The following is a 230,686-nucleotide window of genomic DNA, read 5'->3' as shown; positions in this document are numbered from 1 at the left end:
GCTCAAGGCCGATGACAGCAAGTCGCAGAGCTTGGGCTCGTCGTCGACTACCAATACGTTATGCGTCATGAACTTCCTCATCGTCGCCGTCGTCTTCGCCATGGGCCGGAATGTACAGGCTGAAGGTGGCGCCGGCATCTTTCTCACTGGCACATTCGATGCTGCCGTCGTGACTTTCCATGATCGAATAGACTTTAGCCAGCCCCAGGCCCGTGCCCGAGGCCTTGGTGGTGACGAATGGTGTGAAGATGCGCTCGATCATATCGGCCGGAATGCCTTGGCCGGTGTCGGCGATGCTGATCACCGTATTGCCGTCCACGCTGCGAATGCCCAAGGTCAGGCGCCCGCCGCCGGGCATCGCGTCGATGGCGTTGAGGATCAGGTTCAGGCACGCCTGCTTGAGTTGCTTGGCATCGGCATAGATCGTCGCGCCGGGCGACTGGTCATCGATGTGCGAATCGATGTTATGGGTGGCCAGTTCCGGGCTGCAAAAGCCGAGGATTTCTTCCACCACCGGGCGCGCCGCCTGCAACACACGCAGGGGCGGATTGGGCTTGGCGAAATCCAGAAACTCGGTGATCAGGTCGTTGATGCGGCTGACTTCGCTGATCACGTATTCCAGGTGGCGCTTGTCGGTGTCCGGCAGGTCAACTCGGCGGTGCAACAATTGGGTGGCGGTCTTGATGATGCCCAACGGGTTGCGAATCTCGTGGGCCAGGCCCATGGCGACCTCGCCCAACGCATGCAGCCGGTCACGACGGCGCAGTTGAGCTTCAAGGTGATGCAACTCGCCCAGGCGCTCGGTCATGTGGTTGAAGGTGCTGCTCAGTTGCGCCAGCTCATCGCCGCCGGTGACCAACACGCGATGCTCGTAATTGCCCGAGATCACCGCGTCAACGCCCTGGGATAAATCGCGCAGCGGTTTGGTCAGGCGGCGTGACACCAGGACCCCTGCGCCCAGGGACAACGCCGAACTCAGCAGGAATATCAGCACGAACAGGTTGCTCTGGTTCACCAGCCCCACCAGGCTGGTGTGACGCAACAGGCCGCTGAAGATCACGCCTTGCAGTTCGCCGGAGTCATTGAAGATCGGCCAGTACAAACCGCTGTAGTTATTGGTGAACTGCTCGCTCGGCTGCTTGGTGGCGCGCATGGCGGTTTCGACATTCTTCGGGATGCGCGAAGGGTGGTTTTCAAAACGCTGGGTCGAGAATATCTCGGAAAACCCTTGGGGGTTGGCCAGGTACAGGCGCAGGTCGAGGGAATGCACATCGGCCACGCTGGTGAGGAAACTGCTGTCCAGGTACGTGGCCACCAGCAGCAGGTAATCGACGCCCTCCTGGGTGGTTTCGAATGTGGAGACCACCAGGCCTGTGGTCACGCCGGCCACTTGCACGGTCTGCAATACCGCGTTGCTGGTCAGGTTGATCTGCTTGACCACATCGTCGGCGGCGGTGCTGAACACCACTTTATGGTCACTCACGCGAATCAGCGCGACCACATCGATATCGGTGGCGTCGGCGATGTCGGCGGTCAGGCGGTCATGCTTGGCCGCTTGCTTGCTCGACGGCGGCGCGGTGTAGCGCAGGAACAGTTTGGCCATACGCGCGTTGTCATGCAGGATGTCGCCGATTTCGTCCTTGACGATCTTGGTCGATTCTTGCAGCCAGATGCGCACGTTGCTGTCGAAAATCTGCGACAAGGTGGTCGCCGCCAGTTCGGCCGCGATCATGGTCGGGATAACGCTGACCAGCCAGAACGCCAGCACCAGCTTGCGCTGGACGCTCCAACGCGAAATGGCAAAGGGGCGGGCTTTTTGGCGGGTCTTGGTGATCATCAGGTTTCGCTTATCGCAGCAGCCATGGCAGGGTCGGATCGATCCGGTCTTATATACATTTTCACGAGCTTGAGCACGCTGTTGACCAGCCGGTTACGGTGACGGAAGAACATGCTGTTGCCCCGGAACTCACAGCCCAGGCGCAGCTTACTGGCATAACCCTCCTGTCCGCACTCGTACAGCGGGATCTTGTGTGCAATACAGTAGTCGACATTGGTCAACCAATAGCGAAAGTACAAACTGTATTCACGGGTGAATTCACGGTCATGCCCGAAAAACTTATCGACCAGGCGGTGCTCGTCCAACAGCACCAGGTTGAACGCTACCAGCCGCTCATCCACCCAGTAAAGAGCACAGACCGCACGCCCTTGCAGCCGTTCCAGGATGCCGGTGAAGTAACTCGCCGGCAGGCGTTCGAACTGCAAATCGGCGCGGCTGAGCGTGTCTTCGTACAGGCGCATCACCTCAGGCAACACATCATCAATCCTGTGCCGCCACTCGACCCGTGGGCCTGGCGCGCGCAACTTGCGGCGCAGGTCTTTGCGGGTCGCCTTGCACAGCGAGCCGAGGTAGGCGTCCACCGAGCCGTAAGGCACCGTCAGCCAGCCACTGGGCAAGCTTGGCATGCTCTGAAAGCCCGCCTGGCGGCAATTGTCTGCCCAGTCGAGGTCATTGGTCGGCACGTCTTTGACCGCCACCAGGCCAATCCCGAAGGTATCGGCGTCCTGGCGGGCCGCCTCCAGCAAGTGCTTGATCAGCAGCGGGCGCTGCTCCTGGTGCACGTGACTGGCGATACCCGCGTCGCAACGCTCGGCCACCGGCGAACCGATGGCGTACAACTGCAAGCGCAAAACACCCGGGCACAGTCGCTCCAGGCGCTCGGTAAAGCGCTTGCCGGCGCCCGACACCGTGGTGTCGAGGCGATAATAAGTGATGAACGCGGGGGCAACGGCCACCAGCGTTTCATCGTCGTAGACGGCCAGGTAACGCCACTTGAAATCATCGATCGCGGCGTTTTCCACGGCGACGTAAAAATCCCAATCCTCCAGGGCTGCGGGAAAGCAGTCATTCCAGGCGCAACGCGGGATGGCCCGGATAGTCGAGAAGGCTTGGGCGGTAATCACGTCTAGTCCTTAGGCTGATGCCCGCTGTCGATAATCCACGGGTGCCTGTACAGCCGGGGCGGCGTGTTGCTCGACAAATTCTGCACTCAACTCGATCACCCGGCGGTATTGCAGGTCGACGGTGATCATGTGGTAGCAGTTATCCAGCAGAATCTTGGTCACCGGGCCACCGAGGTGGCGTTCCACGTAATCGGCGTTCCAGCGGCTGGTGATGTCGTCCTCGATGGAGTGCAACACCAGCGCCGGTACCTTGATCTCGGGCATGCGCTTTTTGACCACGGCGTTCATGCGGTGCAACTCGCGCACCGTGATGCCTTCCATGGTCAGCAAACCGGCCTCGCTGCTTTCGCCTTCCTTCATCTGACGCTCAACGATCGCCCGCAGGCGCTCGTTCTTGATGCCGTAAGGCGGCTTCTCTTCGAAGCGGCAGATGTGCACGCCGAACGGGATCTTCATCAGCAACGGCGTCAAAAACGCCAGCTTGTTAATGCTCCAGCCGTCGTACTTCAAGGTGGTCGAATACATCAACAGCCCGGCCACTTGCCCTGGGTGCTCGGCGGCCACATACATGGACATCACCGCGCCCATGGACAAGCCACCGACAAACACCTGTTCGTGGCGCTGCTTGACCTGCGCAAAGGTCTTGCGCACGCCTTCGTACCAGTCCAGCCAGCCGGTGGCCTGCAGGTCGCTGTTATCGCCGCAGTGCCCAGCCAGTGTGGGCACGTACACCGTGCAGTTACCGGCTTTGGCCAGGCCTTTGGCGACCTGGCGCAATTCCGTCGGGGTGCCGGTCAGGCCGTGGATCAACAGGATCCCGACCGGACCTTCACCGAGAACGAAGCCGGCATCACCTTCACCGAGGTCGATCCCGATGCTTTTTAACTCAGGAGCATTCACCGCTTGGTCGCTCGCACCAGCAACTGCTCAAGGAGTTTCAGGCCCAGGTCGATTTCCGGGTAGCTGATTTCCAGGGACGGTGCCAGGGTGATCACGTTTTTGTAGTAGCCGCCCACGTCGAGGATCAGGCCGAGTTTCTGGCCATCCACGATCATGTCGCCCTTCATGCCTTCTTCGACCATGTAGTCCAGGGTCGCCTTGTCCGGCGTGAAGCCATCCGGGCCGCAGATTTCGCAGCGCAGGGCCAGGCCCAGGCCGTCGACGTCGCCGATGATCGGGAAACGTTTCTGCAGGTCTTGCAGGCCTTCCAGGAAGTATTTGCCCTTGGCCATAACCATCGCGCCGTAGTCGACTTCGCTGGTCATCTTGAACATTTCCAGGCCTACCGCCGTACCCAGTGGGTTGGAGGCGAAGGTGGAGTGGGTCGAACCTGGCGGGAACACCTTCGGGTTGATCAACTCTTCACGGGCCCAGATGCCGCCCAGCGGGTTGAGGCCGTTGGTCAGCGCCTTACCGAAGACGATCACGTCCGGCTGCACGTCGAAGTGCTCGATCGACCACAGTTTGCCGGTGCGGTAGAAGCCCATCTGGATTTCGTCGGACACCATCAGGATGCCGTGCTGATCCAGCACTTGCTTCAATTCGCGGTAGAAGTTCATCGGCGGGATCACGTAGCCGCCGGTGCCCTGGATCGGCTCGACGTAGAACGCTGCGTATTCGCACTGGTTGGTTTTAGGGTCCCAGACGCCGTTGTATTCGGTCTCGAACAGACGCGCGAATTGCTGCACGCAGTGGCTGCCGTACTCTTCTTTGGTCATGCCTTTAGGGCCGCGGAAGTGGTACGGGAACGGGATGAAGTTGGCGCGCTCGCCAAAGTGGCCGTAGCGGCGACGGTAGCGGAAGCTCGAGGTGATCGACGAAGCGCCGAGGGTACGGCCGTGGTAACCGCCTTCGAAGGCGAACATCAGGCTCTTGCCGTTGGAGGCGTTACGCACCACTTTCAACGAGTCTTCGATCGACTGCGAACCGCCGACGTTGAAGTGCACGCGACCGTCGAGGCCGAATTTGTTCTTGGCGTCGACTGCGATCATTTCCGACAGCTCGATTTTGCCTTTGTGCAGGTACTGGCTGGCGATTTGCGGCAGGGTATCGATCTGCTGTTTCAGCGCGTTGTTCAGGCGCGGGTTGGCGTAGCCGAAGTTAACGGCCGAGTACCACATTTGCAGGTCGAGGTAGGCCTGGTCTTCGGTGTCCCACACGTAGGAGCCTTCGCAACGGCTGAAAATACGCGGCGGCTCGATGTAGTGAACGGTGTCGCCGTAGGAGCAGTATTTGGCTTCTTTATCCAGAAGAATCTGGTCTTCGGCGGTAGCGATACGAATATCAGACATGGTGGAAGAGTTCCTGATTTTCAACAGAGAGGTCGGCGGCAAAGGCGCCGGAGTTAGCGGCGATGCCTTGTGGCAAAGCGGTCAGCAATGCGGGCAGTTCGGCAAAGGTGTCGAAGCGCGCATGGGGAATATTGTTGGCTTCGCAGTACTTGGCGAGACTGCCTTTGGCGAAGACGAAGTCGGCGGTTGAAGCCACGCACATGTCGGACTTGCCGTCGCCGATCACCAGCACGCGCTTGTTGCGCGGCGTGGATTTGCACTTGCAGTTGCCGGAGGCGGCGCGGCAGGCATCGCTGGAGTACGGGAAGTCGATGCGCCAGCTGTTCTGGTCGACCTGGCGCAGGCGGTTGGCAAGGATCGGCAGCAAGGTCACGTAGTTGCGCGACAGGATGCGCGCGATGCCTTGCTCGATGCCGTCGCTGACCACTTCGATGGTCGCGCCCAGGCCCATGACGTGATCGACGAAGTCCGGGAAGTCCGGGTCGATCTCAACGCTGTCGAAGTACGCCAGCAGTTCAGCCGGGGTGGCTTTGATCAGCGCCAGTTGACGGCTCAGGCATTCGCGGGAACCGATATGCCCATCCAGCCATTCCTGTTCGATGGTTTCCCACTCAGGGCCGGCGAAGCGCTGGAGGACGTTGTCGATGACGTCGGTGGGGGTGATGGTCCCGTCGAAGTCGCACACGATATGCCACTGGATCATTGCGTTTACCTGGAAGAGGAGCGCTCTGTGCGCTTGTGCCAGAGGTATTGCAGAGACTGTGCCAACTGGCCAAAGCCCAGCGGGGCTGGGGTTTTGGTCGCTATGCAGGGCGATTTGTGTCGCAGGAGCTACAATTTTTGTAGCTTGCTACAAACAAGATGAGTGCTTGCGTCAGGGAGGCGCTTCGCGCGTGAATGCGCGCAAGTTCAGATAAGGAAACGCTCCATGTTCAAGGTTACTTCTGCTGTATTCGCCGGCTTGCTGGGGCTGTGGGGCTTTTCCAGCTCGGTATTGGCCGAAGGCATCACCGGCGAAGTCGGCGCAGGCGTCAGCTACCAGCCCCACGACCCGACAGGCAGCCGCTACGAAACCCGGCCGATTCCCTACTTCGATCTGGACTGGGGCAATGTGAGCCTGGGCACCGACGATGGCCTGACCTGGAGCGCACTCAATACCCACGGTTTCACCGCCGGCCCGTATATCAATTACTTGCCGGGGCGCACGGCCGATCGCTCGCTGCGTGGCTTGCGGGATGTGCCGGACATGGCCGAAGTCGGGGGTTTCATCCAGTACGCACCGGCCGAGTTCTGGCGCGTGTACGCCCAGGTCGGCCAGGCCGTCGGCGGCCCGCGTGATCAGAGTGGTGTGTTGGGCAAGGTCGGTGGCGAACTGGGCTACCCGCTGGGCGGCGGCATTATCGGCAGCACCGGCCTGATGGCGCATTTTGCCGATGCGCGCCAGACCCAGGCGTTTTTTGGCGTTGACGATAAAGAGTCAGCGGCGTCCGGCATTCGCGCCTATAACGCCAGCGCGGGTTTTCAGAACCTGACGCTGACCCAGAGTTTCGAGTTCCCGCTGGCGACCCATTGGTCGCTGTTGACCAGCGCCAGTTGGACACACCTGGTGGGTTCAGCGGCCAACAGCAGCATCGTCAAGGAGACCGGCAACGTGAACCAGGGCCAGGTGCAGTCGGCGATCAGCTACAAGTTTGACTGAGCCATTGATCGTTCCCACGCTCTGCGTGGGAAGGCATTCTGTGACGCTCTGCGTCACGACTTCAAGAGCAGGACGCGGAGCGTCCGGGGCGGCATTCCCACGCAGAGCGTGGGAACGATCATCAGGCCCTGGCTTCCTGGATGATCTGGCGAATCGCACCCACAAAGGCCTCCGCCGGTTGCCCACCGCTGACCGCATACTGGTCGTTGAACACGATGGTGGGGACTGAAGTCACACCGCGTGAAATCCACAATTCTTCCTGCTCACGGACTTCAGCAGCGTATTCGTCGGACGCCAGAATCTGCGCCGCACGCTGGATATCCAGCCCGACACTCTCGGCGATGATCGCCAGCGTCGCGTGGTCGGACGGGTCTTTCCCATCACTGAAATACGCCTTGAACAGCGCTTCCTTGAGGTTGTATTGCAACCCTTCAAGCCCCGCCCAATGCAGCAGCCGGTGCGCATCAAAGGTGTTGTAGATGCGGCTCTGCCCGTCCGTGCGAAAGGCAAAGCCCAGCGCCGCGCCCATGTCGCGGATACGCGCACGGTTGGCCTGGGATTGCTCGGCGGTGGAGCCGTACTTTTCAGTGATGTGCTCGACGATGTTCTGCCCTTCGGCGGGCATCTTCGGGTTCAGCTCGAACGGCTGGAAATGAATCTCGGCCTGCACCTCGCTGCCCAGTTGGTCGAGGGCTTCGGTCAGGCCGCGCAGGCCGATGATGCACCAGGGGCAAGACACGTCGCTGACGAAATCGATTTTCAGGGGAGTACTCATGGCAGGCAACCTCGCTGGCAGTATTAATGCGCCGTAAAGGTTGCACGATACACCAACTTCACAGCAGCTTCGAAGGCTCGCCCAGGTCAATCTGCGCCCAATGCGCGGCATCCTCACGATGGGCTTTGAGGTACGGCAGCACTGCCGTCAGCAGCGGCGCCTTGAAGGCTTCCTGGAAACGGTGGGCCATGCCCGGTATGAGCTTCAGCTGGCTGCCCTGGATATGCGCAGCCAGGTGTACACCGTGCATCACCGGCAACAACGGGTCGGCGGTGCCGTGCACCACCAGGGTCGGCACGCGCAACTGGTTAAGCAAAGGCACGCGGCTCGGCTCGGCCAGAATCGCCATGATCTGGCGCTTCACGCCGTCCGGGTTGAAGGCGCGGTCGTAGGACAGCGCAGCCTGATGCAGCAGCGCCTGGCGATCATCTTTCACGTTGGGGCTGCCCAGGGCGGCAAGTAAATCGGCTTGCTGTTCCAACGCCACTTCACGGTTCGGCGCACTGCGCCGCGACAGCAACTGCACCAACGCGGCGTTGGGCGCCGGCAGGCCTTCGGCGCCGGAGCTGGTCATCACCAGGGTCAGGCTTTCGACCCGCTGCGGCGCCATGGCTGCCAGATGCTGGGCGATCATGCCGCCCATGCTTGCGCCCAGCACGTGGAATTGCTGGACCTGCAGCGCGTCCATCAAGCCCAATGCATCGTCGGCCATGTCGGTCAGCGTGTACGGCGCCGCCACCGGCAAACCGAGCTTGTAGCGCAGCACTTCGAACGTCAGGTTGGCGCTGGCGGATGCCTGGCGCCAGGTGGACAGGCCAACGTCACGGTTGTCGTAGCGGATCACCCGAAAACCCTGTTCACACAAGGCCACCACCACTTCATCCGGCCAGTGGATCAACTGCCCGCCCAGGCCCATGACCAGCAGCAACGCAGGGTCGGACGCTCGGCCGATACTCTGATAGGCGATGCTGACTTTTTCCAGGTCGACCGTTTGGGTCGGGACATTGACATCACATCGAGAAGCCGCAAAGGACGGCAGGCCGAACAATAGAGCGGCCAGTAAACACCACACGCGCATGAAAAACACCGAAACGCAGAACCCCAGTAGAGCGCGAGTCTGATGAAGTTTGTTCAAGCGCGCTGCCACAGTTGCGTGACAGTTTGATGAAGTACGCCCAACGGTCATGGTCGACATAAATGGGAACATGAGACAAACTCACGCTATCTCTCCTCATCACAAATTATCTTCATGGAGCGCCCGTGCTCGAAATCCGCCACCTCAAGACCCTGCACGCGTTGCGCGAAGCCGACAGCCTGGTTGAAGCCGCCGAACGCCTGCACCTGACGCAATCGGCGCTGTCCCACCAGTTCAAGGAGCTGGAAGAGCGCCTGGGCATGCCGCTGTTCGTGCGCAAGACCAAGCCGCTGCGCTTCACCAGCGCTGGCCTGCGCCTGCTGCAACTGGCCGACGCCACCCTGCCCTTGCTGCGCGGCGCCGAACGCGACATCGCGCGCCTGGCCGGTGGTACCGCCGGTCGTTTGCACATGGCCATCGAGTGCCACAGCTGCTTCCAGTGGCTGATGCCGACCATCGACCAGTTCCGCGATGCCTGGCCAGAGGTTGAACTGGACCTGGCCTCAGGTTTTGCCTTCGCGCCGCTGCCGGCCCTGGCCCGTGGCGACCTGGACCTGGTGGTGACCTCCGACCCGCTGGAACTGCCGGGCATCACCTATGTGCCCTTGTTTACCTACGAAGCCATGTTGGCCGTGGCCAACCAGCATGCGCTGGCGAACAAGTCGTATATCGTGCCGCAAGACTTGCTCAGCGAAACCCTGATCACCTACCCGGTTGAGCGCGACCGCCTGGACATTTTCACGCGGTTCCTGGAACCCGCTGACGTGGAACCGGCCCAGGTGCGCACCTCGGAGCTCACGGTGATGATGATGCAGTTGGTCGCCAGCGGCCGCGGCGTGTGCGGCATGCCGCATTGGGCGCTGCATGAATACAGCTCGCGTGGGTATGTGAAGGCCAAGCGTTTGGGCGAGAAGGGCTTGTTTGCGACGTTATATGCGGGGATTCGTGCGGACATGCTGGACGCGCCGTATATGCGCGACTTCTTGCTGACCGCCAAGGACACCTCGTTTTCGACCCTGGATGGTGTCAGCGCCGTGCGGTAATCCCGCATAAATGACGACTCTAATGTGGGAGCTGGCTTGCCTGCGATGCGGATGACTCGGCCTGCCTGGTACACCGAGGTGATGCCATCGCAGGCAAGCCAGCTCCCACACAGAATTGGGTTTCTCTATAGAGTTTCAGTCGGCTTTGAGTTCGCGCCACATGTGGATCTTGTCGAAGTACTCGATGCCCACCCGTACCGCCAATGGCTCCAGGCCGTACTGGATAAAGCCGCAGCGCTGGTACAACGCGAATGCGGCGTCGTTGCCCGCGGTGACGGTCAGTTGGATCAGTTTGACGCCGGGCTGGCGGCGCGCGCCATCGAGCGCCGCCTGCACCAACTGACGGCCCAGGCCCTTGCACTGATAAGCCTCGGTCACGTACATGCCGAACAGCGTGACTTTGTGCCGGGCCTTTTCCCGAGGTTCGAAGGCCAGGCCGACAATGCCGGCCAGCGTTTGCCCTTCGAAAGCGCCGTGCACCTGATCCAACGGGCTCTGTAGGCGCTTTTCCCACCAGTTCAACGGCATCCGTGCGCGCTCCGCCACGCTGGAGGTAAACGCCTGGGGATAGGCGCCATAGGCCTCCAGCATCAACGCCCGATAAGCTTCGGCGTCATTCGCCCCCAGTGTGCGGATCAGCATGCAGCGAGCGACGCGCGATAAAACGGCAGGATCCAATCGCGAGTCAACGGCGCCAGGTGCAAACCACCCTCACCGGCCGGGTCGATCCAGCGCACTTCTTCGATTTCAGCGGCGGGGCTCACCGGCGAATCGATATGCACCTGGAACAGCTCAGCCTCCACGGTGAAGCCCGGCTCGTTGGCTGCCGGGGCCGAAAAATGGCCCAGGTAGACAGCCTCAGCCGGGTCGATGCGCAGGTTCAGTTCCTCGTACAGCTCACGGGCCAGCGCCTCGGCGGGTTGCTCACCGGCATCGATCTTGCCGCCCGGTTGCATGAACGCCTGGGTGCCACGTTTGCGCACCAGCAGGGTTTGGCCGTCGCGGCCGATCAGCAGGGCGGCGGCGATTCGAATAGTGGAAATGCTCATGAAAGAATCGGTGTCTCTTCAGGTTGTTTGATAAACACGCTGTATTTCGCGCCTTCCATCGCCTCGAACGCGATCAGCTTGTCCACCAGCGGCAGGTTCAATACCTTGCCGGCGTTCAGCAACAGCATGCCGTTATCGGCATTGAGGTTGCGGGCCAGCACCATGCCGGCTTCCAGCTCTCGGGTGGAGAGGACCTTGACGTTGGGGTCGCCCAGGGTCACATCGCTGAGGAAGGCCGCGCAGGCCTGCACGAAGTCTTCCACCAGTTCCGGATCGTAAAGGCGCCCGGCGTACTTGCGGATATACAGCAACGCTTCGTCGCTGTTCAGATGCCGTTCAAGGATCAAGCCTTTTTGCAGTTCGATGAAGTCCACCGCCAGTTTAAGCAGGCGCGAGCCGGGCGGGATCGCATCGCCCTTGAGGTGATCGGGAAACCCCGTGCCGTCCCAACGCTCCTGGTGATGGCGAATGATCCGCGCCGCATCCTTCATGGGTTCGAGGGTCATCAGCAGCGATTCGCTCTGGGTCGGGTACTCGCGGTACAGGCCACGGTCGGTGCTGTGCAGCTTGTCCGACGGCGCAACCATCATGCTGTCGCTCCAACTCAGCTTACCGATGTTATACAGCGCAGCGGCCATGGTCAGGTCGCGGGTGCTGGCTTCGTCGATGGACTGGGCCGCGCAGTAGACCCGCACCAGTTCGATCAAGGCGCGGTTGGTCTGTTTGTCCTTGGGCAAGCGCAGGTTGGCCAACAGCGAAAACACTTCGGTACCGGTCACGTAGCTGCGCTTGAGCTCGTCGTAGGCCAGATCGAGCATGTCGGCGGTCTGTTGCAGCTCGCTGGTTCGGGCTGCCACGCGTTTTTCCAGGTTGGCGTTCAACACCTTGAGCTGATCGTTCTGCTCATGGGCCAGGCGCTCCAGGCGCTGATGCTCCAGGGCCTGGCGCAACACCAGCGGCAGTTCTTCGTCATTCCAGGGTTTACTGATGTAACGGTGAATCTGCCCTTCGTTGATCGCCTTGATGATCGTCGCGAGGTCAGCATAGCCGGTCAACAGGATGCGGCTGGTAGCCGGGTACAGCCGGTGCACTTCAGCCAGCAACTGCGCGCCGTCCATGCCGGGCATGCGGGCGTCGCTCATCACCAGGTCGATGGGCTGGGCCGCCATGATCTCCAGGGCCTGGGCGCCGCTGCCGGCGAGCACGACATTGAAAGGGTGGCCGCGCAACAGCCGGCGCAGGCTGTTGAGGATCGATTCTTCATCGTCAACCAGCAGAATCGTGGGTGGGGTCGCGAGTTGTTCATCCATGGTTACTGCGCCTTGAAAATAAACGAAATTGAGCGGAATTGAACCCTGATATCCCGCCGCGTTTCTGCGCTTGATGCACGCATCCACGCAGCTGATTTGACGCCAATTGGCCGTCGATATCAAGGGAACTCAACTATGCTGTCTCAACCGGTACGTCCATCCTCCCGGACATCAAACCAAGGAAGGAAGCGTTATGCCATCGAACCTGCTGCCAGTACAGAGTGCGCCATGAACCCGGACTCAGGGCGGGCCAACCGGCGCATTCTGATCGTGGATGACACCGCCTCTATCCACGAAGATTTTCGCAAGATTCTGTGCGCCAACCCCCACGATGCCCCCTCACTGGACAGCCTGGAAGAAGCCCTGTTCGGCACTGAGGTGCCGGTGCGCCAGACGTTTTTGCTCGATTCGGCCTATCAGGGCCAGGAGGCCCTTGCCCTGGTGAACAAGGCCCTGGCGGACGGTGCGCCCTACGCCATGGCGTTTATCGACATGCGTATGCCACCCGGCTGGGATGGTCTGCACACCATCGAACAGTTGTGGAGCGTCGACCCCAACCTGCAGATTGCCCTGTGCACCGCCTATTCCGATTACTCCTTTGAGGCCATCGAAGCGCGGTTGAAGTACAACGACCAGTTACTGATCCTGAAAAAACCCTTTGACCACCTGGAAATCCGCCAGATGGCCAGCGCCCTGACCTGGAAATGGCAGCTAGCCCAAGACGTCGCCCTCAAGGTGCGGAGCCTGGAGCGCACCATTGAAGAACGCGTGCAGGAACTGCTCAAGGTTTCGCACCTGCTGCAATACGACGCGCTCACGCAGTTGCCCAACAGCGCCTTGCTGGGTGACCGCCTGACCCAGGCCATCGCCCTGGGCCGACGGCATGACACACAACTGGCGGTGATATTTATCGGGCTGGACCGCTTCAAGCGCATCAACAATGCCTTGGGGTATCCGGTGGGCGACGAGGTACTCCAGCAGGTCAGCCAGAGCCTGGTGGCGACGGTACGAGGCTCGGATTCAGTGTTTCGCTACGTGGCCGATGAGTTTGTGATTCTGCTCAACGATATCCAGCACCCGCAACAAACCCAGCATATTGCGCAAAAGTTGCTCACGGCCGTGCGCGCAACCCGCCACCTCGCCGGGCACGACCTGAGCGTCACCGCCAGCCTCGGCATCAGTATTTACCCCAATGACAGCCGCACCGCGGTGGAACTGATCAAACAGGCCGAAACCGCCATGCACACCAGCAAGGAGCGCGGCCCGGGTGACTTCAGCTTTTACACCCAGACCATGAACCTGCGCGCGCAACACCAGCAGGGCCTGGAAAGTGCGATCCGCCAGGCCCTGGAGCATGACGAGTTTGTGCTGCACTACCAGCCGAAACTGGAATTGAAAACCGGCAAAATCGTCGGTGCTGAAGCTTTGATACGTTGGTTTGAGCCGCGCTCGGGATGGATCAGCCCGTCTGAGTTCATTCCGGTGGCCGAAGACAGTGGGCTGATAGTGCCCTTGACCCAGTGGGTGCTGCGCCAGGCCTGCGAGCAAGGGCAAGCGTGGCGCGCCATGGGCTTGAGCCCGGTGCGCATCTCGGTGAACGTCTCGGCCATCGACTTTCGCCAGCGGGACTTTACCGACAACCTGGCCGAGATACTGACACAGACCGGCCTGCCGCCTGCCCAGCTGGAGTTGGAAATCACCGAAAGCGTGTTAATGCAGAATGTCGACGACACCGTCGCCACCTTGAACACCATCAAGGCCATGGGCGTGCGTCTGGCCCTGGATGACTTCGGCACCGGTTACTCCAGCCTCAGCTACCTGCGGCGCTTTTCCATCGATGTGCTGAAAATCGACCAATCTTTCGTGCACGGCATGAGCGTAAATAGCCAGGACGCCCAACTGATCAGCGCTATCATCGCAATGGGTAAAAGTCTGAACCTGAGCATCGTTGCCGAAGGCGTGGAGACCCGCGAACAACTGAACTTCCTGCAAGCTCAGCGGTGCGAAGAAGGCCAGGGTTTTCTATTCAGCAAAGCCGTGCCCCCAAAGGATTTTGCGCAGTTGATGCAAGCCGGTCACCCTGCCCTGATGCCCGATCAATAGCCGATTGCAAGGAGTGCTCGCTTGAACGAAGTATCAACCCAAGGGCTCATCTTCACCTTATGGTTAAGCGCGAGTCTGCCACTGGCGGCCGCACCGCTGGACGAGGCACTCAAACCCTTGCCGGACGTGCCGATGCTGGACCCGGCCAAAGTCGAACTGGGCCGGCAACTGTTCAATGAGCCGCGCCTGTCAGCCAACAACACGCTGTCCTGCGCCAGTTGCCATCGCCTGGAGTCCGGCGGCGCCGACGACAAGGCGTTTTCGATCGGTTTTGACGGCAAACCGGTAGAGTTCAACACCCCATCGGTGTTCAACGCCAGCCTGAATTTCAAACAGTTCTGGAATGGCCGTGTCGACACGCTGGAGGCGCAAGTCGAACACGTGGTCATCAGCCCGACAGAAATGGGCAGCGACTGGAAAACCGTGGTGCAGAACCTCGCAGCCGTGCCCGCCTACCGGAACGCATTCCAGCGGACCTATCCCGATGGCGTCACTGCAGCCAATGTGCAAAACGCCCTGGCCACTTATGAGCGCACGCTGCTCACGCCCGACTCGCGATTTGACCAATACTTGAAGGGCAATACAGAGATCCTGACCCTCAAGGAAAAGTACGGCTACCAGCATTTCAAAGATTACGGCTGTATCGCCTGCCATCAGGGTGTGAACATCGGCGGCAACATGTTTCAAAAATTCGGCGTGATGGATGACTACTTCCAGGCCCGCGGCAACCCGGTCGAGTCGGACCTGGGGCGTTACCTGTTGACCAAGGATGAAGAGGACCGCTATGTGTTCAAGGTACCCAGCCTGCGCAATGTGGCGGTCACCGCGCCCTACTTTCACGACGCTTCGGCCAAAACCCTGGAAGAGGCCGTGGACGTAATGTTCAAATATCAACTGGGGCGCACTCCGACCCAGGAAGACAAGGACCTGATCATCCTGTTTCTCAAGACCCTGACTGGCCAATGGGCGGGCAAGCCGTTATGAGCCGACTGTCCCGCCGCCGTACCAGCCAGCTGTTGCTGGGGTTGATGACCCTGCTGCTGGCCTCGACCCTGATCTTTTTGTACCTCATGTCCTCCCGCGACCAAACGGCCAGCTACACCCAGTCACGGGACCTGATCCGCCAGCTCCAGCAACTCAATGCGCAATGGGACAGCGAAGTACTCAAGGCCCGGGTCTCGATTACCCACAACTACGATCCGCTGGTGACACCGCTTACCGAAATGACGCGCATATGGGCCGAACTGGGCAGCCGCGACACCTACCACCACACCGCCGACCTGACCGGTTGGCACGCCACCCAGCAAGCGTATCAAGCCGCCATCCAGGAAAAGGCACGGCTGGTAGACCAGTTCAAATCCCACAATGCGGTGCTGCGCAACTCGCTGGCGTTTCTGCCGACCGCTGAAGACGATATCCAGGCCCAGTTCAGTCGTATTGACGATGGAGGTCGGCTGCAACTGCAAAGCGTGGCCACCGACACCTACGACCTGCTGCTCAGCAGCCTGGAGTTCGCCCAGGTCACCAGTGACGATCGCGCCGCCGATATTCTGGTGGGCCTGGGCAAGCTGAAAGTCAACAAGGAGCGCCTGCCCAGTGAATTCCAGGCCCCGGTCGTGATCCTCAGCAACCATATTTCGCTGATCCTGCGCGAGCAGCCGGTGGTCAACAGCCTCCTCGAACGAATTGCCACAGTGCCCGTGGCCGAGCGCCTGGATGACTTGACCACCCACCTCAATCAGGACCAGCAGGCGGCCGACCTCATTGATCATCAATACCACCGCTACCTGTTGATTTTCTCAACCCTGCTGGTGGTGTTGCTGCTGTACCTGGCGGTACGCCTGTTGCGCAGTTTCGCCGAGATCAACCGGATCAATCGTGCCTTGCAGGCCGCCAACGAAACCCTGGAACACAGGGTGGAGCGGCGCACGCAACAGCTCAAGGACGCCCAGAGCGAGCTGATGGACAGCGCCCGCCAGGCGGGCATGGCGGAAATCGCCACGAACGTGCTGCACAACGTTGGCAACGTGCTCAACAGCGTGAACATTTCCGCCGACCTGGTGGCGCGCCAATTGCGCAACAGCAAGGTCCAGGGCCTGGGCAAAGCCATGCAACTGATCAACGCGCATCAGGCCGACCTGGGCACCTTCCTCAACGAGGATGAAAAGGGCAAATTGCTGCCGGGCTACCTGAACCAGTTGGTCGAAGCGATTGCACTCGAACAGCAAGGCATGAGCGAGGAACTGACGCAACTGAGCAAAAGCGTTGACCACATCAAGGACATCGTCTCGACCCAGCAATCCTATGCCGGCGCCTCCACACTGCTCGAACCCGTCAACATCAGCGCGTTGATGGAAGACGCCCTGCGCATGAACGCCGGCGCTTTAAGCCGTCATCACGTCACGGTGGTCAAGGAGTACGCCCAAGTACCGGAGATTCTGGGCGACAAACACCGACTGCTGCTGATTATGGTCAACCTGATCAGCAACGCCAAGTACGCCATGTCCAACCTCAGTGACCGTCCACGGCAAATGACCCTGACCGTGCAACCGGCGGCTGACGAGACCCTGAAAATCAGTGTAAAGGACGATGGCGAAGGCATACCCGCCGAGAACATGACCCGGATATTCACCCACGGTTTCACCACTCGCAAAGAAGGCCACGGTTTCGGCCTGCACAGCTGTGCCCTGGCCGCCGTGGAAATGCACGGCCAACTCAGCGCTCACAGTGATGGGACAGGCCTTGGCGCAGTGTTTACCCTGACGATTCCTCTCACCCTTGCCGGAACTGCCCCATGAACCAGCCTCCCAACCGGCGCATTCTGCTGATTGATGACACACCGTCAATTCATGAAGATTTTCGCAAGATTCTGATGCCGAGCGTGGCTTCCAACCCCGCACTGGATGACCTGGAGTCAGCGCTGTTCGGCGACACCGCCACGCCTCAGGCTCAGGCATTCGACCTGCATTCGGCGTACGGTGGCGAAGAAGGCCTGGGTTTGCTGACCACGGCCATGGCAGAACAACGGCCCTACGCGCTGGCTTTTGTGGACATGCGCATGCCCCAGGGCTGGGACGGCGCGAAGACCATCGAGGCATTGTGGAAGGTCGACCCCGACCTGCAAGTGGTGGTGTGCACCGCGTACTCGGATTACTCCTGGGAGGACCTGCTCTTTCGCCTGCACGCCCATGACCGTTTGCTGATCCTGAAAAAACCCTTCGACAACATTGAAGTCCAGCAAATGGCCAACACCCTGGCCAACAAGTGGGACATGGCCCGACGCGCCGCCTTGCAAACCTTGCACCTGGAACAGCTGGTGGAACAACGTACCCAGGCGCTGCAACTGGAAATCGACGAGCGCAAGCACTTGGAAAGCCAGCTGGTGCAGTCGGAAAAGCTCGCTTCGCTGGGTCAGCTTGCCGCCGGTGTCGCCCATGAGATCAACAACCCGGTAGGCTTCATTTCGTCCAACCTCAACACCCTTGATGGCTACTTTAACCAGCTGCAACAGATGCTTGAAGCTTATCGAAACAATGAGGAAATAATCGCATCGCAACCACAGCGCGACCAGCTAAAGGCCTTGCGCACTACGTTGGAGCTGGACTTTCTCAAGGAGGACATCCCGATCCTGATCCGCGAATCCAAGGATGGCATTGGCCGCGTGGTGCAAATCGTCAAAGACCTGAAAAATTTTTCGCGGGTGGACAACGACCAGACCTGGCAATTCTCCAACCTGCAACAAGGCATTGATTCGACGCTGAACATCGTCGCCAGCGAACTCAAGTACAAGGCTGATGTGGTCAAGCACTACATGCCGCTGCCGGACATCGAGTGCCTGGCGTCGCAGCTCAATCAAGTGGTGATGAATCTGGTGATCAACGCCGCGCAAGCCATGGGCCCGGAACGCGGCACCATTACCATCAGCAATGGTGTGGAAGGCGAGAACATCTGGCTGGAAGTGGCGGATGACGGCTGTGGGATTGCGCCGCAAACCGTGCAGAAAATTTTCGACCCCTTCTTCACCACCAAACCCGTCGGCGAAGGCACCGGCTTGGGGTTGTCACTGTCCTACGGCATCGTCAAGAAACACCGGGGCACAATCTCGGTCAGCAGTGAGTTGGGCAAGGGCACAACCTTTCGGGTGGTGCTGCCGATTCGGCAAACGGCGGCGTAGGGCACGCCGCCGAGTCAGGGTTATGCATCCGCCTTTTTCGGGCTGGACCCAAACGAAGCGAAACGCTTGTTGAACCCGGCAATCCGGCCTTCGACCTGGGTCTTGCGCTGCTGGCCGGTGTAGATCGGGTGCGAGGCGCTGGACACATCGAGCGGGATGTACGGGTAAGTGTTGCCGTCGCTGTGTGTATGGGTGCGGTCGCTGTCGGCGGTGGAGCCGATCAGGAAGAACACGTCGGCGGCGGTGTCGTGGAACAGCACGGTACGGTAGTCGGGATGGATACCAGCTTTCATAAGGCCTCCGGGGCGTCTGGGTGCAATTTAAGTGTTATACAGTAACACAAATCATGCACCCAAACGAGAACCGATTGCAATAAGAATAGGCCGGCCGCTTCTATGCCGCTTCCTGAAAGTCCATTTCCGGCGGTTGCTTTGAGAAACCGCGTGTGAGGAAGCCCAGGTAAACCACGCCAATCGCCAACCACACCGCGCCCAGGTAAATCGCCAGTTGATCGAGGCTGATCATCAGCCACAGGTCCGCCAACAGGCCGATGGTCGGGAAGATCAGAAACAGGATCACCTCACGCACACCGCGCGCTTTGGCGCCGATCCAGTAGTGAAAGATCACCGACAGGTTCACCAGGCTGAACGCCAGGAACGCACCGAAGTTAATGAACGAAGTGGAGGTGGTCACGTCAAGCTTCAACGCCAGCAAGGCCACCAGCGCACACAACAGGATGCTGTTGACCGGCGTGCCGAAGCGCGCATGCAAGGTGCCGAAGAATGACTTGGGCAACACGCCGTCACGGCCCATGGCAAATAACAGGCGCGAACCGCTGGCCTGGGCCGACAGCCCCGAGGCGAACTGGCCGACGATCAGCCCGATCAGGAAGATCGACACAAACAGGTCACCGCCCAGGTTGCGGGCAATCTCATAGGCCGCCGAGTCCACATCGGCAAACTCAAACGACGGGTGGGCGATCTGCACGAAGTACGACACCCCCACGAAGATCAGCCCGCCGATCAAGGTGATCAGCATGATCGCCCGTGGGATGGTGCGGCGTGGGTCGCGGGTTTCTTCGGTGAGGGTACTGACCGCGTCAAAACCCAGGAACGAATAACAGGCGATGGCCGCGCCGCTCATGATCAGCGGCATGTGCATCTGGCCGTTGAAAAAGGGTGCAAGCGTCCACAGTGGCTTGCTCGCGTCACCGCCGATGTAGTGGATGCACAGCGCCACGAATGCGATCAGCACCAGAAACTGCACCAGCATCAGCAGCGCGTTGATGCCGTTGGCGAGTTTCAAGCCGATGATATTGATTGCCGTGGTGATGCCGATAAACGCCAGCACCCACACCCACTGCGGCACCGTCGGGAACGCCGAATGCAGGTACGCAGCGCCGATCAGCCAGATGGCCATGGGCAGGAACAGGTAGTCGAGCAACACCGCCCAACCGGCGATAAAACCCAGCTTGGGGCTGATGGCCTTGCGCACATAGCTGTAGGCGGAACCGGCCACGGGGAAGGCCTGGGCCATGCGCCCGTAGCTCATGGCGGTAAAGAACATCGCCACCAGCGCCGCAAGATACGCGGCCGGCACCATGCCGCCGGTGGATTGCGCGAGGATGCCGAAGGTGCCAAGCACAATGATCGGCGTCATATAGGCGATGCCAAACAGCACCACCGACCCTAACGACAGGGTGCGTTGCAAACGAGCCATGAGCGATTCTCCGCTGAATTATTAGATTTATGGCAGAACTGAAGTCGGTGAAGCGCAAACTATTTTTATGATTGATCGTTCCCACGCTCCGCGTGGGAATACAGCCCAGGACGCTCTGCGTCGGCTCTTGAACGTCGTGACGCAGAGCGTCACCGCAGGCATTCCCACGCAGAGCGTGGGAACGATCATCAGTGCCGGGGGATCAGGAGTTCGCGCGTGCCATCGCCGTGCTCAATCACCTCGCCGGGCAATTTCAAGCGCTGGTCATCCAGGTAGCGGTAGTCCTTGCGAGCTGCCACCAACTGGTCGAGATCCAGCTCGACGGCGAATTGCCCTTCCTCACGCCCCGCTTCAAACAGCAAGGTGCCGATCGGGCTGACCAGCGCGCTGCCGCCGGCGAACAACAGGTCGCCGTCGCCTTCTTCGACCCGGTTGACCATCAGCGCAAACGCCTGGTTTTCCTGGGCGCGGGCCATGATTGCGGTGCGATGCGTGGGGCCATACGGGTCCATGTTGCCGTTGGTGACGATCAGCAGTTCGGCGCCCAACTGCGCCAGGGCGCGGGCGGTTTCCGGGAACTCGATGTCGTAGCAGATCAGCAGGCCGACGCGCACGCCGTTCCACAGGCAGGTGGCGTAACGATCTCCGGCGGTGAACACGCCACGATCCGAAGCCCACAGGTGGGTCTTGCGATAACGCAGGGCGATGCCTTCGGGGGTGATCAGCAAGGTGGTGTTATAGAACTGGCCATCGTCGTGCTCGGCCATGCCGATAACCACGGCAATATTGCGCGCACGGGCCGCCTGGATAACCGCGTGTACGGTGGGGCCGTCTACCGGTTCGGCGATCGCGGCGACGGTCTCGGCCGACGGGAAGCCCATTAAGTGGGTTTCCGGGAAGACGATCAGTTGCGTGTCGGCGGCGCACGCAGCAATGGCCGCCAAGGCGCGCTCAAGGTTGTAAGCTGTAGCGTTATCGCGGCCTGCCAATTGGGCAATTTCGACCTTCATGGGTATTCCTTGTTCTTTATCCGTGCCGCAGTATGCGCAGCCAACACCGGCCAGGGAATTACGCGGCCGGGGTAACCCGATAGGGGTAGATTGATGAGCATGACGCTGCAAGACATCGCCTGGCACCGTTCGGTGGGGCAAATGATAGACGCCCTGGACCAGCCCAACTTCTGGACCCAACTGGTGCGGCTGTTGGACCAGTACGTGCCGTCCGACAGTTGGGTCGCCTTGCTGTTCAGCAATGAGCACCGCCCGCTGGTGTTCGCCGAATGCCCAGGTGCCGACGGCGCGCCGGACCCTCTGTTCCAGGACTACCTCAACGGCCTGTACCTGCTTGACCCGTTCTACATCGCCAGCCGCGAACACCCGCGCACCGGCCTGTTGCGCCTGGCGGAAGTGGCACCGGAGCATTTCGAGCTGACCGAGTACTACCAGCGCTACTTTCGCCTGAACGTGGTGGCCGATGAAATCCAGTTCAATTGCCACCTGCCGGACGGGCGCACCCTGTGCCTGTCGCTGGGCTCAAAACAGCGTTTTGACCCAGAGCAAATTGCCCTGCTGTCACTGATCCAGCCTTGGGTGTTGAGCCTGCTGCGCCAGCGCCTGCCCCATGAACTGAACCAGGTGAGCGCGCCGCAGCCGCCGATTCAAAAGGATGATTGGGGCGCTCAACTCACCGCCCGCGAGCTGGATGTGGGCCGCTTGATGCTCAGCGGTTGCTCCAGCAAGGAGATCGCCCGTAAGCTGGAAATCTCTGTTGAAACCGTGAAAGTCCATAAGAAACACATGTACAGCAAGCTGGGGATCAAATCCCAGTCGGAGCTGTTCTCGATCTTTCTTCAGGCGCAAAACGCCTAGCCGATGAGTCCGAACCCAAGGAAACCCGTATGAGCCTGTCGTTATTAAGCCGTTACGCCTTCTTTGCCGTGTGCGTCATTTTTACCCTCGCCAGCCTCCCTTTTATCGAACATGAGTGGCTGTGGCCCATCACCGTGGTCACCGGCGTCCTCAGCCTGATCGGCCTTTTCGACCTGCTGCAAAGCCCCCACGCGGTACGCCGCAACTACCCGATCCTGGGCAATATCCGTTACCTGGTGGAAGCCATCCGCCCGGAGATCCGCCAGTACCTGCTCGAATCCGACAGCGACGCCCTGCCCTTTTCCCGCGCTCAGCGCTCGCTGGTCTACTCGCGCGCCAAGAACGAAACCGCCGACAAACCCTTCGGCACCCTGATCGACGTGTACCAGTCGGGCTTTGAGTTTATCGGCCATTCCATGCGCCCGGCGCCGCTCAGCGACCCCAGCGCCTTTCGCGTGATGGTCGGCGGCCCGCAGTGCACCCAACCCTACTCGGCCTCGGTGTTCAACATCTCGGCCATGAGCTTCGGCTCGTTGAGCGCCAATGCGATTCGTGCCCTCAACCAAGGCGCCAGGCTCGGCAACTTTGCCCATGACACCGGCGAAGGCAGCATCAGCCCCTACCACCGCGAAAACGGCGGCGACCTGACCTGGGAACTGGGCAGCGGTTACTTCGGCTGCCGCACCAGCGACGGCCGTTTCGACCCGGAACGTTTTGCCGTGCAGGCACAGAACCCGCAAGTGCGCATGATCGAAATCAAGATGAGCCAGGGCGCCAAACCCGGCCATGGCGGCATCCTGCCCAAGCACAAAGTCACCCAGGAAATCGCCGAGACGCGCGGCATCATGATGGGCGAGGACTGCATCTCGCCGTCGCGCCACAGCGCGTTTTCCACACCGGTCGAGATGATGCAGTTCATCGCGCAACTGCGTGAACTGTCCGGCGGCAAACCGGTGGGCTTCAAGTTTTGCCTGGGCCACCCATGGGAATTCATGGGCATCGCCAAGGCCATGCTCGAAACCGGCATTCTCCCGGACTTTATCGTGGTCGACGGCAAGGAAGGTGGCACCGGCGCCGCGCCGGTGGAGTTCACCGACCATATCGGCGTGCCGCTGCGTGAAGGCCTGCTGTTTGTGCACAACACCCTGGTGGGCTTGAACCTGCGCGACAAGATCAAGCTGGGCGCCAGCGGCAAAATCGTCAGCGCCTTCGATATCGCCAGCGTGCTGGCCATCGGCGCGGACTGGGCCAACTCGGCGCGCGGCTTTATGTTCGCCATCGGCTGCATCCAGTCGCAAAGCTGCCACACCAACAAATGCCCGACGGGCGTGGCTACACAAGACCCGCTGCGCCAGCGTGCGCTGGTGGTGCCCGACAAAGCCCAGCGCGTGTTCAATTTCCACCGCAACACGCTGCACGCCCTGGCGGAAATGCTCGCCGCCGCCGGCCTGGATCATCCGTCGCAGTTGTCGGCCAAGCATTTGGTGCGGCGCATGTCGGCGACCGAAATCAAACTGTTCTCGCAGCTGCATGTGTTCCTCAAACCCGGCGAGTTGCTCACCGGCGAGGTGAACGGCGAGTTCTATTCGCGCATGTGGCAGATGGCGCGGGCGGACAGTTTTGAGCCGCATGAAGTCGCCGCTGCGTAAATATTCGAACACTCTTGACCGCTGAACCGGACCACCGACGGCATCGTTGAAACAAGGAGCTTCACATGCCGTTATTCGACTTCAGCGCCATTGCCGCACAACTGCCCGACAGCTGGAAATCCACGCGCCTGGGCCAGGTCGGCCCTGCGCGGATCAAGGTGTTGCGTATGGATGAGCAAGCTTATGAAGAGGAAACCCATGACTACAATGAGGGGTTGCTGGTGATCGACGGTCAGTTGCACTTGAGCGTCGGTGATCAGCAGATTCGGGTGAGCGCCGGGCAGATGTACCTTGTGGAAGCAGGGGTTGCACATGCCGTGGTTGCAGGGAGCCATGGCACGTTGGTAATAATGGATATCTAGAGACGAGTCCAAACTTGGAGTCGACAACAGAGTTTATTTACGCTTGAAGTGATAGCGGCATAAACACTGACGATGCCCATTTGCGGCGCCTACGCCCAGGCTCATTTTTCGTTGATTTGCAGCGTGTAGTCCTCCGGATCCAGGATTTCCTTGAATAGGATAAAACCGCCTTGGTCCGTCAGGTCGATCGAATAGAATTTTCTGTCCACTACTCGGCGGTAATGCTTGCCTGATGCAACGGCAGCTTCATAAACAGCGCGATCACCCTCCACCACATTATTGATACCCAGCCTTGTCATAAACTGTGGATGCAGCAACGTATTCGAACCGCTCAAGATAAATCTTAGCGTCGGCATATAGGTCATTGCCGCATGCCCTCGTGGAAGCCAATTACCAGCCGTGCGCGGGCCAATATAATATAATATTTTAGCCGCACTAAGCTGCTCATCAGCAACTATATCGTAAGCAATGTACTGCGCAACGGCCGACTCCAACTCTTTCTTGGCAATCAACACCTGCCCATAGGCATAGCAAAATGAAAACATAAGCAAAACCGGTATCACCAGCAGTAACTTTAGCACCTCCCACACCCGTTCCAAGACATCGTAGACGAGCAAAAACAACAACATCAACAGTGCAGAAAAACCAATATAATTCCTCGCATCCTGATTGGTTTCGGTTACAAACAGCATTGCTCCAGGCACACACAACAGCAATACCCCGATCGAGCTTATGAACCCAACCAACAAAACGCCCTTGCCCAACTGACCGCCCACTAAAGTGGGTATGTTTTTCAGCCAAAAAACAAACCCAACCATTGCAGTGATCACCAAAATTACAAAAATACCAATATTCCAAGTGTTGACCAACGCGTAAACACTGTCCATGGCAAACACAAACCTCTCGCTCACTACACCCAACCATCGTGAGTCAAAGGGGAGGCTGTTGCCGCGACTGCTCGTAACAAGCTGATGAGCTGTGAAGTAATAGATCAACCCGCCCCCCAACAATTGCAAACCGCGCTCGCCCCACATTATTAGAATTTTCTTCACTTCGACCCTATTTCTTACACTCCATAGAAATTCGATACAGCAAAGTCCGACGAACAAGGTGATCGTCAGCTGATACAACGCTAGCGATACAGCAATTAACAGGGCCGCCAACAGCCCGCGCACAAGCGCTTGTCTCTGCATACAAGTGATTGCATAGATAACAGCCACCACTGCCAACATCATACCGGGGCCGTCATACTGATAGGTAATGTTACCCAAAAAAAACGGGTTACAGATAATTGGCAATATAACCAGACAAGCAAAGATATCCGGCCGTGAGAAATACCAGAAGGTTAGACGTGTCATAGCCAACGCCATGACGAAGGTGGCAATTAATAACGGCAAGGGAAATATATTGGTAGTGCCTCCTGTAAACGTTAAAAACTTATGCAGCACCTCCAGCAAAATTCGACCCTGATCTCTCCAACTCGCCCCTTCCAACAACAATGCACGCCAACTATCATCGACATAGGCATAGTCGGCACGAATAATAGGATAGACATAGACTAATGACACCACACAGAAAAAAACCAGTACCTGCTTCTTAGTTAATACCTGCTTAGCCCACATTATGCATGCCCTCCTTTATGGGTTCACGTATAACTTCCTTCACCACATACCTCGGCCGATGCTTGGCCTCCATATAAATCCGCCCCACATACTCCCCCAATATCCCAATCCCAATCAGTTGCACCCCGCCCAAAAACAAAATCGCGGTCATCAATGACGGATACCCCGGCACGTCATTGCCGAACAACACTTTGTCGACGATCAAAAAACCCGCATACACCAACGCCACCAGCGAAATACACCCACCGATATAACTCCACAGCCGCAGTGGCAAGGTGCTGAACGAAGTGATGCCGTCCAGCGCCAGGTTCCAGAGTTTCCAGGCGTTGAACTTGCTCTGGCCTATGGCGCGCGGGGCGCGGTCGTATTCGACGATGGCCACGGTAAAGCCGGCCCAGGACAACACGCCTTTCATGAACAGTTGCTGCTCGGGCAGGGCCTTGATCACGTCGACTACCTTGCGGTCCATCAGCCGAAAGTCGCCGACGTTTTCCTCGATGTGGGTGTAGGCGATGCGGTTGAGCAGGTGGTAGAACAGCGAAGCAGTGTGGCGCTTGAGGTAACCGTCACTGGCACGGTTACGGCGTTTGGCCAACACCACATCGGCGCCGTTTTGCCATTCGGCAAGCAATCGCGGAACGACCTCGACCGGGTCTTGCAAGTCCACGTCCATGGGCACCACCGCGTCACCCGTGGCGTACTCCAACCCGGCGAACAAGGCGGCTTCCTTGCCGAAGTTGCGCGAGAAGTTGATCAACATCACGTCGCGGTCAGCCATGGCGAGCGCGTGGACCCGTTCGGCGGTACGGTCAGTGCTGCCGTCGTTGATAAACACAATCTCGACCGTATGGTTGCGCAACAAAGGCTCCTGCCGCGCCGCGCGGTAAAACCCATCCACGGCCTGCTCCTCGTTGTACAGCGGCACCACCAACGAGACCCTCATTGGTCACGCTCGCGAAACACCACCCAGCGCGACAGTAGAAACCCGCACACCAGGCTGACCAGCGAAAACACCAGCACGGTGACCATGCCCGGCACGCCCCAGCGATCGGCCAGCCCGCCCACCACCAGGCTCAAGCCGCCCATGCACAGCATGAACAGCCCATAACGCGGCAATGAGGGCGGTATGGAAAAGGTGTAAAGCGCATTCATATAAAAGGACAGCGATGCCGCCGCCGCGAAGGCAAGAAAATTGCTCGCCGCCTGGCTCATCTCAAACGCGGTCCTGAACACAAAAAACAGTTGCCAATGGACCACCGTATTGGCGATACCAATGACCGTGTAGCTGGAGAATCCCTTCCATACTCGGCGCATAAAGTTGTCCTGTGGCGGGTGGCCCAGCAAGCCACGGCGCGCCCACAGCGTCTACTGTCAAAGTTGACAGGTAGCCCGCCCGCCACACTGAGACATTCCGTAATACCCAGCCTTTGCAATTGCTTACAAATACCGCCAACCTGCGCCCGCCCGACGTGCGGCGTGTGACAACACGCGCATTCGCCTGTCATGACTTAAACCCCAGCTCAAGAGCCCGCTGCCATGCTGAACGGACGCGACCCGCGCATCGATTTTTTTCGGGGCCTGGCGTTGATCTTCATTTTCTGGGATCACGTGCCCCACAACCCACTCGGCCAGATCACCCTGCGCAATTTCGGCTTCAGCGATGCCGCTGAAGTGTTTGTATTCCTTGCCGGTTATGCCTCAGTGCTGGCCTATGGCAAGGTCTTGCAACGCGAAGGCTACTGGATGGCCTGCCTGAAGATCCTGCGACGCACCTGGGTGCTTTACGTGGTGCATATCTTCTTGCTGGCGATGCTGATGGGCATCGTGTTCTTCGCCAACAGCCATGTGGAAACCCGCGACCTGGTGCAGGAGATGGGCCTGACGCACTTTGTCACCCAACCACAGCAAGCGTTGGTGGATGAATTGCTGCTGCGCTTCAAGCCCAACCTGATGGACCCGTTGCCCTTGTATATCGTGCTGCTGGCCGGCCTGCCGCTGGTGTTGCCGCTGCTCTTGCGCAAAACCTGGTGGGTGGTGGCGGGGTCGATGACGGTGTACCTGCTGGCGCCACACCTGGGTTGGAACCTGGCAGCGATTGCCGACGGGGTGTGGTACTTCAACCCGGTTACCTGGCAGTTCCTGTTCGTGCTGGGCGGCGCGGCGGCGATTCATGGGCAACAACCCCGAACGCAGGACCTTCGGCCACTGCTGCGGCAGCCGTTGTTCATCATGGCAGCGACCTACGCATTGATGGCCGGCGTGATCACGATCGGCTGGCGCTGGCCCGAGGTGCATGACGCGTTGATGCCGCACGCGCTCAGCGAACTGTTGTACCCGATCAGCAAGACCGACCTGTCGCCGGTGCGTCTGCTGCATTTTTTGGCCTTGGCCTATGTCACCGCCAAACTGTTGCCGGGGCGTGCCTGGACGCACAACTGGCTGGCACAGCAGACCTGCCGGATGGGCCGCTTTTCGCTGGAAGTGTTCTGCCTTGGCGTGTTGTTGGCGCCGTTGGCGGACATGGTCAACGCCATGGCCGGCGATGCCTTTGCCATGCAAATTTTTACCGCGCTCGTGGGCGCTGGCTTGATGGCGATATTGGGCGCCTGGCTGGAGTTCAACAAACGGCTGGACCAATCGACACGCATGGCCGCCGCCTGAAAACAAAAAGCCCCGATAAGGGGCTTTTTGTTGTGCGCCAGGCCGTCAGGCTACGGAGCGTGCCGCCGCATTGGTCGGCTGCAACTTGAACACGTAATACAGCACGGTCAGCAGCACCAGAAACGCAGGCCCCACATACAGCGCCACCCGCGTATCCGGGAAGTACGCCATCAGGCCCACCACCAGCACCAGGAACGCCAGCGCCAGGTAGGAACTGACCGGGTACAGCCACATGCGGTACTTGAGGCCCGCCGCTTCGGCCGGGCTCAGGCCTTTGCGGAACTTGAGCTGGGCCAGCAGGATCATCAGCCAGGTCCAGATCGCACCAAAGGTGGCGATGGAGGTCACCCAGACAAATACCTGGTCAGGCACCAGGTAGTTGAGCAGCACGCCCAGCAGCAGGGCAAAGATCGACAGCAGCAGCGCCTTGCGCGGTACGCCATTGCTGGAGGTGGTACCGAAAGCCGCCGGCGCCTGGCCGTTCTGCGCCAGGCTGTAAAGCATGCGCCCGGTGCTGAAGATACCGCCGTTGCAGGACGACAGCGCGGCGGTGATCACCACGAAATTGATGATGCCTGCAGCGGTCTTGATGCCCAAACGTTCAAAGGTCATCACGAACGGGCTGCCCTGGGTGCCGATTTCATTCCACGGGTAGATCGACAGGATCACGAACAGTGCACCGACGTAGAACAGCAGAATGCGCCAGAACACCGAGCCGATGGCGCTGGGGATAGTCTTCTGTGGGTTGCGTGCTTCACCGGCGGTGAGGCCGATCATCTCGACGCCCAGGTAGGCGAACATCACCATCTGCAAGGACATCAACACGCCCTGTACGCCATTGGGCATGAAGCCGCCGTGAGCCCACAGGTTGGAAATACCCAAGGCTACGCCGTCGTTACCGAAGCCGAAGGCAATGATGCCGACGCCGCCGATCACCATGGCAATGATCGTGACGATCTTGATCAGCGCGAACCAGAATTCAAATTCACCAAAGGCTTTGACGGCGATCAGGTTGATGGTGCCCATGCTGATCAGTGCCGCCAGGGCCCAGATCCAGCGCGGCGTGTCGGGGAACCAGACGCCCATGTACACCGCCACGGCGGTGATTTCCGCCACGCAGGTCACCAGCCACAGGAACCAGTAGTTCCACCCGGTGAGAAAGCCTGCCAACGGCCCAAGATAATCCTGGGCATAGCGGCTGAACGAACCGGCCACGGGGTTGTGTACCGCCATTTCACCGAGGGCGCGCATGATCACCAGAATGGCCAGGCCACCGATGATGTAAGAGAGCATGATCGCCGGGCCGGCCATCTCGATGGCCTTGGCCGAGCCGAGGAACAGGCCCACACCGATGCAGGCGCCAAGCGCCATCAGGCGAATATGCCGTTCACCGAGTTCGCGTTTGAGCGGTCCGCCTTGAGCGGTCTCGCCAGGGGGCAGTGGTTTGCCGACAGGCATAGGGATACAACCTCATCTTGTTATTGGATTAAGCCACCGAGCCTGTGATGCAGCGGCGTGTGCGCCGTTACACCGGCCTGACCGGGCCTGCCTCGTGGGCAAACCCGCCTGGCGGACGTAAGCGGCCAGGTCAGCGGGGCGTCAGTATAAAAAGCTAGCGATAGGATATTTCACTCTATAAACACAGAAATTTGGCGATATGACCCGTAAAAAAGTCCTTGGGCGGGGGAAGTACCAAGCCTCTAGACCGGCCTTCCCAGGGTAAAACGGCGCGGAGTATTGCATAACCTGTTACGGGCTGGGCGCGCTCATCCACCGCAGGCGTGAGCGAACGCACACCAGCAATCAATCAACACTAAAGAACAAGCGCCTGGCCAACGGCCTCGAAATGCTCGTCCTTTCAATCTCCAGGGTGAGCTGTACACGGCCGGTCTGGCCGGTGCGAATCCGCGCGAATGCCTGGGCTTCGGCCTGGGCCTGGGCCTGCCGGCCAAGGCGTTGCTGTTCAGGGCTCTTGAGGTGCGCGGCGGTGTAGTGATCTGCCGGGCCCTGGCGGTTTTCATAGTGAAAATGCGCGTAGCACAGTGGCTGTCCAGTGAGTGTGTCCGTCACCACGTACACCTGCATAAAGTCCCGGGGCTTGTCGCTGGCAGGCACACGCCCGTCCTCGCGAATGATGCGGACCTCATTGAGCCCATACAGGAAGTCCACATCTTCGGCTCGATTCAACTTCAGTTTGCTCGCTCGCACGCGGGCCTCCACCCCAGCGGCGTCCAGGCGTGCCGCGGCGGCCCGCAGGTCGCTGGCGCGGACCCTGGCATTGTTCAACTGAGTGGCCGCCAGCCGTGACAGGTTCAGGCTGCGTAATTTCTTATCAATATCCGCGGCAACCATCCGTCGACTGTTGGCTTGTGCCGTCAGCAGCGCTTGCAGAGATGAAGGCTCGCATTGGCTGGACAACGCCTGCACCTTGAGAATCGCGATATCCACATCCGCCAGCAAACGCTGGCCCTTGTTCAGCAACGCGCCCAATTGTGGGTTGGCCGTGCGCCGGGGCGGTGGCTCAACCGGCTCCCACAAACCGTCTTCGGCCTCGGTGAAGGTGGCGAGCACATTGCCTTTGTCATCCACCAGTTCCGCCGTACCGGCCGGCGTTTTGACGCGAGCCACATAAACATCGCGATTACGGGTGCGGATAATCTTTTTGACCCGCGCACCTGCTGCGCCGGGCGGCCTGGGTTGCCGGGCGCCAGGCATGGGTGCCAGCAGATCAGCCAGTTGCCCATCGACTTGCTGGTGCAGGTCGGCCAGCAGTGCCTGCAGCTTTTCCAGGTTGGGCAAGTCAAAGGTGTCCGGTGCCATGGCCCGCCAGAACCGAATATGGTCGTCGGTTACCGCGTAGACATGACTGAGGCTTTTAAGCAGTTCGATACGTTCCTCAGTGGAGACGCTCAGGTATTCCAACTCGGCCAGGGAGCGGCTGGCCCAACGCGCACGATTGATCACCTGGTTCAAGCTGTCAAAAAATTCCGCTTCCAGAGGCGGGCCTTCAATGTCGATGGTAATGCCCCACAGGGTGGTGACTTGCAACGATTGCAAATCCAGAATCGAGGGGCGCAGCGGCAGCTGTGCCTCCAGCGCGCGGGCTTTGTCACGGCCCAGGCGCGGTACGCTGCGCAACTGCTCCATATAGCTGTTCTCCCGCCTGCGACTGTGGATCGCAGACGCTTCGGCGGCCACCTGGTCGCGCATGTTTTTTTCCAGGTCGGCATGCGCCTGACGGTTAAGGTCAGAGCCGGCTTCTTCGTCAGTTTCGTCTTGCAGCACATCCAATAAAGGTTTGATCCGCTGGTTGATCCGGATCATGCGCTCACGGGTATCGGCGTCCATCAGTCGCAGGGTGAGAATCAGCGACTCGAGTATTTCACACAGATTTTCCTCGTAATGGGGACGGGGCTTGATCGCGCGCAGGCGCATCAGCAGTTGCAATTCCTTCTCGGAAAACTCGACTTTATTGCGCAGTTCCTGGCGGTAACGTGCCTGAAGTTTGGCAAGCTGTTCTGAGCTAATCTTGTCTTTAGATTCACTCACCAAGTTGCGCGCCACTTGCATGGCGACGCCAGCTTTGGCGCGCGACCGGCCAGCTTCACGGTACTGCTCCTCAAGCTGGGGCAGTGAAAGCTCCAGTGCCTGCAACTGGGCTTGCATCGCCGCATCGGCATTGCCGCCGGCCAAGCGCAAGCGCCCATCAAAATCCCAGTGCCCCTCCCCCAACGGCTTGAGCCACGGCCCTTTCTGAGTACCATCGGCGCTGATCACCCGCAGCGCGTCTGACTCATCCACCACCCGGTACCGATGGCCACGCACCAGGGCATGCCATTGCGGCGGCGAATACGCGGTATCACGCAGCAAGCCACGGCGCGGGCCGCTTTGTTCGGCGTTGTCCCAGCCACCTGAAAAAGCCCCCAGGCTCAAGGCGCGGGCGCGCGTATGTTGCGCGGCGGTCAGGGTGTCGCGGGCATTGCTCCAACGGGTTGGCGAGCTGAACGCTGCGGGCGGGGCACTGCGTGCAGGCACCGTGGCGACCGCCTTGGCGCTGGCCAGGGGGGCGAACACCGGATGCTCCAGCTGCAATGGCTGCAAAGGATCATGGGGCGTGGCTTGATGGGCGAGGACGACCATCAGATTGCTCAACACGTCCATGACTGCCTTGCTCCTGAGCTGGTCATCATTGCTGGCCAGGTCTTGAATATCCTGTTGCAGGCTGTCCATCACTTGCACCAGCCAACCGCCGAGTTGCAAGGGGCCGCCGGCATACGGCAACACCGTGCCAAACAGCAGCCACCCGATCTCTTTGAGCTTTACCCAGCGCTGTTCCGCATTCGACACCGATTGCCGGTCAGCCAGGGACACCAGCGCCTGGGCCGTGCCCTCGAAGATCAGGCTGCAGGCGTCTTCACTGCCCGGTTGTTTGCTGAGCTGGGCCGGAGCAGGCTTCTCGTACAGCGTAAATTCATCACCGGATAAAAAACGGCGGATATGCGGTGCAAGGAAACCGCCGTTGGCGTACACCGCCTGGCGCGCCGGGGCGATCCACGTCAGCACGTCGTCCTGCAGCGGGCCGTTAGCCTTGATGGCGTCAAACAAAGCCTTGATCGACTCGAACCCTTGCAACATCGGATTGAGCAAGGGCCGGTAGAGCAGATGAACGCCAGTGTCCCCGGTACTGGGCCCGATGATGAAGTGATTGGTAACCACATCCTGCGTAGCCTCAGGCGAGGCCTTGAATGCCAGCGGCCACAACGTCATCGCCTGGCCCTGCACCTTGCGCTCGGCAAGGCCGGCTTGCAACGCAGCCTGTACGCGGTCGACCCCTTCCTGAGTCAGGCCGTGCTCGCCTTTGAGTTTCAGTTCCAGCGCCAGCATCGGCAGTTGCACCCGTAACTGACGTGTGAACAACCCTGAGCGACGACTGCGTTCCAACGGGTCATCCAGCAGTTTTTTCTTCAACAGATCCGGGTAGGCCTGGCCCACATCGGCTTTTTCCACACAACCTTGAAGCAGGCTATAGGTCAACCACTCGGGGGCCTGGGCACCCTTGAGGGTGATCGCGGTGACGGTGTGCGGCAAGCCGGCCAGGTTTTCCAGGGCCAGCTCGGTCAGGCTCACTGTGACCGGGTCGACTTCACCGGCGACAAAGCCCCCGGAAACCGGAATTGCCGCGGCGATCACGCGGTTGAAGGTCAACTGGACGTCGGCGGGTCGCACTGTTTTAGTGGCGGGTTCGGCTTGCAGGCAAGTGCGCAAGGCCCGGTCGGCAAACACCTGGATCGAATCGATCCCCTCCAAAAATTGTTGCCCGCCATTGTGCTCGCGGGCCAGCACCAACGCTTGGAACAGACGCGCATAGGCGATGCTGTCTTCACGGCTGGCATGGGCCAGCCATAAAGGCAGCACCTCACGCAGCTTCTGCTGGCCCGTACTCAGGTGCGCGACAAACCAGCGATGGGGGTTGGTAATATGCCTGAGCAGCGTTTGGTGCTGCCCAGGCGCGAGCGGCAGGTTACGGTCGATGCTATCAATCTCTCGCAGTTGCAATGCCAGGTAACTGGCGGCCAGGGCATCGAACGGATCGCTTTCCACTTCCTGGGTAAACCACTGTTCAGTGCCTGCGTCTTCAGGCACATAGGCCGGTAACAGCGCCGCCACATCGTCGATGCTGCCCAACGGATGAATACCGCTGGCCGGGCTGAACAGCAACGTCCGTTGCCCGTGGCTGAGGATCAGCAACGGCAACATCAGCGGCGTCGCGCCGGCCAGGAACACCGCCTGTACACGCAACGCCTCACCGTGGGCGCTCCACTCGCGGTCGGGCCGCGTCGGGTGCAGCAGGGTTTTGGGGAACAGCTGGGCAAAGCCTTCGTCGTTGAAACCGGGTGGTTTGCCGGCGTCGTAAAGCAACGTCAGCAGATCATCCGACAGGTAGCCCCACCGCGTCATCTCCACCGGCAACGCCTCACGCCACCAGGCTTGCAAGCGCTGTGCATACGCCCCCAACAACCCGGCACCGCAACGATTGAGCAGCGGCTCCAGCTCGCTGAGGGTCGGGCCACCGGCCACAAACACCTCACGCGCGCGCTGGACGACAACGTGATAGTCCGCCACCAACAGCAAGGGTTTGCTGCCGGCCAAGCGTTGCAGCACCCACTCGGGCAAAGACCGGTAGGCCAGCGTGTCGTCCTCGTCCGTCGGGGTGCCGATGTAAATCAAGCCAACCTGCCATTTTCCCGCGCCCAAGTGCTCGTCCAAATAAGCCTGGGCACTGTCGTGCGCGACCGTGAGCAGGCTCGGCGGCTCGCTGAACAAGGTTTGGATTTGCTCAATGGTGGTTTGGCGCGGCGAGTCTGAAGCGGTGTCGGAAAGGGTCATGGCAGAGCTCAATGATGGCTTAAATCACGAAAGCTACCCGCTGCCATCCTGACGGCGCGGTAGTTATCTACCCTCCCGTCTGACGCGTCGAGCTTTAGCGCTCTACAAACTTCGTAGTGCTGTCAATCAGCGTCTACGCTTCAGACAAGTCCGATCAATCTGTAAGAATGGTCAATCGACTATGGGCGCACTGTGGCAAACCGATTCGCACCAGGCTCAAACTGACAGCCCGTCAGCCCCGCCGCAGGCAAAAAAACTCAAACCCGCCCAGTCGTGGCGCCGGCTGTACTGGTTGATTCTGTTGATGGCCCTGATTGCCCTGGGGTTTGCCGCCACCCGTGAAATGCACACTGCCCACTGGCAAGCCCGCACATTCAGCCAGTGGGCGGCCCAACTGACCTACACAATGGGGCCCGGCGCCAGCGATGCCATTGTGTACCCCGGCGACGGTCCGTTCGACCGGCGCCTGGGCTACAGCGTCCTGGGTGAGTTCCTGCCGCGCCTGTTCAAGCGCAACTACCTGATCGAATCCCAGGCGCGCTTTTCCGATGCGCTGATGGACTACAGCCGCCATGGTCTGTTCATTCCCTATGCCGAAAAGCTGCAAGCCGGCTTGACCATCACCGACTGCCGCGCCGCACCGCTGTATCAATTCAACTATCCGCCTCAGCTGTACAAACACTTCAACGAGGTGCCGGCGCTGATGGTCCACAGCCTGCTGTTCATTGAAAACCGCCAACTGCTCGACCCTGACCCGCCCCAGGCGAACCCCGCCGTGGACTGGCCGCGCTTTGCCAAGGCTGCCTGGTCGCAAGTCGCCCGACAGTTGCACCTGCCAGGGCAATCGGCGGGCGGCAGTACCCTGGCGACGCAACTGGAAAAATACCGTCACTCGCCGGACGGCCTGACCCTGTCAGGCAACGAAAAAATCCGCCAGATGCTCTCCGCCAGCTTACGCGCCTACCAACACGGGCCTGATACCCTCGCCGCACGGCAAAACGTGGTGCGCGACTACCTCAACAGCGTGCCCCTCTCGGCGGTCCCTGGGCACGGCGAAGTGCATGGCATCGCCGAGGGGTTGCGGGTGTGGTACGGCGCCGACTTTGCCCAGGTCAACCGGGCCCTGGACGACACCGCGCAAACCCCGGCCAGCCTCGCGGCGCGCGGCCTGGCGTTGCGCCAAGTGCTCTCGCTGATCATCGCCCAGCGCCGCCCCTCCTATTACTTGACCAAGGGCCGTGACGACCTGACGCAACTGACCGACAGTCACTTGCGGTTGCTGGCGCAGAACGCCGTGGTACCGCCCCAGCTGTTGACGGCGGCGTTGACAAGCAAGGTCAGCTACCGTGATTGGCAGCAGCAGCCAACCCTGCAGAAAGTCGAGACCAACAAAGGTATCAGCGCCGCACGCAGCCGCCTGGCCGCCCTGCTCGATCGTCCGTTGTACGACCTGGACCGGCTGGACCTGTCGGCCACCAGTACCTTGCACGGCGAGTTGCAAGAACAGGTCAGCGCCTACCTCAAACGCCTTGCCGCCCCTGACTATGCCGCCCAGGTCGGGTTGCTGGGCGAACGCTTGCTCACTGCGGCGAGCACGCCGCAGGTGCGCTACAGCTTCACCTTGTTCGAGCGCACCACCGACGGCGCACGCGTACGGGTGCAGACCGACAACACAGACCAACCCTTCGACATCAACAACGGCAGCAAACTGGAACTGGGCTCCACCGCCAAGCTGCGGGTGCTTACCACTTACCTGCAAATCGTCGCCGAACTTCATGAGCGCTACGGCACCTCAACAGCCGCGGCATTGAAAAAAATCGAGGTCCCGGAGCAGGACCGCATCAGCCGTTGGGCCGTCGATTACCTGCTGAAAAATCCCGGCAAACCCCTGGCCGACATGCTCGACGCTGCGCTTAACCGCACCTATTCGGCAAGCCCTGGCGAAAGCTTTTTCACCGGCGGTGGCCTGCACCGATTCCATAACTTTCGCAACGAAGACAACGGCCGCAACCCGACCCTGCGCGACGCCCTGCGCGAGTCGATCAACCTGCCATTTATCCGCCTGATGCGCGATCTGGTGCGCTACACCACCTACACCGGCGCCAGCAACAGTGCGCAATTGCTCAAGGACGACAACGAGCCACGTCGCCAGGAATACCTGGCGCAATTTGCCGACCGTGAAGGCACCACGTTCCTGCTCAAGTTCTGGAAGAAGTACCACAAGAAAGACACCCAGGCGCGCCTGGAAACCTTCCTCGACAGCCTGCACCCCACGGCGATTCGCCTGGCCGCGATCCACCGGTATTTGCTGCCCGAGGCCAGCCGCGACAGCTTCAACAGCTTCGTTCGCGCACGCCTGGCCGGCACCAAGGACCTGCAGAGGCTGACCGACAAGCGCCTCGATGCGCTCTATGACAGCTACGGCCCCGGCGCCTACGACCTGCCCGATCAGGGCTATATCGCCAAGGTTCACCCGCTGGACCTGTGGTTGCTGGGCTATCTGATCAACCACCCGGAGGCGACGTTCAGCGAAATCGTCAAGGCCAGCCAGTTCGAACGCCAGGAGGTCTATAGCTGGCTGTTCAAGAGCCGTCATCAGAGTGCGCGTGACAGCCGCATCCGCACCATGCTGGAGGTCGAGGCGTTCCTGGATATTCAGCAGCGCTGGCAGGCGGTGGGCTACCCGTTCGACCACCTGGTGCCGTCGCTGGCCACCGCGATTGGCAGCTCGGGCGATCGCCCCGCAGCCCTCGCCGAACTGATGGGCATCATCCTCAACGACGGCGTGCGCAGCAAAGTGGTGCGCATCGACAGCCTGCACTTTGGCGCCGATACACCTTACGAAACCCGCGTGGTCAACAGCCCCGATGCAGGTAAACGGGTGATGCCGTCCGAGGTCGCTACCGCGTTGCGCGGCGCGTTATCGCAAGTGGTGGACGCAGGCACGGCCAAGCGTGTTTCCGGCAGTTTCGTGCAGGCCGACGGCACGCCGATGGCCATGGGCGGCAAGACCGGCACCGGCGACAACCGCATCGAAGCGATGGGCGCCGGCGGCCGGGTGATCAGCTCCAAAGCGATCAACCGCACTGCCACGTTCGTGTTCTACATCGGCGAGCGCCACTTCGGCACCCTCACCGCCTTTGTGCCAGGCAGTTCGGCGCAAAACTTCAAGTTCACCTCGGCACTGCCGGTGCAGGTGCTCAAAGGCATGGCACCGATATTGACCCCTTACCTGCAAGACGGCAGTCAGAGCGCATGCCTGGCTCGATGACGTCACCAGGGTGGTATTGAGCTATTGCTTAGCCCTGATTTATTGACCTCGAATGCCCGTTTTCCCAGGCCTTTCGTTTGACTTTTCAACCTTATTTTCAAGCAGTCAGCTGAATAGAATCGATAGCCTTTAAAGGACTATTCAGGTTGAAAGAAATGCCCATTTTGCTCCCCCCTGCCACGACGGACAGTTATCAGGGCCGTCATATCGAACACCTCAAAAATGCCCTGCCCGACTGGCTCAAAGACACAACCCAGGTGCGCATTAACGCATTGAAAAGCGCAACCTTGCCCAGCGCCCCCCCTTATCCGCAGGCCCCCAGCAAAGACCACCAACAGCTCAAGCAGGTCATTGCCGAGCATCGACGGGCACAAAACACCCTGGATAAACGCCTGGGGAATATCAATGATCTCTATGCCTTTGCCGAGCCGTTGCTCAAAGCCGCTTTGCTGACTGGCTACGGCGACATTGACGTCAAGAACACCTACCTGCGCCTCTATAGCGACGCCGCTCTGGCTTGGTGGACGATCAACGTCAAACAGGGCGTGCAAAGTAAAACCCTGTCGTTGCTGGACGCCGCCCTGGGTAACTTTTGCGCAGACGACCGCTTCGTGGACTTTGCCTTTCTCAGCGCGCAAGACTCGCGCGGTCAACAGGACATCCTGCATTTCCCCCATCGCCGCACGGGTGTGCGCCTCAACGCAGACACCTTCAAGAACATCTGCAGAAACCTGGACATCGGCGCTCGTTACCAGGCCAGCCTCCGATGGCGCCTGGGGTTCGATAACCCACCCGTCGCGGCCGCCGTGCGCGATGAGGCTATCACCACCCACAAGGCCGCCCTCAAGGGCGCTGCCCACCTGGCGCAACTCAAAGGCGACCTGCGCGCCGATGCGCTGGAGACGCTGCGGGGCCTGATCGACGGAGACGCCGATGTGCGTCTCGATGGCCTGCCCATCAACAGCTACAACCTGAGCGTGCTGGATTGCCCACTGACCGGCATCCTGCTGTTCATGGCAAAACCCACCAATGGCCGGCTCATTGCGTATGTACCAGGCGACCCTGAACACCCCGTCAAGGAATACCCCGACCCCATCGCTTTTGTACGAGAACTGACCCGCCAGTTGAAGGGCAGCCCCGCGCAGCCCACAGGCACCTACCAGCCGTTCTTCAGCCACTTTGTTCCCCATCAATTGCGTGGCCAATTTTTCGCACAACTCAATGCGCGACTAAGCCAGAAGGCCGAACAGCCCACGCTGCAATTTCGCCTGCAGGACATCACCGAGGATTATCAAAACCGTTCGGACGACCCGGCCGACAACACCCTGTGGCGTTACCTGTACCGCGTGCAACTGAACAAGATCGTCAATGACGCCAGGGACATGGCAGTGTCCACCGCCTACGTCGATCACTTGGCCCGCTGGGCCTGGTGGGATAACTTGCAACAGGTGCTGTCGGACTTGCTGAATGTCGGCCTGCTGCTGATCACCCCCTTCGTGCCGTTGGTGGGAGAGCTGATGCTGGCCTACACAGCCTATCAAGTGCTCGATGACGTGTTTGAAGGCATTGTCGATTGGTCTGAGGGCCAGCGCACAGAGGCTGCGCAACATTTGCTGGACGTGGCGCAGAACCTGATCCAGGCCGGGCTCTTTGCCGGAGCGGGAACGTTGGGTGAAGTCATCCAACTCCAGCGCTCACCGTTCGTCGACGGCCTGCATCCGGTGCGGGTACTCAACGGCCAAGTCAAGTTATGGAACCCCGACCTGCGACCTTACGCGCGACAGGACCATGGCCTGCCTGTCGACTCGCAGCCCTCCCCGTCGGGTCTGCATCAGCATCATGGCAAGCATCTGCTGGCACTGGACGGCCAACACTATGAAGTGTTGCCTGACGCAGATACCGGCGAGCATCGGATCAACCACCCAACACGAGCGGATGCCTATCGCCCACAGGTATTTCTCAACGGCGACGGTGCGATATTGCACGAAGCGGAACAGCCGCAGACCTGGGACAGCACCACCCTGATGCGTCGCCTGGGCCATCGGGTCGAAGGTTTCACCGATCAGCAACTGGAGCACATGCGTCAGGCCAGCGGCACTGAAGAGGCCGTGCTGCGTGCCATGCACCTGTACCACGAACCCCTGCCGCCACTATTGGCGGGCACCCTCAGGCGCTTCGAAGCTCAGGCTTACCCGGCAATCGCCAGCGAAAAAATCCGAACCGGCCGGCCGCTGGCATTGGCCCCTTCATCAGACTGGTTTATACAAACCGTTACCGAGTTGGACGGCTGGCCCTCTGATAAAGCCATTGAGGTGTTCCTCAACCCTGACCTGTCTGGGCACAGCATCAAAGTCGGCAACCCTGATGCAGCGCCGGGTAATACCTTGCCCCTCAGTTTTGACCAAATGATGTCAGGTCAATTGCCCGAGCATGTCCTGGGCTTTCTCGACGAAGCGGCAACCCGCCAGCTTCTGGGCGGCGACATCGCTCAATCGCAACGGGTGCAGCACCTGCGAAATCAACTGGCAGATCACGTGTTGCGCTGGCGCCGGGATTTCACCGACAACGTGTACCAGCAGGTGTGGGAGATGACGGACGATCCGCAGCACTTGCTGGTGCGCCAATCTTTCCCACACCTGGATATGGCCCTGCAGACGCGCCTGCTCAGTACCGCCAGCAGCACAGAGCACGCAACCATGGCAGAGCAACGCCTGCCGCTGCGCCTGCATAATCAGGCCCGGGAACTGGACGTGGCCGCGCAGTCGGTACAGGCTTTCGAAGGGTTTTACGCGGCGGCGCCCTTGCCGGTTGCCACCGAACGGATGGTCCTGAACACCCTTAAGGTGCATAGCGACAGCTTTGCCGACCTGCACCTTCAAATCCGCGCGCAGACGCCCACCGGGACCTTGCGCTGCGAGGCCGGACCTGTCGATGCGACGGCCCGACGAATTCTGGTACCGACCCTGCGTGGCTACGACCTGTTTGATCAAGCGGGTACGTGGCTGTCCTCCCACACGGACCTGTTTGAGGCGATCCTCTGCACGTTACCTGCCGATAAAGCCCAGGCACTGGGCTACCAACCCGGCCAAGGCGCTCCGTTCAAACAGTGGTTGATGAACCAACTCGCGTCATTGGCCGAGCGCCGCGTGGTGCTGGCCGAGCCACCGACCTACCGCCGGGCCGACCGGGAAACCGTGCAACTGCTGGGCGGCGCGGGAGTGAGTCGCTGCGCCGAGCCCCCCGTCGAGACCTCGGATCAAGATGTACGGCAAACCTTGCAGCTGCTGTTTCCCACACTCAATGAACAGCGCATGGAGCTTTTTATCGACAGCGTCCCCTCTCAACAACTGCGCAGTCTGCTCCATGAACTGGTCGACGAAAAACAACGCCTGCATGTCGAGCTGCAAACCTGGAAAGACAGCCCGACGGGGCAGGCCAGAGGCAGTCAGGAGGACCGGGCGGAACGCTCCAGGAGAAGGCATCTAGCCACTGCCGTGGAGAGATGCTGGGGCGACCGATTTGCAGAACACACCGATGCCTACGGCCATATTCAGAGCGGTGCCCGACTGGACCTGCACGGCCGGCCTTTGCCATCGACACTGCCTCGACTGACGGCCAATTTTGAACATGTGACAGGCCTGAACCTGAGCAATACCGAATTCAGCCCAGCACACAGAGACTTTCTTAAACACTTCCCAACTTTGCGCAGCCTGGACCTGCACGCCAACAAACTCACGGATCTTCCCCCGGCACTGGTGCACATGCGCCGGCTCAAAGAGCTCGACTTGAGCGGCAATGACCTGACGTTCAGCGCCGACGATATACGCAGCCTGAAGAAAGCCCGCCGCCTGGAACGCCTTGAGCTGGGCAACAACCCGTTGGTACTCTCACCCGACATCAGCCTGATGCCTGCTCTGCGCCACCTGGGCTTGAGCCGCACGGCCATCACCGAGTGGCCACGTGGCCTGTTTGCCCACCACCGCGCTGACGACTTTGTGCTCAATCTGCGCGCAAACCCTATCGACACGCTACCGAACGCCACTGCAGGCACTCCCAACGCCCGTGTGATTGCGCGCACACGCCTGGATCGAAACGCACTTACGGTCGAGGCGCTTACCCGTTACGAACACTACCGAACCGCTGCCGGCCTGGACCCCAACCGCCTCTACGAACCCATGGGCTACAGCGACCCATGGCTGCTGGAGGCTGACGTTCAAACCCGCCCCATCGCAAAGCACGTGTGGAATGCGGTTGAACAGGAACATGGCTCCCAAGGCTTTTTCGAAGTGATTCGCCACCTCGAGCCCCCAGATTTTTTTGAACAGGGCGAGGACAGCCTGCGCTACGCCAACAACCGCAGGGCCATGACGCAAAGGGTATGGCGACTGATACGCGCCGCCCATGAAGACAACCCGTTGCGCGAACGACTGTTCAAGATCTCCAGTTTTCCAGGCCTGTGCGCCGACGCCGGCGCGCAGATTTTCAATGAGATGGGAATTGAGGTCATGGCCAGCGAAGCCTTGCGTTATTCCCAAAACGCCGCCGAATGTGAAGAAAAACTCGTCACCTTGGCCAAAGGCAGTGCCCGTCTCAAGCTGCTGGGCAAGGTGGTGGGCGAAGACATCGCTCAACGCGTGCGACCGGCGGCCGAAGGCGGGCTGGGACAACGGTTCAGGTCGGATGTACGCAATGGCGAGCCTGGAGAGGTCGATGAAGTGGATGTGCACCTTGCCTACCAGACCGATCTTGCGGCCAGGCTGGATTTACCCTGGATTTCCAGCCACATGGTGTACCGCGCAACGGCCAACGTCAGCGAGGAGCAAATCAACCACGCGTACACCCAGGTGCTGGCGCTGAGCGAAGGCGACGGGCTCGTCAATCAAATGTTGCTTGAGCCCTACTGGGAACAGTACCTGCGCGACAGTCACGATCAGGCCTACCGCGACAACGAACAGCTGTATTCCACACGTTTTCTGCAGCTCGATGACCTGCAAACCGCGCAGGCACAGTGGGCGCGAGCAGACGAACTGACAGCGGAAAAAAAAGCCCTGCTGCGTGACACATTGCGCACGCTGGGCGAAGCGCTCCAAGCCCCGGACAGTGTGGTATTTGCCGACGAGCCCATGTCCGATGAGGTGTACAACGGGCTGCTCAACGATCTGGGATACAAAGAAAAGGAATGGATGCGCCAACTGACCCGCCAGGCCCTCGCCCGTGATACGGGGCGCAGCAACCGCGCTTCGTAAGTGAGCACACGGCATGGCGGCGGTTGAACCCAGCCTTGCACGCCCAAACCCAGCGACCCGGCGCCTTGCCAGCCGAGCTGTCGGCGCCGCAAACACTGAACACCGACCCCACCGCAGGCTGGAACAATGACACCGCCTTCGAGCTGAAACAGGCGTTCGATCAAGGCGCCGGGAAATCAAACAGCAGGTGCACCGTGCCGTAATACTCGCCGCCCTTGTAGCCGTCCTCCGGTTCAATGGCGGTTATTTCCAGCTCGGCGCGCCGCCCGGCACGTGCCTCATCGGCACTGAGTACCAGGGTTGAATCCAGGGTCAAGGGCACCCGATTGAACTGCACCTGCAAATCGATGCGGTTGCGGCCACTCAACAGGTAGGGCGTGTCGCCCAGGCGCGCCGCCACGCCGCCATTGATGTTTTTCACATCGAAATTCTTGCGCAGGCGGCCCAGCCGGGCCGTCGCCAGGTCCCAGGCCAGCACTTGGTCGTGGCCCATCCAATCGGGTTCGGAGGGCAGCACATAGGCTTCATGGATCGGGATGGTGACCGACACATCAAAGCTTTGGCGTTCCTGGAACGCCTGCGCGCGATCGCCCACCAGCAAGGGCGCCATCAGTACTGCCAGTACCGTCAGTTGCTTGAACATAGTCATCACCCGTTACTGTTGACCGTCATCGGTTTTTTGCTACGGCCCTCGATCATCTGGAAGCTGAATTGGCGTTCGGGCTTTTTCTCGAACACCAGTTGGCGACCGGGCAGGATGTGGTGCTTGGTGGTGGCTTCACAGTCGGTTTTTTTCGCCACTGCACAGTCGCGGAACTCATCAAGCACCACCACGCTGTTGCCCGCATTGCGCAGGGTGTATTGGCTGGCGGTCTCGTTGATCTGCGTGTCGAAGCGGGTGTCTTGCGGGCGCACGAAAAACACCGTGCCGTAGCCGGCCATGACGTTGACCCCGGCCGCCAGTGCGTCCTTGTACTCGGCACGTTCTTGATCGGTAACGGCAAAGTCATCTTCCTTTTCCGGCACCACCGGAATGAAACGCACGCGGAAATAGCGCTCGCGGTCGCGCTGGCCCATATACAGCAAGCGCGTGCCCTGGCGCCCGCCGGCCGGCACGATCAGGCGTGCGGGGCTGGCCATCAGGCCGTCGCGGTTGGTGGTGCTGCCTTTGGCGTCGGTCATCGACGCAACGGGCACTTCCCTGGAGGTGCCGTCAGCGTTGTAGACGATCTCCAACACGTTGACCTTGATGAAGGCGGTGCTGGTGCCGCCGTTGTACACGCGCTTGAGGTAGGAACTGCGATCGCCTTCGAGGTAGTCGTAGACCACGCCGACATTGATTGCCGGCCCCGCATAAACCGCCAACGACACCAGCCACAGCCCCATCGATAACACTGCATGTTTCATGTTTGATTACGCCTTGATAATTGAACGTCGCCCACTGTTCATGAGCGGCGGATGCCACCTAGACTTCCGAATCCCAGATCACCGTGACCAGGCCCGAATAAGTGCTGCCCGGCTGCTCGAGCATGCTTTTCACATCCTCTCGCTCGACCTCAAAATGCAGGGTGCCGGGGCGGTTGTTCACGTAGTGCTGGGCCTGGAACAGCTCGGTACCCGAGCCGTCCAGCCGCAGAGGCAACTTGTTTACCGCCTGGCCGTATTGGTCGTTCAAACCAAAGGGCAGGCTGACGGCCACCTGCAACGGCACTTCATCCCCCGCGCCATTGCGCAAGCCGCAGGTGTTGCCAATCGCCAAACCACATTCGAGCTTCATCTTGAAACGCCCGCTGGCGAAGATGTTGAAGGTCTGGTCGCGGAACAAACGTGAAGGCTGGCGCCCACGATTGAGCCAGGCCTGCCAGCCGCCTTCGGGCAATAGCTCAACACGGTTGCCGCCGGGTGGAAGGGTCACCGTGAGGATGTGTTCGACTTGCAAGGTGAAGTTGAAGGTGGCGATGTTGTCATCGGGGATCATGATGTCGCCGAAATCGAAGTCAGCCCCCGGCCCCATGGTGTAACTCAGGGTGCCTCGGTACTCGCCGGCCGTCATGGTCAGCGGGTTGGGGGTTTTGAGCTCGTAGCCATATTCCAGGTGGTGGTATTTCATGAAGGGTATGTGCATACCCGCCGTCACACTGCACGCCCCGGCGTTTTCGGGCACGATCCAGAAAAACAGGGCAAACGTGTTCCCCGCCGCGAGGTAGTTGATCGGCTGACACGGTGGTGCTCCGTTCCTCCAGGGTGTTGCCCAGTCCTGCCCCGGCTTGCCCCAGGCCGAAACGCCCGGTGGGTAGGCCACCTGCCAATTGGCGCCGATACCCGCGATACGCATCTGGACTGTCGCCTGTTCCCCGGTTTCTGTGTGGGTCACGGGCACATCTCGCCAGCTCGAAGGCATCTTGAAATAAGCGCCCTGGCGCGGGTTATCGGGGTTCGCCGGGACCGGCCCGTTCGACGCGGCCTGGAAGTTGTTGTTACGAATACTGAAGATATTCAGCGCTTCGCACTTGGCCGGCACATGCCACGGGCACAAGCCACTTTGCGGCGTAGTGTTCTTGAACTTGTTGCTCATCGGGTTTGTAGGGTCGGGGCGAAACACTGCCGTGATCTCCTCGACGAAGGCGTGCGCCGACAGGCTCATGCCGCCCAGCGCCAGTGCCAATGCACACAGCCCCAAGCCTTTTACAGTTGCGTTAATCAAGGTCATACAATCCTGTCCATGCCATCAACCAGCGGTTTGGGGGGTGTGGGCCGCTTCTGCGAGCGTGTCCTTGGTGCAGCGCAAATCGCCGATCATCAGCACATCGCTTTCGCTTGGCGCATTGGCCGGGTCCAGACGGAACTGGCAGAGCAACTGGTTCTGGTAGCGCACTTGCAACGTCGGTGAGCTGGCGCTCATTTCCATCGAGAAGAACCCGTCCACTTCGCTGACCCCGCGGCTGGCGTGGTTGATCACGTGATGGCCCCTAAGCGGCGCGCCGTGTTCGTCCAGCAAGCGGCCGAGCACACTGACGGTTTTCATCACGGTGATTTTTTGGTAGTCGACGCCGCCCTTGTTCAGGTGATAACTGGCGCGGGCCGGTTGAATACTCGCCGCAGGCGGGTGATTGCCTTCGAAGTCGAAGCTCACGCTGCTGCTCTTGTAAGCCGAGACCGGCACGTAGTTGCGCCCCGGCCGCAGGAGCGCTCCGCCGCCGCCGAGGTCATCGGCGCGCAGGGCGATTTCGTCGAGGTCGGTTTCCACGTCGATGATCATGCCCGCACCGTTGCCCTGATATTGGCTGCTCAGCAGCATCTGGCCGGCGCCGGCAACGAAGGTGCTGTTGAGGTTCAAGCCGCCGCTCAGGTCGCCATTGAACGAGCTGCGTTGCACGAAGCCGTCACCGCTGACTGCGTCCGTGTTGAAGTTGGCCATGCCCGACAGGCCGACGCCATAGGTGTCGGTGATCGCCGTGGCCGAGACGCTTTGCAGCAAATGATCGGTGAGGTCCTGACGCAAAGTCACCGAAGCGTTGTTGTCGCGCCCGCCATCCCGGGCAGTACGGGTGCCGATGCTGCCGGAGATCTGTCGGCCTTCGGTGCCCAGGTTGACGCTGACGCTCACGTCTACGCCGCGGTTGCGGGCGTCGTTGGTACCGGCGCTGCCAGGCCGGTCGAACACCGAGAAGCGCCAGTTGGCGTCACTGCCGAACAGGTTGTCGTGACGGCTCCAACCCAGGTCGATGCCGGTACCCTCCACATTGCCTTCACTGTGGGACAGGCGCATGTTCAGGGTGTTTTTCGCATCCAGCCGGTGGTTGACCGACAACGCCGTGTTGCTGGCCTCGCCGACGAAGGTGTTACGCCGCAGGCGTGTGCCGTCAGGCAGGGTCTCGTAGGTGTCGCGGGTATCCAGCCAGCTGCGGTTATGGCTGAACACCAGGTTGGTCGCCCCCAAGGTATACAGCCCTTGCAGGTCCATGCCGGTCCCGTGTTCCTGGGTCTGGTAGAGGTTGGCGTACACGCTGGTGTTGTTGGCCACCGTCCAGTCCGCCGAGCCGCCATATTGGAGTTGTTCGCGGACCTGACGGGCCGACAGGCCGAGAATCACCCGAGGGTGCACCAGGTAGTTGAGCGACGCACCGGCGGTCATCGCGCCGGAGGCTTGTTCGTCCCAGTTACTGAACAACCGGGTTTCGCGCCCGGCGAACACGTTATAGCGCCAGCGGTCTTCGGCGTTGCGCCAGTTGCTGGGTTTGTAGACCAGCTCCTGGGTGGTGCTGGTGGTGAGGCCGTCTTCCACCAGGCGCACTTCTACTTCATAAATACCGCCGGGCAAGGGCCGGGTGTCGAGGGTTTGCAGGCCGGCGGAAACCGCCTGGGTATTGATCAACAGGCCGTTGCGGTAAATCTCCACCGCTGCCTGGCGGTTGGCGGTGACATAGATCGGGTACACGCTGGGCTTGGCGTTATTGATGGCCAGGCTGTCGGAGCTGCCATACATCAGGCCCAACGCGGTGTCGGGGCTGGCGCCGAAGCTGCGCAACTGGCGGGTCAGGCCATCGGAATTGGGGGTGAAGTGGCCCAGGCGGAAAAACTGCCCTTCGAGTTCACGCTGGGTGTACAGCTCGTGGATCGCATGGCGCATGGGCTCGTCATCGCCGCTCTGGCGCGCCAACTGCAGGTTGAACACCTGGCTCCAATTGCCCAGGCTGGAGCTGGCTTGCAAGCCATAACGTCCGCCGAGGCTGTCCGCCTGGCCGCCGTTGAGGTTGAGCTGGTTGTTGATGATCAACCCAAGGCTGCCACCTTCAGGCTGCTCATAAAAACGCGGGATGCCACTGCTCAGTTCAACGTCTTGCGTGAGGATCGACAGCTGGGAGCTTTCCAGGTTGTAGTGGGCCGAGAGCATTTTTTCGGGGCAGGACTGGGTGCAAGCGCCCAACGCCACGCCTTTTTCCAGCAGCGCTTGCCAGGTGTCTCGGGTGGCGGCCGGGACTTTACTGTCAGCGGTGTCGGTAAATTCAAGCAAGGTGACACGATCATCGCGAGACAAAACAATCAGCGCCTCGCCCAGCAATTGCTGGTCAAGGTCCACGCGCACCGCCAACGGCACGTCGAAAAAGTGATCGGTAAACCCAGCAGGCAGCCCTTGCGCCTGGGTAATCAGGCTGCCGGGGGTGGAAGCGCCGGAAAAGGCAGGCGCAGCCAGGGCACTCGTACACATCGACAGCGCAAGCGCAGCCGCGATAGGCGTCATCGGGAACATGAACGGAACACTCTGAATGCCAAAAAACGGGGAAGGAAAACCAGGCCGGCAGACCGAGGAGGGAAATCAGCCGACCTGAAAACAAACGCCCGGGGTTATCGGGTATTTTTTGGCATCAAAGCGTTGGCAATACTGCGTCGAATACCACCGGCATTACGGCGGTGTAGGAACCACGCTGGGTCGCCGAAGGCTTGGCCGCGCTGATGCGCATCACGGCGCCGATACCTGGGGTGGAGTCGGCCTCGTTGACCACTTCCTGCGGTGCGCCGGTGAGCGTCACGCCATTGAGGGTGGTGGTCAGCGGGATGTTCTGCGCAGCATCACCGTTGAACAGTACGGCCGGGCCGCCTTCGATGTAGGCGTGGACCGAGCCGTTGGTGTTCTTGATGTCGTAGATGGCACTCAGGGGCGCCAGCTCACCGCTGACCAGGTTGTAGCTCATGGTTTCGTCACGGCCCCAGTTCGGGTCACGCGGCTGGGCGTGGAACACGGTGGTCGGGATGTTTGCCTTGAGGTTGACGGTATGGCTGGCTTCCCCGGCAGCAAAAGCTGCAACCGAGGAAGACAGCGCCAGAACAGCCAGGGGAACGGCAACAGCAAACTTCTTGAACATGGCATTTACCTGTAGTTAGCAACATTGATTGATTCATTGCCGAGCAAATACTCGACAACGAATAGCGCGCAGTAAGCGGGTTGAGCCAACAACGCCAAACAATGATCAACTTAACTAAACAACCGGTATGCAGGCTGCTTCGCCTAGCTTCGTAGCCACAGGAAACAGGGGTCGCGGGAAAAAGATGGCATTTTGCCAAAACTTTAAAAGTTACCGTAGGAGAAGGACTACGTGATTAAAAATCCAACTATGGAATGGGCCGTAAGAATCAGGCTACACGAAGTTATACTGCCGGAAAATTAAGGCGTACACGGCAAAACCGAGTAGTTAACCTAATTAAAGTTATAACTCTAAACTTATGAATCGTCTATACAACCTATCCGATTTTGGGCAGCCACCTCTTCACACACGGACCAGGGGCGACCGTTGGTCGCCGCGTGCTTTCGCCGCCCCAAGATATATCTTAAGTTATATCTAAATGTGAAAGAGGATAGAAAAATGCGACACGAGCATCGCAGCGAATTTGAAAAACGCGGTGGCCGCGGCCCTCGGGTATTTGCCCCTGGCGACCTGAAGCTGCTGCTACCGGCCTTGATCGCCGAACAGCCCTGCCATGGCTATGACCTGATCCGCCAGATCGAAAGCCTGTTCGACGGCGCCTACAGCCCCAGCCCCGGTGTGATCTACCCCACGCTGACCTTTCTGGAAGAAAGCGAGTTGATCAGCGGCGACGCCGAGAGTGGAAAAAAACGTTACACAATCACCGACGCCGGTCGTCTCTTCTTAAGCGAGCAAGCCGTTGCCCTGGAAGGCGTGCGCATGCGCATTGATGTCAGCAAGCGCTCGCTGCGTGGCCATGACCGCCCACCGGAAATCCACGAAGCGGTGCATAACCTGCGCCACGCCTTGCATTCGCACCACGGGCGCTGGAGCCCGGAAGAAATCGTTCGTGTCGCGGCGCTGCTCAACGGCACCGCCCAAGCCATCGCCGACGGGAAAGACCAATGAATACTCAAGCTATCCATCGCGTTACCCACGAAATCAAACGCCGCCGCCTCGAAGTACTGCGGGTGGTCGACATCACCCCACGCATGCGTCGCGTCACCTTGGGCGGGCCGGAACTGGCAGGTTTTATCAGCCTGGGCAGTGACGACCACATCAAGCTGCTGTTCCCGCAAAACGCCGCCGAGCAGGCCGCGCTGGAAAGCCCGACGTTCAACATCAAGGGCGACGGCCCGCAACCGGCCATGCGCGACTACACGCCACGGCGCTACGACCTGAGCATTGGCGAACTGGATATCGACTTCGTGCTGCACGGTGATGGCCCTGCCTCGACCTGGGCCGATCAGGTGCAGGTCGGCCAGCACCTGTACATCGGTGGGCCGCGTGGCTCGATGATCGTGCCGGACATCTTCGACAGCTACTTGCTGATCGGTGATGAAACCGCGATCCCGGCCATCGCCCGTCGCCTGGAAGAATTACCGGCCGGGCGCAAGGTGTTGGCGGTGATTGAAATCGCCAATAGCGCCGAACAGCAGCCACTGAACAGCGCCGCCGATGTAGAGGTGATTTGGGTGGTGCGCGGCCAGGACGACCTGCTTGAGACTGTGCGCAGCCTGAGCCTGCCGGGCGGTTCACTGTTCAGCTTTGTCGCGACGGAAACCAAGCTGTCGCGCCAGGTGCGCCGCGTGTTGCTGGACACGCACCAGGTCAATGAGGAGTTCCTCAAGGCCGTGGGTTACTGGCGTGCCGAGGGCAGCGAAGAAGAGTAATGCCCTCAAGCCCACTGAAGATCCAATGTGGGAGCTGGCAAGCCAGCTCCCACATTTTTACGCTGCCCGTTTAAGAACTTTGTCCAACCCCACCACCGCCGACGCAATCCCAACAAACCCCGCCAAAATCCCCCCGGCATTCACAAACACCTGTGGATAACCGAGGCTGTCCACATCGATGAACGGGTACTGATACTGCCCCAGCAAATGCCCGCGCAGCAGCGCATACGCGAAGTACACCAGTGGGTAGATCACCCACCCGCCAATGTGCTTGAAACGCAACGTGCCCTTGGGCACACAGCGCCACCAATAGATCACAAACAGCACCGGCATCACGTCGTGCAGCAATTCGTCGGCGATAAATTGAAAGCCGGTGGGGCTCCACAAATGCCGCAGCAACAGGTTGTAGGCCAGGCTCACGACCACGATGCTCGCGGCAATACCGCCAGTGACAGCGGGTGCCAGGAAGAAGCGCTTTGCCGCCGACTCGCGATTGACCAGCGCATAGCTCAACACCACGACCACCAGGGTGTTGGTCAGCACCGTGAAGAAACTGAAAAAGTTGATCAGCCCGCCCAACAGGCTCGCGCCGGCCTCCCAGCGTGAATAGAAAATCAGGTATTGCTGAATCGCCAGCCCTGTCCAGCCGGCCAGCGCCGCCGTGGCCACGTACCGCTTCATGGCCTCAATCCAGCGGACGTTTGGTACGCATCAGCTTGACGTACAAGCCTTCGACCTTCTCCCGCGCCCACGGTGTTTTGCGCAGGAAGGTCAGGCTCGACTTGATGCTGGGGTCGCTCTTGAAACAGCGCACATCGATGCGTTCGGCCAGACCACTCCATTCGTAGTGCTCCACCAACGTGGTGAGCACGTGCTGCAGGGTCACGCCGTGAAGTGGGTCGTTGCTTGTCGCGGTCATGCCAGGCCTTTTGCAAAATGAGGAAACACAGCCGCGCACCTTAGCCGACAGGGCGTAGCGGTGGAAGCACTGCATTGAATATAGCCCCTGGGAAAAAGTTCCCCTTTTCAGGCAAAAAAGAGATGTTATATTGTAACGATACTTATCAAAGCCGATACCGTTTTAAGCCTTCTCTTTTCTGTGCCTTTACCAAGGAATGTTTGATGTCCCTCTCCTCTCTGTGGCGCTTGACCCCGCTTGCCGCCGCCCTGTTGATCGGCTCCGAAGCCCACGCCCTGGAACTGCAACCCCAAGTCATTACCGGCAACCCCCTGGGCGGCGCACAACTCGCCTCGCCCACCACGGTGCTCGAGGGCGACGACCTGACCCTGCAACAAAAAGGCAGCCTCGGCGAAACCCTGAACAAGCAGCCTGGCGTGTCGTCGTCGTACTTCGGCCCAGGCGCCAGCCGCCCGATCATTCGTGGCCAGGATGGCGACCGTATTCGCGTGCTGCGCAACGGCGTGGGCGCGCTGGATGCCTCGTCGCTGTCCTATGACCACGCCGTGCCACTGGACCCGATCAACGTCGACCGCATCGAAATCGTACGTGGCCCGGCGGCGCTGTTGTACGGCGGCAGCGCCATCGGCGGCGTGGTCAACACCTTCGACAACCGCATTCCCACCGAAGCCATCGAAGGCATCCACGGCGCCGGTGAACTGCGTTACGGCGGCGCCGACACCACCCGCAGCAGCGCGGGCAAACTGGAAGCCGGCAACGGCACCTTCGCCTTGCACCTGGACGCAAATGCGCGGGAATTCAACGACCTCAAAATCCCCGGCCAGGCCCGCAGCCGCCATGCCCCCGAGACCGAAGACGGCCCCGGCAAAAATGGCCGGCTGGGCAACAGCGACGGGCGCCAGGATGGCGGCGCGGTCGGCGGTTCCTACACCTGGGACGACGGTTATGCCGGGCTGTCTTACAGCAACTACGACAGCAACTACGGCTCACCCGCTGAACAAGACGTACGCATCCGCATGAAGCAGGATCACTACGCCTTTGCGTCCGAGATCCGCAACCTGCAAGGCCCGTTTACCTCGGTGAAACTCGACGCGGGCTACACCGATTACGAGCACCGTGAAATCGAAGGCGGCGAAACCGGCACGACCTTCAAGAACAAGGGCTATGAAGCCCGCGTCGAAGCGCGCCACCAGCCGCTCGGCCCGTTTGATGGCGTGGTCGGCGCCCAAGTGACGCGCAATGAGTTCTCGGCCCTGGGCGAAGAAGCCTTTGTGCCGCAGACCGACACCAACGCCGGCGCGCTGTTTATCCTCGAAGAAATGCAGGCCACCGAGCGCCTCAAGCTCAGCCTTGGCGGGCGTGTGGAGCATACCAATGTCGACCCGAACGCCAAGGGCAATGCGCGCTTTGCCGGCGCCGATAAATCCACTGACTTTACCGCCGGCAGCCTGTCGTCCGGCGCGGTGTACAGCCTTACGCCGGTGTGGTCACTGGCCGCGACACTGGGCTACACCGAGCGCGCGCCAACCTTCTACGAGCTGTATGCCAACGGTGCCCATGTCGCCACCGGCACTTACGAGTTGGGTGATGCCAACCTCAAGAAAGAAAAAGCCGTGTCCAGCGACCTGGCACTGCGCTTTGACAATGGCACGCACAAGGGCAGTTTCGGCGTGTTCTATAGCCGCTTCTCCAACTACATCGGCTTGCTGGGCACAGGCCGCACGCTGAACGATGAAGGTGAAGAAGACGCGGGCGGTATCCCGCAATACAAATACTCCGGCGTGCGTGCACGTTTCGCCGGCTTTGAAGCCCAGGATCACTGGAAACTCGGCGAAGGCGCCTACGGCAAGTTCGCCCTGGAGCTGTCGGGCGATTACACCCGCGCCACCAACCTGGACACTGGCGAAGCCTTGCCACGTATTGCGCCGCTGCGCTTGAACAGCGGCTTGCTGTGGGAGCTGGACCGCTGGCAGGCGCGGATCGACGTGGAACACGCGGCGGGCCAAGGGCGTGTGCCGGATAACGAAAGCGGCACCGACGGCTACACCACCTTGGGCGCCAGCGCCGGTTACCACTTCAATGTGGGCGGCAGCCAGTGGCTGGCATTCGTCAATGGCGAAAACCTCACCAACCAGACCGTGCGTTATGCCAGTTCGATCCTGCGCGATATCGCCCCGGCACCGGGCAGAAGCGTGCAATTCGGCGTGCGCACCACCTTCTAAACAGCAGCGCAAATCCCGTGTGGCAGCCGGCTCCTGTGGGAGCCGGGCTTGCCCGCGATAGCAGCACCGCGGTTTTCCAGTGGTACTGCGGTGATGCTATCGCAGGCAAGCCAGCTCCCACACAAGCTTGGCTTTACAGGCATTCCTGCAGCGACGTTCTGTCACTGTTACCAGATCTGAAATGATGCATCTCTCTAATTACGCTTTCTCAAAACGAGAAGGCGCTTTATCCTTGCCGCAACAAACTGAAACGTTTCACGCCTGCGGTCGATCCCATCTTGTCGAATTTCCCCTGCCTTAAAGACAGCGCTGTCTTAAACCGACCCGCGCGTGGGATTCAATCGCCCGCCTGTGGATAACCGACTTATCCCCAGAAAAACTCAAATTAACGCTGAACCAAGCCCGCGCCGAATCGTCATCTACAGTGAAGCACGGGGTTACATAATTCCAACGTAACGGAGAAACACACTATGAGCACTGATGGTGCCTCAAGCCCAAGCCGCCTGCTGCCCAGGCTGCTAGGCGTCTTGCTGCTGATCATGGGGCTGGCCTTGCTGGCTGGCGGCGTCAAGCTGAGCATGCTCGGCGGGTCGCTGTACTACCTGCTGGCCGGTATCGGAATCGCGCTGACCGGCCTTCTGCTGCTGGCTACCCGCCGCGCAGCACTGGGCCTGTACGCGCTGGTGCTGTTTGCCAGTACCGTGTGGGCACTGTGGGAAGTCGGCCTGGATTGGTGGCAATTGGTGCCGCGCCTGGCCCTGCTGTTCGCCTTGGGCATCGTCATGCTGCTGCCGTGGTTTCGCCGTCCGTTGCTGCGCGGCCAACCCGCGCCGCTGGGCACGGGCGCGCTGAGCGTAGCCGTGGTGCTGGCGGGCGCTGCCGCCCTGGCCAGCCAGTTCACCAACCCCGGTGAGATGGTCAAGACCGGCCAACTGGAGCGCGACGCCGCGCCAGGCATGGCCAGCGCTGCACCGACACAGGCCGATGGCGACTGGAATTCCTATGGCCGCTCGGCCTTCGGTGATCGTTACTCGCCACTGGCGCAGATCACCCCGGAAAACGCCCACAAGTTGGTGCCGGCGTGGACCTTCCGTACCGGTGACATCCCAGGCCCAGGCGATCCCGGTGAAACCACCGCAGAAAACACCCCGCTGAAAGTCAACGGCATGCTCTATGTGTGCACGCCGCACAGCCAGGTGATTGCCCTGGACCCGGACACCGGCAAGGAAATCTGGCGTTTCGACCCGAAGATCAGCAGCCAGGGTGCCGCGAACTTCAAAGGTTGGGCGCACATGACCTGCCGTGGCGTGTCGTATCACGATGACGCCGTCTACGCTTCCGAACAAAGCCCGACCGGCAGCGCCAGCGCTGCCCCTGTCAGCGCCGTCTGCCCGAAACGCATTTTCGTACCGACTGCCGACACCCGTCTGATCGCCCTGAACGCCGACACCGGCAAGATGTGCGAAGACTTCGGTGATAAAGGCCAGGTCGACCTGCGTGCCAACATCGGCAGCTTCGCCCCCGGCGGTTACTACTCCACTTCGCCACCGGCCGTGACCAAGAACCTGGTCGTGATCGGCGGTCACGTGACCGACAACGTCTCCACCGACGAGCCTAGCGGCGTGATCCGTGCGTTCGACGTGCACACCGGCAAACTGGTGTGGAACTGGGACAGCGGCAACCCGGACGACACCACCCCGTTGGCCGAGGGCAAGACTTACACCCGCAACTCGCCGAACATGTGGTCCATGTTCAGCGTCGATGAAAAACTCGGCATGCTCTACCTGCCGATGGGCAACCAGATGCCTGACCAATACGGCGGCGACCGTACCGAAGATTCGGAAAAATACAGCGCCGGCCTGACCGCTCTGGACATCGACAGCGGCCACGTGAAGTGGACCTTCCAGTTCACTCACCATGACCTGTGGGACATGGACGTGGGCGGCCAGCCTTCGCTGATCGACATCAAGACCGCTGACGGCGTCAAGCAAGCAGTCATGGCCTCGACCAAGCAAGGCAGCATCTACGTGCTGGACCGCAGCAACGGCAAGCCGGTGGTGCCGATCAACGAAATCCCTGTACCGCAAGGCGCAGTGGCCGGTGATCACACCTCGCCGACCCAGCCGAAGTCCGACCTCAACTTCATGCCGCCGCCGTTGAAAGAACGCGACATGTGGGGCGTAACGCCGTTTGACCAGATGCTGTGCCGTATCGATTTCAAATCCATGCGCTACGACGGCCCATTCACCCCGCCATCGCTGCAAGGCTCGATCGTTTACCCGGGCAACTTCGGCGTGTTCGACTGGGGCGGTATCTCGGTTGATCCGGTGCGTCAGATTGCTTTCGTGAACCCGAGCTACATGGCGTTCAAATCGAAACTGATCCCGGCCGCCGAGATTGCCAAGCAAGGCCCGCGCGTCAGCGAAACCGAAGGCGTGCAGCCGAACAAAGGTGCGCCGTACGGCGTGATCCTCGAAGCACTGCTGTCGCCTTTGGGCCTGCCGTGCCAGGCACCGGCATGGGGTTATGTGGCGGCGGTCGATCTGACCAATCATCAGACCCTCTGGATGCACAAGAACGGCACCGTGCGTGATAGCTCGCCGGTTCCGATCCCGCTGACCATGGGCGTGCCTAGCCTGGGCGGTACATTCACCACCGCCGGCGGCGTCGCGTTCCTCAGCGGCACCCTCGACCAGTACCTGCGTGCCTATGACGTTAAAAACGGCAAGCAACTGTGGGAAGGCCGCCTGCCAGCAGGCGCGCAGACCACACCGATGACCTACACCGGCAAGGACGGCAAGCAATACGTGCTGGTCATGGCCGGCGGTCACGGCTCGCTGGGCACCAAGCAGGGTGACTATGTGATGGCGTTCAAACTGCCGGATTAAGCTGAACCGGCGGTAAAACAAAGGCGGCTACCTTCACGGGTAGCCGCCTTTTTTGTGCCCTGTGAGGCGCCAATGTGGGAGCTGGCTTGCCTGCGAATGAGGTCTTTGAGTTAGTGCATCAGGTGACTGATACACCGCTATCGCAGGCAAGCCAGCTCCCACAGGAATGCCTCATAGCACCACCCGCTCGCGGCGCATCCACCTCTCAAACGCCATGGCATTCAACGGCCGACTGATCAGGTACCCCTGCGCCGTGTCGCACTTCCACTGCCTGAGCAACTTCAGACTGGGCTCGAATTCCACCCCTTCAGCCACCACCCTGAGCCCCAGGTTGTGGCTCATTTCGATGGTCGAACGCACGATCACGCCGTCGCCACTGGCGCTGTCGAGGTTGCGGATAAACGACTGGTCGATCTTCAATTCCTGCACCGGCAAACGCTGCAATTGCGCCAGCGATGAATAGCCAGTGCCGAAGTCATCCACCGACAGGCTGATGCCGCAGCCACGCAGTTGTTCCAGCACACTGAGGGCCTGTTGCGGGTTATGCATGATCGCGCTTTCGGTGATCTCGAAGATCAACTGCTCAGCCGCCACGTCGTATTGCATCAACAAGGCCGTGACGCGAACGGCCAAGTCATCATCGGCCAGGTCGTCCACCGAAATATTCACCGACAGCTGAATGGGCAAACCGCGCTGCGACCACTCGGCCATTTGCCGGATGGCTTCCTCGATCGCCCACAAGGTCAGGCTGCCCATGCTGCCGGTGCGCTCGGCCAGTGGGATAAATTCGGTGGGCGAGACCTGGCCCAGGGTCGGGTGCTGCCAGCGCAACAAGGCTTCAGCCTGGCGCACATGGCCGTGTTTGAGGTCGAGCTTGGGCTGGTAACACAGGAACAATTCGCCCTCGACCACCGCCCGGCGCAGGTCGCGGATCAGGGTGATCTGGCGCTGGTGTGCAAGGTCGCGGTCTTGCTGGTAGATCTGCAAATGCCCCGGCAGGCTCGCCGCATCATGCCGGGCAATGGCCGCACGGCTGATCAACTCTTCGACCTGCTGGCCGTCGGCGGGGTACGCGGCAATGCCGATGCTGACTTCATGGCGCACCTCGTCATTGCCGATGCGCTGTGGCTCAGTGAGCAGCCCGTAAAGGCGGTCGGCGCGGGCCACGGCGCGGTCGATTTCGGTGTTTTCCAGCAACAGCAAAAACTCACTGCCGGCGATGCGCGCCGCAGTGTCGCTGGCCAACAGGCTCATGGACAGGCAGCGGCTGGCCTCACGCAGCATCGCTTCGACGCCCTGAGGGCCGAACCCTTCGTTGATCACCCGGTAGTTTTCGATCCCCAGGTACAGCAACACCACCGGCCGCCGCGCACTGATCGCACTGCCCAGGCGCTCCATGGCCAGGGCGCGGTTGGGCAAGCCGGTGAGCGGATCATGCAGGGCGTTATGCGCCAATTGCCGTTCGCGCACAGCGATGCCGCTTTGCATGGCGTTGAAGGCGCGGGCCAGCAAGCCGAATTCATCGTGGCTGCGCACCCGCACCGGCGTGCGGTAGTCACCGGCACCAATGCGTTCAGCGGCTTCCACCAGGGCAGTGAGCGGGCGCGACACACGTCGCGCCAAAACCAATGCGGCCACCAGCGACACCAACAGCACCGCCAGGGCGATGCCGAGGAACTGCCGGTCCAGCGGCGCAAAGGATTCCAGCGCATGGTCCAGCGGGCTTTGCAGCAACACGCGCACTTGATCGCCATCGCCGGTGTTGGCCAGCGGCAGCACCTGGCTCAGTACACGCTGCCCGTGGAACCCATTGATCTGCGCCTCGGGGTTGGGGTGGGCGTCGCGCATCAGGCTGATGACGGTGTCTTGATAGGCCTCAGGCTGAGTGCTGAACAACTGGCCGACGCGGCCGTCCTGCTCACTGAGGAACGACACTTCAAGGTTGCTCATGGAGCGCAGTTCATTGGCGAACAGCTTGTCCATGGGCAAGCCCATGACCACACGGGCGATAGGCTGCGGGTCGAGCACTTGGTCCTGCACCAGTAAATAGGGCTGGCCGTCCATGGCGACGATGAGCATTTGCTGGCCACTGCGCCGCGCATGACGCAGGGCCTGTGCATAAGGAAACACCGCGCCCTGCACCAACACCGGCAAGGTGCTGACCATCACCTTGCCATCCAGGCCAAGCACAAACACCTCGGTGGAGTGGATCCCGGTGCCATGCCGGCGCAACGCCGCCAGAATCGAATCGGCCTTGGCGTCGATCACCGCTTGTTTGAAAGGACCGTCCACGGTCAGCCAGTCCAACCCGTATTGCAGGCGGCGCCCGCGCAGGTCCAACAGGCGTTCAAAGACTTGGATGCCCGTGCTGAGCTGAACCTGGGCCTGGTTTTCCACGGCGCGGGTGGTGGCAACCTTGACCGCAAAGTAAGTGGCCGCCACCACCACCAGCAACAACAGCGCCAGCACCCCGGCGATACGGGTCTGGAACGTGTGGCGCCACCGCATGGCCGACCCCTGCGGCTGCGTTCGCCTCTCTGTGCCGCTGGGTCCCTTGGTCATACGCATCCCTGGCGAAGCTGATCTGACGTCAAAAAAACATCCATTTAAATTGAATAGTTGTTTTAAGCAGATTAGCTGGGACTTGGGATAAGTACACCCAATTGGGACGGGGACTTTAACGCCATTTTATTGGCGGAACAGGCGCGTCAAGCGTGGGACGCGGAGCGTCCGAGGCTGCATTCCCACGCGGAGCGTGGGAACGATCCGGCTTAAACGCTGCGGGCGCGCATAAAGTCGCCCCAGCGGCGCACCAGGTAGTTGTGCTCATCCATCACCGAGTTCCACACCGCGATATGCCCCATGCGTTGCTCGTAGGAGCCGCCATCACGCACCTCACCGATGTCGATCAACGGCAACCCGTCACTGCCAAGCAACTCCTCGCGGGCCGGCAGGCCGGCGTACCAGTAATCCCACTCGGCACTGCTCAAATGGTCGCGGGTGCGCGCCGGGTTGCCGATGTAGTAACCCTGGCGGGCCATCATCGCGCCCGGCCAGCCGGACAACCACCAATTGAGATAGGCATACGCCGCATCCAGCACCGGGCCCTGGGCATGACGCGACAACGACAAGCCGCCAAACCAGGCGCGATAGCCTTCACGCGGCACCGCCAAGCGGTACTTCACACCCGCACGGTGCAGGCGCATCAAGGTCGGCGACCACAGGCTCTGGATATCGATGCTCGGGCTGAGCATCAACTGCGCGGCTTCTTCATCATCGGACCAGAACGCGGCGAAGTGCCCTTCCTTCTGCTTGCGCACCAGGATGTCGGCCAGCACATCGATCTCTTCGATGCTCATGTTGCCGATGTCCTTGAACCGCGCCAGCCCCGCGCCCTGCACGGCCAACGCTGCATCCAGCGCGCCAATCGCCGCGTCACTTTGCAACGCGGTACGCGCGCGCCAGGCCGGGTCGAGCAGCCAGCCCCAGCTTTCATTGCCGTGGCTGAAGCCGTCGGGCAAACGCTCGGGACGGTAGGCAAAACTGTCGGCATTGTGGGTCAGCGGCAGCATGCTGATGCGCTCGGTCACTGTGCTGCCGAGGCTGCCGTCGTGCTGCACGAACAGGCGCTCACTGGGCACGCTGCCGCTGCCCAGGCGGTCGCTGGCCGACAGCCGGCCGCGCTTGGGCAGGTCGTTGATCTCATGCCACAACGCAATACGCCGTGTGTCGATGGGCTGGATCGCCCGCGCCGGCCACACGAAGTCGACGTTGTGGAACCACTGGTCGTACAGGTCGTAACTTTCGGGTTGCATCACCGCAATGCGCTGGGCCTGCGCTACATCGTGTACCTGGTACACCAGGCGGATGCCCAGCTCCTGTTCGGCGCGCACGCGCAGGCATTCCAGCAAGGTCACGGACGTACCAAGGACACGCAATGTGATCATGCCGCAAACCGCCGTGAGAACACCTCAAACGAGCGTCGCAACAGCGCCGGGTCGAGGCCACGCAGGATAAACACCAGGCGTGACTGGCGATCGGTGCCAGGCCATGCAGGCAAATGCACCGGAGCATGCAGGCAATGCTGCACGCCATGAATGACGATAGGGGCGGAGCTGGCGTTCACGTTGAGCAGTCCTTTGACGCGAAGGATTCGTTCGCCGTGGCATCTTAACAGCATCGACAACCACACCCCGAAGCCCACCCAATCCAGCGGCTGCTCGAACGTCAGGCAGCATACCTGGGCAGCACCGTGGCTCGCTGTGGTGGTGCGATGCAGCTGCCAGCGGCTGACTTCAGCCGCGGGTTCGGCGCTGCGCAAACCTTCGCCGAGCAGCAACTGGTCGCCGCTGTGGATCTCATGAGTATTGAGGATTGGGGTGCCAGCGTTAAGCGCCTGTAAATGCGTGCGCAGTGAATCGCTGTCGCCAGCCAGATCAGTCTTGCTCAGCAATAGCCTGTCTGCCGCCGCCACCTGGGCCAACCACTCAGGGTGCAGGCGCTCCTGCAGTTCGGCGTGGCTGGCATCGACCAAGGTGATCACCAGGCCAATGTGAAAACGCCCACGCAGTTGCACGTCGTTGTTTAATGTCGCGAGGATCGGCGCCGGGTCGGCCAGCCCGGTGGTTTCCAGGATCACGCGTTTGAACGCCGGGATCTCGCCGCGCTCACGGCGTTGCAACAGGCCGAGCAGCGCGTCTTTCAACTCGCCGCGAATCGAGCAGCACACGCAGCCGCTGGGCAGCAGCACGGTGTCTGGCGCGACCTCTTCCACCAACAGATGGTCGATGCCGATATCGCCGAATTCATTGATCAACAGCGCGGTATCACCGAGGCTTTCGCCTTGCAGCAACCGCTTGAGCAGCGTGGTTTTGCCACTGCCGAGGAAGCCGGTGATGACATTAAGGGCAATGCTCATGACGACTCCAGATGATCGAGTACACGCGGGTCAAGCGGGTCCAACGGGCGCCCGAGCATCCTCTCCGCCGCCTGCCAGAGTTGATCCAGGCCACTCGCCAATGCCTGCTTGCCGGTAGCGCCCAACAACAGATAGGACGCGCCCTGGAAGTCTTCGACCTTGAGCCGGAACACCGCCAGCACCTGATTGATCGCCGCAATGCGGCGCAGGCGCTCGCGGCGTCTGGGCAGTTCATCGCCCAAGGGGTCGCTCCAGTGCAGGTCTTCACCGAGCAAGCCGCAGAGTCCGCACATGTTTACACCTCACTCATGGCATGACATCGCCGGAGTTCGGGCCAAGGGTCTGACCGACAAACAGGTTGCCGCCCGGCTCGCTGGCCAGCAGCACGGCGGTCGGCGCCACCTCATCGGCCAGGCCGAAGCGGCCCAGGGGCAACTCGGCGGCTTTGGCGCGCTTCCAGTCTTGGCTGATGCCGCCCACCAACGGCGTCTCGATCGGGCCGGGTGCGATGGCGTTGACCAGCACGTTGTCCTTGGCCACTTCCAGCGCCAGGGATTTGGTGAAACCGATCACTCCGGCCTTGGCCGCGGCATAGTGGGTCAACTCGGCGCCGCCCTTGATGCCCAGTTGCGAGGCCACATTAATGATGCGGCCCCAGCGCTGCGCGACCATGTGCGGCAGGGCGCGCTGACTGGCGACAAACACACTGGTGAGGTCGACGCGCAGCATGTCGTTCCACATTTCGATGGAGAGGTCGACGCAGCGTGCCTGGGTGAGCATGCCGGCATTGTTGACCAGAATGTCGATACCGCCGAAGTGCTCGACGCAGCGGTCGACACTGGCCTGGGCGCCTTCGACGCTGCCCACATCGGCCAGGCACTCGACCACCTCGGCGCCAAGGTTGCGGCAGGTGATCGCGGTTTCGGCGAGGCTGGCGGCGTTACGGTCGGCCAGCAGCAAGCGTGCGCCCTCGGCGGCGTACGCACGGGCGATGGCGGCACCGATGCCGCTGCCGGCGCCAGTGATTACGGCGCGACGGTTAATGAGTTGGGACATACAAGTCTCCTTGGACAAACACAGTTCCAATGTGGGAGCGGGCTTGCTCGCGAATACGGTGGGTCAGTAACAAATGCATCGACTGACACGGCGCATTCGCGAGCAAGCCCGCTCCCACATTTTTAAATCGTATCCAGTCAGTCGGGCCAGCGCACGGTTAAACCACCGTCGATAACGATGCTTTGGCCAGTCAAATAACTCGACGCCTCACTGGTCAAAAACTGCACCAGCGACGCCACCTCATCCGCCCGCCCTACCCGCCCCAACGGAATCGCCCGCGCGGCCTTGGCCAGGCCTTCCGGCCCCAAGGAGTTCTTCGCATCCAGCGACTGCGGCGTCTCGATCAACCCCGGAATCACCGCATTGCAACGAATCCCCAGCGCCGCCAACTCCACCGCCAGCGAACGGCACAACCCCGGCACACCCGCCTTCGCCGCCGCGTAATGGCTGTGTTCCTGCCAGCCATACACACCGCCGGCAATCGATGAAATCGCCACCAGCGCGCCGCCCTCTTTCATGTGCCGGCTTGCCGCGCGAAAGGTGCGCATCACCCCCGTGAGGTCGACATTGAGCATCTCGTCCCACAGTTCATCGGTCATCTCCAGCAATGGCGCACGGCGCAGCAAGCCGGCGTTGGCCACGGCGTAATCGAGACGGCCGAAGTGCTGCACGGCGGCCTCGGCCAGGGCGTCTACCGAGGCGCTATTGCCCACGTCCAGCGGCAACATCAGGCATTCACCGCGGGCTTCTTTTACCAGGGCCACGGTGGTATGCGGGTCATGGGGATCGGCGGGGAAANCCCGCCGACCACCGCCACGCCGCTGCGCGCATACGCCACGGCGAGGGCTTGGCCGATGCCGCTGGCGGCACCGGTAATCAAGGCAACTTTACGGCTCATCTGACACTCCTTACTGAACGGTTTCCGGGCGCACATGGCGTGCGGCAAACATCAGCGCACCGGACAAGAAGCACGGCAGCGCGCCGAACCACAGCGCGGCGGTCTGCCAATCACTGCCGGCGGACAACACCTGGGTGGCGCCAAACCCTGCGACCACTGCACCAATCGGGCCCATGGCATGGATGATCGCGCCGCCGGTGGCACGGATGCTGGTCGGGAAACTCTCACTGATAAAGAACAACGCCGCCGAGTACGGCCCGATCAGGAAGAACAGGCCCAGGCTGTACAGCCCCACCACCATCGGCATATTGCTTGGGCCAAACAGCATCCCGGCAAATGCCAGGCCGCCGAGCATCCAGCCCAGGCCGATAACATTGCGGCGGCCGATCTTGTCGCCCATCCAGCCGTGGGTCAGGTAGCCGCAGTAACCCACCAGGTTGGAGAGCACGAGGATGATCAGCGAGTTTTCGAACGAGATGTGGTGCACGCTGACGATCACCGAGGTGCCGAGCACGCTGAACACCTGGATGGCTGCCCAGTTGAGCAACAGCGCGGCGCCGATCACCAGCGTGGCGCGCCGGGCCGGGCCACGGAAGGCGGCTTTAAGGCCAGCCTTGCTGTGTTCGTCGTAGTCGACGCCGTAGGTCACGGCGACGTTTTGCGCTTCTTTTACCGCGCCGCTTTTACGCAGCTCGCTGATGCGCTGGTGGATCTGGAACTGCGGGCTCTCCTTGAGTTTGCGCGCCATGATCGCGATCACAACGGCCGGGATCGCTGCAAAGATGAAACACCCCTGCCAGCCGATAATCGGCAGCAACAGCGCAGTCAACCCGGCCGCGATCAACGCGCCCACCGGCCAGCCGCCCTGCACCAGGCTGTAGATAAACCCACGGCGCTTGGTCAGTCGCGGGTCTTCGGAAGCGCCGTACAACTCGCTCAGGTAGGTGGCGTTGACGGTTTCCTCGGCATAGCCCAGGCCACCCAGCGAACGAATCAGAATCAGCGGCGACTTGCCCCACGCACCGCCAATCGCGGTGAGCGCCGAGCACAGTGCGGAACCGGCCACGGTAAAAATAATGCCTTTGCGCCGGCCCAACTTGTCCACAACCGGGCCAATCGCAAAGGCGACCACCGCCGTGCCCACCGCCACCCACGTTGCAATTTCAGCTTGCTCCACTTCGCCCCAGCCAAAGTGCCGGCCGATCTCCGGCAGCAAGGTGCCGAACAGGATGAAGTCATACACCGCAAACACCCAGGCAAAAAACGCGATCCAGGTGGCAAAGCGCACCTCCTGGGACGTCAGTTGCCGGGGTTTCCAGCCAGTCAGGTCAAGCTTGTTGTAGATGGACATAATCGCGCCTCGGGGGGATGGGCAAAGGGGTCAGGTACGCGGTTGGCGGCGGATAAAGTCGTCGGCAATTTCGTCGAAGGTGACGAAGCGCACACCGGCATGGCTCTGGATGTGTTCGATCAGGCGCTCGAGCATCAACAGCACTTGCGGGCGACCGGACACGTCGGGGTGGATGGTCATGGTGAACACCGCGTGTTCGTGTTCGCGGTAGACCCAGTCGAACTGGTCGCGCCACATTTCTTCCAGGTGACGCGGGTTGACGAAGCCGTGGCTGTTGGGGGCTTTTTTGATGAACATCATTGGCGGCAGGTCGTCGAGGTACCAGTTGGCCGGGATTTCCACCAGGTCGGTTTCTTCGCCGCGCACCAAAGGTTTCATCCAGGTATCCGGGTGCTGGCTGTAATCGATCTTGGTCCAGCTGTCGCCCTTGCGCACGTAGTACGGGTGGAAGTCGTTGTGCATCAGGCTGTGGTCGTACTTGATGCCTTTTTTCAGCAGCAGCTCGTTGGTGACCTTGCTGAATTCCCACCAGGGCGCGACATAACCGGTCGGGCGTTTGCCGGTGACTTGAGTGATCAGCTCGATGGATTTATCCAGCACGATCTCTTCCTGCTCGGCGGTCATCGCAATCGGGTTTTCGTGGCTGTAGCCGTGCACGCCGATTTCGTGGCCGGCATCGGCCACCGCTTTCATCTGCTCGGGGAAGGTTTCCATCGAGTGGCCGGGGATAAACCAAGTGGTGCGCAGGCCGTAGCGCTCGAACAGTTTGAGCAGGCGCGGCGCGCCGATTTCACCCGCGAACAGGCCGCGGGAGATGTCGTCCGGCGAGTCTTCACCGCCGTAGGAACCGAGCCAGCCGGCGACGGCGTCTACGTCGACGCCAAATGCGCAGAGAATGTCTTTAGCCATGGTATGTCTCCTTAAAAGTTCAGGGTGGTTTCGACCGACAGCGCGGCCCTGAGCAGGCGCGCGTCTTCGCCACTCGGGGTGCTGAGCAGCAGACCGGTGGGCAAGCCCAGGGCGTCACGGCCGCTGGGCAGGCTGACGCCAGGCATGTCGAGCAAACTGCCGGGCATGGTCAGGCGCAGGGTGGCGAGGTTGGTTTTGACGAACAGCTCGTCGTCGGCTTGCAGCGGTGCCAGCGCCGGGGCGACATGGGCGACCGTCGGGGTGATGAGCACGGCGCCGTCGAGCTCATCGACCAGTTGGAGCTGCAAGCGGCGGCGCACGTCGATCAGGTGCAGCAATTGGCTGGCGGGCAATTCACGTGCGGCCTCCAGGCGCCGGCGCACACGCGGGTCGAGTTGCTCGGCATCACTGCTGTCCAACAGGTTTTCGTGCAGGGCGAAGGCTTCGAATGCGCCGAGCCAGCCGTCCTGCTTGATCAGGTTGAGGGTGGCCTGGAAGGTGGCTGATGCGCGCACCTCGATCAGCGCACCGGCGGCCTTAAGCTGGTCCACCGCGCGCAGCAGGTTATTGCGCACGGCAGGCTCGATGTCTTCCAGCGCGCCCTGCTCAAGCACAAAACGCTGGCCCTTGAGGCTACGGGCGACGTGCTGTTGCGTGCGGCCGTTGAGCAGGTCGTCGATGGCCAGCGCATCGCGTACGCTGCGGGTCAGCGGGCCGAGGCTGTCGAGGGTGTGCGCCAACGGGAATACGCCGTCGCGGCTGTAGCGTCGACAGCTGCTGCGATAGCCCACCACACCATTGAGCGCTGCGGGAATGCGGATCGAGCCGGCCGTGTCGGTGCCCATGGCGATGGGCACGATCCCCGCCGCCACCGCGACCGCCGAGCCCGACGAAGAGCCGCCGGGGATACGCGGTTGATCGCTGCCACTGGGGTTATGGGGCGTGCCGAAATGCGGGTTCAGGCCCAGCCCGGAATACGCCAGTTCGCTGAGGTTGGTCTTGCCGAGGCTGACCATTCCGGCGCGGCACAACAGCCCGACACTGGGCGCATCGATCAAGGCCGGCGCAGCGTTGCGGCGATAGGCGGCGCCTGCAGTGGTGATGCTGCCGGCCACGTCGAACAAATCCTTCCAGGCCAGTGGCACGCCGTCGAATAAGCTTAAGGGCTGGCCGGCACGCCAGCGCGCGGCTGCCGCCTCGGCCTCACGGCGTGCGCGCTCGGCGGTCAGGGAAATAAACACACTGGGCGCCATGCTCGCGTGGACGAGTGCCTGTTCCAGCGCCTGCACCGGGTCGTTGCGACCGCTGGCAAAGTCCTGGGCCATTGAGGTGGCGTCTGACATCGAGATGACCCTCACAAAACGTACATATTAATAAAATGTACATTTTACAAAGGCAGATTTCGTGCCAGTCTCTTTGGACCTGTTGTCGTTCCCGTAAGGTTTATCGCCAACAACTGCGGGATAGATGGTTTTGCGGTCTGTAAAAAAAAGTGACGTGAGTGATGAGGCTAGCCCCAATTGAAATAATGTATCTTTTATTAATAAATACATTTTGGTGCGAAAAGTAACGTTTTTCTCTTTCCGGCCCCAAAAAAGTGCCACCCCTGTGGCGCGGAGTGACAGGCTCATCTATGAGAGAATCCCCGGCCACTTTCCTACACGCCCAAGAGAACACGATGAAAGCAGTGTCCGCCTCGGCCTCCCGTTACGCGATGATTCACCAAGTGTTGCGTAATGCGATCGTCAACGGCACCGCGCGCCATGGGCTGGTGCTGCTGGAAGCGCCCCTGGCCGAACTCTTCGGCACCAGCCGCGTGCCGGTACGCAAGGCTCTGGACCTGCTGCATAACGAGGGCCTGATCTGCCGCTTCAATGGCCGGGGTTACCTGATCAACCCCAAAGGCCTGGCCATGGAGCCGCTGCGCTTGCCCCTGAGCCAGGCGCATCTGGGCCTTGATGGCGAGGCTGAGTGGGTGGATACGCGGCCGCTGGGTGAGCGGATCGTCGAGGAAATCGGCGCGGCGCTGTCCACCTGCATCGCTTTTGGCCATTACCGCCTGGACGAGCAAGCCGCCGCCGACCACTACGGCGTCAGCCGTGCCGTGGTGCGTGAAGCGCTGATGCGCCTGCGCGACCGTGGCCTGGTGGAAAAAGAACCCTACTCCCAGTGGTTGGCCGGACCATTGACCGCGCGGGAAGTCACCGAAGACTACGAATTGCGCGCTTGCCTGGAACCCGAGGCGCTGCGCCAGAGCGCGCCAAACCTGGACCGCGAGCTGCTCGAAGCGATGTTGCAGCGCGTGCTGGAGGCCCAGCAAAGCCCGCACTGCAGCCTGGAAACCATCGAGCAGATCGAAGAAGACTTGCACCAACGCTGCCTGGCGGGCTTGCAAAACCGCAAGATCGCCGCGCTGATCCGCCAGGGCCAGAGCCCGATGATCATCAGTCGTATTTTTTACCGTTTACTGGGGATCGGCGCAGATCCTGCCATGCTCGCCGAACATCGCCTGATTCTGGAGTTGTTGCTGCATGGGGCATTTGATGCGGCGGCGCTGAACTTGCGCGAGCATTTGCAGCGGGCGCGGCAGCGGATGTTGCAGCGGCTTAAGGTGCTGTCGGTATTACCGGAGCAGCCGCTGCCGGCCTACCTGCACAAAATCAGCTGACTTCACTCCCACATGGACTCAGCGTCGTTTTAGAAATTTCATGCAATATGTTGCTATCTCACGCCCACCATTGAAACCACCGCAACCCCGCCCCATCTAACCTGCATACTTCCTTATGCAGGTGCCCCATGAGCGACCAGCAAGAATTCCCGGACATCGACCTGAACGATTACGCCGACCCTGAAAACGCTGAACACGAAACCTCGTCCAACACCGGCCTGGCCCTGCCTGGGCAAAACCTGCCGGACAAGGTCTATATCATCCCGATCCACAACCGGCCGTTTTTCCCGGCGCAGGTATTGCCGGTCATCGTCAACGAAGAGCCGTGGGCCGAAACCCTGGAGCTGGTGAGCAAATCCGACCACCACTCGCTCGCGCTGTTTTTCATGGACACACCCCCCGAAGACCCGCGCCACTTCGACACCTCCAGCCTGCCGCTGTACGGCACGCTGGTGAAGGTGCACCACGCCAGCCGCGAAAACGGCAAGCTGCAATTTGTCGCCCAGGGCCTGACCCGCGTGCGTATCAAGACCTGGCTCAAGCACCATCGCCCGCCGTACCTGGTGGAAGTCGAATACCCGCACCAGCCCACCGAGCCGACCGATGAGGTCAAGGCCTACGGCATGGCGCTGATCAACGCGATCAAAGAGCTGTTGCCGCTCAACCCGCTGTACAGCGAAGAGCTGAAGAACTACCTCAACCGCTTCAGCCCCAACGACCCGTCACCGCTCACCGACTTCGCCGCCGCGCTCACCTCGGCCACCGGTAACGAGTTGCAGGAAGTGCTGGACTGCGTGCCCATGCTCAAGCGCATGGAAAAAGTGCTGCCGATGCTGCGCAAGGAAGTTGAAGTTGCGCGCCTGCAAAAAGAGATTTCCGCCGAGGTGAACCGCAAGATCGGTGAGCATCAGCGCGAGTTCTTCCTCAAGGAACAACTCAAGGTCATCCAGCAAGAGCTGGGCTTGACCAAGGATGACCGCAGCGCCGACGTCGAACAGTTCGAGCAACGCCTGGTGGGCAAAGTGTTGCCGACCCAGGCGCAGAAACGCATCAGTGAAGAAATGAACAAACTGTCGATCCTGGAAACCGGCTCGCCGGAATACGCGGTTACGCGCAACTACCTGGACTGGGCCACTTCCGTGCCGTGGGGCGTGTATGGCGAAGATAAACTCGACCTCAAACACGCACGCAAGGTGCTGGATAAGCACCATGCGGGCCTTGACGATATCAAGAGCCGTATCCTCGAGTTCCTGGCGGTGGGTGCCTATAAGGGCGAAGTCGCCGGGTCCATCGTGCTGCTGGTCGGCCCGCCAGGCGTGGGCAAGACCAGTGTGGGTAAATCCATCGCCGAATCCCTGGGCCGGCCGTTCTACCGCTTCAGCGTCGGCGGCATGCGCGACGAGGCCGAGATCAAGGGCCATCGCCGCACCTACATCGGCGCCCTGCCGGGCAAGCTGGTTCAGGCGCTTAAAGATGTGGAAGTGATGAACCCGGTGATCATGCTCGACGAGATCGACAAGATGGGCCAGAGCTTCCAGGGCGACCCGGCGTCGGCGCTGCTGGAAACCCTGGACCCGGAGCAGAACGTCGAATTCCTCGACCACTACCTGGACCTGCGCCTGGACCTGTCCAAAGTGCTGTTCGTGTGCACCGCCAACACCCTGGACTCGATCCCCGGCCCGTTGCTGGACCGGATGGAAGTGATTCGCCTGTCGGGCTATATCACCGAAGAAAAAGTCGCCATTGCCAAACGCCACCTGTGGCCCAAGCAGCTGGAAAAAGCCGGCGTGGCGAAAACCAGCCTGAGCATCAGCGACGGCGCCCTGCGCGCCTTGATCGACGGTTATGCGCGGGAAGCCGGGGTGCGCCAGCTGGAGAAACAGCTGGGCAAACTGGTGCGCAAGGCGGTGGTCAAGTTGCTGGATGAGCCGGCCTCGGTGATCAAGATCGGCAACAAGGACCTGGAAAGCTCATTGGGCATGCCGGTCTTCCGCAACGAGCAAGTGCTGTCCGGCACCGGTGTGATCACCGGCCTGGCCTGGACCAGCATGGGCGGCGCGACCTTGCCGATTGAGGCAACGCGCATTCATACGCTCAACCGCGGCTTCAAACTCACCGGGCAGTTGGGTGAAGTGATGAAAGAGTCCGCCGAGATTGCCTACAGCTACATCAGCTCGAACCTGAAGTCGTTTGGTGGGGATCCGAAGTTCTTCGATGAAGCCTTCGTGCACCTGCACGTGCCGGAAGGCGCCACACCCAAAGACGGCCCGAGCGCGGGTGTGACCATGGCCAGTGCGTTGCTGTCGCTGGCACGCAACCAGCCGCCGAAAAAAGGCGTGGCCATGACCGGTGAACTGACCTTGACCGGGCATGTGCTGCCGATTGGCGGGGTACGCGAGAAGGTGATTGCGGCGCGGCGTCAGAAGATTCATGAGCTGATTTTGCCGGAGCCGAACCGTGGCAGCTTTGAGGAATTGCCGGAGTACCTGAAGGAAGGCATGACGGTGCACTTTGCCAAGCGTTTTGCTGACGTGGCGAAGGTCTTGTTCTGATCAGATCGTTCCCACGCTCTGCGTGGGAATGCCTCCCCGGACGCTCTGCGTCGGCTGTTGGGACGCAGAGCGTCCCTTGCTGCATTCCCACGCGGAGCGTGGGAACGATCTCCCCGCTTGTCACACCCTGTCTCATCTTCGGTTATGCTCGCCCTTCGTCGTGAATGAACGGAGCCCCCATGACCGCTGCCCGCCTGTTTCTCCCCTTGAGCCTTGCCCTGCTGGCCGGATGCGCCAGTGCCCCCAAGCAAAACGTCAGCGTGGATAACCAGAGCGCCTGCCCGCTCCAGCTTAAAACCGGACAAAACCTGATCCTTACCTTGCAGAGCAACCCCACCACCGGCTACCGCTGGGCCATCCAGGATTCTGCCGGCGGCGTGTTGCGCGCTTTGAGCCCGGAGGTCTACAGCAGCAGCGAATCCGGTGTGATCGGGGGCGGCGGCCAGTCGACCTGGCGCTTCCAGGCCTTCGCGGCGGGTCAAGGCCGTTTGCGCCTGACCTCCCAGCAACCCTGGGAGCCGGAAGCCGAACCTGCCGAAACCTTCGACTGCGCCATTACGGTGAACTGATATGCCATGGCTGATCCTCGCGCTGATGGGCGCCGGCACCTTTATCTATGGCCTGACCACCCACGCCACCTTGTTGTGCCTGCTGGTCAAACCACTGCCGGTGCTGGCACTGCTGGGCTGGCTGCATGATGCGCCGCCCACCGACTATCGACGCTGGATCAGCCTGGGGCTGATTTTTTCCCTGGTCGGCGATGTGCTGCTCGCCTGGCCGGGCGACCTGTTTATCTTTGGCCTTGGCGCGTTCCTGTTTGCGCACCTGGCGTATTTGAAAGCTTATTTCAGCGATTGCCGCCGCCTGGCGGTGTTGCCCTTGGTATTGGCGCTGGCGGTCGGTGCGATTTTGTTGAGCATTCTGATTTCCCACGGCCTGGGCGACTTGTTGGTGCCGGTGGTGGTTTACGCGCTGGTGATCAGTGCCATGCTCTGGCGCGCACTGGCGCGGCTGGGCAGTGAGGTGCCGAAACGCTCGGCCGGGCTTGCGGCAGCGGGAGCGGTGTCGTTTGTGTTTTCCGACACGCTGATCGGCATCAATCGTTTTGTGCTGGCTTTCGATGCGGCGCCGTATTTGCTGATCATCACCTACTGGCTCGGCCAGTGGGGCATCACGGCCTCGGCTTTCCATCAGACAACCCGCGCACACGAGGGCCAACTTGGCTAAAATGCCGGCCTTTCCCCCTCGTCGCCGGAACAACCGTGAGCAAAGAACCCGATCGCCTATTCGCCCAGCCCCTGCCCCAGGTGCCGGACTTCGCCTTTAACGAGGACGTGGTGCGGGTGTTCCCGGACATGATCAAGCGCTCGGTGCCGGGTTACCCGACCATCGTCGAGAACCTCGGCGTGCTCGCGGCGCAATTTGCCCAACCGGGCAGCGTGCTCTACGACCTCGGTTCGTCCCTTGGCGCAGTGACCCAAGCGTTGCGTCGCCACGTGCGCACCGACGGCTGCCGAGTGATTGCGGTGGATAACTCCGCAGCGATGGTCGAGCGTTGCCGCGAATACCTCAACGGGCAAGACTCGATGTTCCAGGAGTTGCTGCCGGTTGAGGTGATCGAGGGCGACATTCTCGCGCTGCAATTCCAGCCCGCTTCAGTGGTGGCGTTGAACTTCACCCTGCAATTTATCGCGCCCGACCAACGCCTGGCGTTGCTCGGGCGTATCCGCCAGTCGCTGCTGCCAGGCGGGGCGTTGATCCTCTCGGAAAAGCTGCGTTTCAACGATGCCGAAGAACACGCACTGCTCACCGATCTGCATATCGCCTTCAAACGCGCCAACGGCTACAGCGAACTGGAAATTGCCCAGAAGCGCAGCGCCATCGAAAACGTCATGAAGCCCGACAGCCTTGAAGAACACCGCGAACGCCTGCTGGCGGCCGGGTTCTCGAAAGTCGTGCCGTGGTTCCAGTGTCTTAACTTTGCCTCGTTGATTGCCTTGCCATGATTGATTTGTCCCCCCTCGCCCGCCATTTGGTCGGCACTCCTCTGGCCGTGTGGGCCCAGGGCCTGCAAGCGCAGCTCGACAGCAAGATGGAAAAGGGTCATGGCGACCTGGAGCGCTGGCAGAGTGCGCTGGACGCACTGCCGCAGATCCAGCCCAGCGACGTCGATTTGCTCAATGGCCTGACGCTTGATACCGCTTGCGACGACGCTACCCGCGCGCAAATGCACACCGCGCTGATGGGCCTGAGCCCGTGGCGTAAAGGCCCGTTCAACCTGTTCGGCGTGCACGTGGACACCGAATGGCGTTCGGACTGGAAGTGGTCGCGGGTGGCGCCGCACCTGGATTTGAACGGCAAACGCATCCTCGATGTGGGCTGCGGCAACGGCTATTACATGTGGCGCATGCTCGGCGCGGGCGCCGACAGCGTGATTGGCGTGGACCCGAACTGGCTGTTTTTCTGCCAGTTCCAGGCGGTGCAGCGCTACTTGTCCGAACCGAAGGCCTGGCACTTGCCGTTCCCGTTTGAAGACCTGCCGTCGAACCTGGAAGGCTTCGATACGGTGTTTTCCATGGGCGTGTTTTATCACCGCCGCTCGCCGATCGAGCATCTGCTGGCGCTCAAGGACACCCTGGTCAAAGGTGGCGAGCTGGTGCTGGAAACCCTGGTCGTGGACGGCGACCAGCAGCAAGTACTGGTGCCGGAAGACCGCTACGCGCAGATGCGCAACGTGTGGTTCCTGCCGTCGGTGCCGGCGCTGATGCTGTGGCTGCGCCGCGCGGGTTTCAGCGAAGTGCGGTGTGTGGATGTGAGCGTAACCACGGTTGCGGAACAACGCGGCACGGAGTGGATGAAGTATCAGTCGCTGAGTGATTTTTTGGACCCGGAGGATCACAGCAAGACCATCGAAGGGCTGCCGGCGCCAATGCGGGCGGTGATCATCGCCAAAAAGTAGCCCCAAACAGATCGTTCCCACGCTCCGCGTGGGAATGCAGCCAGGGACGCTCTGCGTCCCAAAGCGTGACGCAGAGCGTCACAAGAGGCATTCCCACGCGGAGCGTGGGAACGATCATTAACGAGCTCTGCGGGCCTTGAAGAACTCACTCAGCACCGTGCCGCATTCCTCGGCCAACACCCCGCCTTCATACAGCACCCGGTGGTTCAAAAAACCCTGGGTAAAAAACTGCCCCTGGCTTTGCACAATCCCGGCCTTGGGCTCCAGCGCGCCATACACCACCCGTGCGATGCGCGAATGCACAATCAAACCAGCGCACATGCTGCACGGTTCCAGCGTCACATACAGCGTGCTGCCCACCAGCCGATAGTTACTGATCGCCTGCGCGGCGGCGCGGATGGCGACCATTTCGGCATGGGCGCTGGGGTCGTTGCCGCTGATGGGGCAGTTGAAGCCACGGCCGATGATTTCACCGTCCTGCACCAGCACCGCGCCCACGGGCACTTCGCCCAGTTCGGCACCTTGGGCGGCAAGGGCCAGGGCTTCACGCATGAAGTGCTGGTCACGGCTGCGGTCGATAATCGCCGCGGGGCGAATCTGGCGCATCACGCCACCTCGATGGCGGCCATCAGGCCGGTTTCCATATGGTCGATCACGTGGCAGTGAAACATCCACACGCCTGGGTTATCGGCCACCAACGCCACGCGCGCACGCTCGTTTTTGCCGAGCAGGTAGGTGTCGGTGAAATACGGGACCACCTTGTGGCGGTTCGAGGCGATCACCTTGAAACTCATGCCGTGCAGGTGAATCGGGTGCTGGTACTGGGTCATGTTCTTCAATTCGAAAATGTAGCTCTTGCCCTTCTCAAGCCTGGCAATCGGGCGGTCGGCGCAGGTCTTGTCGGTGATGTCCCAGGCCTTGCCGTTGATCTGCCACAGGCTCGGCGGTTTGCCGTCATCCACCGACACGCTGCCGACCCACTCGAAATTGAAGTTGAGTTTCTCGGCATTGGCCAGGTCCGGCTCGGCAATCGGGTTGGCAGGCAGCGCGGGCGGCCATTCGGTGGGTGCGTCGGTATTGGCCACTGAACGGAAAGTGCCCAGGCGCACCGGGCCGTTACGGATCGACAGTTCTTCACCCGCCGGCGGGGCCTTGATCGCCAGGCAAATGCGCATGCCTGGGCCGAGCCAGTATTCCTTGCCCAGTGGGCGCGGCTCGATGGGGTTGCCATCCAGTGCGTAGATCTGCGCTTCAACGTCGGGGATATTGAGGCGATACGTCAGGGTGTTGTCGAGGTTGAGCAAGCGCACACGGGTGATCTGCCCGGCAGGCAGGTCAATCACCGCCTGGGGCACGCCATTGATGGTCGACAACCGCCCGGCCGTGCCACCACGCGCCGCTTCACGGGGCACGCTGAAGGCGACAAATGCGCCCTCTTCGTCCACGTGCCAGCTTTTCAGGCTCAAGGTGCATTCGTGTTTGAAGCCGGTGGGCTCGCGCTCTTCAACAATCAGCGGACCGACCAGGCCACGGCCGAGTTCTTCGCTGCTGTTCACGTGCGGGTGATACCAGTAGCTGCCGGCATCGGGCACGCGGAATTTGTAGTCGAAATATTCACCGGGCAGTACCGGCAGTTGCGAGACGTAGGGCACGCCGTCCATTTCCAGGGGCAGGCGAATGCCGTGCCAGTGGATGGTGGTGGCGACCGGCAGGTGGTTGATAAAACGCACCCGCAGCCACTCGCCCTGGCGCACACGCAACTCGGTACCCGGCGCCGAGGGGCCGAACGCCCAGGCTTCGGTCTTGTGGCCGGGCACCAGCTCCACGTCCAACGGTGCGGCGATCAGCTCGTAATCGTGGCCCGCCTGCGCCTCGGCGACTTTCCCCAGCCAGTAGCGATAGGCGCCCCCGGCACCGACGCCCACGACGGCCAGGCCTGCCAGGCCACCCAGGATTTGTCGACGGGAAAAGGATCGGGACACAACAACCTCACGTATCGGCCGCAGGCCAGGGGCCCGCAAAGGGCAGATACGATACACCTGCATCGGCTAAACAGTAAGGCTTCGCATTGCCGCATGGCGAAAACGCTGGGAATCTAAAGATGAGAATGGGCCAATGTGGGAGCGGGCTTGCTCGCGAATGCGCCGGGTCAGTTTATATAACTGTGACTGACACACCGCTTTCGCGAGCAAGCCCGCTCCCACACAAGCCCGCTCCACAGGAGATTTCCAGTGTCTGATCAGTGCTTGGCAGCCGCCAGAATCAGGGCTTTCATCTCGGCAACCGCGCCTTTGAAACCGACGAACAGCGCATGCGCCACCAGCGCGTGGCCGATGTTCAGCTCGTTGATGCCCTTGATCGCGGCCACGGCTTCCACGTTGTGGTAGTGCAGGCCATGGCCGGCGTTGACGATCAGGCCTTCACTGAGGCCGCACTTGACGCCCTCGATGATGCGCTGCAGCTCCTCGGCCACTTCGGTGGGCGTGGTGGCATCGGCGTAACGGCCGGTGTGCAGTTCGATCGCCGGCGCGCCAACGCGACGCGAGGCTTCGATCTGGCGCTCGTCGGCATCGATGAACAGCGACACTTCGCTGCCGATCTTCGACAGGCGCTCTACCGCCGCCTTGATCCGCGCTTCCTGGCCGGCCACGTCGAGGCCGCCTTCGGTGGTGAGTTCCTGGCGGGTTTCCGGCACCAGGCAGATGTGCGCCGGGCGGATGCGCTCGGCGAACGCCATCATTTCTTCGGTGACGCCCATCTCGAAGTTCATGCGGGTTTGCAGCACGTCCTTGAGCACCAGTACATCGCGCTCCTGGATGTGACGGCGGTCTTCGCGCAGGTGCACGGTGATGCCGTCGGCGCCCGCTTCTTCGGCGTCCAGCGCGGCCTTGACCGGGTCGGGGTAACGGGTGCCCCGGGCCTGGCGCAGGGTGGCGACGTGGTCGATGTTGACGCCAAGAAGAATGCGATTGCTGGTGGTCACGGAAGCGCTCCTGAAAAGGGAAAGAAACGCTGCACAGCATACACGGGGTTGTCAGGGCTTTCGAAACAACTCGCGACTGACCAGCGGGCGCCCGCCCAGATGCACGGCCAGCGCCTGGCGCATCAAGCGTTTGGCAGCGGACAAGGCGCCAGGGGCGCTCCAGTCGGCTTCGCTCATGGCCAATAGCTCGGTGCCCTGGAACAGGCCCGGTTGCAGCAGGTACACGCGCTCAAGCCCGGCGTCGACTTGCAGGCGGTACATGCCGTCGGCGGCGATGGGATCGCCGTGCAGGTCATTGCTCAGTTCGAAGCCGTAGCCCAGGTCGTCGAGCAGCCGCCATTCGAAGGCGCGCAGCAGCGGCTCCAGCGGGCGACCTTCGGCCAGGGCTACCAGCGTGGCGGCATAGTGATCGAAGACGGCGGGGTGCGGGTCTTCGGCGGGCAGCAGGCGGATCAGCAGCTCATTAAGGTAAAGCCCGCTGAACAGCGCTTCGCCATTGAGCCAGGCCGAGGTGCCGACGCTTTCCAGGCGGCCAACGTTTTTCAACTCGCCCTTGCCACGAAACTCCACGTCCAGCGCCACAAACGGCCGTGCCAGCGTGCCCGCCTTGCCCCGCGCACTGCGCAACACCGCGCGCAAGCGGCCTTGGGGCGTGAGGAAATCCACCAAAGCGCTGGTCTCGCGGTAGGCGCGGCTGTGCAGCACGTAGGCGAGTTGGCTGGGGGGTGGGGATTGGGGCATGAGTTCTCTCAGCTGGAATGCAATATTGAAAACGATACAAACCTAATGTGGGAGCGGGCTTGCTCGCGAATGCGGTGGGTCAGCCAATATATGTACTGACTGATCCACCGCATTCGCGAGCAAGCCCGCTCCCACATTTTGTCTTGCGGCGCTAGCGAAGACCGATTACAGGTCGCCGTAGCCCAGGGAACGCAGCGCGCGCTCATCATCGGACCAACCACCTTTAACCTTCACCCACAGGTTAAGCATGATCTTGGAATCAAACAGCAATTCCATGTCCTTGCGCGCTTCGGTGCCGATGCGCTTGATGCGCTCGCCCTTGTCGCCAATGATGATTTTCTTCTGGCCGTCACGTTCAACGAGGATCAACGCGTGGATATGCAGGGTTTTGCCCTGCTGCTTGAACTCTTCGATTTCGACGGTGATCTGGTACGGCAGCTCGGCGCCCATCTGGCGCATGATTTTCTCGCGTACCAGTTCGGCAGCCAGGAAGCGGCTGCTGCGGTCGGTGATCTGGTCTTCCGGGAAGAAGTGCTCGTTCTCCGGCAGGTGCTGGGCGATCACGCGCTCCAGGGCGTCCAGGTTGTGGCCGTGCTGGGCCGAAATCGGCATGATCTGGGCGTTCGGCAGTTGTTCCTGCAGCCAGCTCAGGTGCGGCATCAGCTCGGCCTTGTCTTCGATGCGGTCGGTCTTGTTCAGCGCGACAATCAACGGGCCGGTGACGTACTGCACACGTTCCAGAACCATCTGGTCTTCGTCGGTCCACTTGGTGCGGTCGACCACGAAAATAACCACGTCGACGTCTTTCAACGCCGCCGAAGCGGTTTTGTTCATGTAGCGGTTCAGCGCCTTCTCGCCACCTTTGTGCATGCCTGGGGTGTCGACGTAGACCGCTTGCACGGTGCCTTCGGTCTTGATGCCCAGCATGTTGTGGCGGGTGGTCTGCGGCTTGCGCGAGGTGATCGCCAGCTTCTGGCCGAGGATGTGGTTCAGCAGCGTGGACTTGCCCACGTTCGGGCGGCCGACGATGGCAACATAGCCACAGCGTGTTGCGGTTGAATCAGTCATGGCCATTCTCCACGCCCAGGGCAATCAGTGCTGCAGCGGCCGCTACCTGTTCGGCAATACGACGGCTCACACCCTGACCTCGGCTTTTTTCATTCAATAAGGTGATTTCACATTCCACGAAAAACACGCGGCAATGCGGCTCACCCTGGATATCCACCACTTCGTAGCGTGGCAGTTCACAACCACGCGACTGCAAGTATTCCTGCAGGCGGGTCTTGGGATCTTTGTTGGTGTCGACCAGCGTCAGGCTCTCGATCTCCGACGCCAGCCAGGCGACTACGCGCTCTTTGGCGGTCTCCATGCCTGCATCCAGGTAGATCGCACCGATCAACGCTTCGAGGGCATCGGCCAGGATCGACTCGCGGCGGAAACCGCCGCTTTTCAGTTCGCCGGAACCCAGACGCAGGTACTCGCCCAAGCCGAAACCACGGGCCAGCACGGCCAGTGTCTCGCCTTTGACCAAGCGTGCACGCAAGCGTGACAGCTGGCCTTCGCGCGCTTGCGGGAAACGCTCGAACAGCGCCTCACCGGCGGCAAAGTTGAGGATGGCATCACCGAGGAATTCCAGGCGCTCGTTATTGCGCCCTGCAAAGCTGCGGTGTGTGAGGGCAAGGACCATCAATTCCTGGTCCTTGAAGGTGTAGCCGAGCTGGCGCTCGAGACGGCTTAGAGAAACGCTCACGGTTTACCCATATCTGTTTGGTGGCACCGGCGGCCATCGACGATTGACGCAGTGTTCAAATTCAAATCCTGATTGGTACAGCAAGGGGTCAGGCCAATGATTGTCCCAACCCCAGAAAAGCATTCGGCGCTGTGTTCACAGCGCCGCCTGTATTACTTGATCAGCCCGACCCGCGAGAAGTTCGGCAGGTGGCTGAGCTTGGGTTCGGGCCAGCTCATCCAGACCGCAAAGGCCTTGCCGACAATGTTCTCGTCGGGAACCATGCCCAGCAGGTCCTTGGGAATATTAGGGTCATCCCAATACCGGCTGTCGTTGGAGTTGTCGCGGTTGTCGCCCATCATGAAGTAGTGCCCGGCCGGCACTTTCCATTCGGTGTCGGGCGGCGAGCGGTAGCGGCTCATTTCCTTGCGGATCTGGTGCTCGACCGCGCCAAGTTTTTCCTGATACAGCTCAGCGCTGCCCAGGGTGTTCGGCTCGGTGCCGATCAACTTCTCGGCTACCGACTCACCGTTGACGAACAGGCGCTTGTCGCTGGTGTAGCGAATCACATCGCCCGGCAGGCCGACGACACGCTTGATGTAGTTGACGTTCGGGTCGCTTGGGTAGCGGAACACCATCACATCGCCGCGCTGCGGATCACCGACCGGGATGACCTTCTTGTCGAGCACCGGTAGGCGGATCCCGTAGGAAAACTTGTTCACCAGGATGAAGTCGCCCACGTCCAGGGTGGGTTTCATCGAGCCCGAAGGGATCTGAAACGGCTCCACCAGGAACGAACGCAGCACCAGCACGATGAACAACACCGGGAAGAACGACTTGCCGTATTCAACCAGCAAAGGCTCTTTGTTCAGTTTCTCGATCGCCACCGCATCGGGCTGGCTGACGCTGCCCTGATACGAGGCGATCGCCGCCCGCCGACGCGGGGCGAAGAACACCAGATCGAGCAACGCCAGGAGTCCGCAAACGGCAACGGCGATGACCAGCAACAGCGGGAAATTTAGTGACATAGGACCTAACTATCCAACCTGAGCACTGCAAGGAAGGCTTCTTGTGGAATTTCCACGTTACCCACTTGCTTCATGCGTTTTTTACCGGCCTTTTGCTTCTCAAGCAGCTTGCGCTTACGGCTTACGTCACCGCCGTAGCATTTGGCCAGTACGTTCTTTCTGAGTGCCTTGACGGAGGTCCGTGCAATGATCTGCCCGCCAATGGCGGCCTGGATCGCAACATCGAACATCTGGCGCGGAATCAGTTCTTTCATCTTTTCGGTCAACTGGCGACCTTTGTAGTGCGCGTTGTCCTTGTGCACGATCAGTGCCAGTGCATCCACCTTGTCGCCGTTGATCAACACATCCAGTTTCACCAGATTAGCCGATTGGTAACGGTCGAAATGGTAATCCAGCGAAGCATAGCCGCGACTGGTGGATTTGAGACGGTCGAAGAAGTCCAGAACCACTTCGTTCATCGGCAAATCGTAGGTCACCTGCACCTGGGTACCAAGGAACAACATGTCGTGCTGCACGCCACGTTTTTCGATACACAGGGTAATAACGTTGCCCAAGTGCTCTTGCGGAACCAGGATATTGGCCCGCACGATCGGCTCGCGCATGTCTTCGATAGAGGACAGATCCGGAAGCTTGGACGGGTTGTCGACGTAAATCGTTTCACCGGTTTTCAGCGCCAGCTCAAAAATAACCGTTGGCGCCGTGGTGATCAGGTCCAGGTCGTATTCGCGCTCAAGGCGCTCCTGGATGATCTCCATGTGCAGCATGCCCAGGAACCCGCAACGGAAGCCGAAGCCCAGGGCGTCGGAGCTTTCCGGGGTGTACTGCAACGACGAGTCGTTGAGGGTGAGCTTCTGCAGCGCTTCGCGGAAATCTTCGAAGTCGTCGGAGCTGACCGGGAACAGGCCGGCGTAAACCTGCGGCTGGATGCGTTTGAAGCCCGGTAGCACGTCGACGTCAGGGGTGGAACTCAAGGTCAGGGTGTCACCCACCGGCGCACCGTGAATGTCCTTGATACCGGCGATGATGAAGCCCACTTCACCGGCCTTGAGGTCGGTGGTCGCCGTGTGTTTCGGGTTGAATACACCGACGCTGTCCACCAGGTGGATCTTGCCGGTGGATTTGACCAGGATCTTGTCGCCCTTCTTCACACGGCCGTGGCGCACGCGCACCAGGGAAACAACGCCCAGGTAGTTGTCGAACCAGGAGTCGATGATCAACGCTTGCAGCGGATCTTCGTAGTTGCCGGTCGGCGCAGGAATGGTCTTGACCAGGCGTTCGAGCACTTCGTCAACGCCCAGGCCGGTCTTGGCGCTGCACTCGACGGCGTCGGTGGCGTCAATGCCGATGATTTTTTCGATTTCTTCTTTAACGCGGTCAGGATCGGCCTGGGGCAGGTCGATCTTGTTCAGTACCGGCATGACCTCAAGGCCCTGCTCGATCGCGGTGTAGCAGTTGGCCACGGACTGGGCTTCAACGCCCTGGCCGGCATCGACCACCAGCAAGGCACCTTCACACGCCGCCAGCGAACGGCTGACTTCGTAGGTGAAGTCAACGTGGCCTGGGGTGTCAATGAAGTTCAGCTGGTACTTGATACCGTCTTTTGCGGTGTAGTACAGGGTAACGCTGTGGGCCTTGATGGTGATGCCGCGCTCGCGCTCGAGGTCCATGGAGTCCAGTACCTGGGCTTCCATTTCACGCTCGGCAAGGCCGCCGCACATCTGGATGAATCGATCGGCCAGCGTCGACTTACCATGGTCAATGTGGGCGATGATGGAGAAATTGCGGATATGACTCAAATCACTCACGGATCAACACTCAAAAAGGCTGCAGGCAGATTGCCCGCTGAAAAATAGCCGGGAATTGTACCTGATGCTCGGGCCGGGCGTCATCTTTGCTGACCAGAACAAAAATGCCCCGCTCATGGGAGCGGGGCATTTTTTGTGCATAAGCGCGGTATCAACCGGCCCGGCGCAACAGCCAGAACCCGGCCACGGCACAAATAGCCGTCGGCACCAGCACCGCAAACAGCGGCGAGAAACCGAATACCAGGCTCGACGGCCCAAGCAGGTCCTGGGCGATGCGGAAGGTAAAGCCCACCAGCACGCCGGTAAACACCCGCTGGCCGAGCGTTACCGAACGCAGCGGGCCGAAGATGAACGAAATGGCCATCAACACCAGTGCGGCGGTGACCAGCGGCTGCAACACCTTGACCCAAAATGCCAGCCAGTAACGGCCGTTGTTCAGGCCCTGATCCTTGAGGTAGTGGATATAACTCCACAAACCGGAGATCGGCAGGCTTTCCGGGATCATCACCACGGTATTGAGCAGTTCCGGCTTCAGGGCAATGTCCCACTGCTCGGACGGCACATTGATCACTTCGGTGTAGGCCTTGGTGCCCTGCCCCACATTACGGAAGTACGTCGTGGTGACATCGTACAGCTCCCATTTCCCCTCGTCGTACTGCGCACGCCTGGAGAAACTGGAGGTCAGCATATGCCGCTCTTTGTCGAACGTATAACGCGTCACACCCACCAACAAACCGCCCGGCTGCACGGCGTTGATGTGGATAAACTCATCACCCTGGCGGTGCCACAGGCCGTGCCTGGCGCTCTGCGCATCCCCCGAACCCTGGGCCAGCGCACGATTGGCCTGGGCCGTGGCTTCGGTCGGTGGCGCTACGTACTCACCGATCAACACACTGCACGCCATCAGCAACAGCATGGGTTTCATGACCGCCCAGACGATGCGGCCAATGGAAACGCCCGCCGCCCGCATGATGGTCAGTTCGCTGCTGCTGGCCAGGCTGCCCAGGCCGATCAGGCAACCGATCAGCGCCGCCATCGGCATCATGTCGTAGAGACGACGCGGCGCGGTCAGCGCCACGTAGCTCAGTACGTTGGTGACCGTATAGGTGTCGGTGACGTTGCTCACTTCATCAATAAAGGCAAACAGGCAAGCCAGGCCAAGGATGATGCCCAATACCGCCAGGATGGCGATCAGTACGCTGCTACCAATGTAGCGGTCGAGCTTAGCCACGAGCCAACTCCTTCAGGCCACGACGGCTCTTCATTTTCAAACGGATAGGTTCCCAGTAGAGCAGCCCCAGGCCGATCGCCAGGAAGATCCCGTGCACCCACCACAGGCCCAGGGCTGGCGACAGCTTGCCCTTCTCCAGGGAGCCACGGGCAGAAATCAGGATGGTCAGGTAAGCCATGTACAGCAGGATCGCCGGCAACAGCTTGAGGAAGCGGCCCTGCCGCGGGTTGACCCGCGACAGCGGTACGGCCATCAACGTCACGATAAACACCAGCAGCGGCAGCGAGAGTCGCCATTGCAGCTCGGCAACGGAGCGCAGGTCGGGATTACCGATCAGCGATAGCGTCGGCAGTGCATCGCGGTCGGTGACCTCTTCACTGATGTCCGGTTTGGCCAGCATTACGCCATAAGTGTCGTATTTGACCGCCCGATAGTCCGCCATCCCAGGGCTGCCGTCGTAGCGATAGCCATTTTCCAGGATCAGGTAGCGGTTGCCGTCAGCGCGTATTTCCTGACGGCCGCTGTTGGCTACCAGAATCGAAATACCCCGGTCTTTCTGGTTCAGGCCGAGGTTTTTCTGCGAGATGAACACACCGCCCAGGTTAGAGCGATCTTCCGTCATGGTTTCGGTATAGGTGACCCGCGTGCCGTCGTTGAGCGCCTGGAAGCGCCCGGGCTCCAGGGTATCGAACTCGGTCATCGCGTCCTGCTTGTTCAGCAGCAGTTGGAACTGCATGGCCCCCTGGGGCGCCAGACTCATGCTCAACCAGGCCACCACCAGCGCAACGCCGGTGGCCGGCACCATGGTCATGGCCAGCAGACGCTGCTGGCTCATACCGGTGGCCGAGAGCACGGTCATTTCACTTTCAAGGTAAAGCCGGCCATAGGCCAGCAGGATGCCGAGAAACAGGCCAAGCGGCAGGATCAACTGCAGGAAACCCGGCAGACGAAAGCCCATGATCAGGAACAACGAGCCCGGATCCAGGGCGCCCGAAGCCGCCTGGGCGAGGAATTTGACGAAACGACCACTCATGGTGATGACCAGCAAGACCGCACTCACGGCACTCAGGGTCAACAGGACTTCGCGGGACAGATAACGGAAGACGATCAAACCAGACACTCCAGGGTTGTCAGGCTAAGGCGGCCAAACAAGCAAGCATACCGAGTCGACCCGCATGCACGGACCGGCTAAAAAGATTGCGCATTATCCTGTGATTATCCGCGCCTGTCACGGTGCTTGCTCATGCGCGTGCACAAAGCGCGCTGCAAGGGTTGTCAGGCTGCTCTGGCGAGGTTCAAACTGCGGCCTTTGTCGCGGGCGGTTTACAAAGCTGCCAAGCATCAAAGCCTGCGTACAGACGCCAGGCTCACAGACCTTAAATAAGGGACCCGAAAATGGAATTGGTTGTAAAAAGCGTTAGCCCCGAAACGTTGAAAACCGCCACCCTCGTGGTCGCCGTCGGCGAAGGGCGCAAGCTCGGCGTCGCCGCCAAGCAACTGGACGAACTGAGCGGCGGCGCCATCAGCGCGGTCCTCAAGCGCGGCGACCTGGCCGGCAAAGTCGGTCAAAGCCTGCTGCTGCAAAGCCTGCCCAACCTTAAAGCCGACCGCGTATTGCTGGTGGGCGTGGGCAAGGACACCGAACTGGGCGACCGCCCGTTCCGCAAGATCATCAGCGGTATCCTCGCCACCCTTAAAGGCCTGGGCGGTACCGATGCGGCACTGGCCCTCGACGAAATCGTTGTAAAAGGCCGCGACAGCTATGGCAAGACCCGCCTGCTGGCCGAAAGCCTGGTGGACGGCGGTTACGTCTTCGACCAGTTCAAGAGCCAGAAGGCCGAACCGCGCGCCATCAAAAAAATCACCCTGCTGACCATCAAGGCCGCCCAGGCTGAAGTCGAGCGCGCCGTTACCCACGCCACCGCCATCGCCAACGGCATGTCGTTTACCCGCGACCTGGGCAACCTGCCGCCGAACATCTGCCACCCTACCTACCTGGGCGAACAAGCCAAGGCGCTGGGCAAGGAGTTCAAGGGCCTGAAGGTTGAAGTGCTGGACGAGAAGAAGATCAAGGAACTGGGCATGGGCTCGTTCTATGCCGTGGGCCAGGGCAGCGACCAGCCGCCACGCCTGATCGTGATGCAATACAACGGCGGCAAGAAGTCCGAGAAGCCTTACGCGCTGGTCGGCAAAGGCATCACCTTCGACACCGGCGGCATCAGCCTAAAGCCGGGCGCCGGCATGGACGAAATGAAGTACGACATGGGCGGCGCCGCCAGCGTTTTCGGCACCCTGCGTGCCGTGCTGGAGCTCAAGCTGCCAATCAACCTGGTGTGCATCCTGGCCTGCGCCGAGAACATGCCGAGCGGTGGTGCTGCACGCCCGGGTGACATCGTCACCACCATGAGCGGCCAGACCGTCGAGATCCTCAACACCGACGCCGAAGGCCGTCTGGTGCTGTGCGATGCCCTCACCTACGCCGAACGCTTCAAGCCACAGGCCGTGATCGACATCGCCACCCTGACCGGTGCCTGCGTCGTCGCCCTGGGCGCTCACACTTCGGGCCTGCTGGGTAACAACGACGAGCTGATCGAGCAACTGCTCAGCGCCGGCAAGGCTGCCGACGACCGCGCCTGGCAACTGCCGCTGTTCGATGAGTACCAGGAACAACTGGACAGCCCGTTCGCCGACATCGCCAACATCGGCGGCCCTAAAGCCGGCACCATCACCGCAGCCTGCTTCCTGTCGCGCTTCGCCAAGAACTTCAACTGGGCGCACCTGGACATCGCCGGTACGGCCTGGACCAGTGGCGGCAAGGACAAGGGCGCCAGTGGCCGTCCGGTTCCTCTGTTGACCCAGTACCTGCTGGATCGCGCCAAAGCCTGAAACTGAAAATTCCGGGGTGGCCTGCATGGCGCCCCGGTCTCAGGAACCGCAATGACCCAAGTCGACTTCTATATATTGCCCAGCGCCGATCCATCCGCGCGCCTGGACTTTGCCTGCAAACTCACCGAAAAAGCCTGGCGCATGGGCCATCGCATCTACCTGCATTGCAGCGATGCCGCCCAGCGTGAGGACCTCAACGCCCGCCTGTGGCGCTTCAAGGGCGAAAGCTTTGTGCCACACGGCCCTGCCGAGTCCGAACCCGAAGGCCTGATTGCGCTGGGTTTGGGCGACAGCTGCGGCGATCATCATGACTTGCTGGTTAACCTCGACCTGAAAGTACCGGCCTTTGCCAAGGCGTTTGCCCGTGTGGCGGAAGTGGTGGTCGAAGACCCGGCTATTCGTCAGGCCGCGCGGGAGAGTTTCCGTTTCTACCGCGAACAGGGCTATCCTCTGCAAGATCACCGGCTACAACGACTTTGAGCACACGATGGACACTCCAAACCCGCTGAAAAAAGACGACCACTTGCTGGACGACCTGGAGTCGATCCGTCAATTGCTCGGTGATGATGAGTTGCAACCGCCGCTGCTGACCGAATCGGTCGAGAGCGAAGTACAGATTCCGCTGTTGTTCGACATGGTCGGTGGCAAACCCGCCGCGCCGGCGCCGGTTGCTGCAGCCACGGTTGTTGAACCCGTGCCTGCCGCGCCGACCGTCGAAAAGGCGCCTGACGCCTTGCTGCTGCACCTGGACAACGAACTGCGCGCCGCCGCGCAACTGATCATGCAGGATGTGATCGACGACTTTGCACCGCATATTGAAGCCGAGATCAAACGGCGGATGGATGCGCGTATGGAGCGGTTGCTCAATCAGTATCAGTCTTGATCCAGGATGCCTGTCCAGAATGCCTATGTCGCGACGCGGTCGGTGCCAAGGAGGGCATGCATCCACTCACATCATGACATGACCACCTGTCGTAACTGGTATTTCTAACAGTAGATGCACCAGCGATTTGGGCCAAAGCTCATCTGAAATTATTCCTTGTCGGAGATTTAGATGATGGGCGTTCCTACTCAGTTTTATCCAATTACCGAATGGACAGCTGCGCAATTCCCGATTTTCTTCGGCGAAGGAATTCCAGGCCAACCTGTCACCATATGCCAATCAAATACCGATCTAGTCGTTGCACAAACAACCGTCGATGCAAACGGCAATTGGCTGACCCAATCCAAAATAGCACTGCCTTTTGGCCCCTATTCAGTTACCGCCTATTACGACCTGAGCCAAGGGTATGCACCCAATCTTCCTTTTCACGTTGGCTCTCTTCCTCAAATAACCGGAAACGGACCCTCTGAGTCAGATAACTCCCCCGTTCTCACCAGCCTGACTATCGTTGACTCCCTTCGCCCGCAGCTTACAGGGACGGCACCACCGAATGCGACTGTCGTGATTGCCCATTCGGGTGGCAGCGTTTACTACGCTTCAGTGGGTGCGGACAGTAATGGCTATTGGGAAGCCACACCCACTACTGACCTTGTCGTTGATGCCAATAACTGGGTGGACCTTGCTCTAATCGCGAAAGATGCCGAGGGCAACGCCATATCGTCTTGGGTGGGTGTGCAGTTGACGGTTTTATTGACGAGCACTGGGGGCGGCACCATGGCCGATGGCACCCCACCTGTCATCACCAGCCCGGCCAACAACAGCTCCGCCCAGACACTCCGACCAACATTCACCGGCAAAGCCGCGCCCAACGCCAGGATTGGTGTGCACAATGATGCCGTCAACGTCTACTACGGCGATTGTTATGCCGACGCCAACGGCAACTGGACCTACCCATTTCCTCAAGATCTTGCACCTGGCCAGGTCACGTTGAAGTTCGGCCAGTTCAGTCAATTCGCTAGGCTATCGGCCGATACGGCCCATACGCTTAACATCGCACTATCTGGTTCTGGCAACGCCCTGCCGCCGGGCAGCCCACCCAGACTCACCAGCCCCACCACCGTCAACTCACTGCGCCCCTTGCTGACCGGCAAAGCGGCGCCCAATGCCATCGTCTATGTTTTTCTTGAAGGCGGCAGCGTTTTGTTCGGCAACCCTCAGGCGGACAGCAACGGTGATTGGCAACTGCAACTGAGTCAGGACATCTACTCCAGCTCGACGCCACTGGCCCTGGCGGAATTCAATGCCAACGGTGCTCAGGTGTCTGGCTGGACAGCAGTCACCCTGACCATGAGCACGGCATCAACCAGTAACGCCTTGCCTTCCGGCAGCGCGCCTCAACTCACCAGCCCCACCACCGTCAACTCACTGCGCCCCTTGCTGACCGGCAAAGCGGCGCCCCATGCCATCGTCTATGTTTTTCTTGAAGGCGGCAGCGTTTTGTTCGGCACACCTCAAGCGGACAGCAACGGTGATTGGCAACTGCAACTGAGTCAGGACATCTACTCCAGCTCGACGCCACTGGCCCTGGCGGAATTCAATGCCAACGGTGCTCAGGTGTCTGGCTGGACAGCAGTTACCCTGACCATGAGCAAGACATAACCGGTCTGGTCGCACGGTAGCTGGTGACGCGCGAAGCACAATGACTCAGCGTGCGGTACCAGCGACCAAGCGCCCATTTCACGGGGCTAAATCGGTCTGAACAGCAGCGTATTGCCAGAATGGGCTTACGTAACAATTACCCTCGCTCAAAAAGAGAGTGCCAGCCTGTGTAATCCACATCGAGTTCAACCGGGTGATGCAGTTTTTTACATCGCCCATCACCTCGCCCTACGCGCGCTGGCTCATCCCCGCTATACTTCCCGGCTTTTCCTGAATAAATGCCAATAGGGTCCCGCCGCGCATGGATAAGACCTACCAGCCGCACGCCATTGAAACTTCCTGGTACAACACCTGGGAGTCCGAGAACTATTTCGCCCCGCAAGGCGCGGGCGAGTCCTACACCATCATGATTCCGCCACCGAACGTCACTGGCAGCCTGCACATGGGCCATGGCTTCAACAATGCGATCATGGATGCGTTGATCCGTTTCCGCCGCATGCAGGGCCGCAACACCCTGTGGCAACCGGGTACCGACCACGCCGGTATCGCCACGCAAATGCTGGTGGAACGCCAGCTGGAAGCCACCGGCCAGAACCGTCACGACTTGGGCCGCGAGAAATTCCTGGAAAAGATCTGGGAATGGAAAGATCAATCCGGCGGCAATATCAGCCGTCAGATCCGTCGCCTGGGTTCGTCTGTGGACTGGAGCCGCGAGCGCTTCACCATGGACGACGGCCTGTCGGAGTCGGTGAAAGAGGCCTTCGTGCGCCTGCATGAAGACGGCCTGATCTACCGCGGCAAGCGCCTGGTCAACTGGGACACCAAGTTGCACACGGCAATTTCCGACCTCGAAGTGGAAAACCACGACGAGAAAGGCTTCCTGTGGAACCTCAAGTACCCGTTGGCCGACGGCGCCAAAACCGCCGAGGGCAACGACTACCTGATCGTCGCCACTACCCGTCCGGAAACCATGCTCGGTGACGCCGCCGTTGCAGTTAACCCGAACGACGAGCGCTACCAGGCGCTGATCGGCAAATTCGTTGAGCTGCCGCTGGTTGGCCGTCGTATCCCGATCATTGCGGACGAGTACTGCGACCCCGAGTTCGGCACCGGCTGCGTGAAAATCACCCCGGCCCACGATTTCAACGACTACGAAGTCGGCAAGCGCCACAATCTGCCGCTGCTGAACATCTTCGACAAAAACGCCGCCGTGTTGCCGGCCTGCCAGGTGTTCAACCTGGACGGCACGCTTAACGACAGCATCGACGGCAAGATCCCGGCCGAATACGCCGGCCTCGACCGTTTTGAAGCGCGCAAGCAGATCGTTGCTGCGTTTGACGCCGCCGGTTTGCTGGTGAGTGTTGACGACCACGGCCTCAAAGTGCCGAAGGGCGACCGTTCCGGCACGGTGATCGAGCCGTGGCTGACCGACCAGTGGTACGTGTCCACCAAACCATTGGCCGAGCCTGCGATTGCTGCCGTGGAAGACGGCCGCATCCAGTTCGTGCCTAAACAGTACGAAAACATGTACTTCTCGTGGATGCGTGACATCCAGGATTGGTGCATCAGCCGTCAACTGTGGTGGGGCCACCGCATTCCGGCCTGGTACGACGAGTCGGGCAAGGTCTATGTCGGTCGCGATGAAGCCGAAGTGCGTGCCAAGCACAACCTCGGCGCGGACATCGCCCTGCAACAGGACAACGACGTACTCGACACCTGGTTCAGCTCGGGCTTGTGGACCTTCTCGACCCTGGGCTGGCCACAGCAGACCGAGTTCCTGAAGAAATTCCACTCCACCGACGTGCTGGTTACCGGTTTCGATATCATTTTCTTCTGGGTTGCCCGGATGATCATGCTCACCATGCACTTGGTGAAGAACGAAGACGGCACGCCGCAAGTACCGTTCAAGACCGTGTACGTGCACGGCCTGGTGCGTGATGGCCAGGGCCAGAAGATGTCCAAGTCCAAGGGCAACGTCCTGGACCCGCTGGACATCATCGACGGCATCGACCTGGAAACCCTGGTGCAAAAACGCACCTCGGGCCTGATGCAGCCGAAACTGGCGAAGAAGATCGAGAAGCAGACCCGCGACGAGTTCGCCGACGGCATCGCCAGCTACGGCACCGACGCCCTGCGTTTCACCTTCTGCTCGTTGGCCTCCACCGGTCGCGACATCAAGTTCGACATGGGCCGCGTCGAAGGCTATCGCAACTTCTGCAACAAGATCTGGAACGCCGCGCGCTACGTGCTGGATAAAGGCGAAGACTGCGGTCAGAACGGCGAAGCCGTCGAACTGAGCCTGGCCGATCGCTGGATCATCTCGCAGTTGCAGCGCACCGAAGCCGAAGTGACCCGCCAACTCGACCAGTTCCGTTTCGACCTGGCCGCACAGGCCTTGTACGAGTTCATCTGGAACCAGTATTGCGACTGGTACCTGGAACTGTCCAAGCCCGTGCTGTGGGACGAAAACTCGCCGATCGAACGCCAGCGCGGCACCCGCCGCACCCTCGTGCGCGTACTCGAAGTGGCGCTGCGCCTGGCGCACCCGTTCATGCCGTTCATCACCGAAGAGATCTGGCAGCGCATCGCGCCGCTGGCCGGTATCGAAGGCAAGACCATCATGCTGCAACCTTGGCCGGTGGCCAATGAAGCGCGCATCGATGAGGCGGCCGAAAGTGATATCGAATGGCTCAAGACCCTGATGATGGGCACGCGTAACATCCGTGCCGAGATGAACATCGGGCCGGGCAAGCCGTTGGCAGTGTTTGTGAAGAACGCCAGTGCCGAAGATCAGCGTCGCCTCACCGAGAACGATGCGCTGCTCAAGAAGCTGGCGAAGCTGGAGTCGATCACCGTGTTGGCTGCCGATGAAGATGCACCGCTGTCTGCCACTGCATTGGTTGGCGAGATGGAAGTGCTGGTGCCGATGGCCGGTTTGATCGACAAGGGCGCTGAGCTGGCGCGTCTTGATAAGGAAATCGCGCGCCTGCAAGGTGAAGTGCAGCGAGTGGGCGGCAAGCTGTCCAACGCGGCGTTTGTCGACAAGGCGCCGGCTGAGGTGATCGATAAGGAGCGTGCCAAGTTGGCTGAAGCGGAACAGGCTTTGGGCAAACTGGCCGAGCAACATGCGCGGATTTCCAGTCTGTAAGCTGGAAACTGTGTGAAAAAAGAGACCTTCGGGTCTCTTTTTTCTGGGGGTTTGAAAACCCAATCAGGGTGGGAGCGGGCTTGCCCGCTCCCACATTTAAACCGAGGTCAACTTCGGAATGTGTGACAATACCCGCCACTTTTGAAAAAAACCCAGAATCGACGCAGCCAATGACCGCCCCCAGCACACCCAAGCCTCCGCGCAAGAAGCCTAAAACCGCCGCCCCGACCAAGCCCGTCGCGCCGCGCAAAGAGGCTACCCTGCACCCGCGCAACCGCCACACAGGCCGTTACGACTTCCCGGCGCTGATCAAGACCACGCCGGAACTGGCGAAATTCGTGATCATCAACCCGTATGGCAAAGAGAGCATCGACTTCGCCAGCCCGGACGCGGTGCGGGTGTTCAACCGGGCACTGCTCAAGTCGTTCTATGGCATCCAGCATTGGGATATCCCGCAGGATTACCTCTGCCCGCCGGTACCGGGGCGTGCCGACTATGTGCACTTCCTCGCCGACCTGCTGGCCAGCGTCAACGACGGCAAGATTCCACGCGGCTCCATCGTCAAGGTGCTGGACATCGGCATGGGCGCCAACTGCGTCTACCCGCTGATCGGCTATATGGAGTACCGCTGGAATTTCCTCGGCTCCGAGGTCGACCCTATCGCGGTGGCCGCCGCCAGGGCCATCGTGCAGTCCAATGACCTGAGCAAGGTCATCCAGTTGCGCCAGCAGCCCAACCCCAAGCAGATCCTGCTGGGCTTGCTGGAGCCGGGTGAGCGCTTTGACCTGACCATGTGCAACCCGCCGTTCCACGCGTCCATGGACGAAGCCACCAAGGGCAGCGAGCGCAAATGGCGTGCGCTGGGCAAGGCCGATCCCAAGCGCAAGCTGCCGGTGCTGAACTTCGGCGGTCAATCGGCGGAGCTGTGGTGTGAAGGCGGCGAAGCGCGTTTTGTGACGCAGTTGATCGCCGAGAGCGCGCACTTTGCTCACAAGGTGCTGTGGTTCAGCACACTGGTGTCAAAAGCGTCGAACTTGCCAGCGATCGAGACAGCCCTGAAAAAAGCCGGCGTGCTGGAAAGCCAGGTGGTGGAGATGTCCCAGGGCCAGAAGCAAAGCCGTTTTGTGGCCTGGACCTTCCAGACCAAGAACGAGCAGCAGATCTGGCGCCAGCGCTGGGTTCGCGACTAGCCACAGAAAGCCCTGCACACATCGCAGGCAACAAAAAACCGTGCCCGGATCGCTCCGAGGCACGGTTTTTTTTTGCTGCGTCTTACTTGTTAACAGCGTCGGTCAGGCCTTTGGCCACAACCAGCTTGATAACTTTCTTGGCAGCGATTTCGATGGCAGCGCCAGTCGAAGGGTTACGGCCAGTACGGGCTGGACGCTCGGTCACTTTCAGTTTGCCAACGCCTGGCAGAGTGATTTCGCCGCCGTTTTCCAGCTGATCAGCAACAACTTGGCTCAGTTGGTCCAGCAGAGCGCGCACGGTAGTTTTCGGTGCGTCTACTGCTTCAGCCAGGTCAGCGATCAGTTGGTCTTTAGTAATAGCCATTGTGGTGTTCCTTCCCTATCAAATTCATATGGATTGCAGAGTGCAGTGTCAGCCGTCGAGCCCGACCGTCATGGCCTGGCACCCCAGGCCTACAACCACGGAGATCGGGGTTATAGATGCTTGAAACGGGGATTGGTTCGACCTGACAGATGCTGAATGCACGCTTAACGCCGAGACTTGGCGTAAGACGGGGCAAAACTAGCACAGAGACGGGGAAATATCCGCCTCAACATACCCATTTGGTCAGCTTTATCGCTCTAAACCGTGAAAAAAAGGCATATGGGCCGTCGGAGGTCGTGCAAAACTGCCTTGCAGGCGCGTCTTGGCCAATGGGTGCGGTACACTGGGCGACTTTTGGGGGAGGCCCACCGCTCCCCTTCAACCAGCCGAGAAGCCTATGCCGATCCGTCATTGCATTGTTCACCTGATCGACAAAAAACCCGACGGCACACCTGCAGTTCTGCATGCCCGCGATTCGGAGCTGTCCGAATCCGCCGCCATCGAGAACATGCTGGCCGACCTCAACGAGAGCTACAACGCCAAACAAGGCAAGGCCTGGGGTTTCTTCCATGCCGAGTCCGGCGCGCACCCGTTCAGCGGCTGGTTGAAGGAGTATTTCGACGGTGGCCAGGATTTCACCACCTTCAGCCGCACGGCGGTCGAGCACCTGCAAAAGCTGATGGAGGAGTCCAACCTCTCCACCGGCGGCCACGTGCTGTTTGCCCACTATCAACAAGGCATGACCGATTACCTGGCCATCGCCCTGCTGCACCACAGCGAAGGCGTGGCAGTGACCGATGAGCTGGACGTGACCCCGTCGCGCCACCTGGATCTGGGCCAGTTGCACCTGGCGGCGCGCATCAACGTCTCCGAGTGGCAGAACAACAAGCAGTCCAAGCAGTACATCTCGTTTATCAAGGGCAAGAACGGCAAGAAGGTCTCGGAGTACTTCCGCGACTTTATTGGCTGCCAGGAAGGCGTCGACGGCCCGGGCGAGACCCGCACCCTGCTCAAGGCCTTCAGTGACTTTGTTGAAAGCGAAGACCTGCCGGACGAGTCCGCCCGCGAAAAAACCAAAACCCTGGTGGACTACGCCAGCAGCCAGGCCAAGCTTGGCGAGCCCATGGGCCTGGAAGAACTGTCGGGCTTGATCGATGAAGATCGGCCAAAAGCGTTCTACGACCATATCCGCAACAAGGATTACGGCCTGTCACCGGAAATTCCGGCCGACAAACGCACCCTCAACCAGTTCCGCCGCTTCACCGGCCGCGCTGAAGGCCTGTCAATCAGCTTTGAAGCGCACCTGCTGGGTGACAAGATCGAATACGACGAAGCCGCCGGCACCTTGATCATCAAGGGCCTGCCGACCCAACTGACCGACCAGCTCAAGCGCCGCAACTGATGCTGGGCGGGGTGCTCAAGAAAGTCCTGCTGGTGTTGCTGGTGGTGGTAGTCATCCAGAACTGGGGCAAGATCGAGCGGCTGTTCAACCCCTCGCAGGTGGTTTCGGAGCAGGTACGCGCCTCGGCGCGCGTGGTGCTCTACTCCACCGAGTGGTGCGGCTACTGCAAGCAGATCCGGCGCTTTCTGGACCAGAAAGGGGTGCCGTACCAGGCATTCGATATCGAGAAGGATGCCCAGGCGCGCAAGGTGTATGAGGCGCTGGGTGGCGGCGGGATTCCATTTGTGGAGGTCAATGGCACGTTGATTCGGGATTTTGACGCCCGCGCAATAATGAAGGCGCTAGACTCCACTGCCCTTTAGTGACTGGCAAGGCGTTCTAACGAATGCCTTGCCAGCCAAACGCTCATCACTTCAGTACGACGAGTTGCAACCGTTGTCCTCGGCCACTTGCTCTGTGGTGTCCTTACGACGAGGCTCAAGGTTCCAGGGGGTTTTGCCCCGCGCGATACGGTAATGGCAGACCAATTGCCTGCGCATGCTGCCATTGTCGTTGTTTTTCCACTGCGGATCGTTCCCGAACTTTTTCTCCAGTTCAGCGTAAACCGCTTCGGTTCTATCAGCCTGGGCATCCCTGCCATATTGCGTGGGCGTGACGGACAGGCTCCACTCAATCCTATTACGACTGCCTGGGTCGGGTCTTTGCACCCAAACGGCCGACTGAATGTACTGAGCAGACGGGGTAGGTGAGCACTGCTGGTCAGCTGGCAGGTACACGAACCTAGCGTCTTGAGCCTGGGTCTGTGGCAAGGACAGTTGAATGATCGGCAGGCAAATGCCTGCAGCACCGAGAAAGTCCTTCTGATCAAATCGCGCATCTGGCAAACCACCCGCCAGGTAAAACAACGCCTGGATGGGCAGTGTCTTGGGCTGGGTTGAATCCCATGTAGCCAGGCGCATTTCATTCTGTTGATCAAACAGGGTCGTATCCTTGCTGAGCACCTCGATAAATGCCTGGAATGACTGCGTACCTTTTTCATTCGCCTCGTCACGCACATTAAAGGCACACTGATTAACGTTGGCGTGGCCATCCTTTAGATGTTTGGTCACCCACTGATCAGCGTTGATAATGCCCTGTTCATAACAAACGCGACTATCTGAAGTTGCCAAGGTATTCACACCGCAACCTTGTGCAGTGCGCCTATCAGATACGCCGTCTTCCGGGAATGCGCAGAGCACCTGCACAGGTTTTTTATCGGGGGGCGTCAGCAGTGGTGGGTAAACAAAGTTCCCATTGTTTTCATGACGCACCAGGCGTTTGAACTTGGCATCTCGCCGAAGATAGGAATATGACCAGCCACCGCTGGCTTTGGTGTTGGGACTGGGGTCCCAAAACTTATAAGCTGCCGAGGGTGTGGTTGCCCTGAGTATCGCACCGTTTACCGTAAACCCGGGTATCGAATTACGACTAAAGTACATACGGGTATCGTTGTAACGAATCGTCAAATCAGCGGCAACTTGCTGACCGACTGCATCGCCGGTGACGTCAGCAAAAACGTATCCTGCCCAAATACTAGTAAATAGTGCATTGACACACAAAACAGCCACCGTGCAATTAGTTTTTTTCATAACGATGTCTTCACTATTAATTGAAAGCAAGCACTCGCGCTCTGTTCACAGCACTTCATGTTCAGAAAGGATTACACCCGGCGGCGACAGCTTGCTCCTGCGACACATCAGGCCTGAAGGGTTCAAGGTTATAAACGTCCTTTGTACGATAATTCGTCAACACACAGACCAATTGCCGCCGCATACCGCCTTTATTCTCTGCGATCCACTGAGGGTCATTTGAATAGTTGGCAACCAGTTCCGCATAGAACTTATCAGTCTGGTTCGCTTGACTTAACCTGCCGCAATCGGTTGGCGTAATTTCCAATGTCCAGCGGTTAGCCTTCACGTCCGAATCAGGCCGGTTCACCCATCGCGCCTTATCGACAAATCGGCGACACATCACTTTATCCAGCGGGGCTTGGTCAGCGGGCGAGTAGAAGAACGTTGCATCGTCGGCTGGCGTCTTCGGCAGCGTCAATCTGATGATCGGGCGGAAATGGCCGGAATCTTCATACAGAGCCATCTGATCTTTTTGCGCTTCCGCTTTTCCAGCCTCTGACGGAGCACCCGTTACAGGGTCCTGGCTGATCCAGAAAATCGCCCAGATCGGCACACGACTGCCATCGCTTTGAGGCCAGGACTTTATTCGGACTTCGTTATTGCTATAACCCACAGTACCAAAATGCTGGTTCCTCACCTCCTCAAGCTGATGCGTATTTACAAATTGCATAAAGGCAACCGCCCCGGCAGCCACGGAGGGACTCACATCAAACCCGCACTGCCGATGATAGGATTTTTTATTGTCCAGGTAATCTTTTAGCCAAGCCTCCGCTGTCGTGATATTAGCAACTTGGCAACTACGTTCTATTTGGACCGTTTTGTCCGAGTCTCCACAACCGTTGTCAGTTCGGAAGGCTGACGCGGCATCCAACGGAAATGCACACAACACATCAAGCCTGAGGTAGTCAGCAGGGATATCGAACATTGCACGCATGATATATCCATGCCGATGATCATTCGCTAATTGACGCAACTTTGCGTCCTTGCGTATCCAGGAAAAGGCGGTGGCTTGAACTGACGCAGGCCCGTAGTTCCAAAATCGATAAGCGTCAGAATACACAGTGCCACGTAAAAACACACCAGAACATAAAAAACTTGGGCGCTTAGGCGTTCCGCAATCAGCAACTTCTTTATTGTAAGCTGCAGACATGTCAAATACAGCCGCGGCGCCCACCTGGTCATGAGTCAAATACTGAGCGTTCGCGGGACTTCCCAAAAAACCAAAAAAAACGAGCCCAATATAATAAATTATTGTTCTTCGCATTGTATGAACCTGCTGGTAGCGGAGGAGTAAAATCACACCTAATAAAACCGCACCAGCAGGCGCATTTCTACTGTTAAAACTAACAGTCAGCTAAACCAAATAGCCATAAAAATTTGTAATCATTATTCCGAATAACACTGAGAAAAACTACGCACTGCCAACTTTCACAGTGTCAGAGAGCGCAGTTATAAGATAGCGCTCGCCGACCTTGGCTTGCCGGTCAGCCAGCGCGACACTCCCCCGATAACAGGTTCGTCCAGCCTGGACGTTAAAAGTTAGCCTCCAACGACACCATCGCCGTGCGCTCCTCGCCCACGTTGTAATACGCCGTACTTGGCGCCAGGCCGTTTACCGGCGCCGAGTTGAACGACACGGTGCGCGCCGAGCTCAGGTATTCCTTGTCGAACACGTTAAGCATCGACAGCCGCAAGGTCGCAGACTTGATCACCTTCTTGTCCACCGGCAAGTAGATACCGGCATTCAGGTCCACCACAGTGCGCCCGGAGATTTTTTCGTCGTTGGTCAAATCGCCGTAGAAACTGCCGACGTATTTGCCCGCCACGTTGCCGTAAAAACGCGAGTCGTCGTAGCCAAACACCAGGTTGAACATGTTTTCCGGCACGTTGGCCAGTTGCTTGCCGGCGGTGGGCAACAACACGTTCTTGCTGAGCAGATTGTCTTTCTGTTCCGACTGGGTGTAGGTGTAGGACGCGTAGTAGTTGAAGTGATGCGGCAACAGCCCGCTCCACTCCAGCTCCAGGCCTTTGTTGTCGACTTTGCCGACGTTGATCACCGCGTAGTCGCCGTTGAGGTCGGTGGTCGACAACTGACGGTCCTTGAAGCTGATGTAGAACAGCGTCGCGCTCAGCGCAATATCGTCTTCGGTGAAGCGCCAGCCCAGTTCCTGGTTCCAGCTCAGCTCGGGCTTGAGGCTTACCGAGTCGCCCTTGTTGTACAGCACGTAGTTCGGCGGCGTGCGCATGTTGCGGGTGACGTTGTAGAACGCCTGGTTGCTCTCGTCAACCTGGTACTTGGCGCTGAAGTTCGGCAGAAACTGGTGGTAACGGGTGTTACGTTTTTCCGGTTTGTCGTACAGGCTGCCCAGGTTGTTGCCGTCGCGCTCGACGTACTGGTAGGCCACGCCGCCGACAAAACTCAGGTCTGGCGTGGCTTGCCAGCTGTCCTGCACCCAGAGCTTTTGCGACGGTGTGATGGTGTAGTAATGACGGCCTTGAACCGTCGCGCCGTTCTTGTCGACCACCTGGCCGCCACCGTTGTAGTCGCCCCACACATCATCGGGTGCGCCTTCGCCGTTGATGCCGATAAACGGCTGGCTCTGGCGCTGGCGTGCGCGCTCATACCAGTAGCCGTAGTCCAGGCTGTGTGCTTCGTTGATGTCCCACTTCATTTTGGCGGTGACGCCCGGGCGCCAGGTTTCGGTCCACGAAGGGCGGTAGTAGTTGAGCGACTTGAGGTTGCTCAGGTCATAGTTGCCGGCCTTGTCGGACTTCGGCCCCAGGTTCGACGCGGTCTGGCCGCTGAAGCTGCCACCGTTGGCCCAGTAGTAATAAGGCGTGACCGTCAGCGCCAGGTTGTCCTGCAGCTGCCAGCGCTGGGTGAGCGTGGCGTTGACGCTTTCGAAGGGGTTGCGGTTGAGCTTGTAGGAAGACGACAGCAAACCGGACTTGTACACCGGGGTTTCCGAGTAATCCTTGCGCCGCCCGTCGGTGTCGAACTGCGACTTGCTCAAGGAGTTGTAGTTGTAGTTTTCCTGGTTGTTGTACTTGATCGTGGCCAGTGTGGAGTTGCCGCTGCCGTCTTCAAACAGGCTGCTCCACTCGACCTTGTCGCTGCGCAGCGTGCCTTTGCCGCGCCACTTGTCGCCTTCCAGGTGCGAGGCCGAGACCCAGGTCTTGAGGCCGCCGAAATCGCCGGTATTGACCCGCACGAAAGTCTTGCGCAAGTCGTTGGCGCCGACGATCTGCTTGGCAAACACCCCGGCTTCTTTGGTCGGCCGAAGGGTGATCATGCCGATGTTGCCACCGCTGGAGCCGATGTGCGGGCCGTCGGCTTCCGAAGAGCCTTGGGTGGCAAACACTTCCGCGAGGTTTTCCGGGTCGCCCAATTGGTTGGAATAGACGCTGTAGTTGCCCGAATCGTTGATCGGCACGCCATCGACGGAAACCCCGATCTGGTCGGAGTTCATGCCGCGCATGGTGAAGTTGGTGCCGCTGGTGCCACTGGCGTCATCACTGGAAACGTTGATGCCCGGCGTGTATTTGAGCTTGTCGATGGCGTTGGCGGTCGACGACATCTGGTCCATGGCTTCCTTGGTCACCGTCGACCGCGCCTTGGCACTTTCTTCGCGGATCATGTGGCCGTTGCCCAGGGTCTGTTTGCCGGCGATGTCCACCGAGCCGACGTCCTGCGTGGTGTCTGCCAAAACCAATGGCGCAAAGCTACCTAGGCCCGATGCAAAAAGCAGGGCAGAGAGTGTGTTGATCTTCACAAGTAGATCCCTTACGTGCATCTATCTGTTGTTATGGAGGGCGGTACTGGCTGTCAGAACCGGGTGAACGGCGATGCCAGTCTTCCTGACCATCTGCTCAGGAATCCGAGGATGATCCTTGGCGCGTGTAACGGTTTGGTGACAGGTTTTGGCAATTAGGATGAAGGTTAAGTGAAGGGTCTACAGGCAGCGTGATACCTGGCCTGTAACTGCCGGCAGGAAATGATCGCGAGGAAAATAGTTGTAAAAGAAGGTGGCCAGCAAACCGCTCGTGTCTAGCGCAACACAATCATGCGGCCCAAAAGTGAGTGCTGTTCAAACCCCAGCACCGCCTGCAGGGCATTCAAAACCGCCACTGGGTCCTTGCTCGGAAAACTGCCGCTGACACGCTTGGCGCCCATCTCATCGTTCAGCAACAGAATGCGCCCCGGATAGTAACGGCTCAGGTCCTTGACCACGTCAGCCAACGGCGCTTTGTAGTAATTGAGCCAACCGTCACGCCAGGCCAGGCGGGATTCACTGTCGACCGCGTGCATCGCTTCGGCCACACCGTCAGCGTAAGCCACTTGCTGGCCTGCGGTCAGAATTTGCTGTTGGCCCTGCCTGGATGGCGTCACGCCAACCCGACCGGACAACACCGTCACCTGCGCGCCAGCCGGTTGCAGGCGCACTTCGAACTGTGTGCCCAACACCCGTGCTTCGCCGCTGCCGGCCTCGACCACAAAGGACTGGCCGGTGTGGGTCACGCTGAAAAAACCGGCACCGCGACGCAGCCGGATATGCCGCTCACCATGGCGGAAATCCACGGCGATGGCGCTGTCGGCATCCAGGGTCACTTGGGACTGGTCGGCCAGGGTCACGGTCTTCACCTCACCCGGCGCGGTCACGTAATCGGCGCCGAAATCATCCACCCAACGCGACGGCTGCCAACCGGCGCCCATCGACACCATCACCAGCAGGCACGCGGCCATGGCCAAGGCGCCAGCCCAGCGCAGGGTGCGCGAACGTTTGGAGCTGTTCATCGCGTTGAGGTAGCCCTGCAAGGCCAGGGCGTCTTCGCCCGCCAGTGTGCGCGCCGGTACTTCACTCAACTCCCACAATACCTGGGCCTGGGAATAGGCCTCGACGTGGGCAGGATCGGCCCGCAACCAGCGGCTGAACGTGGCCTGGTCGCCACTGCTGGGCTGGTCGTGCAACAGGCTCAGCCAGTCGAGCGCGGCCTGTTCCTGGGCGGGCGTGGGGGTGACGTTCACGGTGCTTTCCCTGGCGTGCGTGGGGGCAGTGGTTCGCGAAGGCTGGCCTTGCAGGCTTCGAGGGCACGCATCATATGTTTTTCCACGGCGCTTTGGGACAAGCCCATGGCCCTGGCGATTTCTGCGTACTTGCGGCCATGGATGCGGTTAAGCAAAAAAATCTGCCGTGTGCGCTCCGGCAGGCTGCGCAAGGCGGCTTCGACATGGCGCAGATCATTGCCCGCTTCGAGCGCCGCCTGGGGTTCGCAGCCCTGATGGTCCTGTTGCTCCGGCAGCCAGCCTTCGTTGCTGCGCACGCGGGCGCCTTCGCTGCGCAAATGGTCGATGGCAATGTTGCCGGCACAGCGCAGCAAGTAAGTGCTGAGTTCTTCGACCTGCACCAGCGGGCGGCGCCAGAAGCGCAGGAATAAATCCTGTACCAAATCAGCCGCCGTGGCGCGACACCCCACTCGGCGACTGACCAGGGCTTCCATTTGCGAACGCTGGGACAAAAACACCTGCAAAAAATGCGCACGCCCACCGGCCGCATCGGTGTGCGGGCTGTCCTGGGATTCGGGTGGCGTGCTGATCATCATCACAGGCTCAAAATAAGGCGAAGGCCGCGACAGGGCTGGCCAGCAGGCCGGCGCCCGCCAGGATCAAGGCCAGCCTTGGCCGATACGGCAACAGCAACACCAGCACCAGCGCGCTGAGCATCAACACCGCGCACCATTCCACCAACCCTTGGGCCCAGCCTGAAACGGCGACGGCGGGCCAGATCGACACGCTCAGCAACAACCAACCGGCCATGCGCAGGCTTGAACGCCGCGCGGGCGACGGCTTGCTGTGCAGCAACTCGCCGTGATGGCGGTCGGTGGCCAGGCACAACGCGGTAAACCCGGCGTAACACATCAACAGCGCGAGCAGCATTCAGTGCGCCTCCTGCTTTAGCGCCATTGCGCGCACGCGTTCGGCCTTGGGTTGCGTGCGGTGTTGCATTTTCCACGCCGTCCAGGTGAGGAACAGGCCACTGGCCAGGCAGGTCAGGTCGAAGCCGGCCATGGCCCAGTCACCCTTGGCCAATGACGTGCCCAAGTGCTGTGAGGTGGTCAGCGCGTTGAGCAGTGGAATCACCACAAACAGCAGCGCAGCGAAGCTCAGTTGCTCGACCCAAGCCTGGCGACCACGGCGCAATACGGCGTGCAGCAGGCTCAGGCCCCAGACGATAAAGAAGGTTTGTATTTCCCAATCGGAACGTTCGGCGAAGCTCACCGGCAACAGTCGGTTGGCCCAGAAAAACGCCGCGATGGCGATCATCAAGCCAGACATGCTGGCAATGTTGAGCACTTCCACCAGCCGCAGTTCAAACGGCATTAGGCCGGTTTTAGCGTGCTTGAGCTGGCGCTTGCCCAGCCAGATCACCAGGCCGGTGCCGATCATCGCCGTGCCCGCCAGGCCGCAGATAAAGTACAGCCAGCGCAGCACCGGGCCGGCGAAATGGCCCATGTGCAGGCCATAGAAACTGCCGCCAATCGCCGCCGGCAGCGATTGTTCGCCACTGACCCGCAGCAACTCGCCGGTGGTGCCGTTGAATGACACGCTGCTGCCAAAGTCATGCACCACGCGGTCGGAGCCGGCGCGCACCACATTGACCGAGGCGTTCACATCGCCAGGGTTGTTGACCACCAAACGGCCCACATGCCCACCGTCCCATTGCGTGCGCGCCTGCTCATACATCGGCCATAACGCCAGCAACTTGCCCGGCTGGCCGAGCGCCGGTGCATTGTCAGTATTGGGGAACACTTCATTAAAGAACGCGCGGCTATCGTTGCCGTACGAGGCGAGGATCGGCGCGGGCATCACCATGCTCATGAAGATCACCAGGCTGCTGTAGGTGATCATCAGGTGAAACGGCAGCACCAGCACACCCACCGCGTTATGCCCGTCGAGCCAGGAACGCTGGCCCTTGCGCGGGCGGAAGGTGAAGAAGTCCTTGAAGATTTTCTTGTGGGTGATGATCCCCGTGATCAGCGCGACGAACATCACCATGGCGGCGATGGTCGACAGCCAGCGGCCCCACGGGTAAGGCATTTGCAGCTGGAAGTGGAAGCGGTAGAAAAAATCGCCGCCCATGCTTTCTCGGGCCTGGACGGGCTCAGCAGTGACGGGATCGAGGACTTTCTGGATGAAGTTGCCGCGTTTGCCGGGGTCGATCTTGTCTTGCCACATCACCGACAGGCCAGGGTCACGGCTGTTGGGCAGGGTGATAAACCAGCGCGCGGCGTTGGGCGCCTGTTGCTGCAAATAGGTTTGCGCAGCAGCAAGGCTGCGCGCTTCGTCCAAGGGATATGCCTGCACTTCGGGCTGCATCCAGTGGGTAATTTCGTCCTTGAAATAGGCCAGGGTACCGGTCAGGAATATCGCAAACAGCAGCCAGCCGAAGATCAAGCCGGCCCAGGTGTGCAACCAGGCCATCGCCTGGCGAAAGCCCTCTTTCATGTGCGTGCCATCCAAAAACCTACGCCCGCCAGGGTGGCAAACAACGCGCTGGGCAGCATCACGCCAAACCAGGCGCGCGAGGCTGTGCGGCAAGCGAAGCACCAGATGACGGCCAGCAGATAGAACACAAACGAACTCATCATCCCGGTGATCACTGCATCGGCGCGCGAGGTAGGCATCCACAGCGCCAGGCACACGGCGGCCAGGGACGCCATCAGATAGCCGCCGACCACGGCAGCCAGCGCACGCGAAGTGACGGCGAGGCGGTAGGTGACGGGCAGTGAGGGTTTGCTGTTCATGCGGGAGACGCCAGATTCATCAGTGCGCAATATTAATGATAAATATTCTCATAAGCAAAAGAGAACGGATGAATCACCTGCCCGCATGGATTGCCGAATGCGTATCACGCCCCTTACAATGCGAACAATTCTTGTTCTCTAAAGTACATTGATACTTTCGGAGTGAACGCGTTGCAGCCGTCCAACACCGTCGAAGTCCTGTACCACGACCATCACCTCTGGCTTACCGGCTGGTTGCGACGCAAGCTCGGCTGCCCGCAAAGCGCGGCGGACCTGGCGCAAGACACCTTCATCCGTGTGCTCACCGCCCGCGAAGCCCCCACGCTGATCGAACCGCGTGCCTTCCTCACCACCATAGCCAAGCGCGTGCTGTGCAACTTCTACCGCCGCCAGGACCTGGAACGCGCTTACCTCGACGCCCTAGCGCAGATGCCCGAACACGTGGCGCCCTCGGAAGAAGAGCGCGCCATCATCCTGCAAACCCTGGTGGAGCTGGACCAACTGCTCGACGGCCTGGGCGTGCAGGTCAAGCGCGCCTTCCTGCTGGCCCAGCTCGACGGCCTGACCTACGCACAAATCGGCGCCGAACTGGGCATCTCCATCGCCACGGTCAAGCGCCACCTGAATAAAGCAGCCATGCGCTGCTACTTCGCCCTATGAACTTTTCCACGCAAGTGGCCGAACAGGCCGTGCACTGGCTGATGGAAATGCAGCAAGGCGCGCTTACCCCACGCCAGCAAGCGGCGTGGCAGCACTGGCTGAATGCCCACAGTGAACATCAGCGCGCGTGGGACCATATACAGCGTGTCAACCAGCGCCTGCGGGGCATGCCCTCGCCTCTCGCTCACGCGACGCTGAACGCGCCGCAATCGAGCAGCCGCCGCCAGGCCCTGAAGCTGTTGCTGATTCTGGGCGTGGGTTCGGCGGCCGCCTGGGGTTTGCGCCAACAGCATATTTTGCCGCCGCTGAGCGCCGACTACCGCAGCCCTATCGGCGAGCGTCGCAAGGTGCAACTGGCCGATGGCAGCCAGTTGCAGCTCAATACCGGCAGTGCGGTGGATGTGCATTTTGATCGGCAGCAGCGCCTGATTCGCGTGCTCGAAGGCGAGATCCTGTTGACTGCACGCGCAGGCGATACGCCGCTGCGCGTACTCACCGGCCAGGGTTTGCTCAGCAGCCAGGCCGCCCGGCTGAACGTGCGCCAGTTCAACGACCACACCCAACTGGCGGTGTTCGACGGCCACGTCGAGGTAATGCCCAACAGCTACAGCGGTTTGCCGTTGACGGTCGAGGCCGCGCGCCAGGTCAATTTTACCCGCAAAGGTTGGGACACACCGCGCCCGACCGACGCCAACAGCGGCGCGTGGGCCGACGGCATGCTGGTGGCGGCGCATATGCGCCTGGAAGATTTCCTTACCGAGCTTGGCCGTTATCGTCGCGGCCAACTCAACTGCGACCCGCAAGTGGCGAACCTGCTGTTGTCCGGCAGTTATCCGCTGGCCGACAGCGAGCGCATTCTCGACCTGCTGGAAGTCAGCCTGCCGGTCAAAGTGCGGCGTTTTACCCGTTACTGGGTGACGGTCCAGGCACGCGCCTGAAATTTTTTCGATAACAGTGAGCCGTTTTCCACACCTCGCGTGACAGAGAAGGAAAGCCACCTTGATCCTTCCTTCTCAGGACCGCACGTCATGCCCCAGCAGCCGACCCTTCTCGCCCGCACCTTGCGCCATCTGTTACTCGGCGCCAGCCTCAGTTTCACCGTACTGCCTCAGGTGATGGCGGCAGAGGCCAAGCCGTATCACATCGCACCGGCCTCGCTGGAAGCGGCGCTGAATCAATTTGGTCGCGAAGCCGGCGTGCTGATTTCGTTCGGTTCCCAAGTCACGGCCGGCCTGCAGAGCCGTGGTTTGTCGGGCAATTACAGCGCCGACGAAGGCCTGCAAAAATTGCTGGAAGGCACCGGCCTGCAAGCCCGCGCTGAGGGCGACAAGGCCTACAGCCTGCAACCGGCCGGTGCGCCTGCGACCGTGGAGCTGCAAACCTCCAGCGTGGTCGGCGACTGGCTTGGCGACGCGGCGCAAACCAATGTGTTCGAGCACCCCGGCGCCCGTGACGTGATCCGCCGCGAAGAATTCGAACGCCAAGGCGCCACTCAGGCCCGCGATGTGCTCAACCGCATCCCCGGCGTCAACGCCCCGGAAAACAACGGCACCGGCAGCCATGACATGGCGCTGAACTTTGGTATTCGTGGCCTCAACCCGCGCCTGGCCTCGCGCTCCACCGTGTTGATGGACGGCATTCCGGTGCCTTTCGCGCCCTATGGCCAGCCGCAGCTGTCCTTCGCGCCGATCAGCATGGGCAACATGGACGCAGTCGACGTGGTTCGCGGCGGCGGTGCCGTGCGCTACGGCCCGCAGAACGTCGGCGGCATCGTCAACTTCGTGACCCGCGCAATCCCGGATGCACCGACCGTCAAAGGCGGTTTGCAGACCGAGACCAGCCCGTCCTCCAGCCATGACGGCTTCAAGACCACCGGCAACCTGCTGGCTGGCGGCACTGCCGACAACGGCCTGGGTGGCGCAATCCTGTACTCCGGCACCCGTGGCGGCGACTGGCGCGAAAACAGCAACACGCGCATCGACGACCTGATCCTCAAGGGCAAATACCAGCTGGACGACGCCAACAGCTTCAACGCCATGGCGCAGTACTACGAAGGCCAGGCCGATATGCCCGGCGGCTTGAACGTCAAGGACTACAAGGCTGACCCGTACCAGTCCACCCGTCCTTACGACAAGTTCTGGGGCCGCCGCACCATGTTCAACGCCGGCTACCGCTACCAGGAAGATCGCCGCGAATTTACCGCCAACACTTTCTTCACCACCACCTTGCGTAATGGCTACCTGGACCAGGGCAACTTCCTGTCGTTGTCCCCGCGCGAATACTGGGTACGCGGCCTGGAAACACGCTTCGCCCAAGGTTTCGACCTCGGCCCCACCAGCCATGAAGTGGGCGTCGGCTACCGCTATATCAGCGAAGCCGGCCACGAGATGCGCTACCGCACGCCGATCAGCGCCAACCAGCAACTGCCCGACACCAACAGCCGCAACGACCGCGACACCCGTGGCGCCACCGAAGCCAACGCGTTCTTCATCGATGACCGTATTGATATCGGCAAGTGGACCATCACGCCGGGCGTGCGCTACGAGATGATCGAATCCCAACAGACCAACAACCTGAGCAACGTCAAATACAAAGGCGACTACAACACCGCGCTGCCGGCGTTGAACGTGCTCTATCACCTCACCGAAGACTGGAACCTCTACGCCAACACCGAAGGTTCATTCGGCAGCGTGCAATACAGCCAGATGCCCAACCGCGTGAGCAGCGGCGAAGTGAAACCGGAAAAAGCCCGCACCTGGGAACTCGGCACGCGCTACGACAACGGCAACCTGCGTGCGGAAATCGGCGCGTTCCTGATCAACTTCGACAACCAGTACGACAGCAACCAGACCAACGACACCGTGATCGCCCGTGGCGAAACGCGCCACCAGGGTATCGAGTCGAGCATCAACTACGCCCTCGACGGCTTGAGCCCGGCGCTTGCGGGCTTTGACGTGTACGCCACCTACGCCTATGTGGACGCGACCATCCGCGAAGACGGCCCAAACAAAGGCAACCGTGTGCCCTTCTCGTCCAAGCACAAAGGCACCCTGGGCGTGGGTTACACCGAAGGCCGCTGGAAGCTCAACCTCGACAGCAGCTACCAGAGCAGCCAGTTCGCCGACAACGCCAACACCCAGGCGGAAACCGCCGACGGCGCCAACGGGCGTATCCCAGGCTACATGCTGTTCAGCAGCCGCGCGGCGTATGACTTCGGCCCGCAACTGCAAGACTTGAATGTGGCAGTCGGGGTGAAAAACATCTTTAACAAGCAGTACTTCACCCGCTCGTTCGACGACAACAACAAAGGCAAATACGTGGGGGAACCGCGCACGGTGTACGTGCAGACCTCCATCGCGTTTTAGGTACCGGCGAGGCTGCGAAGGCGGCGGCACAGGCGAGATATAAGTTGCCTGACCCACCGCTTTCACAGCCTCGCTAAAGCTCGACAGCTCCCACAGGGGATCGGCTTTGTCGTTTAGATCTACGTGGGCCGGCTCTAACTGCCTGCCAGGCAACTCGGGGTGCCGGCCACCAAGGCGTCGATGGCACAGCGCGTCTTGGCCGGCATGTGTGCGGCCGTCGGCCAGATCACGTGGATTGGCGCAGGCTGGTCGCGGTGGTTCGGCAGTACCGCTTCCAGTTGCCCGCGCAGCACGTAATGCGCAATCAACCAACTCGGCAACCAGGCCAGGCCCACGCCCGCAATAGCGGCATCGGCCACGGCCTGGAGGTCGTCGAGCATCAACAGCGAAGGCACACCGGGGCGCTGGGAGGTATTGCAACGGTAGGCAATGCCTCGGTGGGCGGCGAGGTCGTCGATCGCGTTGATTGGCCCGACCCGCTGCAAATAGGCCGGCGAAGCAGCCAGGCCAACCGCTTGTTCGCCCAGGCGACGCGCACTCAGGCGGTCAGTGTCCGGCAGCGGGCCAATACGCACGGCCACGTCGAAGCCTTCCTGTGCAAGATCGATCAATCGGTCAGAGAACGAGATCTCGATCTCCAACGCCGGGTAACGGTCCATCAACCCCCACAATGCTGGCGCCGCGTAATGATGGCCGAAAGCCAAAGGCAAGCTCGCCCTTAAACGCCCGCGTGGCTGTTGCCGGCCGCTCTCCAGCACCGATTCGGCAGCTTCCAGCTCTGCCAGCGCACGCAAACAATGTTCGTAGTACGCCTGCCCATCTTCAGTCAGACGCTGGCGGCGGGTGGAACGCTGCAACAGGCGAGTGCCCAAGCGCGCTTCCAGGCGCGCCAAGCCTTTACCCACGGCCGAACGCGTCAGGTTCAGTCGTTCGGCAGCCTCGGTCAGGTTGCCGCTCTCGACGACTTGCAGAAAGAGCTCAACACCATCAAAACGCGCAGTGGCCATGCTTAATTGTCGCCCCTAATTCCCTTATCCAAGGAAAATTTATCACAAATAAAGAATTCTGCTCCCGCGAGAATAGCGCTCTCCCCCAAACAAAAGGAATATCCCATGCCGCCCGCCGCCGCCGTATCCGCCGTCAGTGCCCCGCGCACCGCCAGAGATGGCCTGGCACTCACCGCCGTGTGCCTTGTGGCATTGATGTTCGGCCTGGAGATCTCCAGTGTGCCGGTCATCCTGCCAACCCTGGAACAGCAACTGGGCACCGGTTTTCAGGATGCGCAATGGATCATGAACGCCTACACCCTGGCCTGCACCAGCGTCTTGATGGCGGCGGGTACGTTGGCCGACCGCTTTGGACGGCGGCGCATGCTGGTGGTGTGCCTGTGGCTGTTTGGATTGGCTTCGCTGGCCTGCGGGCTGGCCAACGATGCCTCCACCTTGATCGCGGCGCGCTTCGTTCAAGGCATAGGCGCCGGGGCGATGATGATCTGCCAGTTCGCCATTCTGTCGCACCAGTTCCGCGAACCGGCTGCTCGGGCGCGGGCCTTTGCGATATGGGGCGTGATCGCAGGCGTGGGCCTGGGCTTCGGGCCGATGGTCGGCGCACTGATTCTGGCGGTCGCAGACTGGCGCTGGGTGTTCCTGGTGCATGTGCCGCTCACGCTGCTGACCTTGCTGCTGCTGCGCATCAGCGTGCAGGAATCCCGCGACCCGGCCGGCCATCGGCTGGATATCGCCGGCATGCTGACCTTGACGCTGTCGGTGTTCGCCTTGGTGTATTTCATTACTCAGGGCAGCGAAAACGGCTTCGGCAGCCCGGCGATGCTCGGCTGGGCCGGTTTGTCGCTGGTCGGACTGCTGCTGTTCGTCGTGGTTGAGCGACGCAGCCCGCACCCGATGTTCGATTTTTCGGTGTTCCGCATCCAGCGCTTCAACGGCGCGCTGATGGGTTCGATCGGCATGAATTTCAGTTTCTGGCCCTTCATGATCTACCTGCCACTCTACTTCCAGGCCGGCCTGGGCTACGACACGCTGACCACCGGCGCGGCCTTGCTGGCTTATACGCTGCCGACCTTGCTGGTGCCGCCGCTGGCGGAACGCCTGGCCCTGCGCTACGGCGCCGAACGTATTATCCCGCTGGGCCTGGGTTTGATGGGTGCAGGGTTTATCAGCATGGCGGCAGTCAATGGCGCGCAGCAGCCGAGTATCGTCTGGGTGCTGTTCAGTTGCGTGTTAGCAGGCGTGGGACTGGCGCTGACCAACTCACCGACCACCAACACCACCACCGGCGCCGTGTCGGCTGACCGTGCGGGCATGGCCTCGGGTATCGATCTCAGCGCGCGACTGATCACCTTGGCCCTCAACATCGCGTTGATGGGGCTGGTGCTGCTGCTAGGCATTGGCCATCACCTCTCCAGCCTGCTGCCTGCCACCACGGCGCTGGATTGGCCGACTATCAGCCAGAACATTGCGGCCGGCAAGCTGGACGCGCTGGTGCTGGCGCCTGCAGATGCCCAGGCCGCACTGCGCCACGGCGCCGGCTGGGCCATGTTGTTTGCCGGTGTTGGCGCGTGTGGGCTAGCGATCTTGAGCCGGTACTTTTTCCAGCAGCGACCCTGAACGAAAACGGGCCTGCAGATGCAGGCCCGTTTTATTTGGGGTTGAAAAAACACTCAGCTATCAGCTATTAAGCGCAGCCTGTTCGTTTTCCAGAAATTCCTCTTCCAGCTCGGCCTCGTCAGCCTTGGTATCCGGCAAGCTCTGCCCTGCGGCGCGTGGTTTGCCGCGCAGTTTGCCGTACAGATGTTCCAGCGCATGTTCAAGCTTGGTCGCCGCGCCATCGATCGCCTGTTCCAGCGTATCGGCCTTGTGCAGGACCGACAGCGGTTGATGGCCCTTTGGCCGTGCTTCCAGACGGCAACTCAGATCGTGGGGGCCGGGCTTATCGCCGTTTTCATCCTTCAGGTAGACCTCAACGCGGGTCAGGTCTTCTTCATAACGTTCGAGCGTGCTCTCAATGGTAGTTCGTACCCACTCCTCCAGTCGGATGCTGCTTTCAATATGGTTATCGCTATTGACTTGGATTTGCATAGTTCTTCCCTTATTTCAGCTAGCTCGCGAGAGGTCACAACTGCGACACCGGGGTGGTGAAACCATGACCTCTTGATTACACAATTGGGCACCGCGCAGAACATTTCAACCCCTTTGCAAAGATAAATCCCACATTACAAATTAACCCTGACGACGAGCAAAAACGCTGTTAGGGTGGGGAGTTAGTTACATCTTATTACGCCCAGCCAACCTTATAATTGCCCCTCTCCCAACGGGTGCAATCCGCGAAAAATCCCCGCTTCCTCTACCAGCCAGTCATGCACCGCACGCACCCCGGGATGGCTCAACGCGCCCGGCGCATACAGCAACACATAACGTTTGTGGTTGGGCACGGCCAGGCCGAAGGGCACGATCAAGGTGCCGCGCTCCAGTTCATCGTTAAGCAAGGTGCGCCGCGCAATCGCCACGCCCATCCCCGCGATGGCGGCCTCGATGGTCAGGTGGTTGCGGTTGAAGGTGTGGCCGCGGCGCACGTCGGCGTCGTGGTAGCCGATAGCATTCAGATAAAACTCCCACTCGGCGTACTCATAACTCCCACGCCAGGCGGTGATGTCGTGCAACAGCGGGAAATGCACCAGGTCCGCCGGGCCATGCAGCGGCGGCCTCCCGCGCAGCAGGCTCGGCGCGCACACCGGAAAGATCTGTTCATCGAGCAGGGCTGTGGATAACAGGCCGGGGTAGCTGCCGTCGTTCAGGTCGATGGCCAGGTCGAAGTCGCCCTCGTGCAAGGCGATGCTGCTGTCTTCGGCGACCATGCGCAGTTGGATATCCGGAAAGCGCTGCTGCAACCGCGGTAAACGCGGGGTCAGCCACTTGCCGAGAAACGACGGGATCGAGCGCAAGCGCAAAGTGCCGCTGATCATCCCCGCGTCCAGCCGCTGCAATTCCGCGTCAATGCTGCCGTAGGCCTCGCCCACGGTCGCCGCCAGCCTTTGCCCTTCGGCACTCAGCTCCACGCCACGGGCACGCCGATGAAACAGCCGAAAGCCCAGGCGCTCTTCCAACTGGCGAATTTGCTGGCTCACCGCCCCCGGCGTGATGTGCAGTTCTTCGGCGCAGCGGGTAAACGACAAATGCCGCGCGGCGCAGGAAAACACGTGCAGCCAGACATAGGTCTGGCCATGGAGAGGGCGAGTCATAGCGTTTAGTCCTGCTAAAGGGTGTCTTAGGATAATTCGTTGGTCAGTGCCGATCCAGAGGCTCAGTATCGCGCCAATTCCGCCTGCTCTACAAAACATGGCAGCGATTTCTACTCCATTGCTTGTAAGGCTTTAGCATGGCTATCAGTGTTTTCGATCTATTCAAAGTGGGCATCGGCCCGTCCAGCTCCCATACCGTCGGCCCGATGCGCGCAGCGGCGACCTTCGCCCAAGCCCTGACCGACCAACAATTGCTGGCCGATACGCGACGTATCGAAGTGCGCCTGTACGGCTCGCTGTCCGCCACTGGTGTGGGCCACGCCACCGACCGCGCCAGCGTGATGGGGCTGATGGGCGAATGGCCAGACACGGTCGACCCCACGTCGATCAATGCACGCATTCAGCAGTTGCGCGAATCCGGCCGATTGCTGCTCGCAGGCGCGCAGGACATTGCCTTCAACTGGCACACCGACCTCCTGCTGCTCGACGAAAGCCTGCCCTACCACCCCAATGCCATGTCCCTGCACGCCTATGGCGAAACCGGCCTGCTGAGCGAACAGACCTATTACTCGGTCGGCGGCGGTTTCATCATCGAAGCGGCCGAAGCCGCCTCGGGCATTGCGCCTGCCAGCGACGTCGAATTGCCCTACGACTTTTCCAGCGCCGTCGAACTGCTGGCCTTGTGCAACAAGCACGGCCTGCGGGTTTCCGAGCTGATGATGGCCAATGAACGCGCTTGGCGCTGCGACGAAGAAATCCGCAGCGGCCTGCTGCATATCTGGTCGGTGATGCGCGAGTGCGTGGAGCAAGGCTTGCGCGATGAAGGCATCTTGCCAGGCGGCCTCGACGTGCCACGCCGTGCGGCGAAATTGCACCGCAGCCTGCTGGAAATCGGCAAACCCAACGTGATCACCTCCACTTTGTCGGCGATGGAATGGGTCAACCTGTTCGCCCTCGCCGTCAACGAAGAAAACGCCGCCGGCGGGCGCATGGTCACCGCGCCGACCAATGGCGCAGCAGGGATCATCCCGGCCGTGCTGCATTACTACATGAAGTTCAACGCCGATGCGTCGGATGACGATGTGGTCAATTTCTTCCTGGCGGCTGCTGCCGTGGGCATTCTCTGCAAGAAGAACGCTTCGATCTCCGGCGCCGAAGTCGGCTGCCAGGGCGAAGTGGGCTCGGCCTGTGCCATGGCCGCTGCCGGCTTGGCCGACATCCTCGGTGCCACACCGGAGCAACTGGAAAACGCTGCTGAAATCGGCCTGGAACACAACCTCGGCCTGACCTGCGACCCGGTCGGCGGCCTGGTGCAAGTACCGTGCATCGAGCGCAACGCCATCGCGGCGGTCAAGGCGATCAACGCCACGCAAATGGCCCTGCGCGGTGACGGCAAGCACTTCATTTCTCTCGACCGGGTGATCCGCACCATGCGCGATACCGGCGCCGACATGCATGACAAATACAAAGAAACTTCACGGGGCGGCCTGGCGGTCAGCTGGGTGGAGTGCTGATCGGAGCACGCCTACCCGCCCCCTACGTGAGCCCGCGCAAAAATAATAACGAGGCAATATCGATGACTGATGTACGTACACCTGCCGCTGAAAACCCTGCTGTTGCTGTAGATAACGCTGTAGACAACACTGTCACCACCGGCTGGACCAAACACGACACCACCTGGATGCTTGGCCTCTACGGCACGGCCATTGGCGCCGGCACCTTGTTCCTGCCGATCAACGCCGGCGTTGGCGGCTTCTGGCCGCTGATCGTGCTGGCGTTGCTGGCCTTCCCCATGACCTTCTTTGCTCACCGTGGGCTGACGCGCTTTGTGCTGTCGGGCAAATCCGGTGACATCACCGAAGTGGTCGAAGAACACTTCGGCGTCGGCGCGGGCAAGCTGATCACGCTGCTGTACTTTTTCGCGATTTTCCCGATCCTGCTGGTCTACAGCGTGGCGCTGACCAACACCCTCAGCAGCTTCATGGAACACCAACTGCACCTGGCCCCGCCGCCCCGGGCGATCCTGTCGCTGGTGCTGATCCTCGGCCTGATGGCCATTGTGCGCTGCGGCCAGGGCGTGATCGTCAAAGCCATGAGCGTACTGGTGTACCCCTTCGTCGCCGCCCTGCTGTTGCTGGCCGTAAGCCTGATCCCCAACTGGAACGGCGCGTTCTTCGCTTCCGCCAGCGAAGGCATGCCATTGCCGATGTTCTTCAAGACGCTGTGGCTGGCGATCCCGGTGATGGTGTTCTCCTTCAACCACTCGCCGATCATTTCCGCCTTTGCCGTCGACCAGAAGCGCGTCTACGGCCCACAGGCCGAGCGCAAAAGCAGCGGTATCCTCGCCACCGCCCACGGCATGATGGTGCTGACGGTGATGTTCTTCTGCTTCAGCTGCGTGCTGGCCCTGTCGCCGGCTGACCTGGCGGCCGCCAAGGCGCAGAACATTTCGATCCTGTCGTACCTCGCCAACCACTTCCAGACGCCCGTGATTGCCTACGCCGCGCCGTTGATCGCGCTGGTGGCCATCACCAAGTCCTTTCTCGGCCACTACATCGGCGCCAGCGAAGGCTTCCAGGGTTTGATCGTCAAATCCCTGCGTGGGCGTAACCGTTCGATGTCATCCAAAGGGTTGGAACGCTGCACCGCGCTGTTCATGGTGCTGACCTGCTGGGCCGTGGCGACCTTCAACCCAAGCATCCTGGGCATGATCGAAACCCTGGGCGGGCCAATCATCGCGTGCCTGCTGTTCCTGATGCCGATGTACGCGATCCGCCGCGTGCCTTCTCTGCGCCAGTATTCGGGCCAGGTGTCGAATGTGTTTGTGGTGCTGATCGGGTTGATTGCGCTGTCTGCGATCGTTTTTTCGGTTTTGCCCTGAAATCGAACACACCCCATGACAAATGTAGGAGCGGGCTTGCTCGCGAATGCGGTCATTCAGCTAAGTATTTATTGGCTGACACACCGCATTCGCGAGCAAGCCCGCTCCCACATGGGTATTGCAGCGCCTGGTAGAGCGCTATACGGCACGCCCCTTGCTGTACAGCTAACGAGGCAAACGGACCTTGTGAACCCTCAGCGACGGAGTGGCCGGTGGTCAGGCAATGCGAACTTAACCCGACACCGGTCGTCAATGACTGCATGTTCTTATCAGGCGGTAACGCACCATGGACAATCCTTTTCAGATCATCACTGACACCTTCACGCCCACCTACCGCGTCAACCTGAGCATCCAACGGCTCGACGGCAGCATCATGCTCACCCTCTCGGACGAGACGGGGGTGGTGGCCAAACGCATGATCAGCGCCGAACAACGCAACGACCCGGAGCGGCTCAAGCGCCTGGTGCAGAGCATTCAATTCGGCATCGCCATCGAACAGGGCCACAGCGCCATGGAGATTCTGGCGGTGATGACGGACGGCGACAGCCACAAACTCTTGCAGCCACCGCCCGCCCGCACCCTGCCCTTCAGCGTCGGGCTTTAAAGCTCGCCCTTCTCGGTTTCCAGGCTCGCCTCGCCTTTGCGACGCGGGCCTTCGACCTTCACCGACGGGAACGCCGACGAGGCGTAGCGCACCACCAGAATCGAGAACGCCAGCAACAGAATGCCGCCGCACAGGTAGATGATGCCGATGTCCGGCGGGTTGTGGTGGGAGACGTTGGAGATCAGCAGGCGCGTCAGCGCCGTGATCGCCACGTAGATCAGAAAGCGTACGGGCATGTGGTTGGTCTTGAAATAAATCCCGACCATTGCGCCCAATTCCAGGTAGATGAACAGCAGCAAGATGTCATCGATCTTGATGTGCCCGTTCTCCAGCATCCCCAAAAACTCCATCACCGCCGCCCAGGCTGTTACGGCACCAATGGCGAACAGCGCCAGGTAGTGGAACGTCTCGACGAACAGATTGCCCAGCGACTCGGCCAGCCCATGGACTTGCTGACGCAGCTTTTCGGCCCAGTTGATTTTCACGATGATGCTTCCTTAGGTCGGCTCGACCGGATAATGCGGGGTGGACGTGACGGTTGTTCTGCATGCAGAAAAAAGGCCAGTGGCAGGTATAAGATGGTGGCGGCGTGATATGAGGCACTCCGAACCTGTATTTACGGGCTACATTAAAAAACTGCTACCCAAACCCCGTGGTTTGGCTTACCCTTTTCACTGTATATGAATACAGTAGTCGCAAAAGACAACTATCGTGAAGGCATGTGAGGTGGTGAATGGCCGTCGAAGTGGTATACCGCAGCAGCCGAGATCTGGAGCGTTTGTTCATGGATAAAGCCGAAGCTGACCGTCATGACAAGATGCTTGAACTCGCTGAGTTGCTGGCAGAAGTGTTGCAAAAAGCCGTGCCGTCCCTGAGCGAGCAGCAGGTGGAGGAAGCCGGGATCTACATGGCGAAGAATCGCGATGTGTTTGCCAAGGCGTTCAAGAGCCAGCCGGACGCATTGTCCGAGTTGCTGAACCCGGCGGCAGAATAAAGCCCGAATTGAACAGGCCCTGAATCATTGATTCAGGGCCTTTTTAATGCCTGGGCTATTTGTAGAGCAGGCGTTCGGCCAACTCGTCCGCCACCCGCGCGGGGGAGCGTTTTTCGGCTTGGGCGTGGGCGAAGATTTCGGTGAGGCGCGTGCCGATGTTCGACAGGTGTGCGGTGATGGCGGGCAACTCGGTGCCGGCGTGTTTGAGGGCGACGTAGATCAGGCCGCCGGAGTTGATCACGTAGTCCGGGGCGTAGAGGATACCGCGCCCTTCCAGTTGGTCGGCAATGTCCAGAGTGGTCAATTGCGCGCTGGCGGAACCGGCCACGGCGGCGCAACGCAGTTGGCCGACCGTATGACGGTTGAACACCGCGCCGACACCGCACGGCGCCAGAATGTCACACGGCGTGCTGAGCAACGCATCATTGGCGATGGGGTGTGCACCCAGCTGCTCCATGGCCAGTTGCACCTTGCCGTGGTCGATGTCGCTGACCAGCAGTTCGGCACCCGCCGCGTGCAGTTGTTCGGCCAAAGCAAAACCGACATTGCCCAGGCCCTGGATCGCGATGCGCAGGCCTTCGAGGTTGTCACTGCCCAGGCGTGCCATGGCGGTGGTGCGGATACCGGTGAACACGCCCATGGCGGCATGGGGCGCCGGGTCGCCTGCGGCCGTGGTGCTGGTGACGAAACGGGTGTGTTGGGCGATGCAGTCCATGTCGGCGACAGATGTACCGCTGTCGATCGAGGTGACAAAACGGCCGTCGAGTTTTTCGATACAACGGCCGAAGGCTTCAAACAACGCCGCGCGGCTTTCCACGTGCACGGGGCGGATGATCACCGCCGTGCCGCCGCCCACCGGCAAGCCGGCCAGGGCGGCTTTGTAGCTCATGCCTTGGGCCAGGCGTGCGGCATCGGCCACGGCACTTTCATCGTCTGGGTAAGCAAGATAACGGCAACCGCCCAAGGCAGGGCCGAGGCGGCTGTTGTGGATGGCGATGACGGCCTTCAACCCGGTCACCGGGTCGACGCTCAGGTGCAGCGATTCAAGGCGGGTGCTGTGCATGAGCGCAAACATCAATGGGCTCCCGAATCACTTCTGGTAGAGGCCCCAGTATAGGCTTGCGGTAGAAAACTGCTGAATCACGCTGGAATAAGCCGCCAGGTTTAATAGGCATCAGGACATAAGCCCGCAGGACATTTCCTAAGTTACTGGACGAAAATTCACAGCAAGGCTAAAACGTGGGCATCCGCCGGAGAATGCAATGAATCCCCGCACAGCCTTTTTCGCCTGCCTGGACCGCTCACCGCCTGCGCTGTTTGAAGCCGCGTTGTGGATGGCGGCTGAACACGATCCGAGCGTGCAACCCCTGCTGATCCTGCAAGACCTGACTTTGCTGCAACAACAGATCAGCGTAGGCATGCCCATGCTGCCGGCGGATGAACTCGGCCAGCCGTTGCTGCGGCGCATGAATGACCTGGGGTTTGCCCAGGATGATTCCACACCGCTACGCCCCGCCGCCGCGCTGCTCGACAAGGTACTGCTGCGCAAACGCGGCCAACCCTTGGCCATGGGCCTGATCGCGCTGGAGATGGCGCGGCGCCTGGATATTCCCATGGTGGGGGTTAATTTCCCCGGCCACTTCCTGCTGCGGGTGCCCGGTGCCGACCACCTGTTGGACCCTTGCGGCGGCCGGCGCCTGTACCCCAACGACTGTCGCGAGTTGCTGCACCGCCAGTACGGGCCAAACCTCAAGTTGCAGGCCGAGCACCTGCTCACCGCCGAACCGCGTTCGATCCTGCAACGGCTGTCACGTAACCTGCGCCAACTGCACCTGGCCAATGACCACCCGCTGTCGGCCCTGATCGACGCCGAGCGCGCGCTGGAGTTGGGCAATGCCAGCGCTGCGGATTATCTGGCGCGGGCCAGCCTTTACCAGCGCCTGGACTGCCCGAGTGCCGAGCGCTTTGACCTGGAACATGCCCTGTTGCTCAGCGAAGACCCGATCCAGCGCCTGCGCCTGACCGAGCGGCTGGGGCATTTGCCGCCCAACACCGTGGTGCACTGAAGGGTGGAAGCTGCGTTGAATCAATGATTGGCCGGCGTCTTGAGAATATCGTTATGTAACGGGCCCGGCAGGGCGTTGGAGCCAGGCGAGCGCACCTGAATGATCAACAGCGCCGCAATTACCGCCGGAATCGCGCAGAAGAAGAAAATCTGCTCCACCGGAATATGCATCGCCAGCAACAGGCTGCCGAACAGCGGCCCCAGGATTGAACCGAAGCGCCCCACACCCAAGGCCCAGCCGGTGCCGGTAGCGCGCACGTGTGCCGGGTAGAAATTACTCGCGAAGGCGTTGAGGGTCAGTTGCCCGCCAATAATGCAGAAGCCGGCCGCGAACACGCAGGCCACCAGATAACGCGGGTTGTCGTGATTCAGCCCCAGCAAGATCGTGCACACCGCAGCCGCCGCCAGCACGCCGGAGAGCAACCGCACCTTGCTTTTCAGGCGGTCGGCAAACCACGCCATACCGATGGCGCCCAAGGTGCCGGAAAACAGGAACATTGAGGTCACCAAATTGGCTTCCTTCAACGCCAGGCCGCTTTCCAGCAGCAGCGTCGGCAGCCAGCTGATCATGAAATACAGCAGGATCAGGCTGACAAAAAAGGTCGCCCAAATCAGCAAGGTCGGACGCGCATAGCCGTTGCGAAACAGCTCCACCACCGTAAGTTTGCTGCTCTGCTCGTGAAGGTTCTCTGCCTCGCTCGCCAGCGGCGGCTGCCAGTCGGGCAGCATGCGTGCCGTGACCTTTTGCAACCGCGCATACGGCGGCGCATCCCGCAGCAAACGCGGCAAGGATTCCGGCAGCAACCACACCAGGAAAGGGAACAGCAGCAACGGCGTCACCCCGCCCGCCAGGAAGACCGCCTGCCAGCCGTAACCTTCGATAAACCCCGCCGCCACAAACCCACCCGCCGCGCCACCGAACGAGAAGCCGCAGGCGGCCAGGGTCACCATCAGGGTGCGCATGCGCGGCGGGGAATATTCAGACATCAACGCCATGGCGCTGGGCATCGCGCCACCCATGCCGATGCCGCAGATAAACCGTGCAGCCATCAGGGTGGTCAGGGAATTGGCGAACACCATCAGCACGGTGAGGCTCGCGTAGATCAGCACGCAGGCGAGCAGGATGCGGCGCACGCCGAAGCGGTCGGCCAGCGGCGTCACCAATAACGAGCCCAGGGTCAGGCCCAAGAGGTTGGCGCTGAACACCGGGCCGAACGCGGCTTTTTCCAGCCCCCAATCCTTGGCCAAGGCCGGCACTACGTAGCCCAGCACCTGGGCGTCATAGCCGTCGGTTACCAGCAGCAACGCCAGCAACAGGAGAATCAACCACTGGTAGCGCGACACCGCACGGGCGTCGAGTGCCGCGCGAAAGCTGGCAATCTGATTGTGCATCGCAAGGTACCTGTTATTTTTATAAGGATGACGCGGATCAAACGGTGGGAGCTGGCTTGCCTGCGATGACGGTGTGTCAGTCAGTGCATTATCAACTGATAGACCGCTATCGCAGGCAAGCCAGCTACCACATTGATTTAGGGTGTGTCAGGGGTGTCGGGTTGGTTGGCCGGATGCGCCTGCACAAACGCCGGATGCTGCGCCGCCAGCGCGGCCACTCGCCCGATACGCGGGTACGCGCCCAACGGCACCTTGAAGCGCTCAGCCGCATACAGCTGCGGGATCAGAAACGCATCCGCCATCCCCGGTTGCGGCCCAAAGCAAAAACCTTCATCGCCAATCAACTGCTCCACCGCGCCCAGGCCCTGGCTTATCCAATGCCCGATCCACTCGAGCACTTGCGCCTCGTCATGCCCCCATTTGCGCAGCAGGTTTTGCGTGCTGGAGTTGTGCAGCGGATGGATATCGCAGCCAATGATCGACGCCACCGCCCGCTCATGGGCACGGGCTGCCAAGTCCTTGGAGAGCAACGGCGCCTGTGGATAACGCTCTTCCAGGTACTCGATGATCGCCAGTGATTGGATCAACAGCTCTCCCTCATCGGTACGCAGCACCGGTACACGGCCCTGCGGGTTGATCGCCAGGTAATCGGGCTGGCGATTCGCGCCGCCCGGCGGCACCAGCAAATTAACCGGCACGGCAGTAAAGTCCAGGCCCTTGAGCGCCAGGGCGATACGCACCCGATACGACGCCGTAGAACGGTAGTAGGTATAGAGTTGCATCGCCCTGCCCTCTTAGCGTGCTGCGGTCACGGTGCCACGGCATTCGCCGAAACCGATGGAGGCAAAACCTTCACGGTTGCAACGGGCACGCAGGATGATTTCGTCACCATCTTCAAGGAACTTACGCACTTCGCCGGAGGCCAGTTCAATCGGCTTTTTACCGCCTTCGGTGATTTCCAACAGGCTGCCGTACTGCCCCGGTTGCGGCCCGGACAAGGTGCCCGAACCAAACAAATCACCGGCCTGCAACTGGCAGCCGTTGACGCTGTGGTGTGCAACCAACTGCGCTACGGTCCAGTACATGTGCTGGGTGTTGCTCAGGGCCAGGCGGTGTTCCGGCAGGTTTTGCTCGCGCATCGCAGCGGTGGTCAGCAGCACTTCCAGCTCGATGTCCAGGCCTCCCGTGGCCTGGTCACGCGTATCCAGCAGGTACGGCAGCGGCTGCGGGTCACCTGCGGGACGGGCCGGTTGGGCCTTGCGGAACGGCTCCAGCGCTTCGGCGGTGACCACCCACGGCGAGATGCTGGTGATGAAGCTTTTTGACAGAAACGGGCCGAGCGGCTGGTATTCCCAGGCCTGGATATCCCGTGCCGACCAGTCGTTGAGCAGGCAGAACCCGGCAATATGTTCAGCGGCGTCGCCAATGGCAATCGAGTCGCCCATGGCATTGCCCTGGCCGATCCAGATGCCCAGTTCCAACTCATAATCCAGGCGCGCGCACGGGCCGAAGGTTGGCTCGGCCTGGCCGGCTGGCAGCGTCTGGCCTTTAGGCCGGCGTACGTCCGTGCCCGAGGGGCGAATGGTCGAGGCGCGACCGTGATAGCCAATCGGCACGTACTTGTAGTTGGGCAGCAACGGGTTGTCGGGACGGAACAGTTTGCCGATGTTTTGCGCGTGTTCGATGCCGACGTAGAAGTCGGTGTAATCGTTGATCTTCGCCGGCACATGCATGTGGCAATCCGCCGCGCGGTGCAGTACCTGCGCCTCACGGGTGTGCAGCTTGCTGCCTTCGGCGAGCAGTTCCAGCAGGCGCTCGCGCAAGGCTACGCGTGGGCCACGGCCGAGTTCGAAAAAGCCGTTCAGTTGGCCACCGGCAGTGGCTTCGACCGCACGGCGAGCTTCACCTTCAAACTCGTCCAGCGCAGCGTGCAGGTCGAGAATCGAATCGCCAATCGCCACGCCACTGCGCGGGGCCGAGCCATTGATGCTGAACACGCCCAGCGGCAGGTTCTGCAAGGGGAAATCGCGGTGGCCGTTGGCGGAGGCTACCCAGCTGCGGGCAAGTGTTGGCTGAGTCATGGGTTATCTCCGGTTCGGGTTGAAGGTGGCGGGCAGCGAGGCCCAGCACGCGTCGTAGGAAGGTTGCAGTTGTGGGCACTCAAGGGCGAACTGTGTGGGGCGCAGCACTTGGCTGGTCTCGAACATGAAGGCCATGGTGTTATCGATCTTGTGCGGCGCCAGCGCCACGTTGATGGCTTTGATGCAGGTCTCGCCGTCCGGGCCGTGGGCGCTCATGCAGCTGTGCAGTGACGCGCCGCCCGGCAGGAAACCTTCGGCCTTGGCGTCGTAGGCGCCCTGGATCAGGCCCATGTATTCGTTCATCAGGTTGCGGTGGAACCACGGCGGGCGGAAGGTATTTTCGGCCACCATCCAGCGCGGCGGGAAGATCACGAAGTCGAGGTTGGCCAGCCCATGCACGCTGGTGGGCGAGGTCAGTACGGTGAAAATCGACGGGTCCGGGTGATCGAAACTCACCGTGCCAAGGGTGTTGAAACGGCGCAGGTCATATTTGTACGGCACGTTATTGCCGTGCCAGGCGACCACGTTCAGCGGCGAATGGTCCAGCTCACAGGCCCACAGTTCGCCGAGGAATTTCTGCACCAGCGTGGTCGGCTTTTTGCTGTCTTCATAGTGAGCGACCGGTGTGAGGAAATCACGCGGGTTAGCCAGGCCGTTGCTGCCGATTGGCCCCAGATCCGGCAGGCGCAATGGCGCGCCGTGGTTTTCCGCAACGTAGCCGCGTGCCTGGGCATCCAGCAGTTCGATGCGAAATTTCAGGCCGCGGGGCAGCACCACGATTTCCAGCGGCTCGACGTCCAGCACACCCAACTCGGTGGCGATACGCAGACGGCCCTGCTCGGGGACGATCAACAGTTCGCCATCGGCGTTAAAGAACACCCGTTCCATCGAACGGTTGGCGCAGTAATTGTAAATGCTGATGCCTGAGGGTTTTGCCGACCCGGAGTTGGCGACCATGCCGACCAGGCCGTCGATAAAGTCAGTCGGTTCGCCGGGAATATCCAGCGGATTCCAGCGCAAGCGGTTCGGCGTCACCGCCCCCAGCGGACCACCGGCCAATTGCCGCTCCAGCTTGATAAACGCCGGGTGGTTGGCCGACGGCTGAATGCGGTACAGCCAGGTGCGGCGGGCTTCGCTGCGCACCATGGTAAAGGCGGTGCCGGAGAACAGCTCGGTGTACAGACCGTAGGGAGCTTTTTGCGGGGAATTCTGGCCGACCGGCAATGCGCCAGGCAACGCTTCGCTGGCGAACTCATTGCCGAAACCCGATTGGTATTCGAGGTTCATGGACCATCCTCTGTGCGGAAGTTGTTTTTATCGTAATCCAGTTACGCATAACGTAATTTGATCACTGTCGACCGTCAAGCTATAAAGACGCCCATTCATCTCTCGGATTATCGCCCCTCCATGGAAAAGCCCCGCGACACCGGTAAACAGAAAGTCCGCTCGGCCGAAGTGGGCACCGATATCCTCAAGGCGCTGGCCGAACTGTCCCCCGCCACCTCGCTGTCGCGCCTGGCCGAACATGTGCAGATGCCGGCGAGCAAGGTCCACCGCTACTTGCAGGCGCTGATCGCTTCGGGGTTTGCCGAGCAGAACACCGCTACCAACCATTACGGCCTGGGCCGCGAGGCGTTGCGCGTGGGCTTGGCGGCGCTGGGCAGCATGGACGTGTTGAAAGTCGGCGCGATGCCCCTGGCAGAACTGCGCGATGAATTGAATGAAACCTGCTTTTTGGCGGTGTGGGGCAACCAGGGCGCGACGGTGGTGCAGATCGAACCGGCGGTGCGTGCCGTCACTGTGGTGACGCAGTTGGGTTCAGTGTTGCCGCTGCTCAGCTCGTCCACCGGGCTGGTATTCAGCGCTTACCTGCCATCGCGGGAAACCGTGGAATTGCGCGCACGCGAGATTCAGGCCGGGACTGCCCATGCCCTGGCGGACGACGCGGCCTACGCCGGCGCCTGCGAACAGATCCGCAACCGGGGCCTGCACTTTGTGCATGGTTTACTGATGCCCGGCGTCGATGCGTTGTCGGCGCCGGTGTTCAATGCGGTCGGGCAAGTCGCGGCGGTGATGACCGTGGTCGGCCCCACCTCACTGTTCCATGCCGATGAAGATGGCCCGGCGGCGCAGCGCTTGCTGGCGGCGACCCGGGCCGTGAGTTGGCGCATGGGCTATCAGCCCTGAATCACTCGTCCCAGCGTGACAGGGCCAACGCCACGCGGTTTTCCACGGCTTTGACCTGTGCGCCGCCCACCACGTAGTTGTTGCTCAGCATCGAGAACACCAGCTTGCGCCCTTTGGTATCGGTGATGTAACCGCTCAAGGACGACACGCCGCCCATGGAGCCGGTTTTGGCATGCAGGTTGTTCTCGGCCGGGGTGCCGCGCAGGCGATAACGCAGGCTGCCGCCGGTCATGCGGTCGGTATTGCCGGCAATCGGCAGCGCGTTGTACCAAGCGTTGAACCACGGCTGCTTGCTCGCGGCCAGCAGCAGGTCGGTGAGGTTTTGTGACGACACCAGGTTACGCCGCGACAGGCCCGAGCCGTCGACCTGGCTCAGCGTCGCCGTGTCCAGCCCCTGGCGCTTGAGAAACCCGGCCACCGCCACCGCGCCCGCCGCCGCCGTGCCGCTGTTGGCCGTCTGGCGGCCCATGGCCTTGAGCAAGGCTTCGGACATGTTGTTGTTCGAGAGTTTGAGCAGCGGCGTAATCAACGCCTGCAAAGGCGCCGATTTATGCTCGGCCAGTACCGTCACCGCCGCCGGGCTTGCGCCGCCCATCACTCGATGGCCAAGCACCGAAATGCCTTGCTGCGCCAGCGCTTGCTCGAACAGGTTGGCCACCAGCTGCGTTGGCTCCCACACACTCACCAGCTGTTCGCTCTGTCGCCCCGGCGCCACGGCGCCACTGAGCTGCAGCAGGTTGGTGCCATGGCGACGGTTGATCCCATAGGTGTTGCCCGGCCCGCTGACCGCGCGGTTGCTCAGTTGCAGGTAGTTGGTCGGCGGAAAGATGTCGACGCTCACAGGCTGCCCGGCCCGTGCTGGCGCCTTGGCGGTAACCAGCACGCTGCCGGCATCAAAATCGGTATTGGGCGACACGGTCAATGCCGAAATTTGTGCGCCGTAGTAGGTGCTTTCATCATCGTGGGACCAGTCGACACCCAGCCGCTCGGCGTCAAACCAGGTGTCATCAAACACCAGGTCGCCCTGCACCTGACGCACGCCCTGGCTGGCCAACTGCGCCGCCAACGCCTGGTAATCGGCGAACTGAATGGTCGGGTCACCCAGGCCGCGCAGGTACAGGTTGCCGGTCAGACGGTCGCCCTGGCGAATGCCGTTGCTCAACAGTTGCGTGGCGAAACGGTACTGCGGCCCGAGCACATCCATGGCCGCAGCCGTGGTCAGCAGTTTGAGGTTGGAAGCCGGCACCAGCCGCGTGCGCGGGTTGTGCTGATACAGCGTGGCGCCACTGTTGGCGTCCCGCACCATCAGCGAGACCGAAGCGCCATGCAGCGCCGGGTCAGCCAGCAATTGGTCGAGGCTCTGGCCGGTAGCCGTCTTCGAAGGCGTGGCGCAACCACCCAGTAACAAACTCAAGCCCACCAGCATCGCGCTGGTGTGTATCCATCGACCCAACTGCATCAGTACCGTTTTCCCGCAAAATATTCAGTGGCGGCAACGCTACCAGCTCATTGCCGTTGTGGCGAGGGAGCGTGCCTTAAAACTGCAGGGTGCTGGAAACCGACACCTGCCGCGCATCGCCGATGGACACAAACTGGGTGTTCACCGACGAGGTGTAGTAGGTGCGATCAAACAGGTTCTTCACATTGAGCTGGAACTTGACCTTCTGCCCGTCGATTTTGGTGTCGTAGCTGGCAAATGCATCGGCCACGGTGTAGCTCGGCAGTTCGAAGCTGTTGGCCGCGTCCCCGGCCCGCTCGCCCACGTAACGTGCGCCGGCGCCCACACGCAGCTGGTCACCCCCCAAGAGGCTGCCGAAGTCATACACGGCCGACAACGACGCGGTGTTTTTCGCCACGTTTTGCAGGCGATTGCCTTTGAGCGTCGGGTCTTCGGTCACCTCGGCATCGGTGTAGGCGTAGCTGCCGATCAGGCTCCAGTTGTCGGTCAACTGGCCGCTGGCGTCCAGCTCAAGGCCACGGGAACGTACCTTGCCCGCCACGCTGTAGACGGCGGCCAAACCGTCGCCGACCTGCACCAGCACGTTGCGTTTTTCGATATTGAACAGCGCCGCACTGGCGGTGATGCGCCCCGGTATGTCGAGCTTGGTGCCCAGTTCCCAGGCCTTGGACTGTTCCGGTTCCAGGCTGCCGTCCAGCACGCTTTTGTTCGCCAACGGCGCGATGGTGGAGTTGGGTTTGAACGACTCGGTGTAACTGCCATAAAACGACAATTGGTCGGTGTAGCGATACACCAGACCGGCACGCGGCACCCACTTCTGGCCGTTGCCATCGGTGTTGGCGGTGAACGGCACGCCTTTTCCGGCGTATTGGTCGTACATCTGATAGCGCGCACCGCCGACCAGAATCCACTGGTCATTGAGGTGGATGGCGTCCTGGAAGAACAGCGAATCACTGCGCAGCAAGTCGGTCTGGTTACTGTCCGGCGCGCTGACTTTGGTGCCCGCGACTTCGTTGCCGTACACCGGATCGTTATAGTTGAAGACGCCACGCGGCGCCTGGCGAATCAGGTCGGCACGGTAGATCTTGCGGTACTCGTCGTCGAGCCCGAACACCAGGTCGTGCTGCATGCCGCCGACATTGACCTTGCCTTCCAGGCTGGTGGTGGCGAAGCGGTCGGTGGTCAGCGCGCCCTGAGTGCCGTCCATGCTGCGGGTGAGGGTGCCGTTGGTGTTGACCTTGACCACGCGCACCTGGCTGGCGTCGTAGGTCTCGCGGTTCCAGCTGTAGCCGAAGTGCGCCTTCCAGTCGTCGTTCAAGTCGTGGTCGACTTCCAGGCGGTACAGGTCGGAGCGGCCTTGCATATTGTTGAACGGCTCATCCAGCCGACGGGTCGCGGGGATGTTCAACGGGTGGTTGGTCTTGGGGTCGATGGCGGTGCCACGGTCGAACGGCGAGAGAAATTCGCGGTGTTCATAGGCGAACACTACTTTCGTGGTGTCGCCGTACCAGGCCAGGGACGGCGCCACCAGCGTTTCGCGGTGGGTGCCGTAATTGCGCCAGTAATCTTCGTCTTCATGGTCCACTATCAGTCGATAGGCCAGGCCGCTGTCACCAATGGGGCCGGTGGTGTCGAGGTTGCCGCCGCTGCCGTTCTTGCCGTCACCGAAGGTCGAGCCGCGCGCGGTCAACGAGGTGGACTGCACCAGCTCGGGCTTTTTGCTGACAATATTGACCACGCCGCCCGGATCCTGGATGCCATACAGCAAAGACGACGGGCCTTTGAGCACTTCGACGCGCTCGGCGGTGGCGTTCAGCGCGCGGCCCTGCACCACGGGCATACCGTCCTTCATGATCGAGCCGTTACGGTTGTCACCAAAACCGCGCAGCATCACCGCGTCCTGGGTGCTGCCGAGGGTGTTGGCCTGGGTGATGCCACTGATATTGCCCAGGGCGTCATCCAGGTTGCGTGGTTGCTGGTCGCGCAGCACCTGGGCCGGCACGACGTTGACGGTTTGCGGGGTCTCCAGCAGCAGGCCGTGGGAGCGCATCACCGAACTGGTGGGCGGTGGCTGATAGCTGGTGGTGTCCTGGGCTTGGCTCGCGCCGCTGATGGTGGTGGCGCCCAGGTTGACTGCGCCATCGGTGGGCACAGGCTCAAGCGCCAGAGTACGGGCGTCGATCTGGCGAAAGGTAAAGCCTGAGTTGCCGAGCAGCCGTTGCAGGGCCTGGGCGGCACTCATCTGCCCGCTGACCGCCGGGGCATTGAGACCATAGGGTGCTTCGTCGGTGTAGATCACGCTGATGCCGGTCACCCGGCTGAAATCACTCAGCGCCTGGGGCAGCGGTTTGGCTGCCAGGGCAAAGTTGAACGGGGCACTTTGTTGCTCCTGCGCCTGCGCAATCGCCAGGGGCAACAACGCCAGCCCAGATACTGCCAATACCGAGGCTCCCAGCCACTGTTTTACCCAACCGCCCGCCGTCGACTTCATGCTGTGAGAACCCGTGTAGAAAACGCTGTTAATGCGAATAGCTCGCAGTTTCAAACACTACACGGATGGGCGGGCGATTTACCTCACCTTTGTTTGCAAATATTTTTATTTATTGCGCCTGAATGCGAAAACCCATGCGCGGGAAGTGCACGTGCACGGTGCCGGCACGTTCGTCGGTACGGCGCAGGATCAGCTCTTCACGGCCAGCGAACAGCAGTTCACCGGCAACGGGATCAACCCCGTAATCAATGGCCGCAATCGTTACCGACTGACCCGCCTTGAAACCATTCAAGTCCTCGAACTCGTCATCCGGTAATGCCGCAGGCGTGGCATCACGGGCGATCGCCAATGCCTGCTCCGCCGTCATTTGACTCGCACTGCCGTGACCAAAACCCAGCACGCGCGCCAGCCAAGCCAGGACGGCCGGATAAGCATCCACCAATGGAGCCGTCACGGGAGTGGCTTTGAGGAACCACATCGGGTGGGCCAAGGCAAAGTCGGCAATCGACGGTTCACCGAACAGAAAGTCTCCCGGCGCGTGCTGCAACTGGAACTCCAGACGCGCCATGATCGCCGGCCATTGGTGCTTGGCCAGCTCGGCCGGGAGCTTGCTGGCCGTGCCGCCACTGAACAACGCGGCACGGTCAGCCATAAACGCCTTGATCGCGTCCGGCGGCAATTTGCCAAAGCGCACCGCCACTGACTCCGGCTGGAATACCAGGCTGACGGCATGGGCGAACACAACGCTGTCGGCCCAGGTGGCGAACGTCTGCGTGATCATTTCCTGGCCCAGCGGGAACAGCGCCGGCGAGGACGTTTCCTGCTCAAGGCGACGGGCGATCAGGGCCGTGTCGCAATAGATATCGGCGCCGACTTGCAGTACCGGGGTTTTCCGGTAGCCGCCGGTCAAGGCTGTCAAGTCGGGTTTGGGCATGACCGGTGATATGTGTACGGAGTGCCAGGACAACCCCTTGAAACCCAGCAGCAGCCTGGCTTTTTCTGCAAAGGGTGAGGTCGGGTAATGGTGCAGGATCAACTCAGACATGCCAGGCTCCGCTCGATAGGTGAGCCGCCAGCTTAGCCTGCAAAGCCCTGCGTGGGGACGATGGGAACCTATCAATCAAATCAATGAGCCACTCGCCGCCAGGCATTCCTTGGCGCTTTTCTTCAATTTCTTGATCAGCCGTTCCTGACGCAGTGCCTCGCCCTTGGAGGCGCACTGCTCGGTGTACACCAGCGCCACGGCCGGGCTGGACAGAAAGAACCGCGCGCCCTTGCCGCTCTGGTGGGAGGCAAAGCGGCGCACCGGGTCATTGCTGATGCCGCAATACAGCGAGCCATTGGCGGCACGTACAAGGTAGACGAACCAGGGTTTGGGTTCAGGAAGATCAGTCACAGTTCATTTCGGCCAACCAGAGGAGCATCCAGCTTATCAACGACCGGCCTGAAATGCCTTCAAGCCTTTAAGCGCCTGGGCGCGCACGGCGTTTTTCAGCGCCGGCGACCAGCCCAGCAGCAAGCCCTTCAAGCCCAGGGCCTGGCGCGACCAGCGCCACAGGTCGAAGTGGTCGTGATGCTCAGAGATCTTGCCATCACGAAACACAAAGCGTGCACCAATGTCGTTGACCACCGTATTGCCCGTGGCGCTGAACAGGTAGGTCGCCACCCAGTGCGCACTGCCGGTGCTGTCATCGCTGCGCACATGGTCGAAGGTCAGGGAAAAGTCCTTGGCCCGCGTGGTGAGCATGCGCCACATGTCCCCGGCGTCGCGCCCGCGCAACTCGCCAAAGGCCGGGTCGCTGAACACCACGTCAGCGGTGTAGCAGGCGGCCATGGCTTCGGCGTCCAGGCGCTGGAAGGCACTGTAGAACTCGGTGATCAGGGCGTTATGGGCATCACTCATGGGCAGGCTCCGCAGGCATCGAAAGAATAGGCGCACGATAAGCTGCCCACGCGGCCCTGGCTACTGACATTCGCCACGCAAATGATAAGCCTAAGGCACCATTCCAACACTGCGGGCATAGGCGAACAGGTCAACATCGGTGGAAATACTCAGCCGCTGCATGGCCGTGCTTTTCTGCTTGCTGATCGTGGAAATACTGCGATTGACCTGTGCCGCGATCTCGCTGACGGTCATGCCGCTGGCCAGCATGCGCACCACCTCGCGCTCCTTGCCGGATAATTGCGGCTCCTGGGACTGATCGCCCGTGCCCGCCTCGACCATTTGCACCCGCAGCGATTCACTGGCGAAGGTCTGGCCGGCACACACGGCCTTGATCGCCAGGGGCAGTTCCTTGGCGGAAGCACTTTTGGCCACCACCGCCTTGGCCCCATGGGCGAAGGAAGCACGCAAGGTGGCGACGCTGGCGAACATGGTCACCAAAATCACCGGCAACTGCGGATACTGGCGGTGCAACAGGCTCAACAGGCCGTAGCCATCGGCCTGCTGGCCGCCCGGCATGGCAAAGTCCGTGACGATCACATCGCACGGCGTGGTACTTAACAGGCAGAGCAGTTGATCGGGGCCATCGGCCTCAGCGACCACTTTGCATCGGCCGTGCGCCTCAATCACGACTTTCTGCCCGATACGAACAATGGGGTGATCGTCAGCAATAATTACTCGAAGCATAAATTCCCACGAATGATGGCAGCTTGAATCCGCGCAAAATACCCCCGCAGGCGCTCATCAACAACCGCTAACAAACAGCCGTTTGCAGCCGCCCCCAATGTTCACTAGTTCACATTTTTTTGCCTACAGAACAACAGGAAAAAACCTACAACCAAAACTAGATCGTCGGATTGCAAACGCCTGAAGCAAATACCGTTCTTCAGACCTCGGTCAGGTACTCGAGATACACCAGCAACCGGGCCAGGAACAATTCCAATTGCACCTTGTGCGCCGCAACGCCCTGGGACCGGACCTGCTCGATCAACTTCACGGCACACGACTCAAGGCCTGTACCGCCCAAAAACACCAGGCTGCCGACCAAACGATGCAGGCGCTCAGCGGTCAGTGGCGCGTTCAACGTCGAGCAGGCGTGGCGCAATACACGATGGTCTTCCCACGCTTCCAGCAACAGGGTTTCCAACAACTGATCGACGATATCCCCGCTGCCAAAGGTTGCGATCAGCGAGGCCCGGGTTGGCCAGCCGGCGCGCGGCGCAACAGTCTCCTGGGCGACGGAGCAGTCATGCACGCCCGGCAACCAACGCGCCAGCACTGCGTGCAATTGTTCCAGCGTCAGTGGTTTGATCAACCAGGCATCCATGCCGGCATCGCGACAACGTTTGGGGCTGTCGTTTCGCAGGTTGGCGGTCAAGGCGATGATAGGCACGCGTCTCATCCCGGTGTCGCACTCATGTTGGCGAATGGCGCGGGCCATGCTGTAGCCGTCCATAAATGGCATCTGGCAATCGCTGATCACCAGATCGAAGGGGCGACTGGTATAGGCCACCAGCCCGAGGTAGCCGTCGGCGGCCACCTCGTGTCCCAGCCCCAGTTTCTGCAATAACCCACCCAGCAACAGGCGATAGGCAGAATGGTCATCCACCACCAGCACGCGCAGGCGCCGCCAATGAAACGCAGGTGTGCCTGGCGGCTTCAGCAGGCGGCTCGCTCTTGCGGTTGAACCTACCAGCGAACCCATCAGTACCTCTATCGCGACTATTGATCCGGCAGCCATCCGCAGCACTGGTGCAATAGCCCGTGAGGCCTGTCATGCAGCAATGGTCGACGCATCCTTTTGAATGCTATCGGCTGCAAACAAATAACCTTTCGAGTTAATTAAAGCCCATACAACTACTACGAAAATCCCCCCTGAATCATTGCCTTTGCGCCGTCCTGCCAATGTCGTATTAGTTGTATTTCCCCTGCGCATCCCCCTCGCTAAATTGTGCTCACCCCAAAGAGGGTCGGCTTGCCACTCCCCGGCTACAGCCAATAAACATCGAGACCGCCGCTTGGCCAACCACCCGCTCATACCGGGTCGGGGGTAGCCCTGCACGCGCCTCTATCTGCCAGTTTGCAATGGAACATTAAAATGAAGACCCCTCTATCCCTGTTGAGCAGTGCCCTGCTACTCGCCATGACTTCCTCGGTATTGGCCGCCAGCAGCGTCGACCTGACCGTCAAGGGTTTGATCACCCCCAGCGCCTGCACCCCCAGCCTGCCGGGTGATGTCGATTTTGGAAAAATCGCGGCAAAAGATCTGAATCAAGACACCGCCACGCGGCTTGAGAACAAGACCGTGCAACTGAGCGTCAACTGCGATGCCGCAACGCTGTTTGCAATCCACCCCCTCGACAATCGCGCCGGGACCGCATTGCACGGCGCCACCTTTGGCCTGGGTCTGATCAACGAAAACCAGAAGCTCGGCAAGTATCAGTTGGTGTTCAGCAACCCCGTCGCCGAAACGGCATCCACCCTGATCGCCATGTACAACTCGGAGGGTCAATGGACTGAGTTGCTGGATGATGAAGCCGTAGCGCCAAACGATCTGGTGGCGCTGGGCAGCCGTGGGGATAGCGGTTGGGCACCGCATCCGATCAAGGATGCGGTCATGGACATGACCCTGTACACCTCGATTGCACCTGCAAGCAGCCTGACATTGACCAGCGAAGTGGCAATCGACGGTTCTGCGACCTTCGAAGTCAGGTACCTGTAAATGGACACTTTCCAAATGAAAACCTGCCTGTCCCTGCTGAGCAGTGCCCTATTGCTCGCCATCAGTTCATCCGCGTTCGCCGCCAGCAGCGTCGACCTGACCGTCAAGGGTTTGATCACCCCCAGCGCCTGTGCACCGAGCCTTTCAAACGGTGGCGTCATCGACCACGGCAAGGTAGCGGCCAAGGATTTGAAGCTCGATACCTGGACGTTGCTTGGCAATCACAGACTGGAAATGGCGATCACCTGCGATGCACCGACCCTGCTGGCCCTTGAGGGCATCGACAATCAAGGGAGCGCCTATGACTCAAGCAACGCGTACGGCCTGGGCTTGGTCAGCGGCAAAAAACTCGGCGGGTACACCCTGGCACTGGATAACCCAATGGCTGATGGCGCGGTGATTTCCGTGATTAAGTCCCGGGACAACGGCCTCAGTTGGCTCGAAATCTTCCCAGGCGACGTCTGGCCAGCCGCCGACCTCGCTTCGTTTGGCGATCGCTCGAACGGCAGTTGGGCGCCCACACCGGTCCAGCAAGTAACTGCGGGGCTTTTGGTGCAAACCCTTATCGCTCCAACTGCCGGTATGGACCTGACCACTGAGGTCCCCATCTATGGCTCCGCCACGATTGAAGTGAAATACCTGTAACCCCATCCCCGTACTAAGGAAGGTTCAAACGATGACTTACTTAAGAGCGGCGCCCCTGGCCGCCCTGTTGTTGGGCACCTCGTCTCTCGCACTGGCCGCCAGCAGTCAGGATCTGACCGTCAAAGGCATCATCACGCCCAGCGCCTGCGACCCTGTGGTCTCCGGCGGCGGTAACGTCGACTTCGGCAAGGTATCGGTCAAGGACCTCAATGCGGACACCTACACTGATCTGCCACGGGAAACCATGCTGTTGAGCGTGCGCTGCGACGGGCCGACGTTCTTCACCCTCAACACCATCGACAACCGCGCAGGCACCACCGCCAACCACTTCAGCTGGCATGGCCTGGGCATGACGCCCAACGATGAAAAAGTCGGTGATGCCGGGCTTGGCCTCTACATGCCGGTAGCCGACGGCGTGCCGGTGCGCACCATCACCTCCAGGGATGGCGGCGTGACCTGGATGCCCTCGGTAATGCTCAGCCACACCCTGCTGACAGCCGTTGCCAACAACGATGGCGTGATGCCGATTGCGATACAGGAACTGGACGCCGAGATCCGCCTGATCACCCACATTGCACCCGCAAACGGCCTGACGCTGACCGACGAAGTGCCTATCGACGGCCACGCCACCGTACAAGTCAATTACCTTTAAGGAGCCGCACCGATGAAAGCACGATTGGCCATTCTGGCCGCCAGTGTATTGCTGCTTAACTCGGCGAACACTTTCGCCGCTTCCAGCGTCGACCTGACGGTAAAGGGCCTGATTGTGCCCAGCGCCTGCACGCCCAGCCTGTCCGGTGGAGGCGTGATCGACCATGGCAAAATTTCCGCCAAAGACCTGAACTCAGACCGTGTCACCGTGATCGGCAACAATACGCTGAGCATGGCGGTCAATTGCGACGCCCCTATCCTGTTTGCCTTGCACTCGATCGATAACCGCGCGGGTTCGGGTCTCGCTACGGACTACGGCCTGGGTTTTATCAACGACACCCAAAAACTGGGCCGGTACTCGCTCACCCTGCGCAACCCGGTCACGGGTGACGGCACAGTGGTGCAAACCATTGGCTCGTATGACCTGCAAACCTGGTACCAGGAAAAGTTCTGGGACCCAGGCATGTACATGTCCGTCGCCGCAATGGATGACGACACCCAACCCGTCCCCGTCCAGGACTTGAACGTTGAGCTGGAGGTGCAGACCATCATCAACCGCGCCGATGGCCTGGACTTGAGCAACGAAGTGAACATCGACGGTTCCGCCACCCTCGAAGTGAAGTACCTCTAACCCATGGCCGCCCATCCCTTGAACACAGTCGGGCATGGGCTGCGCCTACCTGTGCCGGTACTGAACAGGTTCGCCAGTTGCCTCGTCGCCCTGCTGTGCCTGGCCGATGCCCACGCGGCGTCGACTGTCGACCTCACGGTGACCGGCCGGGTCACCCCGGACGCCTGCCTTATCGAGTTGACCAATAACGGCACCGTCGATCACGGCAAGATTCCTTCCCACAGCCTCAATTCCGACGAGTTCACCGTGCTGCCTGTCCAGGTGCTCGACCTGCGCGTGCAGTGCGCCAGGCCGATGCTGTTTGCGCTGGTGGGCATTGATAATCGCGCCGACTCCTCGTCGGCCCCCGATTACTTCTACGGGCTGGGCAGGAACATCCACGTCCCCGAGGAGCGTCTGGGTTCGGTGGCGTTGGCCTATCGCAACGCCGTGGGCGATGCGCAGCCCATGCAGGCCTTGGCTTCCATCGACAACGGCGAAACCTGGTCACAGGAGCCCAACGCCTACCCACGCGTGTTTATGGCCTTTGCGCCAGTCGGGGACCGCCAACCGGACTTCATCGGCCAGTTGACCGTTCAGGTTCAAGTAAGCACCGCCATCAATTTTTCGCAGTACCTGACCCTGGACCAGGAAGTCCCGCTCGACGGCGCGATCGTCCTGGACCTGCGCTATCTCTGAACGATCCTCTTTTGGCCTAATGGAAACCCCGTCATGACGACGATATTCTCAAACACCGCTGTGGGCCTGATTGCCTTGCTGTTGATACTCGGCAATCAAGTAAAAGCCGACGGTATGGTCCCGGACACCTCCGTAGTAATCGTGCATGAAGCCGATGGCGAGGCGGCGGTGTCAGTGACCAACACCGACAGCCAACTCGCGCTGCTGCATGTCACCTTGCAGGATATTCCTGAAGACACCGAGCCACTGCTGGTGGTGACGCCGCCGCTGTCGCGGGTCGAGGCGTCCAAATCCCAGCTGGTGCGTTTCATCCTGCAGAACCAGCAGCCGCTACTCACCCAGCGGCTTAAACGGGCGGTGTTCGAAGGCATGCCCCAAGGCCGCGCGGCCACCGCCGCCGGGCATGCCCGTGTGGGCGTGACCGTGCGCCAGAACCTGCCGGTGATCGTGCATCCCAAGGGCCTGGCGCCCAACCGCACGCCGTGGACCGACCTGACCTGGACCCTGCGCGACGGCCAATTGCAGGTGCGTAATGACACGCCGTATGTGGTGCGCCTGGCGCAGGAACTGCTGCTGTTGCCGAGTCACCGCAAGGCGATGCTGCCGCGCACCTATGTGCTGCCGGGTGAGGCATTGAGTATGCCGGCCGGCAATGACCCGGCCACCACGGTCAGGCTGCAGCCGGCCACGGTGTATGGATTTGCGGTCAAGGCCTACGACGCACCGATCACCCTCTGACTAAAAACCACAGGCGCCGTATACAGACCGCCGCCTGATAACGAAGTGACGGCTCATTGACCGTCACCGGAACGCCTGGGAGCACCGGGCCTGTGCGTTCACTATTCGAGTACCTTGCGTGAAAACAGTATTGAGCTACCGTGACGGCGAAGCCGTGTCTGATACCCCCGCCAACCCGGCCTTGTCGCTGGTGGTGTTGCTCTGTGCACTCGTGCCTGCCAAGGCCTGGGCCGAAGGCGCCAGCCCGTCCGGCTTCGACGCCCAGACCTTGCATCAGCGCGGCATCGACCCGCAATTGGCCAGCCTGCTGCTGGCGGCACCGCGCTTCGCCGCCGGGCGGCACACCGTCAACCTGCGGGTCAACGGCCAGCGGCGTGGCCGACAAGACCTGACCTTCGACCCACAAGGCAACCTGTGCTTCGACCGTGCGTTACTGGACGCCGCCAACCTGGTGGTCCCCAGTGACACGGTGGGCTGTCAGGATTTCCTCGCGCAGTACCCGCAAGCCCTGGTGGAGCCGGACCCGGCGACACTGACGGTGTCGCTGGTGGTGCCCACCGAAGCCCTGCGTCCTGTGCAGCAGGATATTTCGGGCTACGAGACCGGCGGTTTTGCCGGGCTGCTCAACTACGACCTCAGCGGTTTTTACAACCGCTTCGGCGATGACGCCAGCCGCTTTGGCTCAGCCAATACCGAAGTCGGGTTCAACGCCGGCGACTGGATCGTGCGCAGCCGCCAGGTACAGACCTGGCAGGATGGGCTGTCGCGCAGCACTCACCTGGAAGCCTATGCGCAACGCACCTTCGCCAGCCACCAGGCGGTGCTGCAGGCCGGGCAGATCAACCTCTATAACCCGGTACTGTCCGGTGCGCAGATCACCGGGGTGCAAGTGCTCACCGAACATGCGCTGCAAGAACAGGGCGAAGGCGCGTTGATTCAAGGCATCGCCAACAGCCCGGCACAGGTGGAAGTGCGCCAGAACGGCGCGCTGATTCATTCCACCGTGGTGCCTGCCGGGCCCTTTACCCTGAACGATGTACGCCGCTTGAACACGCGCTCGGACGTCGAAGTCACGGTCAAGGAAAGTGTCGGTGGCGAACGGCGTTTTACGGTGCCCGCGGCGATGCTCGGCCTTGGATTACCGGCGCCGGGCTATGCCGTGGCTGCGGGCCGGGTGCGCAATGTGGGTGACGCCAAGGGCGATGATCCGTGGGTAGTGAGCGCCGGCTGGACCGGCGCCCTGCACCCGCAATTGACCCTGGGCACAGGCGTGCTGGCGGCCAGCGAATACCGCTCGGCGGGCGCCAGCCTGGGCTGGTTGCCGTGGCTGGACAGCCAGATCCAGCTGTCGACTCAGCTGTCCAATTCCCAGGCGTGGGAAAAGGTCTCGGGCGTGCAGACCGACCTGTCATGGTCCCAGCGCCTGGGCGAACAGTGGTCGATCAGCGCCGCCAACTCCTGGCGCAGCGTCGGCTATCGCGAACTGGAAGAAAGCACCTACGAGCGCGACGACAGCCCTGGGCGCAACAGCGAACGTCGCAACTCACGTTATCGCGACCAGCAAAGCCTCAACCTGGGCTGGTCACACCCGCTATTGGGCGCGTTCAGCGCCGGGGTTTCGCGCTCGGCCAATTTCGCCGGCGACAGCAGCAGCCGCGCCCTGGCGTCCTGGGGCACGAGCATCGGCGCGGTGGCGTTGTCGGCCAGTGCCGAGTGGCAAATGGGCGGCAGCCAGCAACAGGACAACGCAGTCTATTTGAACGTCAGTGTGCCGCTGGGCGAAAGCCGAAGAATGCGCAGTTGGGTGCGTAACTCCGGCGGTGAAAACCGCACCGGCCTGGGCGTTACCGAGCAGATCGACGATCAACTCAGCTATCGCGTCAGTGCCGAACACGACAGCAGCGATCATCAGGTAGAAACCACTCTGGGCGTCTCGGCATTGCCGCGCTATAGCCAGCTCGATTTCAGCTACAGCCGCTCCGATGCCGAGCGTTCCAGTTACCAAGGCGGCGCGCGCGGCGGCGTGGTGCTGCACAGCGACGGCATGACCTTTTCCCCCTACCCGGTGCGTGACACCTTCGCCCTGGTGTCGGTCGGCGACATGAGCGGCATCAAGCTCAGTACGCCCAGCGGCCCGGTGTGGACCGACTGGCAAGGCCAGGCCGTGGTGCCGCAAGTCGCCGCTTATGGCCGCAGCCCGGTGGAAGTGCAGACCCGTTCGCTGCCGCGCAATGCCGATATCAACAACGGCCTGGCGATGATCTCGGCCGGGCGCGGCGCCGTGGACCGGGTTGAGTTCGGCGTCGGTCTCACCCGCCGCATGCTGCTTACCGTCAGCAACGACCAGGGCGCGCCGCTGCCGGCGGGCGCCTCCGTCAGCACTGCCAGTGGCGAGTTCGTCACCTTGGTGCAGGACGGCAGCCAGGTGTTTCTACCCAATGTATTGGAGCAGCCAACGCTCTGGATAACCACGCCGCAAGGCGGGCGTTGCGAGCTGCGCTACGAACTGCCGGCGAAGGCCGATCCGTCGGTGTACTTCGAAACTGCTCCCGCACGTTGCAACGTACCTTGAGGATGTCTGCCATGCCCGTCACACCTTACTTGCGTCAACTGTGCCTGTGGCTGCTGCTCGGCGTCGCCGGTACTGCCCAGGCCGTGGAAGAATGCCAACTGAACGTCAGCGATGCGCTGGTGGATTTCGGCCGGATGAGCCGTCTGGCGCAGAACGACAGCGCGCCGCAGCGCCTGCTCGGCGAGCGGCGCCTGAGCGTGACCGTCAACTGCCCGCAAGCCGAAGACCTCAGCCTGTTCTATCGCGCCCTGGCCGCCAACCCGCAGCGCCTGCAATTTACCGAGCACGGCAGTTACGCCATCGAAGCCGGCAATGCCCTGCTTGACGGCCGTGCCGTAGAACTGGGTTTGCTGCCGGCCGCCGGCCAGGCGCCCGTCGCCATTGGCAACGTGCTGGAGTGGCGTCCCGGCCATGGCATCGCGCCGGTCGAGCGCGGCGCGGTACTCACCGGCAACACGCTGTCGCTGCAACTGACCTTACGCGCCTGGGCCGACCTCGCCGCCACCCAAGTGCGCGATGCCACCACCTGGGAAACCACCGCAGTGGTGTACGGGGCACATCACGGGCGCTACCGGGAACTGACACTGCGTGCGCACTTTGCGCCGATTGCCTGCCTGCCCTCGCTGTCGGACCACGGTGTGGTGGACTACGGCACCCTGTATGCCAAGGACTTGAGTGCCACCAACGAATCGCCGCTGCCCACCCGCACCCTGCGCTTGAGTGTGACCTGCGACGCGCCGATCCCCTTCGCTCTGCGCATGAAAGACAACCGCGACGGTTCGGCCACCGGCGGCACCGATGAAACCGCCTATGGCCTGGACCTGGACGCCAGTGGCAACAAGATCGGCCGTTTTTACCTGACCATCGACCCGGCGGAGTTCAGCGCCGATACCTTCCCCACGCTGTACCGCACCGACTCCACCAGCAATGGCGTGGCGTGGAGCAGTTCCACCGCACGGCAAATCCCCATGGCCGCCAACAGCATCCTGGGTTTTACCGACAAGACCGGTGTCACCACCGGCCCGGTCGCCATCCAGACCCTGACCGGCACCCTGCGCATCAAGACTTACCTGGCGCCCATGCAAAGCCTGGATCTGCGCGAGGTGGTGCATATCAACGGTTCCGGCACCCTTGAAATCGTCTATCCCTAACCCGTCACTGCAAGGAGTCCGCCCCATGAAAACCCACGTCCTTTACAGCTTGGTGTTACTGGCCTGCGCCCCCTCGTTGCTGGCTGCCTCGGCAGTGGACTTGAGCGTCAAAGGCCTGATCACGCCCGCCGCCTGTTTGCCGCAGTTCCCCGGCGGCGCCATGATCGACTACGGCAAGATCGCCCAGCAAGACTTGAACCTGACGACCGCCACGCGCCTGCCCGTCCAGACCCTGCGCATCGGCATCGCCTGCAACGGCCCTACCCGCTATGCCCTGCGCATGCGTGACAACCGCGACGGCTCGGCCATGGTCAACAGTGAGATTTACTACGGGCTGGGGTTTGATATCAGCGGCAACCGCCTGGGGGTGTACTCCATGACCTTCGACCCGCGCCAGACCCAAGCCAGCAACACCGCGCAAATCTTCGGCACCGAGTCCACCACCGGCGGCCTGGCGTGGCGCACGTCCAACCTCAACCCTGTCGACATCGGCTCGCGAAGCTACCTGGGCTTTACCGAAGTCGAGGGCAGCGTCAGCGGGCCCACGGCCATCGGTACCCTGACGGGCGCCGTGACGGTGCAAACCGTGATCAACGCCCGGCAGAACCTCGACTTGAGTGTGGAAACCCCACTCGATGGTTCGGCCACCCTGGAGGTGGTGTACCTCTAGAGTTTCTCGCTGGTCACTTGCACGTAGCGCGCACGCCCGGCGCCAAGGCCCGCGACAATCGCGCCCAGGCCGATCACGGCGAAAATCCAGCCGATGGCCGTCCAGCCACCGGTCCAGTCATGCACCAGGCCGACCGCAAAGGGGCCCATCGATGCCAGGGTGTAACCAATGCCCTGGGCCATGCTCGACAGGTTGGCAGCCACATGGGAATCGCGCGAGCGCAGCACGATCAAGGTCAGCGCCAGGCTGAAGGTGCCGCCCTGCCCCAGGCCCAGCAGAATCGCCCAGCCCCACAAACCGTCCAGCGGCGCATACAGGCAACCGAACAGACCGCCGAGGGTCAGCAGCATCACCACCACAATCGCCAGGCGCTGGTCCTTGCCGCGCGTGGCCAGCCAAGGTGCGGCCAGGGAACTGAGCAGTTGCACGATGATCGAGCCTGAGAGCGCCAGGCCCGCTTCGGTGGCACTCAGGCCGCGCCCAATCAGGATCGACGGCAACCAGCCGAACACGATATAGGCCAGGGACGATTGCAGCCCCATGTACAAAGTCACCTGCCAGGCCAGCGGGTCACGCAGCAAGCCCTTGACCCGGTAAGCCACCTGATGGGCGCCGTGCTTTTGCCTCACTTGCGGCAACCAGAACAGGGCCGCCAGCAACGCCGGGACAACCCAGAACCCCAGGCCGATGGCCCAACTGTCGGCGAAGTGCTGACTCAGGGGCACCGTGGCCCCGGCTGCCAATGCGGCGCCCAGACACAACGCCATGGTGTAGACGCCGGTCATGGCGCCCGCCTGCCTGGCAAAATCACGCTTGACGATACCCGGCAGCAATACACCGATAATGCCGATGCTCGCGCCAGCGATCAGGCTGCCCGCGAACAAACCCACTTCACCGAACGCACTGCGCAAAATGATGCCGCAGGCCAGGGTGATCAGAATCCCCAGGACCACGCGCTCGGCGCCAAAACGTCGGGCCAGGATCGGCGCGGTCGGCGCGAACAGACCCAGGCACAACACCGGCAAGGTGGTCAGCAACCCGGCCTTGGCCGCCGATAACCCCAGGCTGCCGGAGACTTCAGCCAGCAGTGGCGACATGCTCGACAGCGCCGGCCGCAGGTTCAACGCCACCAGCACCAGGCCCAGCAGCAACAGCCACGGGCGAGCCACCTGCGGTGGGGCCTGCTGGACGGCTTCGTCATCGGCTTCGGCGTCGATCAGCAGTTCTTCGAGTTCAGTCGTACGTTTGGCTTCAAGGTTCATTGATCAACTGCCGGCAGAGGGATTTGGCGCGTTCGGGGTCTTGGTTTTCTACCGCGTCGAGCAACGCGCTATGCAGGTCGAATACCGACTGGCGACGGGGTGAGATGTTCAGGGTCTGACGCAACTGGGCGCCGACGATGCTGGAAAAATACTGATACAGCTCGCTCAACGCCGGGTTGCGCGCGGCATCCACCAGGCGCTTGTGAAACACCAGGTCAGCGCTGATATAGGCTTCCAGTTCACCGTGGTACAACTCGCCGCTGCGCTCAAGGGCTTCACGCAGGCCTTTGAGGTCGTCCTCGGTACGGCGCAACGCCGCCAGGCCGATGGCCTCCACTTCGAGAATCTGCCGCGTCTCCTGCGCCTGCGCCAGTGTGCAGTGGGACAGCGCACGCATTGTGCCCAGCGGGTCGGTCATCGAGCGCAGGTAACTGCCGTCGCCCTGTCGGATTTCGATCAGACCCGAGAACGCCAGGACGCGCATGGCCTCACGCACGGTATTACGGCTGATGCCCAGTTCGGCAGACAACTCCGGCTCGGTGGGCAGGCGTTCACCGATAGCCCATTTGCCTTCGGTAATACGCCAGCGAAGTTGCTCCAACGCTTGATCGACCAGGGAGCGTTTGATCAGAGGGGCGATGTCTGTCATGGATTTTTCACTTTCGTCCAATCATAGGATGAATTTTCCTACAGCCTATTCAGACTTGCCTACAAAGGCAACGCACTAGGGTTCATAGGCAGCAAAAGGAGCAGTATTTTCGATTGGTAAAATTACCCATATAGGGTAATTATTGGACTCAGGTGTCTTATGGAAAAGTACACACCTCACTACGATCTGGCCGTGATCAAGGCGGATGTCAGGCGACTGGGTGCAAAAGCATTCACCCGTGCAGCCAAGGAGGCGGGAAAGAATCTCGACCTCGACATCAGCCAGATGCAGGCGGTCGTTTTCAAACTACAGAACAGGATGCTGTACAAGTCGATGACCACCTACGCCGATCACCGCGTCTGGCAAGACGTCTACCACATCCATTCACACGGTCTGGAGATTTACATCAAGGTCACTTACTGCTCCGGCAGTAACCCACCGGTGATCTCCTTCAAAGGGATGAACCTATGAAAACCCAACATTGCTTCATTTGCGGTGCCCCCGACGCCATGGTGCGTTTTGAGGGCCGCAGTGAAACCCTGCGCATCAAAGGCCTGGAGCAGCGCATTGATGATCTTTCGGGCTGGGAATGCGAGGTGTGCGAGGACGGCATGTATGACTCTGAATGCTCCGAGCGCCATGCCAAAGCAGGTGATGAGTTGCTTCACGCCGCTCGGCGGATGGTCGGAGCCGAACTCAAACGTATCCGCCGCAAACTGCAGCTCACGCAAAAAGAAACCGTAGAACGGCTGTCCGGTGGCGGGCACAACGCATTCTCACGTTACGAACGCGGCGAAATAACGCCGCCCAAACCGTTGATGGTGTTGATGCGCCTGCTGGACCGTTACCCGCATTTGCTCGCCGACGCCAAAGAGCTGGCCGAAGGTGCAGACCTGCGCAACGCCTTCACCTGCACCGTCAACCACGAAACACAAGAAGCACTCAAGGCCTCCTGAACAGGCAAAAATAAACCCGGCACCAGGCCGGGTTTATTGTTTCAAGCTTCGATCAATGCAGAATCTGGCTCAAGAACAACTTGGTCCGATCATTCTGCGGGTTGTCGAAGAAGTCATTCGGCGCCGCCTGTTCCACGATCTCGCCCTTGTCCATGAAGATCACGCGGTTGGCCACGGTGCGCGCAAAGCCCATTTCATGGGTGACGCACAACATGGTCATGCCGTCTTCGGCCAGGCCGATCATGGTGTCGAGCACTTCCTTGACCATTTCCGGGTCGAGTGCCGAGGTCGGCTCATCGAACAGCATGATTTTCGGCTTCATGCACAGGGCACGGGCGATAGCCACACGCTGCTGCTGGCCGCCGGACAGTTGCCCCGGAAACTTGTGCGCCTGCTCCGGAATGCGTACACGCTCCAGGTAGTGCATGGCGATTTCTTCGGCCTTGCGCTTGGGCATCTTGCGCACCCACATCGGCGCCAGCGTGCAGTTCTGCAGGATGGTCAGGTGCGGGAACAGGTTGAAGTGCTGGAACACCATGCCGACTTCACGGCGGATCGCTTCGATCTGCTTGAGGTCGTTGGTCAGTTCCACGCCATCGACCACGATGCGGCCCTGCTGGTGCTCTTCCAGGCGGTTGAGGCAGCGGATGGTGGTGGACTTGCCCGAACCCGACGGGCCGCACAGCACGATACGCTCGCCCTGCTTGACGTTGAGGTTGATGTCTTTCAACACGTGGAACTGGCCGTACCACTTGTTGACGCCCTGCATCTGGATAATGCCTTCAGGGCTCACAGGCTGTTTGATTGCTTCGCTCATAACAACAACTCCTAACGCTTGTGGCCAGTGTCGAGCTTGTGTTCCAAATGAATGGAATAGCGCGACATACCAAAACAGAAAATCCAGAACACCAGGGCGGCGAACACGTAGCCTTCAGTGGCCATGCCCAACCATTTAGGGTCGGCGGCGGCTTGCTTGACGCTGTTGAGCAGGTCGAACAGGCCGATGATGATCACAAGGCTGGTGTCCTTGAACAACGCGATAAACGTGTTGACGATGCCGGGGATCACCAGCTTCAGGGCTTGCGGCAGAATCACCAGGCCCATGCTGCGCCAGTAACCCAGGCCCATCGCCGCGGCCGCTTCGTACTGACCTTTGGGAATCGCTTGCAGGCCACCACGCACCACCTCGGCCACGTAGGCCGACTGGAACAGGATCACGCCGATCAAGGCACGCAGCAGCTTGTCGATGCCCATGCCTTCGGGCAGGAACAGCGGCAGCATCACCGAGGACATGAACAGCACGGTGATCAACGGCACGCCGCGCCAGAACTCGATGAAGGTCACGCAGACCACCCGAATCGCCGGCATGTTCGAGCGTCGCCCCAGTGCCAACACAATGCCCAGCGGCAAGGCGCCGGCGATGCCGACAGTGGCGATCACCAGGGTCAGCATCAAGCCGCCCCATTGGCTGGTGGGCACGTTGGTCAGGCCCAGAACCCCACCGTGCAGCAGGCAGTAGGCGATGATCGGGTACAGCACCAGGAAACCCAGGCCATACACAGCCTTGCGTTGAAACCGCGAGATGAACAACGGCGCCACGCCCACGATAGCCAGCCACACGGTCAGGTCCACGCGCCAGCGCAGGTCGCCGGGGTAGTAGCCATACATGAACTGCCCGAAGCGCTGTTGGATAAACACCCAGCAGGCGCCCTCTTTGGTGCAATCGGCGCGCGTGGTCCCGACCCAGTTGGCATCCAGGATGGCCCAGTGCAGGATGGGCGGCACGATCAGGTAAATCAGGTAGAACGCCAACAGTGTCAGCAAGGTGTTGAGCCAGCTGGAAAACAGGTTGGCGCGCATCCAGGCCATCGGTCCGAAGACTTTGTTCGGCGGCGGCATATCGGGTTTGAAAGTATGCGAACTCATGTGCGTTTCCTCACCGCTCGATCAGCGCAATGCGCTTGTTGTACCAGTTCATCAGCAGGGAAATGCTGATGCTGATCGCCAGGTACACGCTCATGGTGATGGCAATGACTTCGATGGCCTGGCCGGTCTGGTTGAGCACCGTGCCGGCAAACAGCGAAACCATTTCCGGGTAACCGATACCGGCGGCCAACGACGAGTTTTTCGCCAGGTTCAGGTATTGGCTGGTCAGCGGCGGAATGATCACCCGCAGGGCTTGCGGGATGATGACCTTGCGCAGCGTTGGCCCAGGGCGCAGGCCCAGGGAGCGTGCGGCTTCGGTCTGGCCGTGGCTGACGGACTTGATGCCCGAACGCACGATCTCGGCAATAAACGCCGCCGTGTACACGGTAAGCGCCAGGGTCAGCGCCAGCAGTTCAGGGATCAGTACCCAGCCGCCGACAAAGTTGAAGCCTTGCAACTTGGGCATTTCCCAATGCAGCGGGGCGCCGAAGACCAAGGCACACAAAGCCGGGATCACAATAAACAGCGCCAGGCCCGCCCAGAACTTATGGAACGGTACGCCGGTGGCCTCAAAGCGTTTGTTGGCCCACCGCGCCATCAGCACGATCGCCACAATGGCAACCACCACACTGGCTACAAACGGCCAGAACCCATCGGCAGCCAGCGCCGCCGGCATGTTCAGGCCACGGCTGCTGACAAAAAAGGTGTCACCGAAGTTATGGCTGTTGCGCGGCCCCGGCATGGTCAGAAATACCGCGAAGTACCAGAACAGGATTTGCAGCAACGGCGGGATGTTGCGGAACACTTCCACATACACCGTCGCCAGCTTGTTGATCATCCAGTTGGGCGACAAGCGCGCCACGCCGATGATGAAGCCCAGGATAGTCGCCAGGACCACACCGATCACAGTCACCAGCAAGGTGTTAAGCAGCCCGATCACAAAAACGCGGGCATAGCTGTCCGATTCGGTGTAGTCGATCAGATGCTGAGCGATGCCGAAGCCGGCACTGCGCTCAAGAAAGTCGAAACCCGAGGTAATGCCCCGGTGTTGCAGGTTGGTCTGCGTATTGTTGAAGAGGTACCAGCCCAGCGCGACGACCGCCACAATGGTGATGATCTGGAAGAGCCACGCACGCACTTTAGGGTCGCTGAAGCTGAGCTTCTGCTTGGGTGCGCCGATTTGATTTTGCATGAAGTGCCCCGGAAAGAATGGAACAGAACATCACCCGGTGGTTGGCCCACCGGGTGATAGAACCATCAGCGATCAGCGCACAGGGGGTGCGTATTGAATGCCACCGTTGGTCCACAGTGCGTTCAGGCCACGGTCGATTTCCAGCGGGGTGCTCTTGCCCAGGTTGCGCTCGAACACTTCACCGTAGTTACCGACTTGCTTGACGATCTGTACAACCCAATCTTTTTTCACTTTCAGGTCTTTGCCGTATTCGCCGTCGGAACCGAGCAGACGAGCAACGTCCGGGTTCTTGGTGGACTTGGCTTCAGCTTCAACGTTTTTAGAGGTGATGCCGGCTTCTTCAGCGTTGAGCATGGCGTAGCCAACCCAGCGCACGATGGCCAGCCACTCGTCGTCGCCGTTACGCACGACCGGGCCCAGTGGTTCTTTGGAGATGGTTTCCGGCAGAACCACGTAGTCTTTCGGCGAAGCCAGTTTGCTGCGCTGTGCGTAGAGCTGGGATTTGTCCGAGGTCAGCACGTCGCAACGACCGGATTCCAGCGACTTGGCGCTTTCATCGGAGGTGTCGAAGGTGATCGGCGTGTATTTGAGGTTGTTGGCGCGGAAGTAGTCGGAAACGTTCAGCTCGGTGGTGGTACCGGCCTGGATGCAGATGGTTGCACCGTCCAGTTCCTTGGCGCTTTTAACGCCCAGCTTGTTGTTCACCAGAAAGCCAACACCGTCGTAGTAGGTGATGAAGCCTGGGAATTTCAGGCCCATGCCCGCATCGCGCGAACTGGTCATGGTGGTGTTGCGCGACAGTACGTCGACTTCGCCGGACTGCAGCGCGGTGAAACGCTCCTTGGCGTTCAACTGGCTGAATTTGACCTTGGTTGCGTCACCGAACACGGCAGCGGCCACAGCGCGGCACACGTCAGCGTCGATCCCGAGGATCTTGCCGCTGGCATCCGGCACCGAGAAACCCGGCAAGCCGTCACTCACGCCGCATTGCACAAAGCCTTTCTTCTGCACGGCGTCCAGGGTGGCGCCAGCTTGGGCAAAACCACTGACACCCAGTACAGCAGCCGCGGAAACGATGGCCAGGGTGGATTTCAATACCTTCATTCAAACCTCCAGTTGCTCTTGTTGTGTCGGAGCTCGAACCTCAGCGCACCCTTATGAGGCGATATCGACCCGTGTTGGCTTTTTTTGGGGTCAAGCGGCATGAGGTTTTCGCGGTAATTCCAGTTGCTATCCCACAAACGGCAGTCACTGATAGTGTTACCGTCATAAGATAGTTCTGACATCGACCTACACATAGCAAGGCGCGTACCAGAGTGGTGGCTGAGTCGTTTCAGCCCATGGTCAATAGCAAAACATTCAACGTTGCGACATTCTCTTAACAGATCAACCCGTCGCGCACCGTTCCGACGCACCCAATCGGAGCGCACGCACATATATGGAGCAGACATGACCGAACCCTTGATTCTTCAGCCCGCCAAGCCCGCAGACGCTTGCGTTATCTGGTTGCATGGCCTGGGTGCCGATCGCTATGACTTTTTGCCGGTGGCCGAAGCGTTGCAGGAAAACCTGCTGAGCACGCGCTTCGTTTTGCCCCAGGCACCGACACGCCCGGTAACCATAAATGGCGGTTACGAGATGCCGAGTTGGTACGACATTAAGGCCATGAGCCCGGCCCGATCGATCAGCCTGGAAGAGTTGGAAGCATCTTCCAAAATGGTCACCGACTTGATCGAAGCGCAGAAGAGAACCGGAATAGACGCTTCGCGAATTTTCCTCGCGGGTTTCTCCCAGGGCGGCGCCGTGGTTTTCCACACCGCCTTCCTTAACTGGCAGGGACCCTTGGGTGGCGTAATCGCCCTCTCGACTTATGCACCGACCTTCGGCGATGAGCTGGAGTTATCCGCCAGCCAGCAGCGCATTCCAACGCTGTGCCTGCACGGCCAATACGACGACGTGGTGCAGAACGCCATGGGCCGCAGCGCCTACGAGCATTTAAACAGCCGTGGTGTCACCGTGACATGGCAGGAATACCCAATGGGTCACGAAGTGTTACCCGAAGAGATACGCGATATCGGTGCCTGGTTGGCCGCCCGCCTGGGCTGAACACCAGCGTTTATGTAGCTGTATGACAGACGCACTACGCCGCGCCCGTTTCTTGCATTACACTGGCCGGCGTACATTCCTTAACCAATTAATGAGATCACCGTGCTCAAAGCACTTAAGAAGATGTTCGGCAAAAGCGAGGCTGAGCCGCTCGCGCCAGTTCCCAGTGCTCCCGTGCCCTCCTCCGGCAGCCGCAATGACGGCCGACAGCCCGGCCGGACCGCACCTGCCGCACAGCCGCAGAAGCCAAAGGTGACCGCGCCCGAACAGGCCCAACCTGTCGAGGCAGCCCCCGCACCGGCGCCGAAAGCGCCGCGTCGTGAACGTGCACCAAAGCCGCCCGTGACCCCGTGGAAACTCGAGGACTTCGTGGTCGAGCCTCAGGAAGGCAAGACCCGCTTCCATGACTTCAAACTGGCCCCGGAACTGATGCACGCCATCCAGGACCTGGGCTTCCCGTACTGCACGCCGATCCAGGCGCAGGTGCTGGGCTTCACCCTCGCCGGCAAAGACGCCATCGGCCGCGCGCAGACCGGCACCGGCAAGACCGCCGCGTTCCTGATCTCGATCATCACCCAGCTGCTGCAAACGCCGCCGCCCAAAGAACGCTACATGGGTGAGCCGCGCGCACTGATCATCGCCCCGACCCGCGAGCTGGTGGTGCAGATCGCCAAGGACGCCGCCGACCTGACCAAGTACACCGGCCTCAACGTCATGACGTTCGTAGGCGGCATGGACTTCGACAAGCAGCTCAAGCACCTCGAAGCCCGTCACTGCGACATCCTGGTGGCCACGCCAGGCCGCTTGCTCGACTTCAACCAGCGCGGCGACGTGCATTTGGACATGGTTGAAGTGATGGTGCTGGACGAAGCCGACCGCATGCTCGACATGGGCTTTATCCCGCAAGTACGCCAGATCATTCGCCAGACCCCGCCGAAAAACGAGCGTCAGACCCTGCTGTTCTCCGCGACCTTCACCGAAGACGTGATGAACCTCGCCAAGCAGTGGACCACCGACCCGTCCATCGTCGAAATCGAAGCGCTGAACGTTGCCAGCGAAAACGTTGAGCAACACATCTATGCCGTGGCCGGGGCCGACAAGTACAAGCTGCTCTACAACCTGGTCAACGACAATGGTTGGGAGCGCGTGATGGTGTTCGCCAACCGCAAGGACGAGGTGCGCCGCATCGAAGAACGCCTGGTGCGTGATGGCGTCAACGCCGCGCAACTGTCCGGCGATGTGCCGCAGCACAAGCGTATCAAGACCCTGGAAGGCTTTCGCGAAGGCAAGATCCGCGTGCTGGTGGCCACCGACGTGGCCGGTCGCGGCATTCACATCGATGGCATCAGCCACGTGATCAACTTTACGTTGCCGGAAGTACCGGATGACTACGTGCACCGCATTGGCCGTACGGGTCGTGCCGGGGCGGCAGGGGTGTCGATCAGTTTTGCCGGCGAGGATGATTCATATCAGTTGCCGTCGATCGAGACGTTGCTGGGTCGCAAGATCAGCTGCGAGACGCCGCCGACGCACCTGTTGCGGGCTGTAGAGCGCAAACGTCCTTAAGCTGGAATACAGTAGGAAATGTGGGAGCCAGCTCCCACACAAGCCCAGCTCCCACATTTGGGTCTCCATACACCTTTAGTCAGCGGTTTATTTCCAGCGCTCCGCCGCCGCGTGATCACTGCCCCGCCCTTCCACCCAACGCGGCCCTTGCGGGGTGTTCTCCTTCTTCCAGAACGGCGCCCGCGTCTTCAAGTAATCCATCACAAACGCACAGGCATCAAACGCTGCCTGGCGATGGGCGCTGGCTGCCGCCACAAACACAATCGGCTCGCCCGGCTCCAGCGCGCCGATGCGGTGCAGCACTTCCAGCTTGAGCAACGGCCAGCGCTGCTCGGCTTCCACGCTGATCTTGGCCAGGGCTTTTTCGGTCATGCCGGGGTAGTGCTCAAGGAACATCCCGGACACATCGCGGCCATCATTGAAGTCGCGTACATAACCGACAAAACTCACCACCGCGCCCACGCCGACATTGGCGGCGTGCATGGCGTTGACCTCTGCGCCGGGGTCGAATGCCTCGGTCTGTACGCGAATGGCCATGTTCAGCCTCCGGTCACGGGCGGGAAAAATGCCACTTCATCACCGGCCTGCACCGGCTCGTCGAGGCCGCACAGTTCCTCGTTACGCGCGCACATCAGGCTGCTCTCATTGAGCACCGCAAACTCAGGGTCTGCCGCCAACGCCAGACGCACCGCATCGACGGTAGCAAACTCGCCCTCCATCTCCAGTGAATCGAAGCCTGTCGCTTCGGCATAACGCGCAAAAAACAATACGTTGATGCTCATGCCTGGTCCGCCTTGAAATGCCCGCTTTTGCCGCCAAGCTTTTCCAGCAGGCGAATACTTTCGATGGTCATGCCGCGGTCCACGGCCTTGCACATGTCGTAGATGGTCAGGGCTGCGACGCTGGCGGCGGTGAGCGCTTCCATTTCCACGCCGGTCTGGCCGCTGAGTTTGCAGCGCGCGAGGATATGCACAGCGTCCACACCGTCGGCGCGCAGTTCAACCTTGACGCCGGTCAGCATCAGCGGATGGCACAACGGGATCAGGTCACTGGTTTTTTTCGCCGCCTGGATCCCGGCGATGCGGGCCACGGCAAACACGTCACCCTTGGGGTGGGCGCCGTCGACAATCATTTTCAAGGTGTCGGGCAGCATGCGCACCCGCGCTTCGGCCACAGCTTCACGGAACGTCACGGCTTTGTCAGTGACGTCGACCATATGGGCGCGACCTTGGGAATCGAGATGAGTCAGCACAGGGATACTCCTGATCAGGAGCGGCAATTGTAAACCTGTGAGTCAATTTTGCGCAGGGCTGTTTACCCCATGAAAAAAGGGGCGCAAAGCGCCCCTTCAAAAACCAACACTTGCGTTAGAACCGGAAAGTAAACCCGGCATTGATCCCGTTGTTGTTACCCCGGTTGGACAGCAAACCGCTGTAGTTCAACGACACCAGTGTGTCCTTGGTCAGGGCCATTTCCGCACTGGCCTTGATCACCGCGCCATCGCGGGCCACGGGCACGCTGTTGACCGCAAACGCATTGTCGCTGCCGGCAAACTTCAGCGAGGCATCGCGATCGGTATCGCCAAACTGATGCTCCCAGCCCAGCTCACCGCGCAACGTCACCGCCGAGGTGGAACTGACCGGCAGTTGGGTATGCGCGCGCAGGCCCAGGGTGGACAGCGTGGCGTCCTGGCTTTGCTTGCTGGCATGCAAGGCTGCGGCGCCGCCTTTTTCCTTGAACGAATCACTCTGGTAGTTCAGGTAGGTCAGGTTGGCGAAGGGTTCGAACTGGTTCCACTGGGTGTAACCGATCTCGGCAAACACCTGGTCGGTGCGCGCGTTGTAGTCGGCTTTGTCGTAGTCCGACTGGTTGGCGTACGCCACGCGGCGCGAGCTGTCGATACGGTGCCAGGTGGTGGCGCCGCCCATGCGCAGAGCGATCGCGTCGAAGCGTTTACCGCCGTAGACCGACAGGTGATAGTTGTCACTGTCTGCCGATGCCGACTCGCCATTGAGATGGCTTTGGGTGTAGCCGGTGGCGGCGCCCACACGCCAGCCGTCGCCGACCTCGGTGTCGAGGCCCAGCAGCACGCCACTGGTAGACGAGGAGTAACCGCTGGCGTTGTTGTCACCGCTGACGTTATTGCGCCCGCCCAGCAGCTGGACCCAGCCGCCGTTGTCATGGGTGTCGATCTGCGCGCTGGAATCCAGCGCCTGAGCCTGTTGCAGGCGGCCGTTCACCGCTTCACGAATGTAACGGCTGTCGGCCATTTGCGCCGCCGCCACGTCCGAGTGCAGTTGCCCCGAGAGTTGCTTGAGTGCCGCTTGCGCCTGCGCCGCCGAGTCCGAGGCCAGCAGGCTTTCATACACCGGGCTGCCCGCGCCCAAGGCTTCGGCCGCCGTCGCCACGGCGCGTTCATTGCGGGTTTGCGCGATGCTGGCAAAGGTCGTCTGGTTACGCGCCACGGCCAAGCTGAGTTGGTTCGGCTGATAGCTCAGCTGAGTGCCGATAAACAGGTAGTTGGGCGTGATCGCTGCAAACTGGCCGTTGATGCCTTGGCTGGCGGTGAGGATGTTGAACTGCTGGCCCACCAGGCTACGGGCCTCAGTGGCCGACAGCAGGTTCGGGCTGTTTTCCAGGGACACGGTCACCACACCACCGTTAAGGGTGGCGACGCCGCTGCTCTGGATCTGGTCGCTTCGCCCGTTCGGGCCGACCTCCACGGCGTATACCGAACCAGGGTTGAAGGTCACGTCGCCGGTGCGCAGCGTACCGATCGAATGGCCCGGTGCCACGCGCCCGCCGGTGTTCACGGTCAAGGCGCCCACCGTACCGTTACCGGCCAGGGTGCCGCCCAACGTGGTCAGCACGCCGTTATCCGCATTGCGGGTGCCCACGGCGCTGCCATCCACGGTCACGGCGGAGGTCAACGAGCCGTCTACCGACAGCTTGCCGCCGCGCACCCAGGTGCTGCCCGAATAGGTGTTCCGGCCCTCGAGCACCAGTTCGCCGTCGCCCGACTTGGCCAGGCTGCCGACGTAAGTCGCGCCGGTGAGCAGATCCTTGCCGCGTGCCAGCGTCGCCTGTTCCCGGGCGTGGCCGATTTCGTAGGCAAACTGGTCATCGTCAGAGGCATTGGCGGGCAAGCCGTTGAGCCAGCCCTTCTGTTGCTTGGTGGCGGCCCAGGTGGCTTGTTCGGCGGTGTCTTCGACACGGCGGGCGCGGATCGCCTCATCGGAAATCGGGTTGGCCCAGATATCCCGCGTGCCGGTGGGCAACGCCACTGCCATCGAACCGAGGAACTGCCCCGGCCCCTGCATGGCTTTTTGCAGGTTGGGCAAGCCCCAGCCGCTGACCACGCCGGGCACTTGCGGCGTGCCCGGCGCGGCGTCGTGCACAGGTTGCAGGTTGTCGTAGGTGCGGCCGCCGGTCAGGTCGCCTACCGGCGTATCGGGCCCGTCCGGCGCCTGCAGGCTGGAGGTGGTCAGCAACACATCCCGAGCCTGGCTGGCGGTCATGTAGGGGAAGCGCTGAATCACCAGCGCCAGCGCCCCGGAGACGCTCGGCGCAGCGGCAGAGGTGCCGTTGGCATTGGGGATGATTTCCCCTTCAGGCCCGGTGGACGGAATGCCCGAAACACCCATCACACACCACCACTTTGAAGTGCCGCAGCGGTTGTAGACCTGAGCGCTGGTCTCGTCATAGCCGGTGATCGAGAGGAATTTGCTCTCGATATCCGGCTTGAAAAACGGCAGGTTGGCGTTGGTGTCCGGGTTGGCACCGTGGCTGTCGTTGCCCGCCGAGATAATCTGGATAAAGGTGTTTTGCCGCGCGGCGTCAGCCATCGCGTCCATCCAGGTCTTTTGCCCTGCGTGGGCCTTGTCCCAGAACGGGCGATAGGCAGCAGTCATGTCGCGCAAATTATCGGCCGCGCTGTCGCCTACGTTGCCGAAGTGGTTTTCCACATCATTGCGCGAATTCTGGCCCCAGCTCTGGTTGACGATCGAGACGTTCTTCGCCGCCAGCGCGTTGTAGCTGGCCATGAACGCGTTGTAGTCCAGGTCATTGGAGCCCTGGAAACGGTTGTCGTCAGTGCCGCCGGTATTGGCGACAAAGATATTCGCGTCAAACGCAATGCCATGCATGCCGGTGCCATTGCGGCTGGCGCCCAGCACGCCGGACATCTCGGTGCCGTGACCGTCATTGATGGTCGGGTCGTACTCACCGGAAATACTGAAGTGCTCGCCCTTCTGAAACTCGCCATCGGGCGTGTCATGAATGTAACGCGGGTGGGTGGCGTAGTACTCGCCGGTGGAGGTTACGGCCTGCACGCGGTCCTGGCCCTGGGCATTCTTGCCCTGGAACTCGAAGTGTTCAGTGAGGATGCCCGAGTCGAGCACGCCGACGTTCACGCCCTTGCCGGTCATGCCCAAGGCATAGGCGTAATACGCGTTGGTGCGATCCAGGCCGGAGTTGACCTGGGCTTCGGGGGTTTTCCAGGTTTGCGCGTTGGCGCTCCAGTCACGGGTGGCGCCAGCCCAGGATTGGCCGGCATTCAGTTGCGCGTTGAGGTTGCTGCTCACACCCGGCTCTACGTAGGTGTAGGGCTTGGCCGCCGGCAGGTTGGCGATAATGGCCTTGGAGAAGTCGAGAATATTGGTGGTATAGCGCCCGCTGTTGCTGAACAGCCGGCTGCGGTAGTAATCCAGGCGTGAGGCATAGTCCAGTGGGCGTTTGGTATCGCCGAGCATGGCGCCGATGGTGAGGTTTTCCGGTTGCAGTTCGTAGTTTTGCTTGAGGGCCGAATCGAACTTGCCGGACTGTGCGGCAAAGTCCTTGGCCGCAAGGTCGACGATATCGGCGTAGGCGAACCGCAGGTTTTTATACACATCGGTATTGGGGCCAAACGAGGCAACGGCTTTTCTGAAGGCCGACTCCAGCACTTGCGACGTGTAGGGGTTGGCGTCATCGGCCCAGGCCACGGAGCCTTGGCCCAGCCACAGGGCCAAGCCGAGTGCGATAGGTGTGAGGGGTATCGATTTGGAGCCTGTAGCGCGCTTGCGTTTTTGCGACAAAGTGAAGCCATTACCTGCTGCGTCCATTTTCCTTTCCCTTTGAATATGTGCTTCGTCAATGAGCGATGTATCGGGCTTTTTGTAATAGGCAGGATCACGCGCAAGACCAACGCCGGGTCTTGAATAAATCGTCGAGTCAAAGCGATCGCGTTTCGACGGGGTGACGCAGTTTTTTTATAGTTTTCGGCGATAAAAAATGTAACAAAATAATTACAAAGCCTACAAGCACCCAGGACGCATTAACGAAGACAAATGTCGCCCATAACAAAAACCCCGAACTTCGCGAGAAATTCGGGGTGTTTTGTGGCATTTAGCCACTAACTACAGCATGGGCGATTACAGATGGGATTCGGCGTACTCGGCCAGAATCGAACGTGGCACCCCTTGCAGCGCGATGTGCACGCCGTTGGGGAAGTCTTTGAAACGCTCCGTCAGGTAAGTCAGCCCGGAGCTGGTCGCGGACAGGTAAGGGGTGTCGATCTGTGCCAGGTTGCCCAGGCACACCACTTTGGAACCGGCACCGGCACGGGTGATGATGGTTTTCATCTGGTGCGGTGTGAGGTTCTGGCATTCATCGATCAAAATCAGGCTTTGCTGGAAGCTGCGACCTCGGATGTAGTTGAGGGATTTGAACTGCAACGGCACTTTGCTGAGGATGTAGTCGACGCTGCCATGGGTGTTTTCGTCATCCATGTGCAAGGCTTCGAGGTTGTCGGTGATCGCCCCCAGCCACGGCTCCATTTTTTCCGCTTCGGTGCCGGGCAGAAAGCCGATTTCCTGGTCCAGGCCCTGCACACTGCGGGTGGCGATGATGCGGCGATAGCGTTTGGTCACCATGGTCTGCTCGATGGCGGCCGCCAGGGCGAGGATGGTTTTCCCCGAGCCTGCGGCGCCGGTCAGGTTGACCAGATGAATATCCGGATCGAGCAGCGCGTACAGCGCCAGGCTCTGATAGATATCACGCGGTTTCAGGCCCCAGGCTTCCTGGTGCAACAGGGGTTCCTGATGCAGGTCGAGGATCAGCAGCTTGTCGACCTGAATCTCTTTGATCCAGCCCACAAACCCCTGTTCGTCGATAATGAATTCATTGATGTGCACGGCCGGCAGGTTGTCGATCAGCTGTACCTGGTGCCAGGTGCGGCCATGGTCCTGACGGGTTTCGACCTTGCTCACCAGGTCCCAGAAAGAGCCGGTCACGGTGTGATAACCCCGCGACAGCATCGACACGTCGTCGACGAGCTGGTCGGTACTGTAGTCCTCGGCAGCGATCCCACACGCTCGTGCCTTGAGGCGCATATTGATGTCTTTGGTCACCAGCACCAGGCGCAGGTCCTTGTCGCGCGCGTGCAGGTCGATCAATTGGTTGATGATTTTGTTGTCGTTGAGGTTTTCCGGCAGCAGGCTGTTGGGCTCGCTGCGTTTACTCATCAGAATCGACAGCAAGCCCTTCGGCCCGCTTTTGCCACGCTGGATCGGCACGCCGACTTCAACGTCCTCGGGCGAGGCTTCACCCAGGGTCTTGTCGATCAGGCGGATCGCCTGGCGGCATTCGGCAGCCACGCTGTGGTGCCCGCTTTTGAGTTTGTCGAGCTCCTCAAGCACGATCATCGGGATGGCGACGTGGTGTTCTTCGAAGTTAAGCAGTGCGTTTGGATCGTGGATCAATACGTTGGTATCAAGCACATAAAGGATTGGCTGGTCGGAAGAAGGGTTACGTCCATGATCATCCATACTCGGTCACCTTTGTGGGAGCCATTCGACGCAATACCTGGGCGGTGCTGCGCCTCGATTCGACCACCGACTGCACCTGAGTGACGTCAAGTGCAGTGCCCACATGAGGAGTCTTGAAAGACGCCACCTGTGTTGCAGGGTTCGGCGATCTGACTTCGTAATACCGCAAAACCCATGACAGGAAAAAGCACTTTGACGCTTTTTTGAAGTTTATTTTTCAGGATGACGAATAGCACTAGCCGAGTCCCAGTGACCCCGTTAAAGTCGGAAGTCCGCCTGCATCGAAATGTCGCACAAAATCACCCCTGAAGCTCCCAATCCCTAACAGGGCCGGGCACTTCAGCGAAATGCCTCCCGGCAGTCCTGCCACCCCAAGCCACTTTGCGCCGTTGCCTGCAATAACATCGGCAATGCCACCCGCGCCTTGTCCTGGGTGTCGTGAAACACGATCACGCCCTTACGCCACAACAGCATCAACGTCAGCACCCGTTGCGCCGACTCATCGGCCTTGAGTTTGCCCGGTTCGTCCTGGGAGTCGATGTCCCACAACGCCACCTGCAAACCCTGGGACTGGAAGAAACCCTGGCTGTCGGCACGGCGCTGGCCATAGGGCGGGCGAAACAGCGGCACATAGTTTTCCGGCATCAGGTTCTGCACCAGCGCGGCGCTGCGGGTAATCGAGCTTTGCCACTCGACCCAATGGCTATGGGACCGGTATTGCCAACCCTGGGTGCCCACGCACTGGCCTTGGTACAAGGCCTGCACGTCACTGCTGGAGCTGCGCTCTACGCGGGTTTGCACACTGCTGCCAAGGGCGAAGAACGTGGCGTTCATCTTCTGCTTGCGCAGGTAGTCGGTGAGCCAGTCGGTATTGCCGCTGACCGGCGCCGGGCCGCCGTCGAAGGTCAGCAGGAACAGCCGGTCGTTCAACTCGTCGCCATTGCGTTCGTGGTCGCCAAACCGCAGCACTTCACTGCTGATCTGCGGGAACAGCGCGGCTTTGCGCAGCAACTCGTCCAGGTAGCGTGCGTGGAAGTGCCGGCTGGGGGCGGCCCAGCCTATATAGAAAGAATTGTCACTGACCTCGAACTTACCGGCCTGCTCACGCAGGTCGTCCATGTTTTCCACCAGGTAGCAGAACGAGGCGTCTTCTTCACAGCTTTGCTGGGCGGCCGTGTAGTTTTCCAGCAAGCGCTGCCAGAGCTGTCGACGCAGGTCGTCGATGGCGGCCAGGTTGATGATCTTCAGGCCAAGACGTTGTTTGAGGGCGGCCTCATCCTGATTTTCGCTGGCCAGCAGGCTATGGGAGAACATCAGGATTTCGGCGCGTGAGGCGACATCGAACAGTGCCGGGCTGCTGAGCTTTTCGGGCCAGGTGCCACGGTCCAGGCTGGCCACATCCACCGGCGCGGCGTGGGCGTTCAGGCACAGTAAGCAGGCTGACAATAAAAGTGCTAGGCGCACGCAGGGTCTCCCTCTCCAGAGTTACCGCCCATCATAGCGGATCGTGCCTATCGCCATCATAGGTGGAGTCAAACCACTCAACCCCCTAGAATCCCTGCCACGATTACAGGAGCCAACTTCATGCTGATGGTGATTTCCCCCGCCAAAACCCTCGACTTCGAGTCAAAGCCGGTCACCCCGCGCTTTACCCAACCGCAATACCTCGACCACTCCCAGGAACTGATCGAACAATTGCGCGAACTGAGCCCGGCGCAAATCAGCGAGTTGATGCACGTCTCCGACAAAATCGGCGGCCTCAACGCCGCCCGTTTCGGCAGCTGGACCCCGGCCTTCACGCCGGCCAATGCCAAGCAGGCGCTGCTGGCATTCAAGGGCGACGTGTATACCGGCCTGAATGCCGAGACCTTCAGCGATGCCGATTTCAGCTACGCCCAGGACCACCTGCGCATGCTCTCGGGCCTCTACGGCCTGCTGCGCCCGCTGGACCTGATGATGCCGTACCGCCTGGAGATGGGCACCAAACTGCCCAACGCCCGCGGCAAAGACCTCTACGCGTTCTGGGGCACGCGCATCAGCGAATGGTTGAATGAAGCGCTGGCCGAACAAGGCGACGACGTACTGCTCAACCTGGCCTCCAACGAGTACTTCTCGGCGGTCAAGCGAACAGCCCTGAACGCACGCATCATCAACACCGAGTTCAAGGACCTGAAGAACGGCCAGTACAAGATCATCAGCTTCTACGCCAAAAAGGCCCGGGGCATGATGAGCCGTTTTGTGATTGAAGAGCGCATCAATGATCCTGCCAAGCTCAAAGCATTTGATGTGCAGGGTTACCGCTTCAATGCGGAGCAGTCCAAGCCGGATAATCTGGTGTTCCTGCGCGATCACGCACCGGAATAGGGCCCGCTCTCACGCTGTAGTTCAACTGTGGGAGCTGGCTTGCCTGCGATAGCGGAGTGTCAGGTTAAGAAATACTGACTGATCCACCGCTATCGCAGCGATGCGGCGACCCGACAAGCCAGCTCCCACAGTTTTGTCTGCGTTCCACGCCGAAAAAGTCATTTATTTGACGCCAAAAAATCCGCACGCAGATTTCTAAAGAATCTTTCACTCGACATTCGTCATTTTTTTTCGTAGTGGCACCACTTTTTTCAAACACTAGTGGCACAAAACTATCCCCTCTCTTCAACTCCCCATAACCACTCGCCCAAATAGCAAGTGCTATCAATATAGTACCAGTGCCATCTTTTCTAATATTTCAAGAAATTTCCGGAAACAGGATGAGCGGCCAGGAACTTCACCCTCAAGCACCGCTCATACCACCGGTAACGAAATTCTCTGTTGCTGTAAGAGATGACTTACATGACCAACCCACGGAAGTAGCGAAGTTGTCATATTTCAACTTTGACTCAGGAGTCATATTGCCAATTGATTAATCGATAGCGGCATCAAGGATGAATTGCCACACGCTATAAGGCCAAGGCCAAGCTTCCCCTAATGGGTCAGTGAGACAACCCAAGGCATTGATATTCAAAGGCTATCAGCCTCTATCAAGGCCCTGCGGCACTGACGCCAGGCCCTTCTCCCAGGAAGGCCGGCTGCATTTGAGGGCAAGCTCCAATAACAAGGCCACGTTGCGCACACCTTGGGTGCACTTATTAGTCACTCGTCATTAAACATGCCTGCACGCGGTAAGTCGGCGTCTATTCGCCCAACTTTCGCGGCATCAGTGACGCTTGCAAACATGAACTCCAGCCATCTAATGGCCTGTATTAAACAAAGAGGTAATTGCGATGCGCATCAGCATATTTGGTTTGGGTTACGTTGGCGCAGTCTGTGCCGGTTGCCTGTCTGCCCGTGGCCACGAAGTGGTCGGCGTAGACATCTCCAAGGATAAGATCGACCTGATCAACGCGGGTAAATCGCCGATCGTTGAACCGGGTCTGGGCGAACTGTTGAGCCAAGGCATCGCAAACGGTCGACTGCGCGGCACTACCAACTTCGCCGACGCCATCCGCGATACCGACCTGTCGATGATTTGCGTGGGCACGCCGAGCAAGAAAAACGGCGACCTGGAACTCAACTACATCGAAGCGGTATGCCGCGAGATCGGTTTTGTCCTGCGGGACAAAACCACCCGTCACACCATCGTGGTGCGCAGCACCGTACTGCCAGGCACCGTGGCCAACGTAGTGATCCCGATCCTGGAGGACTGCTCCGGCAAAAAAGCCGGTGTCGACTTCGGCGTGGCGGTGAACCCTGAGTTCCTGCGTGAATCCACGGCCATCGCCGACTACGACTTGCCGCCGATGACCGTCATCGGCGAATTCGACAAAGCCTCCGGCGATGTCCTGCAGTCGCTGTACGAAGAGCTCGATGCACCGATCATCCGCAAGGACATCGCCGTCGCCGAGATGATCAAGTACACCTGCAACGTGTGGCACGCCACCAAGGTCACGTTCGCCAACGAGATCGGCAACATCGCCAAGGCCGTCGGCGTCGACGGTCGTGAAGTGATGGAAGTGGTCTGCCAGGACAAGACCCTCAACCTGTCCCAATACTACATGCGCCCAGGTTTCGCCTTCGGCGGTTCGTGCCTGCCCAAAGACGTGCGCGCCCTCACCTACCGCGCCAGCTCGCTGGACGTGGAAGCGCCGCTGCTCAACTCGCTGATGCGCAGCAACGAGTCCCAGGTGCAGAACGCCTTCGATATCGTCGCCGGCCACGACAAGCGCAAAGTCGCCCTGCTGGGCCTGAGCTTCAAGGCCGGCACCGACGACCTGCGCGAAAGCCCGCTGGTGGAACTCGCGGAAATGCTGATCGGCAAGGGCTTTGACCTGAGCATCTACGACAGCAACGTCGAATACGCCCGTGTCCACGGCGCCAACAAGGACTACATCGAAGGCAAGATCCCCCATGTGTCGTCGCTGCTCAATTCCGACTTCGACGACGTGATCAACAACTCCGATGTGATCATCCTCGGCAACCGTGACGAGAAATTCCGTGCCCTGGCGCACAACGCTCCCCACGGCAAACAGGTGATCGACTTGGTGGGCTTCATGTCCCGGGCCACCAGTGTCAGTGGCCGTACCGAAGGCATTTGCTGGTAACAGCAACGGTAAGTTTCGCGCTGCACGTGTCCTGATCCCCAGCACGTGCAGTGCGGAGCCTTCTTCACCTTCGGATGACGCTCATGTCCAAGTTAAAACACGTACTGCTCCAATCCGCCGGCTGGCTGTTCTTCCTCAGCCTGCTGATGGGTCTCGCCCTGCTGCTGCCGGCGAGTACGTTCGACTCCGAGTCGAAGAATTTTATTTTCCTGATTGGCGCCGTCGGCATCTGGCGCTACTCGATGGGTGCTACGCATTTCTTTCGCGGCATGCTGTTCCTGTACGTGGTCTACCCGCACTTGCGCCGCAAGGTGCGCAAGCTGGGCAAGGCTGCCGACCCGTCCCACGTATTCCTGATGGTCACCAGTTTCCGTATCGACGCGCTGACCACCGCGCAGGTCTACAGCTCGGTGATTCGCGAAGCCATCGAGTGCGGCTTCCCAACCACCGTGGTGTGCTCGCTGGTGGAGATGTCCGATGAGCTGCTGGTGAAAAGCCTGTGGGAACGCATGAACCCGCCGGAGCGCGTAAAACTCGACTTCGTGCGCATCGCCGGCACCGGTAAACGCGACGGCCTGGCCTTCGGTTTCCGCGCCATCTCGCGCCACCTGCCGGATGACCGCGCCGTGGTGGCGGTGATCGATGGCGACACCGTGCTCGCCGAAGGCGTAGTGCGCAAGACCGTGCCGTGGTTCCAGCTGTTCGGCAATGTCGGTGGTCTGACCACCAACGAATTCTGCGAAGTGCGCGGCGGCTACATCATGAGCGAGTGGCACAAGCTGCGCTTCGCCCAGCGCCACATCAACATGTGCTCCATGGCCCTGTCCAAACGCGTACTGACCATGACCGGGCGCATGTCGGTGTTCCGTGCCAACGTGGTGACCGACCCGGGCTTTATCGCCGACGTGGAAAGCGACTCGCTGCAACACTGGCGCCTGGGCCGCTTCAAGTTTTTGACCGGTGACGACAAGTCGAGCTGGTTCAGCCTGATGCGCCTGGGCTACGACACCTTCTACGTGCCGGACGCCGCGATCCACACCGTGGAACACCCACCGGAAAAGAGCTTTATCAAGGCCAGCCGCAAACTGATGTTCCGCTGGTACGGCAACAACCTGCGCCAGAACTCCCGCGCCCTGGGCCTGGGTATGCGTCGGTTGGGCCTGTTCACCAGCATCGTGTTGTTCGACCAGCGCGTATCGATGTGGACCTCCCTGCTCGGCCTGACCGTGGCGATCATCGCCACCTTCAAATATGGCGGCGCGTTCATCCTCGCGTACCTGCTGTGGATCGGCATCACCCGCCTGATCCTGACCCTGCTGCTGTCGTGCTCCGGCCACAAGATCGGCCCGGCCTACCCGGTGATTCTGTATTACAACCAGATCATGGGCGCGCTGGTGAAGATCTACGTGTTCTTCCGCCTTGATCAACAGTCCTGGACCCGCCAGGACACCAAACTGACCCGCGATTTGGCCAGCTTTCAACGTTGGTTCAACACCTGGTCGTCTCGGACCATGACCTTCTCCGCCGGCAGCATTTTCGTCGCCGTGTTGCTGATGATGGTCTGACCCAGCCAAGCCTGAATTAACTAGGAAATCGAACATATGAACAGCCCAGTAAACGCCAACGTTGTCCACGAATCCGAAGCCCAGCGCCAACATGCCCGGGTCAAAATCCCGGCCAAGCTGCGTTTCTTCAACACCGACCGCACCCAGACCGAAGCACGGGTGATCGACCTGTCCGCCGGTGGCCTGGCGTTCACCGCCACCCAGCCGCTGACCGTCGGTGAAGTGCACAAGGGCCGCCTGCAGTTCGTGATCGATAACCTCGGTCTGGCGATGGATGTAGAGCTGCAGATTCGCTCCTACGACCGCCAGAGCGGCCGCACCGGTTGCCAGTTCCAGAACCTCGACGCCCAGGATATTTCCACCCTGCGCCACCTGATCACCTCGCACCTGTCCGGCGACATCGTGACCATGGGCGACGTGCTTGCCACCCTGCAACGGGACAACTTCACCAAGGCGCGCAAGGTCAAGGACGGCGGCAGCGGCATGAGCGCGTTCGGTCGCTTGCGCGCGGTGGTGTTCAGCGCCGGGATCTTCATTGTCGGCCTCGCCGCGTTCGGTTTTGTGTTCAAGTCGGTGTACGGCATGTACTTCGTCAGCCACGCCCAGGCCGGCCTGGTCAGCGTGCCCGGCATGAACGTGACCATGCCGCGCGACGGCACCGTGCAGAGCCTGCTCAAAGGCGACGCGGTTGCAGCCAAAGGCGCGCCACTGGCGACGTTCAGCACCAGCATGCTCGATGTGCTCAAGGGCCATCTGGACGAAGACCAATTGCAACCGGCCAAGGTTGAAGAGCTGTTCGGCAAGCAAATGACCGGCACTCTGACCTCGCCGTGCGATTGCGTGGTCGCCCAGCAATTGGTCGCCGACGGCCAGTACGCCAGCAAGGGCGATGTGATCTTCCAGCTGGTGCCACGCGGCAGCCAGGCCAATGTGGAAGCGCGCTTTACCTATCGCCAGTTCGGTGACGTACGCCCAGGTACACAGGTGAGCTTCCAGGTCGCCGACGAAGAACAGCTGCGCACCGGCACCATCGTCAGTAGCACCAGCCTGAACAGCGCCGACTTGTCCTCCGACATTCGCGTGCAGATCAAGCCGGATGCGCCGCTGGACAGCACCTATGCCGGCCGCCCGGTGGAAGTCACCAGCGACCGTGGCCCTTCGCTGAACTGGCTGATCGATAAAGCCATGGCTCACGGTCTGTAAGCGGAGGACATGCCTGTGATGACTCTCTCAAATACACCGAGGCCCCTGTGGGAATGCTCTTCTGTGGGAGCCAGGCTTGCCCGCGATGGCGGCGGCGAATCCAACACCGCCATCGCAGCGGTGCGGTGTCCCGACAAGCCAGCTCCCACACAGAGCAGATTTCACTCAGCCTCTGTGTTCTGCACATTGGCATTGGCAGTCTCTCTGACCGGTTGCGCCGGCCTGCCCGACCAACGCCTGGCCAACGAAGCGTTGAAGCGTGGCGACACGGTCACCGCCCAACAGAACTACCAGCAGTTGGCCGACCTCGGTTACAGCGAAGCCCAAGTCGGCCTGGCTGACATCCAGGTCACCACCCGCGATCCCGAGCAAATCCGCCAGGCCGAGGCCACTTACCGCGCAGCCGCCGATACGTCGCCACGTGCACAGGCACGTCTGGGCCGCCTGCTGGTGGCCAAACCCGGTGCTACCGAAGCCGAACAGCACGAGGCCGAAGGCCTGTTGAAAAAAGCCTTTGCCAATGGCGAAGGCAACACCCTGATCCCGCTGGCGATGCTGTACCTGCAATACCCGCACAGCTTCCCCAACGTGAACGCCCAACAGCAAATCAGCAAATGGCAGGCGGCGGGTTACCCGGAAGCAGGTTTGGCCCAGGTGCTGCTGTATCGCACCCAGGGCACCTACGACCAGCACCTGGATGATGTGGAGCGCATCTGCAAGGCGGCGCTGAACACCACCGATATTTGCTACGTCGAGCTGGCCACGGTTTATCAGAAGAAAGCCGAGCCGGAAAAACAGGCCGAACTGCTCAAGCAGCTCGAAGCCGGTTACGCCCGTGGCACCGTCACCGCCCAGCGTGTCGACAGCGTGGCCCGCGTATTGGGTGATGTGACCCTCGGCCAGCCGGACGAAAAAACCGCCCAGGCCCTGCTGGAAAAAATCGCCCCCGGCTACCCGGCCTCCTGGGTCAGCCTGGCGCAACTGCTCTACGACTTCCCCGAACTGGGCGACGTCGACCAGATGATGAAGTACCTGGACAACGGCCGCGCCGCCGACCAACCGCGCGCCGAGCTGTTGCTGGGCAAGCTCTACTACGAAGGCAAGTGGGTACCGGCAGACGCCAAGGCCGCCGAAGCGCATTTCGAAAAAGCCGTGGGCCGTGAAGTCGCCGCCGATTACTACCTCGGCCAGATTTACCGCCGTGGCTACCTGGGCAAGGTCTACTCGCAAAAAGCCCTCGACCACTTGCTGACCGCTGCGCGTAACGGCCAGAACAGCGCCGACTTCGCCATCGCGCAATTGTTTTCCCAGGGCAAGGGCACCAAGCCCGACCCATTGAACGCCTATGTCTTCAGCCAATTGGCCAAAGCCCAGGACACGCCGGAGGCCAATGACCTGGCCACGCAGCTCGAAGCCCCGCTCACGCCTGAGCAACGCGCCGAAGGCCAACGCCTGGTGCAACAGGAGCTGGCCACGCGCGGCACCCTGGCCCAGAGCACGCTGCAACTGCACGCCCTGCAAGAAGAAGACGGCGAGGAATCCCTATGAAGCTCAACCCATTCGTCAAGGCCGGTATCGGCCTGACCTTCGCCCTGCTGTGGTCGTGCCCGACCCTGGCCGCGCTCACCGAAGCCAAGAACTTCGGCCTGGAAGTCAAAGCCACTGCACAGTCCGAAGATGACCGCGACCTCGGTACGCAAAAAGGCGGCGACGTCAACGGCATCGGGCTCGACCTGCGCCCGTGGGTCTACGGTGAAAGCGGGGCGTGGAGCGCCTACGCCATGGGGCAGGCGGTCGTGTCGAGTGACATTATCGAGACCGACCCCCTGCAACAATCGGCCGATGACGAAAATCAGCAAACCACCAACAACGACCGCCAGTCCAAGAAAAATTACCTGGCCATGCGCGAGTTCTGGGTCGGCTACAGCGGTTTCACGCCTTACCCGGGCGAACTGCTCAAGCTGGGTCGCCAACGCTTGCGCAATGACGACGGCCAATGGCGCGACACCAATATCGAAGCGCTGAACTGGACCTTCGATACCACCCTGCTCAAGGCCAATGTCGGCGTCGCCGAACGCTTCAGCGAATACCGCACCGACCTCAAGGAGCTGTCGCCCAAGGACAAGGACCGCCAGCACCTCTACGCCGACGCCGCCTACCAGTGGACCCCAGGCCAGTGGATCGGCCTGCGCGCCCACCACACCCATGACAACGGTAAGCTCGACTACCCGGAACCGGGCGTGGCGACCGACTCATTGGACAAGCGCGAAAACGGCGACCTGACCTGGCTCGGCATCGAAGCCAACAGTGACGCCTATAGCTTGAACAACAGAAACACGGTCAACTACTGGGCCAGCGTCACCGGCATGAAAGGCAACCGCGACACGGTCAATGCCCTCAATGCCGACGGCACCCGCCCAACCCAGGCCAAGCGCAGCGACGATGTGAATGGCTGGGCCACTGACATCGGCGTGCGCCTGCGTCTCGACCCGCAGTGGCAGGTCGGCGCGGCTTATTCCCGCGCCAGCGCCGAGTACGAGCAGAACGGCCTGCAAAGCAACCGTTCGAACTGGACCGGCACCCAGTCCCGCGTGCATCGCTTTGGCGAAGCGTTTCGCGGCGAGATGAACAACATGCAGTCCATGAGCCTGTTCGGTTCCTGGCAGCTGCGCGAGGACTACGACGCCAGCCTGGTTTATCACAAGTTCTGGCGCGTCGACGGCAACAAGCCGGTGGGCAGCAACGGCATCGATGCGGTGCAGAACAACACCGACGACGTGACCGGCGCGATCCTGTCCAGCACCTCGTTACCGCTGGCAGACGGCAAGAAAGACCTGGGTCAGGAAATGGACCTGGTGGTCACCAAGTACTTCAAAAAGGGCCTGTTGCCGGCCGCCCTCAGCCAGTCAATCGACGAGCCGTCGGCGCTGGTGCGCTTTCGTGCAGGCGTGTTCAAGCCGGGTGACGCCTACGGCAGCCAGGTCGACTCGTACATGCACCGCGCGTTTGTCGACGTGATCTGGAAATTCTGATGGGAGCCTGCGCAATGAATGCTCAAAGCCTACTCGTCGCGGCAATGCTGATGGCCAGCGCCACAGCCTTTGCCGATACGGCGGCCAAGGCGCCGACCATCGCCAAGGAACTGCAACAGGCCAAGACCTACACCATTTCCAGCCCGCCGACCGCGCCGCTGGAATTGCCCAAGCCTGCGCTGCCCGACCTGACCGGCTACACCGCGGCGGCGATGGAAAAGAAGATCGTGCGCAGCAAGCCGGGCAAAGTCAGCATCCGCCGCATGATGCAGGAAGACGCGCTCAAGGACTTTATCGGCGGCGATAACAAGATGGCCGAATGGGTGGTGCGCCAGCACGGCATACCCCAGGCGATCTTTGTCGACGACGGCTACATGAACCTCAAGGACCTGCTCGGCAAAGTGCCCAAGCAGTACCTCAGCGAAACCTCGCCGGGCGTGTTTTTGGCCAAGCTGCCGATTGTGGTCGGGCGCAAAGGCATCCTCGACATCGACAAAAAGACTCAGGAGCTGCGCCTGTCCCAACAAGCCGGTTCGTTCCTGATCAACGACGGCCAGCTATTTGTACGTGACACCAAAATCACCGGCTGGGACGAAAAGACCAACGGCCCGGCGCTGTTCAAGTCGCCCAAGGAGTTCCGCCCGTTCCTGCTGGCCTGGGGCGGCACCGAAACCTACATCTCCAAGACCAAGATGGCCAGCTTCGGCTACGCCAACAGTAAGTCGTACGGCGTGAGTATTTCCCAGTACACGCCGAACATGGCCAAGGTGCTCAAGCGCGCGGAACCGACCGGCTGGATCATCGATTCCGAGTTCTCGGACATGTGGTACGGCTTCTACTGCTACGAGACCACAGGCTTTGTGATCAAGGGCAACACCTACAAAGACAACATCGTCTACGGCATCGACCCGCACGACCGTTCCCACGGCCTGATCATTGCCGACAACACCGTCTACGGCACCAAAAAGAAACACGGCATCATCATTTCCCGTGAGGTCAATGATAGCTTCATCTTCAACAACCGCAGCTTCGACAACAAGCTCTCAGGCCTGGTGATCGACCGTAACAGCGTCAACAACCTGATCGCCGACAACGAGATCTACCGCAACCACACCGACGGCATCACCCTCTATGAGAGCGGCGACAATCTGCTGTGGGGCAACAAGGTCATCGCCAACCGTCGCCACGGCATCCGCGTGCGCAACAGCGTGAACATTCGCCTGTACGAGAACTCCGCCATGGCCAACGGGCTGACCGGCGTGTACGGGCACATCAAGGATTTGACCGACACCGACCGCGACATCGCCCTCGACCCGTTTGACGCGAAAGTCTCGTTGATCGTGGTCGGCGGCGAGCTGGCCGGCAACGGCAGCGGGCCGCTGTCGATTGATTCGCCATTGAGCATCGAGCTGTACCGCGTATCGATGCTGGCGCCGACCAAATCCAGCGGCATCAGCTTTGCCGGCGTGCTGGGCGATCGCCAGGAAGAGATTCTCGACCTGCTGGTGCGCCAGCAGAAAGCCGTGCTGATCGACCCTGTCGAACGCCAGACCCAAATGCAGGACTGAGGATGACCCTTATGCACCCACACATGATCAAACTGCTGAGCCTCTCGGGTCTGACCCTCGGCCTGCTGGCGGCCAGCCAGGGCGTGCGCGCCGATGAAGTCAAAGCCCCCACGTTCACCGCCGAGCCGTGCTGCAGCCTGTGCCCGGCCGCCCATGACGCAAAGAACTACACCACGCGCTACCAGCAGAACTTCACCACCCTGGTGCAAGCCCAGGGCGACTGGCTGTTCCGTACCCAGGAAGATTTGCGCACCGAATTCGACACCAGCCCCGCCGGCTACAAACGCATGCAGCAACTGCACGATGCGTTCAAGGCCAAGGGCGTGGAGCTGGTGGTGGTCTATCAGCCGACCCGTGGCCTGGTGAACCGCAACAAGCTCAATCCCGAAGAAAAAGCCAAGTTCGATTTCGACAAGGCGCTGGGCAACTACAAAACCATGCTCGGCCGCTTTGCCAAGATGGGTTATGTGGTGCCGGACCTGTCGCCACTGACCAACGAACAGTTGCCCGATGAACTGCCGGCCCACGACTTCTACTTCCGTGGTGACCAGCACTGGACGCCATACGGCGCCCAACGCACGGCAAAAATCGTCGGCGCCAAAGTGCGTGCCATGCCCGAGTTTGCCGATATTCCCAAGCGCGAGTTCGAAACCAAACGCTCCGGGCGCATGGGCAAGACCGGCACCCTGCACAACATGGCCGGGCAACTGTGCGGCACCAGCTACGCGATCCAGTACATGGACCAGTTCACCACCGAGCCTAAAGGCGAAGCCGGTGACGGCGACCTGTTCGGCGATTCGGGTAACCCGCAGATCACCCTGGTGGGCACCAGCCACAGCGGCAAGAACTACAACTTCGCCGGCTTCCTGGAACAGGAAATCGGTGCCGACATCCTTAACGTCGCCTTCCCCGGCGGCGGCCTGGAGGGCTCGATGATCCAGTACCTGGGCAGCGACGAGTTCCAGAAAACCCCGCCGAAAATCCTTATCTGGGAATTCTCGCCGCTGTACCGCCTCGACCAGGAAACCATTTACCGCCAGATGATGGCGCTGCTCGACAACGGCTGCGAAGGCAAGCCTGCGCAAATGAGCGCCAGCACCACGCTCAAACCCGGCAAGAACGAGTTGATGGTCAACAGCTCGAACAAAGACCTGCGCAACGCCAACCATCAGGTCGATATCCGCTTCGCCGACCCGTCGGTGAAAACCCTGCAAGCCACCCTCTGGTACATGAACGGGCGCCACGAGGACATCAAGATCGAGAAACCCGAAACATCCGATACAGACGGGCGTTTCGCCTTTGAACTGCGCACCGATGAAGACTGGGCCTCGCAGAACTTGCTGGCCGTGGAAGTGCAAGGCCCCGAAGCGGGCACTGCCGCGCAGAAAGTCGAAGCGAAAATTTGCACACGCAACGTGTTCCCGGCGAGTGGTCAACAGACCGCCCAGCTTGGGAAGTGAGGTTACTTATGCAGAAATTATTGATTCCAACGCTGCTGGGCCTGGCGATGTTCGCCGGTACAGTCAACGCCGCCGCACCACTGCGTCCACCTCAAGGCTATTTCGCCCCGGTGGAAGCGTTCAAGACCGGCGACTTCAAGAATGACTGCGACGCCATGCCGGCGCCGTACACCGGCTCGCTGCAATTTCGCAGCAAGTACGAAGGCTCGGACAAGGCCCGCGCCACCCTGAATGTGCAATCGGAAAAAGCCTTTCGTGACAGCACTGCCGACATCACCAAGCTGGAAAAAGACACCAGCAAACGCGTGATGCAGTTTATGCGCGACGGCCGCCCGGAGCAGCTGGAATGCACACTCAACTGGCTTACGAGCTGGGCCAAGGCGGATGCGTTGATGTCCAAGGACTTCAACCACACCGGCAAGTCCATGCGCAAATGGGCACTGGGCAGCATGGCCTCGGCCTATGTGCGCCTGAAGTTCTCCGACTCGCACCCGCTGGCTAATCATCAGCAGGAATCGCAGTTGATCGAAGCCTGGTTCAACAAGCTCGCCGATCAAGTCGTCAGCGACTGGGACAACCTGCCCCTGGATAAAACCAACAACCACTCCTACTGGGCCGCGTGGTCGGTGATGGCCACGTCCATCGCCACCAACCGTCGCGACCTGTTTGATTGGGCGGTGAAGGAATACAAGGTCGGCGCCAACCAGGTGGATGCCCAGGGCTTCTTGCCCAACGAACTGAAGCGTCAGCAACGTGCCTTGGCCTACCACAACTACGCACTGCCGCCGCTGTCGATGATCGCCAGCTTTGCGCTGGTCAACGGTGTGGACCTGCGCCAGGAAAATAACGGCGCGCTCAAACGCCTGGGCGACAAGGTGCTGGCCGGGGTGAAAGACCCGGACACCTTCGAGCAGAAGAACGGCAAAGAGCAGGACATGAAGGACCTCAAGGAAGACATGAAATTTGCCTGGCTTGAGCCCTTCTGCACCCTCTACACCTGCGCCCCCGATGTAATCGAGCGCAAGCACGGCATGCAGCCGTTCAAGACCTTCCGCCTCGGCGGTGACCTGACCAAGGTCTACGACCCGACGCACGAAAAAGGCAACAAAGGCAGCTGATATACAGCTGATCGTTCCCACGCTCCGCGTGGGAATGCAGCCAGGGACGCTCCGCGTCCCAAAAGCGGACGCAGAGCGTCCAGTGAGGCATTCCCACGCAGAGCGTGGGAACGATCACAACCTCCCGCGAAATCGTGGGGGGTTTGGGGGGGCCGTTGGCCCTTGACTGTTGGTTAAACATGGAGAGATCGGGATGGTTTTCTCGTCCAATGTGTTCCTGTTTTTGTTCTTGCCGATCTTTCTCGGCTTGTACTACTTGAGCGGGCAACGCTATCGCAATCTGCTGCTGCTGATTGCCAGCTACGTGTTCTACGCCTGGTGGCGAGTGGACTTCCTGGCGCTGTTCGCCGCCGTGACGCTGTGGAATTACTGGATCGGCCTCAAGGTCGGTGCCGCCGGCGTGCGCACCAAACCGGCCCAGCGCTGGCTGTTGCTCGGCGTGGCTGTCGACCTGTGCATCCTCGGCTACTTCAAGTACGCCAACTTCGGCGTCGACAGCATCAATGTGATGATGAAGTCGGCGGGGCTGGAGCCGTTTATCCTCACCCACGTGCTGTTGCCGATCGGGATCTCGTTCTACATCTTCGAGTCCATCAGCTACATCATCGACGTGTACCGCGGCGACACCCCGGCAACCCGCAACCTCATCGATTTTGCGGCGTTCGTGGCGATCTTCCCGCACCTGATTGCCGGTCCGGTGCTGCGTTTTCGCGACCTGGCCGACCAGTTCAACAACCGCACGCACACCCTCGACAAATTCTCCGAGGGCTGCACGCGGTTCATGCAGGGTTTCATCAAGAAAGTCTTTATCGCCGACACCCTGGCGGTGGTGGCCGACCATTGCTTCGCCCTGCAAAGCCCGACCACGGGCGATGCCTGGCTCGGCGCGCTGGCCTATACCGCGCAGCTGTATTTCGACTTCTCCGGCTACAGCGACATGGCTATCGGTTTGGGCTTGATGATGGGTTTCCGCTTTATGGAGAACTTCAAACAGCCGTACATCAGCCAGTCGATCACCGAGTTCTGGCGGCGCTGGCACATCAGCCTGTCCACCTGGCTGCGTGACTACCTGTACATCACCCTGGGCGGCAACCGTAAAGGCACGCTGACCACCTACCGCAACCTGTTCCTGACCATGCTGCTCGGTGGCCTGTGGCACGGTGCGAACATCACCTACATCGTGTGGGGCGCCTGGCACGGCATGTGGCTGGCGATTGAAAAAGCCATCGGCCTGAATACCGCGCCACGCAGTTTCAACGTGGTGCGTTGGGCCTTTACCTTCCTGCTGGTGGTGATGGGCTGGGTGATCTTCCGCGCCGAAAACCTGCACGTCGCCGGGCGCATGTACGGCGCGATGTTCAGCTTTGGCGAATGGTCACTCTCAGAACTCAACCGCGCCAGCCTCACCGGCCTGCAAGTGGCGACGTTGGTGGTGGCCTACGCAACGCTGGCGTTCTTCGGCCTGCGCGACTTCTACACCAATCGCCCTGCCGAGAAAGCCAAACCGGCTGACCCAAGCCTGATCAAGGCAGTACCCGGCGACAACCCAGGCAGCATCCACCAGCCAGGTTTCAGCGTAGGTCAGGACGCCGCCGTGCAACCGGCCTACTGGACCGCTGACTGGCCACGCTACGCCATGCGCGCCACCGTGCTGCTGCTGTTCGTGGCGTCGATTCTGAAACTGTCGGCGCAGAGTTTCTCGCCGTTCCTTTACTTCCAATTTTGAGGGAGCCGACCATGACCCGTTCATTTCGCATCCTCTATATCACGCTGTTCCTGCTGGTGCTGCTGGCCTTGGGCGCCTGGTCGACGCGCAGCTTCTTCGGCTTCAGCACCAACGCCGACGCCACCGTGCTCAACGGGCGCTGGACCAAGGCCGTCGAGACCCACTACGACGATGAGTTCCCGATCAAGCGCCTGGGCACCAACCTCTGGGCGGCGCTGGACTACAAGCTGTTCAATGAAGGCCGCCCCGGCGTGGTGCTGGGCCGCGACCACTGGCTGTACAGCGATGAGGAATTCAACCCCATCGTCAACGAAGACCAGAACCTGCAAGGCAACTACGCGCTGGTCGAAGGCGTGCGCCAAAAACTCAAGGCCCAGGGCATCCAACTGGTGATGGCGATCGTGCCGGCCAAGGTGCGCCTGTACCCGGAACACCTGGGTGAAGTGAAACCGGCGAGCATCCACGCCAACCTGTACGAGGACTTCCACGCCCGTGTAGCGGCCGACAAGATCATCGCGCCCGACCTGCTTGGCCCGCTGCAACAGGCCAAGCTGGGCGGCACGCAAGTGTTCCTGCGCACCGACACCCACTGGACCCCGGACGGTGCGGAAATCGCTGCCAAACAGTTGGCCAGGACCATTGCCGACAAGACGCCGCTGAGCGGCGAGCCACAGCGCTTTGTCACCGAAGCCGAAAAAACCGAACCGCACAAAGGCGACCTGCGCCTGTTCCTGCCGCTGGACCCGCTGTTCGAAAACCTGATGCCGCCTAAAGAGCCACTGCAAAAACGCGTCACGCACCTGGCGGAGAACAAAGGCGACGACGCCCTGTTTGCCGACAGTGAAACGCCAGTGGCCCTGGTGGGCACCAGCTACAGCGCCAACCCCAACTGGAACTTCGTCGGCGCCCTCAAGCAAGCCTTGCACAGCGACGTCATCAACTACTCCGAAGACGGCCACGGCCCGATCCTGCCGATGCTCAGCTACCTGAAAAGCGATGACTTCAAGAACAGCCCGCCACAGGTGCTGATCTGGGAGTTCCCGGAACGTTATCTGCCCGTCAACAACGAAATCGGTGATGCCGACCCGCAGTGGGTTGCGCAGCTTAAACAAGCCGGTTCGCGCCAACAGAACATGGCTTTGAACACTCAAAAATCCGAGACGCCCGACCGGGCGCAAAACTGAAAGAGAGGTAACTCACATGACTTTCACTACTACTCCGCGTCGTCTCGCCAAGACCCTGGCCATCGCTGCCGGCTTGAGCTTCGTATCGATGTCCGCCTTCGCCGGGGGCGACGCCGCCCTGTATGGCCCGACGGCACCAAAAGGCTCCAGCTTCGTGCGTGTCTACAACGCGTCGAACCAGGAAGTCAGCGCTACTGTCGGCGCGACTAATTTGAGCGATGTGGCGCCGCTGGCCAGCAGTGACTTCAGCTTCATGCCGGGCGGCGACTACAGCGCCAAGGTCGGCAGCCAGACCGTACCGGTCAAGCTCGCGGCCGATCACTACTACACCCTCGTGAACAGCGGCAGCGGCCAGCCCCAGCTGATCGAAGAGCCGCCGTTCAAGAACAAGCAGAAATCCCTGGTGCGTGTGCAAAACCTCAGCGACAAGGCCCTGACCCTGAAAACCGCCGATGGCAAGACCGACGTGGTCAAGTCGGTGGCCGCCAAAGGCCGTGGCGAGCGTGAGATCAACCCGGTGAAAGTGAGCCTGGCGTTGTATGACGGTGACAAGAAAGTCGGCGATGTGAAGCCGGTGGCTTTGGAACGTGGTGAAGCGGCGGTGCTGTACGTGACCGGTTCGGGTTCGAGCATTTCGCCAGTGTGGGTCAAGCGCCCCGTGTCGACCCGCTGATTAGTTTTCTGAACTGACACCCGCCCCTGTGGGAGCCGGGCTTGCCCGCGATGGCGGTGGTGAATCCAACACCGCCATCGCAGGCAAGCCAGCTCCCACACTGACCGAGGCAGTCAGTTCAGACCGAGACAAAAACAAGAGTGAAACGACAAACCTTCGTAGCTCTGACCCAATCGATTCAAGGAGAAACACCCATGATCCCAGTAATCCTTTCCGGTGGTAGCGGCTCACGTCTTTGGCCGCTTTCCCGTAAACAGTTCCCCAAGCAATTCCTGGCCCTGACCGGCGAGCACACCCTGTTCCAGCAAACCCTGGAGCGCCTGGTGTTCGAAGGCATGGACGCGCCGATCGTGGTCTGCAACAAGGACCACCGTTTTATCGTTAATGAGCAACTGAGCACGCGTAAGCTCGAATGCCAGCGCATCCTGATGGAACCCTTCGGCCGCAACACCGCACCGGCCGTGGCCCTGACTGCGATGATGCTGGTCAACGAAGGCCGCGACGAGCTGATGCTGGTGTTGCCCGCCGACCACGTGATCGACGACCAGAAAGCCCTGCAACGCGCCCTGGCTCTGGCCACTGTGGCGGCCGAGCGTGGCGAGATGGTGCTGTTCGGCGTCCCGGCGACCCGTCCGGAAACCGGTTACGGCTACATCAAGTCCAGCAACGATTCGCTGCTGCCCGAAGGCGTCAGCCGCGTGCAACAGTTCGTGGAAAAACCCGATGAAAAACGCGCCGTCGAGTTCGTCAAAAGCGGCGGTTACTTCTGGAACAGCGGCATGTTCCTGTTCCGCGCCAGCCGCTTCCTCGAAGAGCTGAAAAAACACGACCCGGACATCTACGACACCTGCGTGCTGACCCTGGAGCGCAGCGAGCAGGATGCCGACACCGTAACCTTCGACGAAGCCACTTTCGCCTGCTGCCCGGACAACTCCATCGACTACGCGGTAATGGAAAAAACCCAGCGCGCCTGCGTGGTGCCGCTGAGCGCCGGTTGGAGCGACGTGGGTTGCTGGGCCTCGTTGTGGGCGGTCAATGACAAAGACGTCAATGGCAACGTGAGCAAAGGCGATGTAGTGATCCAGGACAGCCGCAACTGCATGGTGCATGGCAACGGCAAACTGGTGTCGGTGATCGGCCTGGACAACATCGTGGTGGTGGAAACCAAGGACGCGATGATGATTGCCCACAAGGACAAGGTCCAGGGCGTCAAGCAGATGGTCAACACCCTCAACGAGCAAGGCCGCAGCGAAACCCAGAACCACTGCGAAGTCTACCGCCCGTGGGGCTCCTACGACTCGGTGGACATGGGCGGCCGCTTCCAGGTCAAGCACATCTCGGTCAAGCCGGGCGCGTGCCTGTCGCTGCAGATGCACCACCACCGTGCCGAACACTGGATCGTGGTCAGCGGCACCGCTGAAGTCACCTGTGACGAAAACGTGTTCCTGCTCTGCGAGAACCAGTCCACCTACATCCCGATCGCCTCGGTGCACCGCCTGCGCAACCCGGGCAAGATCCCGTTGGAGATTATTGAAGTGCAATCGGGCAGCTACCTGGGCGAAGACGATATCGAACGCTTTGAAGATATCTACGGGCGCTCCACCCCGGTCGAACGTGGCGTGTCGGTGAAAACTATCGCGCAGTAACACGGTCGTACAAGAAGCCCTCATCCAGCCCGTTGCGTCCCCTATCCGCAGTGGGCTGGGTGGGGGCTGCTCGTTCCCACGCTCCGCGTGGGAATGCCGCCTGGGACGCTCCGCGTTCCGATTCACGCCCGGTGCATGGGTGACGCAGAGGGTCACGGGATGCATTCCCACGCAGAGCGTGGGAACGATCGACAAAGCACCCCGCCAGCATTGACCCCTGCCCCCTTCCTGCCTATCCTCGCGCCTGTCACGACTCATTCGTGATGAGGTTTGACGGCCTCGCAAACTCATAGGATCCCATTTTCATCAGGAGATCCATCATGTCCAAACAAACCACCCGCCCCACCCCCTTCGGCCCCAGCGACCGCAGTGAAGAACCTCTTTTTTGCGTACAACCCGGCATTCCCATAGAACATGCACTGGAACATGCCAGCTATGTTTTAGGCACCGCGCGCGTGCTCACCTTGGCGGCTCAAGACCTGTGCACCGAACACCAGAGCTACCTGAACTGGGCCAGCCTGCAATTGGCTGAAACCGGCTTGGCACTGGTTGAGGCTTCCATCGAAGGCTTGCAGGCAGATTCTTCTACTCAGTAAGTAAGTCTTCGCAGGCAAGCCAGCTCCCACAGGGGGATGCATTCCAACTGTGGGAGCTGGCTTGCCTGCGATGGCGTCCGTCCGCTCAACACTTATCTCAAGCTACCCAATCCCACCTACGCTTAAGTTAGGATGCTCGTTCCCTATTCGAGGTGGTCTCCATGTTCTTCGGCGTTCTCCTGATCATCACCTGGCTGATCCTGCTGCTGCGCTACCCCGCCAAAGCCTTGCCGGTATCGCTGGCCGCCGCCGTCGGCCTGGGTTTTGTCGCCATCTGGGTGGTGTGGATGGACAGCCGCGAAGCTTCGCAACTGGCGCGCCTGGAACTGCGCATCAGCTACGCGCCTCAAGAGTGCCCGGCCGACCGCCCGTTGAAACTGGTGCTGATCAACGGCAACGACGTGCCCCTCACCGAATTGCGCTGGCGCCTCGCCGCCTATGCGCCGGGGGACACGGTGAACCTGGCCGATAACGTTTATGCTGCCCCGCGCTATCGCGGCCCCGGCGAACTACAAGCCGGCGCCACTTGGGATGACTGTTTGCCCACGCCGCCCCTGCGCCCCGGCTACCGACCGCAAACCCTGGAATTTCGCGCCGAGCACCTGCAAGGCAGTTTCTCGGACTGACAAAGGATTGATCCATGCCCAACGTACTCATCACCGGTTGTTCCAGTGGCATTGGCCGCGCCCTCGCTGACGCCTTCAAATCCGCAGGCTTTGACGTGTGGGCCAGCGCCCGCCGCGAAGCAGACGTCGCCGCACTTGCCGCTGCCGGCTTCAATGCCGTGCTGCTGGACGTCAACGACAGCAAGGCCTTGCAGCGCCTGGCCGAACAACTCGGCGAACTGGATGTGTTGATCAACAATGCCGGCTACGGCGCCATGGGCCCGCTGCTCGACGGCGGCACCGAAGCCATGCAGCGCCAGTTCGAGACCAACGTGTTCTCCATCGTCGGCGTCACCCAGGCGCTGTTCCCCGCACTGCGGCGCAGTAAAGGTCTGGTGGTGAATATCGGCAGTGTTTCGGGTGTGCTGGTCACGCCGTTTGCCGGTGCGTACTGCGCCTCGAAAGCGGCGGTGCATGCCTTGAGCGATGCATTGCGTATGGAACTGGCGCCATTTGGCGTGCGCGTGCTGGAAGTACAGCCGGGAGCCATCAACACAAGCTTCGCGAAAAACGCCGGCGCCCAGGCCGAACTGCTGATCAACGAACAATCGCCCTGGTGGCCCTTGCGCGAAGGCATTCGTGCGCGCTCCCAGGCTTCGCAGGGAAACCCGACTTCGGCCGAGCAATTTGCAGCTCAAGTGCTCAAGGCTGTGCAACAACCAACACCGCCCCGGATGTTGCGTGCGGGCAATGGCAGCCGAGCGCTGCCGTTGATGGCGGCGTTGTTGCCAAAAGGATTGCTGGAGAAAGTCCTGAAGAAGCGCTTTGGACTCTCGGGCTCACTCTAACCCTTCATAAAATCAATAAACGCCCGCACCTTCAGCGGCAAATGCCGTGTATCCGGGTACATGGCATAAATGCCTTGCGGGGCAAAGCGATGGTCCGCCAATAACCGCACCAACCGCCCCGCCTCCAGATCGCCCTGCACCAGCCATTGCGGCAGCACCGCCACACCATGCCCACGCACGGCGAAGGCCTGGAGAACCGAGGCGCTGTCGGCCACCAGCGCAGCAGGGCCGGAACGGTATTGATGCTCGCCGCCGGCGGGGTCGGTCAGGCTCAGCTCCGTCAAGCGGCCATGGCCTAACTTGGGCACGCGCTCCAACGCATCCAGGGTCTGCACCTGGGCAAACTCGGGCGCGGCTACGGCAAACACCTCATAGGTCGACAGCTGCACCGCCCGGTGATTGGAGTCGAGCAGTCGCCCCAGCCGAATCGCCACGTCAAAGCGCTCGGAGATCAAATCGGCATGGGTGGAAGATGTGGATAAGTGAATGTTCAAGTCTGGGTGCAGGCGCCGAAAAGCCTCCACCGCCGGGGCGACGACTGCCAGCGCGTATTCCACCGTGGTGGTGATGCGTAAGGTGCCTTTGAGTTGGGCATGTTCAGAGCGGGCTTCTTCCACCGCCAACCGGGCTTCTTCGAGCATGCGCGTGCAACGCAGGTAAAAGCGCTCGCCGGCATCAGTCAGCGCCAATTGGCGCGTGCTGCGGGTCAGCAAGGTAACGCCCAGCTCCGCCTCAAGGCGCTTGAGGTTGAAGCTGACCACGGCGCGGGTCTGGCCCAGCCGATCGGCGGCGGCGGTGAGCGAGCCGGCCTCGACCACGGCCTTGAAGGTGTCGAATCGGTCCAGGCTGACCATCGGCAGCCGCCTCCTTTGTCAAAATATTTTTGACAAACTAACAGGCAAACCGGCGTATCCCAAACCCTGCATCACGCCTACCCTGCCCGCTTCACTCGCAGGATCGCGTTTATGACCTACCGCTCGAAAGTCGCCTGGATCTTTTTACTCGGCTTTGCCCTGGACCTGGTGAACATGTTTGTCGCCACCGTCGCCTACCCGGATATCGCCCTGGAACTGCACGCCTCGGTGACGCAATTGGCCTGGGTCAGCAACGCCTACATGCTCGGGTTGACCGTGATCATTCCCTTCAGTGTGTGGCTGGCCGCCATGCTGGGCGAACGCAACCTGATCGCCGTCAGCCTGTTGCTGTTCGCCGGAGCCTCGGTGATGGTTGGCCAGGCTGGTTCGATTGAAGCGTTGATCGGTTGGCGGTTGCTGCAAGGTTTGGGCGGTGGCCTGCTGATCCCGGTGGGGCAAGCCTTGGCATATCGACATTATCCGCCCGCGGACCGCAGCTCACTGACGGCGCGCGTCATGTCGGTGGCCCTGCTGGTGCCAGCGTTGTCCCCCGCGTTGGGTGGCGTGATAGTCGACAGCGTGTCCTGGCGCTGGATCTTCTACGCCAACCTGCCGCTGGCGTTGATCACTTTGCTGCTGGCAGTGCTGTGGATAAAACCCGACGTGCCCGCGACCGTGCGCCCGGCACTGGATGTGGGGAGTCTCTTCACGCAAATCCGCAGCCCGATGCTGCGGGTGGCGATGCTGGTCTACCTGTGCATCCCTGGGGTATTTATCGGCACCAGCCTGATCGCCATCCTCTATCTGCGCGGCCTCGGTTATGACGCCACACAGACCGGCGCACTCATGCTGCCGTGGGCACTGGCGTCGGCAGTGGCGATTTACCTGAGCAAAAAACTGTTCAATCGTTGCGGCCCAAAACCGTTGCTACTGGCAGGCATGGCCCTGCAATGCCTCGGCATCGTGTTATTGAACCAACCAACCTGGGTAATTCCCGCCTACGTTTTGATGGGCCTGGGCGGCAGCCTGTGCAGCAGCACCGCGCAGACGCTGGCGTTTCTCGACATTGATGCCGAACACATGGGCCACGCCAGTGCGTTGTGGAATATCAATCGGCAAGTGAGCTTTTGCCTGGGTGCGGCGGCACTCAGTACGCTGTTGTCGGCCTTGGATTCCTTCGCCATTACCTTCACGATAGCCGCAGCCCTGACACTGCTGCCCTTTTTCGCGGTGCTGCGCCTGGATGCTTCCAGAGTACGGGCACTGCTTCACCCAGCCAGCGAGCCACAGCAATGATTGATTACAGCGATTTTTTTGAAGAAGTCATCCAGACCCACGTCGAGATCGAACAATGGTTTGCCGGGGTTGCGCCCGAGGGCACGTTGCAGAACTTGCTCGCGCGGTTTTCGCCTGAGTTCAGCATGGTTGCGCCTGCCACCGGCGCACGGGTCAATGCGGCCGGTGTAAATGCGCTATTCACCCGCTTGGGCGGCATGCGCCCAGGGCTGAAGATCACCCTGAGCGAAATGGCCGGGATCGACCGGCATGCACGCGGAGCCACGGTGACTTATCGCGAGCATCAAATTGATGACAGCGGCACCCAGACTGACCGCCGCGCTACGGTGGTGTTCGAGAAGCAGGCCAGTGGCGCGCTGTTGTGGCGGCATTTGCACGAAACTTTTATAGCGCCATAAAGTAATTAATTAGCTAGTTCCTACAAAAAAACGCGAACCGCCTGACATATCTAAAAGGCACGACTTATCAGGCTCTTTCACCTCTGTTGGCTTACAGGTGAAAGGATGCCAAGTGATTTCCTGAGAAACGGTGTACCGGATGCGCACACCACGACTCGCCAGCGACTGATCAATCTGCTGGACCTGCCCAAGCTTTATCGAAGCATTGACGCCGACCCGGCCATTGTCGGGGCCGGGGTGGTGCATATCGGCAGCGATTATCAGGTGACGGTGCTTCGAGAGTTTGTGCCGCTTTGCAGTATCAACCCCAAGCGCGTGATTTTGCGGGAAGTGGCAGGGCAGACGATGACGGCCGATGAGTATGCCGAGCGGGTAGCAAGTTCGCCGCAAGAGTCGCAGCTATGGAGGGAGGCAGTGGGAATGACCCTGGCATGCGGTGGGGCTGTGATTGCGGTTATTGTTGCCAAGGCAGGCATCGCGTCAGCCCCTCTAAGTGCCGGCTCGAGTCTTGCTGTGACTTACATGGCTTATACCGCCGCAGCCGCCAGTGCTTTGCAATGCGGCAACGGTATTTGGCGAACCTACAAAGAACTCACCAACCCTGCTGAGAACACGTATTACGACAGTCTGAGTTGGTATCAGGCAATGACCGTCGCCTTGGACGGCATTTCGCTAGTGGGTGCGGGCAGCACGACCTTCGCCACGGTAAAGACCGTCATAACTATCAAAAATACAACAGGCCGCAACGTGGCCGACATCTTGAGGCATATGAGCCGCCAGGAACGCGCAAAGCTCACGAATGAAGTGCTGCGCCTGCAAAACCCTCGTCACCCTCGCGAAATAATTCGGTTAAAGCAGCTAGCCGGAACACTCCCCAAACGGTTCAACAATGTCCAACTACGCCAGGACGTACTCATTCAATTAGCTGATCAAGTGAGTGCCGCGCTGGCCGTTACAGGCAGCGGTCTGTCCGGCAATATCAACTCTGTCGCTATCGGTATCTATGAGGCGTTTAGCAACCATGAACACTGACATTGTGAGTAAGCAGGGTCCCCAAACTTTACGTTATTACACCCGGCGCTTTGCATTCACGGTGGGCATGGCAGTATCCATGAGTCTGGTCAGTATTTCCGGCAACTTGTCACATAGCCTGTTGTACTACGCCCGCATAAATTACTTGCCAAGCGAATATGCCATCGTGGCGGCTCTGGTATTGCTGCTGGTCTTGTGTATTGGCATGGCCTTGGCGGCGGTGGGGTTTCGTTTTGGCTCTGCGTTACTGGTAGGTGTTGCGTCGTTGAACGCTGTGCTTGCGGCCGACTATCTGGGAAACCACCGAGTGACGATGTTTGCAGTGCTTCCTTTATTGCAATCACTGTTCGGGCTGTTTCTCCTCCACACAAAAAATCATCGCCGCTACATCAGCATATTGCGTGTAAAACGTCGACGCAGACTCAGAGCCAACGCAGCATTTCTCTAGTCGCCCATGCATATGAAGCGTGGTGCGGGGTTTTGGCAGCATGCGCATGAGACATTTGTGCTGCATTCCTAAAAGGCCATTGGCCATTTAATACCTGTCAGATCTGACAGTAGACGAGGTATTCCTCCAAGAACAGACTCAGACTGTTGCTTCGGCTATAAACGTCCCGTGCCGGCATGGCAGCGCCCCGCTAACCGATAAAGGCATACCAACATGAACGCGGCCAACGCCCCTTCACAGTCCGGCACTCATGACCCAAGCTTTGGCGTAAAAGGAGAAATCACATTACATGAGATTCTGGCCGGGCATCCTGAACTGGTCGTGTTGCAGCTCTTCAAGGGGCTGACGACCGATAAAGAAGGCAACATTCTGTTCTGTGCCAACTTTTTTCAACACGGCCTCAATAACATATTTGGCTTAGGCCGCTTAGACGCCAACGGCAAACTTGATAAAGCGTTTGGCAAGGATGGCTTGGTCACCGGTAACTTCGCCCCCTCTGTGCCAGCCGGAGGTTCGAGGCTGACAGTTCAGCCCGACGGGAAAATCCTGATGCTGGGCTGGACATGGCGTGACAAAGGCAATGGTTGGGCAGACATAGTCGTTGCGCGCTTCGAAAGCAACGGTGCATTTGACACAACTTTTGCCAATCAAGGCATGTGCACTCTACTCACCCATCAGGACGAAGGGCTGACGGAAGACTCGACGACCGTGCACGTACAGAATGATGGACACATTCTGATCACCGCCAACTACTCCAAGCGCCACAATTCGTACTCGACAGTGGGCACCGTATTTCGCTTGAAACCCAATGGTGAATTGGACGCAGATTTGAACGGCAATGGCAGACTGGACTTCAAACTGGAGAACACCGCTGCCGCGACTGCCGTTAACGCCTGTATCAGCCAGGGCGACGACCATAAAATCGTTATTGCCGGCCATGCCCGATTCACCCCTACACTCCATTCCGCAATGTTCGCCCGACTCAACCACGACGGCACGTTGGACAAAACCTTTGGTGATCCGCAAAACCCAGGTGTCTTCCGGGTGCAGGGCATTACCGACCACACCACCTTCAACGACCTCACCGAGCGCGCAGACCGCAGTCTTGTAGGCGCCGGCCAAGTCGGCATGAACTATGTCGAAGCTACAAGCGGGTTACTGTGCGCCATTACCCCCAATGGCGCACCGCATCAATTGTTCAATCAAGGCAACCCCTTGGTCAGTCAATTCAATAGCGCTTACGACAATGGCTGGTACACCATCATGAATACCGGCGCGGGCGACCTTGTCACAGCCTCATCAGGCAACATGATCTACGTGGCCAAATTCAACGCCGGCGGCGCACCGGATCCGGCCTTTAACAACCAAGGCTATAACGACTTGGATTCCCCAGTCAGGAACAACCCCGTGCTGCTAGCCGAGCTAGGCGAACAGAGAATCCTCATCGGTGCCAACATAGTCGGTGTGAACCCAGAGGGTATGGGGTCTCTGCAGTGTTTCTTTGGATAGTTTGAATATCAAGGAGACTCAAAGGTCGCGATCGACAATCACGGTGCAAGTGATGCCCGCCGCCAACAACACCCCGTCCGGCACCTGATCAATATGAATCCGCACCGGCACGCGCTGGGCCAGGCGCACCCAGTTGAAGGTCGGGTTCACATCGGCGATCAGCTCACGGCTCTCGGGGTTATCACGGTCGTAGATACCCCGCGAGATACTTTCCACGTGGCCCCTGAGCGTCTCGCCGCTCATCAGTTGCATGTCGGCTTTGTCGCCGACTTTGACGTGCGGCAGCTTGGTCTCCTCGAAGAAGCCGTAGACCCAGAACGAGTTCATATCCACCACGGCCATTTTCGCCTCGCCGATTCGCGCGTAGTCGCCGCGATGCACATTGAGGTTGGTGACGTAGCCGTCCACTGCTGCCACCACTTGCGTGCGTTTCAAGTTCAGCTCGGCGGCTTCCAGTTGCGCCAGCGCGTGCTGGTAATCGGCCAGGGCCGAGTCGGCGATGTTGCTGGCGTCGTCGCGGTTTTCCCTGGAGATCACCAGCGCATCCAGGTCGGCACGGCGATGGGCGTTGACCTTGCGCATCTCCCAGGTAGCTTTGCGCGAAGCCACCAACGACTGCGCCTGCTTGACTGCGATGCGGTAGTGCTCAGGGTCGATCTGCATCAGCAAGTCGCCCTTTTTCACCAGCTGGTTATCACGCACCGGCACGTCGACCACTTCACCCGTGACGTCCGCCGCCACATTGATAATGTCGGCGCGCACGCGGCCGTCGCGGGTCCAGGGCGTTTGCATGTAATGCACCCACAGCGTGCGGCCAATCCAGATAGCCAAAGCCAGTACCAGCAAGGTCGCGAGCAGGCTGAAAAACTTTTTCATCGGGGCATTCTCAACGGTAGACGCTCAGCGCCAGGGCGCCGAACAGGCAAACGAACAGGCTCAGGCGCAACAACGCCGGGTGCCAGAAAAAACGGTACAGGTCGAACCCGGCCAGGAAGCGGTCCAGCGCCCAGGCCAGCACGGCCGCAATCAAAAACATCAGGGTCATGGTCGGCATATACAGGCCGTGGAACGCGATTTCACGGGGCATGCGGGGCTCCTTTCAGGGCCGCCAGTGGCGATTGCGGGTCGAGCAACGAGGTGCGGATAAAGTGCAGGTAGCTTTTGACCCGGCGCAGGGCCGAGGTGTCGAAGTGCGGGGCGAAGGGTTCGTCGGTGGCCTGCACGCGGCTGATCGCGTGGTCGACGGCGACCAGGCCACGCTCCAGGTTGCTGGCGCTGGGTTGCAGGAACAACCGCACCAGTGAGCGGCCCATCACGCGGATCGCCTGGCGCCATGGCTGGGATTCGGCATACGCCGGGTGCACCGGCAAAATCGCCTGTTCCTTGCGCAGCTCGATGATTGCGTGGCCGACCTCCAGCACCACGAACATCCAGCGCAGCAGGTCGCGCTGCACGTGCGGCTGGCCGGCGGCGAGGCCGTAGGCCTGGTGCAGCAAATCGCGGGTGCGGCTTTCAAAACTCGAGGCCAGGCCCTTGAGCTTGCCGCTGATCGCGTACACCACTTGCTCGCGCAGGTCCTGCTCCAAGCGGCGCCACAACCAGCGGCTGTTGGGCGGCAGGATAATCGCCCCCGCCGCCGCGCACACCAGCATGCCGATGATCATGGCGATGTAGTCGTTGATAAAGGTGTAAGGGTTGTAGACCGTGAGGTTGTCCGGCACCGAGCCGGTGCTGAAGAAGATCAACAGGCCGACGCCCACGCCGGCATATTGCGGGCGTGAGGCCAGGAACGCGCCGAAGATGATCACCGGTGCGAGCATCACGCACAGCAGCGGGAAGCCGTCGATCCAGGGGAACACAAAGAACATTTCGACAAAGCCCACCAGTGCGCCGACCAAGGTGCCGCAGGCCATCTGGAACGCCATGCGCTTGGGGTTGGGCGTGGCGGCGGACAGGCCGACCGTAGCGGCGGCAATCAGGGTCATGGTTGCGCCGCTGGGCCAGGCGGTGGCCACCCAGTAACTGCCCAGCACGACGAGGATGAACGATGCTCGAATCCCCGAAGCCGCGCAGGCCAGCCAGTTGGTCTTGGGGATAAAGGTCTCGTTCCACTGTTCGCGTTCATGGCTGTGTTCGGCCAGGGATGCGTGGGTCAGCGCGTAGTTGTGCAAGTCATCGACAAAGCGATAAAGCAGCTCATAGGCGGTATGAAAATCCAGCTGCTCGGCTTCGCTCGGGTTGCCCTCTTCAAAGGCCGCACGCAGAGCACGCACCTTGGCGGGCAGGCCGTCCTTGTAGGCGCTGAGCTGGTTAACCAGCCGCGCAGCGTCGGGGCTGGTGAGCGCCCGGCCGGAGAAGCCGTCGAGCACTTCGGCAAGGTCCTGCAGGCCAGGCTTGATCGCCGCAACCACGTGATCGGCCGCATCGGTACGCAACCGTTCGAGCAACTGGTGCAGGGCGTTGAAACGCGTGGTGATGCTCATGAATTCGCTGTTGAGGCGGCTGAGCCGACCATTGCGCCGACGCATGTGCGGGTCTTCGAACACGGTGACACTGCGCAGCCCTTCCAGGCCCACCGCTTCAGCGATAAAGCGCACGTTGCTGGCCTCGAAACCTTCACGCTGGCTGCGCCCACGCAGGCCATCGGTGACGAACAGCGCAAATACGCCAAAACGCTGATACAAGGCGTTGCGCATCGCCGCGCTGGAGGTTTGCGGCAGGATCGCGGCGCTGACCACGGTGGAGCAGATAATCCCCAGGGAGATTTCCAACACCCGCCAGACCGCCGCCATGAACGCGCCGTCCGGGTTCGCCAACGCCGGCAAACCCACCATCGCCGCCGTATAACCGGCCAGCACAAAACCATAGGCGCGAAAGTTGCGATTACGCGTGGCACCCGCCGTGCAGATACCCACCCAGATCGCCAATGCGCCGAGGAACAACTCGGTGTTCTGCGCAAACAAGGCGATCAACAAGACCATCACCGTCGAGCCCGCCAAGGTGCCGAGGAAGCGATAGAAACTCTTGGCAAACACCTGGCCGCTCTGCGGTTGCATCACGATAAACACGGTGATCATCGCCGTGCGCGGTTGCGGCAACTCCAGGCGCATGGCCAACCATAGCGTGAGGAATGCGGCGATCAGCACCTTGAAGATATACACCCAGGTCACGCCATCACTGCGTGCCCAGTCGAAAAAACCACGGCGCCACTCAAGGGCGTGCAACCAGCGCAGCGGTGCAGGCAAGGGAGTCATTGCAATCTACTCAGTGATCGAACACGGCGAGCGCCGCCGGGGTTTTGCCGGGAAGTGTCTTGGCGTCCTGTGGTACGTCGTCGCCGGCGCCGAGCCCGCCACCCAATGCCGTAACCAGCTCGGCATGGGCACTCAGGCGCGCGGCCTGCACCTGTTGCTCGACCTGTTGCTGGCGGAACAGCAGGGTCTGGGCGTTGAGCACATTGAGGTAATCGGTGAGGCCGCGCTGGTAAGCGATCATGGCGATGTTGTAGGTTTTCTGCGCAGAGGCCACCGACTGCGCGGCAAAGGTGGCTTGCTTGTCCATGGATTCGCGGCGGATCAACTGGTCGCTGATGCCCTTGAGCGCGTTGACCAGCGTCTGGTTGTACTTGGCCACGGCGATGTCATACCCGGCGCTGGCTTGGCCCAATTGCCCGCGCAAACGACCGCCGTCGAAGATCGGCAAGCTGATCGCCGGGCCCACGGTGTAGTTGAATTTCTGCCCGCTGAGAAACCCCAGCATCGTACCGCCGGTGGCCATATAGCCGAGGCTGCCGACCAGATCGACGTTGGGGTAGAAACCGGCATGCGCCACATCGATGCCGCGTGCCTGGGCGGCGACCTGCCAGCGGCTGGCGACCACATCCGGGCGTTGGCCGAGCAATTGCGCGGGCAGGCTTGAGGGCAGCTTCAGCGGCGCAGCCAGGGACAAACTCGGGCGTTGCAGTTGCGCGCCTGCGCCTGGGCCTTTGCCGGCCAATGCCGCGAGTTGGTTACGGCTCAGGGCGATGTCTTCGTCGAGGGCATCGAGCTGGCGATGGGTTTCCGGCAAGGGCGTTTCGGCCTGGCTGACGTCGAAATGCGTGCCGATCCCGGCGTTCAGGCGTTTGTTGGCCAGGTCGAGAATCTGCTGTTGCTGGGCCAGGGTGGCGGCGACGATATCGCGGTTGGCGAAGTGCAACGACAGCTGGATATAGGCGCGTACCACATTGTTCTGCAATTCGAGCTGGGCCTGACGCGCTTCGGCGGCGCTCATGTGCGCAAGGTCCACGGCGCGTTCGCTGGCATTGCTTTCGCGGCCCCACAGGTCGAGGGCGTAGCTCAGGCCCAGGGACGAGGTGTTGTCCCAGGTATTGGCACCGCTCAAGGCTCCCGGCCCGTAGAACTGATCTTTCGGCCAGCTGTGACGCTTGAGGGTGGTGTCACTGTTGACCTGCAGCGACTCGGCCGACTCGGCAATCCCTGCCATGGCCCGCGCTTCCCGCACCCGCGCGGCGGCCATGGCCATGCTCGGGCTGTTTTGCGTGGCGAGGTCGACCCAGCGGTTGAGCTGCGCGTCGCCATAGGCTTGCCACCATTGTGTGGTGGGCCAATGGGCGTCCTGGGCGGCGCTCTGGATCGCTTGGTCGGTAGCCAAGTGATTGGCGTCGAGGGCCTGGCCTTGGGGGGCGATTCCTCCGGTTCCGATGCAGCCGCTGATTGCTAACGATAAGGCCAAAACACTGAGAGCCTTCAGCGCTCTGTTGATGAGAGCCTTCAGCTCTCTGCTGATGCGACGCGGCACGGCGAACGAATTCCTGAGGTGGTGAGGCGGGGAAGGTGGCGCAATTCTAGGGGGCGCCATGGGGAACGATAAGCTGGCATTCCTGTGAATCTTTGTTACCGTTCAGGCGATAATCCGTTGGTAGGGATCACTGGACGGCGTAACTTTCTGTCACAATTTGCTATCTCCCTTGAGAACACTCCATGGACACTTTGCAAAATATGCGCGCCTTCAGTTGCGTGGCCGAGGCCGGCAGCTTCACCGCCGCCGCCGTGCAACTGGACACCACCACCGCCAACGTCTCGCGCGCGGTCTCCAACCTTGAGGCCCATCTGCAAACCCGCTTGCTCAACCGCACCACTCGCCGCATCGCGCTGACCGAGGCCGGCAAGCGCTATTTGCTGCGTTGCGAGCAGATCCTCGCCTACGTCGAGGAAGCCGAAGCGGAAGCCAGCGACGCCCACGCGCGCCCCGCCGGGCAGTTGAAAGTGCACACCATGACCGGCATCGGCCAGCATTTCGTGATTGATGCCATTGCCCGTTACCGGCGCACCCACCCCGACGTGACCTTCGACCTGACCCTGGCCAACCGCGTGCCGGACCTGCTCGACGAGGGTTACGACGTGTCCATCGTGCTGGCCAGCGAGCTGCCGGACTCGGGTTTTGTGTCCCAGCGCCTGGGTATCACCTACAGCATCGCCTGTGCCTCGCCGGATTACGTCAAGGCCAAAGGCTGCGCGCAGCGGCCTCAGGACTTGCTCAACCACGCCTGCCTGCGCCTGGTCAGCCCGGTGGTGCAGCTGGATAAATGGACTTTCAATGGCCCCGAAGGCCAGGAAAGCGTGGCGATCAACACCTCGCCGTTCCTGGTCAACTCGGCCGATGCGATGAAAACCGCGATCACCAGCGGCATGGGCGTCGGCCTGCTGCCGGTGTACGCCGCCATCGAAGGCCTGCGCAACGGCTCGCTGGTCCGGGTGATGCCCACCTATCGCTCGCAGGAACTGAACCTGTACGCCATCTACCCGTCGCGTCAGTACCTGGATGCGAAGATCAAGACCTGGGTGGAATACCTGCGCGGTTCGTTGCCGGAGATTCTGGCGGCGCATCAGGCAGAGTTGGTGGCGTACGAGTTGAGCGGCAGCCTCGGCGGCACGCGCCTGGCGAACTGATTTATACCTGGCAACACAGATCAACTGTGTGCACATGGGGTCGGCGGTGTCCTGACAATTGTCGGCAGGAATGTTAGCGTGCTTACCATTCTCCCGTAGTCGATGAGCCCGCCTGCAATGAAAAAGACTGTCCTCGCCTTCAGCCGCGTCACCCCGGAAATGATCGAACGCCTGCAACAGGATTTCGAGGTGATCGCGCCGAACCCCAAGCTGGGTGACCTCAACGCTCAATTCAATGAAGCCCTGCCCCACGCCCATGGCCTGATCGGCGTAGGCCGCAAGCTGGGGCGTGCGCAGCTCGAAGGCGCGAGCAAGCTGGAAGTGGTGTCCAGCGTGTCGGTGGGCTACGACAACTACGACGTGCCGTACTTCAATGAGCGCGGGATCATGCTCACCAACACCCCCGACGTGCTCACCGAAAGCACCGCCGACCTGGCCTTCGCCCTGCTGATGAGCAGCGCCCGCCGCGTGGCCGAGCTGGATGCCTGGACCAAGGCCGGCCAGTGGAAAGCCAGTGTTGGCGCGCCGCTGTTTGGCTGCGATGTACACGGCAAGACCCTCGGCATCGTCGGCATGGGCAATATCGGCGCAGCCGTGGCCCGGCGTGGGCGCCTGGGCTTCAATATGCCGATTTTGTACAGCGGCAACAGCCGTAAGGCCCAACTGGAGCAGGAGCTGGGCGCGCAGTTTCGCAGCCTGGACCAACTGCTGGCCGAAGCGGATTTCGTCTGCCTGGTGGTGCCGTTGAGCGACAAGACGCGCCACTTGATCAGCACCCGTGAGTTGGGGCTGATGAAATCCAGCGCGATCCTGATCAATATTTCCCGTGGGCCTGTGGTGGACGAACCGGCACTCATTGAGGCGCTGCAAACCCAGAAAATCCGTGGCGCCGGGCTGGATGTGTACGAGCAGGAGCCGCTGGCCGAATCGCCGCTGTTCAAGCTGAGCAATGCGGTGACCCTGCCGCATATCGGCTCGGCCACCCATGAAACCCGTGAAGCCATGGCCAACCGTGCCTTGGATAACTTGCGCAGCGCCTTGCTGGGGCAGCGTCCGCAGGATCTGGTCAACCCACAAGTCTGGAAGGGCTGACACCGAGCCCAGCCCGACACAAAATCCGGTTAAAGCCTGGCTCCCCCAAGTCGATAACCTTCCATAGATCGTCCTCCCTGATCCACAGAAGGTTTTTATGTCCACCACCAAAGCCCGCGCAGATTCACTCTCGCTTCTGCTCTTTACCTTGCGCAGCGGCAAGCTGATGGCCATCAACCTGCTCAAAGTCAGTGAAATCATCCCCTGCCCGCCGCTGACCAAGCTGCCGGAGTCGCACCCGCACGTCAAAGGCATCGCCACCCTGCGCGGCGCCTCGCTGTCGGTGATCGACCTGAGCCGCGCCCTCGGCGAGATGCCGCTGCAAGACCCGAACGGTGGCTGCCTGATCGTCACCGATGTCAGCCGTTCCAAGCAGGGCCTGCATGTGCAGGCGGTGAGCAAGATCGTGCACTGCCTGACCACCGACATCCGCCCGCCGCCCTATGGCTCCGGCGGCAATCGCTCGTTTATCACCGGTGTGACGCAGGTCGAAGGCGGCCTGGTGCAGGTGCTGGATATCGAAAAGGTCATCCACGGCATCGCCCCGGCCCCCGTTGAAGCGGCGCCGACCGACTTGACCATGGAAGAAGCCGAAGTACTCGGTAACGCGCGAATCCTGGTGGTGGACGACAGCCAGGTGGCTCTGCAGCAATCGGTACACACCCTGCGCAACCTCGGCCTGACGTGCCACACCGCGCGCAGTGCCAAGGAAGCCATTGATGTGCTGCTGGAGCTGCAAGGCACGGTCGAGCAGATCAACGTGGTGGTGTCGGACATCGAGATGTCTGAAATGGACGGTTACGCCCTCACCCGCACCCTGCGCGAAACCCCGGACTTCCAGGAGCTTTACGTGCTGCTGCACACCTCTTTGGACAGCGCGATGAACAGCGAAAAAGCCCGCCTGGCCGGTGCCGACGCGGTGCTCACCAAGTTCTCGTCGCCCGAGTTGACCAAGTGCCTGGTGGTTGCCGCGCAAACTGTGGCGCAAAAAGGCCTGTAAGCGGTGGCGGAGTATTTTCAACTGCTGCGCCGCGACCTTACCGCCAGCCTGCCAGCCCCGCAGTGGCCGGCCAATACCCGGCTGGATCATTACCGCGATGAGCTGGCCCCGGCCATCCATGCCGTATTGCGCATGACCCAGGAACAGGGCGGCGGCCGTGTCCCCAGCCTGGCAGAGTGGCGCCGGCAGTTCATCACCGACGCCGAGTTCGATCCCACACTATGCCTGGTGGCCAGTAACGCAGACGGCATTCTGGGCGTAGCCCAGTGCTGGACCAGCGCGTTTATCAAGAACCTCTCGATCCATCCGTGCGCCCAGGGCCAGGGGCTGGGGCGTGCCTTGTTGCTGCACACCTTCCACGTGTTCAAGCAACGCGGCGAGCCCTATGTGGACCTGAAGGTACTGGAAAGCAACCAGCGCGCCCGACAGTTGTATGAAAGCGCCGGCATGGTGTTTGTGCTGCGCGACCAGGTGCCCGAAGACTGACCGGCACTGGCGCATAACTTGCTTCCACTGAGCCTGAACAGTGAATAGAGGCAAAAACCCGTCACCGTTCAAGAGTGCCCTCTGACCTTGCCTGGTGACAGATCCTCCATGAACACTCACTTTTCCTGCGTCGGTTGCGGCAAATGCTGCAGCGACCATCACGTCCCCCTGACCCTCGAAGAAGCCCGCAGTTGGGCCGCTGACGGCGGTGACGTCATCGTTCTGGCAGAAGGCTTTCTCGCCAGCGGCCTGGGCTTGCCGGTGCAACAACGCGAGCACGCCCAACTGCGCTCAGTGGTGGTCCCCAGCGGCAATACCGAGGCGTTTGTGGCAATTACCTTTGCCGCCTACAACGCCGGGCGTTGCCGGAATCTTGACGAAGACAACCGTTGCCGCATCTATGAACGTCGCCCGCTGGTGTGCCGCATCTACCCGATGGAAATCAACCCGCACATTCCATTGAACCCCGCCGCCAAGGATTGCCCGCCAGAGTCCTGGGAACAGGGGCCGGCGCTGATCGTTGGCGGTGAATTGATGGATGCCGAGTTGGCCGAGCTGATCCGCCGCTCACGCCAGGCCGACCGTGACGATGTGCAGACCAAGGAGGCCGTGTGCGCCTTGCTGGGTATTCGTACTACGGCGCTCAAGGGCGATGGGTTTACCGCGTACCTGCCGAACATGGCGGCCTTCGCCCAGGCGCTCGAGTGGGCGATTGGGCAACCCTCGGTGGCTAATGAGTGGGTGTTTCATGTGTCCGGCATGGACATCGCCGAGCAGGTGCTGGATGCGGGGGCGCAGATTGCCACTGAGGTGCCGGCCAACTATGCGTTTATTTCGTTGAGAGCGGCTTAGGCTCGATGCGGCCAGCTCCCACAGTTGAACGGGTATGGCTGCCTGTTGGCCATGGCATGCAAAACACTGGTGCAGCTCATGCTCCGCTCAATTAATTGGCCATCATTGAATGGAGGGCGGCTCATCCAAGTGATAACGCGCCAGAATCCGCTGGTATTCGCCGTTGTGCATCAATTGTTCAAGCGCGTGGTTGAGGTCGTTACGCAAGCGGGAGTCAAACTTGCGCACCGCAATGGCAATGCCGTTGCCTAACAGCTCACCGGACAAGGGCGGCCCCAGGAAGTCGAAATCCTGGCCATCCGGGGTGTCGAGCAGCGCCCTGCGAATTTCCACAGTGCCTTGCAGCGTCGCATCGATAGTGCCGGCCACCAGGCTGCGCGTCAGTTCGTCGTTGAGCCAGAAACTCTTGATGATGACGCCCGCCGGTGCCCACTGCGACCGCGCAAAGGCTTCGCGGTTGCTGCCCAGCAGTACACCGACACGCTTGCCCTTGAGCGAGCGTGTGTCGGGCAACAAGCCGGAGTCCCGGCGGGCGACCAGACGCGTGGTAAAGGGATACAGATTATCGGTGAACCCCACCAACCGACGCCGCCCGGAGGTGGCGGCCATGCCCATGATCGCATCGAACTGCCGGGCTTCGAGGGCCGGGAAGTCTTCGACAAGCACCTGGTCGACCCAGGTACAGCGCACATTCAACTGTGTACACAGGGCATTGCCCAAGTCGATGTTCAAGCCCACCAATTGACCTTGCGGGCTGCGACTCTGAAACGGCGGGAACTGCGCGGCAACGGCGAAGCGGATTTCGCGCCGGGGTTGATCATCGTCGGCCACGGCGTTGATCGACAGCAAGAGAGCAAGTGCTGCACACAGAGGTATCAGAGCCACGGGAAACATCCTTTTCCAGAAAGACCAGCCTTGAGCACCCGACGCGATCCAAACGGTCGGGATGCAATCAAGGCGGTGCAAGCTTTCTAGAAACGGTCGTGGGTCTTCAATCAGAAATATCAGCAGGCGTTGTAGTCCACACCTGATAAAACGCTGATGGTTCTATTCTCAGCGTTTACCCATCGAGCGGCGAGTGCCCGGCGGCGCCATGCCTGGCGACTTGGTGTGACCGTTCTTGGCGCCATTCTTGTACCAGGGCTGGGCGGCGTTTTTGGCCCCGGCCAGTTCACCCGGCTTGAACGGAAACTTGAACGCCGGGATCTCGGCTTTTTCAACGCTTTGAGCGTCAGCCGGATCGACGAGGTCGGCCGCTTCAACAGGGGGTTGTGTCGGGGAAGTCATGGAAGCTCCGGAGCGTGCAGAAAATGAGGCGGCGGCCGGCTTGCGGGCCACGCTGGCGCGCAGTATACCTGCGCGCCTCGGATCTTTAACCACCGCCGGTACGAATGGTCGGACTTTACTGACAGCGCTGTCAGTTAGCAGTCACCGTACTGACCGGGTTGGCGGGCTATAAAGAACCCTCACACTCCCGACCCTTTGCCCCGGCGCCACACCCCATGCACATTCAACGAAAAACCGCCCTGTTCGTGGGTGCCCTGGTGGTCGTGGCGATTGCAGCCTGGGCCTTCAACCGACCGGCGAAAAGCAAACTGGCGGTGTCCACCGCCATCCCGGTGCGGGTGGTGAGCGTCACGCAGCAGGACATTCCGCGATTTGTCAGCGGTATCGGCTCGGTGCTGTCGTTGCACAGCGTGGTGATCCGCCCGCAAATCGACGGCATCCTCACCAGGCTGCTGGTCAAGGAGGGCCAATTGGTCAAAGCCGGTGACCTGTTGGCGACCATCGATGACCGTTCGATCCGCGCCAGCCTCGATCAGGCCAAGGCGCAGTTGGGTGAAAGCCAGGCGCAGTTGCAAGTGGCGTTGGTGAACCTCAAGCGCTACAAAGAGCTGAGCGTCGACGACGGCGTGTCCAAGCAGACCTATGACCAGCAGCAAGCCCTGGTCAACCAGCTCAAGGCCACGGCGCAAGGTAATCAGGCCGCAATTGATTCGGCCCTGGTCCAGCTTTCCTACACCCAGATTCGCTCGCCGGTCACCGGCCGTGTCGGCATTCGTACCGTGGATGAAGGCAACTTCCTGCGCATGAGTGATACCCAAGGTTTGTTCTCGGTGACGCAAATCGATCCGATCGCCGTGGAGTTTTCGTTGCCGCAACAGATGCTGCCGACCCTGCAAGGCTTGATCGCCGCGCCCACAAAGGCCAGCGTCGATGCCTACATGGGCGCCGACACCGACGGCCAGACCGGCGACCTGCTCGGCGAAGGCCACTTGAGCCTGATCGACAACCAGATCAGCTCCACCACCGGCACCCTGCGCGCCAAGGCTGAATTCAATAACGCCTCGCAGCGCCTGTGGCCGGGGCAACTGGTGACCATCAAGATCCAGACCGCCCTCGACAAAAATGCCCTGGTGGTGCCGCCGACCGTGGTGCAACGTGGGCTCGATGCGCACTTTGTGTACCGCGTCAAAGGCGACAAGGTTGAGATCGTGCCGGTGCAGGTGGCGTATCAGGACAGCGACGTGAACATCATCAAGGGCGTGCAAGCCGGTGACGTGCTGGTCAGCGATGGCCAGTCACGGCTCAAGGCCGGCGCGCAGATCGAGGTGCTCAAAGACCCCCCGCAAGTGATCCAGACCGCCCAAGCCAAGGTGCAACCATGAGCGGCAGCCGTTCGCCGTCCGCCTGGTGCGTCGACCACCCGGTTGCCACCCTGCTGCTGACCTTTGCGCTGGTGCTGTTGGGGCTGATTGCCTTCCCGCGCCTGGCGGTGGCGCCACTGCCGGAAGCGGAATTCCCGACCATCCAGGTCACCGCCACCTTGCCCGGCGCCAGCCCGGACACCATGGCCTCATCCGTGGCCACGCCCCTGGAAGTGCAATTCAGCGCCATCCCCGGCATGACCCAGATGACGTCCAGCAGCGCCTTGGGCTCAAGCCTGCTGACCCTGCAATTTACCCTGAACAAAAGCATCGACACCGCCGCGCAGGAAGTGCAGGCGGCGATCAACACCGCCTCCGGCAAGCTGCCCAGCGACATGCCGAGCCTGCCGACCTGGAAGAAGGTCAACCCGGCGGACAGCCCGGTGCTGATCCTCAGCGTCAGTTCCGACAGCATGCCCAGCACCGAGCTGAGCGACTATGTGGAAACCCTGCTGGCACGCCAGATCAGCCAGATTGACGGCGTTGGCCAGATCAACATCACCGGCCAGCAACGCCCGGCGATTCGTGTACAGGCTTCGCCGGACAAACTTGCGGCCATCGGCCTGACCCTCGCCGATGTGCGCCTGGCCATCCAGCAGTCCAGCCTGAACCTGGCCAAAGGTGCGATTTACGGCGAGAACAGCGTGTCGACGTTATCCACCAACGACCAACTGTTTCACCCGGAGGAATACGGCCAACTGATCGTTTCCTACAAGAACGGCGCGCCGGTGCAGCTGCGTGATGTCGCCAAAGTCATCAACGGTTCGGAAAACGCCTACGTGCAGGCCTGGTCCGGTGACACGCCCGGGGTCAACCTGGTGATTTCGCGCCAGCCCGGTGCCAACATTGTCGAGACCGTGGACCGCATTCAAGCCGAGCTGCCGCGCCTGGAAGGCATGCTGCCGGCCTCGGTGCAGGTCAGCGTGTTGAGCGACCGCACCAAGACTATCCGCGCGTCCTTGCATGAAGTGGAAATGACCCTGCTGATCGCCATCTTGCTGGTGGTGGCGGTGATGGCGCTGTTCCTGCGCCAATTGTCGGCGACGCTGATTGTGTCCAGTGTGCTCGGCGTGTCGCTGATCGCCAGTTTCGCGCTGATGTATGTGCTCGGCTTCAGCTTGAACAACCTGACGCTGGTGGCGATCGTGATCGCCGTGGGCTTTGTGGTCGACGATGCCATCGTGGTGGTGGAGAACATTCACCGTCACCTGGAGGCGGGCCTGGATAAGCGCGAGGCGGCGATCAAGGGCTCCGGCGAAATCGGTTTTACCGTGGTGTCCATCAGCTTCTCGCTGGTGGCGGCGTTTATTCCGCTGCTGTTCATGGGCGGCGTGGTCGGGCGGCTGTTCAAGGAGTTTGCGCTGACGGCCACCTCGACCATCCTGATTTCGGTGGTGGTCTCGCTGACATTGGCGCCGACCCTGGCCGCCCTGTTCATGCGCGCGCCGACTCATCATGCCCATGACAAACCGGGTTTCAGCGAGCGCCTGCTCGCCGGCTACGCGCGCAACCTGCGCCGTGCGCTGGCGCATCAACGCAGCATGGCGGCGATCTTCATGGTGACCCTGGCGTTGGCCGTGGTCGGCTACGTGTTTATCCCCAAGGGTTTCTTCCCGGTGCAGGACACCGGCTTTGTACTCGGCACCAGCGAAGCGGCGGCCGACGTGTCGTACCCGGACATGGTCGCCAAGCACAAGGCTCTGGCCGAGATCGTCAAGGCCGACCCGGCGGTGGCCGCGTTTTCCCACTCGGTGGGCGTGACCGGCAGCAACCAGACCATCGCCAACGGCCGTTTCTGGATCGCCTTGAAAGACCGCGGTGACCGCGATGTGTCCGCCAGCCAGTTCATCGACCGCATCCGCCCCAAACTGGCCAAGGTGCCCGGCATCGTCTTGTACCTGCGCGCCGGCCAGGACATCAACTTGAGTTCCGGCCCAAGCCGCGCCCAATACCAATATGTGCTCAAGAGCAACGACGGCCCGACGCTCAATACCTGGACCCAACGCCTGACCGAAAAACTGCGCGCCAACCCGGCCTTTCGCGACCTGTCCAACGACCTGCAACTGGGCGGCAGCATCACCCACATCAGCATCGATCGCCAGGCGGCGGCACGCTTTGGCCTCACCGCCACAGACGTCGACCAGGCGCTGTATGACGCATTCGGCCAGCGCCAGATCAACGAATTCCAAACCGAGATCAACCAGTACCAGGTAGTACTGGAACTCGACACCCAGCAACGCGGCAAGGCCGAAAGCCTGAATTACTTCTACCTGCGCTCACCGCTGACCAACGAGATGGTGCCGCTGTCGGCACTGGCCAAGGTCGACCCGCCCAGCGTGGGGCCGTTGTCCATCAGCCATGACGGCATGTTCCCGGCGGCCAACCTGTCGTTCAACCTGGCACCCGGCGTGGCATTGGGCGATGCGGTGATCATGCTCAACCAGGCCAAGAACGAAATCGGCATGCCGACCACCCTGATCGGCACCTTCCAGGGCGCCGCCCAGGCGTTCCAGAGTTCGCTGGCCAGCCAACCGTGGCTGATCCTGGCGGCGCTGGTGGCGGTCTATATTATTTTGGGTGTGCTGTATGAGAGCTTCGTGCACCCGCTGACCATCATCTCCACCTTGCCCTCGGCGGGCCTGGGCGCGTTGATCATGCTGTGGCTGCTGGGCCAGGACTTTTCGATCATGGCCTTGATCGGGTTGGTGCTGCTGATCGGTATCGTCAAGAAAAACGGCATCCTGATGATCGACTTTGCCCTGGAAGCCCAGCGCGTGCGCGGGCTGCCACCTGAGGAGGCGATTTATGAAGCCTGCGTCACCCGGTTCCGGCCGATCATCATGACCACCCTCGCCGCCCTGCTCGGCGCCGTGCCGTTGATGCTGGGCTCCGGACCAGGCGCGGAACTGCGCCAGCCGCTGGGGATCGCGGTGGTCGGCGGCCTGTTGGTGAGCCAGGCGCTGACGCTGTTCACCACACCGGTCATATACTTGTACCTTGAGAAGTTTTTCCACAGGCCCAAACCAGCGCCGGCGCTGGCGACCACACACTAAAGGCGGGGTCATGCGCGTCCTGATTATTGAAGATGAAGAAAAAACCGCGGACTACTTGCACCGCGGCCTGACAGAGCAAGGCTACACCGTCGATGTAGCACGTGAAGGCGTCGAGGGCTTGCACCTGGCGCTGGAAAACGACTACGCGGTGATCGTGCTTGACGTGATGCTGCCCGGCCTCGACGGCTTTGGGGTGTTGCGCGCACTGCGGGCACGCAAGCAGACGCCGGTGATCATGCTCACCGCCCGCGAGCGTGTGGAGGACCGCATCCGTGGCCTGCGTGAAGGCGCCGATGATTATTTGGGCAAACCGTTTTCGTTCCTCGAACTGGTGGCGCGCCTGCAAGCGCTGACCCGCCGCAGCGGCGGGCATGAGCCGGTGCAAGTCACCGTGGCCGACCTGTGGATCGACCTGATCAGCCGCAAGGCCAGTCGCAATGGCCTGCGCCTGGACCTGACCGCCAAGGAGTTCTCGCTGCTCAGCGTATTGGCACGGCGTCAGGGTGAAATCCTGTCCAAGACCGCGATTGCGGAAATGGTCTGGGACATCAATTTCGACAGCGACGCCAATGTGGTGGAAGTGGCGATCAAGCGTCTGCGCGCCAAGCTCGACGGGCCGTTCGAACACAAGTTACTGCACACCATTCGTGGCATGGGGTATGTGCTGGAGAGCAGAAGTGTCGGCTAACTCCATCGCCGTGCGCCTGAGCGGCATGTTCACGTTGGTGGCGCTGCTGATCTTCGTGTTGATCGGCGGCGCGCTGTACCAGCAAGTGGATCGCGGCCTGGGCTTGTTGCCGGGCGCCGAACTGGATGCGCGCTACAGCGTGCTGGAGTCCTCGGTGAACCGCTTCGGTACACCCGATCACTGGGCAAAAATCACCGCCAAATTGAAGTTGCTCGGCGAAGAAGACACGCGCATCCGCTTCTGGGTGGTGAGCAGCGACCCGAGCTACGAGTACGGCAACCCCACTGCGCAGATCCGCGCATTCGCCCAGGGGCCGACCGGCAAGCGCGACCTGCGCCTGCCTGGCCATGAATACCCGTTCAAAGTGTTGGTGAGCCAGTTCGCGGCCAAGGATCAACGCCCGTCACTGCGCTTTATGATCGCCATCGACACCGAGAACTTCCGCGCCACTCAGCATCATCTGTTGATGGTCTTGATCGGCCTGGCCTGTGTCGGCGTCGCGCTGGCGGCGCTGCTGGGCTTCTGGGTCTCGCGTATCGGCCTCAAACCGCTGGGCAAGCTCTCGGATGAAGCGCAAAAACTCGCCCCGCCCAAACTCTCCGGGCGCTTGCAGTTGTCGCCCTTGCCGCCGGAGCTGAGCCAGTTCGTCAACTCATTCAACGCCACGCTGGATCGGGTCGAACAGGCGTATTCACGCCTGGAGTCATTCAATGCCGATGTGGCCCACGAACTGCGCTCGCCGCTGACCAACCTGATCGGCCAGACCCAAGTGGCGCTCACCCGTGGTCGTTCGGCCGAGCATTACTTCGAGGTGCTGCAATCGAACCTCGAAGAGCTGGAACGCCTGCGCTCGATCATCAATGACATGCTGTTCCTGGCCAGCGCCGACCAAGGCAGCAAGGCCACCAAACTGATCGAAAGCTCCCTGGCCGATGAAGTCGCCACCACCCTCGACTACCTGGACTTCATCCTCGAAGACGCCCAAGTCAACGTGCGCGTGCGCGGCGACGCCTTGGTGCACATCGAAAAAGCCCACCTGCGCCGCGCGCTGATCAACTTGCTGAGCAATGCGGTGCAGCACACCGCGCCGGGGCAGATCATCGACGTGAGCATTGAAGTGCAGGAGCAGTGGGTGGCGATTGGGGTGACCAACCCCGGCGATGAAATTGCCAGTGAGCATTTGCCGCGCTTGTTTGAACGCTTCTACCGGGTGGACGCGTCACGCAGTAACAGCGGCGCGAATCACGGCCTGGGGCTGGCGATCGTCAAGGCGATTGCGTTGATGCATGGCGGCGATGTGTTTGTGCGCAGTGAGGGGGGCGGCAACACCTTTGGCATTACCTTGCCGGTCTAACTCTCCAGTACACCTCAATCCAATGTGGATCAGCCCCCACACTGGATCTGCAGCTTCCCGACTGTTGCGGTTTGGGCAACAGTCATTATCTTGTTACACTCTATATCGCACCGCTCACCTGCGTTACTTTGACGCACCGATGAGCGCGACGGCAAGGCAGCTTCCCGCTCACCCGAATTTCCCTCGACTTATTTCCAGGGCTCTACACTGGGAATCTGTTTAAAGCCGCTGACTTCAGCGGCTTTTTTTTGCCGTAAAAAAAGGCCAGGCACGCCCTCACGACATTGGCCGTTTTCGATTGACCAAAGGAGCTAAACCGGTGAAGAACTCGCTGACGTTCACCCCGTTATTCCTCGCGATTGCAGCAACGATCGTCCCCCTTGCCCACGCGGCAGACTCGACCCCCGCTGACGGTTTCGCCGAAGGCTCAAGCCTCAAGATCAACACTCGCAACTACTACATGAACCGCGACCGCCGCGACATTCACACCGATGACAGCAAAGAATGGGGCCAGGGTTTTATCGGCACCTTCGAATCCGGCTACACCCCGGGCACCGTCGGCTTTGGTCTGGACCTCAATGCCATGCTCGGCCTCAAGCTCGACGGCGGCGGCGGCACTGACGGTTCCAGCATCCTGCCTTACGGCAGCGGCAACGGCAAAGCGCCTGGCTCGTTCTCCACCGCTGGCGGCACCTTGAAAATGCGCGCGTTCGACACCGAGCTCAAAGCCGGCGACCTGTTCCTTAACAACCCGGTGATCGCCGGCGGTATGACTCGCATGTTGCCGCAGACGTTCCGGGGTGTGAGCCTGACCAACCACAGCTTCGACGGCTGGATGCTCGAAGGCGGCCAGGCCAGCTTTACCAAGCTTTACAACCAAAGCGGCCACCGGCGCATCGGCACCAGCTACGGCACCTTGCCCGCCAACGCCGACAGCCAGCACCTGAACTGGGCCGGTGTGTCCTTCAGCGGCGTTCCGGGCCTGACCAGCAACCTGTACGCCTCCGAACTCAAGGACGTGTGGCACCAGTACTACTACGACTTGGACTACACCTACGCGCTGAACGACCTGGTCAGCCTCAACCCGGGCCTGCACTACTACCACACCCAGGACACCGGCCAGTCGTTGCTGGGCAGCATCGACAACAACACTTACAGCCTGCATTTCACCGTGGGCGTGGGCAACCACAGCCTCACCGCCGCGTACCAGCGGGTCAACGGCAACACACCGTTCGACTACATCACCCAGGGCGACAGCGTGTACCTGGACAATTCCCAGCAATACTCAGACTTCAACGGCCCCAACGAGCGCTCGTGGAAGCTCAAGTACGCCTACGACTTTGCAGGCCTCGGCATGCCTGGGCTGACGTCCGCCGTGTCGTATATCAGCGGCAAGACCGACCTGACCAGGGTCGACCCCAACAGCCGTGGCTACAGCGCCTGGTACAGCGCCGACGGCAAAGACGCCAAGCACTGGGAACGCGACATCGACTTGAAATACGTGGTGCAAGGCGGCAAAGCCAAGGACCTGGCCGTGCGCCTGCAGTGGGCAACAAACCGCGGTGGCAGTGGCTACTCGGCGGTGGACCGGGATGTGGATGAATACCGCGTGATCGTGGATTACCCGATCAACGTGTTCTGAGCTAAATCTGTCTAAGATCGAGATCCAGGGTGGGAGCGGGCTTGTGTGGGAGCTGGCTTGCCTGCGATGCAGACACCTCGGTACATCTGCAACACCGCAGCGATGCTATCGCAGGCAAGCCAGCTCCCACACCGAACCTGCGTTTGCCTACTACGCTATTGGCATCCTCGAAGCAGAAGTACGCCCGATGAGCCCAAGTCTCAACCGACCCACCCGTCGCCCGGAACGCTTGTTGATTCTGGGCAGTTGCCTCACCGTGTTCCTGATCGTGGCGATCGTCACCGCGCTGCTGATTCGCGAACATGCCAACACCTTACAGACCGCCAAGCGTACCGCCAATAACATCACCCAACTGATCGACGCCGATGTACTGCGCAACGTCGAACTCTACGACATGGCCCTCAAGGGCCTGATCGCCGCCACCGAACGCAGCGACCTGCAGGGTGTGTCCGCCAGTATCCGCCACCTGGTGCTGTTCGATCGCTCGGCCGCCGCCCCCTTCAAGGGTGACATTCTGCTGCTGGACCCCAGTGGTGAAGTGATCGCCGACTCCTCACTGCTCACCCCCAAGACCGGTAACTTCGCTGATCGCGACTATTTTCAGGCACACCGCAGAAACCCTGAGCTGGGGCTGTATATCAGCCGCCCCTTCCTGGCCCGTTGCGTGTGCGATGACCGGTGGCGCATCGCATTCAGCCGCCGCGTGTCATCCCCGGACGGGCGCTTTCTGGGCGTGGCGGTGGCCTCAATGCGTCTGTCGTACTTCAAACAGTTGTTCAGCGGCCTGAACATCGGAAGCAACGGCACCATCAACCTGATCAACCACCAAGGCATCCTGCTGGCGCAACAACCGCTGCTGGAAGCGGACATGATCGACAAGGACTTGAGCCAACGCCCCAATGTCGCGCGCATGCTGCGCGAACGCGATGGCAGCTTTCGTGGCGTCTCCAGCGTCGACAACCAGCCACGGCTGTATAGTTTCTCGAACGTGGGCACCTTGCCGTTGATTGTCGCGGTGGCGTTGTCCAGCGATGAAGTGTTTGCCCCATGGCGGCGTGCAGCGTGGCTGGTCAGTATGGCCACGGGCGTGTTGTGCATCGGCCTGTTGTGGCTCACCTGGATGCTGAGCAAGGAGCTGCGCCGCCGCCATCGGGCCGAGCAAGTGCTGTCAGAACTGGCAGCCACCGACGCCCTCACCGGCCTTGCCAACCGCCGCACCCTGGACCAGCGCCTGCGCCTGGAATGGGACCGCGCACAACGCTCGACCGAGCCGCTGAGCCTGCTGATGATCGACGTGGATCACTTCAAGGACTTCAATGACCTGCATGGCCATCACGGCGGTGATGAAGCCTTGCGTGCAGTCGCCCAAGTCATCGAAGACAACATCCGCCGACCGGCTGACCTGGCGGCGCGCTACGGTGGCGAAGAGTTTGCGGTGGTGCTGCCGCATACCGACGCCAAGGGCGCCTGGTTGATTGCCGAACATATCCGCAGCAGCGTCGAGCATTTGCCACGGGTGGCCGGTGCCGACGGGCCGATCACGGTGAGCATCGGCATGGGCACGTGGCAAAAACGCAGCCGCATGGCACTTGAGGACTTGCTGCTCAATGCAGATCAGGCGTTGTATGAGGCCAAGCACACCGGGCGTAATCGCATCGTCGAGGCCGCAGCCCGCTAGACCTGATCGTTCCCACGCTCCGCGTGGGGATGCCTCTCCTGACGCTCTGCGTCACGCTTTGGGACGCGGAGCGTCCAGGGCTGCATTCCCACGCGGAGCGTGGGAACGATCGGCGCTCGGAGCGTGGGAACGATCGGCGCTCGGGGCGTGGGAACGATCGGCATAAAAAAAGGCCACCCGAAGGTGGCCTTTCAAAACTAAAGAAAGAGAGTTGTTACTTACACCGCCGCAACGGGACGCATGTAAGAGATCGGTGCGGTGCTGGCATCTTCGAAGGTCACGACTTCCCAAGCGTCTGTCTGCTCAATCAACTTGCGCAGCAGCTGGTTGTTAAGGGCGTGGCCCGACTTGAAGCCTTTGAACTCGCCTATCAGGCTATTGCCCAGCAGGTAGAGGTCACCGATTGCATCGAGGATCTTGTGCTTCACGAATTCGTCTTCATAGCGAAGGCCGTCTTCGTTCAGTACACCATCCGCGTCGACCACAATGGCGTTTTCAACGCTGCCGCCGAGTGCGAGGTTGTGCTTGCGCAGGTACTCGATGTCACTCATGAAACCAAAGGTACGGGCGCGGCTGACTTCTTTTACAAACGAAGTGCTGGAAAAATCCACGCTTGCACTTTGGGTGCGGTCACGGAATACCGGGTGATCGAAATCGATCTCAAAGCTCACTTTAAAGCCTTCGAACGGAACGAAGGTGGCGCGCTTGTCGCCGTCTTCTACTGTCACTTCCCGCAGAATGCGAATGAACTTCTTGGCTGCGTCCTGTTCTTCCAGGCCGGCAGATTGAATCAAGAATACGAAGGGTCCAGCGCTGCCATCCATGATGGGGACTTCGGACGCGGAGAGCTCGACGTAGGCGTTATCGATGCCCAGGCCAGCCATGGCCGAGAGCAAGTGCTCCACCGTGTCCACTTTGACGTCACCGTTGACCAACGTGGTCGACATCGTGGTTTCGCCAACATTTTCCGCGCGAGCAGGAATCTGCACCACAGGGTCCAGGTCGGCACGAACAAACACGATGCCGGTGTCGACAGGTGCAGGTTTGAGAGTCAGGTATACCTTCTCCCCGGAGTGCAGACCTACACCTGTGGCACGGATAATATTCTTCAGGGTGCGTTGTTTAATCATGGCTTGGACCGCTTCAGCGCAAATTGCGAACTGGTATCAACAAAGGCTGGCGATAATAGCAGACCAGACCTTTGCTGAACACCAATCACCTTCATAGCCCTGATACATTCCATTAATCGGCCTGACGACGCAAGAATGCCGGAATGTCCAGGTAGTCCAGATCATCCTGCGGGTTCAGGCTACGGGACGCCGCAGCACCGGCCTGAGCCTGGTTGCGCATCACGGTCGGACGGTCCAGGTCACGGTAGTTCACAGACGGCAGTTCCTGGCGCGCAGGCGCTGGAGCGGCAGCTTGCTGGCTGGCGTGGCTGTTGTGGCTGGTATGAACGGTATTGTCGATGACCTTCACAGGCTTCTCGATTTTTGCGCCCAGGCCGGTCGCAACCACGGTCACGTGCAGCTCATCGCGCATGTCCGGATCAATAACGGTACCGACTTTGACCATCGCGTGCTCGGAAGCGAAGGCTTCGATGATGCTACCCACGTCGGAGTACTCACCCAGGGACAGGTCAGGGCCGGCGGTGATATTCACCAGGATGCCGCGTGCACCTTGCAGGTTCACGTCTTCGAGCAACGGGTTGCGGATCGCCGCTTCAGTGGCTTCGCGTGCACGGTTCGGACCGCTGGCGCAGCCAGTGCCCATCATCGCCATGCCCATTTCGCTCATCACGGTACGCACGTCGGCAAAGTCGACGTTGATCATGCCTGGGCGCTTGATGATGTCGGAGATACCGCGAACGGCACCGGCCAGTACATCGTCAGCCTTGGCGAACGCGGACAGCAGGCTGGCGTCCTTGCCCAGGATGGTCAGCAGCTTCTCGTTGGGAATGGTGATCAACGAGTCGACGCTTTCAGACAGCAGACGGATACCTTCGTCGGCGATCTGCATACGCTTGCGACCTTCGAACGGGAACGGACGCGTCACCACAGCAACGGTCAGAATTCCCATTTCCTTGGCCACTTCGGCAATGATCGGGGCTGCACCGGTACCGGTACCGCCGCCCATGCCGGTGGTGATGAACACCATGTTGGTGCCTTGCAGCACTTCAGCAATACGCTCGCGGTCTTCCAGCGCGGCTTGACGGCCGACTTCCGGGTTGGCGCCAGCGCCGAGGCCTTTGGTCACCGCTGTGCCCAATTGCAGGATGGTCCGCGCGCCGATGCTTTTCAGCGCCTGGGCATCAGTGTTGGCGCAGATGAATTCAACGCCTTCAATGTTGCTCTTGACCATGTGATTGACAGCGTTGCCGCCGCCACCGCCAACACCGATTACTTTGATAACCGGGCTTGCGGGGATGTTGTCTACGAGTTCGAACATGTTCCCTCTCCTTTCGTTTTCTCTAGTTTTTTCGCCTACTACTGACTGCGGTGTTGCGGTAAATCTTTAGAAATTGCCTTTTACCCAAGCCTGCAGCCGCTCGAACAACGGCGCTTTGGCTTCGTCGTCGCCGCCACGGTAGCTGTCACGGATGCTCGGGCCCGACAGGGAAATGCCGTCGGTCTGCTTTTGCAGCCCGTACAACAGCAAGCCCACACCGGTGGAATAAATCGGGTTGCGCACCACGTCGCCCAGGCCTTTGACGCCATGGGGCACGCCCAGGCGCACGGGCATGTGGAAGATTTCCTCGGCCAGTTCGACCGCGCCTTCCATCTTCGAGGTGCCACCGGTCAGCACGATCCCGGCCGGGATCAAATCTTCGTAGCCGCTGCGGCGCAGTTCAGCCTGGATCAGGGTGAACAGCTCGTCGTAGCGTGGCTCGACCACTTCGGCCAGGGCCTGGCGCGACAGTTCGCGCGGTGGACGGTCGCCCACGCTCGGCACCTTGATGGTTTCACCGGCGCCGGCCAGTTTGGCCAGGGCGCAGGCGTAGCGGATCTTGATTTCTTCGGCGTACTGGGTCGGTGTCCGCAGCGCCATGGCGATGTCGTTGGTGACCTGGTCGCCGGCAATCGGGATCACGGCGGTGTGACGGATCGCACCTTCGGTGAAGATCGCGATGTCGGTGGTGCCGCCGCCGATGTCGACCAGGCACACGCCCAGCTCTTTTTCGTCGTCGGTGAGTACGGAGTAGGCCGAGGCCAACTGCTCAAGAATAATGTCGTCGATTTCGAGGCCGCAGCGGCGCACGCATTTCTCAATGTTCTGTGCGGCGTTGACGGCGCAGGTCACCACGTGAACCTTGGCTTCCAGGCGTACGCCCGACATGCCCAGCGGCTCGCGCACGCCTTCCTGGTTATCGATCACGTAGTCCTGCGGCAGGGTGTGCAGCACGCGCTGGTCAGCCGGGATCGCCACGGCCTGGGCAGCGTCGAGTACGCGCTCAAGGTCGGCCGAGCTGACTTCACGGTCGCGAATCGCCACGATGCCGTGGGAGTTCAGGCTGCGGATATGGTTGCCGGCCACGCCGACGAACGCCGAGTGAATCCGGCAACCGGCCATCAGCTGCGCTTCTTCAATGGCGCGCTGGATCGACTGCACGGTGGACTCGATGTTCACCACCACGCCTTTCTTCAGGCCCCGGGACGGATGCGTGCCGATACCGACGATTTCGATCACACCGTCTTCCCCGACCTCGCCGACCAGCGCCACCACTTTGGAGGTGCCGATATCGAGACCGACGATCATTTTTCCGCTTTGCACGTTTGCCATGGGTCCTGCCTCTTCTTAATTCTTCGCGACAGCGGGTTTGGCTGTCGTCGGCGCAGCTGGTTCACGCCAGCCGACGGCCAGGCCGTTGGCGTAACGCAGGTCGACGCTCGCAATGTTCGTAATCTGTTCTTTCAAGGTCTTGTCATAGATGGCAATAAAGCGGCGCATCTTTTCCACCAAGCGGTCGCGTCCCAGCAACAACTCGATGCCCGGGCCGGAACTGCCTGCCCCGGTGGTCAAAAACCAGCTGCCCCGCTCACGCAGTTCCAGGCGTGCGATGGAGAAACCCAGTGGCCGCAGCATCTGGCTCAACGCCTGATACTGCTGCATCACTTGCTGCTGCGCCCGCTGCGGCCCGAACAGCTGCGGCAGGTGCTCATAGTTGGCCACTTCACGCGGCGCAAACGCCTGGCCCTGGTTGTTCAACAGCGCGCCATCGCCCCAACGGGCCACGGGCAGTTGTTCTTCCAGGCGAATCGTCACCTGGTCCGGCCATACACGGCGGACTTCGGCGTGGGCGATCCACGGCATCTGTTCCAGCTCTGCGCGCATGCCCGCCAGGTCGATGGTAAAGAAGCTCGCCGCCAGGTACGGGCCGATGCGCTGCTGTACCGCTTGCTGGCTGATGTAGCTCAAGTCGCCCTGCACGCTGATCTTGGTGATCGGCCGGTCGGCATACGGCAACAGGCGTTGTGCGCCCTCGTAAGTGCCGAAGCCCAACGCCACCAGCAATACCGGCCAGAACAGCGCTTTAAGAAAACCAAAGTTGGCTTTCGGCAGGCGCGCCGACATCGGCTCTTTAGCCACCATTCGGCTGGCACCTCGGGGCACCGGCTTGCGGCTGGGCACTGGAGGTGGCTGATGACGAAGCGATGCGCCGTTCATGGGGTTAGCCTCTTGGCTCAATGCTTGCGGCCAGGATCGCCAGCACCAACTGCTGGAAGTCCAGACCGGCAGCACGGGCTGCCATAGGTACCAGGCTGTGATCGGTCATGCCCGGAGCGGTGTTGACTTCAAGGAACCAGAAATGCCCTTGGTCATCCTGCATCACGTCTGCCCGCGCCCAACCGGCGATACCCAGTGCCTCACAGGCTTTCGCCGTGAGGTCCATCAATTCCTGTTCCTTGGTTGCGTCGAGGCCACACGGGATCCGGTACTGAGTATCGGAAGCCACGTACTTGGCGTCGTAGTCGTAAAAAGTGTGGGGCGTGCCCAATGCGATAGGTGGCAATACCTGGCCACGCAGGGTGGCGATGGTGTACTCGGGACCCTGGATCCACTGTTCCACCAACACTTGCGAATCGTAGGTACTTGCCGCTTTCCATGCGTCGATCAATTCAGCGGCCGAGTTCACTTTGGCCATGCCGATACTGGAGCCTTCATGGGCAGGTTTGACGATCAAAGGCAGGCCCAGTTCCTTGGCTGCAGAAATACAATCGTCTTCGCTGCACAGCACGCTGTGACGCGGGGTTGGAATACCCAGGCTGTGCCACACCTGCTTGGTGCGCAACTTGTCCATGGCCAGTGCCGACGCGAGGATGCCGCTGCCGGTGTAAGGAATGCCCAGGCACTCCAGCAAGCCTTGCATGCTGCCGTCTTCACCGCCACGGCCGTGCAGAATGATGAAGGCACGGTCGATCTTCTCGGCCTGCAAGCGGGCGAGGAAATCGTCGCCCACATCGATTCCGAATGCATTTACGCCGGCGCTTTGCAGCGCTTGGAGCACGGCATTGCCGGACTTGAGCGAGACCTCGCGCTCAGCGCTTTTACCGCCGAACAACACGGCCACACGGCCGAAGTCGGCAGGCGTGATGGTCGAGAACAGGGAGCCGTAGTCAGTGATCATTTCGACTTCCCCTTCGCCGCCGCAAACAGCGGGCTGGCGAGCAGCTTGGGCGCAAGGCCACCGATATCTCCGGCGCCCTGGCACAGCAGAATGTCACCGGCACGCAGCAGCGGCTTGACGATCGGCGCCAGGTCCACACCGCGTTCGATGTAGATCGGGTCCAACTGGCCGCGCTGACGGATGCTGTTGCACAGCTTGCGGCTGTCGGCGCCCGGAATCGGCTCTTCACCGGCCGGGTAAACTTCCATCAGCAGCAGCACGTTGGCATCGGCCAATACATTGACAAAGTCGTCGTACAGGTCGCGTGTGCGGCTGTAGCGATGCGGCTGGTACACCATCACCAGGCGACGCTCCGGCCAGCCACCGCGCACGGCTTTGATCACCGCAGCCACTTCGGTCGGGTGGTGACCGTAGTCGTCCACCAGCATCACGTCGCCGCCTTCTACCGGCAGTTGGCCGTAGACCTGGAAGCGCCGACCAACACCGGCAAAACGCGACAGGCCTTCGACGATAGCCTCATCGCTGACGCCTTCATCGGAAGCAATGCAGATGGTCGCCAGCGAGTTCAATACGTTGTGATTGCCCGGCATGTTCACCGACACGTCCAACGGCTCGCGGTCAGGGCGCAGCACGGTGAAGAAGGTTTGCATGCCTTCCTGGCGCACATTGATCGCGCGCACGTCGGCGTCTTCGCTGAAGCCGTAGGTCACGGTTGGGCGTTTGACCGATGGCAGGATCTCACGCACCACCGGATCGTCCAGGCACACCACGGCCAAACCGTAGAACGGCAGGTTGTGCAGGAACTCGACGAAGGTTTTCTTCAACTTGTTGAAGTCACCGTCGTAGGTGGCCATGTGGTCTTCGTCGATGTTGGTCACCACAGCGACCAGCGGCTGCAGGTGCAGGAAGCTCGCATCACTTTCATCGGCTTCGGCGATCAGGTAACGGCTGGTGCCGAGCTGGGCATTGGTGCCGGCTGCATTCAGGCGGCCACCAATCACGAAGGTCGGGTCCAGGCCACCGGCGGCGAACACCGAGGCGATCAGGCTGGTGGTGGTGGTTTTGCCGTGCGTACCGGCCACGGCAATGCCATGGCGATAGCGCATCAGCTCGGCCAGCATCTCGGCGCGTGGCACCACTGGAATACGGCGTTCAAGAGCGGTGGCCACTTCCGGGTTGGAGGTGTTCACGGCGCTGGACACCACCAGCACGTCAGCCTCGGCGGCGTTCTCGGCGCGGTGGCCGATGAAAATCTGCGCGCCAAAAGACTTGAGGCGATCAGTGACCGGCGACTCTTTCAAGTCCGAGCCGGACACCTGGTAGCCCAGGTTCAGCAGTACTTCGGCAATCCCGCACATACCCACGCCGCCGATGCCGACGAAGTGGATACGACGGATGCGGCGCATTTCGGGCTGCGGCATGGCTTTCTGATTCTCAACCATGGGCCACCTCCAGGCAGATATCGACCACGGTGCGGGTTGCGTCAGGTTTAGCCAGGCGGCTTGCGGTGCTCGCCATGCTGTTGAGTCGTTCCGGTTGCATCAAAACCTCGGTCAGGCGTGCGGCCAAATCGGCGGCGCCAGTCGTTCTTTGCGGCAGCAGGAAGGCAGCACCCTCCCCGGCCAAATATTCGGCGTTGCGGGTCTGGTGATCGTCGATGGCGTGGGGCAAAGGCACCAGCAAGGACGGCAGACCGGCGGCGGCCAGTTCACTGACGGTCAGCGCACCAGCGCGACAGACCACCAGGTCGGCCCAGCCATAGGCATGGGCCATGTCTTTGATGAAAGGCTGTACGTTCGCCTCGACACCGGCCTCGCGATAGCGGGCAGCGGTGATTTCATCGTGGTTTTTACCGGCCTGGTGGAACACCTCGGGACGCAGGTCCACGGGCACCAGCGCCAGGGCTTCGGGCAGCAATTTGTTCAGCGGTTCGGCGCCCAGGCTTCCGCCCAGGATCAGCAAGTGCGGCTTGCGCCCTTCCAGCGCCTGACGAGCAATGGCCATGAACAGTTCGGTGCGCACCGGGTTACCGGTGGTACGCAATTTGTCCGAGGCGCCGAAGGTCTTCGGGAACGCCTCGCACACCCGGCTGGCCAACGGCACCAGCAGGCGGTTGGCCGTACCGGCGACGGCGTTCTGTTCGTGCACGATCACCGGTACGCCGGCGAGCTTGGCGGCAACACCACCCGGGCCGGTCACATAACCACCGAAACCGAGCACGCACACCGGCTTCAACTCACGAATCACTTTGTGCGCCTGCCACACCGCCTTGAGCAACACGAACGGTGCCTTGAGCAGGGACAACTTGCCCTTGCCACGCAAGCCGGTGACGTTGATCAAGTGCAGCGGCAAGCCGGCATTGGGGACCAATTCGTTTTCGATGCCACGTGGCGTACCGAGCCAATGCACGGTGTAGCCACGGTTCTGGAATTCACGCGCGCACGCCAGGGCCGGGAACACATGGCCCCCGGTGCCGCCCGCCATGATCAGCACGTTAGCGCCCATGGTTCGGCTCCTCGGCAAAATCGCTCTCGCTGAATTCCATCTCTTCGCTGCCAAGGTGAGTACGGCTCTCCCACTCGATGCGCAGCAGCAAGCCCAGGCACACGCAGCAGATAACCAACGAGCTGCCGCCGTAGCTGAGAAACGGCAGGGTCAAACCCTTGGTCGGCAAGCGACCGATGTTTACCCCGATGTTGATCAGCACTTGACCGATCCACAAAAACGCCAGGCCGTAGGCGACATAGGCTGCGAAAAACTGCTTGGCTTTCTCGGCCCACAGACCGATGTAAAGCGCCCGCACACAGACGAACATGAACAGTGCAACGGTGCACAGCGAACCCACAGCACCCAGTTCTTCGGCAAGCACGGAGAACACGAAGTCGGTATGCGCTTCCGGCAGGTAAAACTGCTTCTGCACGCTATTGCCCAGCCCCACACCCAGCCAGCCGCCGCGACCAAAGGCGATCAGCGCCTGGGTCAACTGGTAGCCGGAACCGAACTGATCGGACCAGGGGTCGGTAAAGGTAATCAGGCGCGCCATACGGTACGGTTGCGCTTCCACCAGCAGGTAAACCGCGACCACCGCCAACACCACCATCATGGCGAACCGGAACAAGCCCACACCGCCGAGGAACAGCATGGCTGCCGCCGCGCCCATCATTACGACGGTGGCACCGAAGTCGGGCTCCATCAGCAACAGGCCAGCCATGGGCAGCAGCACGATGAACGGCTTGAAGAAGCCCATCCAGCTTTCGCGCACTTCCTTCTGGCGACGCACCAGGTAACCGGCGAGGTAGATCACCACGAACACCTTGGCAATTTCCGACGGCTGCACGTTAAACGCACCGAAGCCGATCCAGCGCATCGAACCGTTCACCTCACGGCCGATGCCGGGCAGGATCACCATAATCAGCAAACCAAACGCGCCGATCAGCATCATCCAACCCAGGCGCTGCCAGGTGGCGATGGGGATCATCATGGTGACGATGCAGGCGCCGAGGCCAATCACCAGGTACACCAGGTGACGGATCATCATGTACAGGGTGTTGCCCGACTGCACCGCGGCCACTTCCGAGGACGCGGAGGTGATCATGACCAGCCCCAGGCCCAGCAGCGCCAGGCAGCCGGCGAGCATCGGGAAATCAAGGTCGATACCACGACCGGTGATGATCGGCGATGGGTACGGCTTAATGATATTTCTGAAATTCATGCCAAGGCCTCCACGGCGCGAGCGAACAGCTGGCCGCGCTCTTCGTAGTTCTTGAACATGTCGAAACTGGCGCACGCCGGCGACAGCAGCACCGCATCCCCCGGCTGAGTCAGGGCCTTGCAGTGGGCAATCGCATCGTCCAGCGAGGTGGCGCGCACCTGCGGTACAGCGTCGCCCAACGCGGCGGCGATCAGGTCCGAGTCACGGCCGATCAGCACCACGGCGCGGCAATGTGCAGCCACCGGGCCTTTAAGGTCTTTGAAGTCGGCACCCTTGCCGTCGCCACCGGCGATCAGCACAAGCTTGCCGTCGATATCAGCGCCAAGCCCTTCGATGGCTGCCAGTGCGGCCCCCACGTTGGTGGCCTTGGAATCGTTGTAGTAGCTCACGCCATTGAGGTCGCGCACCCACTGGCAGCGATGCTCGAGGCCGCCGAAGGTGCGCAGGCTCGAGAGCATCGCATCAAATGGCAGGCCGACGGTGTGACCCAACGCCAAGGCCGCCAAGGCATTGGATTGGTTGTGCGCGCCACGGATTTTCAGCTCGCGCACCGGCATCAGGTTCTGGAATTCGAAGGCCAGGTATTTCTCGCCGTTCTCTTCACGAATGCCGAAGGCTTTGAAATCAGGTTTGCCCAGGCCAAAGGTCCAGCAAGGCATGCCTTCGCCCATCAGCGGACGGCTCAGGGCATCCTGGCGGTTGACCACAAATTGCCTGGCACCGCGGAAAATCCGGTGCTTGGCCAAGTGGTACGCCGGCAGGCCACTGTAGCGGTCCATGTGGTCTTCACTCACGTTCAACACGGTGGCGACTTCAGCCCCCAGGTCGTGGGTGGTTTCAAGCTGGAAGCTCGACAGCTCCATCACGTACAACTCGACATCGTCACTGAGCAGGTCCAGCGCCGGCGTGCCGAGGTTGCCGCCCACGGCCACGCGCTTGCCGGCCGCAGCCGCCATTTCGCCGACCAGGGTGGTCACGGTGCTTTTCGCGTTGGAGCCGCTGATGGCCACGATCGGTGCCTTCGCGTGACGCGCAAACAGGTCGATGTCGCCGGACAGCTTCACGCCACGGGCCGCAGCGGCTTGCAGGGCCGGTGTCGCCAAGGCCAGGCCGGGGCTCACGTAGAGCTCGTCGGCACGGCATAGAAACTCGACATCCAGCTCGCCACAACGCACTTCCACGTGCGGGTAGTCACGGCGCAGCGTGACCAGCTCCGGTGGATTTTCCCGCGTATCGGCCACGGCAAACGACGTGCCCCGGTTCGCCAGGAAGCGAACCAGGGACATGCCGCTCTTGCCGAGGCCGACAACGATGCGGAAGTGGTCTGAAGCGATCAGGGACACTCGTTTCTACCTCAGTTTCAGGGTGGCAAGGCCGACCAGTACCAGAATCACGGTGATGATCCAGAAGCGGACAATCACACGTGGCTCGGGCCAGCCCTTGAGTTCAAAGTGGTGGTGAATCGGCGCCATGCGGAACACACGACGCCCGGTCAATTTGAAGGAAGCCACCTGGATGACCACCGACAGGGTTTCCATCACGAACACACCGCCCATGATGAACAGCACGATTTCCTGGCGGACGATCACCGCGATGGTGCCCAAGGCTGCGCCCAGCGCCAGCGCGCCGACGTCGCCCATAAAGACTTGTGCGGGATAGGTGTTGAACCACAGGAAGCCAAGGCCCGCGCCGATCAGCGCGCCGCAGAACACAATCAACTCACCCGCGCCCGGTACATACGGAATCAGCAGGTATTCAGCGAATTTCACGTTACCCGACAGGTAGCAGAAGATACCCAGCGCACCACCGACCATCACGGTCGGCATGATTGCCAGACCGTCGAGACCATCGGTCAGGTTCACCGCGTTGCTGGAGCCGACGATCACGAAGTAGGTCAGCACCACAAAGCCAACGCCCAGTGGAATGCTGGCGTCCTTGAGCATCGGAATGATCAAGGTGGTTTCGACGGCGCTTGGCGCGGTCATGTACAGGAAGATCGCGGCGCCAAGGCCAAACACCGACTGCCAGAAGTACTTCCAGCGGCTGGGCAAACCCTTGGAGTTTTTCTCGATCACTTTGCGGTAGTCATCGACCCAGCCGATCGCACCGAACAACAGGGTCACCAGCAGCACGGTCCACACATAGCGGTTATGCAGGTCGGCCCACAGCAAGGTGCTGATGCCGATGGAAGACAGGATCAGCGCACCGCCCATGGTCGGGGTGCCGGATTTGGACAGGTGCGACTGCGGGCCGTCATTACGAACCGATTGACCAATTTGCAGGTTCTGCAGGGTGCGGATCATCCACGGCCCCAGGAACAGCGACAAAGACAGCGCAGTCAGCACACCCAGGATCCCGCGCAGGGTCAGGTACTGAAAGACCGCGAAGCCTTTGTGGAACTGTTGCAGATACTCAGCCAGCAGCAGCAGCATTAATGTTTCTCCGTACTTGAGCCACACAAGGCCGCGACGACGTTTTCCATCACCGCGCTGCGCGATCCCTTGATCAAAATGGTTGTTTGTTTGTCGTGTTCAGCCGCCGCCAGCGCCTGGATCAGCTCGGCCTGGGTAGCGAAATGCCGCGCGCCGAGGCCGAAGGTGTCAACGGCGTGGGCCATGTTCGGGCCAACGGCGTACAGCGCGTCGACTTTGCCGCTCGCGTAGGCGCCGACTTCGCGGTGGGACTGCTCGGCCCAGTCGCCCAGCTCAGCGATATCGCCCAGCACCAGCACCTTGCGCCCGGCGAAGCTTTTAAGCAGGTCGATAGCGGCGCAGATGGAAGACTGGTTGGCGTTGTAGGTGTCATCAATCACACGCATGCCGTTGGTCGCCAGTTGCGCCACGGTGCGGCCCTTGACCGGCTGCACCGCGCCCAGGCCGGTGGCGATACCGAACAGCGATACGCCCAGGGCGCAGGCGGCAGCGGCGGCGGCCAAGGCATTGGCGACGTTATGGTTGCCCAGCAGGTTCAGTTGCACGTGCTCGCTGCCTTGCGGTGTGTGCAAGGTGAAGGACGGGCAACCACGGGCGTCGACGGTGATGTCGGCTGCGTGAAAATCAGCGGCGGCGTTGAGCACGGCAAACGTCAGCACCTTGCGACCGGCGGCGCGTACACGCCAGGTCTCGAAGGCCTTGTCGTCGAGGTTCAATACAGCCGTGCCCAAGGCATCCAGGCCTTCGAGAATCTCGCCCTTGGCTTCGACGATTTTCTCCGGGCCACCGAACTCGCCCACGTGAGCGGTACCGGCGTTGTTGATAATCGCCACGTGAGGCTTGGTCAGCGCCACGGTGTAAGCGATTTCGCCGACGCGCGAAGCGCCCAGCTCGATGACCGCCGCCGTGTGTTCCGGGGCCAGTTCGAGCAAGGTCAGCGGCGCGCCGAAATCATTGTTCAGGTTGCCACGGGTGGCGAGTACCGGCCCGCGCGTGCGCAACACGCCGGCGAGCAGTTCCTTGACCGTGGTTTTGCCGCTGGAGCCGGTGATGGCCGCAACCGGCTTATCAAATGCGGCACGGTTCAGCGCGCCCAACTGGCCGAGGGCCAGACGGGTATCGGCAACCAGCAATTGCGGCAGCGTCGAGTCCGTGACTTCACGCTGCACCAAGGCCCCCACGGCACCTTTGGCGGCGACTTCGTTCAGGTAGTCGTGCCCATCGAAACGCGGGCCGGCCAGTGCAACAAACAGTTGCCCCGGCTTGATGTTACGACTGTCGATACTGACGCCGTCGAAGCTGCAATCGCTCGACACTACGCGGGCCGACAAGGCCTGGGTCAGTTCGCTGAACGTCATCGCCTTAAGCATGGGCGACCTCCCAGGCAGTCAAGGCGTGATCAGCCTCGACCAGATCAGAGAAGGCATGGCGTTCGCCGTTGATTTCCTGATAGTCCTCGTGACCTTTACCGGCCAGCACCACCACGTCGTCAGCACTGGCGCTGGCGATCAATTGGGCAATGGCGGCGCCGCGACCAGCAACGAAGGTGACCTTGGTGGCGTCTTTAAAGCCGACACGGATGTCGTCGAAAATCTGGCGCGGGTCTTCGCTGCGCGGGTTGTCGTCGGTGACGAGCACGCCATCGGCCAGGCGCTCGACGATTTCAGCCATCAGCGGGCGCTTGCCGCGATCACGGTCACCGCCGCAGCCGAACAGGCAGAGCAATTTGCCTTTGGTGTGTGGGCGCAGGGCTTCGAGGACTTTTTCCAGCGCGTCCGGGGTGTGGGCGTAATCGACCACCACCAGCGGCTGTGAACCGCCACCCAAACGCTGCATGCGACCGGCCGGGCCTTCGAGCTTGGGCAGTACCCGCAGGATTTCGTCCAGGGCGTAGTCCAGGCCAAGCAATGCACCAACAGCCGCCAGCACGTTGCTCAGGTTGAAACGCCCGAGCAAGGTGCTGCGCAAGTGATGTTCGCCCTGGGGCGTGACCAGCGTGGCGAGCACGCCTTCGTCATTAAATTGGGCTTCGCGGCAATACAGATACGCGCTGGCGTCTTCCAGGCTGTAAGTGATCAGGCGTGCTTCGCTGTCGTCGGCAGCCAGTTGGCGGCCGAAGGCGTCATCCAGGTTGACCACCCGGCACTTCAAGTCATTCCAGGCGAACAGCTTGGCCTTGGCGGCGGCGTACGCCTCCATGGTGCCGTGGTAGTCGAGGTGGTCGCGAGACAGGTTGGTCATCACCGCCACGTCAAACGCCAAGGCCGTCACGCGGCCCTGGTCCAGGCCGTGGGATGAGACTTCCATGGCCACCGCCTTGGCACCGGCCTTTTTCAGGTCGGCCAGGGTCGCTTGCACGGCGATCGGGTTCGGTGTGGTGTGCAGGCCGCTTTGCAGCGATCCGTAAAAACCAGTGCCCAGGGTGCCGACAATACCGCAATGCTGGCCCAGCAGGTCGAGTGCCTGCGCGACCAATTGGGTCACGCTGGTCTTGCCGTTGGTGCCGGTCACGCCGATCAGGTTCAACTGACGGCTCGGGTCACCATAAAAACGCCCGGCGATGTCCGACAGCTGTGCAGCCAGGCCCTTGACCGGAATCAATGGCACATCGGTGATCGGCAGCACGGTGGCGCCATCCACTTCATAAGCCACGGCGGCCGCGCCACGTTGCAGGGCATCGGCGATGTGCGCACGGCCATCGAGCTTGCCGCCCGGCACCGCCAGGAACAGGTCACCGGCGCGTACATTACGGCTGTCCAGGCTCAGCTCACGAATCAGCAGATCGCGTCCGGCGTGGGCAAAAATCTTGTTCAGGCTAAGAGACATCAGCCGCGCCCTCCATTGGCTTTGACAGCTGCGGCCGGTGGCCCGGCGTTCGCTTGTTGAGTCGGCGGCAGGTTATCCGGCGTGATGTTCATCAGGCGCAGGGTGCCGGACATCACTTTGCTGAACACCGGCGCCGATACCAGGCCGCCGAAGTAGCCGGCCTTGCTGGGTTCATCAATCACTACGACGATGGCGAAGCGCGGATCGCTCATCGGGCCGAAGCCAGCGAACAGCGAGCGGTAAGAGTTTTCGGCGTAGCCCTTGGTACCGACCGAGGTCTTACGTGCAGTACCGGACTTGCCGGCCACGTGATAAGCCGGCACCTGCGCCCGGAACACACCGCGCGGAGCTTCGATCACTTGTTGCAGCATGCCTTGCATGGTCTTGGCGACGTTTTCCGGGATCACCTGGGTGGCTTTCGGCGCTTCGTCGATGTGGATCAAGCTCAGCGGAACCATTCGGCCATTATTGGCCAATACAGAGAAAGCGTGGGCCAGCTGGATCGCGGTGACCGACAGGCCGTAGCCGTAGGAGAGCGTGGCAGTCTCGGCTTTTTTCCAGTCGCGGTAGTTCGGCAGGTTGCCCACGCGTTCGCCTGGGAAATCCAGGCCGGTGGGTTGGCCCAAACCGATTTTTTGCGCCAGGTGATAGATGGTCTCGCCGCCGATATCGAAGGCAACCTTACTCATGCCGACGTTACTGGAGTTGATCAGGATACCTGTCAGATCCAGCACCGGACCTTCGCTGCGGGACACGTCACGAATGGTGTATTTGCCCAACTGCAAGGTGCCTGGGTAAACCTCGACCTTGTCGGTCGGCTTCCAGCGCCCGGTTTCCAGGGCGGCACTCATGGAGATGGCTTTCATGGTCGAACCCGGCTCGAACACGTCGATCATGGCGCGGTTACGCATCATCGCCGGTTGCAGGTTGCGACGGTTGTTCGGGTTGTAGGTCGGCTGGTTGACCATGGCGAGAATCTCGCCGGTCTTGACGTCCATGATCACCAGGCTACCGGCCTTGGCGCCGTTCTCGATGATCGCGTTGCGCAGCTCGCGGTTGGCCAGGTACTGCAGACGCAGGTCAATCGACAACGCCAAGGGCTTGCCGGCCTTGGCGTTTTTGGTCACCTGGACATCTTTGATCAGTCTGCCGCGTCGATCCTTGATGACCTGCCGTTTGCCGGGCACGCCGGCCAGCCATTCGTCGTAAGCCAGCTCCACACCTTCACGGCCGTGGTCATCAATGTCGGTGAAGCCAACCATATGCGCGGTGGTTTCACCGGCCGGGTAGAAACGACGAAACTCCTCGATGCCATAGACACCGGGGACTTTAAGGTCGAGCACTTGCTGGCCCTGCTCGGGCGTCAGCCCACGCACCAGGTAGATGAATTCTTTGTTGGCCTGGGCTTCCAGGCGCTCGCTCAAGGCTTTAGGGTCCTGGCCCAGCGCGGCAGCCAGCTCAGGCCATTTGTCCTTGGCGGTTTGCAGTTCCTTGGCATTGGCCCACAGGGTGGTCACCGGCGTACTCACGGCCAGAGGCTCGCCGTTACGGTCGGTGATCAGGCCGCGGTGCGCAGGAATCGGGATATGCCGCAGGCTACGGGCGTTACCCTCGCCGATCAGGAAGTCGCGGTCGATCACTTGCAGGTCGATAATCCGCCAGGCAATCGCGCCGGCCATCAGGGCCAGGATGCCGAGCATCAGGCGGAAGCGCCACGGATAGAGTGCACCTTCGAGTTTCATCATGGCGCCACCATCCGCACTTCAGCTGCGCCAGGGATGTGCATTTTCAACTGCTCGGTGGCGAGCGTTTCGATGCGGCTATGGGCCGTCCAGGTGCTTTGCTCAAGAATCAACCGGCCCCATTCCGCCTGCGCTTTATCACGCACACTCAATTCCCCGTACAGGGTGTTGAGCAGTTGACGGTTGTAGTGGGCGCTGTAAGACACCGCAATCGCGGACACCAGGACGCCGACAAACAGCAGCAACATAAAGAAGCTGCCGCCCGGGAGGGGCTTGGCGAAAAGCTTGCTCACCGCAGCTTCTCCGCGACGCGCATAACGGCGCTACGGGAACGCGGGTTGGCCTTGAGTTCGGCTTCGGAGGCGAACTGCGCTTTGCCATGGATTTTGATTTTCGGCACAAAGGCCTCGAAACGCACCGGCAGGTTGCGCGGCAGGTTATCGGACTCGCCCTTGACCAAACGACGCATGAACAGTTTGACGATGCGGTCTTCCAGGGAGTGGAAGCTGATCACCACCAGGCGACCACCCACTTCCAGGGCGTCCAGTGCGGCTTCGAGGCCGGCTTCCAGATCGCCCAATTCGTTATTGACGTGAATGCGCAGGCCCTGGAACGCACGGGTCGCCGGGTTCTTGCCCTTTTCCCACGCAGGGTTCGCGACCTTGAGCACTTCAGCCAGGTCGGCGGTGCGCTCGAACGGCTGGATTTCACGGCGCTCGACCACGGCACGGGCCATACGGCCGGCGAAGCGTTCTTCACCGTATTCCTTGAACACGCGGGTGATTTCTTCATGGGGCGCAGTGGCGATGAACTGCGCAGCGCTGATGCCACGGGTCGGGTCCATGCGCATGTCGAGCGGACCGTCGTTCATGAAACTGAAGCCGCGCTCGGGGTCGTCAAGCTGTGGCGAAGATACGCCCAGGTCGAGCAAAACCCCGGCCACCTTGCCTGCCATGCCGCGCTCGGCGACTTCGGCACCCAACTCGGCAAAGCTGCGCTGCACAACGACAAAGCGGCCGTCTTCGGCCGCTAGCGCTTGCCCGGTGGCAATCGCTTGAGGGTCTTTGTCAAACCCGAGGAGTTTACCGTCGGACCCGAGCTGGCTGAGTATCAACCGGCTGTGCCCGCCCCTGCCGAAGGTGCCATCCACATAGCAGCCATCCGCGCGTACGGCGAGAGCCTCAACGGCTTCGTCAAGCAGTACGGTGATGTGGTTAAAGCCGCTATCAATAGTCACAGGATCAAATCACGCAGTTCATCAGGCATAGCGCCCGGTTGTTGAATAGCAGCCAGGTCTGCTGCAGAAACAGCATCCCAGGCATCTTCGTCCCACAATTGGAACTTGTTCAGTTGGCCCACCAGCATTGCGCGCTTATCCAGCTTGGCGTACTCGCGCAAGCGCGGAGGCACCAGGAAACGACCACTGCCATCGAGTTCAAGGTCGACGGCATTACCTATCAGCAGACGCTGGAGGCGGCGGTTTTCTTCACGCAACGAAGGCAGAGCGCGCAACTTGGTTTCGATCAACTCCCACTCATCGAGGGGGTAAACACACAAACAAGGGTCAACGGCGTCAATCGTGATGATTAACTGGCCTGAACTTCGCGAAATGAGCTCGTCACGATACCGGCTCGGCATGGCGAGACGGCCTTTTGCATCGAGACTGATAGCGTTAGCTCCGCGAAACACAGATGCGTTTCTCCAAATTTTAGCGTTTTACGTTCAAAAAACCCACTTTGTGCCACTTTCCGCCACTTGCGCACACTATAGGAATGCGCCCACCACACCGTCAAGGCACGGATTCAAGGAAAAGCCTTACAGAACGGAGATTTAGGAGCGTAAAAGGAGGAGAAACGCGAGTTCAGCGTTGTTTTTGACTCAACAACCGCAAATAGCTCATGGAGCTATGGCTTAAAGTTAAAGTGATTTATTAAGAGTAAGATTTTTTTGGTATTACGAAGATGCATCTGCCAATGATTTGGCAGGGAGGGATTCTTGCGTTACTACCAGGTTTCTGTACGAGACTCGGACAGAAGGAAAAAAGGTGGAGAGTCGATCTATAAGCCGGGTTCTGTCTTGAACAGTCATTCGTCTACGATGGCCATCACTGGACATCTTTAGCAACCTACCCGGTCCCAGCGCGGGCCACGCCTTGGGACCCTATTTGGTCTTGCTCCAAGTGGGGTTTACCTAGCCACGAACTGTTGCCAGACGTGCGGTGCGCTCTTACCGCACCTTTTCACCCTTACCGGCACCGAAGTGCTTAGGCGGTTATTTTCTGTGGCACTTTCCGTAGGCTCACGCCTCCCAGGCATTACCTGGCACTTCGCCCTATGGAGCCCGGACTTTCCTCCCCCCCCTAATTTTCATAGAGGGCAGCGACTGTCCAATCGACTCTCCGCCGCGCAGGTTAACGGCACGACGGCTTCAGGACAAGTATTAAAAGTGCAGCAATGCCATCACGTTCGGACGGGATACCGGTTTAACCCCGGAACTATTCGGCCTTCTGCTTATCGAGCGCGACTTGATACAGCACATTCTTACGCAAGCCGGTAATTTCAGCCGCCAGGGCTGCCGCACGCTTTAGGGGCATCTCTTTAAGCAATAAATCGAGAATACGCATGGCCTCGCTGCCCACCGCGTCTTCATTTTCCGGTGCGGTCCAGCCGGCCACCAGCACCACACACTCACCGCGCTGCTGGTTGCTGTCGCCCTCGACGAACGCCCTGAGCTCTTCCAGTGGCAAGCCCTTGAGGGTCTCAAAGGTCTTGGTCAGCTCCCGGGCCAACAACGCCAGGCGTTCGCCGCCGAACACCAGCTCCATGTCCTGCAAGCACTCGAGAATGCGATGCGGTGCCTCGTAAAAGATCAAGGTACGCGGCTCTTCCTTCAACGCTTGCAGGCGCGCACGGCGCCCAACCGCCTTGGCGGGCAGGAAACCTTCGAAGATAAAACGGTCCGACGGCAACCCGGCAGCCGATAATGCCGCAATCAGCGCGCACGCTCCCGGAACTGGCACTACATTGATACCAGCGGCACGCGCCTGGCGGACCAGGTGGTAGCCAGGGTCGGAAATCAACGGAGTGCCGGCATCCGAGATCAACGCCACATCGTCGCCCGCCAGCAAGCGCGTGATAAAACGGCTGCCTTCTTCGCGTTCGTTATGCTCATGGCACGCGGCTAATGGCGTGCTGATACCAAAATGCTGCATCAAACGCTGGGAGTGCCGTGTGTCTTCAGCCGCGATCAATTTTACGTCGCGCAACACTTTCAGCGCCCGAGCACTGATGTCGTCCAGGTTGCCAATGGGCGTCGCCACGACAAAAAGCGAGCCTGCAGTGGAATTCAAAGGACCTGGAGCAGTCAAAACGCACACCTCGATGGTAAGGAAAAGTCGCATTGTAGCGCGTAGGCGCCTCGATAATATGCCCTCGAGGTCGGCCATCGATGCCGGCTCGCAACATTTACACGACCTAAATCGATGGTTTCACGCCAGTAACATCGCGCCTGGGCCAGTGCTTGGGTACAATTCCACGCTAATTTGATCGGTATCAGGAACACTTACATGATCGCTTGCCTGCGGCTGCTCTCCGCCCTCTGCCTCGCTGCCTTACTGGCCGCGTGCGCCAGCTCGCCCTCGTCCAGCCTTGGCGACCTCCCCCGGACCCCGGATGCCAGTATCGAGCAACTGCTCGAACAGGCCACCAACGCCAGTACGCCAGAAAAGGCCGCGATGTTGCGCCTGAGTGCGGCAGACCTGGCCTACCACCAGAACAACCCTGGCCGTTCGTCGCAGATTCTTGCGCAGGTGCCCCTGGATGTCCTGAAGCCGGCCGCCCAAGTGTTTGCCAGCACCCTGGCCGCGGAACTGGCCATGGCGCGCAATCAGCCCAAAGCGGCGCTGGCCGCCCTGAACCACCCCAGCCTGCAAAGCCTCAAAGAGCTGCCGGCTGACCAGCAGGTGCGAACCGGCAGCGTGCATGCACGCGCCTATGAAGCCGATGGCCAGACCCTGGCTGCCGCGCGTGAGCGGGTCGCCATGGCGCCCTTGCTGACGGGCGATGCCGCCAAGGACAACCACGAAGCCATCTGGGCGCTGGTCGCCGCGCTGCCTGCAGAGCAACTGCAAGCCAGCGGCAACCCGACCCTCGACGGCTGGATCACCCTGGCCCAGGCCATCAAGGGCGCCGGCACCCTGGAGCAACAGCAAGCCGCCATTGATACCTGGCGCGCGCAGAACCCAGGCCACCCGGCGGCAGTCAACCTGCCGACCCCGCTGACCAAGCTCAAGGAGCTGGCCAGCCAGCCGTTGACCAAAATCGCATTGCTGCTGCCGCAGGAAGGCCCATTGTCGGCGGTCGGCAAGGCGCTGCGCGAAGGCTTCATGGCCGCGCATTTCCAGGCTGAACAAGCCGGACAGAAGCCGCCGGTCATCGAGTTCTATGACAGCTCGCGCCTGACCTCCCTGGACGACTTCTATGCCAAGGCCAAGGCCGCCGGTGTGCAACTGGTGGTCGGCCCGCTGGAGAAACCCCTGGTCAAGCAGCTCGCCTCCCGTGGGCAATTGCCGATCACCACCCTGGGCCTCAACTACAGCGAACTTAACGAAAACCCGCCGCAACTGTTCCAGTTCGGCCTGGCCGCCGAAGACGAAGCCCGCGAAGTCTCGCGTCGCGCCCGTGCCGACGGCCTGCACCGCGCCGCCGCCATGGTGCCCCGTGGCGAATGGGGTGAGCGTGTCTATAAAGCCTTCCGTCAGGACTGGGAAGCCAACGGCGGCACCGTGGTGGGCGTCGAGTACGTCGATCAGCCGGTGGCCCTCGCCCAGCAGATTGCCGACCTGTTCCAATTGCGTAAAAGCGAAGGCCGCGCCAAAAGCCTGCAAAGCACCGTCGGCACCGACGTCGCCGCGCAACCTTCGCGCCGCCAGGACATCGAGTTCATTTTCCTGGCTGTAACCCCGCAACTGGCCCAGCAGATCAAACCAACCCTGAACTTCCAGTACGCCGGTGATGTGCCTGTGTATGCGACGTCCCACGTGTTCAGCGCCAGCGGCGACAAAAACCAGTACCTGGACATGACAAACGTGATGTTCTGCGAAACCCCATGGCTGCTCAACACCACCGACCCGCTGCGCAACCAGGTTGCCGCGCAATGGCCGCAAGCCAATGGCAGCCTTGGCCGCCTGTATGCGATGGGCGTGGACGCCTACCGCCTGGCACCGCGCCTGGGCCAACTCAAGGCACTGCCGGACACTCGCATTGACGGCCTGTCGGGCAACCTGGGCATCGGCGCCTACCAGCGTGTCGACCGCCAGATGCCATGGGCGAAATTCGTCGGTGGCGAGATTCAACGCCTGCCGGACACCCCGCGCTGATGCCCGAGCGGTCCAGCGCACAAAGCGGCAAGGATGCCGAACAGCAAGCTCTGAACTATCTGCAACAACAGGGTCTGCGCCTTCTGGCGCAGAACTGGTTATGTAAACGCGGTGAGCTTGATCTGGTCATGCTTGACGGCGATACAGTAGTATTCGTCGAAGTCCGCTACAGAAAACACGCACAATGGGGTGGCGCGCTCGCCAGTATCGACGGGCGCAAGCGTCAGAAGCTGATACTCGCCGCGCAGTTTTTCCTGCAAAAAGAGCATCGCTGGGCTGACAGCCCTTGCCGTTTCGATGTGGTTGCCATGGAAAGCACACCGGCAGGCCCAACTGATTTGAACTGGCTCAAAAATGCCTTCGACAGCTGATTGCCCGGATATCTTCACCACACACTTTTGCTCTTTGCTTTGCGGGCTGCACATTTCTGTGCCAAACAGCCGCGCTACTTAAGGTCACACAGATGGACATGCAATCCCGAATTCGCCAGCTTTTCCAGGCCAGCATCGACACCAAGCAACAGGCGATGGACGTACTTGCACCGCACATCGAGCAAGCCAGTCAGGTCATGGTCAATGCCTTGCTCAACGAGGGCAAAATGCTTTCGTGCGGCAACGGCGGTTCGGCCGGTGATGCCCAGCACTTCTCCTCCGAGCTGCTCAACCGCTTCGAGCGCGAGCGCCCGAGCCTGCCGGCCATCGCCCTGACCACCGACTCGTCGACGATCACCTCGATCGCCAACGATTACAGCTACAACGAAATCTTCTCCAAGCAGATCCGCGCCCTGGGCCAACCCGGCGATGTATTGCTGGCGATTTCCACCAGCGGCAACTCGGCGAACATTATTCAAGCGATCCAGGCCGCACATGACCGCGAAATGATTGTCGTAGCCTTGACCGGGCGCGACGGCGGCGGCATGGCCTCGCTGTTGTTGCCTGAGGACGTGGAGATCCGCGTTCCGGCCAACGTCACTGCACGCATTCAAGAAGTCCACCTGCTGGCGATCCACTGCCTGTGCGATCTGATCGACAGCCAACTGTTCGGGAGTGAAGAATGACCGTTAACCGCCTCAGCCTTTTGGCCATTACGCTGTGCCTCGCCATCAGCGGCTGCAGCACGGCAATCACTGCGACACGTGACACACCCATTCAGGATGACCGGGGCACACGCACATTCGGCAGCACCATCGATGATTCGCTGATCGAAACCAAGGTCAAGGTCAACGTCGCCAAGGCTGCTACCGACCTGGGCAACGGCGCCTCGCGCATTGTGGTCACCAGCTTCAACGGCGTGGTACTGCTGGCCGGGCAGACGCCGCGTGCCGACCTCAAGGCCCAGGCCGAACAAGCCGCCTCGACGGTTCAGCGGGTCAAGAAGGTCCACAACGAGCTGCAGGTCATGGACCCGATCACCCTGCTGGCCATCAGCAACGATGCGCTGCTGACCACCAAGATCAAGGCGCAGATGCTCACCGACAGCGGTGTACCCGGCTCGCGCATCAAGATCGTCACCGATAATGGCATCGTCTACATGATGGGCCTGCTGACCCAGGCAGAAGCCACCCGAGCGGCCAACCTGGTCCAGGGCGTGTCGGGCGTGCAGAAGATCGTGAAAGTGTTCGAATACATCGACTGATGTAATCGCCAGCCACAAAAAAGGGCGCCGTGCATTGACTGCACGGCGCCCTTTTTATTGCCCATGTCCCGTCCTGAATAAGGTTTACACCTTCTGACCCAATCTCAGGAAGGCGTAATGAATTCAGGAAAAAGGCGCAGTCAGCGTGACTACTCGCTGACCTTTAAATTGTCAGTCGTCGATCAGGTCGAAAAAGGCGAGTTGAGTTATAAAGAGGCTCAAGAGCGCTACGGCATCCAGGGCAAATCTACGGTGTTGAACTGGCTACGCAGGCATGGTCGACAGAACTGGAGTCAAAGCGCGTCCATTCGTACCAAGAGATCCCGTTCCATGGATGAGCCCGACAAGCCGCTGACGCCCGAACAGCGAATCAAAGAGCTTGAAGAGCAACTCGCTCAAGCCAATCAGAAAGCTCAGTTTTTCGAAGCCGTTGTTGATGTACTCAAGAATGACTTTGGTGTCTCTGTCGTAAAAAAGCGATCCGGCAAGCCCTCTCCCAAAGGAAAGTCCAAGACCTGAGTATCAGCCGGGCTTGCCAGTTCATCGGGATATCCCGCCAGGCATATTACAAACGCATTCGAGCATGTAATGCTCGAGCCCTCCAGGCTCAGAAGGTTATGGGGTTCGTGCACGAAAAGCGCCTCAGACAACCTAGGCTTGGAACCCGAAAGCTTCATAACCTCATGCATAGCGAGCCCGAAGCCCCGGTAAAGGTTGGTCGAGACTGCCTTTTCGACATTTTGCGGGATCGCAGAGAGTTGGTTCCTCGAAAGCGGGCCTATCACAAAACGACAAACAGTCATCATCGCTTTCACAGGCACCCCAACCTGCTCAAAGAAGGGCCATCACAGGTAGTTGCTACGGCGCCAGAACAAGTTTGGGTAGCCGATATCACCTACTTGCCCACTCAAACGGGCGTGGCCTATCTGAGCTTGGTGACTGACGCCTACTCTCGGAAGATCGTGGGGCATCATGTTCACGAAAGCTTGCACACGGAGTCTGTGATTCAGGCATTCAGTAAAGCCCTCAAGTGCAGAAAAACAGAGCAAAACCTTGTTCATCACTCAGATCGAGGCATCCAATACTGCTCCGAGCTTTATCAGCGGCTGCATGTAAAGCACGGTATCCGGTGTTCTATGACCGATGGTTACGACTGCTACCAAAATGCTTTGGCCGAACGAGTGAACGGGATTTTGAAAACCGAGTTTCTCTTGCATCGGCCCAAAGATGCGGCTGAAGCCGCGCGAATGGTGGATCAATCCGTGCATATCTATAACAGTGAGCGGCCACATCTATCGCTGAAATACAAAACGCCCGATGCGGTGCATCGGGCGTTTTGAGGCTGAAATAGGTGTAAACCTATGTCAGGACTGGACA

195 protein-coding genes, 1 other RNA gene and 1 pseudogene (1 of these 197 cut by a window edge) are annotated in these 230,686 nt (G+C 60.7%); 90 read left to right on the top strand and 107 right to left on the bottom strand.

Going from position 1 to position 230,686, the window contains the following annotated elements; all coding sequences use genetic code 11:
* The 6 genes in view from BFP92_RS06785 to BFP92_RS06760 are tightly spaced (at most 9 nt apart) and all read right to left on the bottom strand, a layout consistent with a single transcriptional unit that may run on beyond the window.
* Positions 1-69, bottom strand: the 5' end (the start) of a protein-coding gene (locus BFP92_RS06785) for a sigma-54-dependent transcriptional regulator (RefSeq protein WP_056858830.1). Its footprint begins 1,329 nt before the window's first position; the window shows 69 of its 1,398 coding nt (coding positions 1-69); it begins with the start codon at positions 67-69; its stop codon lies off the left edge, out of view.
* The gene (locus BFP92_RS06780; RefSeq protein ID WP_065928898.1) at positions 59-1,837 is read right to left on the bottom strand and encodes a sensor histidine kinase; all 1,779 of its coding nucleotides are present in this window, start codon (positions 1,835-1,837) and stop codon (positions 59-61) included. Before BFP92_RS06780 ends, BFP92_RS06785 begins: the two co-directional genes overlap by 11 nt.
* Positions 1,837-2,961, bottom strand: coding sequence for a GNAT family N-acetyltransferase (locus tag BFP92_RS06775; RefSeq protein WP_065928897.1), 1,125 nt, complete (start codon positions 2,959-2,961; stop codon positions 1,837-1,839). Before BFP92_RS06775 ends, BFP92_RS06780 begins: the two co-directional genes overlap by 1 nt.
* A gap of 9 nt (positions 2,962-2,970) precedes the next feature.
* The gene (locus tag BFP92_RS06770; protein WP_065928896.1) at positions 2,971-3,861 is read right to left on the bottom strand and encodes an alpha/beta hydrolase; all 891 of its coding nucleotides are present in this window, start codon (positions 3,859-3,861) and stop codon (positions 2,971-2,973) included.
* Complete coding sequence (locus BFP92_RS06765) at positions 3,858-5,252, bottom strand: aspartate aminotransferase family protein (RefSeq protein ID WP_017137021.1); 1,395 nt, start codon at positions 5,250-5,252, stop codon at positions 3,858-3,860. Before BFP92_RS06765 ends, BFP92_RS06770 begins: the two co-directional genes overlap by 4 nt.
* Complete coding sequence (locus BFP92_RS06760) at positions 5,245-5,955, bottom strand: MtnX-like HAD-IB family phosphatase (protein ID WP_065928895.1); 711 nt, start codon at positions 5,953-5,955, stop codon at positions 5,245-5,247. Before BFP92_RS06760 ends, BFP92_RS06765 begins: the two co-directional genes overlap by 8 nt.
* A 225-nt stretch (positions 5,956-6,180) precedes the next feature.
* On the opposite strand from BFP92_RS06760, the gene BFP92_RS06755 reads away from it, so the two are divergent.
* Positions 6,181-6,951, top strand: coding sequence for a MipA/OmpV family protein (locus tag BFP92_RS06755; RefSeq protein ID WP_065928894.1), 771 nt, complete (start codon positions 6,181-6,183; stop codon positions 6,949-6,951).
* Between the two features lie 121 nt (positions 6,952-7,072).
* Here BFP92_RS06755 and BFP92_RS06750 read toward each other — a convergent pair whose 3' ends face one another.
* Positions 7,073-7,726, bottom strand: coding sequence for a DsbA family oxidoreductase (locus tag BFP92_RS06750; RefSeq protein WP_065928893.1), 654 nt, complete (start codon positions 7,724-7,726; stop codon positions 7,073-7,075).
* Between the two features lie 58 nt (positions 7,727-7,784).
* Entirely contained in the window at positions 7,785-8,804 is a 1,020-nt protein-coding gene (locus tag BFP92_RS06745) for an alpha/beta fold hydrolase (RefSeq protein ID WP_065928892.1), read from the bottom strand.
* A 182-nt stretch (positions 8,805-8,986) separates the two neighbouring features.
* Here BFP92_RS06745 and metR point away from each other — a divergent pair, with 182 nt between their 5' ends.
* Entirely contained in the window at positions 8,987-9,904 is a 918-nt protein-coding gene (gene metR, locus BFP92_RS06740) for a transcriptional regulator MetR (protein ID WP_056858838.1), read from the top strand.
* A gap of 135 nt (positions 9,905-10,039) precedes the next feature.
* Here metR and BFP92_RS06735 read toward each other — a convergent pair whose 3' ends face one another.
* From BFP92_RS06735 to BFP92_RS06725, 3 genes are read right to left on the bottom strand one after another with little or no spacing between them, the layout of a single operon-like run.
* Complete coding sequence (locus BFP92_RS06735; RefSeq protein WP_065928891.1) at positions 10,040-10,546, bottom strand: GNAT family N-acetyltransferase; 507 nt, start codon at positions 10,544-10,546, stop codon at positions 10,040-10,042.
* The gene (locus BFP92_RS06730; RefSeq protein WP_065928890.1) at positions 10,540-10,953 is read right to left on the bottom strand and encodes an NUDIX hydrolase; all 414 of its coding nucleotides are present in this window, start codon (positions 10,951-10,953) and stop codon (positions 10,540-10,542) included. The genes BFP92_RS06735 and BFP92_RS06730 overlap by 7 nt, the downstream gene beginning before the upstream one ends.
* Positions 10,950-12,263, bottom strand: a complete 1,314-nt coding sequence (locus BFP92_RS06725) for a response regulator c-di-GMP phosphodiesterase, NosR family (protein WP_065928889.1) — start codon at positions 12,261-12,263, stop codon at positions 10,950-10,952. The genes BFP92_RS06730 and BFP92_RS06725 overlap by 4 nt, the downstream gene beginning before the upstream one ends.
* 228 nt (positions 12,264-12,491) lie before the next feature.
* On the opposite strand from BFP92_RS06725, the gene BFP92_RS06720 reads away from it, so the two are divergent.
* The 4 genes from BFP92_RS06720 to BFP92_RS06705 are packed head-to-tail and all read left to right on the top strand — an operon-like array spanning position 12,492 to position 18,540.
* Entirely contained in the window at positions 12,492-14,366 is a 1,875-nt protein-coding gene (locus BFP92_RS06720) for a putative bifunctional diguanylate cyclase/phosphodiesterase (RefSeq protein WP_065928888.1), read from the top strand.
* A 21-nt stretch (positions 14,367-14,387) separates the two neighbouring features.
* On the top strand, positions 14,388-15,350 hold the full coding sequence (locus BFP92_RS06715; RefSeq protein WP_065928887.1) for a cytochrome-c peroxidase: 963 nt from the start codon (positions 14,388-14,390) through the stop codon (positions 15,348-15,350).
* Entirely contained in the window at positions 15,347-17,164 is a 1,818-nt protein-coding gene (locus BFP92_RS06710) for a DAHL domain-containing protein (RefSeq protein ID WP_065929282.1), read from the top strand. Before BFP92_RS06715 ends, BFP92_RS06710 begins: the two co-directional genes overlap by 4 nt.
* Positions 17,161-18,540, top strand: a complete 1,380-nt coding sequence (locus tag BFP92_RS06705) for an ATP-binding protein (protein WP_065928886.1) — start codon at positions 17,161-17,163, stop codon at positions 18,538-18,540. Before BFP92_RS06710 ends, BFP92_RS06705 begins: the two co-directional genes overlap by 4 nt.
* 20 nt (positions 18,541-18,560) lie before the next feature.
* On the opposite strand, the gene BFP92_RS06700 is transcribed toward BFP92_RS06705, so the two are convergent.
* The 3 genes from BFP92_RS06700 to BFP92_RS06690 form a co-directional block, all read right to left on the bottom strand.
* Positions 18,561-18,833 carry a type B 50S ribosomal protein L31 gene (locus tag BFP92_RS06700; RefSeq protein ID WP_017135901.1) on the bottom strand — a complete coding sequence of 91 codons (273 nt, stop codon included), beginning with the start codon at positions 18,831-18,833 and terminating at the stop codon, positions 18,561-18,563.
* Positions 18,834-18,933: 100 nt separating this feature from the next.
* Positions 18,934-20,259: an APC family permease gene (locus BFP92_RS06695; protein ID WP_065928885.1), complete on the bottom strand. Its 1,326-nt coding sequence runs from the start codon at positions 20,257-20,259 to the stop codon at positions 18,934-18,936.
* Positions 20,260-20,447: 188 nt separating this feature from the next.
* Complete coding sequence (locus BFP92_RS06690) at positions 20,448-21,269, bottom strand: carbon-nitrogen hydrolase family protein (RefSeq protein WP_065928884.1); 822 nt, start codon at positions 21,267-21,269, stop codon at positions 20,448-20,450.
* A gap of 93 nt (positions 21,270-21,362) precedes the next feature.
* Between BFP92_RS06690 and BFP92_RS06685 the strand changes: the two genes are divergently transcribed.
* From BFP92_RS06685 to BFP92_RS06675, 3 genes are all read left to right on the top strand, one after another.
* On the top strand, positions 21,363-22,127 hold the full coding sequence (locus tag BFP92_RS06685) for a helix-turn-helix transcriptional regulator (RefSeq protein WP_065928883.1): 765 nt from the start codon (positions 21,363-21,365) through the stop codon (positions 22,125-22,127).
* Positions 22,128-22,156: 29 nt separating this feature from the next.
* Positions 22,157-23,776, top strand: coding sequence for an FMN-binding glutamate synthase family protein (locus BFP92_RS06680; RefSeq protein ID WP_065928882.1), 1,620 nt, complete (start codon positions 22,157-22,159; stop codon positions 23,774-23,776).
* 65 nt (positions 23,777-23,841) lie between these two features.
* A complete protein-coding gene (locus BFP92_RS06675; RefSeq protein WP_065928881.1) occupies positions 23,842-24,138 on the top strand; it encodes a cupin domain-containing protein in 297 nt (98 codons plus the stop codon).
* A gap of 101 nt (positions 24,139-24,239) precedes the next feature.
* On the opposite strand, the gene BFP92_RS06670 is transcribed toward BFP92_RS06675, so the two are convergent.
* From BFP92_RS06670 to BFP92_RS06660, 3 genes are read right to left on the bottom strand one after another with little or no spacing between them, the layout of a single operon-like run.
* Complete coding sequence (locus BFP92_RS06670; RefSeq protein WP_065928880.1) at positions 24,240-25,760, bottom strand: glucosyltransferase domain-containing protein; 1,521 nt, start codon at positions 25,758-25,760, stop codon at positions 24,240-24,242.
* A complete protein-coding gene (locus tag BFP92_RS06665) occupies positions 25,750-26,703 on the bottom strand; it encodes a glycosyltransferase family 2 protein (protein WP_065928879.1) in 954 nt (317 codons plus the stop codon). Before BFP92_RS06665 ends, BFP92_RS06670 begins: the two co-directional genes overlap by 11 nt.
* Positions 26,700-27,074 (bottom strand): GtrA family protein, encoded by a 375-nt coding sequence (locus BFP92_RS06660; RefSeq protein WP_065928878.1) that lies wholly within the window; start codon positions 27,072-27,074, stop codon positions 26,700-26,702. Before BFP92_RS06660 ends, BFP92_RS06665 begins: the two co-directional genes overlap by 4 nt.
* Positions 27,075-27,296: 222 nt before the next feature.
* Between BFP92_RS06660 and BFP92_RS06655 the strand changes: the two genes are divergently transcribed.
* Positions 27,297-28,421, top strand: a complete 1,125-nt coding sequence (locus BFP92_RS06655) for an OpgC domain-containing protein (protein WP_065928877.1) — start codon at positions 27,297-27,299, stop codon at positions 28,419-28,421.
* 45 nt (positions 28,422-28,466) lie between these two features.
* On the opposite strand, the gene BFP92_RS06650 is transcribed toward BFP92_RS06655, so the two are convergent.
* Both BFP92_RS06650 and BFP92_RS06645 read right to left on the bottom strand, forming a co-directional pair.
* Positions 28,467-29,879, bottom strand: coding sequence for an amino acid permease (locus tag BFP92_RS06650; protein WP_065928876.1), 1,413 nt, complete (start codon positions 29,877-29,879; stop codon positions 28,467-28,469).
* 345 nt (positions 29,880-30,224) lie between these two features.
* A complete protein-coding gene (locus tag BFP92_RS06645) occupies positions 30,225-34,808 on the bottom strand; it encodes a hypothetical protein (RefSeq protein WP_065928875.1) in 4,584 nt (1,527 codons plus the stop codon).
* Between the two features lie 181 nt (positions 34,809-34,989).
* Between BFP92_RS06645 and BFP92_RS06640 the strand changes: the two genes are divergently transcribed.
* On the top strand, positions 34,990-38,079 hold the full coding sequence (locus BFP92_RS06640; RefSeq protein ID WP_065928874.1) for a transglycosylase domain-containing protein: 3,090 nt from the start codon (positions 34,990-34,992) through the stop codon (positions 38,077-38,079).
* Between the two features lie 155 nt (positions 38,080-38,234).
* Positions 38,235-43,325, top strand: coding sequence for a dermonecrotic toxin domain-containing protein (locus BFP92_RS06635; protein WP_065929281.1), 5,091 nt, complete (start codon positions 38,235-38,237; stop codon positions 43,323-43,325).
* A 160-nt stretch (positions 43,326-43,485) separates the two neighbouring features.
* Here the strand turns inward: BFP92_RS06635 and BFP92_RS06630 are convergent, their stop codons facing one another.
* The 5 genes from BFP92_RS06630 to BFP92_RS06610 all read right to left on the bottom strand — a co-directional run bounded on the left by BFP92_RS06630 (position 43,486) and on the right by BFP92_RS06610 (position 49,189).
* A complete protein-coding gene (locus tag BFP92_RS06630) occupies positions 43,486-43,968 on the bottom strand; it encodes a CS1 type fimbrial major subunit (RefSeq protein WP_065928873.1) in 483 nt (160 codons plus the stop codon).
* A gap of 5 nt (positions 43,969-43,973) precedes the next feature.
* The gene (locus tag BFP92_RS06625) at positions 43,974-44,732 is read right to left on the bottom strand and encodes a pilus assembly protein (RefSeq protein ID WP_065928872.1); all 759 of its coding nucleotides are present in this window, start codon (positions 44,730-44,732) and stop codon (positions 43,974-43,976) included.
* A 58-nt stretch (positions 44,733-44,790) separates the two neighbouring features.
* Positions 44,791-46,035, bottom strand: a complete 1,245-nt coding sequence (locus tag BFP92_RS06620; protein WP_065928871.1) for a hypothetical protein — start codon at positions 46,033-46,035, stop codon at positions 44,791-44,793.
* 18 nt (positions 46,036-46,053) lie between these two features.
* Positions 46,054-48,576, bottom strand: a complete 2,523-nt coding sequence (locus BFP92_RS06615) for a TcfC E-set like domain-containing protein (protein WP_065928870.1) — start codon at positions 48,574-48,576, stop codon at positions 46,054-46,056.
* 115 nt (positions 48,577-48,691) lie between these two features.
* A complete protein-coding gene (locus tag BFP92_RS06610) occupies positions 48,692-49,189 on the bottom strand; it encodes a CS1 type fimbrial major subunit (protein WP_065912708.1) in 498 nt (165 codons plus the stop codon).
* Positions 49,190-49,687: 498 nt separating this feature from the next.
* Here BFP92_RS06610 and BFP92_RS06605 point away from each other — a divergent pair, with 498 nt between their 5' ends.
* Together BFP92_RS06605 and BFP92_RS06600 are read left to right on the top strand one after the other, a co-directional pair.
* On the top strand, positions 49,688-50,197 hold the full coding sequence (locus BFP92_RS06605; RefSeq protein WP_065912706.1) for a PadR family transcriptional regulator: 510 nt from the start codon (positions 49,688-49,690) through the stop codon (positions 50,195-50,197).
* A complete protein-coding gene (locus BFP92_RS06600) occupies positions 50,194-50,961 on the top strand; it encodes a siderophore-interacting protein (protein WP_065912703.1) in 768 nt (255 codons plus the stop codon). Before BFP92_RS06605 ends, BFP92_RS06600 begins: the two co-directional genes overlap by 4 nt.
* A 57-nt stretch (positions 50,962-51,018) precedes the next feature.
* Here BFP92_RS06600 and BFP92_RS06595 read toward each other — a convergent pair whose 3' ends face one another.
* Positions 51,019-51,642: a Pr6Pr family membrane protein gene (locus BFP92_RS06595; protein WP_065912702.1), complete on the bottom strand. Its 624-nt coding sequence runs from the start codon at positions 51,640-51,642 to the stop codon at positions 51,019-51,021.
* 4 nt (positions 51,643-51,646) lie between these two features.
* A complete protein-coding gene (locus BFP92_RS06590) occupies positions 51,647-51,880 on the bottom strand; it encodes a VF530 family protein (protein ID WP_010212838.1) in 234 nt (77 codons plus the stop codon).
* 203 nt (positions 51,881-52,083) lie between these two features.
* Between BFP92_RS06590 and BFP92_RS06585 the strand changes: the two genes are divergently transcribed.
* Together BFP92_RS06585 and BFP92_RS06580 are read left to right on the top strand one after the other, a co-directional pair.
* A complete protein-coding gene (locus tag BFP92_RS06585; RefSeq protein ID WP_065912701.1) occupies positions 52,084-54,102 on the top strand; it encodes a TonB-dependent receptor in 2,019 nt (672 codons plus the stop codon).
* A 470-nt stretch (positions 54,103-54,572) separates the two neighbouring features.
* Positions 54,573-56,990 (top strand): glucose/quinate/shikimate family membrane-bound PQQ-dependent dehydrogenase, encoded by a 2,418-nt coding sequence (locus tag BFP92_RS06580; protein ID WP_065912699.1) that lies wholly within the window; start codon positions 54,573-54,575, stop codon positions 56,988-56,990.
* 171 nt (positions 56,991-57,161) lie between these two features.
* Here the strand turns inward: BFP92_RS06580 and BFP92_RS06575 are convergent, their stop codons facing one another.
* The 9 genes and pseudogenes from BFP92_RS06575 to BFP92_RS06535 form a co-directional block, all read right to left on the bottom strand.
* Complete coding sequence (locus BFP92_RS06575) at positions 57,162-59,498, bottom strand: putative bifunctional diguanylate cyclase/phosphodiesterase (protein ID WP_065912697.1); 2,337 nt, start codon at positions 59,496-59,498, stop codon at positions 57,162-57,164.
* A 263-nt stretch (positions 59,499-59,761) separates the two neighbouring features.
* The gene (locus BFP92_RS06570) at positions 59,762-60,937 is read right to left on the bottom strand and encodes an ABC transporter substrate-binding protein (RefSeq protein ID WP_056858869.1); all 1,176 of its coding nucleotides are present in this window, start codon (positions 60,935-60,937) and stop codon (positions 59,762-59,764) included.
* The gene (locus BFP92_RS06565) at positions 60,934-61,908 is read right to left on the bottom strand and encodes a CobW family GTP-binding protein (protein WP_065912695.1); all 975 of its coding nucleotides are present in this window, start codon (positions 61,906-61,908) and stop codon (positions 60,934-60,936) included. The genes BFP92_RS06570 and BFP92_RS06565 overlap by 4 nt, the downstream gene beginning before the upstream one ends.
* Positions 61,905-62,201 carry a hypothetical protein gene (locus tag BFP92_RS06560; protein ID WP_065912692.1) on the bottom strand — a complete coding sequence of 99 codons (297 nt, stop codon included), beginning with the start codon at positions 62,199-62,201 and terminating at the stop codon, positions 61,905-61,907. The genes BFP92_RS06565 and BFP92_RS06560 overlap by 4 nt, the downstream gene beginning before the upstream one ends.
* Before the next feature lie 13 nt (positions 62,202-62,214).
* Positions 62,215-62,964, bottom strand: a complete 750-nt coding sequence (locus tag BFP92_RS06555; protein ID WP_065912691.1) for an SDR family NAD(P)-dependent oxidoreductase — start codon at positions 62,962-62,964, stop codon at positions 62,215-62,217.
* 137 nt (positions 62,965-63,101) lie between these two features.
* A pseudogene (locus tag BFP92_RS06550) lies at positions 63,102-63,862 on the bottom strand (SDR family NAD(P)-dependent oxidoreductase).
* Positions 63,863-63,872: 10 nt separating this feature from the next.
* Positions 63,873-65,213, bottom strand: coding sequence for an MFS transporter (locus BFP92_RS06545; RefSeq protein ID WP_065912690.1), 1,341 nt, complete (start codon positions 65,211-65,213; stop codon positions 63,873-63,875).
* Between the two features lie 30 nt (positions 65,214-65,243).
* On the bottom strand, positions 65,244-66,122 hold the full coding sequence (locus BFP92_RS06540; protein WP_003234086.1) for a polysaccharide deacetylase family protein: 879 nt from the start codon (positions 66,120-66,122) through the stop codon (positions 65,244-65,246).
* Between the two features lie 11 nt (positions 66,123-66,133).
* On the bottom strand, positions 66,134-67,465 hold the full coding sequence (locus BFP92_RS06535) for an amidase (protein ID WP_065912689.1): 1,332 nt from the start codon (positions 67,463-67,465) through the stop codon (positions 66,134-66,136).
* A gap of 335 nt (positions 67,466-67,800) precedes the next feature.
* On the opposite strand from BFP92_RS06535, the gene BFP92_RS06530 reads away from it, so the two are divergent.
* The 6 genes from BFP92_RS06530 (at position 67,801) to cmoB (ending at position 74,301) form a co-directional block, all read left to right on the top strand.
* The gene (locus tag BFP92_RS06530; RefSeq protein ID WP_065912687.1) at positions 67,801-68,790 is read left to right on the top strand and encodes a GntR family transcriptional regulator; all 990 of its coding nucleotides are present in this window, start codon (positions 67,801-67,803) and stop codon (positions 68,788-68,790) included.
* Between the two features lie 128 nt (positions 68,791-68,918).
* Positions 68,919-71,342: an endopeptidase La gene (lon, locus tag BFP92_RS06525; protein WP_065912685.1), complete on the top strand. Its 2,424-nt coding sequence runs from the start codon at positions 68,919-68,921 to the stop codon at positions 71,340-71,342.
* Positions 71,343-71,521: 179 nt separating this feature from the next.
* Entirely contained in the window at positions 71,522-71,911 is a 390-nt protein-coding gene (locus BFP92_RS06520; RefSeq protein ID WP_065912683.1) for a protease inhibitor I42 family protein, read from the top strand.
* A gap of 1 nt (position 71,912) precedes the next feature.
* Positions 71,913-72,569 carry a lysoplasmalogenase gene (locus tag BFP92_RS06515; RefSeq protein ID WP_065912681.1) on the top strand — a complete coding sequence of 219 codons (657 nt, stop codon included), beginning with the start codon at positions 71,913-71,915 and terminating at the stop codon, positions 72,567-72,569.
* A 35-nt stretch (positions 72,570-72,604) separates the two neighbouring features.
* Entirely contained in the window at positions 72,605-73,348 is a 744-nt protein-coding gene (gene cmoA, locus BFP92_RS06510) for a carboxy-S-adenosyl-L-methionine synthase CmoA (protein WP_065912679.1), read from the top strand.
* Positions 73,345-74,301 (top strand): tRNA 5-methoxyuridine(34)/uridine 5-oxyacetic acid(34) synthase CmoB, encoded by a 957-nt coding sequence (gene cmoB / locus BFP92_RS06505; RefSeq protein ID WP_065912677.1) that lies wholly within the window; start codon positions 73,345-73,347, stop codon positions 74,299-74,301. Before cmoA ends, cmoB begins: the two co-directional genes overlap by 4 nt.
* 117 nt (positions 74,302-74,418) lie before the next feature.
* Here the strand turns inward: cmoB and tadA are convergent, their stop codons facing one another.
* The 10 genes from tadA to lptF all read right to left on the bottom strand — a co-directional run bounded on the left by tadA (position 74,419) and on the right by lptF (position 84,929).
* A complete protein-coding gene (tadA, locus tag BFP92_RS06500; protein WP_065912675.1) occupies positions 74,419-74,907 on the bottom strand; it encodes a tRNA adenosine(34) deaminase TadA in 489 nt (162 codons plus the stop codon).
* Entirely contained in the window at positions 74,907-76,283 is a 1,377-nt protein-coding gene (locus BFP92_RS06495; RefSeq protein ID WP_065929280.1) for a multicopper oxidase family protein, read from the bottom strand. The genes tadA and BFP92_RS06495 overlap by 1 nt, the downstream gene beginning before the upstream one ends.
* A gap of 257 nt (positions 76,284-76,540) precedes the next feature.
* Complete coding sequence (gene pdxJ / locus BFP92_RS06490) at positions 76,541-77,284, bottom strand: pyridoxine 5'-phosphate synthase (RefSeq protein WP_065912673.1); 744 nt, start codon at positions 77,282-77,284, stop codon at positions 76,541-76,543.
* Between the two features lie 51 nt (positions 77,285-77,335).
* On the bottom strand, positions 77,336-78,025 hold the full coding sequence (gene recO / locus BFP92_RS06485) for a DNA repair protein RecO (protein WP_065912671.1): 690 nt from the start codon (positions 78,023-78,025) through the stop codon (positions 77,336-77,338).
* Positions 78,026-78,190: 165 nt separating this feature from the next.
* Positions 78,191-79,093, bottom strand: a complete 903-nt coding sequence (gene era / locus BFP92_RS06480; protein WP_056858887.1) for a GTPase Era — start codon at positions 79,091-79,093, stop codon at positions 78,191-78,193.
* The gene (rnc, locus tag BFP92_RS06475; protein ID WP_017136295.1) at positions 79,086-79,775 is read right to left on the bottom strand and encodes a ribonuclease III; all 690 of its coding nucleotides are present in this window, start codon (positions 79,773-79,775) and stop codon (positions 79,086-79,088) included. The genes era and rnc overlap by 8 nt, the downstream gene beginning before the upstream one ends.
* A gap of 152 nt (positions 79,776-79,927) precedes the next feature.
* A complete protein-coding gene (lepB, locus tag BFP92_RS06470; protein ID WP_017136294.1) occupies positions 79,928-80,782 on the bottom strand; it encodes a signal peptidase I in 855 nt (284 codons plus the stop codon).
* Between the two features lie 5 nt (positions 80,783-80,787).
* Positions 80,788-82,587, bottom strand: coding sequence for a translation elongation factor 4 (gene lepA / locus BFP92_RS06465; protein ID WP_003210439.1), 1,800 nt, complete (start codon positions 82,585-82,587; stop codon positions 80,788-80,790).
* A gap of 151 nt (positions 82,588-82,738) precedes the next feature.
* On the bottom strand, positions 82,739-83,818 hold the full coding sequence (gene lptG / locus BFP92_RS06460; RefSeq protein WP_065912669.1) for an LPS export ABC transporter permease LptG: 1,080 nt from the start codon (positions 83,816-83,818) through the stop codon (positions 82,739-82,741).
* Positions 83,811-84,929, bottom strand: a complete 1,119-nt coding sequence (gene lptF / locus BFP92_RS06455) for an LPS export ABC transporter permease LptF (RefSeq protein WP_065912667.1) — start codon at positions 84,927-84,929, stop codon at positions 83,811-83,813. The genes lptG and lptF overlap by 8 nt, the downstream gene beginning before the upstream one ends.
* 284 nt (positions 84,930-85,213) lie before the next feature.
* Between lptF and BFP92_RS06450 the strand changes: the two genes are divergently transcribed.
* The 6 genes from BFP92_RS06450 to rlmF all read left to right on the top strand — a co-directional run bounded on the left by BFP92_RS06450 (position 85,214) and on the right by rlmF (position 93,584).
* Positions 85,214-86,704 (top strand): leucyl aminopeptidase, encoded by a 1,491-nt coding sequence (locus BFP92_RS06450; protein ID WP_065912666.1) that lies wholly within the window; start codon positions 85,214-85,216, stop codon positions 86,702-86,704.
* 51 nt (positions 86,705-86,755) lie between these two features.
* A complete protein-coding gene (locus BFP92_RS06445; protein WP_065912665.1) occupies positions 86,756-87,184 on the top strand; it encodes a DNA polymerase III subunit chi in 429 nt (142 codons plus the stop codon).
* Between the two features lie 7 nt (positions 87,185-87,191).
* A complete protein-coding gene (locus BFP92_RS06440) occupies positions 87,192-87,587 on the top strand; it encodes a DNA polymerase III subunit chi (RefSeq protein ID WP_065912664.1) in 396 nt (131 codons plus the stop codon).
* 171 nt (positions 87,588-87,758) lie between these two features.
* Positions 87,759-89,246: a hypothetical protein gene (locus BFP92_RS31070; RefSeq protein WP_139114038.1), complete on the top strand. Its 1,488-nt coding sequence runs from the start codon at positions 87,759-87,761 to the stop codon at positions 89,244-89,246.
* Between the two features lie 301 nt (positions 89,247-89,547).
* Positions 89,548-92,394 (top strand): valine--tRNA ligase, encoded by a 2,847-nt coding sequence (locus tag BFP92_RS06430; protein ID WP_065912660.1) that lies wholly within the window; start codon positions 89,548-89,550, stop codon positions 92,392-92,394.
* Between the two features lie 170 nt (positions 92,395-92,564).
* Positions 92,565-93,584: a 23S rRNA (adenine(1618)-N(6))-methyltransferase RlmF gene (rlmF, locus tag BFP92_RS06425; RefSeq protein WP_065912659.1), complete on the top strand. Its 1,020-nt coding sequence runs from the start codon at positions 92,565-92,567 to the stop codon at positions 93,582-93,584.
* An 82-nt stretch (positions 93,585-93,666) separates the two neighbouring features.
* Here the strand turns inward: rlmF and BFP92_RS06420 are convergent, their stop codons facing one another.
* A complete protein-coding gene (locus BFP92_RS06420; protein ID WP_003188840.1) occupies positions 93,667-93,948 on the bottom strand; it encodes an HU family DNA-binding protein in 282 nt (93 codons plus the stop codon).
* A 397-nt stretch (positions 93,949-94,345) separates the two neighbouring features.
* Between BFP92_RS06420 and yejK the strand changes: the two genes are divergently transcribed.
* Complete coding sequence (gene yejK / locus BFP92_RS06415; protein ID WP_003171997.1) at positions 94,346-95,350, top strand: nucleoid-associated protein YejK; 1,005 nt, start codon at positions 94,346-94,348, stop codon at positions 95,348-95,350.
* The gene (locus BFP92_RS06410) at positions 95,350-95,712 is read left to right on the top strand and encodes a glutaredoxin family protein (RefSeq protein WP_065912658.1); all 363 of its coding nucleotides are present in this window, start codon (positions 95,350-95,352) and stop codon (positions 95,710-95,712) included. Before yejK ends, BFP92_RS06410 begins: the two co-directional genes overlap by 1 nt.
* Positions 95,713-95,763: 51 nt before the next feature.
* On the opposite strand, the gene BFP92_RS30190 is transcribed toward BFP92_RS06410, so the two are convergent.
* The 8 genes from BFP92_RS30190 to BFP92_RS06370 form a co-directional block, all read right to left on the bottom strand.
* Entirely contained in the window at positions 95,764-96,978 is a 1,215-nt protein-coding gene (locus BFP92_RS30190; protein ID WP_083221706.1) for a DUF2599 domain-containing protein, read from the bottom strand.
* 61 nt (positions 96,979-97,039) lie between these two features.
* Positions 97,040-98,170, bottom strand: a complete 1,131-nt coding sequence (locus tag BFP92_RS06400; protein WP_170875824.1) for a DUF2599 domain-containing protein — start codon at positions 98,168-98,170, stop codon at positions 97,040-97,042.
* Between the two features lie 382 nt (positions 98,171-98,552).
* Positions 98,553-100,793: a TonB-dependent receptor gene (locus tag BFP92_RS06395; RefSeq protein WP_065912654.1), complete on the bottom strand. Its 2,241-nt coding sequence runs from the start codon at positions 100,791-100,793 to the stop codon at positions 98,553-98,555.
* A gap of 275 nt (positions 100,794-101,068) precedes the next feature.
* A complete protein-coding gene (locus tag BFP92_RS06390) occupies positions 101,069-102,046 on the bottom strand; it encodes a FecR family protein (RefSeq protein WP_065912652.1) in 978 nt (325 codons plus the stop codon).
* Complete coding sequence (locus BFP92_RS06385; protein ID WP_065912650.1) at positions 102,043-102,621, bottom strand: RNA polymerase sigma factor; 579 nt, start codon at positions 102,619-102,621, stop codon at positions 102,043-102,045. Before BFP92_RS06385 ends, BFP92_RS06390 begins: the two co-directional genes overlap by 4 nt.
* A gap of 7 nt (positions 102,622-102,628) precedes the next feature.
* Complete coding sequence (locus BFP92_RS06380; RefSeq protein WP_065912648.1) at positions 102,629-102,955, bottom strand: DUF3325 domain-containing protein; 327 nt, start codon at positions 102,953-102,955, stop codon at positions 102,629-102,631.
* The gene (locus BFP92_RS06375) at positions 102,956-104,524 is read right to left on the bottom strand and encodes a PepSY-associated TM helix domain-containing protein (protein ID WP_065912646.1); all 1,569 of its coding nucleotides are present in this window, start codon (positions 104,522-104,524) and stop codon (positions 102,956-102,958) included.
* Positions 104,521-104,823 (bottom strand): DUF3649 domain-containing protein, encoded by a 303-nt coding sequence (locus BFP92_RS06370; RefSeq protein ID WP_065912644.1) that lies wholly within the window; start codon positions 104,821-104,823, stop codon positions 104,521-104,523. Before BFP92_RS06370 ends, BFP92_RS06375 begins: the two co-directional genes overlap by 4 nt.
* Before the next feature lie 171 nt (positions 104,824-104,994).
* On the opposite strand from BFP92_RS06370, the gene BFP92_RS06365 reads away from it, so the two are divergent.
* From BFP92_RS06365 to fecA, 3 genes are all read left to right on the top strand, one after another.
* A complete protein-coding gene (locus BFP92_RS06365) occupies positions 104,995-105,483 on the top strand; it encodes a sigma-70 family RNA polymerase sigma factor (RefSeq protein WP_065929279.1) in 489 nt (162 codons plus the stop codon).
* On the top strand, positions 105,480-106,421 hold the full coding sequence (locus tag BFP92_RS06360; RefSeq protein WP_065912643.1) for a FecR domain-containing protein: 942 nt from the start codon (positions 105,480-105,482) through the stop codon (positions 106,419-106,421). Before BFP92_RS06365 ends, BFP92_RS06360 begins: the two co-directional genes overlap by 4 nt.
* A gap of 90 nt (positions 106,422-106,511) precedes the next feature.
* A complete protein-coding gene (gene fecA / locus BFP92_RS06355) occupies positions 106,512-108,848 on the top strand; it encodes a TonB-dependent Fe(3+) dicitrate receptor FecA (RefSeq protein ID WP_065912642.1) in 2,337 nt (778 codons plus the stop codon).
* 134 nt (positions 108,849-108,982) lie between these two features.
* On the opposite strand, the gene BFP92_RS06350 is transcribed toward fecA, so the two are convergent.
* Positions 108,983-109,855: a LysR family transcriptional regulator gene (locus tag BFP92_RS06350; protein WP_065912641.1), complete on the bottom strand. Its 873-nt coding sequence runs from the start codon at positions 109,853-109,855 to the stop codon at positions 108,983-108,985.
* Between the two features lie 105 nt (positions 109,856-109,960).
* Between BFP92_RS06350 and BFP92_RS06345 the strand changes: the two genes are divergently transcribed.
* On the top strand, positions 109,961-111,472 hold the full coding sequence (locus tag BFP92_RS06345) for an MFS transporter (RefSeq protein ID WP_065912640.1): 1,512 nt from the start codon (positions 109,961-109,963) through the stop codon (positions 111,470-111,472).
* 60 nt (positions 111,473-111,532) lie between these two features.
* On the opposite strand, the gene BFP92_RS06340 is transcribed toward BFP92_RS06345, so the two are convergent.
* Positions 111,533-111,943: an HPF/RaiA family ribosome-associated protein gene (locus BFP92_RS06340; RefSeq protein WP_017135168.1), complete on the bottom strand. Its 411-nt coding sequence runs from the start codon at positions 111,941-111,943 to the stop codon at positions 111,533-111,535.
* A gap of 212 nt (positions 111,944-112,155) precedes the next feature.
* Complete coding sequence (locus BFP92_RS06335) at positions 112,156-113,103, bottom strand: LysR substrate-binding domain-containing protein (RefSeq protein WP_017135169.1); 948 nt, start codon at positions 113,101-113,103, stop codon at positions 112,156-112,158.
* Positions 113,104-113,240: 137 nt separating this feature from the next.
* Between BFP92_RS06335 and BFP92_RS06330 the strand changes: the two genes are divergently transcribed.
* The 3 genes from BFP92_RS06330 (at position 113,241) to BFP92_RS06320 (ending at position 116,588) form a co-directional block, all read left to right on the top strand.
* Positions 113,241-114,617: an L-serine ammonia-lyase gene (locus tag BFP92_RS06330; RefSeq protein ID WP_065912639.1), complete on the top strand. Its 1,377-nt coding sequence runs from the start codon at positions 113,241-113,243 to the stop codon at positions 114,615-114,617.
* Between the two features lie 62 nt (positions 114,618-114,679).
* Entirely contained in the window at positions 114,680-115,984 is a 1,305-nt protein-coding gene (locus BFP92_RS06325; protein WP_065912638.1) for a serine/threonine transporter, read from the top strand.
* A gap of 286 nt (positions 115,985-116,270) precedes the next feature.
* The gene (locus BFP92_RS06320; protein WP_058419385.1) at positions 116,271-116,588 is read left to right on the top strand and encodes a DUF3509 domain-containing protein; all 318 of its coding nucleotides are present in this window, start codon (positions 116,271-116,273) and stop codon (positions 116,586-116,588) included.
* Here the strand turns inward: BFP92_RS06320 and BFP92_RS06315 are convergent.
* Entirely contained in the window at positions 116,585-117,073 is a 489-nt protein-coding gene (locus tag BFP92_RS06315) for a phosphate-starvation-inducible protein PsiE (RefSeq protein ID WP_065912637.1), read from the bottom strand. The two genes, BFP92_RS06320 and BFP92_RS06315, sit on opposite strands and share 4 nt — an antisense overlap.
* Positions 117,074-117,321: 248 nt before the next feature.
* On the opposite strand from BFP92_RS06315, the gene BFP92_RS06310 reads away from it, so the two are divergent.
* Positions 117,322-117,582 carry a YebG family protein gene (locus BFP92_RS06310; protein ID WP_003188807.1) on the top strand — a complete coding sequence of 87 codons (261 nt, stop codon included), beginning with the start codon at positions 117,322-117,324 and terminating at the stop codon, positions 117,580-117,582.
* A gap of 55 nt (positions 117,583-117,637) precedes the next feature.
* Here the strand turns inward: BFP92_RS06310 and BFP92_RS06305 are convergent, their stop codons facing one another.
* Positions 117,638-118,657 (bottom strand): Glu/Leu/Phe/Val dehydrogenase family protein, encoded by a 1,020-nt coding sequence (locus BFP92_RS06305; protein WP_065912635.1) that lies wholly within the window; start codon positions 118,655-118,657, stop codon positions 117,638-117,640.
* Positions 118,658-118,844: 187 nt separating this feature from the next.
* Between BFP92_RS06305 and BFP92_RS06300 the strand changes: the two genes are divergently transcribed.
* Complete coding sequence (locus BFP92_RS06300; RefSeq protein WP_065912633.1) at positions 118,845-119,648, top strand: SirB1 family protein; 804 nt, start codon at positions 118,845-118,847, stop codon at positions 119,646-119,648.
* A 20-nt stretch (positions 119,649-119,668) separates the two neighbouring features.
* On the opposite strand, the gene BFP92_RS06295 is transcribed toward BFP92_RS06300, so the two are convergent.
* The 4 genes from BFP92_RS06295 to hmgA all read right to left on the bottom strand — a co-directional run bounded on the left by BFP92_RS06295 (position 119,669) and on the right by hmgA (position 124,407).
* Complete coding sequence (locus BFP92_RS06295; protein ID WP_065912631.1) at positions 119,669-121,039, bottom strand: MFS transporter; 1,371 nt, start codon at positions 121,037-121,039, stop codon at positions 119,669-119,671.
* Between the two features lie 137 nt (positions 121,040-121,176).
* On the bottom strand, positions 121,177-121,821 hold the full coding sequence (gene maiA / locus BFP92_RS06290) for a maleylacetoacetate isomerase (protein WP_065912629.1): 645 nt from the start codon (positions 121,819-121,821) through the stop codon (positions 121,177-121,179).
* Positions 121,822-121,833: 12 nt separating this feature from the next.
* Positions 121,834-123,120, bottom strand: coding sequence for a fumarylacetoacetase (gene fahA, locus BFP92_RS06285; RefSeq protein ID WP_065912627.1), 1,287 nt, complete (start codon positions 123,118-123,120; stop codon positions 121,834-121,836).
* Positions 123,121-123,123: 3 nt separating this feature from the next.
* The gene (gene hmgA, locus BFP92_RS06280) at positions 123,124-124,407 is read right to left on the bottom strand and encodes a homogentisate 1,2-dioxygenase (protein ID WP_065912625.1); all 1,284 of its coding nucleotides are present in this window, start codon (positions 124,405-124,407) and stop codon (positions 123,124-123,126) included.
* Positions 124,408-124,527: 120 nt separating this feature from the next.
* On the opposite strand from hmgA, the gene BFP92_RS06275 reads away from it, so the two are divergent.
* Positions 124,528-125,307, top strand: coding sequence for an IclR family transcriptional regulator (locus BFP92_RS06275; RefSeq protein WP_065912620.1), 780 nt, complete (start codon positions 124,528-124,530; stop codon positions 125,305-125,307).
* A 1-nt stretch (position 125,308) separates the two neighbouring features.
* On the opposite strand, the gene dacB is transcribed toward BFP92_RS06275, so the two are convergent.
* The 7 genes from dacB to BFP92_RS06240 all read right to left on the bottom strand — a co-directional run bounded on the left by dacB (position 125,309) and on the right by BFP92_RS06240 (position 132,904).
* Positions 125,309-126,766: a D-alanyl-D-alanine carboxypeptidase/D-alanyl-D-alanine endopeptidase gene (gene dacB / locus BFP92_RS06270; protein ID WP_065912618.1), complete on the bottom strand. Its 1,458-nt coding sequence runs from the start codon at positions 126,764-126,766 to the stop codon at positions 125,309-125,311.
* Positions 126,767-126,842: 76 nt separating this feature from the next.
* Positions 126,843-129,257, bottom strand: a complete 2,415-nt coding sequence (locus BFP92_RS06265; protein WP_065912613.1) for a TonB-dependent siderophore receptor — start codon at positions 129,255-129,257, stop codon at positions 126,843-126,845.
* A gap of 109 nt (positions 129,258-129,366) precedes the next feature.
* Positions 129,367-130,302 carry a glutathione S-transferase family protein gene (locus tag BFP92_RS06260; RefSeq protein WP_065912612.1) on the bottom strand — a complete coding sequence of 312 codons (936 nt, stop codon included), beginning with the start codon at positions 130,300-130,302 and terminating at the stop codon, positions 129,367-129,369.
* Positions 130,303-130,377: 75 nt separating this feature from the next.
* A complete protein-coding gene (locus tag BFP92_RS06255) occupies positions 130,378-130,653 on the bottom strand; it encodes a GIY-YIG nuclease family protein (RefSeq protein WP_025855645.1) in 276 nt (91 codons plus the stop codon).
* A 36-nt stretch (positions 130,654-130,689) separates the two neighbouring features.
* The gene (locus BFP92_RS06250; RefSeq protein WP_065912611.1) at positions 130,690-131,160 is read right to left on the bottom strand and encodes a nuclear transport factor 2 family protein; all 471 of its coding nucleotides are present in this window, start codon (positions 131,158-131,160) and stop codon (positions 130,690-130,692) included.
* Between the two features lie 90 nt (positions 131,161-131,250).
* Positions 131,251-131,886, bottom strand: coding sequence for a response regulator (locus tag BFP92_RS06245; RefSeq protein WP_056858923.1), 636 nt, complete (start codon positions 131,884-131,886; stop codon positions 131,251-131,253).
* Positions 131,887-132,085: 199 nt separating this feature from the next.
* On the bottom strand, positions 132,086-132,904 hold the full coding sequence (locus BFP92_RS06240) for a response regulator (RefSeq protein WP_065912610.1): 819 nt from the start codon (positions 132,902-132,904) through the stop codon (positions 132,086-132,088).
* A 393-nt stretch (positions 132,905-133,297) separates the two neighbouring features.
* Between BFP92_RS06240 and BFP92_RS06235 the strand changes: the two genes are divergently transcribed.
* From BFP92_RS06235 to BFP92_RS06195, 9 genes are all read left to right on the top strand, one after another.
* Positions 133,298-133,921, top strand: coding sequence for a DUF1120 domain-containing protein (locus BFP92_RS06235; RefSeq protein ID WP_065912608.1), 624 nt, complete (start codon positions 133,298-133,300; stop codon positions 133,919-133,921).
* Positions 133,922-134,566, top strand: coding sequence for a DUF1120 domain-containing protein (locus BFP92_RS06230; protein WP_239694241.1), 645 nt, complete (start codon positions 133,922-133,924; stop codon positions 134,564-134,566). It abuts the gene before it with no gap.
* A 31-nt stretch (positions 134,567-134,597) separates the two neighbouring features.
* Positions 134,598-135,218, top strand: coding sequence for a DUF1120 domain-containing protein (locus BFP92_RS06225; RefSeq protein ID WP_065912606.1), 621 nt, complete (start codon positions 134,598-134,600; stop codon positions 135,216-135,218).
* 12 nt (positions 135,219-135,230) lie between these two features.
* Positions 135,231-135,848, top strand: coding sequence for a DUF1120 domain-containing protein (locus BFP92_RS06220; protein ID WP_065912604.1), 618 nt, complete (start codon positions 135,231-135,233; stop codon positions 135,846-135,848).
* 3 nt (positions 135,849-135,851) lie between these two features.
* The gene (locus BFP92_RS06215; RefSeq protein ID WP_065912602.1) at positions 135,852-136,526 is read left to right on the top strand and encodes a DUF1120 domain-containing protein; all 675 of its coding nucleotides are present in this window, start codon (positions 135,852-135,854) and stop codon (positions 136,524-136,526) included.
* 33 nt (positions 136,527-136,559) lie between these two features.
* Positions 136,560-137,264, top strand: coding sequence for a fimbria/pilus chaperone family protein (locus BFP92_RS06210; RefSeq protein WP_065912600.1), 705 nt, complete (start codon positions 136,560-136,562; stop codon positions 137,262-137,264).
* A gap of 118 nt (positions 137,265-137,382) precedes the next feature.
* The gene (locus BFP92_RS06205; protein ID WP_170875823.1) at positions 137,383-139,836 is read left to right on the top strand and encodes a fimbria/pilus outer membrane usher protein; all 2,454 of its coding nucleotides are present in this window, start codon (positions 137,383-137,385) and stop codon (positions 139,834-139,836) included.
* Between the two features lie 11 nt (positions 139,837-139,847).
* A complete protein-coding gene (locus BFP92_RS06200; protein ID WP_065912596.1) occupies positions 139,848-140,987 on the top strand; it encodes a DUF1120 domain-containing protein in 1,140 nt (379 codons plus the stop codon).
* A 25-nt stretch (positions 140,988-141,012) separates the two neighbouring features.
* Positions 141,013-141,657 (top strand): DUF1120 domain-containing protein, encoded by a 645-nt coding sequence (locus tag BFP92_RS06195; RefSeq protein ID WP_065912594.1) that lies wholly within the window; start codon positions 141,013-141,015, stop codon positions 141,655-141,657.
* Here BFP92_RS06195 and BFP92_RS06190 read toward each other — a convergent pair.
* Positions 141,654-142,919 carry a CynX/NimT family MFS transporter gene (locus BFP92_RS06190; protein ID WP_065912589.1) on the bottom strand — a complete coding sequence of 422 codons (1,266 nt, stop codon included), beginning with the start codon at positions 142,917-142,919 and terminating at the stop codon, positions 141,654-141,656. The two genes, BFP92_RS06195 and BFP92_RS06190, sit on opposite strands and share 4 nt — an antisense overlap.
* Complete coding sequence (locus tag BFP92_RS06185; RefSeq protein ID WP_065929277.1) at positions 142,909-143,568, bottom strand: FadR/GntR family transcriptional regulator; 660 nt, start codon at positions 143,566-143,568, stop codon at positions 142,909-142,911. The genes BFP92_RS06190 and BFP92_RS06185 overlap by 11 nt, the downstream gene beginning before the upstream one ends.
* 159 nt (positions 143,569-143,727) lie before the next feature.
* On the opposite strand from BFP92_RS06185, the gene BFP92_RS06180 reads away from it, so the two are divergent.
* Positions 143,728-144,039 carry a type II toxin-antitoxin system MqsR family toxin gene (locus BFP92_RS06180; RefSeq protein ID WP_065912588.1) on the top strand — a complete coding sequence of 104 codons (312 nt, stop codon included), beginning with the start codon at positions 143,728-143,730 and terminating at the stop codon, positions 144,037-144,039.
* The gene (locus BFP92_RS06175) at positions 144,036-144,524 is read left to right on the top strand and encodes a type II toxin-antitoxin system MqsA family antitoxin (protein WP_065912587.1); all 489 of its coding nucleotides are present in this window, start codon (positions 144,036-144,038) and stop codon (positions 144,522-144,524) included. Before BFP92_RS06180 ends, BFP92_RS06175 begins: the two co-directional genes overlap by 4 nt.
* A 52-nt stretch (positions 144,525-144,576) precedes the next feature.
* Here BFP92_RS06175 and BFP92_RS06170 read toward each other — a convergent pair whose 3' ends face one another.
* The 4 genes from BFP92_RS06170 to BFP92_RS06155 all read right to left on the bottom strand — a co-directional run bounded on the left by BFP92_RS06170 (position 144,577) and on the right by BFP92_RS06155 (position 148,746).
* Positions 144,577-145,341 carry an amino acid ABC transporter ATP-binding protein gene (locus BFP92_RS06170; protein ID WP_003171943.1) on the bottom strand — a complete coding sequence of 255 codons (765 nt, stop codon included), beginning with the start codon at positions 145,339-145,341 and terminating at the stop codon, positions 144,577-144,579.
* 11 nt (positions 145,342-145,352) lie between these two features.
* Positions 145,353-146,450, bottom strand: a complete 1,098-nt coding sequence (locus tag BFP92_RS06165; protein ID WP_056858936.1) for an amino acid ABC transporter permease — start codon at positions 146,448-146,450, stop codon at positions 145,353-145,355.
* Positions 146,451-146,460: 10 nt separating this feature from the next.
* Complete coding sequence (locus BFP92_RS06160; RefSeq protein WP_065912585.1) at positions 146,461-147,642, bottom strand: amino acid ABC transporter permease; 1,182 nt, start codon at positions 147,640-147,642, stop codon at positions 146,461-146,463.
* A 72-nt stretch (positions 147,643-147,714) separates the two neighbouring features.
* Positions 147,715-148,746 carry an amino acid ABC transporter substrate-binding protein gene (locus tag BFP92_RS06155; RefSeq protein ID WP_017135202.1) on the bottom strand — a complete coding sequence of 344 codons (1,032 nt, stop codon included), beginning with the start codon at positions 148,744-148,746 and terminating at the stop codon, positions 147,715-147,717.
* Positions 148,747-149,091: 345 nt separating this feature from the next.
* On the opposite strand from BFP92_RS06155, the gene BFP92_RS06150 reads away from it, so the two are divergent.
* Together BFP92_RS06150 and rhlB are read left to right on the top strand one after the other, a co-directional pair.
* Positions 149,092-149,748 carry an alpha/beta hydrolase gene (locus BFP92_RS06150; RefSeq protein ID WP_065912583.1) on the top strand — a complete coding sequence of 219 codons (657 nt, stop codon included), beginning with the start codon at positions 149,092-149,094 and terminating at the stop codon, positions 149,746-149,748.
* Positions 149,749-149,844: 96 nt separating this feature from the next.
* Entirely contained in the window at positions 149,845-151,314 is a 1,470-nt protein-coding gene (gene rhlB / locus BFP92_RS06145) for an ATP-dependent RNA helicase RhlB (RefSeq protein WP_170875828.1), read from the top strand.
* Positions 151,315-151,401: 87 nt separating this feature from the next.
* Here the strand turns inward: rhlB and moaE are convergent, their stop codons facing one another.
* From moaE to BFP92_RS06115, 6 genes are all read right to left on the bottom strand, one after another.
* A complete protein-coding gene (moaE, locus tag BFP92_RS06140) occupies positions 151,402-151,851 on the bottom strand; it encodes a molybdopterin synthase catalytic subunit MoaE (RefSeq protein WP_065912579.1) in 450 nt (149 codons plus the stop codon).
* Between the two features lie 2 nt (positions 151,852-151,853).
* A complete protein-coding gene (moaD, locus tag BFP92_RS06135) occupies positions 151,854-152,096 on the bottom strand; it encodes a molybdopterin converting factor subunit 1 (protein ID WP_065912578.1) in 243 nt (80 codons plus the stop codon).
* Positions 152,093-152,566: a cyclic pyranopterin monophosphate synthase MoaC gene (gene moaC, locus BFP92_RS06130; protein ID WP_056858942.1), complete on the bottom strand. Its 474-nt coding sequence runs from the start codon at positions 152,564-152,566 to the stop codon at positions 152,093-152,095. The genes moaD and moaC overlap by 4 nt, the downstream gene beginning before the upstream one ends.
* Before the next feature lie 115 nt (positions 152,567-152,681).
* Positions 152,682-156,416, bottom strand: a complete 3,735-nt coding sequence (locus BFP92_RS06125; RefSeq protein ID WP_065912577.1) for an autotransporter domain-containing protein — start codon at positions 156,414-156,416, stop codon at positions 152,682-152,684.
* A 309-nt stretch (positions 156,417-156,725) separates the two neighbouring features.
* Positions 156,726-158,120 carry a PhoH family protein gene (locus BFP92_RS06120; protein WP_012722339.1) on the bottom strand — a complete coding sequence of 465 codons (1,395 nt, stop codon included), beginning with the start codon at positions 158,118-158,120 and terminating at the stop codon, positions 156,726-156,728.
* Positions 158,121-158,459: 339 nt separating this feature from the next.
* Entirely contained in the window at positions 158,460-159,584 is a 1,125-nt protein-coding gene (locus tag BFP92_RS06115; protein WP_065912576.1) for a polysaccharide deacetylase family protein, read from the bottom strand.
* A gap of 120 nt (positions 159,585-159,704) precedes the next feature.
* On the opposite strand from BFP92_RS06115, the gene yaaA reads away from it, so the two are divergent.
* From yaaA to BFP92_RS06035, 16 genes are all read left to right on the top strand, one after another.
* Complete coding sequence (yaaA, locus tag BFP92_RS06110) at positions 159,705-160,484, top strand: peroxide stress protein YaaA (protein WP_056858945.1); 780 nt, start codon at positions 159,705-159,707, stop codon at positions 160,482-160,484.
* 893 nt (positions 160,485-161,377) lie between these two features.
* Positions 161,378-162,694, top strand: a complete 1,317-nt coding sequence (locus tag BFP92_RS06105) for a nucleotide sugar dehydrogenase (protein WP_065912575.1) — start codon at positions 161,378-161,380, stop codon at positions 162,692-162,694.
* An 83-nt stretch (positions 162,695-162,777) separates the two neighbouring features.
* Positions 162,778-164,259, top strand: a complete 1,482-nt coding sequence (gene alg8, locus BFP92_RS06100) for a mannuronan synthase (protein ID WP_056858947.1) — start codon at positions 162,778-162,780, stop codon at positions 164,257-164,259.
* Between the two features lie 36 nt (positions 164,260-164,295).
* Positions 164,296-165,462 carry an alginate biosynthesis protein Alg44 gene (locus tag BFP92_RS06095; protein ID WP_065912574.1) on the top strand — a complete coding sequence of 389 codons (1,167 nt, stop codon included), beginning with the start codon at positions 164,296-164,298 and terminating at the stop codon, positions 165,460-165,462.
* 9 nt (positions 165,463-165,471) lie between these two features.
* Positions 165,472-167,010, top strand: a complete 1,539-nt coding sequence (gene algK / locus BFP92_RS06090) for an alginate biosynthesis TPR repeat lipoprotein AlgK (protein WP_083221703.1) — start codon at positions 165,472-165,474, stop codon at positions 167,008-167,010.
* The gene (locus tag BFP92_RS06085; protein WP_065912572.1) at positions 167,007-168,494 is read left to right on the top strand and encodes an alginate export family protein; all 1,488 of its coding nucleotides are present in this window, start codon (positions 167,007-167,009) and stop codon (positions 168,492-168,494) included. The genes algK and BFP92_RS06085 overlap by 4 nt, the downstream gene beginning before the upstream one ends.
* Positions 168,494-170,062, top strand: a complete 1,569-nt coding sequence (gene algG / locus BFP92_RS06080; RefSeq protein WP_065912571.1) for a mannuronan 5-epimerase AlgG — start codon at positions 168,494-168,496, stop codon at positions 170,060-170,062. The genes BFP92_RS06085 and algG overlap by 1 nt, the downstream gene beginning before the upstream one ends.
* 11 nt (positions 170,063-170,073) lie before the next feature.
* The gene (locus BFP92_RS06075) at positions 170,074-171,522 is read left to right on the top strand and encodes an alginate O-acetyltransferase (RefSeq protein WP_065929276.1); all 1,449 of its coding nucleotides are present in this window, start codon (positions 170,074-170,076) and stop codon (positions 171,520-171,522) included.
* Between the two features lie 8 nt (positions 171,523-171,530).
* Entirely contained in the window at positions 171,531-172,640 is a 1,110-nt protein-coding gene (locus tag BFP92_RS06070; RefSeq protein WP_065912570.1) for a mannuronate-specific alginate lyase, read from the top strand.
* Between the two features lie 193 nt (positions 172,641-172,833).
* On the top strand, positions 172,834-174,366 hold the full coding sequence (locus tag BFP92_RS06065) for an MBOAT family O-acyltransferase (RefSeq protein ID WP_065912568.1): 1,533 nt from the start codon (positions 172,834-172,836) through the stop codon (positions 174,364-174,366).
* Positions 174,367-174,377: 11 nt separating this feature from the next.
* Positions 174,378-175,550, top strand: coding sequence for an alginate O-acetyltransferase (locus BFP92_RS06060; protein ID WP_065912566.1), 1,173 nt, complete (start codon positions 174,378-174,380; stop codon positions 175,548-175,550).
* Between the two features lie 16 nt (positions 175,551-175,566).
* Positions 175,567-176,223 carry an alginate O-acetyltransferase AlgF gene (locus BFP92_RS06055; protein ID WP_053254501.1) on the top strand — a complete coding sequence of 219 codons (657 nt, stop codon included), beginning with the start codon at positions 175,567-175,569 and terminating at the stop codon, positions 176,221-176,223.
* 194 nt (positions 176,224-176,417) lie between these two features.
* Positions 176,418-177,869, top strand: a complete 1,452-nt coding sequence (locus BFP92_RS06050) for a mannose-1-phosphate guanylyltransferase/mannose-6-phosphate isomerase (protein ID WP_065912564.1) — start codon at positions 176,418-176,420, stop codon at positions 177,867-177,869.
* A gap of 320 nt (positions 177,870-178,189) precedes the next feature.
* Positions 178,190-178,465 carry a DUF3077 domain-containing protein gene (locus BFP92_RS06045; protein ID WP_065912562.1) on the top strand — a complete coding sequence of 92 codons (276 nt, stop codon included), beginning with the start codon at positions 178,190-178,192 and terminating at the stop codon, positions 178,463-178,465.
* 161 nt (positions 178,466-178,626) lie between these two features.
* Positions 178,627-179,091 (top strand): multidrug transporter, encoded by a 465-nt coding sequence (locus BFP92_RS06040; protein WP_065912560.1) that lies wholly within the window; start codon positions 178,627-178,629, stop codon positions 179,089-179,091.
* A 14-nt stretch (positions 179,092-179,105) separates the two neighbouring features.
* The gene (locus BFP92_RS06035) at positions 179,106-179,918 is read left to right on the top strand and encodes an SDR family oxidoreductase (protein WP_065912558.1); all 813 of its coding nucleotides are present in this window, start codon (positions 179,106-179,108) and stop codon (positions 179,916-179,918) included.
* Here BFP92_RS06035 and BFP92_RS06030 read toward each other — a convergent pair.
* On the bottom strand, positions 179,915-180,772 hold the full coding sequence (locus BFP92_RS06030) for a LysR family transcriptional regulator (protein ID WP_065912556.1): 858 nt from the start codon (positions 180,770-180,772) through the stop codon (positions 179,915-179,917). The two genes, BFP92_RS06035 and BFP92_RS06030, sit on opposite strands and share 4 nt — an antisense overlap.
* 111 nt (positions 180,773-180,883) lie before the next feature.
* Between BFP92_RS06030 and BFP92_RS06025 the strand changes: the two genes are divergently transcribed.
* From BFP92_RS06025 to BFP92_RS06005, 5 genes are all read left to right on the top strand, one after another.
* On the top strand, positions 180,884-182,068 hold the full coding sequence (locus BFP92_RS06025; RefSeq protein WP_065912554.1) for an MFS transporter: 1,185 nt from the start codon (positions 180,884-180,886) through the stop codon (positions 182,066-182,068).
* Complete coding sequence (locus tag BFP92_RS06020; RefSeq protein WP_065912552.1) at positions 182,065-182,466, top strand: DUF4440 domain-containing protein; 402 nt, start codon at positions 182,065-182,067, stop codon at positions 182,464-182,466. The genes BFP92_RS06025 and BFP92_RS06020 overlap by 4 nt, the downstream gene beginning before the upstream one ends.
* Before the next feature lie 105 nt (positions 182,467-182,571).
* The gene (locus BFP92_RS06015; RefSeq protein ID WP_065912550.1) at positions 182,572-183,498 is read left to right on the top strand and encodes an Ssp4 family T6SS effector; all 927 of its coding nucleotides are present in this window, start codon (positions 182,572-182,574) and stop codon (positions 183,496-183,498) included.
* Positions 183,488-183,946: a hypothetical protein gene (locus tag BFP92_RS06010; RefSeq protein WP_239694240.1), complete on the top strand. Its 459-nt coding sequence runs from the start codon at positions 183,488-183,490 to the stop codon at positions 183,944-183,946. The genes BFP92_RS06015 and BFP92_RS06010 overlap by 11 nt, the downstream gene beginning before the upstream one ends.
* A gap of 213 nt (positions 183,947-184,159) precedes the next feature.
* A complete protein-coding gene (locus BFP92_RS06005; RefSeq protein WP_065912548.1) occupies positions 184,160-185,455 on the top strand; it encodes a delta-60 repeat domain-containing protein in 1,296 nt (431 codons plus the stop codon).
* Between the two features lie 18 nt (positions 185,456-185,473).
* Here the strand turns inward: BFP92_RS06005 and BFP92_RS06000 are convergent, their stop codons facing one another.
* From BFP92_RS06000 to BFP92_RS05985, 4 genes are read right to left on the bottom strand one after another with little or no spacing between them, the layout of a single operon-like run.
* Positions 185,474-186,331, bottom strand: coding sequence for an efflux RND transporter periplasmic adaptor subunit (locus tag BFP92_RS06000; protein ID WP_065912546.1), 858 nt, complete (start codon positions 186,329-186,331; stop codon positions 185,474-185,476).
* 10 nt (positions 186,332-186,341) lie between these two features.
* Positions 186,342-186,542 carry a DUF1656 domain-containing protein gene (locus BFP92_RS05995; protein ID WP_003171907.1) on the bottom strand — a complete coding sequence of 67 codons (201 nt, stop codon included), beginning with the start codon at positions 186,540-186,542 and terminating at the stop codon, positions 186,342-186,344.
* Positions 186,532-188,709, bottom strand: coding sequence for an FUSC family protein (locus BFP92_RS05990; RefSeq protein WP_065912544.1), 2,178 nt, complete (start codon positions 188,707-188,709; stop codon positions 186,532-186,534). The genes BFP92_RS05995 and BFP92_RS05990 overlap by 11 nt, the downstream gene beginning before the upstream one ends.
* A gap of 10 nt (positions 188,710-188,719) precedes the next feature.
* Positions 188,720-190,255: an efflux transporter outer membrane subunit gene (locus BFP92_RS05985; protein ID WP_065912542.1), complete on the bottom strand. Its 1,536-nt coding sequence runs from the start codon at positions 190,253-190,255 to the stop codon at positions 188,720-188,722.
* A 182-nt stretch (positions 190,256-190,437) separates the two neighbouring features.
* Between BFP92_RS05985 and BFP92_RS05980 the strand changes: the two genes are divergently transcribed.
* The 5 genes from BFP92_RS05980 (at position 190,438) to BFP92_RS05960 (ending at position 194,836) form a co-directional block, all read left to right on the top strand.
* Positions 190,438-191,406 (top strand): LysR family transcriptional regulator, encoded by a 969-nt coding sequence (locus BFP92_RS05980; RefSeq protein WP_058419353.1) that lies wholly within the window; start codon positions 190,438-190,440, stop codon positions 191,404-191,406.
* A 117-nt stretch (positions 191,407-191,523) separates the two neighbouring features.
* The gene (locus BFP92_RS05975; protein ID WP_065912540.1) at positions 191,524-192,498 is read left to right on the top strand and encodes a 2-hydroxyacid dehydrogenase; all 975 of its coding nucleotides are present in this window, start codon (positions 191,524-191,526) and stop codon (positions 192,496-192,498) included.
* 97 nt (positions 192,499-192,595) lie between these two features.
* Positions 192,596-193,498, top strand: coding sequence for a chemotaxis protein CheV (locus BFP92_RS05970; RefSeq protein WP_017138169.1), 903 nt, complete (start codon positions 192,596-192,598; stop codon positions 193,496-193,498).
* Positions 193,499-193,501: 3 nt separating this feature from the next.
* Positions 193,502-193,984 carry a GNAT family N-acetyltransferase gene (locus BFP92_RS05965; RefSeq protein WP_065912538.1) on the top strand — a complete coding sequence of 161 codons (483 nt, stop codon included), beginning with the start codon at positions 193,502-193,504 and terminating at the stop codon, positions 193,982-193,984.
* A gap of 108 nt (positions 193,985-194,092) precedes the next feature.
* Positions 194,093-194,836 (top strand): YkgJ family cysteine cluster protein, encoded by a 744-nt coding sequence (locus tag BFP92_RS05960; protein ID WP_065912537.1) that lies wholly within the window; start codon positions 194,093-194,095, stop codon positions 194,834-194,836.
* A 102-nt stretch (positions 194,837-194,938) separates the two neighbouring features.
* Here BFP92_RS05960 and BFP92_RS05955 read toward each other — a convergent pair whose 3' ends face one another.
* Together BFP92_RS05955 and BFP92_RS05950 are read right to left on the bottom strand one after the other, a co-directional pair.
* Positions 194,939-195,721, bottom strand: a complete 783-nt coding sequence (locus BFP92_RS05955) for a transporter substrate-binding domain-containing protein (protein WP_065929274.1) — start codon at positions 195,719-195,721, stop codon at positions 194,939-194,941.
* Positions 195,722-195,889: 168 nt separating this feature from the next.
* Positions 195,890-196,123, bottom strand: coding sequence for a hypothetical protein (locus BFP92_RS05950; RefSeq protein ID WP_056858969.1), 234 nt, complete (start codon positions 196,121-196,123; stop codon positions 195,890-195,892).
* Between the two features lie 215 nt (positions 196,124-196,338).
* Here BFP92_RS05950 and BFP92_RS05945 point away from each other — a divergent pair, with 215 nt between their 5' ends.
* The 6 genes from BFP92_RS05945 (at position 196,339) to BFP92_RS05920 (ending at position 205,959) form a co-directional block, all read left to right on the top strand.
* Positions 196,339-197,505 carry an efflux RND transporter periplasmic adaptor subunit gene (locus BFP92_RS05945; RefSeq protein WP_065912536.1) on the top strand — a complete coding sequence of 389 codons (1,167 nt, stop codon included), beginning with the start codon at positions 196,339-196,341 and terminating at the stop codon, positions 197,503-197,505.
* Positions 197,502-200,597, top strand: coding sequence for a multidrug efflux RND transporter permease subunit (locus tag BFP92_RS05940; protein WP_065912534.1), 3,096 nt, complete (start codon positions 197,502-197,504; stop codon positions 200,595-200,597). The genes BFP92_RS05945 and BFP92_RS05940 overlap by 4 nt, the downstream gene beginning before the upstream one ends.
* Positions 200,598-200,607: 10 nt before the next feature.
* Positions 200,608-201,285 (top strand): heavy metal response regulator transcription factor, encoded by a 678-nt coding sequence (locus BFP92_RS05935; protein WP_017138176.1) that lies wholly within the window; start codon positions 200,608-200,610, stop codon positions 201,283-201,285.
* Positions 201,275-202,639, top strand: a complete 1,365-nt coding sequence (locus tag BFP92_RS05930) for a heavy metal sensor histidine kinase (RefSeq protein ID WP_065912532.1) — start codon at positions 201,275-201,277, stop codon at positions 202,637-202,639. Before BFP92_RS05935 ends, BFP92_RS05930 begins: the two co-directional genes overlap by 11 nt.
* 319 nt (positions 202,640-202,958) lie before the next feature.
* Complete coding sequence (locus BFP92_RS05925) at positions 202,959-204,281, top strand: OprD family porin (protein WP_065912530.1); 1,323 nt, start codon at positions 202,959-202,961, stop codon at positions 204,279-204,281.
* A 187-nt stretch (positions 204,282-204,468) separates the two neighbouring features.
* A complete protein-coding gene (locus tag BFP92_RS05920; RefSeq protein ID WP_065912528.1) occupies positions 204,469-205,959 on the top strand; it encodes a diguanylate cyclase in 1,491 nt (496 codons plus the stop codon).
* A 218-nt stretch (positions 205,960-206,177) separates the two neighbouring features.
* On the opposite strand, the gene lpxC is transcribed toward BFP92_RS05920, so the two are convergent.
* The 18 genes from lpxC to rsmI all read right to left on the bottom strand — a co-directional run bounded on the left by lpxC (position 206,178) and on the right by rsmI (position 225,697).
* Positions 206,178-207,089 (bottom strand): UDP-3-O-acyl-N-acetylglucosamine deacetylase, encoded by a 912-nt coding sequence (gene lpxC / locus BFP92_RS05915; RefSeq protein WP_003171886.1) that lies wholly within the window; start codon positions 207,087-207,089, stop codon positions 206,178-206,180.
* 112 nt (positions 207,090-207,201) lie between these two features.
* A complete protein-coding gene (gene ftsZ / locus BFP92_RS05910; RefSeq protein ID WP_056858975.1) occupies positions 207,202-208,407 on the bottom strand; it encodes a cell division protein FtsZ in 1,206 nt (401 codons plus the stop codon).
* 66 nt (positions 208,408-208,473) lie between these two features.
* Entirely contained in the window at positions 208,474-209,739 is a 1,266-nt protein-coding gene (ftsA, locus tag BFP92_RS05905; protein ID WP_017138181.1) for a cell division protein FtsA, read from the bottom strand.
* Between the two features lie 15 nt (positions 209,740-209,754).
* Positions 209,755-210,624 (bottom strand): cell division protein FtsQ/DivIB, encoded by an 870-nt coding sequence (locus BFP92_RS05900; protein ID WP_065912523.1) that lies wholly within the window; start codon positions 210,622-210,624, stop codon positions 209,755-209,757.
* Positions 210,625-210,628: 4 nt separating this feature from the next.
* Positions 210,629-211,585 (bottom strand): D-alanine--D-alanine ligase, encoded by a 957-nt coding sequence (locus BFP92_RS05895; protein WP_065912517.1) that lies wholly within the window; start codon positions 211,583-211,585, stop codon positions 210,629-210,631.
* Entirely contained in the window at positions 211,582-213,027 is a 1,446-nt protein-coding gene (murC, locus tag BFP92_RS05890) for a UDP-N-acetylmuramate--L-alanine ligase (RefSeq protein WP_065912514.1), read from the bottom strand. Before murC ends, BFP92_RS05895 begins: the two co-directional genes overlap by 4 nt.
* Positions 213,020-214,090: an undecaprenyldiphospho-muramoylpentapeptide beta-N-acetylglucosaminyltransferase gene (gene murG, locus BFP92_RS05885; protein WP_065912512.1), complete on the bottom strand. Its 1,071-nt coding sequence runs from the start codon at positions 214,088-214,090 to the stop codon at positions 213,020-213,022. Before murG ends, murC begins: the two co-directional genes overlap by 8 nt.
* Entirely contained in the window at positions 214,080-215,297 is a 1,218-nt protein-coding gene (gene ftsW / locus BFP92_RS05880) for a putative lipid II flippase FtsW (protein ID WP_065912510.1), read from the bottom strand. Before ftsW ends, murG begins: the two co-directional genes overlap by 11 nt.
* Entirely contained in the window at positions 215,294-216,640 is a 1,347-nt protein-coding gene (gene murD, locus BFP92_RS05875; protein WP_065912508.1) for a UDP-N-acetylmuramoyl-L-alanine--D-glutamate ligase, read from the bottom strand. Before murD ends, ftsW begins: the two co-directional genes overlap by 4 nt.
* 6 nt (positions 216,641-216,646) lie before the next feature.
* Positions 216,647-217,729 (bottom strand): phospho-N-acetylmuramoyl-pentapeptide-transferase, encoded by a 1,083-nt coding sequence (gene mraY, locus BFP92_RS05870; RefSeq protein ID WP_017138188.1) that lies wholly within the window; start codon positions 217,727-217,729, stop codon positions 216,647-216,649.
* On the bottom strand, positions 217,729-219,099 hold the full coding sequence (gene murF, locus BFP92_RS05865) for a UDP-N-acetylmuramoyl-tripeptide--D-alanyl-D-alanine ligase (protein ID WP_065912506.1): 1,371 nt from the start codon (positions 219,097-219,099) through the stop codon (positions 217,729-217,731). Before murF ends, mraY begins: the two co-directional genes overlap by 1 nt.
* Entirely contained in the window at positions 219,092-220,555 is a 1,464-nt protein-coding gene (locus BFP92_RS05860; protein WP_065912503.1) for a UDP-N-acetylmuramoyl-L-alanyl-D-glutamate--2,6-diaminopimelate ligase, read from the bottom strand. The genes murF and BFP92_RS05860 overlap by 8 nt, the downstream gene beginning before the upstream one ends.
* A complete protein-coding gene (locus BFP92_RS05855; RefSeq protein ID WP_163005432.1) occupies positions 220,555-222,297 on the bottom strand; it encodes a peptidoglycan D,D-transpeptidase FtsI family protein in 1,743 nt (580 codons plus the stop codon). The genes BFP92_RS05860 and BFP92_RS05855 overlap by 1 nt, the downstream gene beginning before the upstream one ends.
* Entirely contained in the window at positions 222,297-222,590 is a 294-nt protein-coding gene (gene ftsL / locus BFP92_RS05850) for a cell division protein FtsL (RefSeq protein ID WP_056858984.1), read from the bottom strand. Before ftsL ends, BFP92_RS05855 begins: the two co-directional genes overlap by 1 nt.
* Positions 222,587-223,528, bottom strand: coding sequence for a 16S rRNA (cytosine(1402)-N(4))-methyltransferase RsmH (rsmH, locus tag BFP92_RS05845; RefSeq protein WP_085985981.1), 942 nt, complete (start codon positions 223,526-223,528; stop codon positions 222,587-222,589). The genes ftsL and rsmH overlap by 4 nt, the downstream gene beginning before the upstream one ends.
* A gap of 2 nt (positions 223,529-223,530) precedes the next feature.
* Entirely contained in the window at positions 223,531-223,986 is a 456-nt protein-coding gene (gene mraZ, locus BFP92_RS05840) for a division/cell wall cluster transcriptional repressor MraZ (RefSeq protein WP_003171868.1), read from the bottom strand.
* A 355-nt stretch (positions 223,987-224,341) separates the two neighbouring features.
* Positions 224,342-224,695: RNase P RNA component class A (gene rnpB / locus BFP92_RS05835), an RNA gene on the bottom strand.
* Between the two features lie 96 nt (positions 224,696-224,791).
* On the bottom strand, positions 224,792-225,697 hold the full coding sequence (gene rsmI, locus BFP92_RS05830; RefSeq protein WP_017138193.1) for a 16S rRNA (cytidine(1402)-2'-O)-methyltransferase: 906 nt from the start codon (positions 225,695-225,697) through the stop codon (positions 224,792-224,794).
* A 165-nt stretch (positions 225,698-225,862) separates the two neighbouring features.
* Between rsmI and BFP92_RS05825 the strand changes: the two genes are divergently transcribed.
* The 5 genes from BFP92_RS05825 to BFP92_RS05800 all read left to right on the top strand — a co-directional run bounded on the left by BFP92_RS05825 (position 225,863) and on the right by BFP92_RS05800 (position 230,649).
* Entirely contained in the window at positions 225,863-227,674 is a 1,812-nt protein-coding gene (locus BFP92_RS05825) for a penicillin-binding protein activator (protein ID WP_065912499.1), read from the top strand.
* On the top strand, positions 227,674-228,045 hold the full coding sequence (locus tag BFP92_RS05820; protein ID WP_065912497.1) for a YraN family protein: 372 nt from the start codon (positions 227,674-227,676) through the stop codon (positions 228,043-228,045). The genes BFP92_RS05825 and BFP92_RS05820 overlap by 1 nt, the downstream gene beginning before the upstream one ends.
* A 92-nt stretch (positions 228,046-228,137) precedes the next feature.
* Positions 228,138-228,731, top strand: coding sequence for a phosphoheptose isomerase (locus tag BFP92_RS05815; RefSeq protein ID WP_007904374.1), 594 nt, complete (start codon positions 228,138-228,140; stop codon positions 228,729-228,731).
* Complete coding sequence (locus BFP92_RS05810) at positions 228,728-229,309, top strand: BON domain-containing protein (protein WP_017138196.1); 582 nt, start codon at positions 228,728-228,730, stop codon at positions 229,307-229,309. The genes BFP92_RS05815 and BFP92_RS05810 overlap by 4 nt, the downstream gene beginning before the upstream one ends.
* Positions 229,310-229,426: 117 nt before the next feature.
* Positions 229,427-230,649 (top strand): IS3 family transposase gene (locus BFP92_RS05800; protein ID WP_122527355.1). Its coding sequence is split into 2 segments (ribosomal slippage): positions 229,427-229,778 and positions 229,778-230,649, totalling 1,224 coding nucleotides; the frame shifts between segments, so codons are not numbered across the junction.
* Positions 230,650-230,686: the final 37 nt, after the last annotated feature.

The organism is Pseudomonas sp. 58 R 3, from assembly GCF_900006605.1.
GTDB lineage: Bacteria > Pseudomonadota > Gammaproteobacteria > Pseudomonadales > Pseudomonadaceae > Aquipseudomonas > Aquipseudomonas salomonii.
This window is presented reverse-complemented; position numbering and strand designations above follow the sequence as displayed.

Bases quoted from the DNA above. Each gene is read 5' to 3' on its own strand.
- BFP92_RS06780 (WP_065928898.1), bottom strand. From the start codon at position 1,837: ATGATCACCAAGACCCGCCAAAAAGCCCGCCCCTTTGCCATTTCGCGT.
- BFP92_RS06765 (WP_017137021.1), bottom strand. From the start codon at position 5,252: ATGTCTGATATTCGTATCGCTACCGCCGAAGACCAGATTCTTCTGGAT.
- BFP92_RS06760 (WP_065928895.1), bottom strand. From the start codon at position 5,955: ATGATCCAGTGGCATATCGTGTGCGACTTCGACGGGACCATCACCCCC.
- BFP92_RS06755 (WP_065928894.1), top strand. From the start codon at position 6,181: ATGTTCAAGGTTACTTCTGCTGTATTCGCCGGCTTGCTGGGGCTGTGG.
- BFP92_RS06750 (WP_065928893.1), bottom strand. From the start codon at position 7,726: ATGAGTACTCCCCTGAAAATCGATTTCGTCAGCGACGTGTCTTGCCCC.
- BFP92_RS06745 (WP_065928892.1), bottom strand. From the start codon at position 8,804: ATGCGCGTGTGGTGTTTACTGGCCGCTCTATTGTTCGGCCTGCCGTCC.
- BFP92_RS06735 (WP_065928891.1), bottom strand. From the start codon at position 10,546: ATGCTGATCCGCACACTGGGGGCGAATGACGCCGAAGCTTATCGGGCG.
- BFP92_RS06730 (WP_065928890.1), bottom strand. From the start codon at position 10,953: ATGAGCATTTCCACTATTCGAATCGCCGCCGCCCTGCTGATCGGCCGC.
- BFP92_RS06725 (WP_065928889.1), bottom strand. From the start codon at position 12,263: ATGGATGAACAACTCGCGACCCCACCCACGATTCTGCTGGTTGACGAT.
- BFP92_RS06720 (WP_065928888.1), top strand. From the start codon at position 12,492: ATGAACCCGGACTCAGGGCGGGCCAACCGGCGCATTCTGATCGTGGAT.
- BFP92_RS06710 (WP_065929282.1), top strand. From the start codon at position 15,347: ATGAGCCGACTGTCCCGCCGCCGTACCAGCCAGCTGTTGCTGGGGTTG.
- BFP92_RS06705 (WP_065928886.1), top strand. From the start codon at position 17,161: ATGAACCAGCCTCCCAACCGGCGCATTCTGCTGATTGATGACACACCG.
- BFP92_RS06700 (WP_017135901.1), bottom strand. From the start codon at position 18,833: ATGAAAGCTGGTATCCATCCCGACTACCGTACCGTGCTGTTCCACGAC.
- BFP92_RS06695 (WP_065928885.1), bottom strand. From the start codon at position 20,259: ATGGCTCGTTTGCAACGCACCCTGTCGTTAGGGTCGGTGGTGCTGTTT.
- BFP92_RS06690 (WP_065928884.1), bottom strand. From the start codon at position 21,269: ATGAAGGTCGAAATTGCCCAATTGGCAGGCCGCGATAACGCTACAGCT.
- BFP92_RS06685 (WP_065928883.1), top strand. From the start codon at position 21,363: ATGAGCATGACGCTGCAAGACATCGCCTGGCACCGTTCGGTGGGGCAA.
- BFP92_RS06680 (WP_065928882.1), top strand. From the start codon at position 22,157: ATGAGCCTGTCGTTATTAAGCCGTTACGCCTTCTTTGCCGTGTGCGTC.
- BFP92_RS06675 (WP_065928881.1), top strand. From the start codon at position 23,842: ATGCCGTTATTCGACTTCAGCGCCATTGCCGCACAACTGCCCGACAGC.
- BFP92_RS06670 (WP_065928880.1), bottom strand. From the start codon at position 25,760: ATGTGGGCTAAGCAGGTATTAACTAAGAAGCAGGTACTGGTTTTTTTC.
- BFP92_RS06665 (WP_065928879.1), bottom strand. From the start codon at position 26,703: ATGAGGGTCTCGTTGGTGGTGCCGCTGTACAACGAGGAGCAGGCCGTG.
- BFP92_RS06660 (WP_065928878.1), bottom strand. From the start codon at position 27,074: ATGCGCCGAGTATGGAAGGGATTCTCCAGCTACACGGTCATTGGTATC.
- BFP92_RS06655 (WP_065928877.1), top strand. From the start codon at position 27,297: ATGCTGAACGGACGCGACCCGCGCATCGATTTTTTTCGGGGCCTGGCG.
- BFP92_RS06650 (WP_065928876.1), bottom strand. From the start codon at position 29,879: ATGCCTGTCGGCAAACCACTGCCCCCTGGCGAGACCGCTCAAGGCGGA.
- BFP92_RS06645 (WP_065928875.1), bottom strand. From the start codon at position 34,808: ATGACCCTTTCCGACACCGCTTCAGACTCGCCGCGCCAAACCACCATT.
- BFP92_RS06640 (WP_065928874.1), top strand. From the start codon at position 34,990: ATGGGCGCACTGTGGCAAACCGATTCGCACCAGGCTCAAACTGACAGC.
- BFP92_RS06635 (WP_065929281.1), top strand. From the start codon at position 38,235: ATGCCCATTTTGCTCCCCCCTGCCACGACGGACAGTTATCAGGGCCGT.
- BFP92_RS06630 (WP_065928873.1), bottom strand. From the start codon at position 43,968: ATGTTCAAGCAACTGACGGTACTGGCAGTACTGATGGCGCCCTTGCTG.
- BFP92_RS06625 (WP_065928872.1), bottom strand. From the start codon at position 44,732: ATGAAACATGCAGTGTTATCGATGGGGCTGTGGCTGGTGTCGTTGGCG.
- BFP92_RS06620 (WP_065928871.1), bottom strand. From the start codon at position 46,035: ATGACCTTGATTAACGCAACTGTAAAAGGCTTGGGGCTGTGTGCATTG.
- BFP92_RS06615 (WP_065928870.1), bottom strand. From the start codon at position 48,576: ATGTTCCCGATGACGCCTATCGCGGCTGCGCTTGCGCTGTCGATGTGT.
- BFP92_RS06610 (WP_065912708.1), bottom strand. From the start codon at position 49,189: ATGTTCAAGAAGTTTGCTGTTGCCGTTCCCCTGGCTGTTCTGGCGCTG.
- BFP92_RS06605 (WP_065912706.1), top strand. From the start codon at position 49,688: ATGCGACACGAGCATCGCAGCGAATTTGAAAAACGCGGTGGCCGCGGC.
- BFP92_RS06600 (WP_065912703.1), top strand. From the start codon at position 50,194: ATGAATACTCAAGCTATCCATCGCGTTACCCACGAAATCAAACGCCGC.
- BFP92_RS06595 (WP_065912702.1), bottom strand. From the start codon at position 51,642: ATGAAGCGGTACGTGGCCACGGCGGCGCTGGCCGGCTGGACAGGGCTG.
- BFP92_RS06590 (WP_010212838.1), bottom strand. From the start codon at position 51,880: ATGACCGCGACAAGCAACGACCCACTTCACGGCGTGACCCTGCAGCAC.
- BFP92_RS06585 (WP_065912701.1), top strand. From the start codon at position 52,084: ATGTCCCTCTCCTCTCTGTGGCGCTTGACCCCGCTTGCCGCCGCCCTG.
- BFP92_RS06580 (WP_065912699.1), top strand. From the start codon at position 54,573: ATGAGCACTGATGGTGCCTCAAGCCCAAGCCGCCTGCTGCCCAGGCTG.
- BFP92_RS06575 (WP_065912697.1), bottom strand. From the start codon at position 59,498: ATGCGGTGGCGCCACACGTTCCAGACCCGTATCGCCGGGGTGCTGGCG.
- BFP92_RS06570 (WP_056858869.1), bottom strand. From the start codon at position 60,937: ATGATCACATTGCGTGTCCTTGGTACGTCCGTGACCTTGCTGGAATGC.
- BFP92_RS06565 (WP_065912695.1), bottom strand. From the start codon at position 61,908: ATGAGCATTGCCCTTAATGTCATCACCGGCTTCCTCGGCAGTGGCAAA.
- BFP92_RS06560 (WP_065912692.1), bottom strand. From the start codon at position 62,201: ATGTGCGGACTCTGCGGCTTGCTCGGTGAAGACCTGCACTGGAGCGAC.
- BFP92_RS06555 (WP_065912691.1), bottom strand. From the start codon at position 62,964: ATGTCCCAACTCATTAACCGTCGCGCCGTAATCACTGGCGCCGGCAGC.
- BFP92_RS06545 (WP_065912690.1), bottom strand. From the start codon at position 65,213: ATGTCCATCTACAACAAGCTTGACCTGACTGGCTGGAAACCCCGGCAA.
- BFP92_RS06540 (WP_003234086.1), bottom strand. From the start codon at position 66,122: ATGGCTAAAGACATTCTCTGCGCATTTGGCGTCGACGTAGACGCCGTC.
- BFP92_RS06535 (WP_065912689.1), bottom strand. From the start codon at position 67,465: ATGTCAGACGCCACCTCAATGGCCCAGGACTTTGCCAGCGGTCGCAAC.
- BFP92_RS06530 (WP_065912687.1), top strand. From the start codon at position 67,801: ATGAAAGCAGTGTCCGCCTCGGCCTCCCGTTACGCGATGATTCACCAA.
- lon (WP_065912685.1), top strand. From the start codon at position 68,919: ATGAGCGACCAGCAAGAATTCCCGGACATCGACCTGAACGATTACGCC.
- BFP92_RS06520 (WP_065912683.1), top strand. From the start codon at position 71,522: ATGACCGCTGCCCGCCTGTTTCTCCCCTTGAGCCTTGCCCTGCTGGCC.
- BFP92_RS06515 (WP_065912681.1), top strand. From the start codon at position 71,913: ATGCCATGGCTGATCCTCGCGCTGATGGGCGCCGGCACCTTTATCTAT.
- cmoB (WP_065912677.1), top strand. From the start codon at position 73,345: ATGATTGATTTGTCCCCCCTCGCCCGCCATTTGGTCGGCACTCCTCTG.
- tadA (WP_065912675.1), bottom strand. From the start codon at position 74,907: ATGCGCCAGATTCGCCCCGCGGCGATTATCGACCGCAGCCGTGACCAG.
- recO (WP_065912671.1), bottom strand. From the start codon at position 78,025: ATGCCCCAATCCCCACCCCCCAGCCAACTCGCCTACGTGCTGCACAGC.
- era (WP_056858887.1), bottom strand. From the start codon at position 79,093: ATGACTGATTCAACCGCAACACGCTGTGGCTATGTTGCCATCGTCGGC.
- lepB (WP_017136294.1), bottom strand. From the start codon at position 80,782: ATGTCACTAAATTTCCCGCTGTTGCTGGTCATCGCCGTTGCCGTTTGC.
- BFP92_RS06450 (WP_065912666.1), top strand. From the start codon at position 85,214: ATGGAATTGGTTGTAAAAAGCGTTAGCCCCGAAACGTTGAAAACCGCC.
- BFP92_RS06445 (WP_065912665.1), top strand. From the start codon at position 86,756: ATGACCCAAGTCGACTTCTATATATTGCCCAGCGCCGATCCATCCGCG.
- BFP92_RS06440 (WP_065912664.1), top strand. From the start codon at position 87,192: ATGGACACTCCAAACCCGCTGAAAAAAGACGACCACTTGCTGGACGAC.
- BFP92_RS31070 (WP_139114038.1), top strand. From the start codon at position 87,759: ATGATGGGCGTTCCTACTCAGTTTTATCCAATTACCGAATGGACAGCT.
- BFP92_RS06430 (WP_065912660.1), top strand. From the start codon at position 89,548: ATGGATAAGACCTACCAGCCGCACGCCATTGAAACTTCCTGGTACAAC.
- rlmF (WP_065912659.1), top strand. From the start codon at position 92,565: ATGACCGCCCCCAGCACACCCAAGCCTCCGCGCAAGAAGCCTAAAACC.
- BFP92_RS06420 (WP_003188840.1), bottom strand. From the start codon at position 93,948: ATGGCTATTACTAAAGACCAACTGATCGCTGACCTGGCTGAAGCAGTA.
- yejK (WP_003171997.1), top strand. From the start codon at position 94,346: ATGCCGATCCGTCATTGCATTGTTCACCTGATCGACAAAAAACCCGAC.
- BFP92_RS06410 (WP_065912658.1), top strand. From the start codon at position 95,350: ATGCTGGGCGGGGTGCTCAAGAAAGTCCTGCTGGTGTTGCTGGTGGTG.
- BFP92_RS30190 (WP_083221706.1), bottom strand. From the start codon at position 96,978: ATGAAAAAAACTAATTGCACGGTGGCTGTTTTGTGTGTCAATGCACTA.
- BFP92_RS06400 (WP_170875824.1), bottom strand. From the start codon at position 98,170: ATGTCTGCAGCTTACAATAAAGAAGTTGCTGATTGCGGAACGCCTAAG.
- BFP92_RS06385 (WP_065912650.1), bottom strand. From the start codon at position 102,621: ATGATGATCAGCACGCCACCCGAATCCCAGGACAGCCCGCACACCGAT.
- BFP92_RS06380 (WP_065912648.1), bottom strand. From the start codon at position 102,955: ATGCTGCTCGCGCTGTTGATGTGTTACGCCGGGTTTACCGCGTTGTGC.
- BFP92_RS06375 (WP_065912646.1), bottom strand. From the start codon at position 104,524: ATGAAAGAGGGCTTTCGCCAGGCGATGGCCTGGTTGCACACCTGGGCC.
- BFP92_RS06370 (WP_065912644.1), bottom strand. From the start codon at position 104,823: ATGAACAGCAAACCCTCACTGCCCGTCACCTACCGCCTCGCCGTCACT.
- BFP92_RS06360 (WP_065912643.1), top strand. From the start codon at position 105,480: ATGAACTTTTCCACGCAAGTGGCCGAACAGGCCGTGCACTGGCTGATG.
- fecA (WP_065912642.1), top strand. From the start codon at position 106,512: ATGCCCCAGCAGCCGACCCTTCTCGCCCGCACCTTGCGCCATCTGTTA.
- BFP92_RS06350 (WP_065912641.1), bottom strand. From the start codon at position 109,855: ATGGCCACTGCGCGTTTTGATGGTGTTGAGCTCTTTCTGCAAGTCGTC.
- BFP92_RS06345 (WP_065912640.1), top strand. From the start codon at position 109,961: ATGCCGCCCGCCGCCGCCGTATCCGCCGTCAGTGCCCCGCGCACCGCC.
- BFP92_RS06340 (WP_017135168.1), bottom strand. From the start codon at position 111,943: ATGCAAATCCAAGTCAATAGCGATAACCATATTGAAAGCAGCATCCGA.
- BFP92_RS06335 (WP_017135169.1), bottom strand. From the start codon at position 113,103: ATGACTCGCCCTCTCCATGGCCAGACCTATGTCTGGCTGCACGTGTTT.
- BFP92_RS06330 (WP_065912639.1), top strand. From the start codon at position 113,241: ATGGCTATCAGTGTTTTCGATCTATTCAAAGTGGGCATCGGCCCGTCC.
- BFP92_RS06325 (WP_065912638.1), top strand. From the start codon at position 114,680: ATGACTGATGTACGTACACCTGCCGCTGAAAACCCTGCTGTTGCTGTA.
- BFP92_RS06320 (WP_058419385.1), top strand. From the start codon at position 116,271: ATGGACAATCCTTTTCAGATCATCACTGACACCTTCACGCCCACCTAC.
- BFP92_RS06310 (WP_003188807.1), top strand. From the start codon at position 117,322: ATGGCCGTCGAAGTGGTATACCGCAGCAGCCGAGATCTGGAGCGTTTG.
- BFP92_RS06305 (WP_065912635.1), bottom strand. From the start codon at position 118,657: ATGTTTGCGCTCATGCACAGCACCCGCCTTGAATCGCTGCACCTGAGC.
- BFP92_RS06300 (WP_065912633.1), top strand. From the start codon at position 118,845: ATGAATCCCCGCACAGCCTTTTTCGCCTGCCTGGACCGCTCACCGCCT.
- BFP92_RS06295 (WP_065912631.1), bottom strand. From the start codon at position 121,039: ATGCACAATCAGATTGCCAGCTTTCGCGCGGCACTCGACGCCCGTGCG.
- maiA (WP_065912629.1), bottom strand. From the start codon at position 121,821: ATGCAACTCTATACCTACTACCGTTCTACGGCGTCGTATCGGGTGCGT.
- fahA (WP_065912627.1), bottom strand. From the start codon at position 123,120: ATGACTCAGCCAACACTTGCCCGCAGCTGGGTAGCCTCCGCCAACGGC.
- hmgA (WP_065912625.1), bottom strand. From the start codon at position 124,407: ATGAACCTCGAATACCAATCGGGTTTCGGCAATGAGTTCGCCAGCGAA.
- BFP92_RS06275 (WP_065912620.1), top strand. From the start codon at position 124,528: ATGGAAAAGCCCCGCGACACCGGTAAACAGAAAGTCCGCTCGGCCGAA.
- dacB (WP_065912618.1), bottom strand. From the start codon at position 126,766: ATGCAGTTGGGTCGATGGATACACACCAGCGCGATGCTGGTGGGCTTG.
- BFP92_RS06265 (WP_065912613.1), bottom strand. From the start codon at position 129,257: ATGAAGTCGACGGCGGGCGGTTGGGTAAAACAGTGGCTGGGAGCCTCG.
- BFP92_RS06260 (WP_065912612.1), bottom strand. From the start codon at position 130,302: ATGTCTGAGTTGATCCTGCACCATTACCCGACCTCACCCTTTGCAGAA.
- BFP92_RS06250 (WP_065912611.1), bottom strand. From the start codon at position 131,160: ATGAGTGATGCCCATAACGCCCTGATCACCGAGTTCTACAGTGCCTTC.
- BFP92_RS06245 (WP_056858923.1), bottom strand. From the start codon at position 131,886: ATGCTTCGAGTAATTATTGCTGACGATCACCCCATTGTTCGTATCGGG.
- BFP92_RS06240 (WP_065912610.1), bottom strand. From the start codon at position 132,904: ATGGGTTCGCTGGTAGGTTCAACCGCAAGAGCGAGCCGCCTGCTGAAG.
- BFP92_RS06235 (WP_065912608.1), top strand. From the start codon at position 133,298: ATGAAGACCCCTCTATCCCTGTTGAGCAGTGCCCTGCTACTCGCCATG.
- BFP92_RS06230 (WP_239694241.1), top strand. From the start codon at position 133,922: ATGGACACTTTCCAAATGAAAACCTGCCTGTCCCTGCTGAGCAGTGCC.
- BFP92_RS06225 (WP_065912606.1), top strand. From the start codon at position 134,598: ATGACTTACTTAAGAGCGGCGCCCCTGGCCGCCCTGTTGTTGGGCACC.
- BFP92_RS06220 (WP_065912604.1), top strand. From the start codon at position 135,231: ATGAAAGCACGATTGGCCATTCTGGCCGCCAGTGTATTGCTGCTTAAC.
- BFP92_RS06215 (WP_065912602.1), top strand. From the start codon at position 135,852: ATGGCCGCCCATCCCTTGAACACAGTCGGGCATGGGCTGCGCCTACCT.
- BFP92_RS06210 (WP_065912600.1), top strand. From the start codon at position 136,560: ATGACGACGATATTCTCAAACACCGCTGTGGGCCTGATTGCCTTGCTG.
- BFP92_RS06200 (WP_065912596.1), top strand. From the start codon at position 139,848: ATGCCCGTCACACCTTACTTGCGTCAACTGTGCCTGTGGCTGCTGCTC.
- BFP92_RS06195 (WP_065912594.1), top strand. From the start codon at position 141,013: ATGAAAACCCACGTCCTTTACAGCTTGGTGTTACTGGCCTGCGCCCCC.
- BFP92_RS06190 (WP_065912589.1), bottom strand. From the start codon at position 142,919: ATGAACCTTGAAGCCAAACGTACGACTGAACTCGAAGAACTGCTGATC.
- BFP92_RS06185 (WP_065929277.1), bottom strand. From the start codon at position 143,568: ATGACAGACATCGCCCCTCTGATCAAACGCTCCCTGGTCGATCAAGCG.
- BFP92_RS06180 (WP_065912588.1), top strand. From the start codon at position 143,728: ATGGAAAAGTACACACCTCACTACGATCTGGCCGTGATCAAGGCGGAT.
- BFP92_RS06175 (WP_065912587.1), top strand. From the start codon at position 144,036: ATGAAAACCCAACATTGCTTCATTTGCGGTGCCCCCGACGCCATGGTG.
- BFP92_RS06170 (WP_003171943.1), bottom strand. From the start codon at position 145,341: ATGAGCGAAGCAATCAAACAGCCTGTGAGCCCTGAAGGCATTATCCAG.
- BFP92_RS06165 (WP_056858936.1), bottom strand. From the start codon at position 146,450: ATGAGTTCGCATACTTTCAAACCCGATATGCCGCCGCCGAACAAAGTC.
- BFP92_RS06160 (WP_065912585.1), bottom strand. From the start codon at position 147,642: ATGCAAAATCAAATCGGCGCACCCAAGCAGAAGCTCAGCTTCAGCGAC.
- BFP92_RS06155 (WP_017135202.1), bottom strand. From the start codon at position 148,746: ATGAAGGTATTGAAATCCACCCTGGCCATCGTTTCCGCGGCTGCTGTA.
- BFP92_RS06150 (WP_065912583.1), top strand. From the start codon at position 149,092: ATGACCGAACCCTTGATTCTTCAGCCCGCCAAGCCCGCAGACGCTTGC.
- moaE (WP_065912579.1), bottom strand. From the start codon at position 151,851: ATGGCCATTCGCGTACAGACCGAGGCATTCGACCCCGGCGCAGAGGTC.
- moaD (WP_065912578.1), bottom strand. From the start codon at position 152,096: ATGAGCATCAACGTATTGTTTTTTGCGCGTTATGCCGAAGCGACAGGC.
- BFP92_RS06125 (WP_065912577.1), bottom strand. From the start codon at position 156,416: ATGGACGCAGCAGGTAATGGCTTCACTTTGTCGCAAAAACGCAAGCGC.
- BFP92_RS06120 (WP_012722339.1), bottom strand. From the start codon at position 158,120: ATGGATGATCATGGACGTAACCCTTCTTCCGACCAGCCAATCCTTTAT.
- yaaA (WP_056858945.1), top strand. From the start codon at position 159,705: ATGCTGATGGTGATTTCCCCCGCCAAAACCCTCGACTTCGAGTCAAAG.
- BFP92_RS06105 (WP_065912575.1), top strand. From the start codon at position 161,378: ATGCGCATCAGCATATTTGGTTTGGGTTACGTTGGCGCAGTCTGTGCC.
- alg8 (WP_056858947.1), top strand. From the start codon at position 162,778: ATGTCCAAGTTAAAACACGTACTGCTCCAATCCGCCGGCTGGCTGTTC.
- BFP92_RS06095 (WP_065912574.1), top strand. From the start codon at position 164,296: ATGAACAGCCCAGTAAACGCCAACGTTGTCCACGAATCCGAAGCCCAG.
- algK (WP_083221703.1), top strand. From the start codon at position 165,472: ATGCCTGTGATGACTCTCTCAAATACACCGAGGCCCCTGTGGGAATGC.
- BFP92_RS06085 (WP_065912572.1), top strand. From the start codon at position 167,007: ATGAAGCTCAACCCATTCGTCAAGGCCGGTATCGGCCTGACCTTCGCC.
- algG (WP_065912571.1), top strand. From the start codon at position 168,494: ATGGGAGCCTGCGCAATGAATGCTCAAAGCCTACTCGTCGCGGCAATG.
- BFP92_RS06075 (WP_065929276.1), top strand. From the start codon at position 170,074: ATGCACCCACACATGATCAAACTGCTGAGCCTCTCGGGTCTGACCCTC.
- BFP92_RS06070 (WP_065912570.1), top strand. From the start codon at position 171,531: ATGCAGAAATTATTGATTCCAACGCTGCTGGGCCTGGCGATGTTCGCC.
- BFP92_RS06065 (WP_065912568.1), top strand. From the start codon at position 172,834: ATGGTTTTCTCGTCCAATGTGTTCCTGTTTTTGTTCTTGCCGATCTTT.
- BFP92_RS06060 (WP_065912566.1), top strand. From the start codon at position 174,378: ATGACCCGTTCATTTCGCATCCTCTATATCACGCTGTTCCTGCTGGTG.
- BFP92_RS06055 (WP_053254501.1), top strand. From the start codon at position 175,567: ATGACTTTCACTACTACTCCGCGTCGTCTCGCCAAGACCCTGGCCATC.
- BFP92_RS06050 (WP_065912564.1), top strand. From the start codon at position 176,418: ATGATCCCAGTAATCCTTTCCGGTGGTAGCGGCTCACGTCTTTGGCCG.
- BFP92_RS06045 (WP_065912562.1), top strand. From the start codon at position 178,190: ATGTCCAAACAAACCACCCGCCCCACCCCCTTCGGCCCCAGCGACCGC.
- BFP92_RS06040 (WP_065912560.1), top strand. From the start codon at position 178,627: ATGTTCTTCGGCGTTCTCCTGATCATCACCTGGCTGATCCTGCTGCTG.
- BFP92_RS06035 (WP_065912558.1), top strand. From the start codon at position 179,106: ATGCCCAACGTACTCATCACCGGTTGTTCCAGTGGCATTGGCCGCGCC.
- BFP92_RS06030 (WP_065912556.1), bottom strand. From the start codon at position 180,772: ATGGTCAGCCTGGACCGATTCGACACCTTCAAGGCCGTGGTCGAGGCC.
- BFP92_RS06025 (WP_065912554.1), top strand. From the start codon at position 180,884: ATGACCTACCGCTCGAAAGTCGCCTGGATCTTTTTACTCGGCTTTGCC.
- BFP92_RS06020 (WP_065912552.1), top strand. From the start codon at position 182,065: ATGATTGATTACAGCGATTTTTTTGAAGAAGTCATCCAGACCCACGTC.
- BFP92_RS06015 (WP_065912550.1), top strand. From the start codon at position 182,572: ATGCCAAGTGATTTCCTGAGAAACGGTGTACCGGATGCGCACACCACG.
- BFP92_RS06010 (WP_239694240.1), top strand. From the start codon at position 183,488: ATGAACACTGACATTGTGAGTAAGCAGGGTCCCCAAACTTTACGTTAT.
- BFP92_RS06005 (WP_065912548.1), top strand. From the start codon at position 184,160: ATGAACGCGGCCAACGCCCCTTCACAGTCCGGCACTCATGACCCAAGC.
- BFP92_RS06000 (WP_065912546.1), bottom strand. From the start codon at position 186,331: ATGAAAAAGTTTTTCAGCCTGCTCGCGACCTTGCTGGTACTGGCTTTG.
- BFP92_RS05995 (WP_003171907.1), bottom strand. From the start codon at position 186,542: ATGCCCCGTGAAATCGCGTTCCACGGCCTGTATATGCCGACCATGACC.
- BFP92_RS05990 (WP_065912544.1), bottom strand. From the start codon at position 188,709: ATGACTCCCTTGCCTGCACCGCTGCGCTGGTTGCACGCCCTTGAGTGG.
- BFP92_RS05980 (WP_058419353.1), top strand. From the start codon at position 190,438: ATGGACACTTTGCAAAATATGCGCGCCTTCAGTTGCGTGGCCGAGGCC.
- BFP92_RS05975 (WP_065912540.1), top strand. From the start codon at position 191,524: ATGAAAAAGACTGTCCTCGCCTTCAGCCGCGTCACCCCGGAAATGATC.
- BFP92_RS05970 (WP_017138169.1), top strand. From the start codon at position 192,596: ATGTCCACCACCAAAGCCCGCGCAGATTCACTCTCGCTTCTGCTCTTT.
- BFP92_RS05960 (WP_065912537.1), top strand. From the start codon at position 194,093: ATGAACACTCACTTTTCCTGCGTCGGTTGCGGCAAATGCTGCAGCGAC.
- BFP92_RS05950 (WP_056858969.1), bottom strand. From the start codon at position 196,123: ATGACTTCCCCGACACAACCCCCTGTTGAAGCGGCCGACCTCGTCGAT.
- BFP92_RS05945 (WP_065912536.1), top strand. From the start codon at position 196,339: ATGCACATTCAACGAAAAACCGCCCTGTTCGTGGGTGCCCTGGTGGTC.
- BFP92_RS05940 (WP_065912534.1), top strand. From the start codon at position 197,502: ATGAGCGGCAGCCGTTCGCCGTCCGCCTGGTGCGTCGACCACCCGGTT.
- BFP92_RS05935 (WP_017138176.1), top strand. From the start codon at position 200,608: ATGCGCGTCCTGATTATTGAAGATGAAGAAAAAACCGCGGACTACTTG.
- BFP92_RS05920 (WP_065912528.1), top strand. From the start codon at position 204,469: ATGAGCCCAAGTCTCAACCGACCCACCCGTCGCCCGGAACGCTTGTTG.
- lpxC (WP_003171886.1), bottom strand. From the start codon at position 207,089: ATGATTAAACAACGCACCCTGAAGAATATTATCCGTGCCACAGGTGTA.
- ftsZ (WP_056858975.1), bottom strand. From the start codon at position 208,407: ATGTTCGAACTCGTAGACAACATCCCCGCAAGCCCGGTTATCAAAGTA.
- ftsA (WP_017138181.1), bottom strand. From the start codon at position 209,739: ATGGCAAACGTGCAAAGCGGAAAAATGATCGTCGGTCTCGATATCGGC.
- BFP92_RS05900 (WP_065912523.1), bottom strand. From the start codon at position 210,624: ATGAACGGCGCATCGCTTCGTCATCAGCCACCTCCAGTGCCCAGCCGC.
- BFP92_RS05895 (WP_065912517.1), bottom strand. From the start codon at position 211,585: ATGATCACTGACTACGGCTCCCTGTTCTCGACCATCACGCCTGCCGAC.
- murC (WP_065912514.1), bottom strand. From the start codon at position 213,027: ATGGTTGAGAATCAGAAAGCCATGCCGCAGCCCGAAATGCGCCGCATC.
- murG (WP_065912512.1), bottom strand. From the start codon at position 214,090: ATGGGCGCTAACGTGCTGATCATGGCGGGCGGCACCGGGGGCCATGTG.
- ftsW (WP_065912510.1), bottom strand. From the start codon at position 215,297: ATGAATTTCAGAAATATCATTAAGCCGTACCCATCGCCGATCATCACC.
- mraY (WP_017138188.1), bottom strand. From the start codon at position 217,729: ATGCTGCTGCTGCTGGCTGAGTATCTGCAACAGTTCCACAAAGGCTTC.
- murF (WP_065912506.1), bottom strand. From the start codon at position 219,099: ATGCTTAAGGCGATGACGTTCAGCGAACTGACCCAGGCCTTGTCGGCC.
- BFP92_RS05860 (WP_065912503.1), bottom strand. From the start codon at position 220,555: ATGTCTCTTAGCCTGAACAAGATTTTTGCCCACGCCGGACGCGATCTG.
- BFP92_RS05855 (WP_163005432.1), bottom strand. From the start codon at position 222,297: ATGAAACTCGAAGGTGCACTCTATCCGTGGCGCTTCCGCCTGATGCTC.
- rsmI (WP_017138193.1), bottom strand. From the start codon at position 225,697: ATGCGACTTTTCCTTACCATCGAGGTGTGCGTTTTGACTGCTCCAGGT.
- BFP92_RS05825 (WP_065912499.1), top strand. From the start codon at position 225,863: ATGATCGCTTGCCTGCGGCTGCTCTCCGCCCTCTGCCTCGCTGCCTTA.
- BFP92_RS05820 (WP_065912497.1), top strand. From the start codon at position 227,674: ATGCCCGAGCGGTCCAGCGCACAAAGCGGCAAGGATGCCGAACAGCAA.
- BFP92_RS05815 (WP_007904374.1), top strand. From the start codon at position 228,138: ATGGACATGCAATCCCGAATTCGCCAGCTTTTCCAGGCCAGCATCGAC.
- BFP92_RS05810 (WP_017138196.1), top strand. From the start codon at position 228,728: ATGACCGTTAACCGCCTCAGCCTTTTGGCCATTACGCTGTGCCTCGCC.